The 230,686-nt window shown below is 50.0% G+C and carries 216 protein-coding genes, 3 tRNA genes, 2 other RNA genes, 1 pseudogene, 3 riboswitches and 1 other annotated feature (2 of these 226 running past the window's edge); of the genes and pseudogenes, 37 read left to right on the top strand and 185 right to left on the bottom strand.

The window, feature by feature from the left end; all coding sequences use genetic code 11:
- From H9Q79_RS03620 to H9Q79_RS03580, 9 genes are all read right to left on the bottom strand, one after another.
- A protein-coding gene (locus H9Q79_RS03620) for a leucine-rich repeat protein (protein WP_118642539.1) crosses the window boundary here: on the bottom strand, positions 1–3,833 show its 5' portion. Its footprint begins 2,263 nt before the window's first position; only the first 3,833 of its 6,096 coding nucleotides appear in the window; it begins with the start codon at positions 3,831–3,833; its stop codon lies off the left edge, out of view.
- Positions 3,834–3,855: 22 nt separating this feature from the next.
- Positions 3,856–5,958, bottom strand: a complete 2,103-nt coding sequence (locus H9Q79_RS03615; RefSeq protein WP_249329211.1) for a hypothetical protein — start codon at positions 5,956–5,958, stop codon at positions 3,856–3,858.
- A gap of 17 nt (positions 5,959–5,975) precedes the next feature.
- A complete protein-coding gene (locus H9Q79_RS03610) occupies positions 5,976–6,332 on the bottom strand; it encodes a hypothetical protein (RefSeq protein WP_249329210.1) in 357 nt (118 codons plus the stop codon).
- A 233-nt stretch (positions 6,333–6,565) separates the two neighbouring features.
- Complete coding sequence (locus H9Q79_RS03605; RefSeq protein WP_118645863.1) at positions 6,566–8,017, bottom strand: LuxR family transcriptional regulator; 1,452 nt, start codon at positions 8,015–8,017, stop codon at positions 6,566–6,568.
- A 14-nt stretch (positions 8,018–8,031) separates the two neighbouring features.
- On the bottom strand, positions 8,032–8,241 hold the full coding sequence (locus H9Q79_RS03600; RefSeq protein WP_118645865.1) for a helix-turn-helix domain-containing protein: 210 nt from the start codon (positions 8,239–8,241) through the stop codon (positions 8,032–8,034).
- Positions 8,242–8,610: 369 nt separating this feature from the next.
- Positions 8,611–8,844 carry a hypothetical protein gene (locus tag H9Q79_RS03595; protein ID WP_118645867.1) on the bottom strand — a complete coding sequence of 78 codons (234 nt, stop codon included), beginning with the start codon at positions 8,842–8,844 and terminating at the stop codon, positions 8,611–8,613.
- Positions 8,845–8,964: 120 nt separating this feature from the next.
- Complete coding sequence (locus tag H9Q79_RS03590; RefSeq protein WP_118645869.1) at positions 8,965–9,864, bottom strand: HipA domain-containing protein; 900 nt, start codon at positions 9,862–9,864, stop codon at positions 8,965–8,967.
- 14 nt (positions 9,865–9,878) lie between these two features.
- On the bottom strand, positions 9,879–10,283 hold the full coding sequence (locus H9Q79_RS03585) for a helix-turn-helix transcriptional regulator (protein WP_118645871.1): 405 nt from the start codon (positions 10,281–10,283) through the stop codon (positions 9,879–9,881).
- Positions 10,284–10,367: 84 nt separating this feature from the next.
- Positions 10,368–10,595 carry a conjugal transfer protein TrbL family protein gene (locus tag H9Q79_RS03580; protein ID WP_330596986.1) on the bottom strand — a complete coding sequence of 76 codons (228 nt, stop codon included), beginning with the start codon at positions 10,593–10,595 and terminating at the stop codon, positions 10,368–10,370.
- Positions 10,596–10,609: 14 nt separating this feature from the next.
- Here H9Q79_RS03580 and H9Q79_RS18620 point away from each other — a divergent pair, with 14 nt between their 5' ends.
- The gene (locus H9Q79_RS18620; RefSeq protein WP_118645875.1) at positions 10,610–10,957 is read left to right on the top strand and encodes a DUF3846 domain-containing protein; all 348 of its coding nucleotides are present in this window, start codon (positions 10,610–10,612) and stop codon (positions 10,955–10,957) included.
- Here the strand turns inward: H9Q79_RS18620 and H9Q79_RS03570 are convergent.
- Both H9Q79_RS03570 and H9Q79_RS03565 read right to left on the bottom strand, forming a co-directional pair.
- A complete protein-coding gene (locus H9Q79_RS03570; RefSeq protein ID WP_118645877.1) occupies positions 10,926–11,165 on the bottom strand; it encodes a DUF4314 domain-containing protein in 240 nt (79 codons plus the stop codon). The genes H9Q79_RS18620 and H9Q79_RS03570 overlap by 32 nt on opposite strands.
- A 61-nt stretch (positions 11,166–11,226) precedes the next feature.
- Positions 11,227–11,541: a hypothetical protein gene (locus H9Q79_RS03565; protein ID WP_118645879.1), complete on the bottom strand. Its 315-nt coding sequence runs from the start codon at positions 11,539–11,541 to the stop codon at positions 11,227–11,229.
- A 326-nt stretch (positions 11,542–11,867) separates the two neighbouring features.
- Between H9Q79_RS03565 and H9Q79_RS03560 the strand changes: the two genes are divergently transcribed.
- Complete coding sequence (locus H9Q79_RS03560; RefSeq protein WP_118645881.1) at positions 11,868–12,707, top strand: PHP domain-containing protein; 840 nt, start codon at positions 11,868–11,870, stop codon at positions 12,705–12,707.
- Positions 12,708–12,843: 136 nt separating this feature from the next.
- Here the strand turns inward: H9Q79_RS03560 and H9Q79_RS03555 are convergent, their stop codons facing one another.
- The 13 genes from H9Q79_RS03555 to H9Q79_RS03495 all read right to left on the bottom strand — a co-directional run bounded on the left by H9Q79_RS03555 (position 12,844) and on the right by H9Q79_RS03495 (position 28,494).
- Entirely contained in the window at positions 12,844–15,024 is a 2,181-nt protein-coding gene (locus H9Q79_RS03555; RefSeq protein ID WP_249329208.1) for an RNA degradosome polyphosphate kinase, read from the bottom strand.
- An 11-nt stretch (positions 15,025–15,035) separates the two neighbouring features.
- Complete coding sequence (locus H9Q79_RS03550; RefSeq protein ID WP_249329207.1) at positions 15,036–16,577, bottom strand: Ppx/GppA phosphatase family protein; 1,542 nt, start codon at positions 16,575–16,577, stop codon at positions 15,036–15,038.
- A gap of 34 nt (positions 16,578–16,611) precedes the next feature.
- Entirely contained in the window at positions 16,612–17,742 is a 1,131-nt protein-coding gene (gene pheA, locus H9Q79_RS03545) for a prephenate dehydratase (RefSeq protein WP_118645885.1), read from the bottom strand.
- Positions 17,739–19,031: a bifunctional folylpolyglutamate synthase/dihydrofolate synthase gene (locus tag H9Q79_RS03540; RefSeq protein WP_118645887.1), complete on the bottom strand. Its 1,293-nt coding sequence runs from the start codon at positions 19,029–19,031 to the stop codon at positions 17,739–17,741. Before H9Q79_RS03540 ends, pheA begins: the two co-directional genes overlap by 4 nt.
- A 149-nt stretch (positions 19,032–19,180) precedes the next feature.
- Positions 19,181–20,488 carry an ATP-binding protein gene (locus H9Q79_RS03535; RefSeq protein WP_249329206.1) on the bottom strand — a complete coding sequence of 436 codons (1,308 nt, stop codon included), beginning with the start codon at positions 20,486–20,488 and terminating at the stop codon, positions 19,181–19,183.
- 11 nt (positions 20,489–20,499) lie between these two features.
- Positions 20,500–20,934 (bottom strand): aspartate carbamoyltransferase regulatory subunit, encoded by a 435-nt coding sequence (locus H9Q79_RS03530; protein ID WP_118645889.1) that lies wholly within the window; start codon positions 20,932–20,934, stop codon positions 20,500–20,502.
- Positions 20,928–21,848, bottom strand: coding sequence for an aspartate carbamoyltransferase (gene pyrB / locus H9Q79_RS03525; protein WP_249329205.1), 921 nt, complete (start codon positions 21,846–21,848; stop codon positions 20,928–20,930). Before pyrB ends, H9Q79_RS03530 begins: the two co-directional genes overlap by 7 nt.
- Before the next feature lie 226 nt (positions 21,849–22,074).
- Positions 22,075–23,823: a molecular chaperone DnaK gene (gene dnaK, locus H9Q79_RS03520; RefSeq protein ID WP_118645893.1), complete on the bottom strand. Its 1,749-nt coding sequence runs from the start codon at positions 23,821–23,823 to the stop codon at positions 22,075–22,077.
- Between the two features lie 110 nt (positions 23,824–23,933).
- Positions 23,934–25,019: an S-methyl-5-thioribose-1-phosphate isomerase gene (mtnA, locus tag H9Q79_RS03515; RefSeq protein WP_249329204.1), complete on the bottom strand. Its 1,086-nt coding sequence runs from the start codon at positions 25,017–25,019 to the stop codon at positions 23,934–23,936.
- 48 nt (positions 25,020–25,067) lie between these two features.
- Positions 25,068–26,294 (bottom strand): S-methyl-5-thioribose kinase, encoded by a 1,227-nt coding sequence (gene mtnK, locus H9Q79_RS03510; protein ID WP_249329203.1) that lies wholly within the window; start codon positions 26,292–26,294, stop codon positions 25,068–25,070.
- 23 nt (positions 26,295–26,317) lie between these two features.
- On the bottom strand, positions 26,318–26,932 hold the full coding sequence (locus tag H9Q79_RS03505; protein WP_249329202.1) for an HdeD family acid-resistance protein: 615 nt from the start codon (positions 26,930–26,932) through the stop codon (positions 26,318–26,320).
- A gap of 24 nt (positions 26,933–26,956) precedes the next feature.
- Complete coding sequence (gene rhaD, locus H9Q79_RS03500; protein WP_118645897.1) at positions 26,957–27,787, bottom strand: rhamnulose-1-phosphate aldolase; 831 nt, start codon at positions 27,785–27,787, stop codon at positions 26,957–26,959.
- Positions 27,788–27,819: 32 nt separating this feature from the next.
- Positions 27,820–28,494 carry a GTP pyrophosphokinase gene (locus H9Q79_RS03495; RefSeq protein ID WP_249329201.1) on the bottom strand — a complete coding sequence of 225 codons (675 nt, stop codon included), beginning with the start codon at positions 28,492–28,494 and terminating at the stop codon, positions 27,820–27,822.
- A 149-nt stretch (positions 28,495–28,643) separates the two neighbouring features.
- Between H9Q79_RS03495 and H9Q79_RS03490 the strand changes: the two genes are divergently transcribed.
- The 6 genes from H9Q79_RS03490 to H9Q79_RS03465 all read left to right on the top strand — a co-directional run bounded on the left by H9Q79_RS03490 (position 28,644) and on the right by H9Q79_RS03465 (position 33,913).
- Complete coding sequence (locus H9Q79_RS03490) at positions 28,644–29,045, top strand: RrF2 family transcriptional regulator (RefSeq protein ID WP_118645899.1); 402 nt, start codon at positions 28,644–28,646, stop codon at positions 29,043–29,045.
- Positions 29,046–29,128: 83 nt separating this feature from the next.
- Positions 29,129–31,015, top strand: a complete 1,887-nt coding sequence (cooS, locus tag H9Q79_RS03485) for an anaerobic carbon-monoxide dehydrogenase catalytic subunit (RefSeq protein ID WP_249329200.1) — start codon at positions 29,129–29,131, stop codon at positions 31,013–31,015.
- Positions 31,016–31,027: 12 nt separating this feature from the next.
- A complete protein-coding gene (locus H9Q79_RS03480) occupies positions 31,028–31,480 on the top strand; it encodes a 4Fe-4S dicluster domain-containing protein (RefSeq protein ID WP_118645901.1) in 453 nt (150 codons plus the stop codon).
- Positions 31,477–32,697, top strand: a complete 1,221-nt coding sequence (locus tag H9Q79_RS03475) for an NAD(P)/FAD-dependent oxidoreductase (protein ID WP_118645903.1) — start codon at positions 31,477–31,479, stop codon at positions 32,695–32,697. Before H9Q79_RS03480 ends, H9Q79_RS03475 begins: the two co-directional genes overlap by 4 nt.
- A gap of 73 nt (positions 32,698–32,770) precedes the next feature.
- Complete coding sequence (locus H9Q79_RS03470) at positions 32,771–33,091, top strand: DUF6951 family protein (RefSeq protein WP_118645905.1); 321 nt, start codon at positions 32,771–32,773, stop codon at positions 33,089–33,091.
- Positions 33,092–33,094: 3 nt separating this feature from the next.
- Positions 33,095–33,913: an AraC family transcriptional regulator gene (locus H9Q79_RS03465; protein WP_118645907.1), complete on the top strand. Its 819-nt coding sequence runs from the start codon at positions 33,095–33,097 to the stop codon at positions 33,911–33,913.
- On the opposite strand, the gene H9Q79_RS03460 is transcribed toward H9Q79_RS03465, so the two are convergent.
- The 27 genes from H9Q79_RS03460 to H9Q79_RS03330 form a co-directional block, all read right to left on the bottom strand.
- Positions 33,886–34,461, bottom strand: a complete 576-nt coding sequence (locus H9Q79_RS03460) for a Maf family protein (RefSeq protein WP_249329199.1) — start codon at positions 34,459–34,461, stop codon at positions 33,886–33,888. The two genes, H9Q79_RS03465 and H9Q79_RS03460, sit on opposite strands and share 28 nt — an antisense overlap.
- 17 nt (positions 34,462–34,478) lie before the next feature.
- Positions 34,479–34,827: RNase P RNA component class A (gene rnpB, locus H9Q79_RS03455), an RNA gene on the bottom strand.
- A 46-nt stretch (positions 34,828–34,873) separates the two neighbouring features.
- Complete coding sequence (locus tag H9Q79_RS03450; protein WP_118645909.1) at positions 34,874–36,541, bottom strand: nucleoside kinase; 1,668 nt, start codon at positions 36,539–36,541, stop codon at positions 34,874–34,876.
- A 34-nt stretch (positions 36,542–36,575) separates the two neighbouring features.
- Complete coding sequence (locus H9Q79_RS03445; RefSeq protein WP_249329198.1) at positions 36,576–37,367, bottom strand: Nif3-like dinuclear metal center hexameric protein; 792 nt, start codon at positions 37,365–37,367, stop codon at positions 36,576–36,578.
- On the bottom strand, positions 37,348–38,046 hold the full coding sequence (locus tag H9Q79_RS03440) for a tRNA (adenine(22)-N(1))-methyltransferase (RefSeq protein ID WP_249329197.1): 699 nt from the start codon (positions 38,044–38,046) through the stop codon (positions 37,348–37,350). Before H9Q79_RS03440 ends, H9Q79_RS03445 begins: the two co-directional genes overlap by 20 nt.
- A 1-nt stretch (position 38,047) precedes the next feature.
- Positions 38,048–39,178 (bottom strand): RNA polymerase sigma factor RpoD, encoded by a 1,131-nt coding sequence (gene rpoD / locus H9Q79_RS03435; protein ID WP_118645911.1) that lies wholly within the window; start codon positions 39,176–39,178, stop codon positions 38,048–38,050.
- Positions 39,179–39,239: 61 nt separating this feature from the next.
- On the bottom strand, positions 39,240–41,021 hold the full coding sequence (gene dnaG / locus H9Q79_RS03430; RefSeq protein WP_118645913.1) for a DNA primase: 1,782 nt from the start codon (positions 41,019–41,021) through the stop codon (positions 39,240–39,242).
- A gap of 42 nt (positions 41,022–41,063) precedes the next feature.
- Positions 41,064–42,071, bottom strand: coding sequence for a deoxyguanosinetriphosphate triphosphohydrolase (locus H9Q79_RS03425; protein ID WP_118645915.1), 1,008 nt, complete (start codon positions 42,069–42,071; stop codon positions 41,064–41,066).
- Positions 42,072–42,289: 218 nt separating this feature from the next.
- Entirely contained in the window at positions 42,290–43,021 is a 732-nt protein-coding gene (locus H9Q79_RS03420; RefSeq protein WP_249329196.1) for a nucleoside recognition domain-containing protein, read from the bottom strand.
- 48 nt (positions 43,022–43,069) lie between these two features.
- Positions 43,070–44,698: a recombinase family protein gene (locus H9Q79_RS03415; RefSeq protein WP_249329195.1), complete on the bottom strand. Its 1,629-nt coding sequence runs from the start codon at positions 44,696–44,698 to the stop codon at positions 43,070–43,072.
- A 142-nt stretch (positions 44,699–44,840) separates the two neighbouring features.
- Positions 44,841–45,800, bottom strand: a complete 960-nt coding sequence (locus tag H9Q79_RS03410; protein ID WP_118645919.1) for an aminopeptidase — start codon at positions 45,798–45,800, stop codon at positions 44,841–44,843.
- Positions 45,801–45,861: 61 nt separating this feature from the next.
- The gene (locus tag H9Q79_RS03405) at positions 45,862–46,542 is read right to left on the bottom strand and encodes a GntR family transcriptional regulator (RefSeq protein WP_249329194.1); all 681 of its coding nucleotides are present in this window, start codon (positions 46,540–46,542) and stop codon (positions 45,862–45,864) included.
- A gap of 90 nt (positions 46,543–46,632) precedes the next feature.
- Entirely contained in the window at positions 46,633–47,652 is a 1,020-nt protein-coding gene (locus H9Q79_RS03400) for a branched-chain amino acid ABC transporter permease (RefSeq protein WP_118645923.1), read from the bottom strand.
- Positions 47,653–47,664: 12 nt separating this feature from the next.
- Positions 47,665–48,537: a branched-chain amino acid ABC transporter permease gene (locus H9Q79_RS03395; protein WP_118645925.1), complete on the bottom strand. Its 873-nt coding sequence runs from the start codon at positions 48,535–48,537 to the stop codon at positions 47,665–47,667.
- A 20-nt stretch (positions 48,538–48,557) separates the two neighbouring features.
- Positions 48,558–49,421, bottom strand: coding sequence for a carbon-nitrogen hydrolase family protein (locus H9Q79_RS03390; RefSeq protein WP_118645927.1), 864 nt, complete (start codon positions 49,419–49,421; stop codon positions 48,558–48,560).
- 81 nt (positions 49,422–49,502) lie between these two features.
- Positions 49,503–50,648 carry an ABC transporter substrate-binding protein gene (locus tag H9Q79_RS03385; protein WP_249329193.1) on the bottom strand — a complete coding sequence of 382 codons (1,146 nt, stop codon included), beginning with the start codon at positions 50,646–50,648 and terminating at the stop codon, positions 49,503–49,505.
- Positions 50,649–50,714: 66 nt separating this feature from the next.
- On the bottom strand, positions 50,715–51,422 hold the full coding sequence (locus tag H9Q79_RS03380) for an ABC transporter ATP-binding protein (RefSeq protein ID WP_118645931.1): 708 nt from the start codon (positions 51,420–51,422) through the stop codon (positions 50,715–50,717).
- A gap of 1 nt (position 51,423) precedes the next feature.
- Positions 51,424–52,185 (bottom strand): ABC transporter ATP-binding protein, encoded by a 762-nt coding sequence (locus H9Q79_RS03375; protein WP_118645933.1) that lies wholly within the window; start codon positions 52,183–52,185, stop codon positions 51,424–51,426.
- Between the two features lie 441 nt (positions 52,186–52,626).
- The gene (locus H9Q79_RS03370; protein WP_118645935.1) at positions 52,627–53,742 is read right to left on the bottom strand and encodes a M20/M25/M40 family metallo-hydrolase; all 1,116 of its coding nucleotides are present in this window, start codon (positions 53,740–53,742) and stop codon (positions 52,627–52,629) included.
- A gap of 25 nt (positions 53,743–53,767) precedes the next feature.
- Positions 53,768–54,952, bottom strand: a complete 1,185-nt coding sequence (locus tag H9Q79_RS03365; protein WP_249329192.1) for a pyridoxal phosphate-dependent aminotransferase — start codon at positions 54,950–54,952, stop codon at positions 53,768–53,770.
- Positions 54,946–55,686, bottom strand: a complete 741-nt coding sequence (gene cuyB, locus H9Q79_RS03360; protein WP_118645937.1) for a cysteate racemase — start codon at positions 55,684–55,686, stop codon at positions 54,946–54,948. The genes H9Q79_RS03365 and cuyB overlap by 7 nt, the downstream gene beginning before the upstream one ends.
- A gap of 24 nt (positions 55,687–55,710) precedes the next feature.
- On the bottom strand, positions 55,711–55,908 hold the full coding sequence (locus H9Q79_RS03355; RefSeq protein ID WP_118645999.1) for a 4Fe-4S binding protein: 198 nt from the start codon (positions 55,906–55,908) through the stop codon (positions 55,711–55,713).
- A gap of 23 nt (positions 55,909–55,931) precedes the next feature.
- The gene (gene sucD, locus H9Q79_RS03350) at positions 55,932–56,801 is read right to left on the bottom strand and encodes a succinate--CoA ligase subunit alpha (RefSeq protein WP_249329191.1); all 870 of its coding nucleotides are present in this window, start codon (positions 56,799–56,801) and stop codon (positions 55,932–55,934) included.
- Positions 56,789–57,928, bottom strand: a complete 1,140-nt coding sequence (locus tag H9Q79_RS03345; RefSeq protein WP_249329190.1) for an ATP-grasp domain-containing protein — start codon at positions 57,926–57,928, stop codon at positions 56,789–56,791. The genes sucD and H9Q79_RS03345 overlap by 13 nt, the downstream gene beginning before the upstream one ends.
- Before the next feature lie 9 nt (positions 57,929–57,937).
- Positions 57,938–58,495 (bottom strand): 2-oxoacid:acceptor oxidoreductase family protein, encoded by a 558-nt coding sequence (locus tag H9Q79_RS03340; protein WP_118645945.1) that lies wholly within the window; start codon positions 58,493–58,495, stop codon positions 57,938–57,940.
- A 12-nt stretch (positions 58,496–58,507) separates the two neighbouring features.
- On the bottom strand, positions 58,508–59,317 hold the full coding sequence (locus H9Q79_RS03335) for a thiamine pyrophosphate-dependent enzyme (RefSeq protein WP_118645947.1): 810 nt from the start codon (positions 59,315–59,317) through the stop codon (positions 58,508–58,510).
- A 1-nt stretch (position 59,318) separates the two neighbouring features.
- Positions 59,319–60,473, bottom strand: coding sequence for a transketolase C-terminal domain-containing protein (locus H9Q79_RS03330; protein WP_249329189.1), 1,155 nt, complete (start codon positions 60,471–60,473; stop codon positions 59,319–59,321).
- A 211-nt stretch (positions 60,474–60,684) separates the two neighbouring features.
- Between H9Q79_RS03330 and H9Q79_RS03325 the strand changes: the two genes are divergently transcribed.
- Complete coding sequence (locus H9Q79_RS03325; protein WP_118645949.1) at positions 60,685–60,873, top strand: hypothetical protein; 189 nt, start codon at positions 60,685–60,687, stop codon at positions 60,871–60,873.
- Here the strand turns inward: H9Q79_RS03325 and feoB are convergent.
- Both feoB and H9Q79_RS03315 read right to left on the bottom strand, forming a co-directional pair.
- On the bottom strand, positions 60,859–62,325 hold the full coding sequence (gene feoB / locus H9Q79_RS18470) for a ferrous iron transporter B (RefSeq protein ID WP_334298967.1): 1,467 nt from the start codon (positions 62,323–62,325) through the stop codon (positions 60,859–60,861). The genes H9Q79_RS03325 and feoB overlap by 15 nt on opposite strands.
- Before the next feature lie 9 nt (positions 62,326–62,334).
- Positions 62,335–62,556 carry a FeoA family protein gene (locus tag H9Q79_RS03315; RefSeq protein ID WP_118646001.1) on the bottom strand — a complete coding sequence of 74 codons (222 nt, stop codon included), beginning with the start codon at positions 62,554–62,556 and terminating at the stop codon, positions 62,335–62,337.
- A 186-nt stretch (positions 62,557–62,742) separates the two neighbouring features.
- On the opposite strand from H9Q79_RS03315, the gene H9Q79_RS03310 reads away from it, so the two are divergent.
- The 3 genes from H9Q79_RS03310 to H9Q79_RS03300 all read left to right on the top strand — a co-directional run bounded on the left by H9Q79_RS03310 (position 62,743) and on the right by H9Q79_RS03300 (position 64,279).
- Positions 62,743–63,333 (top strand): hypothetical protein, encoded by a 591-nt coding sequence (locus H9Q79_RS03310; protein ID WP_118645951.1) that lies wholly within the window; start codon positions 62,743–62,745, stop codon positions 63,331–63,333.
- 57 nt (positions 63,334–63,390) lie between these two features.
- Complete coding sequence (locus H9Q79_RS03305; RefSeq protein ID WP_118645953.1) at positions 63,391–63,540, top strand: AE-binding protein; 150 nt, start codon at positions 63,391–63,393, stop codon at positions 63,538–63,540.
- Positions 63,541–63,616: 76 nt separating this feature from the next.
- Positions 63,617–64,279, top strand: a complete 663-nt coding sequence (locus H9Q79_RS03300) for a DUF3298 and DUF4163 domain-containing protein (RefSeq protein ID WP_118645955.1) — start codon at positions 63,617–63,619, stop codon at positions 64,277–64,279.
- Here the strand turns inward: H9Q79_RS03300 and H9Q79_RS03295 are convergent.
- The 5 genes from H9Q79_RS03295 to H9Q79_RS03275 form a co-directional block, all read right to left on the bottom strand.
- Positions 64,261–65,346 (bottom strand): HAAS signaling domain-containing protein, encoded by a 1,086-nt coding sequence (locus H9Q79_RS03295; RefSeq protein ID WP_118645957.1) that lies wholly within the window; start codon positions 65,344–65,346, stop codon positions 64,261–64,263. The two genes, H9Q79_RS03300 and H9Q79_RS03295, sit on opposite strands and share 19 nt — an antisense overlap.
- Entirely contained in the window at positions 65,343–65,687 is a 345-nt protein-coding gene (locus H9Q79_RS03290; RefSeq protein WP_249329188.1) for a PadR family transcriptional regulator, read from the bottom strand. The genes H9Q79_RS03295 and H9Q79_RS03290 overlap by 4 nt, the downstream gene beginning before the upstream one ends.
- A 123-nt stretch (positions 65,688–65,810) precedes the next feature.
- Positions 65,811–66,695 (bottom strand): helix-turn-helix domain-containing protein, encoded by an 885-nt coding sequence (locus H9Q79_RS03285; RefSeq protein WP_118645961.1) that lies wholly within the window; start codon positions 66,693–66,695, stop codon positions 65,811–65,813.
- 143 nt (positions 66,696–66,838) lie between these two features.
- Positions 66,839–67,909, bottom strand: coding sequence for a GGDEF domain-containing protein (locus H9Q79_RS03280; protein WP_249329187.1), 1,071 nt, complete (start codon positions 67,907–67,909; stop codon positions 66,839–66,841).
- A 3-nt stretch (positions 67,910–67,912) separates the two neighbouring features.
- Positions 67,913–68,224, bottom strand: coding sequence for a hypothetical protein (locus H9Q79_RS03275; protein ID WP_249329186.1), 312 nt, complete (start codon positions 68,222–68,224; stop codon positions 67,913–67,915).
- 345 nt (positions 68,225–68,569) lie between these two features.
- On the opposite strand from H9Q79_RS03275, the gene H9Q79_RS03270 reads away from it, so the two are divergent.
- From H9Q79_RS03270 to H9Q79_RS03255, 4 genes are read left to right on the top strand one after another with little or no spacing between them, the layout of a single operon-like run.
- Positions 68,570–69,352, top strand: a complete 783-nt coding sequence (locus H9Q79_RS03270; RefSeq protein WP_118645965.1) for an ABC transporter ATP-binding protein — start codon at positions 68,570–68,572, stop codon at positions 69,350–69,352.
- Positions 69,342–71,363, top strand: coding sequence for an ABC transporter permease (locus H9Q79_RS03265; RefSeq protein WP_118645967.1), 2,022 nt, complete (start codon positions 69,342–69,344; stop codon positions 71,361–71,363). The genes H9Q79_RS03270 and H9Q79_RS03265 overlap by 11 nt, the downstream gene beginning before the upstream one ends.
- A gap of 6 nt (positions 71,364–71,369) precedes the next feature.
- Positions 71,370–72,044, top strand: a complete 675-nt coding sequence (locus tag H9Q79_RS03260; protein WP_118645969.1) for a response regulator transcription factor — start codon at positions 71,370–71,372, stop codon at positions 72,042–72,044.
- Positions 72,041–73,081: a sensor histidine kinase gene (locus tag H9Q79_RS03255; RefSeq protein ID WP_118645971.1), complete on the top strand. Its 1,041-nt coding sequence runs from the start codon at positions 72,041–72,043 to the stop codon at positions 73,079–73,081. The genes H9Q79_RS03260 and H9Q79_RS03255 overlap by 4 nt, the downstream gene beginning before the upstream one ends.
- Positions 73,082–73,104: 23 nt before the next feature.
- Here H9Q79_RS03255 and H9Q79_RS03250 read toward each other — a convergent pair whose 3' ends face one another.
- The 28 genes from H9Q79_RS03250 to H9Q79_RS03115 all read right to left on the bottom strand — a co-directional run bounded on the left by H9Q79_RS03250 (position 73,105) and on the right by H9Q79_RS03115 (position 108,852).
- Positions 73,105–74,358 (bottom strand): HD-GYP domain-containing protein, encoded by a 1,254-nt coding sequence (locus H9Q79_RS03250; RefSeq protein ID WP_118645973.1) that lies wholly within the window; start codon positions 74,356–74,358, stop codon positions 73,105–73,107.
- A gap of 112 nt (positions 74,359–74,470) precedes the next feature.
- On the bottom strand, positions 74,471–75,496 hold the full coding sequence (queA, locus tag H9Q79_RS03245; protein WP_118645975.1) for a tRNA preQ1(34) S-adenosylmethionine ribosyltransferase-isomerase QueA: 1,026 nt from the start codon (positions 75,494–75,496) through the stop codon (positions 74,471–74,473).
- A complete protein-coding gene (locus H9Q79_RS03240) occupies positions 75,483–76,151 on the bottom strand; it encodes a histidine phosphatase family protein (protein WP_118645977.1) in 669 nt (222 codons plus the stop codon). The genes queA and H9Q79_RS03240 overlap by 14 nt, the downstream gene beginning before the upstream one ends.
- A 157-nt stretch (positions 76,152–76,308) precedes the next feature.
- Entirely contained in the window at positions 76,309–78,726 is a 2,418-nt protein-coding gene (gene pheT, locus H9Q79_RS03235) for a phenylalanine--tRNA ligase subunit beta (RefSeq protein ID WP_249329185.1), read from the bottom strand.
- A 114-nt stretch (positions 78,727–78,840) separates the two neighbouring features.
- Positions 78,841–79,860: a phenylalanine--tRNA ligase subunit alpha gene (locus H9Q79_RS03230; protein WP_249329687.1), complete on the bottom strand. Its 1,020-nt coding sequence runs from the start codon at positions 79,858–79,860 to the stop codon at positions 78,841–78,843.
- Between the two features lie 237 nt (positions 79,861–80,097).
- Positions 80,098–80,389: a binding site (T-box leader), on the bottom strand.
- Between the two features lie 15 nt (positions 80,390–80,404).
- Positions 80,405–81,271 carry a YihY/virulence factor BrkB family protein gene (locus H9Q79_RS03225; protein WP_118645981.1) on the bottom strand — a complete coding sequence of 289 codons (867 nt, stop codon included), beginning with the start codon at positions 81,269–81,271 and terminating at the stop codon, positions 80,405–80,407.
- Positions 81,272–81,281: 10 nt separating this feature from the next.
- Entirely contained in the window at positions 81,282–82,709 is a 1,428-nt protein-coding gene (locus tag H9Q79_RS03220) for a SpoIID/LytB domain-containing protein (protein ID WP_249329184.1), read from the bottom strand.
- A gap of 205 nt (positions 82,710–82,914) precedes the next feature.
- A non-coding RNA gene (gene ssrS / locus H9Q79_RS03215) (6S RNA) lies at positions 82,915–83,095 on the bottom strand.
- 76 nt (positions 83,096–83,171) lie between these two features.
- Entirely contained in the window at positions 83,172–83,477 is a 306-nt protein-coding gene (locus H9Q79_RS03210) for a zinc ribbon domain-containing protein (RefSeq protein ID WP_118645985.1), read from the bottom strand.
- The gene (locus tag H9Q79_RS03205; protein WP_249329183.1) at positions 83,474–84,973 is read right to left on the bottom strand and encodes a hypothetical protein; all 1,500 of its coding nucleotides are present in this window, start codon (positions 84,971–84,973) and stop codon (positions 83,474–83,476) included. Before H9Q79_RS03205 ends, H9Q79_RS03210 begins: the two co-directional genes overlap by 4 nt.
- 26 nt (positions 84,974–84,999) lie before the next feature.
- Positions 85,000–88,998, bottom strand: a complete 3,999-nt coding sequence (locus H9Q79_RS03200; RefSeq protein WP_249329182.1) for a vWA domain-containing protein — start codon at positions 88,996–88,998, stop codon at positions 85,000–85,002.
- A gap of 114 nt (positions 88,999–89,112) precedes the next feature.
- Complete coding sequence (locus H9Q79_RS03195) at positions 89,113–90,099, bottom strand: zinc-ribbon domain-containing protein (protein WP_249329181.1); 987 nt, start codon at positions 90,097–90,099, stop codon at positions 89,113–89,115.
- 274 nt (positions 90,100–90,373) lie between these two features.
- A complete protein-coding gene (spoIVA, locus tag H9Q79_RS03190) occupies positions 90,374–91,843 on the bottom strand; it encodes a stage IV sporulation protein A (protein ID WP_249329180.1) in 1,470 nt (489 codons plus the stop codon).
- A 135-nt stretch (positions 91,844–91,978) separates the two neighbouring features.
- The gene (locus H9Q79_RS03185) at positions 91,979–92,833 is read right to left on the bottom strand and encodes a bifunctional 5,10-methylenetetrahydrofolate dehydrogenase/5,10-methenyltetrahydrofolate cyclohydrolase (RefSeq protein WP_249329179.1); all 855 of its coding nucleotides are present in this window, start codon (positions 92,831–92,833) and stop codon (positions 91,979–91,981) included.
- 10 nt (positions 92,834–92,843) lie between these two features.
- Positions 92,844–93,473, bottom strand: a complete 630-nt coding sequence (locus H9Q79_RS03180; RefSeq protein WP_249329178.1) for a cyclodeaminase/cyclohydrolase family protein — start codon at positions 93,471–93,473, stop codon at positions 92,844–92,846.
- Positions 93,474–93,541: 68 nt separating this feature from the next.
- Entirely contained in the window at positions 93,542–95,230 is a 1,689-nt protein-coding gene (locus tag H9Q79_RS03175; protein WP_249329177.1) for a formate--tetrahydrofolate ligase, read from the bottom strand.
- A 120-nt stretch (positions 95,231–95,350) separates the two neighbouring features.
- Entirely contained in the window at positions 95,351–95,998 is a 648-nt protein-coding gene (locus H9Q79_RS03170) for a DUF3786 domain-containing protein (protein ID WP_249329176.1), read from the bottom strand.
- Between the two features lie 19 nt (positions 95,999–96,017).
- Positions 96,018–97,946, bottom strand: coding sequence for a corrinoid activation/regeneration protein AcsV (gene acsV / locus H9Q79_RS03165; RefSeq protein WP_249329175.1), 1,929 nt, complete (start codon positions 97,944–97,946; stop codon positions 96,018–96,020).
- A gap of 212 nt (positions 97,947–98,158) precedes the next feature.
- Positions 98,159–98,944, bottom strand: a complete 786-nt coding sequence (acsE, locus tag H9Q79_RS03160) for a carbon monoxide dehydrogenase/acetyl-CoA synthase methytransferase subunit (RefSeq protein ID WP_118647879.1) — start codon at positions 98,942–98,944, stop codon at positions 98,159–98,161.
- A gap of 23 nt (positions 98,945–98,967) precedes the next feature.
- Complete coding sequence (gene acsC / locus H9Q79_RS03155) at positions 98,968–100,326, bottom strand: acetyl-CoA decarbonylase/synthase complex subunit gamma (protein ID WP_249329174.1); 1,359 nt, start codon at positions 100,324–100,326, stop codon at positions 98,968–98,970.
- 24 nt (positions 100,327–100,350) lie between these two features.
- A complete protein-coding gene (gene acsD / locus H9Q79_RS03150; protein WP_118647881.1) occupies positions 100,351–101,292 on the bottom strand; it encodes an acetyl-CoA decarbonylase/synthase complex subunit delta in 942 nt (313 codons plus the stop codon).
- Positions 101,293–101,462: 170 nt separating this feature from the next.
- Entirely contained in the window at positions 101,463–103,586 is a 2,124-nt protein-coding gene (gene acsB, locus H9Q79_RS03145; RefSeq protein WP_118647883.1) for an acetyl-CoA decarbonylase/synthase complex subunit alpha/beta, read from the bottom strand.
- A 15-nt stretch (positions 103,587–103,601) separates the two neighbouring features.
- The gene (locus H9Q79_RS03140; protein ID WP_118647885.1) at positions 103,602–104,372 is read right to left on the bottom strand and encodes an ATP-binding protein; all 771 of its coding nucleotides are present in this window, start codon (positions 104,370–104,372) and stop codon (positions 103,602–103,604) included.
- 62 nt (positions 104,373–104,434) lie between these two features.
- Entirely contained in the window at positions 104,435–106,327 is a 1,893-nt protein-coding gene (cooS, locus tag H9Q79_RS03135; protein WP_118647887.1) for an anaerobic carbon-monoxide dehydrogenase catalytic subunit, read from the bottom strand.
- 165 nt (positions 106,328–106,492) lie between these two features.
- Entirely contained in the window at positions 106,493–107,266 is a 774-nt protein-coding gene (locus H9Q79_RS03130; protein WP_249329173.1) for an ATP-binding protein, read from the bottom strand.
- 54 nt (positions 107,267–107,320) lie between these two features.
- Complete coding sequence (locus H9Q79_RS03125; protein WP_330596907.1) at positions 107,321–108,226, bottom strand: methylenetetrahydrofolate reductase; 906 nt, start codon at positions 108,224–108,226, stop codon at positions 107,321–107,323.
- Positions 108,227–108,303: 77 nt separating this feature from the next.
- Positions 108,304–108,486, bottom strand: a complete 183-nt coding sequence (locus H9Q79_RS03120; protein WP_118647889.1) for a CooT family nickel-binding protein — start codon at positions 108,484–108,486, stop codon at positions 108,304–108,306.
- Between the two features lie 3 nt (positions 108,487–108,489).
- Positions 108,490–108,852: a DUF8180 domain-containing protein gene (locus tag H9Q79_RS03115; protein ID WP_118647891.1), complete on the bottom strand. Its 363-nt coding sequence runs from the start codon at positions 108,850–108,852 to the stop codon at positions 108,490–108,492.
- A gap of 356 nt (positions 108,853–109,208) precedes the next feature.
- Between H9Q79_RS03115 and H9Q79_RS03110 the strand changes: the two genes are divergently transcribed.
- A complete protein-coding gene (locus tag H9Q79_RS03110) occupies positions 109,209–110,048 on the top strand; it encodes an aldo/keto reductase (protein WP_249329172.1) in 840 nt (279 codons plus the stop codon).
- A 167-nt stretch (positions 110,049–110,215) separates the two neighbouring features.
- Here the strand turns inward: H9Q79_RS03110 and H9Q79_RS03105 are convergent, their stop codons facing one another.
- Genes H9Q79_RS03105 through H9Q79_RS03090 form a run of 4 tightly spaced genes read right to left on the bottom strand, consistent with a single transcriptional unit; the run spans position 110,216 to position 114,561 of the window.
- Positions 110,216–111,217, bottom strand: a complete 1,002-nt coding sequence (locus H9Q79_RS03105; protein ID WP_249329171.1) for an NAD(P)H-dependent glycerol-3-phosphate dehydrogenase — start codon at positions 111,215–111,217, stop codon at positions 110,216–110,218.
- Positions 111,218–111,229: 12 nt separating this feature from the next.
- Positions 111,230–111,886 carry a glycerol-3-phosphate 1-O-acyltransferase PlsY gene (gene plsY / locus H9Q79_RS03100; RefSeq protein ID WP_249329170.1) on the bottom strand — a complete coding sequence of 219 codons (657 nt, stop codon included), beginning with the start codon at positions 111,884–111,886 and terminating at the stop codon, positions 111,230–111,232.
- A 1-nt stretch (position 111,887) separates the two neighbouring features.
- Complete coding sequence (gene der, locus H9Q79_RS03095; protein ID WP_249329169.1) at positions 111,888–113,216, bottom strand: ribosome biogenesis GTPase Der; 1,329 nt, start codon at positions 113,214–113,216, stop codon at positions 111,888–111,890.
- Positions 113,155–114,561, bottom strand: coding sequence for a DUF512 domain-containing protein (locus tag H9Q79_RS03090; RefSeq protein ID WP_249329168.1), 1,407 nt, complete (start codon positions 114,559–114,561; stop codon positions 113,155–113,157). The genes der and H9Q79_RS03090 overlap by 62 nt, the downstream gene beginning before the upstream one ends.
- A gap of 135 nt (positions 114,562–114,696) precedes the next feature.
- On the opposite strand from H9Q79_RS03090, the gene H9Q79_RS03085 reads away from it, so the two are divergent.
- A complete protein-coding gene (locus tag H9Q79_RS03085) occupies positions 114,697–115,863 on the top strand; it encodes a ribose-phosphate pyrophosphokinase (RefSeq protein WP_118647899.1) in 1,167 nt (388 codons plus the stop codon).
- 78 nt (positions 115,864–115,941) lie between these two features.
- Here the strand turns inward: H9Q79_RS03085 and pgeF are convergent, their stop codons facing one another.
- The 20 genes and pseudogenes from pgeF to H9Q79_RS02985 all read right to left on the bottom strand — a co-directional run bounded on the left by pgeF (position 115,942) and on the right by H9Q79_RS02985 (position 134,269).
- The gene (gene pgeF / locus H9Q79_RS03080; RefSeq protein WP_118647901.1) at positions 115,942–116,787 is read right to left on the bottom strand and encodes a peptidoglycan editing factor PgeF; all 846 of its coding nucleotides are present in this window, start codon (positions 116,785–116,787) and stop codon (positions 115,942–115,944) included.
- Positions 116,788–116,815: 28 nt separating this feature from the next.
- Positions 116,816–117,169, bottom strand: coding sequence for a YraN family protein (locus H9Q79_RS03075; RefSeq protein ID WP_118647903.1), 354 nt, complete (start codon positions 117,167–117,169; stop codon positions 116,816–116,818).
- 55 nt (positions 117,170–117,224) lie between these two features.
- Positions 117,225–117,986 (bottom strand): ribonuclease HII, encoded by a 762-nt coding sequence (locus tag H9Q79_RS03070; RefSeq protein WP_118647905.1) that lies wholly within the window; start codon positions 117,984–117,986, stop codon positions 117,225–117,227.
- A 21-nt stretch (positions 117,987–118,007) separates the two neighbouring features.
- Positions 118,008–118,859, bottom strand: coding sequence for a ribosome biogenesis GTPase YlqF (gene ylqF, locus H9Q79_RS03065; protein WP_249329167.1), 852 nt, complete (start codon positions 118,857–118,859; stop codon positions 118,008–118,010).
- 12 nt (positions 118,860–118,871) lie between these two features.
- Positions 118,872–119,447 (bottom strand): signal peptidase I, encoded by a 576-nt coding sequence (gene lepB / locus H9Q79_RS03060; protein ID WP_118647907.1) that lies wholly within the window; start codon positions 119,445–119,447, stop codon positions 118,872–118,874.
- Positions 119,448–119,525: 78 nt separating this feature from the next.
- Complete coding sequence (rplS, locus tag H9Q79_RS03055; RefSeq protein WP_118647909.1) at positions 119,526–119,873, bottom strand: 50S ribosomal protein L19; 348 nt, start codon at positions 119,871–119,873, stop codon at positions 119,526–119,528.
- 514 nt (positions 119,874–120,387) lie between these two features.
- A pseudogene (trmD, locus tag H9Q79_RS18465) lies at positions 120,388–121,068 on the bottom strand (tRNA (guanosine(37)-N1)-methyltransferase TrmD); the annotation flags it as partial.
- A 35-nt stretch (positions 121,069–121,103) separates the two neighbouring features.
- On the bottom strand, positions 121,104–121,715 hold the full coding sequence (locus tag H9Q79_RS03045; protein WP_118647913.1) for a DUF4190 domain-containing protein: 612 nt from the start codon (positions 121,713–121,715) through the stop codon (positions 121,104–121,106).
- Complete coding sequence (gene rimM / locus H9Q79_RS03040; RefSeq protein WP_118647923.1) at positions 121,702–122,241, bottom strand: ribosome maturation factor RimM; 540 nt, start codon at positions 122,239–122,241, stop codon at positions 121,702–121,704. The genes H9Q79_RS03045 and rimM overlap by 14 nt, the downstream gene beginning before the upstream one ends.
- Positions 122,242–122,384: 143 nt before the next feature.
- Positions 122,385–122,615, bottom strand: a complete 231-nt coding sequence (locus H9Q79_RS03035; protein ID WP_118647915.1) for a KH domain-containing protein — start codon at positions 122,613–122,615, stop codon at positions 122,385–122,387.
- Positions 122,616–122,638: 23 nt separating this feature from the next.
- Complete coding sequence (gene rpsP / locus H9Q79_RS03030; RefSeq protein WP_118647917.1) at positions 122,639–122,884, bottom strand: 30S ribosomal protein S16; 246 nt, start codon at positions 122,882–122,884, stop codon at positions 122,639–122,641.
- 51 nt (positions 122,885–122,935) lie between these two features.
- Positions 122,936–124,282 carry a signal recognition particle protein gene (gene ffh / locus H9Q79_RS03025; RefSeq protein WP_118647919.1) on the bottom strand — a complete coding sequence of 449 codons (1,347 nt, stop codon included), beginning with the start codon at positions 124,280–124,282 and terminating at the stop codon, positions 122,936–122,938.
- A gap of 3 nt (positions 124,283–124,285) precedes the next feature.
- Positions 124,286–124,630, bottom strand: a complete 345-nt coding sequence (gene ylxM / locus H9Q79_RS03020; protein WP_118647924.1) for a YlxM family DNA-binding protein — start codon at positions 124,628–124,630, stop codon at positions 124,286–124,288.
- Between the two features lie 373 nt (positions 124,631–125,003).
- Entirely contained in the window at positions 125,004–126,365 is a 1,362-nt protein-coding gene (locus H9Q79_RS03015; protein ID WP_249329165.1) for a citrate/2-methylcitrate synthase, read from the bottom strand.
- A 499-nt stretch (positions 126,366–126,864) separates the two neighbouring features.
- Positions 126,865–127,905, bottom strand: coding sequence for an NAD(P)-dependent alcohol dehydrogenase (locus H9Q79_RS03010; protein ID WP_249329164.1), 1,041 nt, complete (start codon positions 127,903–127,905; stop codon positions 126,865–126,867).
- A gap of 2 nt (positions 127,906–127,907) precedes the next feature.
- The gene (locus H9Q79_RS03005; RefSeq protein ID WP_118648259.1) at positions 127,908–128,891 is read right to left on the bottom strand and encodes an ABC transporter permease; all 984 of its coding nucleotides are present in this window, start codon (positions 128,889–128,891) and stop codon (positions 127,908–127,910) included.
- The gene (locus H9Q79_RS03000; RefSeq protein ID WP_118648257.1) at positions 128,888–130,375 is read right to left on the bottom strand and encodes a sugar ABC transporter ATP-binding protein; all 1,488 of its coding nucleotides are present in this window, start codon (positions 130,373–130,375) and stop codon (positions 128,888–128,890) included. The genes H9Q79_RS03005 and H9Q79_RS03000 overlap by 4 nt, the downstream gene beginning before the upstream one ends.
- Positions 130,376–130,412: 37 nt before the next feature.
- A complete protein-coding gene (locus tag H9Q79_RS02995; RefSeq protein WP_118648255.1) occupies positions 130,413–131,486 on the bottom strand; it encodes a sugar ABC transporter substrate-binding protein in 1,074 nt (357 codons plus the stop codon).
- Positions 131,487–131,555: 69 nt separating this feature from the next.
- Complete coding sequence (locus H9Q79_RS02990; RefSeq protein ID WP_118648253.1) at positions 131,556–132,689, bottom strand: uroporphyrinogen decarboxylase family protein; 1,134 nt, start codon at positions 132,687–132,689, stop codon at positions 131,556–131,558.
- Positions 132,690–132,706: 17 nt separating this feature from the next.
- Positions 132,707–134,269: an FGGY-family carbohydrate kinase gene (locus H9Q79_RS02985; RefSeq protein WP_249329163.1), complete on the bottom strand. Its 1,563-nt coding sequence runs from the start codon at positions 134,267–134,269 to the stop codon at positions 132,707–132,709.
- Between the two features lie 360 nt (positions 134,270–134,629).
- Here H9Q79_RS02985 and H9Q79_RS02980 point away from each other — a divergent pair, with 360 nt between their 5' ends.
- Entirely contained in the window at positions 134,630–135,469 is an 840-nt protein-coding gene (locus H9Q79_RS02980; RefSeq protein WP_118648249.1) for a DeoR/GlpR family DNA-binding transcription regulator, read from the top strand.
- Positions 135,470–135,596: 127 nt separating this feature from the next.
- Here H9Q79_RS02980 and H9Q79_RS02975 read toward each other — a convergent pair whose 3' ends face one another.
- Positions 135,597–137,786 (bottom strand): DNA topoisomerase III, encoded by a 2,190-nt coding sequence (locus tag H9Q79_RS02975; RefSeq protein WP_118648247.1) that lies wholly within the window; start codon positions 137,784–137,786, stop codon positions 135,597–135,599.
- A gap of 427 nt (positions 137,787–138,213) precedes the next feature.
- On the opposite strand from H9Q79_RS02975, the gene H9Q79_RS02970 reads away from it, so the two are divergent.
- On the top strand, positions 138,214–139,098 hold the full coding sequence (locus H9Q79_RS02970; RefSeq protein ID WP_118648245.1) for an Rpn family recombination-promoting nuclease/putative transposase: 885 nt from the start codon (positions 138,214–138,216) through the stop codon (positions 139,096–139,098).
- A 1,005-nt stretch (positions 139,099–140,103) separates the two neighbouring features.
- On the opposite strand, the gene H9Q79_RS02965 is transcribed toward H9Q79_RS02970, so the two are convergent.
- Positions 140,104–140,176: transfer RNA gene (locus tag H9Q79_RS02965), tRNA-Thr, on the bottom strand.
- A gap of 89 nt (positions 140,177–140,265) precedes the next feature.
- Here H9Q79_RS02965 and H9Q79_RS02960 point away from each other — a divergent pair.
- A complete protein-coding gene (locus H9Q79_RS02960; RefSeq protein WP_249329161.1) occupies positions 140,266–141,546 on the top strand; it encodes a glutamate-cysteine ligase family protein in 1,281 nt (426 codons plus the stop codon).
- Positions 141,497–142,825, top strand: a complete 1,329-nt coding sequence (locus tag H9Q79_RS02955; protein ID WP_249329160.1) for an ATP-grasp domain-containing protein — start codon at positions 141,497–141,499, stop codon at positions 142,823–142,825. The genes H9Q79_RS02960 and H9Q79_RS02955 overlap by 50 nt, the downstream gene beginning before the upstream one ends.
- On the opposite strand, the gene H9Q79_RS02950 is transcribed toward H9Q79_RS02955, so the two are convergent.
- The 12 genes from H9Q79_RS02950 to H9Q79_RS02895 form a co-directional block, all read right to left on the bottom strand.
- Positions 142,822–143,769, bottom strand: coding sequence for a hypothetical protein (locus H9Q79_RS02950; protein ID WP_249329159.1), 948 nt, complete (start codon positions 143,767–143,769; stop codon positions 142,822–142,824). The genes H9Q79_RS02955 and H9Q79_RS02950 overlap by 4 nt on opposite strands.
- 1 nt (position 143,770) lies before the next feature.
- Positions 143,771–144,355 (bottom strand): zinc-ribbon domain-containing protein, encoded by a 585-nt coding sequence (locus tag H9Q79_RS02945; protein WP_118642165.1) that lies wholly within the window; start codon positions 144,353–144,355, stop codon positions 143,771–143,773.
- A gap of 91 nt (positions 144,356–144,446) precedes the next feature.
- Positions 144,447–146,687, bottom strand: a complete 2,241-nt coding sequence (locus H9Q79_RS02940) for a DNA gyrase/topoisomerase IV subunit A (protein ID WP_249329158.1) — start codon at positions 146,685–146,687, stop codon at positions 144,447–144,449.
- Between the two features lie 19 nt (positions 146,688–146,706).
- A complete protein-coding gene (locus tag H9Q79_RS02935; RefSeq protein WP_249329157.1) occupies positions 146,707–148,632 on the bottom strand; it encodes a DNA gyrase/topoisomerase IV subunit B in 1,926 nt (641 codons plus the stop codon).
- A 129-nt stretch (positions 148,633–148,761) separates the two neighbouring features.
- The gene (locus H9Q79_RS02930; protein WP_118642167.1) at positions 148,762–149,142 is read right to left on the bottom strand and encodes a sigma factor-like helix-turn-helix DNA-binding protein; all 381 of its coding nucleotides are present in this window, start codon (positions 149,140–149,142) and stop codon (positions 148,762–148,764) included.
- Positions 149,143–149,326: 184 nt separating this feature from the next.
- On the bottom strand, positions 149,327–149,971 hold the full coding sequence (locus H9Q79_RS02925) for an HAD family hydrolase (RefSeq protein ID WP_249329156.1): 645 nt from the start codon (positions 149,969–149,971) through the stop codon (positions 149,327–149,329).
- Positions 149,964–150,755: a tRNA pseudouridine(38-40) synthase TruA gene (gene truA, locus H9Q79_RS02920; protein ID WP_118642169.1), complete on the bottom strand. Its 792-nt coding sequence runs from the start codon at positions 150,753–150,755 to the stop codon at positions 149,964–149,966. The genes H9Q79_RS02925 and truA overlap by 8 nt, the downstream gene beginning before the upstream one ends.
- Positions 150,756–150,767: 12 nt before the next feature.
- Positions 150,768–150,947, bottom strand: coding sequence for a DUF6472 family protein (locus H9Q79_RS02915; RefSeq protein ID WP_147371397.1), 180 nt, complete (start codon positions 150,945–150,947; stop codon positions 150,768–150,770).
- A complete protein-coding gene (locus tag H9Q79_RS02910; RefSeq protein ID WP_118642171.1) occupies positions 150,928–151,494 on the bottom strand; it encodes a cysteine hydrolase family protein in 567 nt (188 codons plus the stop codon). Before H9Q79_RS02910 ends, H9Q79_RS02915 begins: the two co-directional genes overlap by 20 nt.
- 21 nt (positions 151,495–151,515) lie before the next feature.
- A complete protein-coding gene (locus H9Q79_RS02905; RefSeq protein WP_118642173.1) occupies positions 151,516–152,610 on the bottom strand; it encodes a radical SAM/SPASM domain-containing protein in 1,095 nt (364 codons plus the stop codon).
- Positions 152,594–153,883 (bottom strand): DNA polymerase Y family protein, encoded by a 1,290-nt coding sequence (locus tag H9Q79_RS02900; RefSeq protein WP_249329155.1) that lies wholly within the window; start codon positions 153,881–153,883, stop codon positions 152,594–152,596. The genes H9Q79_RS02905 and H9Q79_RS02900 overlap by 17 nt, the downstream gene beginning before the upstream one ends.
- A 52-nt stretch (positions 153,884–153,935) precedes the next feature.
- The gene (locus H9Q79_RS02895) at positions 153,936–154,898 is read right to left on the bottom strand and encodes a sodium:calcium antiporter (protein WP_118642175.1); all 963 of its coding nucleotides are present in this window, start codon (positions 154,896–154,898) and stop codon (positions 153,936–153,938) included.
- A gap of 109 nt (positions 154,899–155,007) precedes the next feature.
- On the opposite strand from H9Q79_RS02895, the gene H9Q79_RS02890 reads away from it, so the two are divergent.
- Positions 155,008–155,631 carry a manganese efflux pump gene (locus H9Q79_RS02890; RefSeq protein ID WP_118642177.1) on the top strand — a complete coding sequence of 208 codons (624 nt, stop codon included), beginning with the start codon at positions 155,008–155,010 and terminating at the stop codon, positions 155,629–155,631.
- A gap of 72 nt (positions 155,632–155,703) precedes the next feature.
- On the opposite strand, the gene H9Q79_RS02885 is transcribed toward H9Q79_RS02890, so the two are convergent.
- The 5 genes from H9Q79_RS02885 to H9Q79_RS02865 all read right to left on the bottom strand — a co-directional run bounded on the left by H9Q79_RS02885 (position 155,704) and on the right by H9Q79_RS02865 (position 158,199).
- A tRNA-Glu gene (locus H9Q79_RS02885) sits at positions 155,704–155,775 on the bottom strand.
- A gap of 77 nt (positions 155,776–155,852) precedes the next feature.
- Positions 155,853–156,461 (bottom strand): sugar O-acetyltransferase, encoded by a 609-nt coding sequence (locus H9Q79_RS02880; protein ID WP_249329154.1) that lies wholly within the window; start codon positions 156,459–156,461, stop codon positions 155,853–155,855.
- A gap of 127 nt (positions 156,462–156,588) precedes the next feature.
- Complete coding sequence (locus H9Q79_RS02875) at positions 156,589–157,086, bottom strand: hypothetical protein (protein WP_118642181.1); 498 nt, start codon at positions 157,084–157,086, stop codon at positions 156,589–156,591.
- Positions 157,087–157,093: 7 nt separating this feature from the next.
- Entirely contained in the window at positions 157,094–157,633 is a 540-nt protein-coding gene (locus tag H9Q79_RS02870; RefSeq protein ID WP_118642183.1) for a hypothetical protein, read from the bottom strand.
- Positions 157,634–157,701: 68 nt separating this feature from the next.
- Positions 157,702–158,199, bottom strand: coding sequence for a hypothetical protein (locus H9Q79_RS02865; RefSeq protein WP_118642185.1), 498 nt, complete (start codon positions 158,197–158,199; stop codon positions 157,702–157,704).
- Positions 158,200–158,412: 213 nt separating this feature from the next.
- Between H9Q79_RS02865 and H9Q79_RS02860 the strand changes: the two genes are divergently transcribed.
- Positions 158,413–159,564, top strand: a complete 1,152-nt coding sequence (locus tag H9Q79_RS02860; protein ID WP_118642187.1) for a DUF4317 domain-containing protein — start codon at positions 158,413–158,415, stop codon at positions 159,562–159,564.
- On the opposite strand, the gene thiD is transcribed toward H9Q79_RS02860, so the two are convergent.
- From thiD to thiC, 3 genes are read right to left on the bottom strand one after another with little or no spacing between them, the layout of a single operon-like run.
- Complete coding sequence (gene thiD, locus H9Q79_RS02855) at positions 159,547–160,341, bottom strand: bifunctional hydroxymethylpyrimidine kinase/phosphomethylpyrimidine kinase (RefSeq protein ID WP_118642189.1); 795 nt, start codon at positions 160,339–160,341, stop codon at positions 159,547–159,549. The two genes, H9Q79_RS02860 and thiD, sit on opposite strands and share 18 nt — an antisense overlap.
- Positions 160,338–161,000, bottom strand: coding sequence for a thiamine phosphate synthase (gene thiE / locus H9Q79_RS02850; protein WP_249329153.1), 663 nt, complete (start codon positions 160,998–161,000; stop codon positions 160,338–160,340). Before thiE ends, thiD begins: the two co-directional genes overlap by 4 nt.
- Complete coding sequence (gene thiC / locus H9Q79_RS02845; RefSeq protein WP_118642191.1) at positions 160,997–162,304, bottom strand: phosphomethylpyrimidine synthase ThiC; 1,308 nt, start codon at positions 162,302–162,304, stop codon at positions 160,997–160,999. Before thiC ends, thiE begins: the two co-directional genes overlap by 4 nt.
- A 197-nt stretch (positions 162,305–162,501) precedes the next feature.
- Positions 162,502–162,608, bottom strand: a riboswitch (TPP riboswitch).
- 457 nt (positions 162,609–163,065) lie between these two features.
- Between thiC and H9Q79_RS02840 the strand changes: the two genes are divergently transcribed.
- Positions 163,066–164,253 carry an MFS transporter gene (locus H9Q79_RS02840; protein WP_249329152.1) on the top strand — a complete coding sequence of 396 codons (1,188 nt, stop codon included), beginning with the start codon at positions 163,066–163,068 and terminating at the stop codon, positions 164,251–164,253.
- Between the two features lie 54 nt (positions 164,254–164,307).
- Here H9Q79_RS02840 and H9Q79_RS02835 read toward each other — a convergent pair whose 3' ends face one another.
- From H9Q79_RS02835 to H9Q79_RS02810, 6 genes are all read right to left on the bottom strand, one after another.
- The gene (locus H9Q79_RS02835) at positions 164,308–165,177 is read right to left on the bottom strand and encodes a DUF2238 domain-containing protein (protein WP_118642193.1); all 870 of its coding nucleotides are present in this window, start codon (positions 165,175–165,177) and stop codon (positions 164,308–164,310) included.
- Positions 165,178–165,280: 103 nt separating this feature from the next.
- The gene (locus tag H9Q79_RS02830; RefSeq protein ID WP_118642195.1) at positions 165,281–165,829 is read right to left on the bottom strand and encodes a DUF2284 domain-containing protein; all 549 of its coding nucleotides are present in this window, start codon (positions 165,827–165,829) and stop codon (positions 165,281–165,283) included.
- Positions 165,830–166,002: 173 nt separating this feature from the next.
- Positions 166,003–166,776, bottom strand: a complete 774-nt coding sequence (locus tag H9Q79_RS02825) for an arginase family protein (RefSeq protein ID WP_249329151.1) — start codon at positions 166,774–166,776, stop codon at positions 166,003–166,005.
- Between the two features lie 17 nt (positions 166,777–166,793).
- The gene (locus H9Q79_RS02820) at positions 166,794–167,612 is read right to left on the bottom strand and encodes an HAD family hydrolase (protein WP_118642199.1); all 819 of its coding nucleotides are present in this window, start codon (positions 167,610–167,612) and stop codon (positions 166,794–166,796) included.
- The gene (locus H9Q79_RS02815) at positions 167,602–169,017 is read right to left on the bottom strand and encodes an MATE family efflux transporter (RefSeq protein ID WP_249329150.1); all 1,416 of its coding nucleotides are present in this window, start codon (positions 169,015–169,017) and stop codon (positions 167,602–167,604) included. Before H9Q79_RS02815 ends, H9Q79_RS02820 begins: the two co-directional genes overlap by 11 nt.
- Positions 169,010–169,333 (bottom strand): cysteine-rich small domain-containing protein, encoded by a 324-nt coding sequence (locus H9Q79_RS02810; RefSeq protein WP_118642201.1) that lies wholly within the window; start codon positions 169,331–169,333, stop codon positions 169,010–169,012. Before H9Q79_RS02810 ends, H9Q79_RS02815 begins: the two co-directional genes overlap by 8 nt.
- 262 nt (positions 169,334–169,595) lie before the next feature.
- Here H9Q79_RS02810 and H9Q79_RS02805 point away from each other — a divergent pair, with 262 nt between their 5' ends.
- On the top strand, positions 169,596–169,991 hold the full coding sequence (locus H9Q79_RS02805) for a pyridoxamine 5'-phosphate oxidase family protein (protein ID WP_118642203.1): 396 nt from the start codon (positions 169,596–169,598) through the stop codon (positions 169,989–169,991).
- A gap of 882 nt (positions 169,992–170,873) precedes the next feature.
- Here H9Q79_RS02805 and H9Q79_RS02800 read toward each other — a convergent pair.
- The 8 genes from H9Q79_RS02800 to H9Q79_RS02765 all read right to left on the bottom strand — a co-directional run bounded on the left by H9Q79_RS02800 (position 170,874) and on the right by H9Q79_RS02765 (position 180,603).
- Positions 170,874–172,193: an IS4 family transposase gene (locus tag H9Q79_RS02800; RefSeq protein WP_249329149.1), complete on the bottom strand. Its 1,320-nt coding sequence runs from the start codon at positions 172,191–172,193 to the stop codon at positions 170,874–170,876.
- Between the two features lie 253 nt (positions 172,194–172,446).
- Positions 172,447–172,983: a CarD family transcriptional regulator gene (locus H9Q79_RS02795; protein WP_249329148.1), complete on the bottom strand. Its 537-nt coding sequence runs from the start codon at positions 172,981–172,983 to the stop codon at positions 172,447–172,449.
- 200 nt (positions 172,984–173,183) lie between these two features.
- On the bottom strand, positions 173,184–174,563 hold the full coding sequence (locus H9Q79_RS02790; protein WP_118642207.1) for an MATE family efflux transporter: 1,380 nt from the start codon (positions 174,561–174,563) through the stop codon (positions 173,184–173,186).
- Positions 174,564–174,587: 24 nt separating this feature from the next.
- Positions 174,588–175,505 (bottom strand): SufB/SufD family protein, encoded by a 918-nt coding sequence (locus H9Q79_RS02785; RefSeq protein ID WP_118642209.1) that lies wholly within the window; start codon positions 175,503–175,505, stop codon positions 174,588–174,590.
- Positions 175,502–176,236: an ABC transporter ATP-binding protein gene (locus H9Q79_RS02780; protein WP_118642500.1), complete on the bottom strand. Its 735-nt coding sequence runs from the start codon at positions 176,234–176,236 to the stop codon at positions 175,502–175,504. The genes H9Q79_RS02785 and H9Q79_RS02780 overlap by 4 nt, the downstream gene beginning before the upstream one ends.
- 52 nt (positions 176,237–176,288) lie before the next feature.
- Positions 176,289–178,094: a BlaR1 family beta-lactam sensor/signal transducer gene (locus H9Q79_RS02775; RefSeq protein WP_249329147.1), complete on the bottom strand. Its 1,806-nt coding sequence runs from the start codon at positions 178,092–178,094 to the stop codon at positions 176,289–176,291.
- Positions 178,091–178,480 carry a BlaI/MecI/CopY family transcriptional regulator gene (locus H9Q79_RS02770; RefSeq protein WP_118642213.1) on the bottom strand — a complete coding sequence of 130 codons (390 nt, stop codon included), beginning with the start codon at positions 178,478–178,480 and terminating at the stop codon, positions 178,091–178,093. The genes H9Q79_RS02775 and H9Q79_RS02770 overlap by 4 nt, the downstream gene beginning before the upstream one ends.
- A 41-nt stretch (positions 178,481–178,521) precedes the next feature.
- Positions 178,522–180,603 carry a penicillin-binding transpeptidase domain-containing protein gene (locus H9Q79_RS02765; RefSeq protein ID WP_118642215.1) on the bottom strand — a complete coding sequence of 694 codons (2,082 nt, stop codon included), beginning with the start codon at positions 180,601–180,603 and terminating at the stop codon, positions 178,522–178,524.
- A gap of 129 nt (positions 180,604–180,732) precedes the next feature.
- Here H9Q79_RS02765 and H9Q79_RS02760 point away from each other — a divergent pair.
- A tRNA-Ala gene (locus H9Q79_RS02760) sits at positions 180,733–180,805 on the top strand.
- A 420-nt stretch (positions 180,806–181,225) separates the two neighbouring features.
- Here the strand turns inward: H9Q79_RS02760 and H9Q79_RS02755 are convergent.
- Positions 181,226–181,945 carry a class I SAM-dependent methyltransferase gene (locus H9Q79_RS02755; protein WP_249329146.1) on the bottom strand — a complete coding sequence of 240 codons (720 nt, stop codon included), beginning with the start codon at positions 181,943–181,945 and terminating at the stop codon, positions 181,226–181,228.
- Between the two features lie 161 nt (positions 181,946–182,106).
- Here H9Q79_RS02755 and H9Q79_RS02750 point away from each other — a divergent pair, with 161 nt between their 5' ends.
- On the top strand, positions 182,107–184,398 hold the full coding sequence (locus tag H9Q79_RS02750) for a bifunctional diguanylate cyclase/phosphodiesterase (protein ID WP_118642219.1): 2,292 nt from the start codon (positions 182,107–182,109) through the stop codon (positions 184,396–184,398).
- Here the strand turns inward: H9Q79_RS02750 and H9Q79_RS02745 are convergent.
- From H9Q79_RS02745 to H9Q79_RS02705, 9 genes are all read right to left on the bottom strand, one after another.
- Entirely contained in the window at positions 184,368–184,877 is a 510-nt protein-coding gene (locus H9Q79_RS02745; RefSeq protein WP_118642221.1) for a flavodoxin domain-containing protein, read from the bottom strand. The two genes, H9Q79_RS02750 and H9Q79_RS02745, sit on opposite strands and share 31 nt — an antisense overlap.
- Complete coding sequence (locus H9Q79_RS02740; protein ID WP_118642223.1) at positions 184,868–185,353, bottom strand: MarR family winged helix-turn-helix transcriptional regulator; 486 nt, start codon at positions 185,351–185,353, stop codon at positions 184,868–184,870. Before H9Q79_RS02740 ends, H9Q79_RS02745 begins: the two co-directional genes overlap by 10 nt.
- A gap of 171 nt (positions 185,354–185,524) precedes the next feature.
- Complete coding sequence (locus H9Q79_RS02735; protein ID WP_249329145.1) at positions 185,525–186,259, bottom strand: class I SAM-dependent methyltransferase; 735 nt, start codon at positions 186,257–186,259, stop codon at positions 185,525–185,527.
- 16 nt (positions 186,260–186,275) lie between these two features.
- Entirely contained in the window at positions 186,276–187,031 is a 756-nt protein-coding gene (locus tag H9Q79_RS02730; protein ID WP_249329144.1) for a class I SAM-dependent methyltransferase, read from the bottom strand.
- A gap of 85 nt (positions 187,032–187,116) precedes the next feature.
- On the bottom strand, positions 187,117–188,085 hold the full coding sequence (locus H9Q79_RS02725) for a biotin--[acetyl-CoA-carboxylase] ligase (protein ID WP_249329143.1): 969 nt from the start codon (positions 188,083–188,085) through the stop codon (positions 187,117–187,119).
- Positions 188,086–188,098: 13 nt separating this feature from the next.
- Positions 188,099–188,977 carry a damage-control phosphatase ARMT1 family protein gene (locus H9Q79_RS02720; protein ID WP_118642227.1) on the bottom strand — a complete coding sequence of 293 codons (879 nt, stop codon included), beginning with the start codon at positions 188,975–188,977 and terminating at the stop codon, positions 188,099–188,101.
- An 88-nt stretch (positions 188,978–189,065) separates the two neighbouring features.
- Positions 189,066–190,682 carry a L,D-transpeptidase family protein gene (locus H9Q79_RS02715; RefSeq protein WP_118642229.1) on the bottom strand — a complete coding sequence of 539 codons (1,617 nt, stop codon included), beginning with the start codon at positions 190,680–190,682 and terminating at the stop codon, positions 189,066–189,068.
- 107 nt (positions 190,683–190,789) lie between these two features.
- Positions 190,790–191,896, bottom strand: a complete 1,107-nt coding sequence (locus H9Q79_RS02710; RefSeq protein ID WP_118642504.1) for a phosphotransferase enzyme family protein — start codon at positions 191,894–191,896, stop codon at positions 190,790–190,792.
- Positions 191,897–192,125: 229 nt separating this feature from the next.
- On the bottom strand, positions 192,126–193,388 hold the full coding sequence (locus tag H9Q79_RS02705) for a Glu/Leu/Phe/Val family dehydrogenase (RefSeq protein ID WP_249329142.1): 1,263 nt from the start codon (positions 193,386–193,388) through the stop codon (positions 192,126–192,128).
- Between the two features lie 172 nt (positions 193,389–193,560).
- On the opposite strand from H9Q79_RS02705, the gene H9Q79_RS02700 reads away from it, so the two are divergent.
- On the top strand, positions 193,561–194,514 hold the full coding sequence (locus tag H9Q79_RS02700) for a LysR family transcriptional regulator (protein ID WP_118642233.1): 954 nt from the start codon (positions 193,561–193,563) through the stop codon (positions 194,512–194,514).
- A gap of 3 nt (positions 194,515–194,517) precedes the next feature.
- Here the strand turns inward: H9Q79_RS02700 and H9Q79_RS02695 are convergent, their stop codons facing one another.
- From H9Q79_RS02695 to H9Q79_RS02670, 6 genes are all read right to left on the bottom strand, one after another.
- A complete protein-coding gene (locus H9Q79_RS02695; protein WP_118642234.1) occupies positions 194,518–194,883 on the bottom strand; it encodes a hypothetical protein in 366 nt (121 codons plus the stop codon).
- Positions 194,884–194,970: 87 nt separating this feature from the next.
- Complete coding sequence (locus H9Q79_RS02690) at positions 194,971–195,291, bottom strand: helix-turn-helix domain-containing protein (RefSeq protein WP_118642236.1); 321 nt, start codon at positions 195,289–195,291, stop codon at positions 194,971–194,973.
- A gap of 185 nt (positions 195,292–195,476) precedes the next feature.
- Positions 195,477–196,649 (bottom strand): cation:proton antiporter, encoded by a 1,173-nt coding sequence (locus H9Q79_RS02685; protein WP_249329141.1) that lies wholly within the window; start codon positions 196,647–196,649, stop codon positions 195,477–195,479.
- Between the two features lie 183 nt (positions 196,650–196,832).
- The gene (locus H9Q79_RS02680) at positions 196,833–197,345 is read right to left on the bottom strand and encodes an ECF transporter S component (RefSeq protein WP_118642238.1); all 513 of its coding nucleotides are present in this window, start codon (positions 197,343–197,345) and stop codon (positions 196,833–196,835) included.
- Positions 197,342–198,109: an amidohydrolase family protein gene (locus H9Q79_RS02675; protein WP_249329140.1), complete on the bottom strand. Its 768-nt coding sequence runs from the start codon at positions 198,107–198,109 to the stop codon at positions 197,342–197,344. Before H9Q79_RS02675 ends, H9Q79_RS02680 begins: the two co-directional genes overlap by 4 nt.
- Positions 198,110–198,387: 278 nt before the next feature.
- A complete protein-coding gene (locus tag H9Q79_RS02670) occupies positions 198,388–199,593 on the bottom strand; it encodes an FprA family A-type flavoprotein (protein ID WP_118642240.1) in 1,206 nt (401 codons plus the stop codon).
- A 222-nt stretch (positions 199,594–199,815) separates the two neighbouring features.
- Between H9Q79_RS02670 and H9Q79_RS02665 the strand changes: the two genes are divergently transcribed.
- Positions 199,816–201,522, top strand: a complete 1,707-nt coding sequence (locus H9Q79_RS02665; RefSeq protein WP_118642242.1) for an ABC-ATPase domain-containing protein — start codon at positions 199,816–199,818, stop codon at positions 201,520–201,522.
- 306 nt (positions 201,523–201,828) lie between these two features.
- Here the strand turns inward: H9Q79_RS02665 and H9Q79_RS02660 are convergent, their stop codons facing one another.
- The 10 genes from H9Q79_RS02660 to H9Q79_RS02615 form a co-directional block, all read right to left on the bottom strand.
- Positions 201,829–202,017, bottom strand: coding sequence for a hypothetical protein (locus H9Q79_RS02660; protein WP_118642244.1), 189 nt, complete (start codon positions 202,015–202,017; stop codon positions 201,829–201,831).
- A gap of 116 nt (positions 202,018–202,133) precedes the next feature.
- Entirely contained in the window at positions 202,134–202,955 is an 822-nt protein-coding gene (gene folK / locus H9Q79_RS02655; protein WP_249329139.1) for a 2-amino-4-hydroxy-6-hydroxymethyldihydropteridine diphosphokinase, read from the bottom strand.
- Between the two features lie 3 nt (positions 202,956–202,958).
- On the bottom strand, positions 202,959–203,765 hold the full coding sequence (gene folP, locus H9Q79_RS02650; protein ID WP_118642246.1) for a dihydropteroate synthase: 807 nt from the start codon (positions 203,763–203,765) through the stop codon (positions 202,959–202,961).
- A gap of 19 nt (positions 203,766–203,784) precedes the next feature.
- Positions 203,785–204,291, bottom strand: a complete 507-nt coding sequence (locus H9Q79_RS02645; protein WP_249329138.1) for an HD domain-containing protein — start codon at positions 204,289–204,291, stop codon at positions 203,785–203,787.
- Positions 204,288–204,845 (bottom strand): GTP cyclohydrolase I FolE, encoded by a 558-nt coding sequence (folE, locus tag H9Q79_RS02640; RefSeq protein WP_118642248.1) that lies wholly within the window; start codon positions 204,843–204,845, stop codon positions 204,288–204,290. The genes H9Q79_RS02645 and folE overlap by 4 nt, the downstream gene beginning before the upstream one ends.
- Positions 204,846–204,965: 120 nt before the next feature.
- Positions 204,966–205,061, bottom strand: a riboswitch (THF riboswitch).
- A gap of 312 nt (positions 205,062–205,373) precedes the next feature.
- Positions 205,374–206,297: a magnesium transporter CorA family protein gene (locus H9Q79_RS02635; RefSeq protein WP_249329137.1), complete on the bottom strand. Its 924-nt coding sequence runs from the start codon at positions 206,295–206,297 to the stop codon at positions 205,374–205,376.
- Between the two features lie 24 nt (positions 206,298–206,321).
- Positions 206,322–209,075: a translation factor GTPase family protein gene (locus tag H9Q79_RS02630; RefSeq protein ID WP_118642254.1), complete on the bottom strand. Its 2,754-nt coding sequence runs from the start codon at positions 209,073–209,075 to the stop codon at positions 206,322–206,324.
- 83 nt (positions 209,076–209,158) lie between these two features.
- Positions 209,159–209,848 (bottom strand): radical SAM protein, encoded by a 690-nt coding sequence (locus H9Q79_RS02625; RefSeq protein WP_118642256.1) that lies wholly within the window; start codon positions 209,846–209,848, stop codon positions 209,159–209,161.
- Positions 209,835–210,410 carry an ECF transporter S component gene (locus H9Q79_RS02620; protein ID WP_118642258.1) on the bottom strand — a complete coding sequence of 192 codons (576 nt, stop codon included), beginning with the start codon at positions 210,408–210,410 and terminating at the stop codon, positions 209,835–209,837. The genes H9Q79_RS02625 and H9Q79_RS02620 overlap by 14 nt, the downstream gene beginning before the upstream one ends.
- Complete coding sequence (locus H9Q79_RS02615; protein WP_118642260.1) at positions 210,410–211,399, bottom strand: nucleoside hydrolase; 990 nt, start codon at positions 211,397–211,399, stop codon at positions 210,410–210,412. Before H9Q79_RS02615 ends, H9Q79_RS02620 begins: the two co-directional genes overlap by 1 nt.
- Before the next feature lie 149 nt (positions 211,400–211,548).
- Positions 211,549–211,593, bottom strand: a riboswitch (PreQ1 riboswitch).
- 344 nt (positions 211,594–211,937) lie between these two features.
- Here H9Q79_RS02615 and H9Q79_RS02610 point away from each other — a divergent pair.
- The gene (locus H9Q79_RS02610) at positions 211,938–212,729 is read left to right on the top strand and encodes an arylamine N-acetyltransferase family protein (protein WP_249329136.1); all 792 of its coding nucleotides are present in this window, start codon (positions 211,938–211,940) and stop codon (positions 212,727–212,729) included.
- A gap of 32 nt (positions 212,730–212,761) precedes the next feature.
- On the opposite strand, the gene H9Q79_RS02605 is transcribed toward H9Q79_RS02610, so the two are convergent.
- Positions 212,762–213,532, bottom strand: a complete 771-nt coding sequence (locus tag H9Q79_RS02605; RefSeq protein ID WP_118642508.1) for a GNAT family N-acetyltransferase — start codon at positions 213,530–213,532, stop codon at positions 212,762–212,764.
- A gap of 265 nt (positions 213,533–213,797) precedes the next feature.
- Between H9Q79_RS02605 and H9Q79_RS02600 the strand changes: the two genes are divergently transcribed.
- Positions 213,798–214,625: an arylamine N-acetyltransferase family protein gene (locus H9Q79_RS02600; RefSeq protein ID WP_118642266.1), complete on the top strand. Its 828-nt coding sequence runs from the start codon at positions 213,798–213,800 to the stop codon at positions 214,623–214,625.
- 100 nt (positions 214,626–214,725) lie between these two features.
- Here H9Q79_RS02600 and H9Q79_RS02595 read toward each other — a convergent pair whose 3' ends face one another.
- Complete coding sequence (locus H9Q79_RS02595) at positions 214,726–215,469, bottom strand: SDR family NAD(P)-dependent oxidoreductase (RefSeq protein ID WP_118642510.1); 744 nt, start codon at positions 215,467–215,469, stop codon at positions 214,726–214,728.
- 256 nt (positions 215,470–215,725) lie between these two features.
- Between H9Q79_RS02595 and H9Q79_RS02590 the strand changes: the two genes are divergently transcribed.
- Positions 215,726–215,998: a GNAT family N-acetyltransferase gene (locus tag H9Q79_RS02590; protein ID WP_118642268.1), complete on the top strand. Its 273-nt coding sequence runs from the start codon at positions 215,726–215,728 to the stop codon at positions 215,996–215,998.
- A gap of 106 nt (positions 215,999–216,104) precedes the next feature.
- Here the strand turns inward: H9Q79_RS02590 and H9Q79_RS02585 are convergent, their stop codons facing one another.
- The gene (locus tag H9Q79_RS02585; protein ID WP_330596985.1) at positions 216,105–216,554 is read right to left on the bottom strand and encodes a GNAT family N-acetyltransferase; all 450 of its coding nucleotides are present in this window, start codon (positions 216,552–216,554) and stop codon (positions 216,105–216,107) included.
- 216 nt (positions 216,555–216,770) lie between these two features.
- Here H9Q79_RS02585 and H9Q79_RS02580 point away from each other — a divergent pair, with 216 nt between their 5' ends.
- Both H9Q79_RS02580 and H9Q79_RS02575 read left to right on the top strand, forming a co-directional pair.
- Positions 216,771–216,911 (top strand): hypothetical protein, encoded by a 141-nt coding sequence (locus H9Q79_RS02580; protein WP_249329133.1) that lies wholly within the window; start codon positions 216,771–216,773, stop codon positions 216,909–216,911.
- 115 nt (positions 216,912–217,026) lie between these two features.
- A complete protein-coding gene (locus H9Q79_RS02575) occupies positions 217,027–218,697 on the top strand; it encodes a S8 family peptidase (RefSeq protein ID WP_118642272.1) in 1,671 nt (556 codons plus the stop codon).
- 354 nt (positions 218,698–219,051) lie between these two features.
- Here the strand turns inward: H9Q79_RS02575 and H9Q79_RS02570 are convergent, their stop codons facing one another.
- From H9Q79_RS02570 to H9Q79_RS02525, 10 genes are all read right to left on the bottom strand, one after another.
- Complete coding sequence (locus tag H9Q79_RS02570) at positions 219,052–220,071, bottom strand: GGGtGRT protein (RefSeq protein ID WP_249329132.1); 1,020 nt, start codon at positions 220,069–220,071, stop codon at positions 219,052–219,054.
- Between the two features lie 18 nt (positions 220,072–220,089).
- The gene (locus H9Q79_RS02565; RefSeq protein WP_118642274.1) at positions 220,090–220,782 is read right to left on the bottom strand and encodes an iron-sulfur cluster assembly scaffold protein; all 693 of its coding nucleotides are present in this window, start codon (positions 220,780–220,782) and stop codon (positions 220,090–220,092) included.
- A 44-nt stretch (positions 220,783–220,826) separates the two neighbouring features.
- Positions 220,827–221,513 (bottom strand): acyltransferase, encoded by a 687-nt coding sequence (locus H9Q79_RS02560; RefSeq protein WP_118642276.1) that lies wholly within the window; start codon positions 221,511–221,513, stop codon positions 220,827–220,829.
- A 47-nt stretch (positions 221,514–221,560) separates the two neighbouring features.
- Positions 221,561–223,579, bottom strand: a complete 2,019-nt coding sequence (locus H9Q79_RS02555) for a DNA topoisomerase (protein WP_249329131.1) — start codon at positions 223,577–223,579, stop codon at positions 221,561–221,563.
- A gap of 122 nt (positions 223,580–223,701) precedes the next feature.
- Entirely contained in the window at positions 223,702–224,025 is a 324-nt protein-coding gene (locus H9Q79_RS02550; protein ID WP_330596899.1) for a type 1 glutamine amidotransferase family protein, read from the bottom strand.
- A gap of 166 nt (positions 224,026–224,191) precedes the next feature.
- Positions 224,192–224,950 carry a formate/nitrite transporter family protein gene (locus H9Q79_RS02545; protein WP_249329130.1) on the bottom strand — a complete coding sequence of 253 codons (759 nt, stop codon included), beginning with the start codon at positions 224,948–224,950 and terminating at the stop codon, positions 224,192–224,194.
- Between the two features lie 126 nt (positions 224,951–225,076).
- On the bottom strand, positions 225,077–226,162 hold the full coding sequence (asd, locus tag H9Q79_RS02540) for an aspartate-semialdehyde dehydrogenase (RefSeq protein WP_118642278.1): 1,086 nt from the start codon (positions 226,160–226,162) through the stop codon (positions 225,077–225,079).
- A gap of 181 nt (positions 226,163–226,343) precedes the next feature.
- Complete coding sequence (gene argH, locus H9Q79_RS02535; protein ID WP_118642280.1) at positions 226,344–227,729, bottom strand: argininosuccinate lyase; 1,386 nt, start codon at positions 227,727–227,729, stop codon at positions 226,344–226,346.
- Position 227,730: 1 nt separating this feature from the next.
- The gene (locus tag H9Q79_RS02530; RefSeq protein ID WP_118642282.1) at positions 227,731–228,393 is read right to left on the bottom strand and encodes an epoxyqueuosine reductase QueH; all 663 of its coding nucleotides are present in this window, start codon (positions 228,391–228,393) and stop codon (positions 227,731–227,733) included.
- Position 228,394: 1 nt separating this feature from the next.
- On the bottom strand, positions 228,395–229,474 hold the full coding sequence (locus tag H9Q79_RS02525) for a lysylphosphatidylglycerol synthase transmembrane domain-containing protein (RefSeq protein ID WP_118642512.1): 1,080 nt from the start codon (positions 229,472–229,474) through the stop codon (positions 228,395–228,397).
- Positions 229,475–229,738: 264 nt separating this feature from the next.
- Here H9Q79_RS02525 and H9Q79_RS02520 point away from each other — a divergent pair, with 264 nt between their 5' ends.
- Both H9Q79_RS02520 and H9Q79_RS02515 read left to right on the top strand, forming a co-directional pair.
- Positions 229,739–230,533 (top strand): ABC transporter ATP-binding protein, encoded by a 795-nt coding sequence (locus tag H9Q79_RS02520; RefSeq protein WP_118642284.1) that lies wholly within the window; start codon positions 229,739–229,741, stop codon positions 230,531–230,533.
- On the top strand, positions 230,499–230,686 hold the start of the coding sequence (locus tag H9Q79_RS02515) for an ABC transporter permease (protein WP_118642286.1). It continues 601 nt past the right edge of the window; the window shows 188 of its 789 coding nt (coding positions 1–188); its start codon is at positions 230,499–230,501; its stop codon lies off the right edge, out of view. The genes H9Q79_RS02520 and H9Q79_RS02515 overlap by 35 nt, the downstream gene beginning before the upstream one ends.

Genomic DNA, 230,686 nt, shown 5'->3' with positions numbered 1-230,686 from the left:
ATAAGCGCATTTGCCACCGCCCGAAGCGCCACAGGCTTGAATTCCTCCTGCACTTCTGCCGATTCTTCCGCATAATCCTTAAATGCGATAAATGTCCCGTCTGCGTTTTCGCACACCTCAAAACCATCCGCCCGGAGTTCCTCTGCTGTGCGTGTATTCTCCTTCATCGTAATGCCCATATCCGCATAGACTTCCTCCCATGAGCTGTATTCCGTGATGTTCTTTTTCAATCCCATCATCTCGGAGAAACTTTCCATCGCTTCATCAATTGCTTTCTCCGCATTGTAGAACGCCGCCTGAACCTCCGGCGTTTGTTTTGCGAACCACTCCGGCATGGTTTCCGACGCACGGTACTTTGCACCAAAAATATATTCGGACACATCGAAATTCGGGTCCTCCGTATAGGTAAGATTGTTCGTTTTCGCATATTCTTCCATATACCGATTCTTTGTTTCCGCAATAGTCTCTGCTAATTTCTCACTCTTTTTATTTCTCTCATTCGTAATCTCCGCCGCCTTTTTCTGGCTCTTTTCGGCTGTTTCTGCGTCATAAGTGAATGCCTCTCCCTGATCTACCCAGTCGATGGAAAACTCTTCCGGGAGCTGCGCCTCTGTAACAACTCCGCTTTCGTCAGATGGAAGCATAATCTCTCCCGCAAAGTTAAACCGATAGCCTGCGCCTTCTGTCAGTTCTTCTGTTTTGAAGAGCTGCATTGATATCGTATGTACCGTTCCGTCCAGCGTCTTCATATAAGTGATTACATTCTCCGGCGCTGATCCGCCTACAAATGCAGCGCATACGGTCCATGCATTGTCTGCTTCCTCATTAAATAAATACCAATAAAATGTCGGAGGATAAAAGGACTGTGACGCTGAATACAGGTATTCTCCATTATAAGGGCTACCCAGACGGTTTGTCTGATAAAAATTCCATGATTCTAACACCGCAACTGTTTTGGCATAGGTAACATTTGCAGAAACCCGTTCGTTACCGATGATTGCCGTCAGTTCAAATGTCTGTGCCGGAAGAGCATCGTCCGGAAGATTATAGGTAAATGTCACATTTCCAAGACCATTGGTTTTTCCTTTTCCCACCGGTTCCCCGTCCAGCAGTAGCGTGACATCACTGTTTGGCGCTGCACAGACAGTCACTTTATTCCCCGTCAGACTGTTCAAGTCTCCCGCCGCCGGGCGAATCTCATAATCATAGACAGTAAACGAGGTGCTTCCGATTGGTGCCGTCGTCTTTCCCACCGTTGCACCTGCAGAAAGACTGTATGTCCCTGCCTTGCTGCAGGAAAACCCCAAATAGAACACGCCCGTCTGCTTTGTTTTATTTATCGTAACCGTATTGTCAGAAGCCGTATAATCATCTTTTCCCAACTGTTCTGTCTCTGAACAGACATATTTCAGCGTCATATTCTCAGGAAGCAGAATCGATACCGTTCCCTTCTTACCCTCTGCAAAACCATAATAAACTCTTACCGCAAAAGTCTGTCCTCTAATCACATAACTCGTCTCGGAAACAACCGAGCATTTCTCTTTATTTAGGATACCGGACACGTCTGTTTTCAGCAGGGGAACCGTAATTTCCACCGGATTCGTCTCTCCATCGGAAACCTCCGCAGTTACCTTCGCATAATCGATTCCTTCTGTCAGCCCCATACTCTCCAGAACATCCAAGGATGCTACCACCGAGAAGTTATCGTTGGCGTTATATGCGACCACGGTATAAGTTCCGGCCTTCAGTCCGTTTGTCAGATAAAAGCCATCCTTTGCGATTTTGCTCTTGCCGACCAGCTTCCCTGCCTTATCAAACACAAGAATGTGATTGTCTCCGGCGAATTTACCGCTTGCGGTAAGTTCCAGTTTACCCCATGCGGTCAGCGGAAGTTCAAACACTCCTGTTTCGCGGTCTGCGGTTACGCTTCCGCCTGTAAATCCAAGGGCGTCTGCATCTACGGTCAATGTCAGATTTTCTTCGATAACAGTATCCTCCAGCACCACACTTGGATATTGCAGGATATAATCCGTTCCTTCTTTCAGTTCCCGTTCTCCTGCCTTCAGGCTGATTTCCAGATTACGGAAACTATTTACCGCCGCCTCGCCAAAGTCCACCCCCATCACACGATTCATCGGTAATTTGTCTCCGTCTGAAAATGCAATTTCTCCCAAATCCCAGTCTCCGTCAAGCGACGCCCGGATAAAATGCTTGCTGTAATATCCGTCTTTAGAAACTTCCGCCGTCACTTTTGATCCGGCATCTGCTTTTACAGAAAACTGATTATCCGTAAGCGTCACTGTCTTTTCTTGATTATCCTGATACAGTACTATCTTCGCGCCGGAAGGAATCGTTCCGGACACGGTAAATGTCTGTTCCGTCCCGTCCAGAGCTACGAAGGTATATCTTTTCTGGGCTCCATCCATGACGTCCTTCTGCGTCTCGTAAAACTGTTTCAGCATGGACGGATTCCCTTCTGAATCCGTCTCATATGCCCGGATTGTCGCTATACCGGCAAAGGGGTCTTCATAATCCACATCTCCGATAGTTACCCTGTCATAACTCGTCATTTCCGAATCATATGGCGTTAGTTTAAAATCCTGATTCGCAAACTCTACAATAATTCCTGTGTAGGTAAAGTCTTCCTCGCCTTCCGCCGGGTCATACTGCTTCGTACAGTCTGCAAAAGCGCCGCCGTAAATTTTCGTTACCGTGGCAGGCACGACTACCTTCTGCTCTGCCAGTCCGCAGCATCCCTTGAACGCATGCGGACCAATCGTTTCCACACCCGGCAGAATGGTAAGTGACGCCATATATATACATCCGTAAAAGGCACTGTCTCCTATAGTTTTAATATTCGATGGAATCGTCACATTCTGGAAAAAACACCCGTCAAACGCATAATATCCTAATTCCGTAACGCTATCTACCGACAATGCCTTTTCCAGTTCCGCGTCAGAAAGCGCCTGACAATTATCAAACCCTGTCAGAATCGTAAAATTTTCATTTTGCGGCCAGTCGATACTGGTCAGAGATTTACAGAAGGAAAACGCACCCATCCCGATCTCTGAAAGCGTATCCGGCAGGTTCAGCGATGTAATCCCCGTATATTCAAATGCTTGTACTCCGATACTCTCCACACTGCCCAGATTCAGAGACGTCAGATCTTCACAACTCCCAAATGCACCGTTTTCAATGCTCTTCACGCAGTCGGGAATGGTCAGTTCGGTAATTCCCGTGCCCGCAAATGCGCTAAGTCCTCCGATGGAAGTTAGTTCCGTACAGTTAGAAAAATCCACGGACGTAAGGAACTCATCCTGAAAAAACGCATATGACTCTATCGAAGCCAGCTTCTCCGGGAATGTAACTGACTGAACTGACGTCCCAGCAAACGCCCACTCTCCAATCGTAAGAGACTGCGTACACTTAGAAAAATCTATGTTCGTTAATCCGGGAACATCATGAAAAGCATACCCGCCAATACTGGTAAGGTTCGCTGGAAATATCACAGACGTTAGCGTCTCATTGTGTCCTCCCGAATTTCCAAATGCGCTTACTTCAATTCTTGTAACCGGCTTTCCGTCAATTTCATCTGGAAAAACGATTTCCGATACGGTATCATCACCTCCGGTAATCACAATCTCCTCGCCGTCTATCCGGTAATTCACATTTCCGCCGGTAGCAGCAAAAGTACCTTCTTCTATTGCCTTACCCGCAAGGTCAGTTCCCGCCGCCAGCGCACTTATCGGCAACAGACTAAGCGTCATGCACAAAGCTAAAACCAAAGCCGTAATTCTATACTTTTCCCTCGTAAGCCTTTTTAACCTTTTCACAGTGAGTCCTCTCCTTCCGCTGTCATCGCTTATTCAGCTTTCTGCGCCTGCTGTAAACGGTAACGCCTATCACACCGCCACAGGAAATGAACAATACGGCAAACCAAAGGGCAAGATTGCTGTTGTCGCCTGTCTTAGGACTGGTGACATCTGTATTTCCATCCGGTTTTGTCGGATTGGTCGGTTTTGTTGTTCCCGAAACCGGAATCTCTTTGCCCTTTACAGTATAACCGCATACTTTGCACACTTTGTCGCCGGTGTAGCCTTTTTCCGTTGCAGTTGCGTCCTTAGCGTTCTTTGTTTCCATATCGTGAGCTGCTTTGTCTGCGATGCTGCCGCAGGAGCATTCGTGCCAATGGTTGTCTGAGTCTGATTTCCAATCTGCTCCATAGCTGTGCGTGTGAGAAGAATCAAATGGCGTCATGGTCAAATCAGTTTCAAGCCACATGGTTTGCATATTGTCGTCATCGCCTACCCGCTTATAATTCACATATTGACCGTTGATTTTCAGCCTGGCATCGGGTGAGAAATTGCCGTAATATGCAGTCACATACACCCCGTAATGATAGGTCTTTCCAGCTTCAAAAGTAGTAATTTTGTTTTTATAAATTTCGCTTCCCCACTCCGGCTCAGTAGAAACCAGACCGGTATCGCTGTCCAGGCTCCACCACTCACACCGAAATGCGTAGTCTTTATTATCGGGTACATTGCCAGTAAATACAGGCTTATCACCATCTTTAAAAGTTATGGTTGCATTATTGATTTCTATAACTTCAATTTCCTTTGGCTCAACCGGCTTGGTCGGTGTAATTGTTGCAATACCAGTAACATGCACAGATTGTCCGTCCGGATTCACACTAATATTTTGCTGCTCAACCGTCCAACCATTTACAGTTACTGTCAGTCCCGAATCTGTTGCTGCGAAAGTCCGTCCGTTTTTCACTTTCAGCAGAATTGAATAGCGATAGGATTTCCCTTCCTCAAACGAAGTAAACCTGCCCCCGAAGTGTTCAGGATAATAGTCTTCATTCGAGTACCAAAAAGCATACTGCTCGGTTTCTGCCCAACTTTCATAAGCAATCTCATAGTTTGCACCGATATCTTTAGTCATAGCAGTAGCCTTTGGTGTATCTCCCTCATTATAAGAAAGCGTAGCGCCAATCACTTCAACATCTTTTATTACGGTATCGTCTGCCCCGTCGCTTACTATGACAGGCAGCAAAAATTCCCACGCAGTAAAGGTTTTCCCATTATCAGACACGCTTGTATTTGCCGTTTGTGCGGTATATGTTATTCCCTCACAAATAAAAGTCACATTATCAGAAAATACATATCCCTCTTTCGCCTTTAACGCAATGCTATACCAGTATTCTCCACCGGCAATCGGGTTACGGGAAGTATCTGTGCTTTTAATAACGTCTGTTATCGGGGTACTTTCACCATAAGTGGACTTCTCCCACGCTTCTTCCACGATTTCCACTTTTCCGCTGCAAGCAGAATTGTTGGGATTTACTTCCGCTGTAAACGCAACGGGCTGTGAAGAATCAAGTTTTTTCCAAACATTACCGATGTCAACTGTGGTAATAACCTCGTCGGTGCTGGCGGCAGGAAGATCGATTGAGTAAGGACTGTAAATACGCAGTTCCGTACTCATCTCTTTTATTTCAAGATTCGTGTCGGAACCCGCCTTACCCCACTCATAATCGCCTACGGAAACAATTGTATCGTCGCTGATAAAGTAGCCGCTATTTGTTTTAAGTACAATATTATAGGAATAATGGTGTCCTGCTTCAAACTGTGTAATCTGCTTGTCTGCTGCAAGAGACGCCATTTTACTCGAATCAGAATACCAATACCGTCCTGTACCTGTCCAGACACTGCCTTCTGTTTTTTGTTCTATTTCCCTCCAATACTCATAGGCAACAGAACATTCTCCCTCTGTCACCGACGCTGCCGCCTGCGGTGCATCGCCAGCTTTATAGTCCGGTGCGGTGTAGGTGACACTAATTTTGTCAATGTAATTGACTCCTGCCGCAAACGCAGTTATCGGCACAATGGTCAGCGCCATGCAGAGTACGAGCAGGATACTCAGCAGCTTCCTGCTGTGTCTTTTTTGATTCTTCATAATGATTTCTCCATTTTCTAAGCCTTGCAAACAGACTCATGTAATTTTGATCTTCTCAGCAAAGCATTCGCCAGCACTGTCTCATTTTCCAGATATTGTGATATCCGGTCGGCAACAGCAGTAACGGCTCGCTGTATTCCATCTGCGGACAAGTATTTGTGTGGACGCACCATTGAGACAAGCAACTGTGTTCCATTTGCCTGTTCGCTTACAGAAATAGAAAAGATGCTTTTGTTTCCATATACCGGTATCTCGGAAACGATTGTTGACGAATCTGTTTTCTCATATCGGACTCTGTCCTGTTCCAGTACCTCGTATATGGAAACGATGACATACTGCCGGACATATGGAAGTATCCTTTGCGTAGTATTCACGATTTAGCCTCCTTCCCCGGTACGCTTCACTTGTTTCGCATAAATACCGACTCTATTATGGGCAAAAGAGGAAGAAAAGTATATAAGGGAACTCCGCCAATCTGTCAACATGGGGTGGCGGAGTTCCGCCATTCTTCAAAATCAAGGCAAAAAGGTGATTTTTATCAAAAAAGGCATAAAAAATCCGCCCTCTGTTTCCAGAAGGCGGCTCGATGAATGCCGACGTCAAAAGATCATTTGTTGTAAAGGTTGAGCAATCCCACACGGGATTTTACGCCGGTCTTTTCGTAAATGGCGGAAATATGGCGTTCCAAAGTCCGTCTGGAAACATACAATTTTTCCGCAATCATCTGAATGCTATCCTCCGTATTGACCAGACAGTTAAACACTTCGCTCTCTCTTTCCGTGAACGAAAACACTTCCGAGAATTTCCGCAGCCTTTCTTTCTCATCAACCACATCGGCGGCATTTGTAATGAGCTGCTCCATAAAAGTTTTCTTTTGAAAGGTGTATATGACCGCCACGACGCTGACTGTCACAAACAAAATCAGCACAAGAATAATAACTGCAAGATTACTGTCAGAAGATAAAAGGGTTAAAACAAAGTTAGCGATCACAGCGGCAGCGATATTATTTACCGCCCGTCCCATACCTGCCCAAAGTTCCGGGATTCTCATATGGCGGGATATTTCCATAAAACCGGAAGTAAAGAACACGGCAAAAAATCCCGCTGACAGATAGAATACAATCAGCCCCGCCATAAATGGTCCGGCAAATTTCAGTATAGCGATGCAGATGGTGGACAGCACCATTATGCAGTACATCACTATCCCCATATATTTTCGGTTTTTTATATCAAAGATAAAGCCTGCCGCCAGACCGCTTAAAGCAAGCGGGATTCTCGGCCATTGCCCGATGTCCGTTGCTCCGCCGGCGTGGACAAGCGTTACCGCATTGTCAAGGGTACTGAACATACAAGTCATAAGCGCCACAAGCAGGATCATAAGAATACCAACGATATCGCCTTTTTTTATTTTCCCTGTATCTTCTTTGACTTTTTCTTCTGTCGAACCTTGTGTATTCTGTTCGTCCTGTCGGCAGTAAGCCGAATCATTTTTCATCAGCAGCCAGATAAGCAGCAGCGAAAACACGGATAAAATGACCGTTTCTGCAATTTCTGACCGAACAAGATTATTGTTTACAAATTGGAGCAGGATTCCCAGCGCATACGAAATACCCACAGTCCTCGCCAAATATCTGTCCGTTTTCATCATACGCATGGAAACATAAAACACGCCGCTGCCGAGTAAGCCGAGAAGCAGGAATAATACAAGTCCGGTTGTGAAAATCGCAGTATAAGCCGTACCCACCCCAATAAAAGCTATGCCCAAGACAGATAGCAAACCGATAAAAAGAAAACATATCGTTTTCAAACGTTCCTTGCAAAAGCGGTTAAACAACGGATACAAAAGAAACCCCGCCGCACTTACGCCCAACGCATAATTCTGCGCCAGCACAGTCTTATCTTCTGATACGATACGGGAAAGCACATCCACATATAAATACTCCGCACCTAAAAACAGAAAGGTAAACAGCCCCATAAGGACAACAGCATTTATGTAAGGAATTTTATCCTTCGTTTTGAAATTCACGCCTTGCGTAATTTTTGTTAAAATCGTGTCCACTTCAAAAATCTCCTTTACTTGCTGTCATCATTGAACTCCATGATGTCGTTGGGAGTACAGTCCAATGCACTGCAGATTCTGCCCACAATATCCACGGTTATATTTTCTCCCTTGTTCATCTTAGAGACAACATAGTTACTGATCCCTGCCGCTTTTTCAAGGTCTTTTTTCTTCATATCCTTATCAATGAGCAGCTTCCATAACTTTTTATAACTTACGCTCATATCGCTTTCCCTCCTTTCTGAAATCATTCATGTAATTGCAGCGGCAACTGGCAGAAGAAAACAGCCACTGCATTTGAATCTGGTATAGTGTACTATATTTTTTCGAGAAATACAAGAGTTTATAAAGCGATAGCTTTATTTTTCAAGAAATTTTTGTTGACTCTGCTTTGAATATTCTCTCTTTTCTGCTGTAATCACTTTTCAAGTGGGAAGTTCACTGCACCCGGCATGATGAAAGGTACCACCTGTCACCAAAAGACCGCAGTTGCCCCTTGGTGTAGGTGGCATTTTTAACCCCTTATTTTCCCTGAAGCATATAAAGCAGGCTGGTCTTGCGGCAGTTCCGCGCCATCGGCGGTCGTCGGCTTCTCACCGCACTTTCGGCTTATTGTCATCGGCGTCTATTTCACACTCGATACGCAGCGTATCCGCAAAGGGATTATATTTGCCGTACATATTGATCCAAGAGCCGTCATCACCATTCGTGTGCGTTCCGAATTTTTTGTCCACATCAAACCATGTTTCGATATATATAGTGATTTCCTGCCCAATGTCGCAGTCCACCTCCATCTCACGGTCGATGGCAAGGTCGGATTGTTCCAATTCATTGTTTTCTTTTATGGTAATTCACTCCCTTGCATAACAAAAGGACGCCGGTTCTTTCAGCGTCCTCTTTACTCTGATATTCTGTTGTTACATTCCCATTATAGGATCGGTTTGATCCTATTCAAGACTTACCGCCAAGTCAAGTGCCGGCGCAAGAATCAGATCGTACCTCGCCCTGATATAGTACTTGTAAAACTTTCTTTGCAGTTCGGACAGATACGGCGCTTCATCAATAAACGCGCCGATTTTATCCATATCAATCCGGGGGACAATCCGCTTTACCGCCTCAATGCAGCCCTCGTATTCCGCGCTCATTAAGAAATCACGGTAATTGATTTTCCTGTCGTTCTGCTTAATGGCGGAGGTCGGATACTGATAGATTCTGGAATGCAGCGCGTCCACGTTGATCAGCACCTCGTTCATGATCCTTTCGTCAGCCTGCGGCAGCAGACAGCTTCCGCAGTCATAGATGGGAGCAAGGCTTGTTTCGCCCGTACCTTCATCGAACAGGAAGCCCCAGTTTCCATTGTGGCGGTCAAAGTTGCCAAGCAGCGCGTCTGCAGTGAACACATCCCAAAAGTGTTTTTCCAGAGCCTCCGGCGATACATATTGCTGCTTTTCGATGGTATCGAGAATATCTTCAAGCTCCGTTCCCGTACCGTTTGAATCCGATTCCAGAATCGTATTTTTGATGGAGCAGAAATCGAAGAATCTCTTTCCGTCTGCCGTGAAATCCTTACAGGCACAGACGATTTTCTCTTTGCCTCCGACCTTAAAAGTTCCAAGCAGGGTTTCATGCGCCTTTACGCCGATCAGATTGAAAATGCTGCTGGCGATATGCTCGCTGAAACAGCTATTCGTATAGGAAAGCTCCGTGGGCTTATTTTTGCCGGAGGGCGGGAACTTCAGCATATACAGCGTCCCGTCATACTCCACGGCGATCTTCTTTCCGTTCGCCCCATTGTATGCTTTGCCGAGTACCACCCGGCACTCTGTAAAATCGATTGCGCCAGCCATTTTTCATCACTTCCTTAAAGATATTTTGCTCTCAGATAGTCGGCATGTTCCTTTGTGATTGCGCCGTCATTGATTTCTGCAATGTTGATGCTGCCGTACAGTTCTCCCCACAGGCAGTCGAGCAGCGGCGATTTGTTTTGAAGCCCTTCCTTATAAGCGTCCAGATCGTGCTGCAAATAAGCGGGCAGACCGTATTCATAGGATCGTTCCTTCTGCGCCTGCCGGATTCCTTCGGCAGTCAACAGTTCCATTGACACCCCGAGCGCCTTTGCCAGCTTATACACCGTTTCAGCGGAGCATTTTTCCAGCTTTGTTTTTCCGCTGCATATATCGTTGAGCGTAGCATGAGGGATTCCCGCGTCTACGGCTAATCTGTATTTGGTCATATTTCGCTTTTTCATCAGGCTCTCAATCATCATTCCGGTCACATCCTCTCTGTTAATATTATATCGGCATACCGAAATAATGTCAAGGGTTGCGTAAAAGTTAACCAAAAACCGTATTTACTTCGCCGCCCTTGCCACGGAGCGCGTCAGATTGGCCGCCGTTATGGTAGCGTGTACCACGCTCATCATATTGACTCGTACACTCGAATCAAGCCCGAACTGCTGGGCAATCCTCGGCACTTCGTTCGCGGCAAGCATGATGCCAAGCCCCAAGAGCATATTGCCGGGGAAGGTTAAGAGTCCGAGGAACAACAGGGCTGTCTGCATGAAAGCGGTTAAGCATATAGCCGCCGTATGAATTGGAAATCCCCAATACGCTGGAAGGCCAACAGCGTGCAGTTGACGGCTTAATTCAGTATATCAGGAATGAGGACGATACGGTTATTGTCATCAATGAGGAATCCAAAATCAATGGCATAGAGGACAACCGACGGATTGACGGTGATGTCCTTGTCGGCCCCGTCTTTATTGCCGGGGATACCGGAGAAAGCATCTGTTCTCTTACCGATGAGCAGATACAGAAATATGTTGAGAAGTTTGCAGAACCCGAAGAAATACCGCCTGACCTCGGCATGAAGGTCAGCGTTGATTTTTACTGTGATTCCTTTTTTTTCTTCATTCGGCAATTTCCTCACCTCGTTTCATAAAATTTTGAATTGCTTGTACCACAAGTTCTTCCTCTGTCAGACGGCAGAAGGAGTCCTCGCCGGGGACAAGGGAGAGTGATTGGCCGTTATCCCAAGAAATCCCGATCTGCCCGATAGCGTCCACATATTTCACCGTACCTCTTGTGCCGGGCGGATACATTTCCTTATACTGTTTTGCCTGCCGGCGCAGGCGTTCCCATTCATTCATACGCTACATCTCCATTTCATTTATGATTTCTTTCTCTGCTTCATCGATTTCCGCTGTGCCGTCAATTTCCATCTGCATAGGAATCAATACCTTCAAGGCTGTGCCCGTATTCCATAAAGACATAACCGCCGTCTGCGAGAAACTCACCGGAATGCTCCTGATGGATGTCTTCACCATACTGTTCATGATCGAAGTCTCCCGTCTTTCTGATTTTGAATTTTCTGATAGGTGTATCAATTACTTTGAGAAGCACATCGTCAACAGCGTCTGTGTATCTGCCATCCCCAAGCAGCTTGTTCCGCAACTCATTCAGACTGTTGATGATAATCCTCCATTCATTTTCGTCAAGTGCTATGTAGTATTTTCGATATCGCATATCTCTGACCTCCCTCGCCTACATTGTAGCAAGGAAACTTCCGCTTGACGAATGTGCGAATATGTTTTGGCATAAAGAAAGCCAGCGCAAAAAGCATTTCTGCCTTCTATGCTGGCTTTTGCCTTCGCTAACACCCGTAAGGTTGTATTTCGTTGATGATTTCAGATTACTTCCCTATGTGGCGTTAGCATTGTCATACTCCCGTTTTTTATGCTATAATACCTTGCGTCAGGCAGACACTCAGCGGCGCGGTCCGTCCTGCCGGGGCATCTTCATTACAGGGTACCCTGTGGGTTTTATTATTTACACAGAAAAGAGGTTTTATTATGCAAGGATATATTGACCTGCACGTGCATTCCAACTGTTCTGACGGGACCTTCGCCCCTGAAGAACTGGTGGCCCACGCGCTGAAAAAGCAGCTGCGGGCGTTCGCCCTGACTGACCACGATTCGATCGAGGGCATCAGCCGTGCGGAGGCCGCGGCCGAAGGGACTTCACTCACTGTTATCCCAGGCATTGAACTATCCACGGAATACCAAGGCAAGGACATTCACATCCTCGGTCTGGGGATCGACCCGGAAAATAAGGCGTTTCTGGACTATCTCCGCCGTTTCCAGGAAGCCCGGGACCTCCGCAATGAGAAGATGATCCGCCGTCTGCAGGAATACGGCGTGGATATCACCCCCGAAAAAATGCTGGAACAATTCCCCGACTGCATCTGGACACGCTCCCATTTCGCCCTCTATCTCCAGACCCACGGCTATGTCAAAGAAATGTGGGACGCCTTCCCTAAATACATCGGCAATAACGCTCCCTGCTACGTCCCCAGAGAGGGGATCACCCCCCGGCAGGCAGTGCAGCTCGTGCTGGAGGGCAAAGGGCACCCCGTCCTGGCCCACCCGATCCTCTACCGCCTGAATCCCTCCCGTCTGGAAGCGCTGGTCGCTGACCTCACCTCTGCCGGACTCCAGGGAATTGAAGCCATCTATTCCCAGAACCGCTACACCGATGAATCTGCCATGAAACAATTAGCCAAACGCCACGGCCTGGCTGTCACGGGAGGGTCAGATTTCCACGGAGCCAATAAAAAAGACATCGATTTGGGCAGCGGCAAAGGAAACCTGAAAATTCCATATGAACTGTGGGAGAATTTGGCAAGCAGATAAGCGTTACATCTGCCTGCCGATGGATCACAGTAAAACACCGCCGCTCTGCAATGGCCAGAGTCCGTCATTTCAGACCAGATCCTGAAGGGCATTGAATGCCCGGCTTCCATTACAGAGCGGCGGAATTTTATTGGTTTTAACCTTCTATTGGCTCCGCCGGTACGAACACTCTTTTATCCTGTTCATCTTTCTGAATTTTGGCCCGTTCAGTGGCTTCTTCGCAGAAATATTCCTGCGCGTTTACCAGCGTTTTTCCACGTTTGTCTATCTTCTCATAAATGCCGTCGGGCCGGAGGATATGCGCTTTCACATTGTCTTCCAGTTGAATGTCCAATATGTGCATGACCTCCTGCTTCAGCCGGGGATCTTCCACGGGGAATACAATTTCTACCCGTTTATCCAGATTTCTCGGCATCCAGTCCGCACTTCCCATATAGACTTCTTCATTCCCGTTGCTGTAGAAGTAGAAGATCCTTGCGTGCTCCAGGAAGTTACCGACGATGGAACGGACGGTGATATTTTCGCTGATTCCCGGAATTCCTGTCTTCAGACAGCAGATCCCGCGGATGATCAGGTCTATTTTTACCCCGGCGGCGGCGGCGCTGTACAGGGACGCTATGATTTCCCGGTCACAGAGGGAGTTCATCTTCGCTATGATGCGGGCTTTCTGGCCCTTCCGCGCATGCTCCTCCTCCATTCGGATCATGTGAAGGAAACGGTCACGCATCCAGATAGGCGCGATCACCAGTTTATTCCAGGAATCTGGCTCAGAATAACCGGACAGCATGTTAAAGACGGCGGTGGCGTCTTCCCCGATTTTGGCATCACAGGTGAGAAGGCCGCAGTCTGTGTACAGCTTTGCGGTGGAATCATTATAGTTTCCGGTTCCCAGATGGACGTACCGGCGGATTCCGGACTCCTCCCGGCGCACTACCAGGGTGATTTTACTATGGGTTTTCAGGCCCAACAATCCGTATATTACATGGCAGCCTGCTTTCTCCAGCATCTTCGCCCAGACGATATTGTTCTCTTCGTCAAAACGCGCTTTCAGCTCTACCAGCACAGATACCTGTTTTCCATTCTCGGCTGCCTGAGCCAGGGCGGCGATGATCGGCGAATTGCCGCTGACCCGGTATAACGTCTGCTTGATCGCCAGCACCTCCGGATCCCTCGACGCCTGGCGGACAAATTCTACGACCGGATCGAAGCTCATATAGGGATGATGCAGCAGGATATCTCCTCTGCGTATATTAGTGAAGATATCATCTTCATTCTGCAACGCGGGCACAGCTGCAGGGGTATAACGGGGAACCTTGTATTCCTCATAGCCCTCCAGCCCGTACAGCTTCATCAGAAATGTCAGATCCAGCGGCCCCGGTATATGGAACAGATCTTCCTCTTTGATGTCGAATTCGCTCTTCAAAATCTTCAGCAGTCGTTTATCTATTTTATCCTCCACTTCCAGCCGGATGACCTCTCCCCACTGGCGCTTCTTCAGCTGCTTCTGGATCTCTACCAGCAAATCTGCCGCTTCATCTTCATCAATCGTGAGGTCTGCGTTTCTCATGATCCGGTAAGGATGGGCGCAGATCACATCGTAGCTCAGAAACAGCTTTCCGATGTTCCTCTCTATGATTTCCTCCAGCAATATGACAGAATGGCTCCCATCCTCCTTCATCGGAAGCTGCACAAAACGCGGCAGCACAGAAGGTACCTGCACCGTGGCAAAATCCAGCTCTCCCTTCTCTTTTTTCCCGCCCTTTTCCTGCTTTTCTTCCTCTTTTTTCTCCTTTTCCTTCTTGGAGATCAGCGCCCCGATATTCAGAGTCTTATTCCTGACCAGCGGAAATGGGCGCGAAGAATCCATCGCCATGGGCGTCAGAACCGGATAGACATTTTCCTCAAAATATTCGTCCACATACGCTGCCTCTTCCTTCGTCAGATCCTCATGGGAATTGACGATGTGAAACTGAATGCGCTGCAGGGCCGGTATCAGGGATCTGTTATAGGTCCGGTACTGGGAATGGATCAGCTCATGGGTGCGGGCTGAAATCTCCTTCAACTGCTCCCTGGGCGTCAGTCCGGCGATATCCGGCTTATTATACTGTGTGTGTACCATGTCTTTCAGAGAAGCCACACGGATCATATAGAACTCATCCAGATTCGAGGCAGTTATACTCAGGAATTTTAACCGTTCAAACAGCGGTATATTCTTATCTCTGGCCTCGCTCAGCACCCGCTCGTTGAAGCTGATCCAGGAAAGTTCCCTGTTTCTGTAATATTCAGGTTTTAAATAGGGTGTATAATCCTTTTCCATTGCGGCACCTCCTACATTTGTCTTTTTACTTTAAGGACGGGCTGGATGCTGAATACTTCGTTGAAAAATTCTTCCTTGTCTGCAATCAGTCCCTGCTCCAACGTATAGTCCTGATTCACTACCAGGTTCAGAATCAGCTTCTGATCCTTCAGAACGGCCTTAACAGACTGTATCTTCTGCAGATGGCTCCTGTCCAGGGCATTCGTATAGCGGATGATTGCCGTCAGCTCGGCTACAATCAGATACTGCCGCTCATTGAGGCTGCTCTCCTGTACCAGCACGTCGTATTGGGGAAGGCGCGTGGTATTGTAGCGGGCGATCAGGGCCACCATCTCCCTTTCCGCATGGGAAAGGCCGATGATCTCATTGCTCATGATGATATTATAGGAGCTGTCTGCCACATAATTCAGGCTGATATATTTCCCCACGTCGTGAAGCATGACCGCGATCCGCAGTAATAGCCTCTCGCGTGGCCCGCAGCCGTGTACCTTTTTCAGGGCGTCAAAGATCTCCGCTGATGTCATATCCATGTTCTGGATGTGCGGACGGTTTACCGCATATCTTTTTCCGATATTACGGGCGGCCATAATGATATCATTTTCAAAATTATGAGCCACCTTCAGAAGCTTTTTTCCTTCTGCGTATTCATAAGCAAGACCACGTCCCAGGTGAGTGCCAGGCGTCCAGATCAGGGACGCGTCCATCTCCTCCACCAGACGGTGGTAAATGATGGCCGACGGCCGCAGCAGCGATGCATATTCAATCGGGACATCCAGCTTAACCGCCAGTTCTGTGGCCGACTGGCCGACCACCTTCTGATACCACTGCTGGAACTCCTGCCTGCTCAGTGTCCGGCTGGCCTTATCCTCTGTGTTCCTGAACACTATTTCAGTGAAAAAATCACCGTTCAACACGATATTTTCTATTCTGCGGTCTTTCAGATACATCTTCTTAAAACTGTACAGCTCGTTCTGAATCAGCTCCTCAACCAGACGCTCATAATGGGTGGTCTCGCTGATCACCGGCTGAAGCTTCTCGCGGATTCTCAGATTGCCCATCCGTATGTTCTGGGTCGTCACCAGGGCGTCCTTATCGAACAGTGAAATCTGTGTACTTCCCCCGTCCACATCCACAATCGCCGTTCCTTTTTCGATCATTTTGTTAAAGCGGCTTTCGATGGATGCGATGGCCTTATAGCTTAAAAACCTCTGCTCAGAATTGCTGAGGATCTCCACATTCAGGCCCGTCATCTGGCGGATCTTTCCAAGGATAAACAGGTTGTTTTCTGCTTCCCGCAGAGCGCTGGTAGCGATGGCGCGGTGGGCGTCCACCTGATAGCCTTCCATAATCCGCACAAAATCCTGAAGGATTTTGCACAGCTCCTCTACCATCTCCGGGCCGATCTTCCCGTGGGCATAGGTATCTTTACCTAGTTCCAGCCTGTGGCGGATTGTATCGATACTGTGAATCCCGGTTTTTTTTGATATTTCAAAAATTTCCAGCGTAACATCATACGATCCGATGTCAATCGCAGCAAATGTGGCAACCTGCATATTATGATTCCTCCTTTTCACCGCCGGATTCCGGCTAATAATTACCCAGCAGCCGCAGGGAACTGGCCTCCGAGGCAATCCCTCTCAGCGCATTCTTCACGGCCGGGCTGCTCAGATTCCCTTCAAAATCAATGAAAAACCTGTATTCCCAGTTCTGCTCCGGAATCGGCCTGGACTCGATTTTAGTCATATTCAGGTCATTGTAAATAAAATGAGCCAGAATATTATACAGAGAACCGCTTTCATGAGGCAGTTCAATGCAGATACTGATCTTCCCGGCGTTTCTGTCAAAGCATTTCTGATTGGATATGATGATGAAGCGGGTGGAATTTGATTCCCCCGACAAGCAGCCTTCCGCCAGAATATTCAGTCCAAAATGCTCTGCCGCATACCTGCTGGCGATGGCAGCTTGGGTCCTGTCCCCCTCCTTCGCCACCTTCTCTGCCGCCATGGCTGTATTCAGCACTTCCTCCTGCTTCCAGCCCGGATGCTGCTCTAAATAGTTTCTGCACTGGGCCAGGCCCTGGGGATGGGAATAAACTGTCCGGATATCTTCAAGCGATGCACCCGGAACCGCCATCAGGGTATGCTCAATCTTCAGGATCTGCTCCCCTACAATGTAATTGGGATACCGGATCATCAGATCATAGATATCTGACACGCTGCCCGCCGTTGAATTCTCAATCGGCAGGACCCCGTAATCCACTTTCTGTTCTGCCACCTGCTGCATGGCTTCCTTCCATGTCTCCACATGGGAGCTTTCGATGGTGTCGTCAAAGAAGGTCTTCATCGCAGCGAAGCTGTACGCGCCCTCCACTCCCTGGAATACTACCTTTGAATGGGAGAACTGCAGCGCGTCTGTCTGCCTGTAGTCGACTTGCTCATCCGCTCCATGCTCTGTCAGAAGCTGGTATTGCCGCTTCCGGCTGATAGACATCATCTGCTGAAAGACCTCCTGAATTCCTTTGGCGTTGAATTCATTGGAAGATTCACCTCTCAGCTTCTTTAGCTTGGAAATCTCTCTTTCCTTGTCAAATACGGGTTTTCCCGTCTCAATTTTATATTTTGCAACCTCTTCGGTCAGCTCCATCCGTTTTTCAAACAACCGGACGATCCCTTTATCCGTTTCGTCAATCTCGTCACGGATCTTATTCAGATCTATCATGTTCTTTTCTCCCTGTATGTGTTCACAATCCTGGTCAGCCCGCCGATAAATGACAGTGAGCCAAACGCCAGTATGACATCTTCCTGTTCTGCCGCCTCATAAGCCTTCCGCACCGCGTCCTCCAGCCCCTCACAGGCCTGCACGTTGGGATTGACTCCCGCAATTGCTTCCGCGAGCCTGTCCGCAGGCAGCGCCCGCCCGATGCCCGGAGTGGCAATCGTGAATATCCGGTCAGCCAGAGGCGCCATAATCCGGATGATCTCCGGATAATCCTTATCTGCAAATATTCCGGTGATATAGATTAAACGGCGGCCCTTAAAATAGGTCTCTACCGATGTTCTCAGCTTTCGGGCCGCATCGGGATTATGGGCTCCGTCCACAAAAAAATACGGGGCCGTTCCGATACAGGTGAATCTGCCGTTCCAGACAGCCTGCTTCATTCCTTCCCGGATCTGCCGGTCTGTAAGCTTCAGACCCTTTTGCCGCAGAACCTTCAGCGCCTCATAGGCAGTCACCGCATTTTCCACCTGACAGCTGCCCGGCAGTGAAATCTCCAGCTCAAAGTTCCGGTACAGAAATTTCTGTCCGTTCAGGCTGTCCTGCTTCATCACGACAGCAGATGGATCTGCCACAGTCAGGGTTACCTGCTTGCCGTCACATTCCTTTTGCAGGATCTTCAACACCTCTGGTGCCTGCCTGCCGGTCACCGCATGAGTGCCTTCTTTAATAATGCCTGCCTTGGCCGAAGCTATTTCTTCCAGGCTCCCGCCCAGATAACCCATATGATCCAGGCTGATGGACGCAAAAACCGCCAGCTCCGGAGTCGGGATCACATTCGTCGCATCGTCCCGGCCCCCCATGCCGCATTCCAGCACCACCCAGTCACAGTTCATCTGCTTGAAATATAGAAAACTTAAAACTGTCTCGAGCTCAAAGACGGACGGACGGCTGACGCCCCTGGCCTCCAGCCGTTTCACAGCCCCTGCTATTTCTCCAGCCAAAAAGCTGTAATCTTCCCTTGTAATCTTCGCTCCGTCAACCTGAAACCGTTCCCTGTAAGAATACAGGGTCGGAGATATATAACGACCCACCCGGTAGCCCGCGTGGGTGAGTACAGTGGACATATAGGAAAGTATACTTCCTTTTCCATTGGTTCCAGCGATATGAATATATTTTAAGGACCGTTCCGGATGTCCCAATTCTTCCAGAAGGGCCGCGATTCTCGAAAGCCCCAGCACAATACCGCCTGATTTTTCCTCTATAAATTCTCTTGCTGCTCTGTAATCCATGATACCTGCTGCTCCCTGCACCGTAAAGTAAAATTCACTGCTTTACTGAAATTTTACTATAGGATTTTACAATTATCAAGTAAAGTTATGGTAAAATAACGGAAAGCTGTTAACAGTTCAGCTTTCCGCTACTCGGTTTGATACAGCTTCTATTCTGACATCCCCTGCAGATAGGTAATAAACTGCTGGGCAGTTCTCCCGGAAATTCCTCCGTGACTCAGCTCCCACTTGTTGGCTTCTGCCTTCAGCTCCTTCTCCGGCATGGTAATTCCTGCCTTTTTGGCCAGCTCAGTGACTATATGGAAGTATTCCTGCTGGTTCGGTTTGGAATAATTGATGGTCACGCCAAAACGGTTCACCAGGGAAAGCTTCTCTTCAATGGTATCTGAACGGTGGATCCCCGCGTCATTCTCCACATCATCTCTGTCCTTCCAGGTTTCCTTAATCAGGTGCCGGCGGTTGGAGGTGGCGTAGATCAGTACATTTTCAGGCTTTGTCTCGACGCCGCCTTCGATGACCGCCTTCAGGAATTTATATTCTATTTCAAATTCTTCAAAGGACAGGTCATCCATATAGATGATAAATTTATAGTTTCTGTTCTTGATCTGCGCGATCACGCCGGACAGATCCTTGAACTGATGCTTATAGATCTCGATCATCCGCAGGCCCTGGGGATAAAATTCATTGACAATCGCTTTAATGCTGGTGGATTTTCCCGTACCGGAATCTCCGAACAGCAGGCAGTTATTCGCTTTCCGCCCTTCCACAAAGGCCTTCGTATTGTCTACCAGCTTTTTCTTCTGGATTTCATACCCCACCAGATCATCCAGCATAACCTTATCCATGTTGTTGATAGCGTGGAAGACAATCTCTCCGCCCGCAGAAGAGCCGATCCGGAACGCTTTGTTCAGGCCGAACATCCCCACACCAAAATCTCTGTAAAACCCTGTCACTTCAGCGAAGAATTCATTTTCATCTGCCGCCTGCTCCAGCTTTGCGCTGAGTGCCTGTACTTTTTCACTGACACTTTTATTGTACATCAGCTCCGGTTTCCCGATGGATCTGTAATTGGACAGACGTGAGAAACAGTCAATTCCCAATTCCTGCTCCAGCCAGGTAAAGTCATACCGGAACAGTGCCTGGAACGCTTTAAAATCGTTTTTCGCGAAAAAGTTGACGCTCCCCTCCCTGGCTCCGACCTTTTCACAGGTCAGGCTGAAGGGGTTTTCATCATTCATCAGAAGGAAGGTCAGGTAATTATGCCACAGGTTCCGGTCAAAGCCATAATCTGTAGCCACTTCCAGTATCCTCTTGACCTGCTGGAACACTCTTGTGACCAGCTCATCCCTGGTTTGGGTCCGTTCCCTTGCATTTTTACAGATATCTCCCAACTGCATCAGGATGCAGCCGGAAGGCATATCCCCGTAAATCAGTAATTTAGATATAATGTGATCCATGATACATCCCCTTATTTCTTAGTGCCGTGATATTTTTCCTCACAATAACGGCAGCGGTAAATTTCACGTTCCGGATCTGTCAGCACGAAAATCTGATCCAGTTCCTGCTCAATGGAGGTAATGCAGCGGGGATTTTTGCAGCGGATCACATTCACCACCTGCTTCGGCAGCTTCAGCGGCTTCTTTTCCACGATTTTCCCGTCTGAAATGATATTAACAGTAATATTGTGGTCAATAAATCCAAGAATATCCAGATTCATCATATCCACCGGGCATTCAACCTTGATAATGTCTTTTTTGCCCATCTTATTACTTCTGGCATTCTTAATAATCGCCACACAGCAATCCAGCTTGTCCAGCTTTAAATCCCTGTATATGGTCATCGCCTTGCCTGCTTTAATGTGATCCAGAACAAATCCCTCTTCAATCGCACCTACATTTAACATACCTTCACCTCCAGAAGAGTCAGAATTAATGCCATCCTGATATATACGCCATACTGTACCTGCCTGAAATAAGCCGCTCTGGGATCGCTGTCCACTTCCACAGATATCTCATTCACTCTCGGAAGCGGATGCAGCACATGCATATCCGGCCGCGCAAGCTCCATCTTAGCCTTATCCAGGATATAGAAATCCTTCATCCGCACATAATCGTCCTCATTGAAGAACCGTTCCTTCTGGACACGGGTCATATACAAAATATCCAGTTCCGGAAGCGCCTCCTCCAGGCGGATGACCTCTTCATATTCCACATGGTTTGCATCCAGCACATCCTCCCTTATGTAGGAAGGCAGCCGAAGCTCCTCCGGAGAGATCAGCACAAATTTCACCTTCGTATACCGGACCAGCGCGCTGATCAGCGAATGAACCGTGCGCCCAAACTTCAGATCTCCGCACAGTCCGATCGTGAGATGATCCAAACGCCCTTTTAAAGAACGGATTGTGAGCAAATCAGTTAATGTCTGAGTGGGATGTTGATGACCGCCGTCGCCGGCATTAATCACTGGAATAGAAGAAACAGAAGAAGCTACGAGAGGCGCGCCCTCTTTGGGATGTCTCATGGCACAGATATCAGCAAAGCAACTGATTACCCGGATTGTATCGGAAACACTTTCGCCTTTAGCCGCTGAACTGGAATCAGCAGATGCAAAACCAATTACGGAACCGCCAAGATTCAGCATCGCCGTTTCAAAGCTCAAACGGGTTCTGGTGCTTGGCTCATAAAATAAAGTAGCAATCTTTTTGCCGTCACAGGCATGTGCATATTTATCCGGATGCTTTTCAATGTCCCCGGCCAGATCCATCATACGATCCAGCTCCTCCACTGAAAAATCCAGAGGGCTCATGATATGCCGCATAGAATACCTCCTTGATGTGCTAAATTTTCTGTGTTCCATCATATAACAAAACCAGATAAAATGCAAGAAGGTTTGATTCCAAATTGAGCGTTCGGACACTCTGGGGAGGAGCCGCCGTACCGTCTGAAGCAGCCAGAAAAACAGCGGAAGCCGGGGCGTCATTCCTCTGGGCCGGACAGACGCCCCGGCTCCCGCTGTTTTTCGTCCGGGTATCCACCTCCCAGAATCACTCCTCCGGCATCATTGTCTTTATTTTTGCCGTCTCTGCCTGAATGGACGCCAGCTCTTCTTCTGACATCTTTTCGGGTTTTTTCGCTCTTGTCAGCTTCTGGATCAGGGAGATCTGATTTTTCAGGTCTTTTTTCGTCTCTTTGGAAAGTGTCTTTTTATTGTTATTCAGATACTGCTCTGCCGCCATCATCTGGATCTGTGCTTCGTTCAGCGCGTCCAGCTTTTCTTTTCTGGAGGTGTCCTCGCCGGCGTAGGCTTCCGCGTCGTGGATCGCCTTTTCGATCTCGTCTTCAGACAGTTTGGAGCTGGCTGTGATGGTGATGTTTTTCTGTTTTCCGGTTCCCAGGTCTTTGGCGGATACGTTTACAATTCCATTGGCGTCAATGTCAAAGGTCACCTCAATCTGAGGCACTCCTGCCGGGGCGCGTTTGATTCCGTTCAGGCGGAAATTGCCCAGAAGTGTATTATCCTTTGCGAACTGGCGCTCTCCCTGCAATACCTTGATCTCCACGGAGGTCTGATAATTGGCAGCTGTGGAAAACACCTGGCTGTGACGGGTCGGGATGGTCGTATTCCGATCAATGATCTTAGTAGCCACTCCGCCCACCGTCTCGATGGAAAGTGACAGCGGGGTTACGTCCATGAGGATAATCTCGGCCGCGTTGCCGGTGGTGATTTCGCCGCCCAGCTTGCCGCCCTGGATGGCCGCCCCCAGCGCCACACACTCATCCGGGTTCAGGTTCTTGGACGCCTCTTTACCGGTGAGCTGGCGTACTTTTTCCTGCACCGCAGGAATCCGGGTTGAGCCGCCGACCAGCAGCACCATTCCCAGCTCTGATACGCTGACGCCGCCGTCTGCCAGCACCTTTCGGACAGGAGTCTCCGTGCGAGCCACCAGATCTGACGTCAGCTCATCGAATTTACTCCTGGTCAGCTCCATCTCCATGTGAACCGGCTGGCCCTTGACCGTAGCCACGAAAGGCAGGTTGATCGAAGTGACGCTCTGGGAAGACAGGGCTTTCTTGGCCTCCTCCGCCGCCTCCCGTATCCGCTGCATGGCAACCACGTCCTTGGACAGGTTGATTTTCTCCGTCCTCTTATATTCCTCTACCAGATAATTGGCAATTCTCTCATCAAAATCATCTCCGCCCAGGTGGTTATCACCGGCTGTCGCCAGAACTTCGATTAAATTATCACCGATCTCGATCAGGGAAACGTCAAAGGTGCCGCCGCCCAGGTCATATACCATGATCTTCTGTGGCTGTCCGTGATCCAGACCATAGGCCAGCGCCGCCGATGTGGGCTCATTGATGATGCGGAGGACATTTAATCCGGCAATCCGCCCGGCGTCCTTCGTAGCCTGACGCTGCGCGTCGTTAAAATATGCCGGAACCGTGATGACCGCCTCGCTGACGCTCTCTCCCAGATAGCCTTCCGCATCTTTTTTCAGCTTGGTCAGGATCATGGCTGACAACTCCTGGGGGGAATAATTCTTGCCGTCTATCTTAACCCTGTAGTTGGTACCCATCTGTCGTTTTATGGATGAAATCGTCCGGTTTACGTTGGTAGCGGCCTGGCGCCTTGCAACATCGCCCACCAGCCGGTCGCCGTCCTTCGTAAAAGCCACCACCGACGGAGTTGTCCTCATCCCTTCCGCATTGGCGATGACTGTAGGTTCACCTCCTTCCATAACCGCCACACAGCTGTTGGTGGTGCCCAGATCGATGCCTATTACTTTGCTCATTGTCTTCTTCCTCCGAAAATTCTGCAATCTACTTAGTCTCAACTATACCGCACAAAAAATGGCCGGTCAATGCGGCCGGCCGTTTTTTTATGATTTCTTTCGAAAATTTCTTATTCTTTCATTTTTTTTCGAAATATTTCTTCAAATGCCTCTTTATAGGGAGCCTTCGCCACACCGTATTCCGTCACGATTCCGGTTATCAGGTCATTATCTGTCACATCAAAGGCCGGATTAAAAACCTTAACTCCCTCAGGCGCCATCCGCCGCTCGTACCACATCTCCGTCACTTCATAGTCTTTCCTCTGTTCGATATGAATATCCCCGCCCGTGGCTGTTTCCATATCAATTGTGGAGGTGGGGGCGCAAACGTAAAATGGAATGTGGTACCTTTTTGCCGCCAGAGCCACCAGGGACGTTCCGATTTTGTTGGCAGTATCCCCGTTGGCCGCCACACGGTCGCATCCCACGAAGACCGCGTTAATCCATCCGTTCCTCATGGCCGCCGCCGACATGTTATCGCAGAGCAGCGTCACATCCAGCCCGGATTCCTGAAGCTCATAAGCCGTCAGCCTGGCTCCCTGAAGCAACGGCCTCGTCTCATCCGCATAGATCCGGAAACCGTAGCCTCTCTCCTGTCCCAGATACATAGGGGCGGTAGCCGTCCCATATTTCACGGCGGCCAGCTTTCCGGCATTGCAGTGGGTCAGAAGGCCGTCTCCCGGCTTAACCAGGGTCAGCCCATTTTCACCGATCGCCCGGCAGACCCGGATATCTTCTTCCCGGATATTCAGTGCCTCCTGATGCAGGGCTTCCACAATCTCCGGAACGCTCCGTTCCCTGTTGGCCAGCACCACCTGCTCTTGACGCTTCAGTGCCCAGGAAAGATTGACTGCCGTCGGACGTGAGGAATCCAGGTAGTCCTTCGCCTCCTGGAACTGCCGGTAAAATTCTTCAAAATGATCTGCCTGTATCTCTCTGGCGGCCAGATAAATTCCGATCGCGGCCGAAACGCCGATGGCCGGTGCCCCCCGGACCTGCAGAAGATAAATGGCATTCCAGATCTCCTTCTGCGTGGTGAGATACAGGATTTCCGTCCGGTACGGGAGCTGCGTCTGGTCGATAATAGCCAGAGCATGGCGTTCCTCGTCCAGGGCCACGGTATCGTAGTCCATAATTGTTTTCATTTTTTCACTCATGATGAAATACCTCTTCCTGAATGTACAGTATCGCTATTCTTTTTCTGATCAGCTGTGTTTTTCCACCGCACGCTGGATAGCCGCCACGTAATCCGCCCCACAGATGAAACTTTCACGGTTCATAATGCAGTCTTTTGCAAAAGTGACCACAATTCGCTCAGCCCGCGCACGTTTGCTCTCATCGGAAATCGAAGTGATATCCTTCACATTCGCCATCCCGTCAATCCGCCGGATACCCTCTGTACCAGCCGCTCCCGCCGTATCTGCCAGAATCCCTGACAGGTACCAGGCCTTAAAGCCTGGAGTCCTGGCCATCAGCTCTGTCGAATATTCATCATAGACACTGTCATATTTCTGAACGAACAGGTCAACTGTATCGGCAATGGCATCAAGGCACCAGGTACAGAATTCTTCACGTTTTTCCGGTTCTTCGATCTCCGCATCCCCGTTGCACCATGCGAACAGCAGGTTGGCGATCACATTCCCGATATCATAACCCATCGGCCCGTAAAAAGCGAATTCCGGGTCAAAGATATACGTATGCTCCTGATTGATGAACACAGAACCTGTGTGCAGGTCGCCATGGATCAGGGCCTGGGCATGATTCATGAACTCAAATTTCAGTTTGGCGGCCTCCAGGCGCAACGATTCATCCTCATACAGCTCCTTCTGGATGAAGGCTTTGTTTGGTGGAAATACATGATTCCTGTCAAAGCAGTCCGTATATGGCTCCATGAAAACCAAATCCTCAGTAATCCCGCACAGATCCGGATTGATAAATTCCTTCACCAACTCTTTCTTTTCCTTATGGTTCATGACCAGATCAGAGGTGCGCAGCAGGCAGTTTGCCAAAAATGTTGTCACATGGTCCGCAAATTCCGGATATGTCTCATGATTCAGCAGCCCTGTCCTCATCATGGTGTGGCCGACCATGTCTTCCATAATCATCGCGCACATGATTTCATCATATAAATAGATCTCCGGAACCAGTCCCGGCGCGAATTCATTCTGTATTTTCAGAATCTTGGCCTCAATCCGGCCTCTGTCTGTGGAGACGCCCAGATCCGGCTCAATTCTGGTTTTGAGCCCTGCCTGCTTCACGATGATGGACTTTCCCGTATCCTGGTCCACCACACGAAATACATAGTTGATATTCCCGTCGCCGATTTCCGTGCCCGCAAGCCTGTGGCCCTCCGGAAAATAATTCAATTTCGCCTGTACATAAGCCGGCGCATCCTCCGGCTTCATCAGAAAATAAGACTGATACTCAGACATCGTCATTTCCTCCCGTATATACATTATTCATCTATTTCTTCGGCTTTTCCCTCTATCACCTTTTTGTCAGGAAAGCCTTCCTGCTCCCAGCGTTTACCGACCTGAAGAACACGGAACGCGATAAACAGCTCCGCTAATCCGTCGAAGATCAGAAAAATACCTGTCAGCACTGTCATAATGGCCGGAACCGCGATCGGCGACATCAGGATCAGTATGCCCATGAGAAATGTCACCGCGGCGCAGATCAGGCTGATCCACCATCTCTCGTCATTCATCCTCTTCAGGTTCAGCATCTCACGAAAATCATAGATCGCGTGAAGGAACAGGATGATCGCAAACAGAATGCCGACAAAGCCCACCACCGCTCCGGGCCGTATGACAATAAACACTCCTACGGCCAGCATCACGGCGCCCAGCACACACATTGCCACATCCCAGGTGCTGCCCGTCTCCCAGCCCTTCCGGGACAGGAACATCACAATCAGCACAATGCCGGAAATGAACAGGATACAGCCCACAATCCGGCAGACCGTCAGCACGGCGCCCGTGGGATTCGTAATCAGTAAAATCCCGAGTATGATCAAGAGTATGGAAGTCAGTGCGGTCATCAATTTTGTCCGCTGTAAAAATTCTTTCATCTTATATTCTTACCTCCCGGCAATTTATTGTTTTTCATACAGAAACTTCTCCGGCAGCCGGATGCGGAACCCCTCTGCCAGTTCCCTGAAATTATCCGGCGTGATGGTCTGCAGCTTCGCAGGGCTCATAGACAGCACCTTAATCAGTATCTCCGCTGATTTTTCCACCGTGTGCATCAGCCCGAAGGTCAGATCGAAGTCTTCTCCGGAACAGAACATTCCGTGGTGGGCCCAAATCGCCACGTTGTACTGCTCCATCAGCTTGCTGGTCGCCACGGCAATTTCCCGTCCTCCCGGAACCATCCAGCCCACAACGCCGACGCCCTCCGGGAAAACGACCGGGCATTCCGTAGCCATTTCCCACAGCTCCCTGGTGAAAACCTCATCCTTCAGAGGGAGCACGAAGGTGAGCGCGATTGTATTCGTTGTATGGGCATGATAGATCACCCGGTGTCTGCCTCCCGATACCCGTTTCTTAACCTCATGGTTCATCAGATGGGTGGGAAGCTCACTGGTCGGCCCTCCGCCTTCCACCAGCCCCCAGCGAATCCTGTAGTTCTCCCCCTTACCGTCCAGCTCGATGATCGCTACACAGACTTCCGGATCTACAATGATATTCCGAAAATACTTTCCCGTCCCCGTGACCATGAAAAATTCCCCGGCAAGCCCGGGCACGCTGGTCCCGATGGGAACCCATTCCCCTGCTGCGTTCAGCCTCGGCCGGATCGCTTCTACCTCTGATTCCTTCAGACGGTAGGACAGATTGCCTCCGTTCCGTTCATGCCAACCCTGCTGATAGCCGTCGTCCGCCATTTTGATAAATCCCCGTACAAACTTCATGTCCAAAATCTTCATAGATACCTCCCTGCTCTCATTTTTACCTCTGTTCAGTCAGCGTATTCTATCTTACCTCTCAGTTCCTGCATCCTGTAGTCCAGGGATGTGATCTTATCCGCACAATCCCTCAGCTCCCTGCTGATCTCCTCAGCGTTCTCCAGATGCTTCTTATACCTCAGCTGGTGCTCCAGGCTGGCCCAGAAATCCATGGCGATCGTCCGGAACTGTATCTCTACCTTGCGCGGCTTCTTCCCCTCCGACAGGAAGATGGGGACCTCAACGATCAGGTGAAGGCTCCTGTATCCACTTTCCTTGGGCTTCTTAATATAATCCTTAATCTCCAGCATCCTGATATCATCCTGATGAAGCAGCAGATCCGCCACCGTATAAATATCCTCCGGAAAGCTGCAGATCACCCGCACCCCCGCAATATCAGCCAGGTATTCTTCAACATTAAATATATTCACCTCCAGCTCCTTCCGGTGCAGCTTCTCCAGAATGCTCACAGGCTGCTTCAGCCTGGTCTTTATCGTCTGAATCGGATTCCGGTTATGGGTCAGGGCAAATTCACTGTTCAGCACATTCAGCTTCGTCTCAATCTCCATCAGCGCACACCGGAACTCCATCATCAGGCTGATAAAAGGCTGGGCAATCTCCTGAAACTCTTCTATTTCCTCTATCTTCAGCGCATCAATCTGTGTTTTAATATTCTTATCCTCTTCCAAAACTATTCCTGCTTTCTGACATTTCTGTACTAATTTTACAACTATGTACTATTATAACTGATTATTAAAAATTTGTATAGCCTAACCCACATTAATACTTGACCTTTTTGGTATAATATGTTAAAGTTTAATCAATCAGGAGGTTGACCATGCTTTTTACCAGAGAATGTGACTACGCAGTCCGGATGATCCGCGCATTGTCTTCCGGTGAGGTTTCCAGTATCAGCAGTATTGTGCGCCAGGAACAGCTGCCCAATGCCATCGCTTATAAAGTTGCCCGGAAGCTGGAGCAGGCGGGGCTTATCAAAGGCTACCGCGGCACCACAGGCGGTTATGCCCTGCTCTGTGATCTGGACCAGACGACGCTGTACGATGTATATACAGCGATTGACCCCAACTCCCTGCTGACTGACTGCATGCAGCACGGATATGACTGCCCTCTTAATACCCGGAAGCAGCCCTGCCTCGTGCATGGAGAGCTTTGCCGGATTCAGTCCAGTCTGGACCAGGAACTCAGAAAGAAGAGTCTTGCTGAAATTCTCCGGAAATAATTCAGACTTCGCCGGTTCCCGATTTTTTTATGCAGTTAATCTGCACTATTTTAGTAAAGTATTTTAAAGGAGGATGTATGCTCATGAATCACCAATGTTATGGATGTAATACCTGTAAGAGTGCCGACAAACCCCTGGAGGAATTTATCAGATCTCTTCCCATGGAAACCTCTCACCACCGGGTGGACACGCAGAAAACAAAATGTGGTTTCGGCCTCCAGGGCGTCTGCTGCCGTCTCTGCGCCAATGGTCCCTGCCGGATCACGCCCAAATCTCCCCGGGGAATCTGCGGCGCCGACGCGGACACGATCGTAACCAGGAATTTTCTGCGTTCTGTTGCCTCTGGCAGCGGCTGCTATATCCACATCGTAGAAAACACCGCCCGGAATCTGAGAGACACTGCCCGGGCCAGAGGTGAATTAAAGGGAATAGCCTCCCTGAATAAACTCGCTGATCTATTCGGGATCACTGATCCAGATCCCTATAAAAAGGCGGAGATTGTGGCCGACGCGGTGCTGGCTGATCTCTATAAGCCGGAATATGAGCGGGCAGAGCTGGTTGAAAAAATCGCCTATGCTCCCCGGACAGACTGCTGGAAAGAGCTGGGCATCATGCCGGGAGGCGCTAAATCAGAAGTATTCAAAGGCGTAGTGAAATGTTCCACCAATCTGAATTCTGATCCCGTGGACATGCTCACAGACTGCCTGAAGCTGGGAATTTCCACCGGCATCTACGGGCTGACCCTCACCAACCTGCTGAACGACGTGCTTCTGGGACAGCCGGAGCTTCGGATGGCCCCCGTCGGTCTGCGCGTCATTGACCCGGATTACATCAACATCATGATTACCGGCCATCAGCACACGATCTTCGTGGACCTACAGGATAAGCTCATCTCTCCGGAGGCTGTAAAAAAAGCACAGGCTGCGGGAGCCAAGGGCTTTAAGCTGGTTGGCTGTACCTGCGTGGGCCAGGATCTCCAGCTGAGAGGCTCTCACTATACAGAAATCTTTGACGGTCATGCTGGCAATAACTATACCAGTGAAGCAATTCTCGCAACCGGAGCCATCGACGCCGTCCTCTCTGAATTTAACTGTACGCTTCCCGGCATCGAGCCGATCTGTGAAGAGCTGAAAATCAAGCAGATCTGCCTGGACGATGTGGCGAAAAAAGCCAATGCCGAGCTATTGTCCTTCGATTTCCAGAACCGTGAACAGCTCAGTGAATTGATCATTGATAAAATTATCAGCTCCTACCAGGAACGCCGTGGTTCCGTACCGCTGAACCTGCTGGAGAATCATGGAAACGACCATACGCTGACAGGCGTGAGTGAGGGTTCCCTGAAAGCCTTCCTGGGAGGAAGCTGGAAGCCTCTCATCGATCTGATCGTTTCCGGGGACATCAAGGGAATTGCCGGAGTTGTGGGCTGTTCCAACCTGACGGCGGGCGGCCATGATGTGCTCACAGTAGAGCTGACAAAGGAATTAATTTCCAGGGATATTATCGTCCTCACAGCCGGATGCTCCTCAGGAGGCATTGAGAATTGCGGACTGATGACCCCTGAAGCGGCTAAATTCGCCGGCCCGAAGCTCCGTGCGGTTTGCGAGAAGCTGGGAATCCCTCCGGTACTCAATTTTGGTCCCTGCCTGGCTATCGGGCGCCTGGAAATTGTGGCTACGGAAATAGCCGCAGAACTGGGTGTAGATCTTCCTCAACTGCCTCTGGTACTCTCCGCAGCTCAATGGCTGGAAGAACAGGCTCTGGCTGACGGCTGCTTCGGCCTCGCACTGGGACTGCCGCTCCATCTGGGACTGCCGCCTTTTGTGACCGGAAGCCCGCTCACTGTCAAGGTTCTGACAGAGGACATGAAATCTCTGACCGGAGGACAGGTGATCATCAACCCGGATGCCAGGGAATCCGCCGATATTCTGGAGCAGATCATCCTGGACCGCCGCAGCGGATTAAACATCTAGGAGGTGATGCTGATGAAACGTATTTTCATTGATGCTTCCAAATGTGACGGCTGTCTGAGCTGCACCTTAGCCTGTATGGAGGCCCACCGGGCGGATGCCGGAACTATCTATGACCTGAACCTCCTGGATATCCGCAATGAATCCCGCAGCCACATTGTGCGGGATTCCTCCGGGAACTACAAACCAATCTTCTGCCGTCACTGTGACCAGCCGGAATGCGTGATGTCCTGCATGAGCGGTGCTCTCCGGAAGGACCCCTCCACCGGCCATGTGCTCTACGACGAAGCTCGCTGCGGCTCCTGCTTTATGTGCGTCATGAACTGTCCCTACGGTGTGTTGAAGGCGGACAGCGCCACCCGGACAAAGGTAATCAAATGCGATTTCTGCCAGGACCTCCCGGACGGACCCAGTTGCGTCGCCGCCTGCCCCAAACAGGCAATTTACATAGAGGAGGTGAACCTATGAAACATGTGATCATCGGCGCAGGAGCCGCTGGTATCCAGGCCGCCAAAACCATCCGTTCTCTGGAGCCTGATTCCAGCATTGTGATGCTTTCTACTGACCGGCAGGTACATTCCCGCTGCATGCTCCACCGCTATCTCTCCCACGAGCGGGAGGAAGAAGAGCTTTCTTTTATTCCGGAGCATTTCTTTGAAGACCTGAATATATACTGGGCAGGCGGCAGTACGGTATCTGCCATCGGCACAGACGAATATACCGTGACGCTGGAAGATGGCACCTGTTTTCTGTATGACCGCCTCCTGATCGCTACCGGCGCAGACAGCTTAATCCCTCCTGTAGGGCAGCTTCGGAATGCCAGCAATGTTTTCGGCCTCCGCCATCTGAGCGATGCCCAGGCAATCCGCCGTCAGGCAGACCAGGCGGAAAATATTCTGGTCATAGGTTCTGGTCTGGTGGGAATGGACGCCGCCTACGCTTTTCTCAGGCAGCGGAAAAATGTCACCGTCGTCGAGATGGCTGACCGCATCCTCCCTCTGCAGCTGGACAAAACTGCCGGAAACGCTTACCGCCGGCTTTTTGAAGCCGCCGGATGCCGTTTTCTGTTAGGCCGGAAGGCTGTCGACACAATTTCTAACGGCAGCGGCGGAATAAGCGCCGTGCTGCTGGACGACGGAACCCTCATTGAATGCGGCCTGGCCGTAGTCGCCGCCGGCGTCCGTCCCTCTCTTTCGTGTATCAAGGGCAGTAAAATAAAGGCAGACCGTTTTATAGAGACAGACCCCTTCCTGCAGACCAGCTGTCCCGGCGTCTATGCAGCCGGGGACGTCACCGGACTGTCCGGCATATGGCCCAACGCCATGAAACAAGGAGAAACAGCCGCCTACAACATGTGCGGCATTCCCGTTCAATACATCGACCGCTATGCCATGAAAAACACAATTAATTTTTATGGACTGACGACCCTTTCCCTGGGCCGCGGAACCGCTTCCGAAGGCGACACCGTAACTCTGCGCCAGGATTCCTCAGGATATAAAAAGGCGATCCTCCGGAACGGACGGCTGGACAGCCTGCTGCTTCAGGGCTCCATCGATTACAGCGGCGTCTACCAGTACCTGATTAAAAACGAGATAGATCTTTCCTCCCTTAAGACAGATATCTTCGATATCTCCTTCGCAGATTTCTACGGCACCGACAGCTCCGGGCAATATCAATATTCTTAATTGCTGTTTACTTCCGCTGCCGAAAAGCTTATAATGTCTGTAAGTCATTGATTGACAAGGAGGTGGAATTCAGATGACGAAAGTAATGATTAATCCCGGAATATGTGGGTTTGTGACTAGCGTTACCGCTGAGTCCGAAGATCAGATGGAGGTTCACGTTCATGTGAAGTCCGGCTGCAAGAGCGTTCACCAGATGTTTGAAGATCTGGGAGATACCTACGATGCTTATGAGGTATGCCTGCGCAAGCCGGGTGAGGGGCCGTTTTATGATTATGCTAAGGAACATTTCCCGGTACATGTGGCCTGCCCGGTGTTATCTGGCATCATTAAATGCATGGAAGCTGAATGCCGGCTGGCGTTGAAAAAAGACGTGACAATCGAATTCAAGGACTGACTGATGAAAAAAGAACTGCTGATGACATCCGTCCAGGCTGTTTTCTGCGCCAAAGAGCAATGGGCTCCGCGCCAGGTCTATGGCCCCGGAGCCCGTCCTCATTTCCTGCTCTACACAGTGCTGGACGGAAAAGGAATCCTTCAATATAAAAATAATATCTATCAGCTGCAGGCAGGGGATACCTTCTACTTCTCCCCCGGCGACATGATCTATCTGGAGGCAGATGAGTACACGCCCTGGCAGATCGCCTGGACAGCCTTTACCGGTGACGAGGCCGGAAATCACCTGGCCGCCTCCTGTTTTGCCGGCACGCCCGTGCGGGCCGTACCTGAAGATCCGGAGCGGCTTTTTTCCTATGCCCAGCACCTGGTAGATGTGTTTGAAAAAGAATGCTCAAACCTCGCAGAGATCAACGGCTCTCTGACCCAGCTTTTAAGTTTGCTGCTGCCCCGGCCGAAGGCGCGGAGCGCAGCTGCCCGTGAATGCTATCTGGCGCGCGCGAAGGAATATATTGAGAATAATTACTGCTATGATATCAAAATCCAGGATATCGCCCATCAGATCGGCATTGACCGTTCTTACATATACCGGCTCTTTATCGATCTGGAGCACATGGCGCCCAAGGACTTTCTGATGGCCTGCCGTTTGAAGCATGCCTGCGAAATGCTGGCGGAGGGCTGCTCTGTGGTGGAAACAGCCTATTCCTGTGGTTTCGTCGATCCCGAATCCTTCCAATACCACTTCCGGAACACATATCACAGTTCGCCGGAGGAATACCTCTGGGAGCGGGAGCGTCATGAGGGCCAGCCTCTCAGGCGCTGATAGACGGCCGCCACCGGAAGGCCGACGACATTATTATAATCACCTTCAATTTTCTCCACAAACTTTGCAAAAACACCCTGTATTCCATAGGCGCCCGCTTTGTCAAGAGGTTCTCCCGAACGGGCATATTCTGCGATTTCCTCATCCGTCATAGGACATACGGTAACAGAGGTACACGAAGAAAATGTCTCTGCCCGCACTATCCGGCCGGCCTTCACTTCCGCCAGTGTGACACCTGTATACACCTGATGGGTCCTGCCCTGAAGTCTCTGCAGCATCTCCTCTGCCCGTTTTAGCGTTCCCGGCTTGCCCAGGATTCTGCCTTCCGCGGCCACCACAGTATCGGCTCCCAGGACCATACAATCCTCTGCCATCCGGCCGGCCACATCCAGGCATTTCTGCCGGGACAGTTCTTCAACTACCTCCGCAGGCAGGGTTTTAGTTATCTTTTCTTCTACCTCACTGGGAACCACATCTGCAAAAATGCCCACCTGAGTGAGCAATTCTTTTCTCCTCGGCGAAGCCGAGGCCAGTATCAACTGTTTCATCTGTATTTTCCTTTCTCAGAACAAGCAGGGCGATAAGCCGGGTTATGTCATGTGTAATCATCTATCCAGGACTGCCGTTGCCGACAGCCTCAAGCGACCCACCTAAAAGCGTGACGGGCAGCCACATAGCTTTTTGTTCGGTCTTGCTTCGGATGGGGTTTACATGTGCCCGCCCTGTTACCAGTGCGGCGGTAGTCTCTTACACTGCCTTTCCACCCTTACCTGCTCCGCAGGCGGTTTATCTCTGTTGCACTGTCCCTGGAGTCGCCTCCGCCGGACGTTATCCGGCATCCTGCCCTGTGAAGCCCGGACTTTCCTCACCTGGCCCCTTTCGGTCCTGCCAGCCGCGATTACATGCCCTACTTGTTCTGATCTGGTCTTTTACTAAGATATCACAATTCCCTTCCCTCTGTCAAACATCGAAGCAGCTTCCGCCCACAAATTCACGCAAAATCGAATTCTTAGGTATATCTTCCGAAGGCATTCCCACAAAATAATCCAGGAATTTCAACAGACGCTTCGCTTCCATAAATTCCGGAGCTTCTTCCGGAATCTGGAACAGAAGCGGCTCCGCATAGAGCTTGAGCACTGCCAGCTCATAGATCAGTGCAGAATTAAACATCACGTCCGCCTGCTCCTGGTAGGGGAATATATTCCTCTCCTCCCCTCTCCGGACAGACCCCCACATGGCGATCGTATCCTGGGCTGCTGTGTTCCGCGTCCTGTGGTCCCGGACGATCCTGCGGATCAGCCGCCCGTCTGTGGTGGGAATCCTGTTGTGTTCGTCGATATTCAGCTGGGTCAGCGCACTGATGTATACCCGGAACTTTTTGTCAGAGGGGATCATATAACTCAGCTTTTCATTCAACCCGTGTATGCCCTCCAGCACCAGAATATCGTCAGGGCCAAGCTGCAGATAATCACCCTTGTATTCCCTTTCCCCTGTAACGAAATTAAACCGGGGCATTTCCACACGTCTGCCCTTCAGCAGCTCCGCCATATCGTGATTCAGAAGGGCGATATCCAGCGCCTCCAGGCACTCGAAATCATAATTCCCATTCTCATCCCTGGGCGAATCCACCCGGTTGACATAGTAATTATCCAGGCTGATCGGATGGGGCTGCAGGCCGTGGGCCGTCAGCTGGATGGACAGCCTGCGGGAAAATGTCGTTTTGCCTGATGAAGAGGGGCCTGCGATCATGACAAATTTCACCTCCGGCCGCCCTGCCACCATTTCGGCGATTTTCGCAATCCGGCTTTCCTGCAGGGCCTCGGCTACCAGCATGGTGTGCCCGATCTGTCCTTTGCTGATGCACTCGTTCAAGTCGCCGACCGTATCGATTCCAAGCCGTTCTCCCCATTTCTCAGATTCCTGCTGAACCTTGAATATCTTTGGAGAAGGAAGGAACGGTTCTACCTCTGCAGGATCACTCCTTCCCGGCAGCATCATCACAAAGCCTTCATCGTACAGACAGAGGTCAAAGTATTTCAGATACCCTGTGTGCCAGACCATGAAGCCATAAAAATAATCCTCGAAATCCTCCAGGCTGTATACATTCACCCTGGATACCCTCCGGTAGCGGAACAGCTTTTCTTTGTCCCTCATCCCGTATTCGGCAAACCGTTCCCTGGCTTCCTGGGTGCTGACACTGCGCTTCATGATGGGAATTTCCTGCTCCACCATCTCCTTCATGTACGCCTTCACCTTTCGAAGAAATTCCTCATCCAGCGTCACATTGCCCTTCAGCGTATAATAAAAGCCGTTCCCCACAGAATAATGAAGCACGACCTTTTCTATCTTCCCATGACCGGCCACATGATAGACCGCCTTTAATAACAGAAGCGTCATGCTTCTCTTATATGTCTTGTGGCCGATGCTGCTCCCCGCCGTGACAAACTGCAGCTCGCAGTCCTCCTTCAGCGTCTTGTGCAGTTCCCGGAGCCTGCCATTCGCCATGACAAGCAGAGCAGGCAGGCCGTCCGGAGACTGGAAATCCTTCACAATCTCCCCGTACGGCGTACCGGCCGGATATAAGCCGGACTGGCCGTCCACAATTACCTGATAAAAACCTTCTGCCATCTTCTATACTCCTTTTCAAACCTTCCGTGGCAACTTATATAACAGTATACGGCATCCTGACTGATGCCCCCTTCACCTGGCATTCGGGAAACATACGGCTCAATCTATCCGTCATATAGCTAATGAAACAATACTCCGTCCCGTAATGCCCGGCATCCAGAATATGCAGCCCCTCAGACAGCGCGTCTATCGCCGTATGGTAATCAATATCGCCCGTAACCAAAGCCTCCGCCCCGGCATCCAGCGCTTCCTGTACCACGCTCTTTCCCGCGCCGCCGCAGACTGCCACCCTCGCTATCGGAAGCTCAGAGGCTCCATAACACCTCACATCCGGAACACCCATGCACGTCTTTACGTGTTCCGCCAGGGCTGTCAGCGCCATTGGCTCTGCCAGTTCACCGATCCTGCCGATTCCCTCCGGTCGTTCCTCATTATCACCTGTTTTCATCAAAACACGAGCATTTACAAGACCCAGCTGCCGTTCGTTAAGCTCCGCCATTCCGCGCACATCAAAATTCGTGTGCATCGCGTAATACGACATCCGGTGCTCAATCAGCTTCAGTATTCTCCGCCCGATAAAGGTGTCTTCATTCACCTGCCGGATACTCCCGAAAATCAGCGGATGATGGGTGACCATCAGATCTGCGCCCCAGGAGCAGGCATCCTCCAGCGTCTCGTCTGTCACATCCAGAGCCACAAAGATCCTGCGGACTTCCCCGGAACGCCTGCCCACCAGCAGCCCCGGATTATCCCATTCCTCCGCACAGGAGGGAGGATATTCTACTTCCAGCCTCTTCAATATCTCTTCACATATCATAATATACATATGCAGCACGAATATGCTGTATTTCCTCCTGTATTTCTCTCAGCCTCTCTTCAGCACGCGGGCTTCCTGCCCTCTGAAGGCTTTCCTCCAGCCGCAGGCTGACTTCCTCCTCCCGGTGCAGATAAGCCAGCAGCACCGGATGGCGGTTCTCCAGAAGCCTAGGGCCGAACCTGAGCTGTTCCGCCGACAGCTCCTCTGACGTTCCCACCGGAACAGCCCTCATGACCGGATAAAATTTCCCATCTTCTAAAACCATATCTTCCGCTTCTATCTGGAAACCGGCTTCCATCAGATATTTCCTGAGTGCCGCCGTCTCCGACTGCGGCTCCAGGACCAGTTCCCGAAGGCTCTGCACAGTCCCCGGACTTTCACTCAGGATACGGACCATCAGCTTTCCGCCCATTCCGGCCAGAATGGCAGAATCCACTTCACCCGGCGCCAGCTTCTCCATGCCATCCGACAGGCGGGTCTGTATGTATTGCCCCAGCCCGTGCTGTGCAATGTTCGCCTTAGCCCGTTCCAGCGGGCCCGGGCGGATATCCATGGCCACAGCCCCGGCGATCCTCCCCGTCTCGAACAGCCAGATCGGAAGATAGCCATGGTCGCAGCCCACATCAGCCAGCCTGCCCCCAGGCGTAACCATGGAAGCGACGCATTCCATCCTCTTTGAAAGTACCATATTAATCCAGATAATCCTTCAGCTTGCGGCTGCGGCTGGGATGGCGCAGCTTCCGCAGAGCTTTGGCCTCGATCTGGCGGATACGCTCTCTAGTTACATTAAATTCCTTGCCGACCTCTTCCAGAGTCCTCGCCCGGCCGTCATCCAGGCCAAAACGCAGGCGCAGCACCTTCTGCTCACGCTCTGTCAGGGTACTCAATACCTCCTCCAGCTGTTCCTTCAGCATGGTAAAAGCGGCGGCGTCAGCAGGCACCGGCACATTGTCGTCCTGTATGAAATCGCCCAGATGGCTGTCTTCCTCTTCTCCGATCGGAGTCTCCAGCGATACAGGCTCCTGGGATATCTTCAGGATCTCACGCACCCGCTCTACAGACATGTTCATCTCTTCCGCTATCTCTTCCGGGGTAGGTTCCCTCCCCAGCTCCTGAAGCAGCTGTCTGGACACGCGGATCAGCTTGTTAATCGTCTCAACCATATGGACAGGGATACGGATCGTCCGCGCCTGATCAGCAATTGCTCTCGTGATCGCCTGGCGAATCCACCAGGTCGCGTAAGTGGAAAACTTATATCCCTTCCGGTAATCAAATTTTTCCACAGCCTTGATCAGGCCCAGATTCCCCTCCTGAATCAGATCCAGGAAGAGCATGCCGCGGCCCACATAACGTTTTGCAATGGATACGACCAGACGCAGATTGGCCTCTGCCAGGCGCTTTTTGGCACTCTCGTCCCCTTCTTCCATCCGCTGGGCCAGGTCAATCTCTTCCTCAGCAGACAAAAGCGGCACTTTACCGATCTCCTTTAAATACATCCGTACCGGATCTTCAATGCTGATGCCTTCCGGGACAGAAATATCGAGGTTTTCCATGTCAACCTCTTCTTCCTCATCCAGATTGATTTCATCATCGCTGATCAGAAGGAGGTCATCCACATCCGAATCATTTTCAGAGATACGGAGAACATCGATCCCATGAGCCTCCAGATACTCCAGGACCTTATCCATCTGCTCATCGGAAATAGGCATGTCCTGGAAATAGTCTGTGACTTCACGGTATTCCAGCATGTTCTTTTTCTTCTTGCCCATATCCATCAGGCCCTTCAGTTTCTCCATAAATTTCTCTTTATCCATTTCCATAGATTGTCCATCCTTTCCTGTCTATGTGTATTTTATCCTAACGTATGTAAAAATAATCCAATTACAGCGAAATCTCCTCAGGAAGCCCTGATTCCCGGAGTTTTTCCAGCTTTTTCTTTTCCTCCATCAGGTGCTGAAGCCCTGTCAGGTCCGTGGGCTCCAGCCGGGACAGGCGGTAAGTGATGCTGCTGTCCTTCATATTGCAGAGCACATCTTTCAGCGCCTTCTTCCTCTCTTCCTCTGTCTCCAGGGAGATCTGCGTGTGGAACAGGGCGGCGACTGCCGTCTGTTGCTCACTGTCTTCAAAATGGTTGATGATCCTCGCAGGGTTTACCTCTCCCGCCCGGAACTGTTCTTCCACCATTTCCGCGACCTCCCGGTACAGGGGCGTCGTAAAATCTTCTGGCTTCAGGTGGTTTTCCAGCCCCTTCAGGATCTCCGGATAGCTGGTCATCCAGGTCAGCATCAGTTTCTGCGCTTTATCAATGCCGCTCTCCTTTTCCTGCCTCTGCTTCGCGAAGATTTTAGGCTTCGGCTGCTCTGCCAGCCCTACTCCTTTCAGCGCCAGCTTATTCACCAGCTTTTCCAGCATATCTGCCTGAATGTGATACAGCCTGGCTACTGCCTCCAGGTAGCTGTTCCGTTCTATCTCATCCTCAAACTTCAGCAGCTTTCCCGCCACCTCATGGAAGAAATCAGTCCTGCCCTGGGGATCCGTGAGGTCATAATTCCCCTGCAGAATCCGCACCTCGAACAGAAAGCTATTCTCCGCCCGTTCCAGCCGCTCTTCAAAGGCCTCCATCCCTTCCTTCTGAATGAATTCATCGGGGTCTTTGTGGGGTCTCAGATTGACCACCTTCGTAGCCAGGCCCACAGACCTCAGCATGGGAATGGCTCTCAGAGCAGCTCTGACTCCGGCTTCATCGCTGTCATAGATGATCAGAACCTCGTCTGTATACCGCTTCAGCAGCCCCGCCTGCTGGGAGGTCAGCGCCGTGCCCAGAGATGCCACCGCGTTGGTAAATCCCGCCTGGTGCATGGATATCACATCCATATACCCTTCACAGATGATCAGATTCCTCCTGCGGGAGGTCCTGGCAGCATTAAGCCCGTAGAGGTTCCGGCTTTTATCGAAGATCTTCGTCTCCGGAGAATTCAGGTATTTCGGCTTGGCATCCCCCATGACCCTTCCTCCGAAGCCGATCACCCGGTTATTCACATCCATGATCGGATAAATCACCCGGTTCCAGAACTTATCATACATACCGTGCCGTTCATCCACATTGAACAGCCCGGAATCCTTCAGCAGCTCATCGGAATAACCCTTTTTCTTCAGGAACTGATAGAGGTCATTATTATATTTATCGGAATAGCCCAGGCCGAACATCCGGATGGTTTCATCGCTTAATCCCCGCCTCTTCAGATAAGCCATGGCATCAGCGCCCCCCGGCGTGCGAAGCTTGCAGTAAAAATATTTTGCCGCCTGCTTGTTAATCTCCAGCAAAAGCGCCCGCCGGTCGGCCAGCTCTTTCGCCTCCTTTGAATATTCAATCTCCGGCAGCTTGACCCCGGCCCGGCCGGCCAGGACCTTCACCGCCTCCTGAAAGGAATAATTCTCATACTCCATCAAAAACGTATAGACATTGCCTCCCGCCCCGCAGCCAAAGCAATAATACATCTGTTTGCCCGGACTGACGGAAAAAGAGGGCGATTTTTCATTGTGGAAAGGACAGAGGCCGAAATAAGAACTGCCCTTCCGCTGCAGCTTGACATAGCCTGAGATCACGTCCACGATATCGTTCCGCGTCCGCACTTCTTCGATAATGTCATCTGAATACCGCATGATGCCCCTCCTGTCGATCGATTGGAACTATATATCCCAATATCAATAAACTGCCCATGCCTTTGGAACATAGATCTCTTTAAATTTATGTATAGAATACTGATCTGTCATTCCGGAAATGTAATCACAGACTACCCGTTCCTTCCTCTCGCCCCGTTCGATCAGCTCCAGATACTCCCTGGATAATTTCTCCGGGTTGGTGCTGTAATATTCGTACAGCTCGGTCAGCATCCTCTTTGCTTTGATTTCCTCGTGCTTTGCCACGTCATTTTTATATACATTGTCGAACATCAGCTGCCGCAGTGTGACCATGGCCTCTCTGACATCCTCAGACTGGGAGATCTCATCCTTGTCCCAGCTATTCTGCACGATATCATGGATCAGCGTATTCAGCCGCTCCCTGCAGGTTCCGCCCAGAACGACGCGGATCGTGATCGGAATGTCATCCTCACTGATGATCCCGGCCCTCTGTGCGTCATCCATATCGTGATGAATATAGGAAATTTTGTCACAAAGCCTCACAACCTGTCCTTCCAGCGTGTTCGGATGGCCCGCCGTGCGGTGATTGAGAATCCCGTCCTTGACCTCCCAGGTCAGGTTCAGGCCCCGCCCGTCCCGTTCCAGAAGCTCCACGACCCGGATGCTCTGCCTGTAATGCGCAAAACCCTCCGGACAGACAGCATTCAGCGCCGCCTCACCAGCATGTCCAAAGGGGGTATGCCCCAGATCATGCCCCAGAGCGATAGCCTCCACAAGGTCCTCATTCAGATTCAGCGCCTTGGCAATAGTCCTGGCCGTCTGGGAAACTTCCAGCGTATGGGTCAGCCTCGTCCTGTAATGATCTCCCTGAGGCGACAAAAACACCTGTGTCTTATCCTTCAGCCTTCGAAAAGCTTTAGAATGAAGAATCCGGTCCCGGTCTCTCTGATAGACTGTCCGGATATCACATTCCGGCTCGTATACCACGCGCCCTTTGGAATTCCTGCTATGAGCTGCGTATGGACTTAATTCCTGAAACTCTTTTTCTTCAAAACTCTCCCGAATGTTCATAAGTGACCTCCATACTGACAAACTCTCCTATTTAACATATACGCCGCTTTTCCCCAGTTTCCTTTTATTAAATGAGATTTTTGACAAGTTTTACTTGTTACCAGGATGTACCAATTAGGGAAATATGCCATACGCCAGCTACCAGCCTTTTGGAGTCACACGCAGCGGCGTTCCCGCCGCCCTTTACCATCTGACTGATGGCAAAGGGCTGGAAGCCTTTAAAACAAACAGGAAGACAGCAGCCTCACCGCAGCTGTAAATCCCATGCAGATACCGATCCCTGCTGCGGCCGGAAGGAGCATGGCCGCTGCCGTCCATTTCCAGCTGCCTGTTTCTTTTCGTATGGTCAGGAAGGTGGTAGAGCAGGGCCAGTGCATGAGTGAGAACAGCAGGACGCTGACGGCTGTGATCCAGGTCCAGCCGTGACTGACAAACAGCTGCTTCATTTCAGACAGGGTTGCCAGCTCCAGAAGGCTTCCCTGGGCGGTATATGCCATTATAATGATCGGCACCACAATTTCATTTGCAGGAAAGCCCAGGATGAACGCCATTAATATGATGCCGTCCATGCCCATGAGATGGGCAAAAGGATCCAGGAACGAAGCACAGTGATTTAAAAGCGTCACCCCGCCCACCCGGCAGTTTGCCATCACCCAGATCAGGAGTCCAGCCGGAGCTGCAACAGCCGCTGCCCTGCCCAGGACGAACAGAGTCCGGTCCAGCAGGGAACGAAGCAGGATTTTGCCCACCTGGGGCCTCCGGTAGGGAGGCAGCTCCAGCGTGAAGGACGATGGCATTCCTTTCAGAACCGTATGGGACAATAGCTTAGTTGCCAGAAAGGTCATGAAGATACCGAGCAGGATTACGGCAGTAAGCAGTAGCGCGGGAACCACCGAGCCAAGGGCTCCGCCTGCCATACCGCCGAAAAACATAGTCAATATTGCAATCAATGCCGGAAATGCACAACCATTCTAAGCGCAACTTTCTGGAGAGGGCTTTTACCTCATGTAAATATGCAGCCGCTCGCCATCCCATAGTACCTTCTCAGCCATCAGACGCAGCAGCTGCCGTTTGTCACGGACAGACAGGACAGCTATCTGATCCTTCAGCGCATAATGCCCACCTGACAGGATGCCGGACGCCTCCTCCCGGTCATCCGGCAGACGGACGGCCTCCTGCCGTTGTCTCTCCTGAAGGAGCCGTGAGAGCTTTTGGTCAAGTTCTCCAATCCGCCCATTTACCTGCCGTATAAATGCAGAACAGAGCTGCCCTTCCGCCAAGCTGTTCATGAGCTGATTCATCTCTGCCCTGCATCTGTCAATCTGAGCTGCTATGCTGCCAGGCCGGTTTCCCTGAGGCTGCCTCTGTAACTGTTTTTGCAGCCTGTCTTTCAACCTTTCCAGCATCCTGCACAGCCCTCCGTCTTCTGACGCATATTCCCTCAGAAACCGGCATACTGCGTCATCTGCCTGCCGACCGCTGATGTTCTGGCAGCTGCAGGCCTTCCTGCCGCCCTGTATTTTGCTGCCGCAGATGTAGTCATACACTCTGCGGTTTGCTTCTCTGCCTGTACGGCGCTTTGCAAACATACGGCTGCCGCATTGGCTGCACCGTATCATACCTGAAAGCAGAGAATAATCATTTTTCACCGGGGCCGGACCGCCCTCTGCCGGCATATTTTCCTTTAAAGCATTCTGAACAGCAGCCCATTTTCTCCCCGGTATACGTCCTCTGTGCTTTCCTATGGCGATAATCCACTGGCTCACCGGCTGGCGGGGCGCATGCTTCTTTTTATAATCCCTCTTATTATAGGAAAGAAGCCCATATTTGCCCGTGCATTCCCCAGCCTCAAATGATACGTCGGAATGACAGGCTGTAAAGTAATCAAACGCATCCTGATCAGCCGCGCAGTAGACAGGATTCTGAAGGATTTGTTTGATTCCCTCCAAAGAATAGCTTTTCCCCTTCCTGGATCTGATGCCCTGGCCTGCCAGATATTTGCTGACCCCGGAAATGCTGTGCAATTCCAGGTATTTCTCAAAAATCAGATCTACAATACGGAGCTCCTCCGGCTGCTCTCTCAGCTGCCAGGAGGTCTTCATCCGGCCGTCGATAACGACTTCCTGCATTTTTTCAGAGGTATATCCTAATGGGGTGGTTCCTCCCAGCCACCTTCCGGTCCTGGCCAACATCAGCATATTATCCCGCACACGCTCTGCAATGGTCTCCCGCTCCAGCTGTGCAAAGACAGAAGCAATGTACATCATTGCTTTTCCCATGGGTTTCGACGTGTCGAATTCTTCTTTGATACAGACAAATGAAATATTCCGGTCATTCAGCTCTTCAATCAGCGCTGAAAAATCACTGACATTCCGGCTGATCCGGTCCAGCCGGTAACAGACCAAATAATCCGGCTTCTGCCGTTTCATGTCCCGCAGCATCTGCTGAAACTGCGGCCTGTCAGTATTCTTTGCGGAAAAGCCCTCATCCTCATAGACGGTTATGTCCTGTTCGCTCTGATCTGAAAATTTATTCTGTATGTACTGCTTACACATCTCAAGCTGGTTTTCAATGCTTTCACCCTTACCCGTATAGACGGATTTACGGCCGTAGATAAAAAAATGCATCCTTTCACCGCCCCATGCCGCCCCTGTGAGGCGGCCATTGTTTTCTCAGATCTATTATATGACCGTTCAGCCCCCGTCACGACGCAAAAAGGCCCCTCCGGCCTTCAGTTTAGCTTCTGAAGACCGGCAGGGCCCTTCTGTATTACTGAAGTTTCCCATCCTTCATCACACAGGTTCCATCTACAATGCAGGTGGGGCTTTTCATAATCAGGTCTATATGTACCGGCGTATCACAGGTTCCGCCATAAGACAGGTTGTTGCCAATGCCTATGTGCATGGTTCCAAGAACACCTTCATCCTCCAGCATCCGTCCGCTGAGCTTTCCGGCCGGATTCAGTCCAAATCCCACCTCCGCGGCCAGATACACCCTCTCGTCCCGGAAGCCTGCAAGCGTTTCACGAAGCAGACCTGCTTCCGCACCTCCCTCTATTGAGGTGATATATCCTTTCTCCACCTTTAAGGTGATCGGGTGCTCCAGGACTCCCAGGCCCGGCAGGGGAATGCTTCCGTCGATTACCAGAATGCCCTCCGCCGAATCGTCCGCAGGCCCCACGGCGCATTCTGCATCCGGGGGTGAAGAAGCCTCGCCCTTCTCTCTGGAAACTCCATAGCCGGTATCCGCATGGCGTCCCACAATAGACGTATGAAAATCTGTCCCCGCCGGGGTCATGATCGAAAGCTCTTTTCCCGTGATCCTGGTCTTCAGACTATCCACGATCCTGCGAACTTCCTCCCAGTCTGTAAACAGGCACCCTTCCTCCAGCATCTCCATGGAATAATCCGCCATATTGACGAACCTGGAGCCGCTCTCGCAAGCTTCAATCCTGGCAGTGCTGTTATATAATGAAAATGTTGTGGCTGAAAACATCACATCTGATTCCTTCATCGCTGCCGCAACGGCGTCCGTCGGGGCCTCGCCGTGAGTCGAACGGTCAGGCATACACACCAGGGTGGCATCGGTAAAAGCAGCCGCACATTCGTACATAGCTTCTCCGATAGCCTTGCTTGTATGATCAGTAATGACCAGGACCCGCTCTCCCTTTTTTACCGCTCCACAGGTATGCAGCAGAATCTCACAGCCTTTTCTCGCTTTTTCGCTCATCTTTACCTCCAAATATCTCGCAATATCTATGTTACTGTTCACTCAGCCAGTAACCAATCTATCACTGATTATAATTCACATAATTTGCTCCGATGAGGCGTTCGGCGCTGTTCTTCACATGCTTTTTCACAGCTTCATAGACTTCATCCTCATCCTGCTTCTCCAATGCATAAATGATCTCCAGATGTTCCCTGGTAGCATCCTCTATGATCGCAGCCTGCGTATCCTCATTGTCATACTCGGCCGCCCAGCGCAGCCGCAGAGAATGGGCTTTCATATTCTGCAACGTACTTTTTAAGAACCGGTTCTCCAGATAATCCACCAGCATTTCGTGAACCTCCAGATCGGAGTTCACATACTGCGCCATATCTTCGGGATGCTCCAACACTATGAAAAGCTTATTCTTTGCCTCTGCAATCTTTTCCGGGGGTATACTTTTCACTGACTCTTTTGCCGCGTAGGGTTCGAGAAGCGCGCGCATCTCCCATATATACTTGATATCCTCCTTCATTACCTCTGCCACGATCGCACCTTTTCTCGGAACGATCATGGTAAATCCATCCCGTTCCAGCATGTTCAGCGCTTCACGGATCGGCGCACGGCTGATATTCATTTCGGTTGACAGATCTTCTTCCCGCAGACGCGTTCCCGGCTTTAGCTCGCCATTAATAATTCTCTCCTTCAAATTATCGTAAACTAACTGTTTTAAAGACGGGCTCGAGCTAAAATCCATTGATGTCATATTACTACCCCCATTTACACACAATATAGGCGGAACCGCTGCATGGAATCCATGCAGCGTCTCTGTTCTCATTTTAGCATATTGTTTTGCTTACTTCAATGCCTTTGCCTTTTTCTTTTTTCTTCTCAGAGCCTTATCAGACAATATCCCCCATTGGGCTGACAGCATCGCCTTTATCTCTCTGGGCTTTTTGCCAAAGAGAGAAATGACGCCGTCCGGAAGGAATGCAAGTGTCAGTATTACGATTACACCATAGAGAATCATTCGCAGCTGATCGGTAGACCGCAGAAGCTCCGGAAGGAACGTCAGGATCACTGCGCCGACAATTCCACCTTCCAGGCTTCCAAGCCCTCCTACGATAGCCATGGACACCAGGATCAGTGACGGCTGCCAGCGGAACTGCTCGGGGCTGAGGTAGCCGATAAACGGTCCATATAAAACGCCGGCCAGTCCTGCAACTGCTGTCGCAATAACAAAAGCGATCATCTTATACTTCCTGGTATTGATACCGATCGACTGAGCCGCCTCCTCCGATTCCCGGATGGAAATGAAGAATCTTCCGAACTTCACCTTCACGATTCGTTTTAAAGCGAAATACACGATACATACGAAGGCCAGGCACAAGAAGAAATATGGCTGCAGATGTACAAAATTAACGGGGCCGACTGAAGGAGCCTTGATGCCTGTAATTCCAAAGGGGCCATTGGTCAGCCACTCCATATTCAGCAGCAAAACGTATATAATCTCTCCGAAGGTCTGTGTCACCAGCGCCAGATAAGAACCGCCCTTCAGCTTCAGCGTCGGAATAGATAAAATCCAGCCGAACACGCCGGCGATTACCATGGCCACAGGTATTGTGACCCAGAAAGAAATGCCGCACTTCGTCATGAGAATCGCAGATGTATAAGCGCCGATTCCCAAGAATGCCGACTGACCCAGATGGAGCTGCTTCGCATAACCGGAGATAATGACAATACCCATAACTGCAATGGCGTTAATCAGTGCATTAATTCCCACAAACACGAAATAGCTGTTAAAAGACAGGTAGATCATAATGGCCAGCACTACAACCAAAGCAATTAATTTTTTATGTTTTTTGATTCCGTTCATGTCATTCCCCCCTTAATGTTTTGTCTTTACGCGGCGGAAAATACCATAAGGGAAAAACGCCAATATGACAATACCCGCAACATATACAATCAGGTCCTTGTAAGCAGAAGAAATGTAGGTAGAAGCCAGTGATTCCGTCACTCCCACCAGCACGCCTCCCGCCACCGCACCGACAAAGTTGCCCAGTCCGCCAACTACCGCGGCGATAAAGGTTTTCAGGGCCAGGGAAGAGCCCAGCTCAATCGTCACTGAATACAGCGGGGATACCAGCATACCTGCAATACCTCCCAGCGCTGCGGTGATCGCGAAGGTCGCAGCCCTCGTGTTCAGCACCTTAATACCCATCAGGCTGGCTGTAGCCGGATCCTCAGACGCCAGGCGAAGCGACAGGCCGAATTTGGTCTTTGAGAAAAAGAGCTGCAAGATGACCAGGAACAGCACTGCAATCACAAAAATACATACATTATTAAAAGGAATGGACACGCCCGCAATCGACAGCTTTATATTCGGGAATACATTTGTCAAAGCTCTCGGCTGAGGCCCGAAGATCAGCTGGCAGATATTGCTGACCACCGTTGACAGCGATATGGATACCAGCATGAATGTCAGCGCCGAAGCCTTTCTGAACCGTTTGAAGATCAGTTTCTCCAACACAAACCCGTAGAACAGCATAAATACGATAACAATGGGCATTGCCGCCAAGAATGGAATATTACAGCTGAACACAACGGTATAAATGACGAAAGCGCCTATGGTAATCGTGTTGGAATGTGAGAAGTTCAAATATCCCAGAGCTTTATATACCATTGTAAATCCAAGGGCCGCCAAGCCATAAATCATGCCGATGGTGATTCCATTCACAATCTGTAAACTTAATAGTCCCATTTTCTCACCTCTTTCATGTTTTACAGCGGCTTTACGAGCTCGCCGTATAAATCAGGCCGTCTGTCGCGGAACACCGGCATCTGCGCCCTTTCCGTCAATAGCATGGACCGCTCCAGTGTGGCGTACAGGATCGTCTCCTCTTCTTCCGCTGTTGCGATCAGCTCGCCCAGAGGATCTGCAATCGCACTGTGCCCGAAAAATTCCATGCCGCTGTTTTCGCCTATGCGATTACAGGAAACTGCATAAAAACGGTTTTCAAACGCCCTCGTAGAGGTCAGCCTGTGAAGGATTCCCGGTTGATTTGAAAATCTCGGCATATTCCAGAGCATTACCAGAATCTCAGCCCCTTTCAGCGCGTACGTCCTGGTCAGCTCGGCAAACTGGTTATCATAACAGATTCCGATGCCGATTGTGCCGATTTCCGTATGAAACACATCCGTAGTGTTGGCAGGGATAAAATAATGCTTCTCATAGCCGGGAATATGTACCTTCCTGTGAACTCCCGCCACTTCTCCCTTTGGATCGATCAGCACTGCTGAATTATACAGAGTGGCCGGAATCTGCGGATGTGCTTCTGTCATTCCTGAAATGATATAGACATCGTACTTTCTGGCAATTTCTCCAAGCGCTTCCGTGAACTCGCCGGGAATCTTGTCAGCCCCCATCACATAATCGTGACCAAAGGCCTTATTCCTCTCCCGTATGTATCCAATGCTGCAAAGCTCCGGAAACACGACCAGATCTGCATTTTGCTCTTCCTTTGACCTCTTAACGGCGTTTTCTATATAATTCAAATTAGCTGCCATATCAAACAGAGTGATATCCATCTGGACCGCTGCTACAACTACTTTTTCTTTCATCGGCTTTTTATCCTCCATCTTCATTTACTGCCTCCCCGGGCCGCCATCTCTATAGCTGCTCCGGCGGATGCCCGCCGGAGCCGAAACTGCTGATTCCTGAACCGTTCAGTTGGTAGATGCAGAATCCAGGTATTCCCAGGTATTTCCCTCTACTGCCTGCACGATCATAACATCGCCGATGTACTCGCCGGTCTCAGGATCAATAGAGATATTCCCCTGCATTCCGTCGTAGTCCTTCGTATTCCTGATCGCTTCCTGAACCTTGGCTGCATCTGTAGTACCGGCAGCCTTTATCGCGTTCAGAAGAATCATTGTGGCGTCGTACGCACGCGCTGAGTTCTGGGAAGGAGCCTCTCCGAATTTCTCTTCATAACGTTTTACAAAATCCTGTACCTTTGGATCCGTGCTCGTTGAAGTAAACGGTACAGAATTAATGCAACCCACATAGGAACCGTCTGACAGAGAGAAGGTATCTTCATGGATGGTACCGGTCCCGCTGTAGAACTGGACATCCCAGTCTAAAGCTCTCGCCTGCTTCATGATCAGCGCGCCGGGGGTATACTGGCACCAGATAAACAGACAGTCGATGTTTTCACTCTTCAACTTGCTCAGCTGGGTCGTCATATCCTTATCCTCATTGGCAAAGGATTCGGAGGCTACTTCCAGACCTTTGGCTTCTGCGGCCGCTGTCAGAGATTTCAGGCCGCCCTGGCCGAAATCATCATTGGAATAAATAACGCCGATTTTCTTAGGTGTTCCCGTCGTCGTAATGTAATTGATCAGAGCGGAGCACTGCAGACCGTCCCCAGGGAAGGACCGGGAAATCCACTTGCATCCGGAGGTCAGAACTGTTTCTGCTGAAGAGCCAGGCGTGATCATCGGAATCTCATATTTATTGATTACTTCTAAGTCAGCCAGCGTACAGGCACTGTTATGGGCGCCGATAATAGCTACGACCTTATCCTGGTTAATCAGCTTTGTAACCGCTGACGCGGACTGAGAAGCGGATGAAGCGTCATCCTCTGAGAAAAGCTCCACTTTCTTACCGTCAATTCCACCTGCTGCGTTAAAATCTTCCACCGCAAGCTGTTTGCCTTCCAGTTCGTCTGTTCCGCCATTGGAGCTGTCACCGGTCAGCGGGCCTACGGCACCGATCCGGATTGTCCCGCTGTCACTGCCGCCACATCCGGCCAAAGACATTCCCATCGCAAGTGCTAAAACCAAACAACCTATCTTCCTCATTTTCGTCATACCAGTTCCTCCTCTACTGATTGATTATTCTATATACCCTCTCTTAGGGTTTATAGTGCATGGTTACTAGGCTCCCAGATATTTCTTCTGGACCTCGTCGCTGGCCAGAAGTTCTTCGCCCGTTCCTTCCATCGTCAGATGTCCTACTTCCAGCACATACGCATAATCTGCAATGCTGAGAGCCATTTCCGAATTCTGCTCCACGATGATGGACGGAAGTTCTGTCTCTTCATAAATTTTAACGACTGTATCGAATACGAAATCGATCAGATTCGGCGCCAGACCCATAGACGGTTCATCCAGCAACAGCAGCCGCGGATTTGACATCAGCGCCCGGCCAATAGCCAGCATCTGCTGCTCGCCTCCTGACAGCGTGCCGGCAAGCTGTTTACGCCTCTCTGAGAGCCTGGGGAAAAATTCATAGACCATCTCCACATTTTTCTGGATCTCCCCCTTATCCTTCAGGGTATAGGCTCCTGCCAGCAGGTTCTCATAGACGGAAACACTCTTGAATATCTTCCGCCCTTCCGGACAGACTGAGATACCCGTCTTGATAATCTCATGGGGCTGCAGATCAGTGATCTCCTTCCCCTCAAACACCACCTTGCCTGATGAAGCCGGAACCAGGCCGGACAGCACATTGATCAGAGATGATTTCCCGGCTCCGTTCGCCCCGATAATCGCGTAAATGCCTTTCTTCTCGATGTTAATCGTCACATCGTTCAGTGCCTGGATGACTCCGTAATGACAGCTTAAATGTTCAATGCTTAACATATTATTTCCCCCTTTTTTTGCCAAGATAGATGCTGATAACGTCTTCATTATTCTGGATCTCTGAAGGTGTGCCTTCTGCAATTACCTTACCGTAATTCAGCACTGTCAGCGTATCGCAAAGGGACATTACAAATTTCATATGGTGTTCAATTAAAAGGATGGTCTTTCCATTCTCCCGGAGCTTATGTACCAGATTAGCCGCTTCGTCGCTCTCCTGTTCATTCATGCCTGCCACAGGTTCATCCAGCAGCAGCAGCTTCGGATCTGTCGCAAGCGCCCGTGCGATCTCCAGAAGCCTTTGCTGGCCGTAGGGAAGGTTCGTAGCCTTAATCTCTTCTTTCCCGGCAAGCCCCACAAAATCCAGCAGCTCTCTTGCCCTGTCGTAGCATTGTTTTTCCTGATCCTTCAGTGCCTTTGTCTTAAATACCGCAGACGCGAGATTAGCAGTCTGATGGGTGCTGGCCGCAGTCACCACGTTTTCCAGCGCCGTCATCTCAGAGAACAGATTAATATTCTGGAAGGTCCGGCATAGTCCCGCTTTTGCCACTGCATTAGGCGTCTTTCCAGAAATCACCTGGCCGTCCATCTCTACCGTTCCCTTCGTAGGTGAATAGAATCCGGTGATGACATTGATCATCGTTGTCTTACCGGAACCGTTGGGACCGATCAGGCCTCTGATTTCTCCATCCTTTACTGTCATACTGACCTCGTTCAGTGCCACCAGGCCACCAAAGTGCATGGATACATTGTTCACAGCTAACATTCCGTTACCTCCCTGCTTATTGTATATAATCTATTGTCTACAAAAGACACTTTATAAAAAAGAGTTATAAAACTCTATCTTTTATAGCTCTTCCATTTAAAGTCATTCGTTGCAGCCCAGGCCTTTGTAAAATATATTAAAGATAACGCCAATATTTGTCAATACATTTCAAAAAAAATATAAAATAATCTAACAATCTTATGTCACACCCCTGGACTTAAAGCGGGCAAGCCCTTTTTTATACCTCGATCGTACAAAGAATCCGGCTTGCCGGACTCTCGCGCCGGAACGCGGTCGCCTCAGCGGCCATATTTCCTTAGCGCGGAGTGTGCAGCCCTTTCCTATGAAATAAAACCAAAAAGGCGCTGTTCTCCCATAGAAAACAGCGCCTTCGCCAAAATCTGCTATTGAGTGCAATTATAATGTCTTTTTTTTAGCCTGTCAACTGTTTTTTTCACTATATGCCATAATTAACCGCTCTGCCAGCTCACCTGCACGGATCAGCTCAGATACAGTTACCCGCTCATCAAGAGAATGGGCGTTGGCATTTCCCATCCCAAGGCTGATGCAGGGAATTCCATGAGCGGAGTAAATATTGCCGTCACATCCTTCCATAGTCAGGGACAGCCGGGGTTCGATTCCCATCTCCCGAAGCTGGGCACAGGCTATCTTAACCACATCATCATTTTCGTTATAGCAACAATTGCCATGCTGAATCTCATATCGGAACTTCAGCTCTGCCCCGGTTCCTTCAATGTGCGCTTCACAGTAGTCCTCAAAATACGCCAGGTAGTCCATCAGCTTCTGTTTGCTGACGCTCCTCGCCTCACAGCGGATCTGGACATAATTGCACACTGTCCCCGGCTCCTTCGGTCCGCCGTGGAACACTCCCAGATTTGAGGTGGATTCTTCATCCAGCCTGCCCTCCCGGATGCCTGCCAGCATATTGCAGGCTGCTTTGATCGCATTGACGCCCTTCTCCGGGCTGCCGCCATGGGCCCGCACTCCCAGGACCTCGATGTCTATCATCGCCTTGTAAGGCCGTTTGACATCAATCTGTCCGATAGGCCCTGTGCTGTCGAATACATAACTCATGTCTGATTTCAAAAGTGACGGATCCAAAAGCCGCGCGCCTAATATCCCGTCCTCTTCACAGATGGAAAGCACGATTTCCAGTTCCGAATGTTTTTTCCCGCTGGCCTTTACCCTGCGCAGCCCATCCAGAATCACAGCCAGGCCCGATACGTTATCAGCGCCCAGTATAGTGGTACCGTCAGAAACAATCTCTCCCTCTTCAGTGATGGAAGGCTTGATATGATACCCGTTGCTGACTCTGTCCATATGAGCGGACAGCATCAGGCAGCCTGGCAGCTCTCCGGGCAGCCTGGCAATCAAATTGCCTGTATTGCCCCCTGCCCGCTCCCCGGCGTCATCCTCAAACACCGAACAGCCCAGCTCTTCCAGTTTCTTCGTCAAATAATCTGCTACGGCCCTCTCATCCCTGGAAGCACCGCCTAACTTTACCATCTCTAAGAATTCTTCGATTATTTTTTCCATACAGACCCCTTTCTCCTATGGGTTCTTACACCAGTTCTCCCAGAGCCTTCTCCATCCTGTCCAATCCTTCCCTGATTTTATCCAGGGAATTTGTATATGCGATCCTCACGCACTTCGGAGCGTTAAAAGCCCCTCCCGGTACGATAGCCACATGAGCTTTTTCCAGTATATAGCTGCAGAATCCGAAGGAATCCTCCAGCTTCTTGCCGTCAAAGGATTTGTCAAAATAATAGCTGATATCGGGCAGCAGATAAAATGCGCCGTCCACGTTGGCACAGCTGATCCCTTTCATGGCCGAGAGCCGTTCATACGTATAATCCTTCCGTTTCGCGTATTCTCCCACCATCTCCCTGACTGTATCATCATTATGTTCCAGTGCCTCCAGCGCCGCCCACTGTACAAAGGTGCAGCTGTTGGACGTGGTATGCCCCTGGATTGCGCTGATTCCCGCCGCTACCGCAGCAGGCGCCGCCGTATATCCGCATCTCCAGCCAGTCATGGCAAAAGCTTTGGACATGCCGTTGATAATAATGCTGTGCTCATAGGCCGCATCTGAAAATGAAGCTACACATTCATGGACCCTGCCGTTATAGATCAGCTTTTCATAGACTTCATCGGAAATGATATAAAAGTCATTCCGAACTGCGAGCTCTGCCAGAGCTTCCAGGCTCTCCCGGCTGTAAACAGCCCCCGTCGGGTTGTTGGGCGTATTGATCAAAACCGCCGCGGTCCTGGGCGTGACAGCCTTTTCTATCGCAGCCAGATCCAGCTGGAAATTCTCATCCGTATCCACACATACGGGCACTCCGCCCACCAGCTTGACAATTTCTACATAGCTCACCCATCCAGGCATGGGAATAATCACCTCGTCACCTGGATTCACAACAGCCATCACCGCATTATTCAGCGCCTGTTTCGCTCCCGTTGACACACAGATCTGTTCCGGCGCATATTCCACATGATTGTCCTTCTTCAGCTTCCTGCAAATAGCGCGGCGAAGCTCAGCAATTCCCGGAACATTAATGTATCTGGTCTTTCCCTCATCCAGGGCCTTTTTACAGGCATTCCGGATGTTTTCCGGAGTGTCAAAATCCGGTTCTCCGGCGTTCAGGCCGATCACATCCACGCCCGCCGCTTTCATATCGGCTACAACTCCCTCCAGCTCACATGTAGCAGACGGAGTGATATTCTGCACGATTTTGCTTAACATGACAATCCTCCTTTATCCGTTTCTTTAATAACCGCCTGGTTTCTGATCTTCGCCCCCACAAACCGCACAGCTGCCTCAGCCAGCACAAGGGTGGGATCAATGTTCGGCCTGTCAATGTGGAACAGCTCAAAAGCCACCGGAAGCTCCGTACACCCGAGCACCAGCACCTCCGCCCCTTTTGCAAACAGGTCATCCATCGTATAGTAAAAGCCGTTCAGATCAATGGACAGATTTCCAGCCTTCACACCCTTGTAGATAACATCCATAACAGCCCGCTGGTTTTCTCCGGAAGGTACACACATTTCTACCCCTGCAGCATCAAACGCCGTCTTATAGACTCCTGACCTGCAAGTGCCGTCAGTCGCCAGAAGCCCCGCTTTTTTAATTCCCCTACACTTCAACTCCCTGGCCGTTTCCCTGATCATGTGGAGGAAAGGGATATCCACATAGGGCGTAATGCGGTCATAGAAAAAATGAGCTGTGTTACAGGGCATGATGAGTACGTCGGAGCCCATTCCCTGGAGGCGCACGGCGCTTTTCACAATTTCCGGAACAGGATCTTTGCCTCCGTTCAGGATAGCTTCCGTCCTGTCCGCAATCTCCGTATTATTGTCGATGCAGACACGGACATGCTCCTGATCGCACCCCGCATCGGTTGTGTCTATAATTTTCCTGAACAGGTCACAGGTTGCCAGCGGCCCCATGCCCCCTATGATACCAATGGTTTTTTTCATACTACCGCTTCCTTATCTTTTCAGTCATTCCACGTGAATAACGAAATCAGGGCAGGATGTCTCACACTGGCCGCAGCTTATGCAGTCTTCTTCTCTGACTGCTTCCACATAGTTATATCCTTTCTTATTCACATGATGAGTGATCTCAAACACGTTCTTCGGACAGATATTCATGCAGATTTTACAGCTTTTGCAAAGCTCCTTATCAATATATACCGCCATGGTAAATTCCTCACTTTCCATTTTCACACAATCAAAGACCGGATGGTCTCAACCATTTCAACAGGATTCTTCACCACATGAACGCCTGCATCCTGAAGCGCCGCGATCTTTGTCTTGGCGGTTCCCACATTGCCGCTCACAATAGCGCCCGCATGGCCCAGACTCTTGCCCTGAGGCGCATTCCTGCCCACAATCAGGGAAACCACCGGCTTCTTCACATGCTCTTTGATATAGGCTGCCGCCTCTTCCTCTGAACCGCCTCCGATCTCACCCAGCAGCACGATGACATCGGTGTCCGGATCTTCTTCATAAAGGGCTACGGCGTCTCTCTGGGTAAATCCCCAGATCGGGCCGCCGCCGATGGCAACCACGCCGGACTGGCCGATTCCAGCGTCTGTCAGCGTCTTTCCGATCTCATAGGACAGTGCTCCGCTCTTGGAGACTACGCCCACACGGCCCTTTGTGAAAAAACGGATCGGATGAGCGCCCACTTTGCACACGCCTGGAATGATCACACCTGCACAGCCCGGTCCCACCAGGACCGTATCATGTGCTTTTGCATAGGCAATGATCTCCACCACATCATGGAGAGCAATCTCCTCTGTGGTCAGCACCAGCACCTTAATGCCTGCATCAATCGCCTCAAAACAGGCGTCCTTCGCTCCTGCCGGCGGCACAAAACAGATCACTGTATCAAACTCATGTTCCGCCTTCGCCTCGGATATGTAATCATAGACAGGTACACCATAGACCTCCTGCCCGCTCTTTCCCGGCGTGACCCCAGCCACAATGTTGGTGCCCGCCTCCAGCATTACCTTGGTCTGCAGAGAACCGGATTTGCCCGTAATCGCCTGTACAAGAACCTTGGAATCCTTATTAATCAGGATTGACATTTCTCTGCACCTCCTTCAACCTGTTCTACAAACTCTTTTACCGTGTCCGTCAGGATGCTATAGGTAGGCATACCCGCTTTTTTCATAGTTTCAAGCCCCACTTCTTCCATTGTGCCGCACATCCTGGTGAATATGGGGATTTTCACATCGTGCTCTTCTACGTATCTGGTGATGCCGCAGGCCATATTGTCCATGCGGTTAAATCCGCCGATCAGCACAATAATCACGCCTTTCACCTCCGGATGCCCGGTCAGTGTCAGATCCATGGCCCGGTACATGACCTCTGCTGAGGTCATCCCGCCCAGTTCACAGAAGCTGGCCACATGGCCGCCCGCATCATTCAACAAGTCCAGAGTCAGCATGCCGGTTCCGGCCCCGTCTGAAATCAGGCCGAGATCGCCGTCCAGCGGTACATAGGTGATAGTAGTGGCTTCCTTCTCAGGCGCTTTATACGCATGAAGATTCTGGCGTCCTGATTCCAGCTCTTCCATTTTTGCCCGCATATGGCGGGCGTTGCCGTCGATGACAAATTTAGAATCCATGGCCACCAGCTTTCCGTCCACCAGCCCCAGGGGATTGATTTCCACCAGAAGGGCGCCCGCCTGGAAAAATGCATGCTGTACCTTCTGTACCATGGAACACAGATCCTTCTCGTCTTCTACCCGAAGCCTTTTTGCCAGATACTTCAACTGATATCCCTTCAGGCCCGTAAAGGGATCGATTTCCATCCGGATAATTTCCTCCGGATTCTCACGGGATACCGCCTCAATGTCCATGCCTCCCATCCGGCTGGCGATCAAAGTCGGCTTCGCCACTCCCTGCAGGGTGATGGACAGATACAGCTCTTTTTCTGCCTTCATCATTTGTTCGGCCAGAAGGCCGTGTACCTTGTGCCCCTTAATCTCCATGTTCAAAATATCATGGGAATATTTCCTGTAGTCCGCCTCGTCCCGGCAGACCTTGACTCCGCCTGCTTTCCCCCGGCCCCCTGTCATCACCTGGGCTTTCAGCACGAACGGATAAGCCATGGGCGCAGGCTCATTTTCACAGGTAATCAGATGACTCTCCGGTACGGGAATCCCATAGTCCCGCATCAGCTGTTTCCCTTCATATTCAAATAAGTTCATGGCTTCTCCTTACTTATAGTACAGATTGTGCTCTTTCGCATAGGCAGCGCCCATCTCAACAGCCTTGAAGTTCAGTTCTACAAATCTGGGATTTACATTATCTTTGATCACGTCCAACAGGTCCTGCTGCTCTGTGAGCCCAAGAGCCTCTCCCAGGAAACCGAGCATCACCATGTTGGCCGCCATACGGTTGCCCAGGTCTACGGCGATCTGCGTAGCCGGCACTTCCAGCGTATGGGCGACCGGGTGTGTGAGGTTAGTCACCAGATCCGGATCAATTACCAGCACCCCGTCCTCTTCCAGGGTGGGGATATATTTCTCATAGGCCGTCTGGAACATGGCAACCAGAAGATTCTTCTTCTCTGCCACCGGAGAATTGATGGCCTTTTTATCGATAATCAACTCCGCCTGGCACTGGCCGCCGCGGGCCTCGGAACCATAGGACTGAGTCTGTACTGCATATAAATTCCCCTTTGTAACGGCCGCGGTTCCCAAAATGACCGCCGACAGAATAATTCCCTGCCCGCCAAAGCCGCACAAAGTAATTCTCTGAGGATATGTAACCATTATCTCGCCTCCTTATATCAAATCGTTAGTGCCCTCATAGATGGGCTTGTCAACACGAATGTACTCTCCGCAGCGAAGCTTTCCTTCCAGCTCTTCGGGAGCCATCTTCTTTGCCTGCGCGTCGGTATAGGTGTTCTCTTTGATCCATTTGATCACCGCATTCGGATCACCGGTCTTTAATGCATACCGCCCGAAATGAGTGGGACACTGTGACACGATCTCAATCAGCGAGAAGCCCTTATGAGTCAGAGCGCGCTCCAGGGCCTTCTTACACTGGGCCGGCTGTGCGGTAGTCCAGCGTTCCACATGGGTTCCGCCTGCCGCCTGAGTCAAAGCACATACGTCAAACCTGGGTTCCGCGCTTCCGTAAGGAGTCGTCATGGTCTTGGCGTTCTCCGGGGTGGTCGGCGCCACCTGGCCGCCGGTCATGGCAAAGTTCATGTTATTGACCATCACTACGGTCACATCCAGATTTCTTCTCGCCGCATGGATTAAGTGGTTGCCGCCGATCGAAGCGATATCGCCGTCGCCCGCGAATATAACCACCGGCACATCTGGCTTCATCATCTTCACACCGGTTGCCCAGGCCAGGGTTCTGCCGTGGACGCCATGGAACATGTCTGTTTTAATATATACGGGAATTCTGGCCGTACAGCCCACGCCGGCAACGTGAACCATTTTCCGGGGGTCCATGTCCAGCTCTTCCAGAGCCTGCATATAATAATTAAGTACCTGCCCGCAGCCACAGCCGGAGCAGAAAAAGTGCGGAAGCTTTTCTGGCCTTAAATATTTTCTTCTGGGATTGACTTTCAGCTCGCTCATTTTACTTAACCCCCTTTTTGATCTCATTTAAAATCTCATAACCGGTATGTACCAGACCCAAATTCTTGGTCACAGGGATTACCTCACACCGCCCCGCGGCAACTCTTGCAATTTCATTCACATACTTGCCCATGTTCATTTCAACTGCAAAAATCTTGGAAACATTCTTCGACACTTCTGCGATGGCTTTCTCCGGAACCGGCCATACGTTGCAGAGCTTTAATACTCCTACCTTAATACCGCATTCTCTGGCTTTCTCAGCCGCTTCTATGGAAGGACGGACTTCACTGCCATATGCTACAATCGCGTATTCAGCATCATCCATCATGAAGGTCTCGGTTCGGCAGATCTTATCAGCGTTCTCACGTACCTTGCCGCAGATCCTCTTATACAGACGTTCAAACACTTCCGGGTCCCAGTCGATGCTTCCTTTCTCATCATGGGGATTCAGGGAATAAATCGTATGATAGCCCTCGCCCAGAGGCGCGAAATTAGGACAGCCAAACTCAGGAGCAGCAAAGGGCAGATATTCCTCCGGCGGCAGCGAGGTATAATTCCTATTATAAAGGTCAATCTGGGAAGCTTCAGGAATATCCAGCCGTTCACGCATCAGGGCAATCGTCGTCTCTGACATGACAATAACAGGATTCCTGTATTCTTCTGCCAGGTTAAACGCCCAGATCATATAATCGTAAAGCTCCTGTACCGACGAAGGACATACGACAATCGCTTCATAATCGCCGCTGGCCCCATACCTCATCTGGTAGACGTCCGCCTGGCTGGCATAGTTCTCGCCGCGGCATCTCTGCACATCCGCCACAACCAGCGGCGCTTCGATCGTGTACGCGTAGCCCAGCCCCTCCTGCATATAATTATAGCCGGCGCTGGCGGTAGCTGTCATAACCTTGCCTCCTGCCAGGGATGCGGCTGTACACGCAAAAATAGAAAACAGCTCGTCTTCCCCCTGCACGAACTTGCCTCCCACCTCCGGCAGCCTCTGAGACATTCTCTCCGAAATCTCATTGGCAGGCGTAATGGGATAGCCACCGAAGAAATTACAGCCGGCGCTGATGGCGCCTTCCACCAGTGCGTAATTCCCCAGCATAAAATGCACTCCGGTCTGCACACGGTCTTTTGATGCTTTTACAATTGGCATATTGATTCTCCTTTCTTGCTAATAGGAACAGATAGTATGTACTCCTAAAATAGCTTCCCTTTTCTGTCTATTATATATTGTCGACAATATATCGTCAAGCATTCCTTTCAGATTTTTACAAATTAATATCCCTAATCATTTACATCGTTATAGGACAACTTAAGATGCCTATACAATATATCGGAACACCCTTAATTGAAAGGAAAGAATTTTGAAGAAAAACCAAGTCAAGGACGTAATCATCTATCCATCCGCCTCACCTGACACCTGTTCCCTCGCCAATAAAATCAGTGAATTTCATTATGATCTCATAGAGCGGAAACTGGAACACTCCTCTCTTCCTACAGAACAGAAAATAGAAATCATCATCAATATACTAAATGCTTTAAAAAACGAATAAATTCCTGAATTCTTTCTGTTCGTATGGTTGCGGAAAACGGCCGTTGCAGGGCACGAAGCTGTTAGTCAGGATTGCCAACAGCCGTTCCCTCGGCGAATCGATGATCCGGCAGCCGATCACCCCGGCAGCGTTACATCCGAATCCCATGCACATGCTCAGAGACTGTTTGCCGCAGGCTCCGCATTTATGAAAGGGTTTATCCAGATTATAGGCAACTCTCGGAAGGTAACCCACGTCTTCCAGGAGGGTAAACAATGGAAAAAATATTGCCATGGGAGGCAGCATGACAGACACCACCCAGGCCAATACCCGGTAAACTCCCAGCACCAGCGCTCCGTGAAGCCAGGCGGGAGCATGCAGATATTCGAATAACAGGGTCAGTTTTTCCTGTATCCAGAACAGGCCTTCCGACAGCAGCCGGGAGGGATAGTTTGCTCCGGTAATCGTAAGCCAGAATATCACGGCCAGCAGCCCCAGCATCACCGGATAGCCCACCCATTTTCCCGTCAGCAGACGGTCTATTTTCCGGTCTGTTTCGTGATATTCATCTTTTTCACAGCAGACCACTTCCCGGCAGATTTCCTCCGCCTGTCTGACCAGGGCGGATACGATGCAGTCTTCCCGCTCTCCCTGGCCCATTCCGTTGTCAAGCAGAAGTGCGTCTGCCTTTTTCATGGCTTTAGCCACCGCCTCATCTTTTTCAAGCTGGATCCCAAGGCTCTGATCCATTTCACCGATTAGCTTTTTATCACCTCCCAGAAGCCTGAGGCTGGCCCAACGGCTGTTGATGTTCCCGCCGGCTGCTGCCCGTACCTCCGGTTCCAGAAGAGAAATTGCAGCCTCCAACGGCTGAGAATAAAGAATCCTGCAGCCTTCATCCGGCCCTTCTTTTTCTGAAAGCTGATCCAGCACATCGAGGATCTTCCGCACGCTGCGTTTGTCTCTCCCTGTCGTGCCTATGACCGGGACGCCCAGCTTTTCTGACAGCAGTTTCAGATTAATATGAATCTGCTTCCTTTCCGCCTCATCCATCAGATTGACGCAGACAGCCGCATGTCCGGTAATTTCCAGGATCTGCAGCACCAGATTCAGGTTCCGTTCCAGACAGGTGGCATCACAGACAACCAGGACTGCGTCCGGTCCGCCGAAGCAGATAAAATTCCGGGCCACTTCTTCTTCTGCCGAATGCGCCATCAGAGAATAAGTCCCCGGAATATCCACTAAGATATAAGTATTTTTATCTGACGTACAATACCCCTGCGCGTTGGCAACAGTCTTTCCCGGCCAGTTGCCGGTGTGCTGCTTCATCCCTGTCAGCCCGTTAAAGACAGTGCTTTTCCCCACGTTGGGATTACCTGCTACAGCTATAATACGGTCGGAAGGGCTGTGCCTGTGGATTTCAAGCCCAGAATCCACTGCATGCCTCCCTACAGAATGACTGGTCAGCCCCATAGTTTCCTCCTAACAGATAAAAATTGAGGCGCTGTCTTCCTCGCGGATAGCGATGACAGCGCCCCGGATCAGATATGCTGAAGGATCTCCCCCAGGACTGCGTCCCAGGCATTCTACAGCAGTACCTTTAATCAGTCCGATATCCTGAAGCCGCCGGCGCATTCCGCCTTCCATATGCAATTCTGCGACGACCGCTTTTTCTCCCGGCTTTAAATCTTTTAACGATCTCATAGATTCTGCTCCCCTGCTGTATCCTTCCTGTTTTATCATATGCGGATAGCTTCAGTTTGGTGAGGGGAAGCTGCTATTTTCAGATCAGAAGCTTTCACGCATTATGTCTGATACTTTATTCACAGAAACAATCTCCGCTCCTTCTACATATATTAAAATTGAATATTTTATTTAGTGAGGACAGACATGAAGAATGATCCCCGCGGAACTGTTTTTCAACAGGGAAATATTATGCGCATAGACAGCGCCCTGGTCGAAGACGTTTCTGCTCCCAATATGCCCAATGGATTCCTGCTGATTTCTTATGCCGTAACCGGCCCGAACAATACTGTATCCATCCAGAACCTGAGGTTAAATGTCCACAGAAATACGATCATCCTGAATTCCTTTGGACAGAATATGTGCCTTTGCAGCATCCGCAAAGGCATGTGGGTGAGCGCCGTGTTTTCTTCCCGGATGACCAGAAGTATCCCACCCCAATCGAACGCATTTCTGATTATCGTCAGAAGAGAACCCCAGGCTTCCTTTGATATAACCATCGACCGGATAGCTTCCATAAATGTCCGCAACCAGGTTCTTCACACGGGAAATCCCGGTAATATAAACAGCCAGATAAGATTTATAATAACAGATGATACCACGATTACCGGCCGCAATGGCCGCCCGGTGGATCTCCGCGCGCTCCGGCCCGGCCAGATGGTCCGAATCACCCATTCCATCGTGCAGACCACCAGCGTTCCGCCGCAGACGGTTGCTTTCCACATACAGCTATTATAGTATGCGCATAATTTTCCTGCACCCGGGACAGAATATTTCCGAAAGGCAGGTGTGATTATGTCAGATAAAAATAATACTCAGGAATTGCCATACGGCGACGGCAACACTCCGGAGATCGATCTTCCAAAGGAATCCTGGATCACGGAGCCATTGCCGGAATCTACCAGGCCTCGCAAAGACGGGCCCGGAGGAGAAGGGGAATCATAATGATTCCTCTTTTTTTCTGGCATTAACTGCCCTTTTGGTCTATATATTTGTTATAACTACTGCTTATGGAGCCAAGATGCAGAAAGTAACTCTCCATACCCTTGAAGACACTATGGTTTACAGGGATATTCCTGTGTTCACCTACAAAATTAAATATCCCTCGTTTACTACAAGCTGCAGTCCTGTTTCGGCCGGAATCATAAATGACTACTATTCACAGCTTGCACAGAACGCCGAAACTTACTGCCGCACTGTTCTTTTTACTCAGGCGGCGGAAAGCGCTAAATATATGCAGCCTGGCAGCGCTTTCAACAGCTATACATTCGACATGGATTATCAAATCACCTATAACGAGGGATGTCTCGTCAGCCTTTTCATGGACGCCTATACATATATGGGCGGAGCTCACGGTGAAACGAAACGCACCTCAGATACCTGGAATTTTAAATCCGGCACCCGAATGCGCCTGGCAGATTTCTATCCTTTTACTCCTGCCACGCTCTATCGTCTCCAGCAATCCATCGTCAGGCAAATTGAAGAAAGAATATACTCGTCTCCCGGTTCCTACTTTGAAAATTATAAGTCCCTGCTGCTTCAGACCTTCCATGTGGATAATTTTTATTTAAAGCCGGACAGCTGCGTCATCTATTTTCAGCAATATGATATCGCCCCGTATTCTACCGGAATCCCGGAATTTAATATTCCTATAGAGATTTCTGATCAATGGTCTTCTCCATAACGGAGTGTTTTATAAATAGTCGTAACGATCTCAGCAAGAGTTGCCACACATATGACGGCCAAAATAATGTCTGACACCAACGCCCCGTTCCAGTACCTCAGTAAGTCCGCTGCCCCTTCCATCTGTTCGCCGAGACGAACGCCCACTTCTCCCCAGAAAGCAGGATTCCAGAACGGAAATACTTTCAGCAGCAAGACAGCCAGCAGGATCTGAAGCCCTCCGCAGATGATATTGCTGAACATGACCAGCCGGCAATAGCATCCCACTACGAGCCGCAGGATCTCATCCGCCAGCCCAATCAGCAGGCTGGCTACAATCAGCGGAAGTATGATCCCCCACTGCTGCAGATTGAACACAGGTACCGTGACAACCGATCCGTCTTCGCTGAAAACCGCGGAGAAAAACTGCGGGGCAAAGATCAGCAGCACGCAGAAGATTACGATAAATACGATGCTCACGATGCTGTCACTTCTTTTAATAATGGCCTTTTTATGAGGTACCGGCGTCAGGGCTTCAGGAGTCCATCGTCCTTTTCCGCCGGAGTCCTCTCCGCCCAGATCATTCACAGACCACTCTTTCTCTTTCCTGATGTCCAGCTTCACCTTCTGGCGTTCCATCACCGCGAATACCAGCGTGACTCCGCCGAAGGCTCCGACACAGGATACAATACAGTTACCGATCGTATTCGCCAGTATGTGTATGGCAACAGGAACGGCAGCTCCCGCATAGCTGGCCTCATATCCGGCCAGCCCGTCTCTGATCCCTTCGATGACGGATACGGCCACTATTGGAATAAGTGTGCAGAGCAGGACAATTTTCAAAAACCACAGATAGGTATCATAATATTCCGGCCCGATTAGATGATGTGTATCATCCTGATACTTCTTCGCAAATTCGGCGGGATTCCCCAGCTTTTCCAGCGCCTCTTCCATGGAACCAGCCACATCAGCCATGTCACTGATCAGCTCCTGCAGCTCCAGGCTGACTTCCCGGCGCTGTTCTCTGGGCAGGCGCCGTACCACCTGATAGATATATCTCTCCATCAACTCCCGATCCATAGACGTCATCTCTCTTCCTCCTTCAACAGCTCACTCATTCCGGCAACCATCAGTTCCCACTGGCATCTCAGCCGCTCATATATCTGCGTGCCGTATTCTGTCCTCTGATAATATTTCCTGGGCTTCGTGCCGCCCGTCTCCCACTTGCTTACCAACAGCCCCTGGCCCTCCAGCCTTCGGAGGAGCGGATAAAGGGTATTCGGATCTATGGTCACACCCCTATCTTCCAGGCTCTGAACCAGCGCGTACCCGTAACGGGGCTCCTTCATCTGGCTCAGGACACTCAATACCTGGGTCCCTCTGCGCAATTCCATCAGCAAAACGCTCATCAGGTCTTTTTCCTCACCCAACGCTTCATCACCTCCTGAATTCATTATACTGTGTATCACACACTATTGTCAAGATTCTAATATTATAAGAAAAGCATCCACACCGGAAAATCCCAACTGGTGCAGATGCTATTTATTCACTGCTTATTTCTGTATCGGCCTGACTGCCCGTAGTTCAATATACCCCCGGCTGCCAAGAGGTTCCAGTTGTATGCGCGGGTTCTCGTCATCCCATTCGTAGCCGGCAAGAGAAGGATCATAGCGTCCAGCAGCTTCTTGGACAGCCGTTATCGCTTCGCAGTAATCTTCTTCCTGAAAAGGCTCTCCCTGAAACATCAGGTATTCCGCTGCCGGAAGACTGATGACATCAAACCCCTCCGGGACCGGGCCGTCATATCCTGCCTCTGCCTCCACTCCCTGAACATACGTAGAAGTGCCCGGCTTTTTATACCTCGCCGGCAGCCACAGGCAGACCGGCTCTCCACAGAGGGAATCCATGCTGGACAACAAACCCCATACATCACAACCCACTTCTTCACAGTAAGGGAAATAGTCTTCCGCGCTGATCCCCCGTTTCACAATTACCTTACGTTCCGGCTTCCGTATCACCTGAACAAATACATTTCTCACATCCATCATTTCGAATGACTCCTTTCTCAATTCTCTGAATTTAACTCCATAGGGGATGAAAAGCGTGACCGGGACAGGAGCTCTCACGTATTCTCCAGGATTACAGCCGAATTCCCTCTGGAATGCCCTCTGGTACCCGTCCACGCTTCCAAAGCCCAGCCGCAGAGCCACATCCAGAACGCGGTGTTCCCCCTTTTTCAGCAGCATGGCGGATCTGGATAACCTGAGACGACGAATATACTCAGACGGTGTAAAGCCAGTATATTGCCGGAAGAGCCGGTAGGAATGCCAGGGCGAAAAGAGAGACGCCCTGGCAAGGTCAGCCATCGTAACCCTTTCCTCCAGATGTCCTTCAATATAATCCTGCATCCTCTGAACTGCCATAATCTGTTCTGTCATCTCTTCACCTCCGGGATAATTGTATAAGAAACCCGGGAATAATTCTCGACTTTCTTTGCTGACCTGTACATAGCATTATTTATAAAAGAACAGGATGGACTGCGGCCTGCGAAGTCCATCCTGATCAGATATTTCTCTATTTATCAAATAGCCGAGTCCCTTACGTCCATCATCTTCTCATCAAAAAAGCAACAGCCGTCTCTGCCATGCTCTTTTACAAAATACAGGGCTTTATCGGCCTTTTTATAAAGCTCCTCATTATACCCATTATTCGAAAAAGCGACGCCCACGCTGAGCGACATCGGAGGCAGTCCGTCTGAAGGGTGTCTCAGGAACTCATTCATCTGTTCAACCTTCTTTTGAATAACATCCTTCTGATCTTCACAGATATCTGCCATGAGCACGACAAATTCATCGCCGCCTATCCTGGCAGATGTATCCGACGCCCGGAAGCTTGTAGTCAGAAGACGGGCCACCTTCTTTAACGCTGTGTCCCCTGTGTCATGCCCATAGCAGTCATTAATCTCCTTGAACCGGTCAATATCAATCAGTAAAAGTGCAGACGGCAGTTGTTCTTGCAGGCGGGCAAACTGGATAAAAGCACCCCGGTTCATTACTCCTGTGAGCGTATCATATTCTGCTTTCTTTTTCAGCATCGCCTGATTAGCTGCATTTAGCTCATAAATATTATTATACGTCAAAGCCAGATATTTAAACTCATAAGAACCGACGGTTTCAAACATCAGATTATCCTTAACACATTTTATATATATTTTCAATGGTCTGACCACCAGCATTGTGATAATCCCGAAGGTTATAATATTCATCACGAACAGTATGCTGATCCAGATTCTCTGCAGCGCCAGGGTCTGTTCCAGAGCTTCTGCGCTCTCCACATGATTGGTTTCTGTTGTCGCAATGATGCTGTCAAGAAACTGGGTGATATGGTTCTCAATCAGACTCTTAGCTTCCTGGTATCCCTCGTCAAATACCAGCTCCTGTGCTTTTCGTATTTTATCTTCCCGGCCTGACGTAATATCTTCCTCAGTCAGCTGTATACTCTGCATTTCTGCCGGAAGCAGGTCTGTTTCATAGCCCTGTGCCTCTGAGATCAGCCGCATGGAATAGATCTCCCTTTCCATCAGCCGGTTAGAACTGTCATGGGCTTCTAAAAGAGCTTCATATGCGCCGTCCTCCAACTGATATTCGGCCATCTGCTACAATGCCTTATCCCTGCTCCGCGTGACATTAGCCTCTTTAAAATACGCTTCCATGTACTCCGGCTTCATCGTGACTGCGTACAGCCGCACCTGCTCCGTCAATTCGTCAGAACCATCGTGAACCAGCGCAGCATTCTTTTCACAGGCAATATATTTCTGGGTAGCTGCAGTCATAACCCTGTATTTAATAGATATCTGCGCAGTTTCATAGATTAAAAACCCATATAAAATGCAGGCAATCACAATCATCCAGTAATTAAAGTTACGGATCTTAATCCCCTGTAAAGTCTTTTTATCTTTTTTATTCATCGCTATTCCTTCTTCAAATATCCAGGGGAGCCTGAAAATGATAACTCCTCCCTAATTAATATAGCCTGTGAAACGGTAATTTGCAACACACGTTTATGACATTTATCAAAAAACCACCAGCCGTTGTGTTCATCCGCCCGCCATGCTATACTTCAACGTATACCCTGAAAATCCTATGGCTGAGGCAGTTACCTTACAAAAATTGTAAGTGGCCTCCGGCCGGTCCGGCTGCTATAATTTATGGAACAGCGTAAGCTGTTCCGCCGCCCGACAGGGCCTGTATTGCGGGGTGCCCTGTGGATATACTTTGAAGTATCAACAAAAGCAGCAGACAGGAGGATGATTATGAATCTCAATAACCGCATTTTACAGGTTGATGGCCTGACAAAAACTTACGGTAAAGATACCACGAAGACAGAGGCCCTGCGAGGCATCAGCTTCGATGTGCTGGAAGGTGAATTCCTCGGCATTATGGGCGCCAGCGGCTCTGGCAAAACGACGCTGCTTAACTGCATCGCCACCATGACCAGGCCCACCTCCGGAAAGGTATACCTGCGGGGCAAAGACCTATCGGCCTTTACCAACGCTCAGCTGGCGGAGTACCGCGGACGTGATATCGGCTATCTGTTCCAGGAATTTGAACTGCTGGACAACCTGACTGCCAGAGAAAATATCGTTCTGCCGCTGTCTCTTCACGGCATAACCGGCAGAGGAGCCGAAGACCGCATCCGCCAAATTTCTGCCGTCCTGGACATCTCAGAGGTTTTGGATAAATTTCCCTCCCAGATGTCCGGAGGTCAGAAACAGCGTGTGGCGGCGGCAAGGGCTTTGATATCAGATCCTGACATCGTTCTGGCAGACGAACCGACCGGTGCCCTGGACAGCAGGAATTCCCGGCTGCTGATGGATAAGCTTTCCGCCATTAACCAGGAACACAAAAAAACAATCATGATGGTCACACACGACGCCAACGCTGCCAGCTACTGCTCCCGGATTTTCTTCATCCAGGACGGCCGCCTTTTTCATGAACTGCGGCGGAAAACAGACTCTGAGACACAGACAGATTTTTACGGCCGGATCGTAACCGTGATGGCGCAGCTGGGAGGAGGGAGTGCAAATGTTCTTTAAACAGGTCTGGAGAAATGCTGCAAAAAACCGCAGGGGCAATGGTTTATTTTTTGGCTCCCTGGTAATCGCCATCATAGCTTTTTATACACTCCTGTCTCTGGATAAGCAGGATGTCATGCGTTTTTTGAGCAAAATGGAAAGCGATGCTGTTCAGAAGCTGATGGCTCTAGTGCCCGTGGTCTACGTCCTCTCACTGTTTTTCGTGCTGTTTCTGGTTTATTTTGCCTGTAAATACCAGATGGACAGCCGCCGCAGAGAATTCGGCATGTATCTCATGCTCGGTATGAGGCACAGCCGGCTGTTCGCCATGCTGTTCTGTGAGACACTCTGGAGCAGCCTGGTCTCCCTGCTGATCGGCCTGCCGGCTGCCCTGTTCCTGACAGAGGGGATCAGTCTTACCACAGCGAAACTGGTAGGGCTTGGCATCATCGGGCACCGTTTTACCTTTTCCATACCGGCAGTCTTCTGGACTATCTGCGGCTTTGTTGCGGTACAGCTGATGTCCATGCTGTTTTTATGCATTAGGATCAGTAATCTGGAGCCCGCACAATTCCTTCAGCCAGATTCTGCTGAGAAGCAGGAGTCAACGCCGGTCCGGAAAGGCGCCTCTTATTTTGCTCTGGGAACTGCCCTGCTGGCCGCTGCCTACGCTCTCGGTGCCTTCTCACCCGTCAGCTTTACTCTGACCTTTCCGCTCCTGCTCCTGGCCGGAGGCGCCGGAACTTTCCTGTTCTACCGCGGACTCGGAGGGTTTCTGGGTAAGAGGATCCGCCGCAAAAGCAAAACATCTGCAGGTCTCACAACCTTCACCGGACGTCAGATCCAGGAAAACGTGCTATACCAGTATAAGACACTCACTGTCTCTTCCCTTCTGCTGCTCATGGCACTCTCCTGTATTTCCTATGGTATCGGGATGGTCGCCGGAAGCGGCACGGCCTCTGTGAGAACCACTGATTTTTCTATCATGGGCGACGAATCCGCTGTCACCGCGGCTCTCCAGGATCCTGAAACCGGCGCCATGATTGCCGCCGCTTATCCCGTATATCTCTCTTACACTGATGCACCACGGGATCTGAGCGGTCTGGCAGACGCGATAGCCATGCTGCCGCCCACAGACCAAAGGGATAACATCCTGGAAAACATCTCCGGAAGCTGTGAATACATCCTTTCGCTGGCCAGCTACAACCAGATGCTGGCAGCTATGGGCCGTGAACCTGTCACTTTGGAAGATCACGAGCTGGCGCTATACACCTCCATGTCGCGGGGAGGTGCTTTCAACAGCACTCTGGACGCCGCTTTAAAAAACCAGGCTTCCATCACAGTCGCCGGAGAAAACTACCGCCTGTTTCCTGAGCTTTTCTATGACAACATCGTTGCCGACCGGGCGATCACCCTGTACACAGCTCTGATCGTCCCCGACGGGCTGTTCGCACGGATCGCCGTATCGCCGGAGCCTTTCTGCTGGAATGTCCATCTGTCTCAAAGCCTTACAGAAGAACTGGGGCTCATGCAGGCGATCGAGAAAATGGACGCCAGGCTGTCTGCAACCGGCCTGGAATATGAAAGCTACCTGTCCGGCATAGGCCGGAACCTGTTCTACACAGTTGCCGCAAGCTACCTGACCATATACCTTGGCGTCCTGTTCCTGCTCATCTCCAACACCGTTATAGGACTGAAATATCTGATCCAACAGCGCGAGAACAAGCACCGGTATGTGACACTGCTGATGCTGGGGGCAGACAGAGACTCCCTTTACCGCTCCTCCAGAAAACAGATACAGGCCTTCTTTTCACTGGTCCTGGGAGTCGCGGTCATGAGCAGCATCTTTGCCATACTCTCCCTGTTCAAGAGCTTTACCAGACTGCAGGAAGGCACTTCCTTCACCTTTGTTCTGGCATTGTCTGCAATCGCACTCGCCCTGTTTGTGCTGACGGAGGCCATCTACCTGGCAATTGTACAGCGGGCGGCTTACCATGAAATCAAAACGCTGAAAGTAACCGATCGGGGGTGATACTGTTTGATAAAAATCCTTGTTGTTGAAGACGACGTTTACCTGCGGGAAGAACTCGTAACCGCATTCACCAGGAAGGGATACCACGCTATGGGTATCTCTTCCTTCGCTGCCCCGGAGCAGGAGATACTGACCCAATCACCCAGCCTCGTCGTGCTGGATCTCAATCTGCCTGGAAAATCCGGCTTTGAACTGTGCAAATGGCTGAAAGCAAGGGCTTCCTTTCCGATTCTTATTCTGACAGCCAGAGACACCCTGGAAGATGAACTGGCTGCAATCGGCCTCGGTGCCGACGATTACTTGACGAAGCCCTGTCATCCGGACCGCCTGGCCGCCCGCGCTAAACGGCTGCTGCAGACCTATGGGAAATTTAAGAATATCATCCAGGCCGGAGGTCTTTCCCTGGACACAGATACCTATAAACTGCTCTATAAAGAAAGATACATCCTGCTTCCTGACACTGAGGGGAAGATTCTCCGCCTTTTGATGGAAAAACACCCCTCTCTCACTTCCCGCTCTGAACTTCTCACCTATGTCTGGGGCACAGAGGAGTACACCGATGAGAACATCCTGCAGGTGAACATGACCCGCCTGAGGAAAAACCTTGGGGTAATCGGGCTCGGTGAAATCGTGAAGACTGTATGGGGACAGGGCTATTGTTTGGAGGTAACCGGCCTATGAAATATTTTCTAAAAAGATCCGGCCACTGGATAGTTCTTCTGGCCGCCACGGATCTGACGTTCATTTTTCTTACATGGCTTCTGCGCCCAAACGCCCTGAGAGGCGTGGGGATGTTCATCCTGCTGTTCACGGCGATCATCGTCTGTACCGGATGTTTTCTGGAACACAGAAGACAACTCCAATACCTGAAGACTCTGGAAGCCTTCTGTGACCACCCGGACGAACCCGCCATGCGGCAGCTCTCTTCCGTACTGGGAACCTTCTGGCAGCCATCTGTCCACAGCCTGTACCGTCAGCTCAGAGAACAGTCCGGCCTGCTCGAAGAAGCCCGTGAACAGCTGAAGAGCTACCAGGAGTATATCGAATCATGGGTTCACGAGATTAAAACGCCCCTTTCCCTCGCCACACTGGTTCTGGATAATTACAGAGATGAAATGAGTCCTCATGTCTACAGCAGAATGACCTATGTCCGGCATCTGATCAGCGGGCACGTGGATCACATCCTCTATTACGCCCGGCTGCAGGACAGCCACGCCGACTACAAATTTGAACGGGTTCTTCTGGACAGCTGCGTGCGGGATACGGCCTCTGATTTCCTCTCATGCGCAGAAGAACGGCATGTAACGCTCCTGCAGGAGCTAGAGCCTCTGACAGCCGTGACAGATCAGAAAATCCTTGTTTTTATCCTCTCGCAGCTTCTCAGCAACGGGATAAAATACGCCGCCCCGGAGAACGGGCGGGTTGCAGTCAGGCTGTGGAAGGAAAGCAGTCCCGGCTTAAGGGTCCACCTTGCCGTCCGTGACAACGGGCCGGGAGTCCCGCCCGAAGATGCTCCGTTTCTCTTTGACAAAGGATTTACAGGCAGCCACCCGGAACGCCAGAAAGCTACAGGAATGGGTTTATATTTTGTAAAAAAATATGCGAAGGCGCTTTCCATTGAAACCGGCCTGGAGACAGACCTTCCGCCTGGCTACGGATTTGGGATTGAACTGATCTTTCCGGACGTACAAGAGCCGCCTGCCCCGGTGTTTTTATGACAGCCCCCATTGCCTCTGCCCTTCTACAGATATTTCCCTAACAAACGCTGGTAATCCTTGTGCAGACCATAATAAGTATCTAATACAGGCCTGCAGTTTTCTTCCACTGTTTCCAGAACCTCTTCAAAATTTTCCTTCAGAACCTTGACCACCTGACAGTCCAGTTTCCCTTCCCGGGCCTGCTCTTCAATGATTGATAATGTCCTTTCCCGTGAAAATGCTCCCTTGTAGCTGCGCGTACCCAACAGGGCGCTGACAATATCGGAAACCGCCACGATCCTCTCCTCCGTCGTCAGCTCATCTCCCGGAAGCCTTCTGGGATACCCGCTTCCATCCAGTTTCTCGTGGTGCCTGAGGGCAATTCTTGTTATATCCTCCTCAATCGTGCCGCCCAGGATCTCTTCCGTCAGTTTAACATGTGTCTGCATGATCGTCATTGCCTGAGGGCTTAATTTGCCCGGATATTCCAATATTTCCACCGGAATCCCGATCTTGCCCAGGTCATGCAGCAAAGCCCCGTACCAGATTTTGCGCACCTGGCTCTCCGGCAGCCCCATGCACCTGGCTACCGAAACGCTGATGCTGGTGGTGGTGATTGTATGTGTCACGGTATGCTGGCTTCTGAAATCAATGGCATAAATCATCATTTTCAGATAATCCTCGCACTCTTGTTCTGTGAGCTGTATTTCCGGAAGTATCCTGCGAAAATCCTTCTTTTCCTTCAGAGAGCTTAAGAGTGAAAATCTCTGTTCTGCCTCATAAAACAGATCCAGGATGTGCCCGTCAAATTTTAAATCTCTCACCTGCTCCAGATAACGCAGCAGAGTTTCAATATCAGAGCTGCTCTGCAGATACATATCAATCCTGTCTGCTAGGCTGATCATCTGGGCCGTCTCGCTTATGTTCTTTTCCAGCGTGTCCGGCAGCCCGGACACCGGGACATGATGGAACATGACCGCCTTCGCCCATTCTTTCAGAGGAGAAAGCTCGTGGAGAAACAGATATCCATAGATGGAATGTTCCCACACGTCCTCTGATTCAAACTGTGTCATCCTGTTAATCTCTTCCGTCTTATAAGCGCCGATATCGTGAAGCATGGAGAGAATACAGATGTCCTGGACTTCCCTTGGAGTATATTTATCCTGCACTGTGAGCATTCCGAATACGAGGGACGCGACTCTCTTGCCATGATCCACCAGACGTGGATCCACATAATTTAAAGTCCGCTCAATCAGGCCACTGATGTTATTGCTGTTGACAACTGCTCTTACTTTCATGTTTATCCTCCGGCAGGCATATATGATGATTTACAAAAATCCCCGGCAGTCAAGCTTCCTTAACTGCCGGGGGCTCAATTATTTGCTCTCTCGTATCACCTATCATTTTATTTTATAGTATGAGCATTGCATCTCCAAAGCTAAAGAACCTATATTTCTCTTTCACCGCCTCTTCATACGCCCTCAGAACATGCTCTTTCCCCGCAAACGCTGAAACCAGCATAATCAGCGTGGATTCCGGCAGATGAAAATTCGTAATCAGCCCGTCTATCATCCGGAACTGATACCCCGGATAGATGAAGATTTCTGTCCACCCGCTTCCGGCTTTCAGAATACTGTCCTCTCCTGTAGCTGATTCCAGCGTCCTGCAGCTTGTCGTCCCAACTGCGATCACCCGGCCTCCCGAAGCTTTCGTATCGTTAATCATCCTGGCCTGATCCTCTTCCACCACATAAAATTCCGAATGCATATGATGCTCCGAGACATCCTCCACTTTCACCGGGCGGAAGGTGCCCAGCCCTACATGGAGTGTCACGTGCGCTATCTTCACACCCAACCGTTCTACTTCCTTCAGCAGCTCCTCTGTAAAATGAAGCCCGGCCGTAGGCGCGGCAGCAGAGCCCTCATTTTTCGCGTACACGGTCTGATAACGGTTTTTATCCTTCAGTTTATGGGTGATATACGGAGGAAGCGGCATTTCGCCCAGCTGATCCAGAATTTCTTCAAAAATCCCTTCATACCGGAACTGTATGAGACGGTTGCCGTCATCTACCACATCCAGAACCTCGCCCCTCAGAATGCCATCCCCAAAGACAATCTCCGCGCCCGGCCTGCATTTTTTACCAGGCTTCACCAGAGTCTCCCAGATATCATTTTCCCGGCGCTTCAGAAGCAGAATCTCAACCAGGGCGTCCGTACCGGACTTCCGTCCGTAAAGCCGCGCCGGTATCACCTTCGTGTCATTAACCACAAGACAGTCTCCGGGCAGCAGTTCCTGAAGGATATCCCTGAAATGCCCGTGCCGGATATCCCCTGTCTCCCTGTTGAGACACAGCAGTCTGGAGGAGCTCCTGTCCTCCAGCGGATCCTGTGCGATCAATTCCTCCGGCAGCTCATAATAAAAATCACTTGTCTTCATTTTTCTCCTCTTTAGCGGCATAATAATCCACACAGTCAGAAGCATCATAATAAATCTTATCTGATTCCAGCAGCACAGCCTTGCCATCCTTCACATCCACGATGCTAACGGCACAGTTCATCGGCACGCCGCCGTGCCAGTAATCCTCTTTATCCTCATAAACATTGCGCAAAAAGGCACGTGATGCGCATCCATGAGTGGAAATCAGGATCGTCTTATCCTGATATTCCGGATTGCCTGACAGCTCCTGATAAAAATCCGCTGTTCTCGCACAGACATCGGCGATAGATTCCCCTCCGGGCGCCGGCACGTAATTGAAAGGGGTCTTATGGAAAGTTTCTAAAAAATTAGTGCCGGGAATCTCTGAACGGCCCGAAGCACAGCAAAGGCCCTCCCACTCCCCGAAGCTTATTTCCATGATGCGGGGTTCTTCAATCACCGGAACATTTCTCCCTGCCAAAATGATCCGCGCCGTATGGGCGGCCCTTGTCAGAGGGCTTGTAAAACAAAGGTCAAACGGTATATCCTTCATGGCCCGGGCCGTCACTTCGGCCAGCCTAACGCCATTCTCATTCAGGTCTGCCCCCGCATGTCCCTGAAGCCTTCTCGCAACATTCCAGGATGTTTCTCCATGTCTGATTACATATAAGCGCATATTATCCTCCATTTATAATACCTTTGGAACAGCGCGGGCTGTTCTCCACCCCACCAGGGCCTGCTTTACGGCGCGCCCTGCGGGTACACTATGGGGAACAGCACAAGCTGCTCCCCACCTGGCAATTACACCCGCAGTACCTCAAAAACCACCATATTTACTGGCGCAGCTCGATTCCCAGCTCCGCCAGCCCGTTCAGAATCTTCTTCATGGCTGCCGAAACCTCCTGCTCCTCCAGCGTCTTTTCCTTGGAACGGAATACTGCCGAATAAGCCATGGATTTGTAACCCTTCTGAATCTGATCGCCCTCGTATATATCAAAGAGCTGGAGGCTCTCCAGAATCTTTCCGCCTCTCTGCAAAATGATGTGTTCGATCTGGGCTGCCTGAATATCCTTCGGTACCACCATGGAAAGGTCTCTGGTCACTGCGGGGAAACGTGCGATTCCCTCATATTTCCTGTCAAAAGTCGCGAATTTCAGAATCTCCGGCAGGTCAATGACCGCCACATAGGCCCTTCCGCCTATGCCGTAAGCCGCTGCCACCTCCGGATGAACTTCCCCCAGGAATCCTACCGTCACATCCTCATACTGTACCAGCGCCTGACGTCCCGGATGAAGAAACGGCTGTCCGGCATTGCTGTCATACTCTGGCCTTCTGTGCATTCCCACCTGATCAAAGAATTCTTCTACCACGCCTTTCATATCATAGAAATCACCCTTCCCATACATTCCGAGGGTAAATTTCATGCGCTCCTCAGGCAGTTCACTCAGCGGAAGCTGCTTCGGCAGATAAACATTTCCCAGCTCGTAGAGCCTGACGTCTTTATTCCTGCGGTTATAATTGGTGGCCAGGGAGGTCAGCATGCCGTTCAGGGACGTAGTCCGCATGACAGAAAAATCTTCTCCCAGCGGATTCATGATCGTCACGGTCTTCCGAAGCGGATCGTCAGCAGGTATGCGCAGCTTATCAAATACTTTCGGACTCTCAAAGGAATAGCACATACCCTGGGAAAATCCGCAGTATTCCGCCACATCCCTGGCTTTCGCTTCCACTCTTAACTCAAAGGGGAGTTTACCTGCCGTAGCTTCACCGCTGGGCAGCGTAGTCGGTATATTGTCATAGCCGTAGAAACGGGCTACTTCCTCAGCCACATCTGCCGTCCGGTGGATGTCCTGGCGGAAGGTCGGCGCTACGATCTCATTCGTTTCCTCATCATACGTCAGCTCCACAGAGCTTAAATAATCCAGCATCTGCCCGCTGGAAAGCTCGGTTCCCAACAATCCGTTGATTCTGTCCGGCTCAAAAATGACTCTGGAAGGCTCCCTCTTTACCGGATAATAGTCTACAATTCCGCCTACCACTTCTCCCGCGCCCAGTTCTTCCATCAGCTGGCATGCCCTGTCGATGGCAGCCTCTGCATTGTTGGGATCCAGCCCCTTTTCAAATTTCCCCGACGCGTCGGTACGGAGCCCGATTCTCTTGGAAGAAAGACGGATATTCGTCCCGTCAAAACAGGCCGCTTCAAAGAGGACAGTCCGGACCTGATCGGTAATCATGGAATTCTCGCCTCCCATGATGCCGGCAATGCCGACCGCTTTTTCCCCGTCACAGATCATCAGCACGTTTTCGTCCATCTGGCGTTCCTGCCCGTCTAACGTCACGAATTTCTCACCTGCTTTTGCCCTGCGGACAACGATCTCACGGCCGGAAATGGTATCCAGGTCATAGGCATGCATGGGTTGTCCGTATTCTTCCATCACATAATTTGTGATATCCACCAGATTGTTAATCGGCCGGATACCATTGGCCGCCAAACACCGCTGCATCCATTTGGGAGACGGCCCGATTTTCACATTTTTAACAACCCTGGCGCAGTATCTGGGGCAGAGTTTCCCGTCTTCCACTGTCACACGGATGTAGTCAGAGGCCTTTTCCCCATTTCCTGTCTTCGCCACAACCGGAGGCCTGAATTCCTTACCAAAGGTGGCTGCTGCCTCTCTGGCAATTCCTATCACGCTGTAGCAGTCCACCCGGTTTGATGTGATCTCATACTCGAAAATAACGTCATCCAACCCCAGGGCATGGACCGCATTGCTTCCCACCCGGGCATCCTCAGGAAAAATATAGATCCCCGACTCCGGGGCTTCGGGATAAAATTCCCTGGATGATCCAAGCTCTTCAATGGAGCACATCATGCCGTTGGATTCGATCCCTCTCAGCTTGCCTGCTTTTATTTTGATTCCGCCGGGCGTCGTACTGCCGTCATGACCTCCGGCCACTTTGCCGCCGTCCAGCACCACCGGGACCTTATCTCCCTCTTTCACATTGGGCGCTCCTGTGACGATCTGTATTGTCTCCGCGCCCACATTCACCTGGCACACAATCAGCTTGTCAGCGTCAGGATGGCGCTCAATTTTCTCAATCTGACCGATGACAATTCTGTCCAGATTCTCGTCCAGCTTTTCAAAGCCCTCCACCTTCGTGCCTGAAAGCGTCATCGCATCTGTATACTCCTGCGCCGTAACATCCAGATCCGGCACATACTTCTTGATCCATGATAATGATGTGTTCATATTTCCATTCTCCTATCCGATTGTTTCAATCTGATCTCCGCCCCTCGCTTATGTCAGCCTGGGTACGGCGATTATCCCGCCGCCCGCAGAGGCCGAAAAGCTATAATCCCGGGGTTAAAACTGCTTCAGGAACCGATAATCATTCTCATAAAGCAGACGCATATCATCTATCTCATATTTCAACAGGGCAATCCTCTCAAGCCCCACCCCAAAGGCAAAGCCCGTATACTTTTCCGGATCAATGCCGCACATTTCAAACACATGAGGATGAACCATCCCGCACCCCAGAATCTCAATCCAGCCGGAACCTTTACAGAAACGGCAGCCCTTTCCGCCGCATTTAAAACAGCTCACATCCATCTCAGCGCTGGGCTCTGTGAAAGGAAAATGATGGGGGCGGAATTTTGTCTTAGTCTCCGGCCCAAACAGTTCCCTGGCAAATTGTGCCAGAGTTCCCTTCAAATCCGCAAACGTAATATGCTTGTCCACCACGAGACCTTCCACCTGGTGAAAGGAAGGTGAATGAGTGGCATCTACCTCATCGGAACGAAATACCCTCCCCGGCGACAGCATGCGGATCGGCAGCCTGCCCTGCTCCATCACACGGGCCTGGCAGGGAGAGGTCTGTGTCCTGAGAACGATATCCTTCGTTATATAAAACGTATCCTGCTCATCCTTTGCCGGATGGTTAGCGGGAATATTCAGCTTTTCAAAATTATAGAGATCATATTCAACCTCGGGTCCCTGAACCACCTCATAACCCATGCCGATAAAGATTCGCTCAACTTCCTCAAGCGCAATGGTATTGGGATGGCGGTGCCCTACTGCAGCTTTTTTAGCCGGAAGTGTCACATCAATCACTTCTCTGGCCAGCTTCTGTTCCATGTGGACCCGCTCCAGCTTTTCCTTAACCTCTTCCAGCGTCTTTTCAATGGAACTTCTGGCATCATTGACCATCTGGCCGACCTTCGGCCGTTCCTCCGGCGCCACATCCTTCATCCCCTTCAGCACGGCAGTCAGCTGCCCCTTTTTGCCAAGCACATCAACCCTGACCTCATTCAGAGCGTCCAGAGAATTCGCTGTGTTCATGCTGGCCATCGCCTTTTTTACAATGGCTTCCAGCTTCTCTTTCATACTGTTCTCACTCATTTTCTTTCTCCTTTACAGATGATCCTCTTTGATAGCACAGGGAAACCCGCACCCGCCCTGAGAGCTTTTATTACACAGGAAGGCTGGAAAAAGCTATTCTGCGCAACAAGAAAGAATCCCGCAAGCGAGATTCTCCGCCTGCGGTGAGTTGCATTTGCAACACTCTTCCTCTCCGCCGCAGTGCGATCCGCACTTTCCTATGATATAAAAAGAGTTTCGCCCAAAAGGGACGAAACTCATAATTTCCGCGGTACCACCCTGATTTCCGGGCACACTGTCCGGACTCTCAATCTATGCTGTAACGTGCATATACGTCTTTTCCTACTTATCATACCCTGCCTGCGGTGCTGTCTGCACTCATGTCCTCTCAAGCGCACGTCCCTACGGATATATGTTCAAAAAAGAAGCTCCGGTGCGAATCTCAGGCAAAATCTGAACTTAAGAGAATTTTCAGCCGGTGATCCTCTCTCTCTGAAAGAAAATAAAGCCCTACAGACACCTTCCGCGCCTTTCAATATTCTCATTTATTCTAGCTGGATTTTTCGTCTGTGTCAAGATCATTTTTCATTCTTTCCTCATAATAATCATTAATTTCCGCGCCCAGCAGAATAATGTACATGCAAAAATAAATCCACAACATCAGTAAAATGATCGTAGTCATGTTCCCGTACATCCGCGTGACCCCCGGAAAGTATTCCAGATAAATGGAAAAACCTACGGAAAGTATCTCCCATGCTACCGTGGCAATCAGCGCTCCGGGCAGCTGGCCTCCAAGAGTAGACTTCCTGTTCGGGACAAACCGGTACATCAGAAGGAAAGCGATCACCAGGGCGATCATCGAGATCACCGTCCGCAGGCTGACCAGCACGGCCGTAAATCCAGCGGCGGCGGGAAAAAATTCAATGATACCCTTCTGGATGCTCTTCCCGAACACCAGCAGCACCAGCGTCACAATAAAAGCGATGATGAAAATCAGCGTATATCCCATGGAACGGAACCGGTTGACAAAATAATTCCTCGTTTCCCGCACATGATATATCGTATTCAGGCCATAAGTGAGGGAATTCACAGCCTTTCCCGCCGACCACAGAGCCAGGACCGCGGAGACCGGCAAGATCATTGCAGATCTCTGGTAGATATCAGAGATAATCGAGCTCACCACCCCATGAAAATCATTGGGAATGACCGCCAGAACCGCATGGCTGACCTCCGCCTCAGTCAGGCTCGTATACTGGATGATATTCAGGAGAAGCATCATAAACGGAATAAAGGAAAGCAGCAGGAAAAAAGCCCCCTGCGCCGCATACGCACCCACATGATCCTGTGTAATGCGCTCTGCAAACTCCTTTACCACCCGGATGAATTTTTTCGTTTTATTCTCTTCTAAAGGCTCCATCGTTTTTCCCCTATGCCTGAGCTGTTTCCAGTTGAATGTTCTCGTAAAAGTATTTTAATATATCCTGCCATCCATAGCCCTGCTCCGCCAGATGCGCGGCACCGTTCTGGCTCATGCCCACACCATGCCCGTAACCGCCTCCCAAAAATGAGAACCCGGTCAGGCTGCTCCCATTATAGACGGCGCTGCAGATAAAATAAGCGCTGGGCAGAAGATACATATCTTCTGTCACGGAACCATCATTTTTCGTAACCGCAATTCCCTTTACAGAAAGCAGTTCCCGAATCGCGTATTCATTATCCAGAGTCGTACTGCCCTGGCTCCCTGTTACCTGAAGACTGGAAACCGCTCCCCCGCTGCTTCGTTTCAACACCTGGAAACTCTGGATGGTGCCGATCTGATATTTTTCTATCCTCTGATTCAACGCCTCTGCAGGAAGCGTCACACTCCATCTGTACCATCCGTCAGAAGACTCCAGATCAGACTCATCCTTCTGCTGGATAAATGAAGCAAATACCTCTTCCGTCTGAACATCCTCCCGGTCATCGCTTCCCAGATATACGCTCTTCAGATACTCTTCGGAGCTTCCTCCGCTCCACACCTCATTGGTGCTGGTATAACCGCAGGAGGTAGAGAAGAAATAAGCTGTAATCGGTTCTCCGCCGCAGGTCATGATCTGGCCTGCCGTGTCATCCACCGCCTGGTCTGTGGCCTCCTGTCTGGCAATATTATTATATACCTGAAATGACACGCTGTCATCCACATGAGCATGATAATCCTCCAGAGAAGCATCCTGGATCTGGCGGCAGGCATACGTCCTGGCGCAGACCGCCTGGGCTTTCAGGGCTTCCGCCGCATAGGAAGCCGGCATTTCACTGGGCACCACGTATTTCAGATAACTTTCCAAGTTCACTTCGTTCACGAGGTAGATTCCCTGATCTGTTAGATAGATTTCCAGGCTGCCCTCATACACCGGCGGCCCCTGTGCCTTCTGCAGAGAAGAAACAGTGATTCCGGCCGAAGGATCCTCAGGAGTCAGGACAATTTTCCCATCCATAAAACGGCCGTCCCCATTTGTAATTGTCTCACTGGTTCCTGCCGGAATTGTCAGATCTGAACCTTCCAAATGAATGGCGCTGCTGCTGCTGACTGTCACGCTTTCCTGATAATAGCCGCTTTTTGAATTATCTGTCAGTAATATACGGATGAGCGGCGCCTGATAGTTTTCCGCGGCACCGGCTGCCTCCGGCGTGCCAGTGTTCTCCGGAACATCTGATACCTCCGGGGTATTCACTGCCTCCGCGGAAGGTTCCGGCTCTGTCTGTCCTGCCGATGCCGCTCCCGAAGATGCGTCCATCTGACGGTACATCTGCTGTTCCAGTTCCAGCCGCTCCTCCATCGCCGTGGCATCTTCTTTCCGCTCTGCAGTTGGCTCCATATGCTTCGCCGCCCTCAAAAATATCAGGAAAAAGAAACAGCAGATACAGATACAAAGTAATAATTTGTTTTCTTTTCGAATATCCATACCCTAGTATATGGAAAATCATAATAAAACATGCAGCTAACACACATTCTGAACAAGCCACTTTCCTATGATATAAAAAAGGCTGCTGCCAACAGGCAACAACCTCTTTTTTCTCTTTAGTAACCCCGGCATGCCGTTCCTGTCGTTTGACTCCTAGCGAGGCTAGGTGGGTAACCGCAGACGCCGCTTCTGCCTTCCCCTGCGCAATGAGGGCCTGACATCCACACGCCAATATAGGAATCCCTGTTTAAAGAAAATGTAGGTTCAAATTGACAGGGGATCGGACACTCCAGGAAATTACTATTTGATTTACATAAATTATACTCTAGTCTATGACATATTTCAAGAAAAATTCGTAAAAACCACTGGAAGGTTTTAGCGCTTCTGAAAGGAATAGCCGCATTTTTTACAGAATTTATCTTTTTCACCATGGACAGACCCGCAGTTCGGACAAGTCATAGGCTTGTGCTTATGCTTTTTTTCAATAAAAACGGCCAGGGCATTTAATATAACAAGAACCAGGAATACGACTACAGACCACCGGTAGCTTACCGCCACTCTGTGCCCTGCTGCAGAATTCATGGTCAGCAGACGGTATCCGCTGACACTCACATTGGCATAGATCATGTAAATACCGGATACTATGGTCAGAAGTGCCAGGATAAGCCTGAATTTTTTCATCGTCTGGACCTCCTTTTCCCTCTCACCAAAACCGTCGTTTCTATGATGATCAGAACGACTGCTGCCGCGCCCAGAATGATCCATTTCAGAAATTTCATGGACCAGAAGGGCCGTTTTACGGCCGCGGTATAACGTGTCTCATTGCCCGCGATGTCCTTTGCTACTACCTGTATCTCATTTTTTCCGTAGGAAAGAGGCTGCTTATAGCTGAAATAGCTTCCTGTCAGTTCTACCTCCTGACCGTTGCAAGTGAGTGCAGCGCCCGCCTCCGTATAGCCTTCCACATAAATATAAGAATCATCGGTAGTAACTCCGCTCAGATTCCGTTTCATCGACAGCTGAGGGGCGGTACTATCCAGATATAACTCCTTTAAAAAAGCCGCGGTATTACCCTTTTCATCGGTCACAAGAAAGACGACCGTATTATCGCCCTCTTCCAGTTCTATAGAATATTTCCCCTGTTCAACGCTGTCCTGCAGCATCACTTCCCCGTTTAAGGTCGCGGATACTGTACAGCTTCCGCTGAATACCACGTCCGCATAGACCGCCGCCTGATTGGTAGCGCTCTCCTCCGGAAACGTGACAGACGCATCTACCGCCTGTTCAGCAGACACTTCATACAGGTCAAATCTCCCCAGCCGCTCGTAATCATAGGACGCCGCTGCTGCCAGCACCTTTGAACTGCCTTCCGGCATGGCGGCCAGGCAGGTCGTATCTTCCGTAATTTCGCTGGCCAAAAGTTCTCCGGTATCCGGATCAAACAGCATCACCCGGTAAGTGCCGGCTTCCCCCTCCCAGCTCATGTATACATCGCCGTCCAGCAGCCCTGCCGTCACCGAGGAAAGCTTTTCCGGCCTTCCCTCGTTATCAAAGAAAAAGGGGGTATCGGCGTATCCGTAATTAAAGGCTCCGCTGTCAGCCGTAACGGAAACATAAAAATAATAATATCCGCTGTCCAGGTCCGGCATTGCAAAGTCCATCGCCCCAACCGGTCCCTGTCCCACTCCGCTCACTTCCGTGCCGTCGTAACCTGCCTTTGACCTGTTCGCGTAAATCCTGACGGACACATCCTCCGGGCAGTCCGAGATGGTCCAAGCAGCATGGTAATTCCCATTGCCATTTTCAGTCACAGTAAACGAATCCACTTTCATACTCTGGGGGAGCGACCCCACTGTGACCTCCGCGTCCCCCAGGCTGTCACCGGTCACCTGGACCGTCCATTCTCCGGCCTCGGCATCGCCGATATAAATATATACCGCTCCCTGCATTACCGTAGCCCGGTCCGGCGTCTCGCCGGTCCCGTATATCTCTCCCGAAGGAGAGATGATTTTCACAGATGCCTTTGCGTCCGATTCCTCCCATTTTACCTGAAAAATACAGTCACTCCTGGCTTCATCCAGATCTACCTCTATCGCCTGCGCCGCTCCGGCCACATCCAGCCGGAACACCAGCAGGCACAGCAGAACCGCCGCGAAAATCCCAGTCACTTTTTTCATCTGCTCAACCTCCAGTTACGGTATGTTTACGTGTAGTGCAGCTTCTGTATCAGAAGCAATTCTCCGTTGTCCTCGTACCAGAACCGGTGCTCATCTCCGTTCTGTGTGAGCGCAACTGAGAATTTTGAGCCGTCATACTTGACCAGCACCGTGACCTTGATGTCACCCTTCAGGTGCGCGTTCAGCATGTTGCAATCCACATGGCCGTCCACGCCAAAATCCACCGTCAGCTCCTTCAGAGAAGTGGCCAGTCCCAGGTCAATTCCGCCTCCCAGCTGGCATCCCAGCATTTCCAGTTCCAACTGTGCCCTGGCCTTCGCATACAGCCCCTCTGTGCCGATTCCCAGTGACGCATTGGCAATCTCATGCTCCAGAAGCGACAGCGCCGCCGTTATATCAAATTTCTTCTGAGTGAAATTCAGAGAAATATCCCCGTCCAGTGTGCCCAGCTCTCCCCATTTTGTCATATCCTCCGGCACATTCAGATGAAGGGACTTAAACAGATTCACATCTGCTCCCACGCTCCCCACAAGCTGGAAATCAGGCTTATTATCCTTCAGCGCATCCAGGTCCCGACCGTTAAATACAACCTCCTTAGCCTTATCCGATATCCAGTCAGAATCCAGTAACAGGCTGCTGACCCCATCAACCTTCAGGGACATCTCATCCACATACAGGGCATTATAAATCCCGATTCCGGGATACAGGTTGATACCCACTTCCATCTCATCAAACATCCAGTACCAGGAGGAAATATGAGCCTCCATTCCGGAAACGCCTGACCCGCCAAATCCCGGGATCATTGTCGAAAAGTCAATGGCTCCTCCCAGATACCAGTATTCCTGACTGTCATCCAGTGTATTAAACTTCAGCTTCAGCTCATTCAGCGCAAAACAGCCAAACTGGAGAGAGTCGTTCATATCCAGGGTAACTTCGCCGCCAAATTCTATATTATCCTGCTTCAGCGCCAGATCCAGGCTCGCAGAGGTATCCGAAATCCGGAACCGGAATGCTTCATCTCTGGACTTGGGCTTCTCCTCCTCTTTCTTCTTGGCCGCATACGCAGCGTCCTTCGCTTCTTTGATCACTTCCCGGTTTTTCTTCCCGGTCAACCCGTCTTTCACATCTTCATAGATCTTCTTAGGATTCAGCTCATCGATATGGACCTTTATTCCATCTGTCTCAAGGGAAAATTCACCCACCGTAACATTCGTCATACCCGGGATCGTCAGCTCCCAGGACTGATCCATGCTGGTGTCCATACCTTCTATATCAAACTCAAATTCTCCCTGGATCACCTCGTAATTCTTCCCGCCCATGACCAGGTTTGCAAATGATTGATTCTTACCTTCTCCGCCGTCGGCCTGGGCATAACTGATATAGAGTGTCCCGTTCCCGGACACCTGGCCGCTATTGCCCAGATACGCCGTCTGGTTCGCTTCCAGCTTCATATCCTGCGGAAGCTCTGCAGCCCTGATTTCCAGGCTGGAATCATAATGAAGGAAATCATTAATGAGCACATTCCCTGAAGCCACAAACTGGTTGTCGGAAATCTGTCCGATTGAATCTGCCTTTATGATCGTTCCGCCGATCCGGACGCCGGTTGTTACCCCGGCCCGGAATACATAAAACGCTTTATTGCGCACGCCGATCCGTCCATCCGGATACTGGGCCCTGACGCTGTAGCTTCCGGCCGACATGCTGCCCTTCAGAGTCCCCGTCAGCGTGCTGTCATCGGTCACCTGTACGTTCTGGAGCTCCAGCATACCAATGCTGATGTGCATTCCTTCCACAAAATTCTTGCCTTTAACCGTCACCTGAGATCCATTTTCCACATCCTCAACTGACAATCCGCCCGGAGTCACAGAGGTAACCAGCGTATCACTCTCCGTCACCGGCTTAATTCTGGTGCCGTTGATCTCTACTTCACTGCCTGCTCCGTCCGCTATGGTATATTCCCTCTCTCCCGCCACCTGATAGGCCGGAACAGACGCCATGAGATAGCGGGCTTCCTCTTCCGAATTATCAGTGACCGTATAAGTCAGCACATAATTATTAATAATATACTTTTGCAGAGTGACATAGATATCCTCCAGCTCTGTAGTATTATCCGCCAGGATATATTTTCCTCCGGTGCGCTGCGCGATATCCTTCAGATATTCCTCATTGACATCCCCAAGCCCGACCGTATAGACAGAAATGTCCTCACTGTCAGCGCGGCTGATCACTTCGTCCATGGCTTCCTGGCCACTATTATCCTGACCGTCTGTCATCAGGATCACCGCTTTTGTCCCGGCCTTTCCTCCTTCCAGGGAGTTCAGCCCTTCTGAAATACCCTGGGAGATATTGGTATCTCCTCCTGCCGAAAGCTGGCTGATACCAAAATTCAGCTTTTCCTGGCTGTCTGTCTTCTCAACCACCGTGCCCGCCTCAGAATTATATGAGACAATTGAGAGCTTCTGAACATCCGTGTCCATATTCTCCACACAGGCCTCGGCGGCCAGCTTGGCGTCCTCCAGAGGCGTCCCCTCCATGCTCCCGCTGGTGTCCATCACGATGGCGATATCTACGCCTGTCTTGCTGCCGTCAGCACTTACCTTAAAATCCTTAATCTGATACTGAGTGTCAATCACCTCGAAATCATCCGCATAGAACTCACTGGCCATTCCCCAGCGTCCTTCTTTTTTGCCGTTGATATTCAAATAGGCAGTGATTTCCGGATAATTGGAAGTATCTATCTTACTGATGAATATGCCGAGCTTGTCATATTTTAATGTTGATGCCACGTAGTTCGCCATCTTCTCATTCACTGTGCCATCCGAGACAGGGACCACATCCTGGCTCTGGGCCCCGACCAAATTTCTGACTGAGCTTTTCAAATGCGGGCTTGCTTCATCAGAGTCTGTCTGGTTGTAGGCGTCAATCACATCCATGAGAGGCTGTTTTACCGGCGAACTGTCAGACAGCAGAGCTGCGCCGTCCATAGACGAATACACCAGCTCCTGAGCCTTCTCCCGCTCATCAGCCAACAGATACAGCTTGGCCAGCTGAAGGTCGTACAATCCGGTGTCATCAAATATCAGCGGCCTTTTCGCCTCCAGGAAATTAATCGCCCTACGTATGTCCACATTGGCAGCTTCCTGATAGAGCTCTTCCGCTTCGTTCAGAAGCTTTTCCTTTTTCTCTTCCCCGTCATCATATTTTTCTGCTTTCTCTTCCAGCTTCCGGGCCTTATCTATGAGCGTCTGCTTTTCCGGGTCAGAGGAATCCTCCCGGGGAGCGGCATAAGCCTCCTGTGCGATTACATCCGTATAAATCACATAATTTTCCGCGCTGTGTCCCTTGTCAAGAAGCGTCCGGGCCAGCTCCTTTGCTTCTTCATAATCACTGGTCTGCACGTAATAGCTCATGGCCAGCTTGAGAATCTCCGTACTCTCTCTGTATTTATCCACGAGCCCTTCAACCTCTGAAGGGTTTACAGCGTCCAGCTGCCCCGAACGGATCTGCCTGTCCAGTTCGTAATATTCCTCCAGCTTTTTTGTCTCATTGAGTTTTTCAGCCTCATAGCATGTCTCAATCAGAGATGCGACCGGACTGCTCTTTCCCTGCCCCTCCGGTCCTCTTCCCAGAGCCGTCAGCTCAGCGACGGAACTGTCCTGATGCAGGTAAGCGGCCGCCATCTGCTGAAGCTCTTCTACCGCAGAGCGCTGGTCTTCATTCCTGATTTTCCCGTCCAGCATCTGGCGGGTCTCAAAATAGAGGGTCGGATAATCACCCTCCACCGCCGCCCCCAGTATATCGATGATTTTTTTCTGATGCTCATTCAGATCTGTATCATTCTCGACAGCCCTTCGGGCGTTGTCTGAATCCCCGTCCATCAGATAACGGTAAGCGAGATACAAGCCGGGGCGTTCGCCGCTATTGGCCTTAATCAGCCTGCCCACATTAAAAATCAAGGTTCCGGCCAGACCCACGCCTAAAAGGCATAAAAATATCCAATCAAGCAAATTCCGCTTAATCTTCATATTCCTATGCCCCAGGATATCAAAAAGTATCACTACTGCAAATAGTATTGTTGCTAGAACTGGAAAGAATTGATCCATTTATGTCCCCTCATTATCTGGTAATTTACGGCCGGATCAGCCAACTTTTGTACCGCACTCCGCACAAAACAGAGCATCACTTTCCAGTTTGGTCCCACAGTTCGGACAGAACTTCACATCCTCCGCCGGCTGTCCACTGCCCGGCTGCTCTGATCCCTGAAATTCCGGAACCTCTTCTACTGCCGGCTGCTCTGCTTGTACCTCTTCCGTCACTCCATACGCTGGCTGATTGTAATTATAATTCTCCTGCGGCGCCGCTTCTTCCGCCAGCAGGCTGGCTCCGCAGTTATTGCAGAATGCAGCATCAAAAGCCAGCTGAGTGCCGCACTTCGGACAGATACGGCCAGCCGCCTCATCAGCAGGCTGTTCTTCTCCTGCCTGGAAGGCGGACTGCTCAAAAGCTCCCGGCTGCGAAGCAGGCTGTTCACTGTTCTCCGGCTGCTGTATTGGCTGCCCGTACAATTCCGACTGCTGCGCAGGCTGCTCATAGACTGGCTGCTCATATGCCGGCTGCCCGTATTGCTGAGGCTGTGAGGCCGGCTGTTCATACACCGGCTGCTGTACCGGAGCAGTTACCTTCGCCCCGCATGTGGTACAGAACATCGCGTCCGCCTCCAGCGGCGCTCCGCAATTGGCACAAACCGGTCCGTTCGCCGGCGCCTGCGCACCCGCAGACGGCGGCATGCTGTAACCGCAGTTCCCGCAGAACATCACATTGCTGGCCACATCTGCCCCGCAGTTCGGACATTGACGGACACCCTTGATGATCTTGATCTGCTCCTGGCACTGTACGATCGTCTGGTTTAACATCGTGATCCTATCAAAAATGCCCTGGTATTCAGCCGGAGCATTATTTTTATTTCTTTCATAATAATTCTGTCCCAGCTGAGAATAGCAGTTGGCCAGTTCTTTTTTACACTCATCGATCTTAGCATTTAATGAAACAGTTTCAGAAAATGTCTGCGTACCTCTCTTCACGCCATTGCCAAAACCGACAATTTTCTTCCCTAGATTTTCAAACATAGTATTTATACCTCCTGCCCGTAATTACTTATTATATTACTACCATTTCCACACCCTGACAATATGCAAATATGAAAAAAACTGTGAACACATCCGGGAAGCGGCAACAGACGCAAGGTATTCATACAAACTGATCTATTATGATATGCCGGCTGCAGAAAGCCTGGAAGGGCGGATGGGGCGGGGGGTCTCCAGGCTTTCGTCCGGGTATCCATAAAACAGCCTCCATCGCCGCCAAACCAGAATAGCACAAATGTTCACGGAGGACAGACGGTCAGATAATAATGCAAACCATGCCACCCCTGCTGTCGTTAACAATTTTCTGCATGGATTCCTGAAGTTTTACCTGGCTGTCTTCTGTGATCTGTGCGATTTTTGTTCGGATTCCGTCTTCTACCAGCTGCTCCACCGATTTTCCAAAAATATTGGTTTTCCAGACGCCTTCATCCTGTCTGGCACTTTCCCGAATATAGGCAATCAGGTCTTCCGCCTGCTTTTCACTTCCCACTATGGGCGCTATTTCAGTCTCAATGTTAGCCTTAATCATGTGAATGGAAGGACTGGTTGACTTGATTTTAACCCCAAATTTATTGCCCTGGCGGATTACGACCGGTTCATCCAGAGTGATCTCATCCTTTTCTGGAATTACCACTCCATAGCCGCAGCCTCTGACGGACTCCATGGCATTCTGCACTTTCGCATACTCATCTTTCATGGAAGAGAGTTCCTTCAGCGCATGCATCAGGTCATATTCTCCCTGAATCGGAACCCCGGTCATTTCGCTGACCATATGATAATAATATTTTTCTTTCATTTCAACCTGTATGCGGACTTCCCCGCTGGCCAGATCGACCTGCATGACTGTGGTTAACTTCACATACTCGCTTTCCAGCCGGATGGCGTCTCTGCGGATGTCCCGGATATATTTCAATCCTGCCGTCAGTTCACGCACCTTCGTGAGCAGATCGCTCTTCAGAGGATCGCTCTGAGGTAATAGCTCCACCCATTTTGGTATGTAAAATTCGATCTGGCGGATCGGAAATTCATAGAGCATGCATTCCAGGATTTTAACGATATCATCTGCCCGAAGCTGGTCACAGTTAACAGCCAGAGCAGAAGCCCCGTATTTCTCGGACAGCTCCTTCGTCAGCTTCTGGGTTTCATCCTTATAGGGTTTCTGAGAATTGACTAGAATCAGGAAGGGCTTTCCCTGTTTTTTCAATTCAGCAACCGTTTTGGCCTCAGCATCCAGAAAATTATTTCTGGGAATTTCTCCAAAAGAGCCGTCTGTCGTCACAACAAGCCCCAGTGTTGAATGCTCTGAGATCACCTTTCTGGTGCCTATCTCCGCCGCCTGATGAAAGGGGATCGCTTCCTCAAACCAAGGGGTTTTTACCATGCGTTCTTTTTCATTTTCCATATTTCCCGTTGCGTCCGGCACCAGAAAACCAACACAGTCAATCAACCGCAGATGAATCGGGATGTCCTCTCCCAGACTGAGCTTCACAGCTTCCTTCGGTATAAATTTAGGTTCCACCGTTGTAATCAGCGTGCCGGAACCACTCAAGGGAAGCTGGTCCCTGACCTCTGCTTTCGCATTGTCCTCCATAGCAGGAAGTGCCAGCACCTCCAGAAAGCGGCGGATAAAGGTGGACTTTCCTGTCCGGACCGGTCCCACTACTCCAATCAGGAACTGGCCCTTCGTCCTGGCCTGTATATCCTTGTAAACAGCAAATGCATCCATAATCTGTCCCTGTCCTTTCCAATATACTGTTATACTATATGTGAAAACCTCCCTTCATATGTGTACAAACGCAAAAACAGGTGTCTGAAAACAGTAAATCTGCTCCAGACACCTGTGTGCTTTATTCCTTCTGACTCAAATTGAATATTTCCGCATTGCCGCTTCTACCACATGGCCCACCAGAACAGATGTGGTCACGCTGCCCACGCCGCCAGGCACAGGTGTGATCGCCTTTACCACTGGCTCCACTTTATCATATGCGACATCACCACAGAGCTTTCCCTCTTCGTTGACATTAATTCCCACATCAATGACCGTCTGGCCCGAAGAGACATACCTGTCATCCACAACGCCAGCCCTGCCGGCGGCTACGATTACGATATCTGCTTCCTTCACCACCGAAGGCATATCCACGGTCCTCGTATGGCAAACCGTTACCGTGGCATTTTTTTTCAGGAGCATCATGGCCGCGGGCTTGCCCACCACCAGGCTTCTTCCGACTACAACTGCCTTCTTGCCTGTGCAGTCAATGCCATAGTGATCCAGTATCTCCATGCACGCCTGTGGTGTGCATGGCGGAAATCCCTGCTTGGTCCCGGCGAACACGCCCACCATGGAGCCGTCGGTAATGCCATCCACGTCCTTCTCCGGAGCCAGGGCCTGAATCACGGCCGCCTCGTCCAGATGTTTCGGCAGGGGACGGAAAATCAGCACCCCATGGATCTTATCATCCTGATTGACCTGGTGGATCACCTCCACCAGCTTTTCCTGGGTGACATCTGCCGGAAGCAGATACTTCTCGCAGGCAACTCCCAGAGTCTCGCAGCGCTTGGTGGCTCCCCTCTCATAGGAGAGGTCGTCTTCCCTCTCTCCAACGCGCACAATTCCCAGTGTCGGGCTGATGCCCTTCGCTTTCAAAGCCGCCACATTTTCTTTGATTTTTTCATTCAGGGCGGCTGTTACTTCTTTTCCCAGTAATCGTCTTGCCATTTTCCGTCTCCTATCTGAGCTTCGCCAGGACGCTGTCAAATATCTCATCTGCCATAGGCCCGTATTTTGCCAGCATTCCGTCACACTCTTTGTTCAGTTCCTCCGCGTATTCACGGTTCTTCATGGATTTTGTATTGATATACACGTTCAGGCTGGCGCCTTTTAAGGCCCCCTTACAGCATGCAGCCGCCACTCCCGCATCGCTCACCGCAAGTACGGAACCTTTTTCCGCAAACACGCCGATCAAGTCGATGACTTCACAGCATCGTCTCATGATATCCATGGGAACGCTGCAGGCGTCCCTCAGGCATCCTTCCATCACCCGCGCCTTTTCTGCCCTTTCTTCTTCGGTTTCCTTCGGCAGCCCGTACGCTCTGGACAGAGGCTCAAAAACTTCTGCATCCTTCTCAATCAACTCCAGCAGCGCGTTCTGCAGCTCTGTGGCCTTTTCCATAAGCCCGGAAATCTCTGCCTCCACCGCTGCATACTTTTTCTTTCCTACAGTCAGACTTCCTACCATATTGCAGAGAGCCGTACCGATCGCCCCTACCAGGGCTGACGCGCCGCCGCCGCCGGGAACCGGTGCTTTAGATGCCAGCACCTCGACAAATTCCGTGCATTTCAAAGTCGAATATCCCATAATCACTTTCTCTCCTTTTCTGAGAGGACGGCTCCTGCGTCCTCAGTTCTCCAGGTATTTCCGTCTTATCAGAACAGGCCTGAAATCTTACCGTTCTCATCCACGTCGATCCGCTCGGCAGCCGGCCTCTTGGGCAGCCCCGGCATGGTCATGATATCTCCTGTCAGCGCTACAATGAACCCTGCTCCCGCTGATATCTTCAGGTTTCGCACCGTCACCTCGAAGTCTGTGGGCGCTCCCAGCTTCTTCTCGTCGTCTGTCAGGCTGTACTGGGTTTTGGCCACACAGATCGGGCAGCTGCCGTAGCCCAGGGCTTCCAGCTGGGCCGCCTGCTTCTTCGCGTTGGCTGTCAGCACCGCGCACTTCCCTCCGTATACCTTCTGTACAATCTGGTTCAGCTTGTCTTCGATGCTCCCCTCCAGTCCATAGGAGAAGCTGAAGCCGGAATTGTCCTCGTCACACAGGCGCACGACTTCTTCCGCCAGCTTCACGCCGCCTTCGCTTCCCTTGGCCCATACCTCCGACAGCGCTACGTTCACGCCCAGCTCCCGGCACTTGCTCTCCACCAGGTCCAGCTCTGCCTTCGTATCCGTCGGAAATGCATTGACCGCCACCACGCAGGGCAGATGGTACACGTTCCGGATGTTGCTCACGTGCTTCAGCAGGTTCGGGAGGCCCTTCTCCAGCGCTTCCAGGTTCTCATTGTTCAGGTCTGCCTTTGCCACGCCTCCGTTGTATTTCAGCGCGCGGACAGTTGCCACGATCACCACCGCATTGGGCTTCAGGCCCGCCATCCGGCACTTGATGTCCAGGAACTTCTCCGCGCCCAGATCCGCGCCGAAGCCGGCCTCTGTGATGCAGTAATCCCCCAGCTTCATCGCCATCCTGGTCGCCGTGACAGAATTGCAGCCGTGGGCGATGTTGGCGAAGGGGCCGCCGTGCACCACTGCCGGAACATGCTCCAGGGTCTGCACCAGGTTCGGCTTCAGGGCGTCCTTCAGAAGGGCGCACATCGCTCCTTCCGCATGCAGGTCGCCTGCCGTAACCGGCTGCTGCTCGGAGGGCTTGCCGTAGGTGTAACCGATCACCAGACGCGCCAGCCTCGCCTTCAGGTCCGTGATGTCGTTGGCCAGGCAGAGTACCGCCATGATCTCAGACGCAACGGTGATATCATAGCCGTCTTCCCTGGGAGTCCCGTTGGTGCGGCCGCCCAGCCCGTCAATCACATTCCGGAGCTGGCGGTCGTTCATGTCCACACATCTTCTCCAGGTGATCTTCCGGGGATCGATGTTCAGCTCGTTGCCCTGGAAGATATGGTTGTCGATCATGGCCGCCAGCAGGTTGTTGGCAGCGCCGATGGCGTGGAAATCACCGGTAAAATGCAGGTTGATGTCCTCCATGGGGACTACCTGGGCATAGCCGCCGCCGGCAGCGCCGCCCTTTACGCCAAAGACGGGTCCGAGGGAGGGCTCTCTGAGAGCCACCACCACATGTTTCCCGATCCGCTGAAGGGCGTCTGCCAGGCCGACCGTTGTAGTGGTCTTGCCCTCGCCTGCGGGCGTGGGGTTGATGGCGGTGACGAGAACCAGCTTGCCGTCCGGAGCGTCTGATTCTTTTAATAAGTTGTAATCAATTTTTGCTTTGTACCTTCCGTACTGTTCCAGGTATTTCTCATCGATACCTGCCTTTTCCGCGATCTTGACGATCGGCTCCATCGTACACTCCTGTGCAATTTCGATGTCTGATTTGTAACCCATATACTGCCTCCTTCTACTAGAAAAAATTTATCAAATACCAGATGGCTACTCTAATTCCATCCGGGTATTTACACATTAAGCAAGCATTTTCTAACCTATACACAATTAAGAACTATACGCTCATTTACTCATGGCCTTCAGTACGCCGATTGACACATCACCGACCACCGCCATATCCTCCCCCTGAACAAACGCCAGAGGAAAATTATCCGAGAACAGGATCTGAGCAGAGGGCGGAAATTCTTCATCCCCTTCCCATAAAAGGAATCTCAGATACAGATCATTCAGAAATTCAAACTCATATCCCGCGTCTCCATTGGAAATGGGTGCCGCACCGATATTATCCATAATCTCTTTAAACTTTTCCAGTTTATTCCCGAATCCAAAGGCAAGCCGGAAAATACACCTGCCCTGAAACTGCTTAAAATAAACCTCGCCCCAGGGAATCTCCCGATAAGTCAGAAATTTCCCCGTCGCAGGGGCGGCCGCCCCCTCTGTCAAATAACGCAGAACCAGAATTCTGGCGTTCGCCGCGTCCTCCAATGGGTAATATCCAATATCCTCCCGGTCCAGATGACGGGCCTCATATTCCGGCCACGACACCTGATAGGTGACTCCCATAAGCCTGATTGTGAACAGCCGCTTTTCTGCATCATAAGGGATATTTGCCCGGCTGGCCATGTCTTCCGGCTTCATTGACTGATAAATCTTTATATAATGCTCATAGGGAAGCCGTTCTTTACTGTCTTTTTCATAAGGAAAATCCATTTTACTGTACTCCTATTCTCTATCGCAGCACTACCGACGGGAAAATATCACTGTCCGTATGGGGCAGGAAGCAGGATGCCACGAATTCATCCATGTAAGTAGGCACGGTTGAAAGCTCCAGATATGTCATGTTCTGAGCTACCTCGTATGTCTTCCGCTCTGCCTGGGTGGACAGGATCATCGTATAGGCGCCCGTCAGAGAGGAGTTCCCGATATAATGGAATTTTTCTATTGGAATATCCGGGAACATGCCGATATTTACCGCATTCCGCATATTTATGCCACTTCCGATGCCCCCGGCCACATAAACGTCATCAATCATATCCACTGTGAAATCCAGGGAATTCAGCATCGTCCGTATTGCCGAGAAAATAGCTCCCTTAGCGCGGATAAAGTTATCGATATCCACCTCAGTGATCTCAATATCCTTCACACTGTCCGCATCTTTTTCATAGACCAGGACATAACTGCCCATCCCATATTTATCATGTTTAATCCGCTCGCCCTCACGGACGAACTTGCCCTTGGCATTGATGATCCCGTTAATGAACAATTCACTGATCACATCAATGATTCCGGATCCACACATACCGATTGGCTTTGTGCCTTCATTGCCGATAACGGATAAATGAGGCTCCATGGTATCCTTATCTATGGTACATGCTTCGATGGCTCCATCCGTTGCCCGCATGCCGCAGCTTATATCTCCGCCTTCAAAAGCCGGACCTGCTGAACAGGCGCAGCTCATAAGAAAATCCGAATTGCCAAACACCAGCTCTCCATTCGTCCCTAAATCAATGAACAGGGACATGGTGGGCTGATTCCAAATCATGCTGATAAATGCTCCTGCCGTAATATCCCCGCCCACATAGCTTCCAATATTAGGGGCCACGATAATGTGGGCATCCGGATGGATATCAATTCCGATATCTGAAGCAAACAGTGCATTTGTTTTATAAAACGTCGGGATATACGGTTCTTTCCGGATCGGATCTGCATCCACTCCCATCAAAAGATGGTTCATCGTCGTATTCGCCGCCACCGCCATCCTGAAAATACGTTCCCTGTTAAAATGGCTCTTCTGGCACATCTGCGCAATCAGCGGATTAATTGTCTCATCGATCACCGCTTTCTGCAGACGCCTTCCGCCTCCCGGCTTCTGCGATTCGATGATGCGATTGATGACATCCGCCCCATAACGGATCTGTCCGTTACCGGAAGAAGCCTTCGCTAAAATCTCTCCCGTTGTCATATCCAGAAGGATTGCAGATACAGTGGTTGTCCCGATATCTACCGCCAGTCCCCCGATCACGACTTCTTCCTCATGAGACATCACATCATAGACGAATACATCCTGTGAGGTCTTCCTCACCACACACTTTATATGAAATTGATTGTCACGCAAAACCCTCGCCAGTTTCCGGATCACCGAATAGGGTACGCGTACCCTGCCAACCCCTGTCAGCTTTTCCATAGCACGGCTGAAACGCTCATTATCCGGCATCGTATCGTCCAGCGTAGGCTCGTTCATTTCCAATTCGATAACAGACATGCTGTTCTTCAACACAATTCCAGCATCCTCTACCTGCTGCTTTGCCTTTTCAAAAATCTTAATTTCGTCTCCGGAGCTTAAATCTGCAACTTTCATCCTGCTCCGATACGCTGAAGCGATATCTGGCACTTCCACAGTCACTTCACCCGCAACGGTGCTGCAGCAGGCCAGGCGCCATCCCAGCGCGTACTCCTCTTCTGTAATATGACGTGTCTTCTTGGAATCCAACTCTCCGCTTATGAGTTTGACCCGGCATTTTCCACAGGATGCATTGCCTGAACACGGAGCATCAATGGCTACATTGCTCTTTCGGGCCACCTCCAGCAAATTCTCTCCTGCCTGCGCAAATGCTTCTACTGCATCGCTGTTCTCAAACTGAAATGTCACTCTGTACATCGTTTCAAACCTCTCTTTTACTTAATCGGCTGGTTCCATTTTCCAATTGTTACATATATAACAATATTATATTAGCATAACTACTGGTAATTTTCAATGATAATCCAGAACAACCTGCACAAATAATTGGATAAAATTATATACAAAAAGCCTGCCCAACACCATTTGATATTGGACAGGCTTTCACTATGTAACAGAACGAATTGCGCTAATTACAGTTCCAGATAAGAATCCGCATACAGCGTGTTACTCTTGAATACGTCACATGTCTTAATGGTCTCCATCAGCCTTAAATCATTGGGGTTAACAATGGCTGAAGTAAGTCCCTGCATCATACACATGGCGACAAGAGCTGAATCCATGATCGGACGAAGTGTCTTGGGAGCTCCGTTAGAGTTATTGGACAGACCGCCGGTAGAATTTAATCCCATGTCGGAAATCATCTTAATAAACTCAAGAACCTGCATCTGCTTGTCCTGCATGCCCTTAACTACTACAAACAGCGGATCAAACCAGATATCCTGATCCTCCATGCCATGCTCCAAGCCTCTCTCAAGCAGAGTGGTCAGATAAGCCATACGCTCGTCATTATCCTTTGCAATACCTTCGCCATTGCAAAGTGCGATAACAATAGCATCATTTGCCGCAGCCAGGTCTACATATTCAATACGTCCGGAAGCGTCTGCCGAGTTAACGATAGGTTTGCCCTTCGCTCTGTTGTAAACAGCGATACCAGCTTCAATCGCCTTCTTGTTGGCAGTGTCCAGAGCCAGCGGAACGTTGTCAAACTCTCCCTGCAGCAGTTCAACTGCCCATTTCATAATCTCCTCGCCGTTGTTCTCGGCCGGTCCAATATTAACATCCAGATAGGTAGCGCCCGCTTCCAGCTGCTGCCTTGCTCTGGTCAGAATCGGTTCCGGATCTTTTTCAGTAAAAGCGCGGTTAATGGAGGGTGCAGTTACAGAAATTCTTTCACCAATTACTACAAATTTAGCCATTTTTAATCTCCTTTAATTTAAATTTATAACTGGCCGTTAGCCTGCATATCTTTCAGGAATTTTACAAGCTGTACCGCTTCCAGCGGAGCTACGATTACTTCCCAGCCCGGAAGCTTCGCCTCAATATCGCCTTTGAGAACAGCCACCTTACCAGGTATGATCAGCTTTCTGGATTTGATCTTGTCTTCTACCTGCTCTGCGATGAATTTCGCTACAGAAGTAGAGGACAGTTTGCCGGCAGCCCATGCGGTCAGGACAGAAAGTCCGCCTGCGTCGGAGATCAGCAGGTTACAGGGAACACCGGAACGTTCCAGCTCGCCGGACACCAGGAAGTATGTCAGCGCGAAGTCTACCGTAGTCAGGCAGATAGAGTTCTCATCTGCTCCGTTCAGCGGATAGATGCCAGGCGCAACCTTCATCGGCTTCTGCGGGTCGGTAAACAGGTTCTGTCTCAGTCCATACAGCGGCAGAGCCATCGCATAATCCATCTCGCTTACCACAACAATTGAACCATATTTCATTGTGAAGGCAGCTGCAAGAGCTTCTTCCATAGCCTTGTCACCATCAGCCAGAGGCACCAGGTTAACAATTGACGGATATCCAAAGGTTCTGTCTCCGTCTTTGATCGCAGCACGGCGCACGGCTACTGCCGCTTCAAAGGTATCCTTCACGGTTCCCATGGTCACATCCAGAACCAGGTTCTTGTTGCCCAGTTTCTCCAAAGCCGCTACAGTATCGTACAGCTCGTCCAGGCTGGCGCCGGAAACACCCAGCACAACACCCGCCTCTGCAGCGATCTTACTCATCTCTTCATAGTTGGAAGCATCCGCTCCGTTCAGGACCGGTTTTCCGTCTTTGCATACTTCCAGAGCTGCTTTTGCAGTTTCCGGGCATTTACATCCCAGGACCAGAGTTCTTCCGGTTGCAGCTGCTTTCTTAACGATTTCCACATATTTGGAAGCATCGGTGTCTTTTGCGAAGTTCACATATACAAGCTCTGTAAACATACGCTCTCCGATACGCTCATAATCTACGGCTGAAACAGCAGCCAGCTTCGCGTCAACTGTTGCATCATCCATGCAGCTGCATACCGCTGCTGCATATCTGGTCTTGCTGACAAAAGTTTTTTCATGTCTGTACAGGACGGTCTCTCCGCCAAGGCTGTACTCATTGTCGCCGGTTCCGATCTTGATCGTCTTCATCGGCGGTGCAGTGGCCTCAGACAGCTGAGCCAGAGCGTCCTCGGACATATACGGGCAGGCGGAAATATCTACCGCGCCCTGGGCAACTTTCATAGAAAATGCCATACATGTAGGGCTTCCGCATTCCTTACAGTTTTTCTTAGGTGTCATTTTAAAAATCTGAATACCTGTTAATGCCATCGTTTTTATCCTCCTGTTCTCACATTACATTAATTCTTTAATCATTTTAGAAATTGTTGCAACGGACTGAGGATGTTTCAAAATAACGGCATCAGATCCGGATACCAGATCTGCTGCTGCGGTCTGAACTTCCATGGAGACACCTCTTTCTTCAACGGGTCCCCATCCCGGAGCATCCTCTTCTGAAGCAGTAGACTCTTTAACAGCCCATGTTTCAGATGCAACAGGAGTAATGATCGGCATCTGCAGCATCTTGTCATCCTGAGACAAAGCTGCCGCTCTCACACGGTCCATGGTAGAGATTACATAATCGTAACCATAACCAACAGTCGCAGTACCTACGTTCATCACAACGCTGTCAGCAGACACGCCCAGCTGAGTCATAACTACGTTCAGCTGTTTCGCAAGGTTAATATCAACGGCAGACTCTGCACCAACCTTCTGGTTGTACGCAAGACCTGCTGCTGCACCGATCGCCTTGTAATTTTCTTCTTTTGCAGACATTAACAGAACATTCTTTCCCTGAAGCGCCTCTGCTACCTTCGGAAGCAGCTCTCCATCTTTTTCTACATTCTTGCAGCCTTCAACTACAAGCGGGGCATCAACTGCATCTGCTACTTCTTTCGCAACAGCTACTAATTCTTCAACTGATTTGTTAGCCCCGTTCGGATCTCCGCCTTCCAAACGCAGTACGACAAAATCGGCACCTGGCATTTCAGCCGCCTTCTTAGCGATCTCTGCCATGGTGGTTGCACCTGCATAATAAGCCTTTACTCCTTCCGGCTCATGCTCCAAACCCATATCGGAAATTTCCACGCCGACCTTGGGTGCATTGCCAACGGTACCGTCAAAGGAATAGAACGGAAATACATTAGCCCCTCCGATTTTGACTGCCTTGTCACCGCATCCGATTTCAACTTCTTTGATGGACGCGTTAAACTTCTGTGGTTTACGATTAAACGGCATTGTAATAAGCCTCCTTACTGTATATTCTATCAAAACTAATGTAAAGCATTTCAGCAATATTGTCAAGAAATTCTCAATTAAATCAGCATGCAAAACCAAGACTGCCTTCCGGCACCGAAGTGCCGGAAACAGTCTTGATCTTTCTGATTGTTTCAATCAACTTCTGACAATTACATCATCGGGTCCATACCCAGTGCCGGGTGGCCCTTCTCTGTCAGGAATGCCACCAGCTCTTCCGGATCTGTTGCGATGGTTTCATCACCGATCATATCCACGAAATCATCGATTCCGTACAGCTCTTTCGCTGTCTTGTTCAGGTTATCTCTCACCTGCTCTTTCAGATCCTTCGGCATCCATACAATACGGCCCACGCCGCCTTCCGCCTTCATGAACTTCTTGGAAGCGATGAAATGCTTGCCGTGTCCCATGAATCCAGGAGTCTGCACACCGCCGCCTGTCATGGAAGCCAGCTCAGGGAAGGTCATTCCCAGAGGAGTCTGTCCTGCGTACTCACGGTTAGCAATACATACGCCATTGGAGAACGGTTCGATACCGCAGATACACTCGAAGCATCCGCAGGAGGTCATCGGCTTCTCCATGATGGAGTACAGGGATACGTCTTCCAGAGCACCCTGGGACAGCTTCTTAACGATCTCATTGACATCCTCGTACTCGCCGATTCTTTCGTCGATCACGCGCTCTTTGGTCACAACCTGGCACGGTCCGTTGGGCTGCAGCTCGTGGGTAGCCTTTGCATCAAACCATGAAACAGCTCCGCACAGTCCCAGACGCTCCGGCGTAACCACGCATACGTGGCTCGGAGAGAATGCCTGGCACATGATACAGCTATAATATACCGGAACAGCTTCGTCTGTCATGGAAGCCAGACGCTCGTCACGTTTGTCAAAGATCGGGATTGCGATCTCATGACGTACCTTGGTGCAGTCTTCCGGATTGGTGTAAATCTTAACCTGACATCTGTCAACAACTGCTTCAAACTCATTCTTAATCTGTGCGTACAGTACTTCTCCGATATGTTTTGCACGGAAGCCTGCATCATATGCATCTTTGCTCACACGAATACGGATCATATCACGCTGTCCGGTATGCATCACGCCTTCGATGCAGTTCAGATAGCTGTGGAACTTACGCTCGAATACCGGCTCAAAGTCAGCCTGCATGCTCTTGCCCGCTACCTCTACCACGTAAGCAATGCTGTGCTTGCTTCCCACTTCAAATTCATCCAGGTCAGGACCGATCAGCTCGATCTTGTGATCTTCCACTTCAGACATTTCTTTCATCGTAACCAGCTCGACGCAGTCCACACGGGAACCATCAAACTCTACCTGCATATCGCCCTTACGGATGATCTCACCTTCAAAAGCAGACGCAAAAGCAACCGGGATGTCAATGTTGGTGATCTTAATCTTGATATCGCGGGCCTCCAGAGAGGTTGCGTTAAATTTGGATACATCTTTCTGAACAATCAGGCTCTTCGGTACGCGGAAAGTCTCTTCGTTGGTGATAACCGGGAATCCCAGAGCGATAGCACCTGCTCCGCAAGCTACGATTACCGGATCCAGAGGAGCGAACGCATTTACAAATGCGGGAACACGCTCGAAGGTGTACTTCATCAGTCCAGCCGCGTCGCCCGGCTGAATATTGCCGAAGATCAGAGCTGCTCTGACTGCAACAGATACTACGTGGATAACACTGGTCACGTCTTTTCCAAGCGGGATCACACGTACGTTTGCTCCGGTCTTGTAGCCCAGCTCTTCGCACTGGTCAATGATTCCGCCAACCAGCGTTACCAGAATACCCTGTGCCTGATAGCTCTTAACCAGATCTACGCCTTCCTGTGCGGTGGGCGCTGCTCCGAGGATAACAGCTACGCCCGGGATGTCGCCGGTTACCAGCGGAACACCCAGCTCACGGATTACAGCGTCACCCAGATGCCCATAGCAGGGAGCCTCATAAGGTTCTGCACCATCAACATATTTCAGTGCCTCAATAAATTCTGCACAGAGTGCGGTTGCCACGCCGGACATGAACGCGTCATTCAGGCGTTTCTCTCTCGTCATCAGTGTCTTTACAACGCCCAGAGCCTCTTTGAGTTCCCCCAGGGTTGCGACCTTAGTACCTGTCACGCCATAGTAGCAGGGCAGGCTGTACGCGGTGTTCGGGAAGGAAACTGCCTTGTCAGCGCCGTGTTTTGCGATGGCGTCGTTGATGGCTCCCTCGGTCAGACCGTATACGGTATCATTTCCACTAAATACTACGTCAAATAATGTCACTTCTTATACCTCCAATCAGATATCTGAATTCTCGATTTTTTCTTTAATCTTCTTGATTTCGTTCACTGCAGTTTCGCTGAAATCATAGGGTGATTTTCCCTGGCGGTCCGCGTCAATTACTTCTGTATTATAATGAATGAATCCTAGTAAATCTTCCGCCGGGATGCGGGTACGGATAAATTCTTCATCCTCCTCATTCCTGACCTTGTTGGCGACAACCCGGACTTGCTTAACGCCCAGGCCTGCAGCCAGCCGTTTCACATTCTTATAGGTCTGAATGCTTCTGGCTCCCGGTTCGATGACAACTACAAATTGGTCCATTCCCTCTGTAGTTCCCCGACCCAGGTGCTCCAGCCCGGCCTCCATATCCAGAATCACAACGTCATCGCTTCGCATAACCAGATGGTTGATAATCCTTTTCAGCATCACATGCTCCGGGCAGACACAGCCGCTTCCCGCTGTATCCACTGTCCCCAGAACCAGGAGCTTCACTCCGTTACAGACTCTGGAATAAGCATCCGGAATGTCATCCACCTTGGGATTGATTTTATAAAACTGGTTATCAGCACTGGCGCCCGTTCGTTCTTCCACAAGCTTGCGCATCTTCGTAATCGGTACGATTTCTTCCAGCTCTTCTTCTGAAAAACCCAGAGCCAGTCCCAGATTCGCATCCGGATCCACGTCCGCCGCCAGCACATGCTTGCCCTCTTCCGCATACAGCCTCGCAAGGGTTGCGGCGAAAGTGGTTTTGCCCACTCCGCCTTTTCCAGTAATCGCAATTTTCATAGTAAATTCACCCTCTAATTATTTCTTCATACAGATGTCCGCGACCTGCCATGCTGCCCGCATCAGATTCCAATAGCTTCTCTCTTCTCTTCAATTCTGGCAATCATGGCATCGCCCAGCTTATCGATATCCTTTTCTACGGTATAGGCCGCTTCTACCCAGTCTCTGATTCCGCTTGTCAGCAGCTCAGCAACCTTATCGGAACCGGATACATACGGATCTACTCCGAGGAAGGTATCAAGGCCGGTAGCCACTACGTAGTTACCGATGGATACTGCTTTCTCAGACATCCATTCAGGAGCACAGCCCACTACCGGAAGCTGGGAAATGTTCAGTCCGGAATCCTTAGCCAGTGTTGCTGCCAGCACCAGCATACGGCTGATATCAACGCAGGAACCCATGTGCAGTACAGGCGGGATGTCTGCCAGCTCGCAGACTCTCTTCAGGCCTGCGCCGCAGAGATCTTTCGCCCTCTTATCCATGAGACCGGCCTTTGCCGCTGCCTGAGCAGAACACCCGGACGCAATGATGATTACATCATTAGCGATCAGCTTCTTCATCAGCTCGATATGAGCGGTGTCCGGCCTGATCTTCGGATTGTTGCATCCTACCATAGCTACTGCGCCGCGGATGACGCCGGATGTAATACACTCGATCAGCGGTTTCGTGGTACCGGTTTCGTCAACCTGAGAGTTGGTAACTCCATCCAGGACCTTGACAATTGCTTCTACAGAATAACCAACGGTGGCTTTCTGCTTTATATCCGGGATATGTACGAGCTCCGGTTTTCTATTTTCAAAGTTATCAATTGCCATCTTAACGATTGCTTTCGCGTTCTCACCTGCAGTTTCAGCGTTAAAACGAATAAATTCAGAATCTGGCATCTGTGCGATCGGAGAAGTCGTGACAAACTTTGTATGGAAGCATTTGCTCAGGGGGCCAAGTGCCGGGAAAATACACTGCACGTCTACGACAATCGCCTCACAGGCACCTGTCAGCACAACGTTTTCCTGCTGCAGGAAGTTACCTGCCATCGGAATACCGCGGCGCATTGCCACTTCGTTGGATGTACAGCAGACGCCGGATACAGTGATTCCTTTTGCTCCCTTGCTCTTGGCATATGCGATCATTTCCGGATCATCCGCATATTCGCAGATCATCTCAGAAAGTGACGGATCGTGCCCATGAACAACGATGTTTACATTATCTTTTTCCATAACGCCCAGGTTGGCTTCCGTGTCTATCGGTTTCGGAGTTCCGAACAGGACATCGGAGAATTCCGTACCAGCCATGGAACCGCCCCATCCATCAGAAAGTCCGGAACGAAGGGACTGTCTGATCAGCGCTTCCGGCAGGGAAGAACATCCCATATGGGTCATGTGCAGAGAACAGGACACCTCACGGTCGATCGCGCGGGGAGCGATCTCTTCTCTCTCCCAGATTTCCTGAGTGTGCTCAGGGGCTCTCTTTAAAAATCTCTGGGTTCCGAATACCTTGCCGTATTCCTCCAGTCCCAGTACAGCCATCTCATGAGCCAGATCGTAGATGTCTTTCCCTTCTGTCTCAACGCCCCATTCTTTAGCAATACGGATCAGTTTGTCAGGATCTTTTACCTTGTAGTTTCCATCCGGGCTTGTGCAGTACAGAGTATGGCAGATTTCACGGCCATGATCTGAATGTGTTGCTGAACCGCCGGCGGTAAACTTCAGATAATTTCTTGCTACGATGCCGTGTGCATCGCATCCACAGATTCCTCTCGGTGCTTTTGGGGTAATCCGGCACGGTCCCATCGAACAGATCCGGCAGCAGATACCCTGCTCGCCGAACTTACAGTGCGGGGTCTGATTCTTAACCCTGAACTGCCATGCATCCGCTCCTACCTTGGCGCCTGTCTCCAGCAGTCGTTCGGTAGCCGCTTCCATCTCTTCGACTGTCGTCAGTTTGAATTCACTCATCAATATTCCTCCTTAAAATTTAATTACCTCTTTTCCTCCGCAGGTATCCTCCCCCACGGGTTAAAATGTTTTTATTTTTACCCCTCCCGGAGGAGGGGATAAAAAACATCAAAAGCACCCATCTCTACTCTAAGTTTCTCTATACATTTTTGTTACAATCAATTTTCAGTTCAAGCCTAACTTTTCTACAATTCCCTTCAGCGCTGCTCTCACCGGCGAATCCGCCGGCAGCTGCACTGTCGGCTTCCCGTCGCAGTCATACTGATAGACCATATCATCATGCGGGACAACTCCCACAAGATTCAGGCCCTCTTTTTCAATCTCTTCCATGGTACCTTCATTTAACTTCCCACCCGGCGCACGGTTTATAATCAAACCCACATTTTTCGGATGCATCTCGCACTCCTTGATCAGTTCCGCAATCCGGCCGGCCGCCTGAACGCCTCTTCTGGAGCAGTCACTCACCAGTATGGCTGTATCCATACCCGGCAGGATTCCCCTGCTGATATGTTCCATCCCGGCTTCATTGTCCACCACAATGTACGGGTAACTGTTCTGAAGTTTCTGAAGTTCCGCCTGCAGAAGCCCGTTAACAAAGCAGTAACAGCCTTTGCCCTGAGTTCTTCCCATAACCAGCAGATCAAACTGATCCTCTTCTACTAATGCATTGCCAAACTTAAACTCAGCATAATCCGCCTTGCTCATTCCCGGAGGAATCGGATTATTAGCTGACATCTCCGCATGGGCGATTTCCTCACGGACATCACCCAGTGTGCTTTCGACCTCTACGCCAAGCACCTCGTTTAAATTTGAATTCGCATCCGCATCTACTGCAAGTATCGGACCCTTACCACTCTCACACAAATATTGAATCAAAAGTCCGGTTAAGGTAGTCTTTCCTACGCCGCCCTTGCCAGCGACAGCTATTACGTGCGCCATCGGCAACACCTCCTAACAAATTCTTGTAAGCGTCCTGCCGTTGCAAGACGCTGATTAAACAACCGTACGGATTCCTGCCCTGTTCAGTATCTCCGTAACATCTTCCCATTTATTCAGCGCATACAGATGTATGCCTTCAACGCCCAGGGACATGTATTCGTGAAGCTGATCCACAGTGTATTCAATCCCTTCTTCACGGAACGCCGCTTTTACCTCCGGAAGGTCATTTCCGTCCGGATCTTTGTCAAACCAGTGATGAGAGATCACTTCGGCAAGCTCTCTCGGAATTGCACAGCCGTTCCTGGAAAGGCACATATTAATCACTGCGTCTTTTCCTACAACCGGCATCACGCCCACGTCTACCGGCATGGTAATACCGGCCATACGGATTGCATCCAGCCAGTATTTGAACTGCTCCATATCGAACGTCAGCTGTGTCATGATGTAATCGGCACCCTCATCCTGCTTCAAATGTGCAATATCAGCTTCCAGGCTGCGGCATTCGATATGTCCCTCCGGAGAACCTGCAACGGCGATTTCAAACTTATCGCCAAATTCTTTCCTGACATAGGCAACCAGATCTGTGGCATAAGCAAAATCCCCGTTGGTGCCTGTCCAGCCATAGGGAAGGTCACCCCTCAGTGCAAGCATATGGTCAATCCCATTGTCCAGATAATTCTGGAGCTGCTCTTTCACCGTCTCCCTGGTATGTCCGATGCAGGTAAAATGTGTGACTGGAACGGTCTCGTTCTCCGCATTCAGGATCAGCTTGCAGACATCCATATTCTTGCCCACGTTACTTCCGCCTGCTCCATATGTACAGGAAATATAATCCGGATTAAACTTATACAGATGATCCAGAGTATCTGGAAGCTTCGCCATTCCCTTGTCTGTCTTTGGTGGGAAGACTTCAAAGGAGAGTGCCGTCCTTTCGTACATGATTTCTGTTAATCTCTTCACTGCGATTACCTCCGTTTTCTTATAGACTTTTGAAATCAATATTTATCCTACGGCAGGCACTGCCGATAGAATCACATTTATTCACAAACCAGCTTTACAATGCTGTTTGCCAGGTCCACCATCAGGATCTTTCCCTGAACCCTGGTTTCTTCTCCCATAATATCACGGATGATAACGCTGTCTCCGTCAACATCGATACGGGATACGTTCCTGCAGATTACAGTGTTATCGCTTTCTTTATAAACAGTTGCCAGGCACATCCTTTACGCCTCCTTCAAATGCTCTTTCACCAGTGTCAACGCCAGACTCAGCCGCATGTTCCCCTTCTGGAAATCGGACACGCCGTCTTTGATCTGCTTCGCCGCATCGGACATTCCCATCTTCTCCAGGTTATCAGCCATCTGATCCAGCTCGGCGGCATGCTGCTCGTTGTGCTGCTGCATGTAAGTCAGCAGGGCAACGGTCTCATTTTTGCATTTTTCTTCTGTATTGCAGGACCCTCCGCACTCGGAGGCGTGGGCGCAGCCGCCGTCATGGCTGTGCTCATGCGCATGTTCGTGGCAATGCTCATGATCATGGCCGCCATGCGGGATCGGATTACCATTTTCATCTTTTAATAAATGCATATTTTCACTCCTTTTCCAGGACTAAAAGTCCTTTTGAGATAAAATGACATACTTTTGTCAATCATAGTTATTATAAACCATTTGCCTAATGAAATCAATAGAGGCCAATCAAGTTCTGTGCACTATTCATGTATTTTTTTGGATACCAAACCAATAATTTAGGATTTTGCCAAATAAAAAATTAGCTTCTGTCATCCTGCCATTTATTTGTTAAGCCGTTAACAAAATCCCTGTCATATGGGTGTTTCTTTCATCCTCCTGTATTAAATTCTTAACAAATTTAACCCTAATTTGTTTAAAATTATATGATAAACTAAAATCTAAATGCAACCAATATTATTCAGGAGGTTTATCAAATGTCAGAAATACCTTCCATTACCTTGAACAACGGATATGAGTTGCCCCAGATCGGGCTTGGCGTATATAAAACATCCGGCGACACACAGATGAAACAGGCAGTAACAGCTGCTATCGCCGCCGGTTACCGTCTTTTTGACACGGCATCCGCATATAAGAACGAAGAATACATGGGCAGCGCGCTCTCTTCCTGCGGAATCCCGCGGAATGAGCTGTTCATCACCACAAAGGTCTGGAATAACGCCCAGCGGCTCGGAGACGTAGCCCGCGCCTTTGAGCGGAGCCTGGACCGCTTGAAGCTGGATTATGTGGATCTGTATCTGATCCACTGGCCCGTACCGGGCTGTTATCCCTCAACCTGGAAGGAACTGGAACGCATCCACGAATCCGGAAGGGCCCGTTCCATAGGTGTGAGCAATTTTGAAATCCCTCACCTGGAACAGCTCTTCCAGATTTCCGGAGTAATTCCCGCTGTCAACCAGATCGAATGTCATCCCCTCTGGAACAGGGAACCGCTGATCCAATACTGCCGTTCCCGCGGCATTGCAGTCCAGGCTTATGCCCCTCTGGCGAGGGGGGCTTACGCTGACCGCGAGATGCTGGCTGTCATCGGCGCCAAATACGGAAAGACCCCGACACAGATCGGACTCCGCTGGCTGGTACAGCAGGGACTTTCTATTATTCCAAAATCTGTTCATCCGGAACGGATTCAAAGCAATATTGATATACTGGATTTTGAACTGACCGATACCGAGATGAAGACGATCGCCACAATGGACGAACAGTTAAGAACAGCCGGCATACCAGAGGATCTGGCCGGCATAGACTGGAGCAAGTAAGCCTTATGTTTAGAAGAAAGACTGGCGGCGCCAGTCTTTCTTTATTGAATTCCTATATCTACCGTCTGATATCATCGGGGTCCCCCCTCTTGCGAGAGCCATTGTACCGTCTGGAACAGCCAGAAAAGCAGCGGGTATCCACAATCATCTCGCCTTAAAACCTTAATTTACCAGGCTCCCAGCTCGTCTTTTTTCATTCTCTGCATGAGTTCGTTCACTGCTACATCCGCAGGTTTCTCCTCAAACAGCACCTGATTTACTACTTTGATGATTGGCATTTCAATCTGGTATTTCTCAGACAGCTTCAGCCCGGCCCTGGCGGAATATACGCCTTCTACCACCATATGGACTTCTTCCATAGCCGCGGTCATCGAATACCCCTTCCCCATCAGATAACCTGCTTTACGGTTCCGGCTGTGGACGCTGGCACAGGTGACCACCAGGTCTCCGATTCCGGACAGGCCGAAGAAGGTGTTCGGGTGGGCGCCCATGGCGGTTCCCAACCGGGAAATTTCTGCTATGCCCCGAGTGATCAGAGCGGCTTTTGTATTGTCTCCATAGCCCAGCCCATCGGCGATACCGGCTGCCAGGGCTATGACGTTTTTCAACGCCGCCCCTATTTCTATTCCCAGCATGTCAGGGCTCGTATAGACGCGGAATACAGGATTCATGAACAGGCTCTGGATCAGCTCCGCCGTCTCTCTTCTGTGGGCGCCCGCCACGATTGTCGTCGGCAGTCCCTTCCCAACCTCTTCTGCGTGGCTGGGGCCGGACAGTACGGCAACCTCTGCCTGCGGTATTTCTTCTTCTATAATATCCGTCATCGTCATCAGGGTGGCTTCTTCTATTCCCTTTGCCACATCGACGATAATCTGGCCCGGTCTTACATGGGCTTTCATATTTCTGGAGGTGCTGCGCACGGCCGGTGACGGCACGGCGAGAACCAGAAGTTCTTTGTCACGGATGCTTTCTTCCAGATCGCAGGTAAAAACCACATCATCCGCCAGAACTACTCCCGGCAGCTTATCTACATTCTGATGATGCTGCCGGAACATCTCTGTTTCCTCGGTCAGGTACGACCAGAGAGTAATTTTATGCCCGTTATTGTGCAGCAGCCAGGCCAGGGCCGTCCCCCAGCTTCCTGAACCTATTACACCGATATTCGCCATCGCGTCATCCTCCTACAGATCTGATTTTTGCTTTTTGCTCAAGTATGTTTTTCTCTCTTCCCCGCGGATCAGGCGCACGATATTGCCCCTGTGTTTGAAGAAAGTCATCACCGTCAGCAGTACGATGATGAAATACATTTCATTCAATGCCGGCTGTTCCATATGGTACAGGCCCATCTGGCCGGATACCAGGACGCCGATCAGAAATTCCGCCGACAGCGCCAGCGAGCCCAGAGATACGTAATGAGTCGTCAGAAACAGGCCGAAAAAGCAGATCAGCCCGATCACGATCAGATGCCAGTCCAGGAATGCGATAATCATGCCTGCCGTAGCGGCTATTCCCTTTCCTCCCTTGAACTTCAGATAGAAGGGATAATTATGCCCCAGGATCACCCCGGCGGATGTGTAGATCCCCAGCAGTTTCGTGATCTCCGGATGTGAATTCCGGAAAATCAGCCAGGTCACCAGTACGGCCAGCAGACATTTCAGAGCATCACAGGCAAATGTGATAAGCCCTGCCTTCAGCCCCAGCGTGCGGAGCGCGTTGGTCGTACCCGCGTTGCCGCTGCCCTTAGTCCGTATATCTATTCCGTTGGCTTTTCCATATAAGTATGCAGTCTGAAACATACCAAATACATATCCTATTAACAGGCAGATTACTCGTTCCATGTCATTGTTCCTTCTCTCTTCTCTCTCTCACAATGAATTTTAATGCGGTACCCCGGAACCCAAAGGACTCCCGGATACGGTTTTCCAAATAGCGCAGATACGAAAAATGCATCAGCTTTTTATCGTTCACGAATACTACAAAGGTCGGAGGCTTCACAGCCACCTCTGTCATATAGTAAATCTTAAGACGTTTCCCTTTGTCTGACGGGGGCTGCTGCAGCGCGACCGCCTCTGTCAGGATCTCATTCAAGACTCCGGTGGCAACCCGCAGAGTCTGATTTTCCAGCACCATGTCTATAGTGTCAAACAGCTTAGGCAGCCTCTGTCCGGTCACCGCAGATACGAACAATATTTCCGCATAGGGCATAAAGGAAAGGATACTTCGCACTTTTCCGGAAAATTCGTTGACCGTTTTGTCATTCTTCTCGATGGCATCCCATTTATTGATGGCCACGATGATTCCCTTGCCCCGGTCATGGGCAATCCCCGCAATCTTTGCGTCCTGCTCTGTAATCCCCTCGACAGCGTCGATGACCACGATCACCACATCCGCCCTCTCGACGGCGGTCACCGTCCGTATGATGCTGTACCGCTCCAGCTCTTCCCGGACTTTGCTCTTCCGCCGCAGGCCGGCTGTATCAATAAACACATAGTCTTTCCCATTCCACCGGACCGTCGTATCAATGGCGTCTCTCGTGGTTCCTGCCACATCTGATACGATCACCCGGTTCTGCCCCAGCAGTTTATTAATAATAGAAGACTTACCCACATTTGGCTTTCCGACGATGGCCACCTTCGGGATTTCGTCGCCTTCTTCTGCCGAGCGGCTGTCTTCAAAATGAGCGGCCACCTGATCCAGCAGATCTCCGAGACCCTGCTTGCCCTCCGCTGAAATCGGGACCGGTTCGCCGATACCCAGATTGTAGAATTCATAGACATCCATCATCTGGCGTTCAAAATGGTCCACCTTATTCACCGCAAGAACTACCGGCTTGCTGCTCCGTCTCAGCATATCCGCCACCTTGGCGTCAGAATCAACCAGCCCCTGGCGCACATCTGTCAAAAAGATGATCACATCCGCGGTATCCATGGCGATCAGCGCCTGTTCTCTCATCTGGCTCAGAATCACATCGCTGCTCTCAGGCTCAATCCCGCCCGTATCAATGATCGTAAAACTGTGATTCAGCCAGGTCACGTCCGCATAAATCCTGTCTCTGGTAACGCCCGGCGTATCTTTAACTATTGAAATATTTTCTCCTGCCAGCGCGTTAAATAGCGTGGATTTCCCCACATTCGGCCGGCCGACAATTGCTACAATCGGTTTGCTCATACATCTGTCTCCTTCTATGCGTCATCACCGCGTTTTCTTCCAATACGGCTTCACAAAAATCCCATCCCCCGGTATCCACGACCTGGATCTGTATGCCCAGCTCCCGCTCCAGCTCCTCAACTTTTACATCATCCAGAAATACATTTTCTCCGTCTCTCAGCATATTGCAGGGCAGCAGCAATCGTTCGCCCAGCTCACGCCCCTTCAGCTGCCTCATCAGATCCTGCCCGGTGATCAGGCCGGATACCGTGATCTGTTCTCCAAAAAAATCATTCCGTATTTCATAAACACGCGCTGTCAGACGCGGATATCTCTTTTGAAGCTCTTCTGTCAGCCTGCGGATGTGAGGGCCCGCAAGCCTGCCAGTCGCTATGGTGACGCTGCGCTCTTTCTCGTCCCCGGCACGCTTTTCCAGTTCCGCCCTTACCTCCTCTTCCAAAAGCCTCAGCATACCCACTCCGTTCTCCAGCTGCAGATAACCATCATACCGTTCTTCTTCCGGCAGGGGCTGTTCCGCCAGCAGATACCACTCATCAGAGGCATGCACAAAATGGATCCCGTGTTCTTCCCACATTTTCTCCTGCCACCGGTGGATCACCGCCAGAACCTCTTCCGCGGCCTGCCGGTCAAATGGCTCCAGAGGATGCAGCCCGTCACGGAATCTCGTCAGTCCTACCGGCACCACTGAAACACTCTTAAGCTCCGGATAATATCCCGCCAGATCCTGCAGGCTTCTCTCCAGCTCTCTGCCGTCATTGATTCCCCGGCAGAGCACGATCTGGCCGTTCATCTCAATTCCGGCGTCGCAAAGCCGCCGGACCTTGCGGGAAAAGTCACCTGCAAAGCGGTTATTCAGCATTCTGCACCGCAGTTCCGGATTTGTAGTCTGAAAAGAGATATTTATTGGGGAAAGATGGTACCGGATCACCCGGTCGATGTCGTGATCGCTCATATTCGTCAGCGTCACATAATTTCCCTGAAGAAAAGATAATCTGGAATCGTCATCTTTAAAATAGAGGGTCTCCCGCATGCCAGGCGGCATCTGATCAATAAAGCAAAAGATGCAGTGATTCCGGCAGGAACGGTATTCATCCATCAGACTGTTCTCAAATACCACACCCAGGTCTTCTTCCTCATCCTTCTCGATCTCCAGAAGCCACTCTTCACCGGATACTTTTTTCAGCAGCACTTCAATGTAATCATCCTGTATCAGATACTGATAATCAAAAATATCTTCGATCGTTTCTCCGTTGACCTGGACGATCTCATCCCCCGGTTCCATCTGCATTTCCTCAGCAATGCTGTCCGGCAGAACCTCCCGGATGATATGCTTGTTCTCTCTCATACTGCCCTCCGTTTCATCCATACTATCATATCAACTTGACTATCAAAAAGCAAGCATTGACAGGCGATTTTATCCATGATATAACTAAAAACAGTAATACATTTGTACAATAATAGAAGAAACAGGGAGGCCCCCATGGCAAATTTGGACTATCTGGTGCACTCAATTCCCGTCGCACCTTTGAAAATCTGTGCTCTTTCAGGGTGCGAGACCCTCGCGCACACAATCGACCGGTTCCTGGTCGAATTCCGCAGGGATCTGATCGCAGACAGCCCTGAAAAGCAAGGTCTGTTTGGCTATTCTGCCGATACCTTTTTGTTAGACTGTGAATGTCCCCGCTTCGGAACCGGAGAATCCAAGGGAAAACTGATGGAGTCAGTCCGCGGCATGGATTTGTTCATCCTCGTGGACGTCTGCAATTACAGCATCACCTATAAGGTCAACGGGCATGTAAACCACATGTCTCCGGATGACCATTTTCAGAATTTAAAAAGAATCATCGCTGCAACTACCGGCAAGGCTCACCGTGTAAACGTAATCATGCCTTTCCTGTACGAAAGCCGCCAGCATAAACGCACCTCCAGAGAATCTCTGGACTGTGCCATGGCACTTCAGGAGCTGAATAACATGGGGGTTTCCAACATTCTGACGTTTGACGCCCATGATCCCAGAGTTATGAATGCGATCCCACTCCATGGATTTGATAATTTTTTTCCGACTTACCAATTCCTGAAAGCACTTTTAAAATGTGTGCCGGATCTGCGAATGGATAATGACCACCTGATGATCATCAGCCCCGACGAAGGCGCAATGTCAAGAGCCGTTTATTTCTCCAATATCCTGGGCGTTGACATGGGAATGTTCTATAAACGCCGCGATTATTCCGTTATGGTTAACGGGAAAAATCCGATCGTCGCCCATGAATTCCTCGGCGATTCCGTAGCCGGGAAGAATGTCGTCATTATCGATGATATGATCTCTTCCGGCGAAAGCATGCTGGATGTCGCCAAGCAGGTAAAAGAACGCGGCGCAAAGGATGTATTTGTATGCACCACCTTCGGACTCTTCACAGACGGCCTCGGCAAATTTGATGAATATTATCAAAAGGGCTATATAGCAAAGGTCATCACGACCGACCTGACCTACCGGACACCTGAGCTCATCGCAAGGCCCTGGTACGAACCGGCGGAAATGGGCAAATATCTGGCAAGCATTATCGACACTCTGAATCACGACGTATCTGTCGACAAAGTCCGGGACACCACCGAAAAGATCAATAAGCTGCTGGCCAAACACCGGTAAAGGCATACAGGCACATGAATCCGTATAGGATCATGTGCCTGTTGTATTTCTATTTGTCTCTCTGCTTCCGCCATCATATCATTTCAGCATTAAAAAGGCTCCCAGATTCCCCCTCTTTCCTTTACTGGCCCTGTGCGAAAACAATAACCCCGGATTACAGCAGGTACAGATTCCCGGCATGCCTATATTTTCATCTTTCACCCCTGCCTCCAGCAAAACCCTTCGGTTTGCCTCCCAGAGGTTTAACTGATATTTGCCATTTTCCTTCCGGTAAAATAAGGTTCTGTGAGAATCCGCCGCAAATTCCGCCGCAAATTCCCCGATCACATCCTCACTGACCTCGTAACAATCCTGGCATATAGACGGGCCGACCGCCGTCACCAGATCCTCCGGCTTCGTCCCAAACTCTTTCTGCATCCGCTCAACCGTAACCCGGCCCATCCTGTGAACTGTCCCTCTCCATCCGGAATGGGAGAGAGCAATTGCACGGCGCACCGGATCAACAAAAAATAACGGCACACAGTCCGCATAAAACGTAGCCAGCGTCACTCCCCTCTCCCCAGTCAGCAGCCCGTCAACATCGGTAAAATCCCGAGGCCTCGTAATACCACTTCCGCAGTCTTCCCTTCCCACCACACGGAGGTTCGTAGTATGGGTCTGGTCTGAGGTCACGATACTATCCAGAGGGAATCCGACAGCTCCGCTGATCCGCCGGTAATTCTCCATCACCGCCTCCGGGTTATCCCCCCTGCTGAAGCCTAAGTTCATAGACTCCAAAAAGCCCTTGCTGCATCCACCCAGCCGTGTTGAAAAAGCCTGCAGCACAATTCCCGTCTGTTCCAGCCTGGGAAAGCTGAGCCAGGTTACGCCATCCTTTTCTTTTATATCTAATTTCTCCATGTCTTTTTTCCATATAATATTCAAGCTGCAGCCTCCTGAAAAACCAGATTTTTTATTCTGCGTAAGAAAAGGCATTTTCGTAATGCCGGATCTCGCCGTTCTCTATGGCGATCACATCAAAACGACAGGGAGTCTCTTCCCCGATCCTGTATTTCACCCGGAAATAGTCTGCTGTTTTGGAAATTTTTCTCTGCTTCTGAAGTGAAACCGCTTCTTCCGGCTTTCCGCTGCTGCTGTTTTTCCGGTATTTTACTTCTACAAAAACCAGACAGGCACCCTGTCTGGCAATCAAATCGATCTCTCCATAGGAGCTGCGGAAATTCCTGCTGAGGATCTCATAACCAATGTCCTCCAGCCATTCCGCAGCTCTGCTTTCATACTCTGTTCCAATTTTTCTCGTGTTCATCTGACCTCTCTGGCCGGCAGTCCTCTATCAGCCCAAGCCCGGCCGGCGCCCCGCATCAGGGGATAAAATGTGTGATAAAGGTTTTGCGGTGAATCGGGCTGGGGCCGTATTTTTTCAACGCTTCTATATGTACCGAAGCCCCATACCCTTTATTGGATGCGAAACCGTATTCCGGCATGATTTTATCGTACTCCACCATCAGCCGGTCCCTGGTTACTTTAGCCACAATGCTGGCCGCCGCAATGGACTGGCTTTTGGCATCGCCCTTTATAATCGGTATCTGTGGAATGTCCACCCCGGGAATCCGCACAGCATCATTCAAAAGGAGCTCCGGCCGCACAGACAACTTGGTGATTGCCTGCCTCATGGCCTCATAGGTCGCCTGAAGAATGTTTATCTCGTCAATACGCGCAGGTGAAACGTAGCCGACTCCGACGGCAATTGCCCTTTCCATGATAATAGTATACAGCTCCTCCCGCTTTTTCCCGCTGAGCTTCTTAGAATCATTGATATAGAGAATCCGGCAGTCTTTGGGCAGGATTACGGCTCCGGCCACCACCGGTCCGGCCAGGGGGCCCCGGCCAACCTCATCAATCCCGCAGATACTGCCGTATTGCATGTACCTCTTTTCATATTCACAGAGTTTCTCCACTCTGTCCCGTTCCCGCTGAAGCTCCTCCGTTATTTTACGATAGCGGCCGATGAGATTCCGGACGCCTTTCCGCTCATCTTCTGCATACAATTCCAGCAGCCGCCCCCGTTCAGTCTCCGGAGCCTGCTCCAGCTCTGCCTTAATCTCTGAAAGTGCTTTCTTCATCTCATTCCGTTTCCTTATCTGTCACTGTGCCTCCGGAGCCTGCTCCAGGGTAATCCGCCCCAGCTTGCCGGACCGGAAATCATCCATCAGGATGCCCGCCGCTTTTTCATAAGACAGCTCGCTGCCCCTCACCAGGCATTTCCGGCTCTCCGCTATCTGTCTGAGGATCTCCAGCGGTGCGCCTTCTTCCTTCAGCGCATACCGCCCTTCCAGGATGCCGGGATAAGCTTCCATCAGAAATGCGATCAGCTTCAGGGATAGTTCTTCCGTATTCAATATTTCATCCCTCACGGAACCGATCATCGCCAGCCGCTCTCCCACTTCCGGATCATCGAATTTCGGCCACAGGATTCCCGGCGTGTCCAGAAGCTCCAGTCCCTTGCCCAGGCGAATCCACTGTTTTCCCTTCGTAACCCCCGGCCGGTTGCCGGTTTTCGCGCAGGCACGGCCTGCGTAAGAATTGATGAAGGTGGATTTCCCCACATTAGGAATCCCTGCCACCATGGCGCGGATCGGGCGGTTCTTAATTCCCCTTCTGGCGTCCCGTTCCAGCTTTTCCTTGCAGGCCTCCGCCACCAGGGGCTGGATCGAACGCAGGGTCGTCTTATTTCTGGAATCTGCCAGAAGCGCATAAAAGCCCTGCTTTTTGAAATATTCCAGCCACATCTGATTCTGACGCTCATCAGCCATATCCGATTTGTTCAGCAGTATCAGCCGGGATTTCTGTTTTCCCAGCTGGTCAATATCAGGGTTTCTGCTGGATCTGGGAACTCTGGCATCTACCAGCTCTATGATTAGGTCGATCAGCTTCATGTCTTCCTGCATCTGGCGTTTCGCCTTCGTCATATGTCCAGGATACCACTGTATATCCATAATTCACCTCATTTACTTTTTTAACAGTCCGAATTTATCAAAGGGGGACGTCACCATCCACAGCTTACCCACGATATTCTTCTTCTCTACGTTCCCAACATCCACGTGACGGCTGTCTTCGCTGCTGTTTCTGTTATCACCCAGAACAAAATACTCCGAGCTGCTGAGCGTCACCGGCTCTTCCGCAAGGCCAGGGTTCGTAATGGGCGGAAAATCCTTCTTTTCCATATAGGTCTCTCCGTCAATCAGGATCTGACCGTCTCTTATCTGTATGGTTTCTCCCGGAAGCCCCACCACACGTTTGATGTGCAGGCTTGTCTTCTCGTCCTCACCGGTACGGAAGACGATGATATCTCCCCGTTTGGGAGAACCAAGCTTATATGCCGCCGTATCAATCAGCACTGTCTCCCCGGCCGACAGCGTCGGCTCCATGGAGCCCTCCTGGACTACGATATTCTGGCAAAAATAGTAAGAGAACGCAAATGCTAGCGCCACAGCTACGGCAATCTCCAATATCCAGAAGAAGACCGCCCTCACACGGGACTGCCAGAAATAATCTCTTACATATCTTGCAGTAAACCTCTTCATATTTTCCTCCAACAGCACAGGTTCCTATTTTAAAACAGGGACTCTATACCGTTACGTATAAGTCCCTGTGCTTTCCATTTATTTTACTAACTCTTTTACCTTAGCTGCTTTTCCAACACGATCTCTCAGATAATTCAGTTTTGCACGTCTTACTTTACCATGTCTCACTACTTCAACCTTCTCTACGTTGGGAGAATGAAGCGGCCAGGTCTTCTCAACACCGATTCCGCTGGAGTTCTTGCGCACCGTGAAGGTGGCGCGGCTGCTTCCGCCCTGCTTCTTCAGGACAACGCCTTCAAACACCTGAATTCTCTCGCGGTTACCCTCTTTGATCTTGCCGTATACTTTTACGGTATCGCCGACACGGAATTCCGGCGCTTCTGCTTTTAACTGTTCTTCTTCAATTTTCCTGATAATTTCGTTCATTTCTATCTCTCCTTAAGTCTGCTATTTGGATGTTCATACCACCGATAAACGTGACAGCGGACCATCATTTTCCATTACAACAGTTGATATTATACTACATGTCAATTTGGATTGCAAGGATTTTTTTGCGTATTTCCAGGGCAATTCTCTCTATTTTCTCCTCCGGCACATCTGCAGGGACTTCAAAAACAGCCAGCTCCGAAAAGCCTTTTCTCTCCAGCTGCAGCCTTTCTTCCTCATCTGCCCGGCGTTCCTCCCCGCCGACGGTCAACAGGACAAACAACGTATCTTTTCCTGCCAGCCTCTGATACAGTCCATCCCCGGGCGGCTGTTCAGGCGGCTGTCCCGGGACCACGAAGATTACCAGGTCCTGTTGGCCAAACAGGCCTCCCTGACTCCTGAGCTTCCTGCGGTTGAAATTCAACACTTTTCCATACCTCGAAAGCTTTTCTGTCAGCAGCTCTGCCACACCGCCTGTCCTCTCATCTCCATGCCAGATGCAGGATACCCGGTAACTCCTCCGAAACAGGTCGGGCCTCCGGCTTTTGGTCCGCTCCAGAGACTTCTGATGGCGCCATTCTTCTATCTTTTTGTGGTCTCCGGACAATAGCACCGGCGGGACCTGTCTGTCATGCCAGATCTCAGGCCGCGTATAATGAGGATATTCCAAAAGATTGTCCTGAAGTGACTCAAACTGAGAAGACTCTTCATTGCTCAGGACGCCGGGTACAAACCTGGATATGGCATCAATCATCACCATCGCTCCCAGTTCTCCTCCTGTGAGTACATAATCGCCGATGGAAACGTAATCCGTCACCACCTCTTCCAGCACCCTTTCATCGATCCCTTCATAATGGCCACAGAGAAGGACGAGAGCCTCTTCTCTGGCAAATTCCTCTACCATAGTCTGATTCAGCACCCTTCCCTGGGGCGTCAGATATACGACCCGCATGGTACGGCCGGCCTTCTCTTCCACAGCGCGCACCGCCCGGTACACAGGCTCTGCCTCCATGACCATTCCGGCGCCGCCGCCATAGGGGTAATCATCCACCCGCATATGCTTGTTGGCCGAAAAATCCCGGATATTCACTGCCTCAACCGTTATAAAACCGTTTTTAGCCGCCCGCCCCAGGATGCTGGCGCCGGCGGCCTGCTGAATCATTTCAGGAAATAAAGTTAATACATAATAATTCATCAATTATAAAACCTGCTGTGTTATCATCGGATTCATCAGTAGAACAGATCGCTGAAATAAGAGCCATAGGTTCCGATTGCCTGCGCGGCAAAAACTGCTGCAATGCCCCAGATGACCAGGAATACAATCCCCAGAACCAGCCCTGCGATGGCCAGCCCCCTGCCGGTGACTCCCGGTTCCTTTGTTTTGGAGATTCCAGAGATTCCTAACAGAACAGCCAGTATGCTTGGCATAAAAAACGCAATGGCGATAATCCACATAAAGCCCATCCCTGGAAATGACGCAGCCGCACTGAAGGCCGCTCCCAGATAGCCCAAAAAAATGCCCACGAGCCCCAGTACCAGTGACGCGACCGCCATGCCGCAGGTCTTGCCCCCTTGTTTGTACGGCTGCTGATTGTACAGCTGTTGGTTATATGCCTGCTGATTGTAAGATGGCTGGCTGTACTGCTGCTGATAGCCGCCGTAATTCTGATTATAAGAGGAACTCTGATATCCCTGATCTGCCGGCTGCTGTCCGCCGTATCCGTATCCCGTATCCTGCTGTTGATAGTTGTAGGGGGTCTCTTCTTCAGCCGGTTTTCCGCAGTATCTGCAAAATTTAGCCTGCTCCTCCAGCTGTGAGCCGCAATGCTTACATGTCTTCATCTTCACTACCTCCTTCGTAATCTATCAGGCCCGGAAGCAAACGCACCGTCATTTTCCCAGCCTCCACCTCAACTTTTATAATACACTGTCTGATTGCAGGAATCAAGACTTCTCCATAATTCTTTGTATCCACAGAGTAGACGTCGTTCGCCCCTGTCTCGATCACATCCTTCAGAACTCCCAGCTTCTTTCCGTCCTCCAGACAGACCTCCATCCCTATGAGGTCTGCGATGTAATATTCATTTTCCTTCAGGGGAACCGCATGCTCCCGCGATACATACAGCTCGCACCCTTTATATTTTTCCACGTCATTGATGGAATCAATGCCTTTAAATTTCAGGATGGCAAACTGCTTGAAGAATTTAACACCCTGTACCTCCAGATCTAACCGTTCTGTCTTCGTCTGAAGATATACACGCCTGATAGTTCGGAAACGCTCAGGTTCATCCGTTGTCGGGTATACCTTGACCTCGCCCTTAATCCCATGGGTTGAAGTTATGACACCCACCTTCAAAAACTGCTCCATACATGTTCTCCTCCCGAAATCTAGTGTCAGCCATATGCAGGATAAATCCCCTTTCCCGTGAAAAAAATACGGCCGAAGAGTTTCATAATCAGAAACCTTCCGGCCGCACGCAACCAGGCGCTGCCTCACATGACAGCCCTGTTTCACTGCAGAATTTCAACCACAACTTTCTTGTCGCTCCTGGAAGAGGCGGCCTTAACCACAGAACGGATCGCTTTCGCAATACGTCCCTGTCTTCCGATCACCTTTCCCATATCAGAGGGCGCAACCTTCAATTCAATCAGCAGATCATTGCCGCTTTCCGTCTGGGTAACGACTACCTCATCAGGATTTTCGACCAGAGATTTTGCAATTACTTCTACCAATTCTTTCATTACAAGATACCTCCGCCCGTGAATTATTTTTCAATACCTGCCAGCTTGAAGATCTTGCCAACAACTTCTGTAGGCTGGGCACCATTTGCAAGCCATTTCTTAGCTGCCTCTTCATTCACGCTGTATACGCTCGGATCCTGGTTCGGATCATAGGTGCCGATTTCCTCGATAAATCTGCCGTCTCTCGGAGAATTAGCATCTGCTACAACGATTCTATAAAAAGGTGCCTTTTTCTGTCCCATTCTTCTTAAACGAATCTTTACTGCCATCTTCTTTCACCTCCCTGTGGAATTTTTATCTATTTGAGAACAAATTTCCGGCTAAAACGGGAATTTGAAACCTCCTAGTTTGCCTTTCTTGCCTTTCATCATTCCGGGCATCTGCTTCATCATCTTGCGCGTCTGCTCAAACTGCTTCACAAAGCGGTTCACCTCAGCGACCGTCACACCCGCGCCTTTTGCGATCCTGTTCTTTCTCGAAGGGTTCAGTAGATCGGGATTGGACCGTTCCGCCGGCGTCATGGAATAGATCATAGCCTCTTTTCTGGCCAGATCCTTCTCATCCACCATGCCTTCCAGATCCTTCATCTTGCCGCCCAGACCCGGCATCATGCCCAGAACACTGGAAATTCCGCCCATCTTCTTCATCTGATTCATGCTTTCCAGATAGTCATCGAAGCCAAACTGGGCTTTCCGCATTTTCTGTTCCATCTCTTTGGCCTTGGATTCATCCAGATTGGCCTGGGCCTTCTCTATGAGACTCATCACATCTCCCATGCCCAGTATTCTGGAAGCCATACGATCCGGATAAAACTGCTCCAGATCCGAAAGCTTCTCGCCCATGCCCACATAGAAAATGGGTTTGCCGCAGATGGCTTTTATGGAAAGTGCAGCTCCGCCTCTGGTATCACCGTCCAGCTTAGTCAGAACAACACCGTCAATCCCGACCTTTTCATTAAAGGTCTCCGCCACGTTGACCGCGTCCTGACCGGTCATGGCATCCACCACCAGAAGAGACTGATCCACATGCACCGCCTCCCGGATAGCAATCAGCTCCTGCATCATGTCTTCATCGATGTGAAGACGGCCCGCAGTATCCACGATTACCACATTCATTCCCTGGCCCCTGGCGTGTTCCACAGCCGCTTTGGCGATATCCACAGGCTTCTTCTTATCGCCCATGGCAAATACCTCTATGCCCTGCTTCTCACCATTCACCTGCAGCTGCGTGATCGCAGCCGGACGGTAAACATCACAGGCCACCAGAAGAGGCTTCCTGCCCTTGGCTTTCAGCTTCCCGGCAATCTTGGCCGCCGTAGTGGTCTTACCTGCACCCTGCAGGCCCACCATCATGACAACTGTGATCTCATTCCCCTGCTTCAGGGTGATCTCCGTCGTCTCTGAGCCCATCAGCTTGACCAGCTCGTCATTAACAATCTTAATAACCATCTGTCCGGGATTCAGGCCATTCATGACATCCTGTCCAACTGCCTGTTCCTGCACAGAGTTAATAAACTGCTTTACAACCTTAAAACTCACGTCCGCTTCCAGCAGCGCCATCTTGACTTCCTTCAGCGCGCTCTTCACGTCGGACTCCGTCAGCCGCCCCTTGCTCCTGAGCTTCTTAAATACATTCTGCAGTTTCTCTGTTAAGCTTTCAAATGCCATGAATTATAATTCCTCCAGAATATCCGAAGAGATTTCTTGAATCTGCTTCATGCGCTGTCCCAGGCTGCCCTCATCCTTCTCAGAAGTCAGCGCCTGGATCTGTCTCACATTCTCTCTGATATGCAGAAATTTCTCCACCAGATGCAGTTTGGATTCATAGTCCTCCAGTATCCTGCCGCACCGCTTGATCATGTCATGAACACCCTGCCGGCTGATACCGGCATCCTTCGCGACTTCACTGGCGGAAAAATCATTGAATACCACTTCCTCATAAACACGCCGCTGGTGCTCCGTCAGCAGCTCTCCGTAAAAATCATACAGAAGAGACTGCACTACAAACCTTTCCATCTGCATCACCTTTGTCATCATACTATAGCGCATTCAACTTGTCAAGTAAAAATTCTTGACATATATACACCTCACAAACCATACCCAGTCAAATTTCGGGTTTGCTTACAAATAGGTCGGTGAGGGGAAGTGTTTTGGATCCCCGGACGAAAGGGTGGGGGGAGGCGGGGCGGAAAAGGGACGGCGCCAGTATTTTTTTGCCGAATTTCAAATTCTACCGCCTGAGACCCTCGGGGTTCCCCCTCTGGCGAGAGCCACTGTAACGTCTGGAACAGCCAGAAAAGCAGCGGGAGACCGGCAGGCCGCAGCCCCTGGAGGTCTCCCACTGCTTTTCGTCCGGGTACCCACACACCGCTCACCACAAACCCAAAATTTATCTCTCTTCCAGCTCGGCATATTTTTTGTGATGTCCCACGTATTTATAAGCCGGACGTATGATTTTGCTGGAATTTACCAGTTCTTCTATCCGATGGGCTGACCAGCCGGATATACGCGCGATGGCGAACAGCGGCGTATACAGTTCCTTTGGCAGGCCCAGCATGGTATAGACGAATCCACTGAAGAAGTCTACGTTTGCACATACCGGTTTCAGAAGCCGGCGTTTTCTGGCAATGCATTCTCCGGCGATTCTCTCTACCGTCGTATACAAGGTATACTCCTTTTCCAGATTTTTTTCTTCCGACAGTTTCTGAGCGTACTCCTTCAATATTACCGCTCTGGGATCAGATTCTGTATAGACTGCGTGGCCCATGCCATAGATCAGGCCGGCATGGTCAAAGGCCTGCTTGTCCAGGATCAGGTTCAGATAATTCCGAAGCTTTTCCTCGTCTTCCCAGTCAGTCACGTGCAGTTTGATGTCTTCAAACATTTCCTGCACTTTCAGATTCGCGCCGCCGTGTTTCGGGCCCTTCAGGGAGCCGAGGGACGCTGCCACGGCTGAATATGTATCGGTTCCGGAGGAGGAAACTACATGAGTCGTGAATGTGGAGTTGTTACCGCCGCCATGTTCTGCATGAAGTACCAGTGCCACATCCAGCACCTTCGCTTCCAGCTCGGTGTACTTGCCGTCAGGATGAAGCATCTGAAGCAGATTTTCTGCCAGTGACAGCTCCGGTTTCGGATTCCTGATGACCAGATTGTGGCCCTGGAAGCAATGGCGGTATGTGTGGTAGCTGTATACGGCTAACAGAGGCATCTTTGCAACCATACTCAGAGATTGCCTCAATATGTTCTGAATGCTGGTATCCTCCGGGTTCTTGTCATAAGAATAGAGGGTCAGCACGCATTTCTGCATAGAATTCATCATATTAGTGCTGGGCGCCTTCATGATGACATCCCTCGTGAACGCTTCCGGCAGCTCACGGAAGCTGCCCAGTATCTCCACGAAATCGTCCAGCTGGTGCTTTTGCGGCAGCTCCCCAAACAGAAGCAGATAGGTTATTTCCTCAAACCCAAACCTGCGGTTTCTGAATCCCCGCACCAGTTCGGATACATCGTATCCCTGATAGTAAAGCTTTCCGTTCGCCGGAATCTTCTCTCCCTGTTCCGTCACTTCAAAACCGATTACATCCGAAATCTCCGTAAGCCCGGTCAGCACTCCTTTCCCAGCGGAATCTCTGAGCCCTCTCTTGACATCGTACTCTGTATAAAGCTTCATATCGATCTTGCCGGATGTACGGCTGAACTCCACCAGTTCATTTAACTTTTCTTCCATATTATCTCGATCTACAGTCATACCAGCATTCCTTTCTTTCAGCGGCGAACTCTGTGATGTGTCTTCCTGGTGATCCCGCGGCTCATTCTCCCGCACGCACATGACCCAGAACAGCGCCGCACATTATATCGTATACCCGCCGGACACTTTCTAATGCATGCCCTTACGGCAATGTATACCCGCAGGGCACACCGCAACACATGCCCTGCCGGGCGGGGAACAGCTTATGCTGTTCATAAGGTATACTCCAGAGTATCCCATAACACATGCCCCTGGCGGGGCGGAAGAACAGCCTATGCTGTTCCATAAGGTGTACTCCAGAGTATCCCATAACACATGCCCCTGGCGGGGCGGAAGAACAGCCTATGCTGTTCCATAAGGTATAAAAGAAAGAGATAATTCGTATATTCCAAATTCTTTCCTGAATTATCTCTTTCTCAATATTACTTTTTTTTATTTTTTTTGTCAACCAGAATTCTCCGGTCAAATGCAGATTTACCACATAAAATCAGGTATTTATTTAAAAAAGCTTTATGATTGCTTTTACCACGCTCTCCGCGTCCCCCACCGCAGTATCAAATGCCTCCTTCGCATCTTCCAATGTAAATTCATGAGTGACTACCGGCAGGACATCAATTTTTCCTCCCGCCACTGCTGAAATTGCCACTGGATACAGGTTTCTGTACCGGAAAACTGTTTTAATTGTCAGCTCTTTCCCTATCGCGGCTCCTATGTTATATGGCAGTACAGACCTGGCAGACAGGCCCACCAGCACGACTGTCCCGCCGCTTTTAGCCAGCGGCGCAGTCTGAAGGACTGTTTTTTCAGAACCCGCAGTTTCTATGACGATGTCTGCGCCTGTTCCTCCCAGCAATCTTGCGATCCTGTCCTCTGTGTCCTCTTTGGCCGCACAGACTACGTTTGTAGCGCCCATTTTCAACGCATACTCCAAACGTTTTTCAAACAGATCCACAACAATTATTTCCGATGCACCCATTGATTTGGCAGCGGCCGCAGTCATCAGCCCGATGCAGCCGCTGCCCAGTATTACTACCGTACTTCCCAGCGTAACGCCGCCCTGCCTGCAGGCATGAAGGCCTACACACAGAGGCTCGATCAGCGCTCCCTCTTTTGTGGATACATGCTCCGGAAGCCTGAAACACATATTTGCCGGATACACAATGTAATTCTGCAGGGCCCCCTGCACAGGAGGCGTCGCAAAGAAACGGATATCCTTACACAGATTATACTTTCCCCGCTTGCAGTTATCACATTCCCCGCAGCTTAATCCCGGCTCCAGAGCCACGCGGTCTCCCACGTTCAGATGGCGCACAGCACTTCCTGTCTCCGTCACGATTCCGGCAACTTCATGTCCGAGGATAAAATCACCCTCCACTGCATAGCTGCCGATTCTTCCGTCTTTATAATAGTGCACATCCGATCCGCAGATGCCGCAGTATTCAATTCTGACCTGAACCTCTTCAGTCCCGGGAACCGGTATGGGAACCTCCTTCAGATAAAGTGTCTCAGGTTCTCTCATATATGCCGCCAGATTCTTCATCTTTAGTATCCTTTCTCTTTCAGTCTCTCTCTGACCATGGTATTCAGAAATACCGCGAAGACAATCAATGCCCCGCGCACCACATACTGCCAGTAATCATTGACTCCCAGCAATGTCATGGAATTCATCAGCACGCCCGTGAACACACAGCCTACCAGAGTTCCCCGGATCGTTCCGGCCCCGCCGGCCAGGGAAGCTCCGCCTATTATCACAGAAGCGATCGTATCCATTTCATAGCTGGTTCCCACATTGGGTGATCCGCTGTTCAGCTGGGCGGATACCATGACTCCTGCCAGGCCTGCCGCAGCGGAGGTGAGCATGAATACCATACTTTTAATGCGGTTAACATTCAGCCCGCTCAAGGCCGCCGCCTCCGGGTTCGACCCTACAGCGTAGATCGAACGTCCAAAGGGCGTCTGCTTCAGAATGTACCAGGTGATAACCAGAAATCCAATGAATATAATAGCCGGGAACGGAATCGGCCCCACATACCCGCTTCCAAGAAATTTAAACCAGTCCGGATAGCCCTGGATCGGAAACCCATTCGCAATCAAAAGCGCCGCTCCCCGAAGCAGCTGCATTCCAGCCATTGTGACGATGAAGGACGGAACCCGCAGCCTGGTGATCACCAAAGCCATCAATACTCCCACGCATCCGGAGAGCGCTACCGCAGCGATAATACCGATGACAATTGCCGGAATTTCACCCATCCCTGCTCCCAGCAGCATTTTATTCACATATGCAGTGATCACGCCCGCAAAAGCCACTGTCGAACCGACGGAAAGATCAATCTCTCCTGAAATAATTACCATCGTCATAAAGCAGGCAATAATACCTTTAAATGATATATTTCTCAGGATATTAAACAAATTCCCAACCGTCAGAAAATTATTAGCTGTCAGGCTAAAAAGGATAATCATCACCAGAAGAATGATCTCTAACAGCCAGTCTGTAATTTTAAATTTTCGCGTCTTTGCTGTGTTCATTCTGCTCCCCCCATACTTAAAGAATAAATGGATGTAACATTTAATTCAGATACCGTCTTTTCATCCACCAGAAATCCATTTCTCATAATTAATATTCTGTCGCATACCTCCAACAGCTCTTCCAGTTCACTGGACACCATGATAATGCTTACTCCTTCCGATGCCGCTTTCCACATAACCTGAAAAATCTGTTGTTTTGCATTTACATCAACTCCGCGTGAGGGTTCATCCATAAGCAAAATGTTCGGTTTCGTATTCAGCCAGTTTCCGACAACCACTTTCTGCTGATTACCACCGCTCAGCAAACTGACCGGCAAATGATAATCCGCCACCTTGATCTCTAAATCCTGGATCTGCCTTTCAATAAACTGTTTTTCGAGTTCTGAACTCACCTTATTACCGGGACTGATTTCCTGAAGATTAGCCAGCACCAGATTATCCCCGATGCTCAGTTGCTGGCAAAGCCCTTCTTCTTTCCTGTTTTCAGATGTAAATCCACACTTCATTCTTCTCATCATGCTGGGATTCCATTTGTGCATTCTCTTTCCGTAGAGAATCAGCTCTCCCTTGTCTATCTGATCTAACCCGTAGATCGCCCTTAAAAGCTCTGTCCGTCCTGCGCCCAGCATTCCGGCGATCCCGAGGATTTCTCCTTTTTTCAGCTTCAGGCTGATATCATGCAGTTTGAAGTTAGTAATTCCATTTGCCTCTAGTACGATTTCATCCTGGACCCATGATCTTTCTTTCGCGTTATGTACGACATTTCCAAACATCATCTGTATCAGGCCGGCCGAATCCAGATTTTCCACTTTTTCTGTGCCGACCAGGTGACCGTCCCTGAGAACAGTTACCTGATCGGCGATTTTAAATACTTCCTGAAGCCGGTGAGAAATAAAAAGTATGATAATATCCTTCTTCTTCAGATCCTCAATTACCCGAAACAGATTTTCACATTCTTTATCCGACAATGCAGAAGTAGGTTCATCCAGAATGAGTACCTGCGGATTGGCAAGCATGGCCTTGGCAATTTCCACAAGCTGCTGCTGTCCCACAGTCAGATCACGCACATAGGCTTTAATATCCAAGTCTATCCGGAGATATTCCAGGATTTCTCTGGCCTTTTGATTTACCTTAGCCCAGTCAATTCTGCCCTTTCTTTTCAAGGGTAATTTCCCGATCATCAGATTTTCTGCCACCGTCAAATCTCTGATAACGCTCAACTCCTGATAAACTGTTACAATTCTTTCCTTTATGGCCGACTCTGCTGATGACAGGTTCAATTTTTTGCCATCCAGAAAAATTTCACCTTCCGTAGCCCGGTATACCCCTGAAAATATTTTCATTAACGTACTTTTACCTGAACCATTTTTCCCCAGAACTGCATGCACTTTTCCCTCATCAAATGAAACTGAAACATCCTGAAGCGCCACTGTTCCCGGAAATACTTTCTTAACACCTTTTGCTTCCAAAATGTGTTTAGACATAAGTATCCTCCTCCTGCCTCTGCCAGATCCCACTGCCTTATTTTGCGTGTTCATTCCAGTCTGCCAGCCATTGGTCCACCTTATCCAGATCTGACCGGGTCAGCAGAATACAATCCGCATGGAAATCCTTCTCTTCCGGCTCAACTCCGTTTACTACGTAATCATAAGTCGTTTTTACCGCATAGGTTCCCAGCGTATAGGGGTCCTGCGCCGTCGTGCCCTGTAAAATGTTCGCGTCAGATTTCATCATATCCACCAGCTGTTCACTGCAGTCAACACCGAAAACTACGGTATTATTGGGATTGCCGGCAGCTTCAATGGCATTTACACATCCGACCACTCCATTTTCGGAGGCGCAGAAGAATACGTCAATATCACTGTTTTTAGTCAGGATATCCGTCGTCACATTATAAGCCTTATCAGCGACCTCGCCCTCCTGGCGCGCTACGATATTTATATCATAATCGCTGAGCTGATCCAGGAATCCGGTAATGCGCGCGTCTGACCCTGTCATATCCTGGCCGTCATAGGTGACAAGAGCCACATTAATTGTCTCATCCTTGGAAAAATGTTCTTCAAAATATTCTTTTGCATAGATACCCGTTGATTCTCCGAGATCGTAGCAGTCATTCACTCCCGAAGCGAAGACCGCATCCGAATTCAGGGTAATGGCACAGGCAAATACTGCCGCCCCTTTCTCAGCCGCCGTTTCTGCGATTGCCGCTGAAGAGTCCGGATTCACGCATTCGATGATGATCCCTTTGGCTCCTGCCTCCAGCATATTGTTAATCTGGGATGTTTCTGTCTCAGACGAGTGCTGGGAGTTAGACGTAAGTATCTCGATTCCCAGCTCTGCCGCCGCATCCTTATATCCGTTAATCATAACCTGGGTAAACTGATCCTCCTGCAGGCCGGTTGCCCCGAGAATGACCTTCACATCCTCTGCTGAACTCGCGGACGCTTCTGAGCTGCTTTTCTCCGCGCTTTTTGAGGTACTGCTCTCAGCCTGTGACGATTTTCCCGAAGAGCTTGTCTCTGAATTGCCGCCGCATGCCGTCAGTGAAACGGCACATGCCCCCACCATGAGTAGCGCTAAAATCCTTCTTTTCATACCTTTATTCTCCTTTTCATATTGTATTTAAAACATGCGCGATGCATATTTTTAACAGATATCCGTTTGCTATCGGATCGGATAGTTCCCATATTTATGTGCATATTCATACATCAGAAAGAAATTCTCAACAGGCACATCACACTGGACATGGTTTGTGGGCGAGAGGATATAGCCGCCTCCAGGCGCAAAGCCTTCAATCCTCTTTTTCACTTCTTCCTCCAGCTGTTCCGGCGTCCCCGGCAGGGCATACTGGATGTCGATGCCGCCGTGGAAACAGACCTGATCCCCGAATTCACGCTTCAGAGCGGCCGAATCCATGTCCCTGGCAAAGGGCTGCAGGGGATTGATAATATCCACGCCACAATCCAGCAGGTCCGGAATCAGCTTATGGAGAGAGCCACAGGAATGAAACCAGATTTTAATGTTGGGATGCTGTTTTTTGATTGCGCGGAACATTTCTGTATGACCCTTTTTAAAGAACCGGCGGAACAGCTCCGGAGATATAAACAGGCCATTCTGAGTGGCAAAGTCTTCTGTAAATTCAATCCACTCACAGTAATCTCCCACGTCCTTCAGATAATTCAAATGGATTTCCGTCACCACCTCTGTCAGCTTATCCACCAGCGCATCCACATACTCCTCGTCCTCGTACATGGCCATCATAAAATTTTCTGTCCCGCAGAGGTATTGGCAGTTTTCAAATACTACGCCGGAGACCGCAGAAGTCGCAGTAATCGCGTAATCCGTGTGATCGTTCCAGTCTTTCGCTATCGCTCCAAGCCCCCGTGTCCTCCCCGGATCGGAAGGGTCCGGCCATTTATGTTTTCTCAGCGTGTCTATTTCCATATCCGCCAGAGGATTCAGCGTAATCGCGTTAAAACCCTGAAACAGTTTTCTGCCGATCCCCCACTCATCAATAAGGTTGCCGTCCGCATCCTCATACTTCTGAAAATTCTCTGGCTGGCGGATGTTGATATGGCGGAAATCGCTGCCTATACGGTCTGACAGACGGTAATCCACGTACTGTGTCGTCGTGCCTGGCCGCAGAAGATCGCTTTCTCTCACTTCCCAGCCCAGCTGCTCTGCAATCTTTTGATACTGCTCTGTATGTATCCTGGACGCGGAACCCCACAAGTCTACCGGAACTCTGTCCGGTTCCTGATGATTCAGCGCCATTCTCACTCTCTCTCTCGGTGTCATCCTTTAAGCCTCCTTATTTAATAGCGGGATTGAAACTCTGATATTTTTTCAAAAACCCTCCCCTGCTCCAGGCTTTCGTATGCCCTGCAGTAGATCCCATACATCTCATCATACAGATCAGCGGTTTCCGGTTTCGGCTCATAATGTTCTTTGACTTTAATCATATTCCTTACGCCCTCCCGGATATCTGAAAAGATTCCGACGGCCGCTCCGCCCATCAAAGCCGCTCCTATGACAGCCGCGTCCTCCACCGCTAAGGTGTCGCAGGGAAGCCTGTACATATCCGCCTGCATCTGGTTCCAGATCTTGCTGTTCGTGGCACCCCCGATTATCCTGACTGACTTGATCGGAATCTGATTTTCCTTCATGTTCGTCAGAATATCCTTTTGCTCCATCGTGATGCCTTCCATACAGGCTCTGGCCACGCAGGCCCGGTCATGGGCGAACGTCAGTCCCAGCAAAGTCCCTCTCGCTTCCGGGTTCCAGCGCGGAGAAGCGGCAGATCCGAAATAGGGGAGCATAATCAGGCCTTTGGCTCCAGGCGGAACCTGTTTGATTTTCTCATTTAACAGCTCATAGATGTCTGTGTTTTTCCGTTCTGCTTCCACCCTCTCGGCATAGCCCAGCTCATCACGATACCAGCGAAACACAGACGCAGCGCCAATCTGATATCCTTCAAACTGATAATAACCCGTGATCGCATGGCAGGTAACACACGCCGAAGCCTTCGGATCTCTGTACGGATAATCCATACAGGCGATGGCCATACCCCCGGTCCCAAGAGACACCGAAATCATACCCTGTTCCGTGATCCCGGCCCCGATACTGGCACTGTTCTGATCTCCGGCCCCTACACAGATCGGCGTCCCTTCGGCGAGCCCGGTCAGGGCTGCCGCCTCCCTGCTCACTTTGCCCACCATGGTTCCACAGGGTGTCGGCAGGGGCAGCAGCCTGCGGTCAATGCCTGCTATGTCCAGCAGCTCATCCTTCCACTGATGCCCGGCGGAATCAAAACATCCATAGAGGCAGGCGTCCGGATAATCGATATAAAAATCGTCTGCTCCCAGCCTGCGCAGGAAATAATCCTGTACCTGAACGATCCGCCGCACCTTTTTCCATGTATCTGGTTCGTTCTTCTGCATCCACAGTATTTTAGTAATTATCCAGGTTGTGTTCAAAGGAAGACCGGTCATTTCGTAAAAACCGTCCTTGCCAGTCTTTCTTTCGATTTCCTTCAGCTCATTTCCAGTCCGGTTATCCTGCCAGGAAATTGTTTTTAACACCCTTTCTTCCTGATCTAAAAATATAGATGTGGTTCTCTGGGTGGAGAGGGCAACCGCTGCCACCTGCCCCGGGCGGATGCCTGAACGTTCCAGCGCTTCCCTGCAGCTTGAGAATGCTTCAGCCAGTACCATGTCTATATCCTGTTCAACCCATCCGGGTTTTGGATAACTGCAGCTATATTCCCGGTAAGCTTTCCCCTGCAAAGTACCATCCAGCGCAAATATCATGGTTTTAGTCCCGGTTGTCCCTACGTCAATGCCGCAAAGAAACAAAGGCGCTGTGCCTGTTGTATTCATAATATAAGAATCTCCTTTCCCGTATCCGCTGTACTGCCTGACCGACATTCTCGTTTATGATTCATTTTCTCACTTATCTGAAAAACAAACGATGTACTGCCGCTGCAGATCATCGGTACATCCCTGTTACGCTTCCAATATTATCATGTTATCAATCATTCTGCAATTATATTTTAGTTTTTCTCTCATTTTCACAATTTAATTTTCTCATATTTGTGCATTTTTCTCTTTTCCCAACGATATTTTGTCATTTCTTTTAATTATTTTATCATATTATCAATTTTCTGATAGTTTTACCATTGACATTTTCTGGTTTATATGAAATAATCAATAAGGATTACAGGAAAAGAGGTGAAGACTATGAAAGAGCTTTCTAAACAAAAGCAAAGACAGAACTTCTTATTAGACATTATTAAGAGAGAACAAATGATCAGTACCACCGAATTGGCTAAGCTGGCGAATTGCTCCTATCCCACCCTCTGCCGGGATCTCCAGACGCTGGAAAACGAAAAGCAGATTACTCATTTTCACGGCGGGGTACAATTTACCGGCAGCAATATCAATCAGCTGACACCTCACACCCTGGCCTGCTCGGACTACTACCTGTACGATACCAGAACCCAGCTGAACCGGACTGAAAAGCAGGCAATCGGACAGACAGCCGCTGCACTGGTGCAGCCAAACGATATCATATTCATCTCCCACGGAACCACCACTTCTGAATTCGCAAAAGCGCTTGATCCCAATATGGTTCTGACAGTCATAACCGACGGCCTGGATATCATCAATATATTTCAGGACCATCCCAATGTGAGACTATACACCACCGGAGGGACGATGAACTACAATTCCATGCAGATTGAGCATAACCCTTACATCTCCTGCGATATTTCAAATATCAATCTGACGAAGATATTTATCGGCATCGGCGGCTTTTCTTTTTCAAGAGGCGTTACTTTTTACGATTTCAACAGTTTTGAATTTCTGCGGCAGATTATACCGAATAACAGGGAGCTGATTGTTCTCGCAGATTCTACCAAATTTGAGTCCATCGCGCTTGCGAATTTCATCACGATTGATCAGATCTCCATGCTGGTCACAGACTGGACCATAGACCCGCTCTATGTAAAACAGATGGAAGATATGCATCTGCCTTATTTAATCGCCCCAAGGCCGGCGCCTTACGGGAATAGCCAGTGATCTGCCAAAAGGAGCGTACAAACGGCCTCACCTGAGGAGCTGTCCGGAATACCCACTGCAATGCTTCATACATAAAGCGAAAGAAGGGAGAATAAAATCAGTCTCCCTCCTTTCTCAGCGCTCTCTGTCATTTGAGCTTAATGCCTTTTAACGCATCTGCAAATGCCTGATTCAGCGGCTGTTCTGCTTCTTTCTTTTGCTGTGCCAGATATCTGGCCACTTCCTTTTTATTTACTCCTCCGCCTTCTTTTTTTCTGCGCTCCTCAAATTTCGCCAGTTTTTCTTTATGTCCACAGGAACAGATGAACACGGCGTCTTCTCCTTTTCCCACCATCTCCATCCGCTTGTGGCAGACCGGGCACCGTGCATTCGTGGTTCTGGACACAGTTTCCCGGTATCCGCATTCCCTGTCCTGGCATACCAGCAGCCTGGCGTTCTTCCCATTGACTGCCAACAGCCGTTTCCCGCAGTTGGGGCATTTTTTATTTGTCAGGTTATCATGGCGAAATACCCCTTCCTCTGTCCTGATCTCATCAATCAGTTCTCTGGCATAGCTGCGGATATTTTTCATGAAATCGCTTCGTTTCAGACTTCCCTTCGCCATATCAGAAAGCTGCAGCTCCCATTTGGCTGTCAGTTCCGGCTTCTTCAGGTCTTCCGGCACCAGCCCCAGAAGCTGCCTGGCTTTGGAAGTGATATATATGTCATTTCCCTTCTTCTCCAGCAAAAAGCTCCGGAACAGCTTCTCTATGATATCCGCCCGCGTGGCTACCGTTCCCAGCCCTCCGGTTTCCCCCAGAGTCCTGGCCAGCTGTTCATCCCTTTTTTCCAGATAACGGACTGGGTTTTCCATGGCCGACAGAAGCGTCGCCTCGTTAAACCTGGCAGGCGGCTTTGTCTTGCCCTCCGTCACCGTACTTTTCAGGACCTTCAGCCGCTGCCCCTGCTTTACATCCGGAAGCACCTGGTTTTTTACGGCGTCCGCCTCGGCCTGTTCTACTTCCTCCGGCTCACTGCCGTAGACCTCTTTCCATCCCTCTGAAACAGTAATTCTGCCTCTGGCTGTAAAGCTTTCCTGCGCGCAGATTCCTGTCAGACTGGTTTCCTCATATACATAAGGCGGATATAGAACCGCCAGGAATCTTCGCACCACCAGGTCATAGATTTTCCTCTCGTCAGACGTCATATTGGCAAGCTGCACAAATTGTTCCGTGGGGATGATGGCGTGGTGATCTGACACCTTGCTGTCATTGACAAAAGCCAGTTTTCCCTTCAAGTCTGCCTTTTTCGCCTTCCCCGCCAGCGTCTTATACGGCCCGATGCTGATAGCCTCCAGCCTTTCCCGAATGGTCGGCACAATATCCGCCGTCAGATACCGTGAATCCGTTCTGGGATATGTCAACACTTTATGGTTTTCATACAGCCGCTGCATCAGATTCAGCGTTTCCTTTGCTGAAAAGCCAAATTTCCTGTTCGCGTCTCTTTGCAGCTCCGTCAGATCATAAAGCTGGGGAGCCGGAGTGTTCTTCCTCTTCTTTTCCACCTCTGCCAGCTGCAGGCATCCGGAAACCGCCTTCTGCACGGCCTCTGCCCTTTCTCTGTTCCCCGTCCGGGTGCTTCCCGACTTCTGGTTCTTCCAAGTGAAGCTGATTCCCTCCGCCAGCACCGTCACCCCATAAAAGGGCTGCGGCACGAATGAACGGATCTCCTCTTCCCTTTTAGCTATCATGGCCAGAGTGGGCGTCTGGACACGCCCGCAGGACAGCTGCGCGTTATATTTGCAGGTCAGAGCCCTCGTGGCGTTAATGCCCACCAGCCAGTCCGCCTCCGCTCTGGAAACAGCCGCCTCGTAAAGATGTTCATATTCCCGGGCATCCTTCAGATGCGCAAACCCTTCCCGGATCGCTTTATCCGTCACGGAAGAAATCCACAGCCGGCGGCAGGGCTTATTACATCCGGCCTTCTGAAGAATCCATCTGGCTACCAGTTCCCCTTCTCTTCCGGCATCCGTCGCTATGACAATGTCCCTTATATCCTTCCTGCCCGTCAGCTCCCTTACCAGATGAAACTGCTTTCCGGTCTGTGGAATGACTTTCGTCTCCAGCCTCTCTGGCATAATCGGCAGAACCTCCAGCTTCCATTCCTTATATTTCTTATCATAATCCTCCGGGTCCTGAAGCGTCACCAGATGCCCCATGGCCCACGTGACTACATAATCCTTTCCTTCCATGGCCCCGCCGCCCTTCTGTGAACATCCCAGCACTCTCCCGATATCCCGCCCTACAGAGGGCTTTTCCGCAATGACTAAAGTTTTCATAATACCTCCAACCTGAGCTGCATATGCCGCTCTCGTAAACTGTCATCAAACACATCATATTCTAACAGCTTTTCAAACCTTTTACAACTTATACTCAGGAGAACCGGTCTTGTGGCGAGGCAGGGGTGGATACCCGGACGAAAACAGCGGGGGACCTACAGCTGTAGACTTTGGAGCAAACGAAGAAATACTGGCGCCAATAGATTACAATCAGCCAGTGGTTGCCGTCTGAAACTATACCGATGACACTTTAGGTGGGACTGGGCGTAGCGTTTCAGAGCACCTGAAAAGCTGGGTATCCAAACACTCCGCTCCTAACCGATCAATTGGAAACAATACCGAAATTTTAATAATATACTTGCCATAAAACGCAATTGCATGATATAATTCATTTGAATAGTTTTCCTCTGTCTGAACGGAGGAGTATATGAGCTGTAGGAAGAAGTTAAAAGAACTCACTATAAAAGACAATTTTATGTTTGGGGCTGTTATGTCCATGGAAGATAACTGCCGTCAGTTTTTGGAACTGGTGATGAAGCTCAGGATCGGGGAAATCTGTATAAGTTCAGAAAAAAGCATTTTGTTCCATCCAGAATACAGAGGGGTCCGTCTTGACGTCTATGCTGTTGATGACAGGAATTCACATTATAACGTTGAAATGCAGGTGATACGCAGGGCTGAGCTTAGTAAACGCGCCCGTTATTACCACAGCCAGATGGATATGGAGCTGCTCCGGCCGGGGAATGATTATGCGGAGCTTCCTGATACTTATGTGATTTTTATCTGTGATTTTGATCCTTTTGATCAGGGGCTTTATTGCTACACCTTTGAGAATATTTGCTTGGAAAATGGGATACTGAAGCTGAATGAAGGCTGCCGCAGCATTTTTCTCAGCACTTGTGGAAGAGTCCGGCAGGGTGTTTCCGAAGGTCTGGTTCAATTTCTCAGGTTTGTCAAGGCAGATCTGAGGGAAAGTCAGGAAGAGTTTGAGAACGATTTTGTTAAGCAGCTTCAGGCATCTGTAAAGAAAGTAAAATCCAGCAGAGAGATGGAGGAACGTTTTATGGTTTTAGAAGAAATGTTAAAGGATGAACGCGCAGAGGGAATTAATCAGGGAATTACTCAGGGAATTGCCCGGGGGACTGCTGAATCATTGCTGGGACTTCTGGAAGCTAAGGGTACGGTGCCGGAAGAATTAAAAAACAAAGTGCTGTCTGAACCAGACCTGGATTGCCTGAGAACTTGGCACAGGATTGCGATCCATGCCAGCTCTGTTCAGCAATTTATGGCAGAAATCCAGGCAGTTAAGTAAGATACAGTAATCACACATTTTCGCTGTCGCGGACCTCACCGGTCATGATAGCTGATTGCCTCTCAATTTGTGCTTCTGCAATCACAACAGCAATACCACGGCCGGAATATTGGGGGCACGCGGGGAGCATATCACGAAGCGTGCTCCCCAGTGCCGTCTCATCACGTTTGTGGAAGCAGGTCTCATCACCTGATGTCCACGTCTTTCAACCTTATCTAACTATCAATGCCAGCTCTGGCAATTTCAATCATCTAAAGAACAGAGGAATTCTATTCACTAATCCCATCTATGAATACCTGGCCATACCGGCTCACACTTCCAATGTCCTTGGCTCCCGCATGCAAGCCCGTTTCGCCTCACTGCTGACGTCCAAAGTTTTCACAGTAAACAGGTGTGTTTACTGACGCAGGCATCGCCAGTTTTGAAAAACAACTGCAAAGAACCAGATAAAGGCTACGCACATGTGGCAATTTCTGCCTTGATTATATTTCAGAATCTGATATACTTTATTCCTGAGGATTTTTTCATGGTACAGGTCGGGCAGCACCATCTAATGAACTATTTGTGGAGGCACTTTCCTTTTCCTGTATTGTACAAAGAGTCCGGCAAGCCGGATTCGAGTGCCGGAGCGCGGTCACCCCAGCAGCCATATTTCCTTAGCGCGGAGTGCGCATCCCCCGGAGGGTTTTATATCATAGGACGTACTTTCCTATGATACAAGAAAGAATCTCGCAAGCGAGATTCTCCGCCTGCGGCGGGTTGCATTTGCAACACTCTTCCTCTCCGCCGAAGTGCGATCCCCCGGAGGGTTTTTATATCATAGGACGCACTTTCCTATGATACAAGAAAGAATCTCGCAAGCGAGATTCTCCGCCTGCGGCGGGTTGCATTTGCAACACTCTTCCTCTCCGCCGAAGTGCGATCCCCCGGAGGGTTTTTATATCATAGGACGCACTTTCCTATGATATAAAAAAGCCTGCAGCCAATGGCTGCAGACTCTGAATCAGCCGGAAATCAGACTCGAACTGACGACCCCTTCATTACGAGTGAAGTGCTCTACCAACTGAGCTATTCCGGCACTGTGCGTTTGCACAACGTTTATTATACATGATTTTCAGAAAATTTCAACACCTAAATTTATAATTCATTAAAAAACAGGAGATTTTTATGAGCGACATCGAAAGAAGAAACCTGGATATACTCGAACAGCATTTTCGGGATGGTTGCAAACTCAACTGTATCCAGAAGCTTGGCGTAGAGATCGAGCATTTTATCGTCCATGAGGACACTGGCGCCAGCGTGACGTATTATGAAGAATGCGGTGTGGAATACCTGCTTCACGAAATTGAATCTTACTACCCACGCCATTACTACGAGGGAGAACATCTGCTGGGACTATATAACAACGACTGTTCGATCAGCCTGGAACCGGCCGGGCAGCTGGAGATCAGCATTGTCCCCAAAGAGAGCATACGGGTGATTCAGAAGATTTATCAGACTTTTCTCAGGCAGCTGCTGCCAGTTCTCCAGCGCTGCGGATATCGTCTGGTTACTTTGGGATATCAGCCGGTCAGCCGCGCAGACGACCTTCCGCTGATCCCTAAAAAACGGTACGATTACATGGATCAGTATTTCCAGTCCTCCGGCACCAGAGGGCGCAATATGATGCGCGGCACAGCAGCTACCCAGGTCTCTATTGACTACTGTTGTGAAAAAGATTTTCAGCGCAAATATAAGAGCGCCTATCTGCTGATGCCTGCTTTAAAGCTTCTGACCGACAACACTCCGGTATTTGAGGGCGCGCCCTATCAGGGCTGCCTGGCCAGAACCTACATCTGGAATAATGTGGACAGCGTCCGCTGCGGCATGATCCCAGGCACTTTCCGGCCTGATTTCGGCTTCCGGTCCTATGCGGAATACCTCTGGAATCTTCCGCTGATATTCCTCCCAACGCCGGAGGGTTCTGTCTACACGGGCAGCCGTCCTGTGAAAGATATCTGGAAAGACCATCTGATCACACCAGAGGACGTGGAGCATATCCTCTCCATGACCTTTCTGGACGTGCGCGTGAAGCACTATGTGGAAATCCGCGGCGCAGACAGCATGCCTTTTGAATATGTCATGGCCTATCTCGCCCTGATTAAGGGACTCTTCTTTAAACCTGAGGTTCTGGAAGAGCTTTTGGCACAATATCCTGTCACAGAACAGAATATACTGGATGCAGAGAACCACCTGATGAAAAAAGGCTATGACAGCGAAATATACGGCCAGCCGGCTTCCGTATTCCTATGGAAGCTGCTGGATCTGGCCGAAGACCATCTGGAAGACGGAGAGGCGCTCTGCCTTCTGCCCTTCCGCAAAAACATTCAGAAGCGTATGACGCTGGCAAAGGAGTATTATGGAATCTATCCGCAGACAATACCAACAAATCATAGAAGAAAATTTTGAAGAAAATTACCAGGCTGCTTTGAAGACTAAGGACTATCTGGAACATTCCTCTGTGGCCTACCATGGACGCTGCGTACGGACATTGCAGATCCCCAAGGTTTTCACACCTGAGGTTGCTGAAAAATACGGGGAAATTGTCACCGTCACTTATGGGATATTTGAAAAGGTGATCCGGGAATATCTTGAGAATCCGGAGTATCGTAAGCTTTTCCCTTTTTCCAGAGAACTGGAAGATCTGATCCTGGTTCCCCGGGGATACGACAGCTTGCTTCCCATTGCCAGGTTTGATATTTTCTATAACGAAGAAGACGATTCTTTTAAATTCTGTGAGATCAATACAGACGGGACCAGCGCCATGAACGAAGACTACGTTCTGAATCAGGCTCTGGAGCTGAACCCGGCGCATCAGGAGATGAAACGGCGGTATGCATTTTCATCCTATGAGCTATATGATTCATGGGTTCAGACCTTCCTGAACATCTACGGTACTTACAAAGGCAGGGTGGATCATCCCCATGTGGCGATCGTGGATTTTCTTGAAAACGCATCCATTACCGAATTTGAAGAATTCCAACGCCGCTTTGAGAAAGCGGGCGTTTCCTGCGAGATCTGTGAAATTACAGAAATGACTTACCAGAACCACGTGCTTTATTCCCCTTCCGGCCATCCTGTAGACGCCGTCTACCGGCGGGCGGTCACGACAGACGTATGTGCCGCTTCTGCCCGCATTCAGCCCTTTCTGGAGGCCGTACGGGAACAGGCAGTATGCCTGATCGGAGCTTTCTGCACACAGATCATCCATAATAAATGGCTGTTCAAGCTTATCCGCGAAGAGCCCACACTCTCGCTGTTAGACCCGCTGGAGCGTGATTTTGTCAGAAAACATATCCCCTACACGAACCTGCTGGATGAACGATACTGCTCTAAAGAAGAGATTTTGGCGGAAAAGGACCGATGGCTGATAAAACCCCTGGATTCTTACGCATCCAGGGGTGTCTACGCCGGCTGTGACGACACTCCCGAACAATGGCGGAAGCATGTGGAGGCCAGCTTTAATCATGGCTATATCTACCAGGAATACTGTCCTCCCTACCGGACGAAAAATATTTGTTTTGTAGAAGATCCAAGGTGTTTTAAAGAATACACCAATATGTCGGGCCTTTTCGTCTATGACGGTAAATTCTCCGGCATTTACTCCCGGCTTTCCGACGGAGGAATCATCTCCAGCCAGTACAACGAGAAGGCCGTCGCCTCTCTGCTGCTGGAAAAAACTCTTTAGAATTTCTTAGTCTTATAGGCTCCTGTGCTGGCGCGGAACATCCCGTAGATGGTTCCCGCGCTGGCCACCGCCGTAAGGATATATCCTATGATCAGATCTTTATAATAGACAGCACTGATCTCACTGTCCTTCAGGAATTCAGGTATCGCCCTGTAAGCGTCACCGAAACCGATGTCGAATTCCGTCTTATAAGCGCCGTATATTTCCAGCGCAAATGCCACATTGTTAGCGAAATAGATCATAACGGCGACCATAGCCAGGCAGACAATAATTCCGATCACATTCAGATTGCCGGCAAACTTCTCATATCCCTTCAGCGCCAGAACTGCCATCACCAGTCCCGCCAGTCCTGCTATGTATCCCAGATGATAAATCAGTACCCATAGAGCCGCTCCAATCAGCGCTCCTAAAAACGCTCCTACAATTCCAGCCACAGGATTGCCTTTAACCGCCTTTTTTGCCTGACGGTTCAGCTCCAGTGACTGATTCACCCTGCTGAAGCAGTCCGGACAGAGAAAATCCATCTCTCCATTGACGCTGCAGAGATTCAGCGCCGCATCCTGCCTGCCGCAGCTTCCGCAGCCGGAGATAAATCCGTTTTCAGCCAGATAATGGACCGCCGTATCCAGGTACGTCATCAGTTTCGCAACAGTCTTATCCGCAGAGTTCTTTCCCTGTATTCTCGCTGACAGATGAGCGCCGGTACAGCTGTATCCCCGGTCTGCCAGCTTCTGTGCGGCCATTTGCCCCAGAAATGCCTGTGCCGGAAGGCCCGGCGGCACCGTCGGAACAGCGTCAATCACCACTGTATAGATACCGGTCGTCCCGTCCCAGGTCATATTCACAAAATAATCCCCGTAACGCCCGCTCAAGACTCCTTCCGGATACTCCTGCAGGCCTGTATAATTCATAATTCCCTGCTGTACTTTAGCTTTCCATTTCATATCAGGCCTTCTTGTTCAGATATGCTCCGACCACAATCAGAATAGGGCAGATGAATCCTAAAATCACAGCTCCGGCAGTAACCGGATTAATGAATCCTGCGAAAATCGCAGCAGCCCAGATCCAGTCGATCACGCGCATCACGACAACCGCGATGCCCAGCTTAAACACCAAATCCGCTTTATCTTTCCGGCCGCACCACACCAGCGCACAGATACCTGTGATCAGCATGACAATCGAGAATATTATCTCAAACACAATCGCTCCCGCAAACCCGGTGCCGGCAAAATAGCCTAAGTATCCCAGAGACTGCAAATCAGAAACGAGTGTTATAATACCGCCGATCAGTACAAGAATACCGGCGACTATCAGCATCACCTTACCAGCGTTTCCATTCACCCTGTTGTTCGGGGGATTATACCCGCTTCCAGGCTGATAGCCATACTGCTGATTCTGACCGCCGTATTGCTGAGTATTCTGGGGCGGAACGGGAGTTCCCTGATTCGACGGCTGACTAACCTTTCCTCCGCATTTCGGACAGAATACAGCATTGTCTGCTATCTCTGCTCCACAGTTTTTGCAAAACATAACTATTCCCTCCTGTTTCTTTTTTCTTGTTCTACATTATTATGAATGAATAATTGTAATATTGCAAGCAATAGATGTGTAAAATTAAAATTTATACTCTGACCCTGGTACCTTTCCCGTCTCGTTTCCCCAGCTTCAGCTTGTTCAGGACCAGCTCTCTGTCTTTGTAATGGATCGTGAAATCAATCCTGCTGGCCAGCAAGTACGCGGCTTCCACCTGATCGTCCTCGCCGAGGCGGATTCCCCGGACGCCGATGGCTGCCTTCTTTTTCTCAGGGATCTCTTCCAGAAGGAATTTAAGGAAATACCCTCCCGCACTCTGCAGCACGAGATAATCATTCATCTCTGCGATCCCCACCAGCATCAGCAAATCTTCTTCTCCGGACAGCTTGGTAGCAGCCACCGTCCGCTTCGTCACGTCGAATTCACTGCCGTCCACCACCTTTACCATGCCCGCTTTTGTGGCAAATACCAGCTTTTTATCTCTGATTCCGGTCAGACAGTCTACATAGATGGCCTGTTCCTTTTCACTGGAATAATTGCAGATGTTGTCGACAGGCGTCCCCTTATCCCTGAACTTTCCGAATGGGACATCCAGGACCTTTACCGTATGCATTTTGCCCTGGTCTGTGAACACACAGATTTTATCTGTATTCATACAGCGGATCACATATTTATTCTCCGCATCTGCCGACTCCCTGTTCCGCTCATAGACAGAAGGATCAATTGTCCTGGCGTATCCGAAACGGTCCATCAGGAACACCACCTCTGTCTCCTCTATGGGCGCTTCCTCCAGCACGACTGCCTCCGCATTCATGATGACCGTCTTCCGCTGCTTTCCATAGTCCTTTTTGATCTGCTCCAGGTCGTCCATGATCACCCTGGACATGGAGTCATAATTATTTAAAATATCTTCGTACCTGGCGATTTTCTTCAGCGTCTCCCCGTGTTCCTTCATCAGGGCTTCAATTTCCAGACCAATCAGTTTATATAAGCGCATTTCCAGGATGGCTGTGGCCTGTCTCTGGGTAAAACACAGTTCTTTGGCAGCCTTTTCACTGGATTTATGTTTAAAGCGTATGCCCTCGGTGATTCCCATCGTCAGGCAGTCTTTTACCTGCTTCTGATTCTTGCTGCCTCTCAGGATCTCAATGATCAGGTCAATGACGTCGCAGGCCTTCATCAGTCCTTCCTGGACCTCTTTCTTTTCCAGCTCCTTTGACAGAAGGTTCTGGTATTTACGGGTTGCCAGATCAAACTGAAAATCCACGTGGTATTCGATGACCTTCTTCAGCCCCAGCGTTTCCGGCCTGCCGTCTGCAACTGCCAGCATATTCACGCCAAAGGTATCCTCCAGCCTGGTCTTCTTGTACAGCAGGTTCTGAAGCTTTTCTGCGTCGGCGCCTCTGCGCAGTTCCAGCACAATCCGGATTCCTTCTTTTGACGACTGGTTGGAAATATCGATGATTTCCGGCGCTTTGCGGCTCTCCACCAGATCGGCCACGTCATTAAGGAACTTTCCGATGTTTGCTCCGATCATGGTGTACGGGATCTCCGTGATGACCAGATACTGCCTTCCGCTCTTCCCCTTCTCAACCTCCACCTTGCCCCGCAGGCGGATTTTTCCGCATCCGCTCTCATAGATGGCCGGAAGGTCATCCTGATTCACGACAATGCCTCCGGTTGGGAAATCCGGTCCCTTGATATACGCCATCAATTCCTCTGTTGTGATGTCCTCATTCTGCATATAGGCTTTGACTGCGTCCACAACCTCCCCCAGATTATGAGGCGGTATGCTGGTGGCCATTCCCACGGCGATGCCGTCCGCGCCGTTCACAAGCAAGTTCGGCACTCTGACCGGTAGCACCTCCGGTTCCTTCTCTGTCTCATCAAAATTGGGCAGAAAGTCCACAACTCCCTTATCCATATCCTTCAGGTAAACGTCCTGCGTAATTTTCTGCAGGCGCGCCTCCGTATAACGCATAGCCGCGGCTCCGTCACCCTCAATAGACCCGAAATTACCGTGACCGTCTACCAGCGGCTGGCCCTTCTTGAATTCCTGCGCCATGACCACCAGGGCGTCATAGATCGAGCTGTCGCCGTGGGGGTGATATTTGCCCATGGTATCTCCCACGATACGGGCACATTTCCTGTAAGGCCGGTCATAATAGGTGCCCAATTCCAGCATGTCATACAGGGTTCTCCGTTGAACCGGCTTCAGCCCGTCCCGCACATCCGGCAAGGCTCTGGCTATGATAACGCTCATGGCATAATCAATGTATGATTTCTGCATCAGCTCCGAATATTCTGTTCTGATAATCTGTTCTTCCATCTCACCGCTCCTTCATCTGTCAGACGTCCAGTTCCGCATCTGTAGCATGGTCATAGATAAAAGCCTTCCTGGGCGGCACTTCAGTCCCCATGAGAATCTCCGTCACCTCAGAAGCCATGCGGGCGTCCTCGATCTCCACCCTTTTCAGCCGCCTGGTTCTGGGGTCCAGCGTCGTCTCCCAGAGCTGGTTCGCATCCATCTCGCCCAGGCCTTTATACCGCTGCAGGGTGAACTTCTGGCCGCTGTGCTTCTTCCGGTATTTCTCCAGAGCCTTATCATCATAGAGATACTCTTCCTCACCTCTTGCCGGTATGGCCTTATACAGCGGCGGCATGGCGATATAGACATGCCCTTCATAGATTAGCTCCGGCAGAAAACGGTAAAAAAGAGTCAGCAGCAGTGTGGAAATATGAGCGCCGTCCACGTCGGCATCAGCCATCACAATGATTTTGTCATATCTCAGTTTGCTGATATCAAAATCATTTCCGTATCCCTCGGAAAATCCACAGCCGAAAGCGTTAATCATGGATTTGATCTCCGCGTTTGCCAGCACCTTATCAATGCTGGCCTTTTCCACATTCAGAATTTTACCCCGGATGGGCAGGATCGCCTGGAAGCTCCTGTCCCTGGCCGTCTTTGCGGAGCCTCCCGCAGAATCCCCCTCTACGATAAAGATTTCACAGACAGAAGGGTCCCGTCTCTCACAGTTGGCCAGTTTCCCATTGGCATCGAAAGAATATTTCTGCCTTGTCAGCATGTTCGTTTTGGCCTTTTCCTCTGTTTTCCGGATCTTCGCAGACCGCTCCGCACAGGAAAGCACCTGCTTCAGCGTCTCCAGATTCCGGTCAAAATAACGTACCACTTCCTCGGCGGTCACCTTGCCGGTAACTCTCGCGGCATCCGGATTGTCCAGCTTCGTCTTCGTCTGTCCTTCAAACCTCGGGTCCGGATGTTTGATTGAGACCACCGCCGTCATTCCATTGCGGATGTCCGCTCCGGTAAAATTCGCATCCTTTTCCTTCAGCACGCCAATCTCCCTGGCATAGCTGTTCATGACCGTCGTAAACTGGGTTTTGAACCCGGTCAGATGGGCACCGCCCTCTGCATTATAGATATTATTGCAGAAACCCAGAACATTTTCCTGAAATTCATTGATATACTGAAAAGCGATCTCCACTGTGATCCCTTCGGATTCTCCCTTGAAGTAGACCGGTTCATGAATCGCCTCTTTTTTCTTATTCAGATCCTTCACAAAGCCGATAATCCCGTCCGGCTCATGAAATGTCTCCCGCTCATTTTTTCCTTCTCGCCTGTCTTCATATTCAATCGTCAGCTCCGGGTTCAGATAGGCCGTCTCATGGAGCCTGCTCTTCAGCTCCGTCGATGCAAACCGGGTTTTCTCAAAGATCTCCGGGTCCGGCAGGAAATTCACACGGGTGCCGGTCTCCCGGGTCTTACCGATCTTCGGAAGCAGACCGTCCTCCAGGGCGATCACCGGAACCCCTCTCTCATAGCGGTCATGATGGACAAAACCTTCCCTGCTCACCTGTATATCCAGATAGGTGGAAAGAGCATTGACTACAGAAGAACCCACACCATGAAGCCCGCCGCTTGTCTTATATACCGTATTGTCGAACTTGCCGCCGGCATGCAGTGTCGTGAATACCAGCCGCTCCGCCGGTACTCCCTTTTCATGCATTCCCACCGGAATTCCTCTTCCGTTATCCGTAACAGTACAGGAACCGTCATCCTCCAGGACAACCCGGATCTGTGTGCAGCAGCCTGCCAGATGCTCGTCAACCGCATTGTCCACGATCTCATAGATCAGATGGTTCAGCCCTTTCCTGCTGGTGCTGCCAATATACATACCCGGACGCATTCTGACCGCTTCCAGCCCTTCCAGAACGGATATACTGCTGGCATCATATGTGTTCTTGCTCGCCATACTTTCCAACCTCTTCTACTATATTTTGTATCTGTGTTCCCGGCCAGCAGCACATCTGGTTGACCGGAAAACGGCGTAAATCCGTGAATATTATAACAAAAGCTTTCCGGAAATGCAATCATAATGGAATCAGCCATTTTCCCCGGTCAGTCTGTCGAAATATCCGGCCAGGCGTTCCGCCTCCCGGTATCTGGGATCCTCCTTCACCCGCGTGAGCTCCGCCAGGGTATGCCGGACTCCGGCCGTACAGAGTCGCGTGTATTCCTGCAGGATCTCTTCCAGCATGATTAATTCTCCTCTTGTCAGAGAGAGCGGGATCTCCTCTTTATTTGCCTCTTTCTGCTGCTCCAGGCGATAGGCCTCCCGGCGTTTTCTGTCCGCATCACGGAAGATCTGAGAGGCGCGGCCGCTGCTGATTCCGTATTTCTCTCCAATTGCCCGGAAAGACAGCTTTTCTTCCTCATGCAGCTTTAAAATCTCTTTTTCTCTTACCGTCATATCAAATTGCATGTCCTTTTCTCCTTTTATCGTTCGGTTTAATAAATTAAATTGCACAAAACAGATACACTTACTTTGAAGTATACCATAAGTACACTTTAATACAAAAGAGGCATAAACGAAAGAAAAAAAGCGCCAAATCCCGCGCTTTTTTTACAATTTTCTACAATTTTCCTTTTTCAGCCCCTTATCCGGATCATATCAGCTCTTCAAATGAATGAATATAGACATCCGATTCCTGCTTCATCTCCTCATAACTTCCCTTATACTGGCGCTCATAAACGCCGACGGCCAGGAAGCCGCCTGCCTTCGCACCCCGTATGCCTTCTATGATGTCTTCATATACCGCACATTTCTCCGGTGCCAGCCCCAGGTCGCCGGCAGCCTTTTCATAGATATCCGGAAACCCTTTTCCCCTGCTCACATCTTTTACTGTCACAACTGTATCCAGCATGGGGAGCAGCCCTGTGCGTTCCAGGGCAGGCATCACCAGATAACGTTCGGAGGAAGTGGCGATCGCCAGCCTGCGTCCGGTCTGATGCAGCTTCTCCACATAATCATAGGCATAGGGCTTCAGCGGAAGCAGTTCACTGTACGCCTCATAAGCCATATCAAGCCACTCCTGAATCAGCCCGCCAGGCGTTTCATCCAGTGCAAATCGTTCAATCGTATACACAGCGGCGTCAAAGGAACCCATGGGTGTAATCACTCTCTGATAATCCTCAGGCACTTCAAACCCTCTTTTCGCCAGAAAGTCCACATCAATCTGATGCCAAATCCCCATAGAATCCAGCAAAGTACCATCCAGGTCAAAAATCGCCCCTTCACATTTGTTAATCATCTTCCTTCTCCTCGTATTCACAATCTGTCCCACACCCTCTGCTGTCATAGCTCACATAATCCAGAAACAGCCCCTGAGCAGGCGCCGTAAAGCCTGCCTGTTCTCTGTCCCGGCTTTCCAGCAGCGCCTCCATATCCTCCGGCCGCCGCTTTCCCATGCCCACCTCCAGAAGTGTGCCCATGAGAATCCTCACCATATGATAAAGAAATCCATCGCCTGTAAATGTAACGGAAGCCATCCCATCTTTTTTATGCACCTGAATGCCTATCCGCCTGACCGTCCTCACAGTAGATTTCTTCATGTGCTTATTGGCACAGAAGGCGCGAAAATCATGGGTTCCCTCCAAAAACTTCGCTGCTTTCTCCATTTTTTCAAAATCCAGAACCTCTTCCACACGGTATACCAGCTTCCGTTCAAACACCGGCTTCGCCTCTCCGAAAGCAATCTGGTAATGATACACCTTCCAACAGGCGTTCAGCCTGGCATGAAATCTGGGCGGCACCCTCTCAATCCCGGTCACGGCAACATCCTCCGGCAGATACCGGTTCAGATATTTCTTCAGTTCTCCGTCTGTCAGTTCCGTATCCAGATGAAAATTCGCCACCTGGCCAAAGGCATGGACTCCCGCGTCCGTACGGCCCGCCCCGTTTACTTCTATTGTCTCTCCGGCCAGCCGCGACAACACCTGCTCCAGTTTTCCCTGAATCGTTTGTTCTGTATGCTTCTGCCTCTGCCAGCCGTCATAACGGGTTCCCTCATATTGAAGAATGATCTTATAATTCATCCGTTTCTATCCTCATATCTGTTTTCTAACCACCGCGTATTCATCTCCATTCCTGTAATAAGGGCAATCATAATAAGTATCCTGGAGAAACCTGACCATTTCGTCCTCATCCAGATCCATCTCACAGATATAACACTCATAATCCTCATCCCAGGCATAGAAGGCGCAGTTCTCACAGCTTGTTCCCATCATCCTCAGCCTCCGTCTGATCTCTGACCACCCGTATCTGGCAGGCTTCCATTGCCTTCAGCGCCCGCTCATGGCTCTCCTCCGTCACCCCCGCACAGCAGCCGGCAATCACTGTGATCCTGCACTCCGGAAAAAATGCCTTCAGAAGAATCGCATTGGAGATCACACAGATATCCGTGCACAGGCCGACCAGCACAATCTCTTCCGGAGCCGCACCACTATCCTGCAGGTACTCTGCCATATCCTGGCTTCCGAAAGAAGGCTTATCGAAAATGACGGCATCCTCCGCGTACTCCCGAAGCTCCGGGCAGATCTGCCACCCTTCACTCCCTTCCAGGCAGTGAAGGACCGGAAGGTTTCTCCCTTCCTGCGTATCCTCGTATCCCACATGATGCGTATCCCGCGTGAAATATATTTCTCCCCGCCTCTCCGCACGCCAGCGCCCCAGGAATTCCTGCACGCGCGGCACAGCCTTCAGAGATTCCGGCGTACCCAGCGGCCCTGTGATAAAATCATTCTGCATATCTACTACGATTAGAATTTTTTCCATCTTGTCCTCTCCCGTTTTCCTTCACTGACCGCCGGCGAGTGCTTCTACCTGTTCTTTTTTCTCAAACAGGACGCATCCTCCCGCATGATCCTCCATCAGAACCCCCTGCTCCCGCAGCCCTGTGAACAGCCTGGACTGCAGCGCTTCCCGGATGGAGGACTCCTTTACACTGATATCCGAATACGGGGAAAACGGACAAGGCTCCGCACCTCCGAACGCATTGATGTGGAAGAAGCCTCTTCCAGCCGCCAGGCAGCCTCCGGAGCTTTTCTCATCTCCCGGAAAGGAAATGAACAGCATATCTCCGTATATCTCCCGAAGCTCCAGAAGCTTCTGATTCATATATTCCCTTTCCTCTTCTTCCGGCGCCATGCCTCTGGCTTTTGAATTTACAGGCACAAACTCTATGTAAAATATGGCTTTACATCCATGGTGGCAGAGATTGTCAAGAAACTCCCGGCCTGTCACTTCCCTGAGATTCTCCTTCGTCACTGTAACGGAAGCGCCGAACAGTATCCCGTCTTTATGTAACAGCTCCATGGTATTCTGCAGCTGGCGGTACATTCCCCGGCCTCTCCTGTCATCCGTGTTGTCCTCGCCGCCCTCGATGCTAAGCACCGGAAGCAGATTCCTGCTTCTGTTAAAAAGCTTCAGATAATCCATGTCAAACATCGTCCCGTTGGTAAAAACGGGGAACAGGATCTCCTGGAATTTCGCCGCCGACGTCAGGATATCCCGGCGGAGCATCGGTTCACCTCCTGCCAGAAGAATAAAGCCAATGCCCAGGCCCGCCGCCTCAGCGAAGACCTTTTCCCAGTCATCGTCACTCATCTGACCCTCTGCCTCTGTATCCAGGCAGGCATGGTTCGCTCTCGCGTAGCAGCCCGCACAGTGAAGGTTGCACGCCGTCGTGACGCTGGCAATCAGAAAGGGCGGTATATGCTCTCCCCGCTCCTCCGCACTGCGGCGCAGTGCGGCTGCCTTCCTGCTGGCCACCAAATAGCGGGCCACAAACAGGCTTTCCCTGTGATTCTTCAGCGAAATTTTCATTGCGCCTTTTACGATGTTCTCAACACCTGCTGTTAAATAGCGTTCCAGGTCAAATGGTTCCTTCATTGTGTCTCTCCTTTATCCGCCGGCTTTCCGGCCCCGCTTTTTTTATTTTATGTTCCATCTTTGCTCTGGCCATCCCGCGGGTACGCCCGTTATCCTCCAGCAGGCTCGCCCGGATCACAGCGTCCTCTCCAAAACGCAGCTTCAGGCTGTCCATCGCCCGGTCCAGCTTTTTCTGTTTTTCCGTCTGAGGGTCCTGAAACAGGGACATCTGCTCGTATTCCTCTCTGGCAGCTTTTCCTCCGGATACTCCGATCAGACGAACCGGCGTACCGTTCCACATTTCTCTCATAAGTCCGCAGGCGGCCTCATAAATCTCGGCCGTCACATCTGTGGCATGTCCCAGAGATCTCTGATGGGAGCGCTTTTTAAAATCATAATCTGTCACCTGCACGGTAACCGTACTCACTTTCATGGAATCCAGACGCAGCCGCATGGCGACCGTCTCGCACAGGGGCATCAGCATCCGGCAGGCCGTTTCGCAGCTGCCGATATCCTGAGAAGTCGTGATGCTGTTGCCGTAGCTTTTCTCCTTAGTCTCCCGCTGAACGATGGGAACAGACTCAATCCCGTTGGCATATTCCCAGATGACGCCTCCCTGGAGTCCCATATCCTTAACCAGCCGTTTCCGGTCCATTGCCGCCAGTTCGCCGATCGTTCTGACCCCGTACTTCAGCAGCTTTTTCTCTGAGCTCCCGCCCACTGAGAACAGGTCCCTCACCGGAAGCGGCCACATTTTCTCCCGGATCTCCCCGGCGAACAGAGTATGCACCTTGTCCGGCTTCTCAAAGTCCGAGGCCATCTTTGCCAGCAGATAGTTGGAAGAAACGCCGATATTAACAGTAAACCCTAACTCATCCCTGATCTGATCCTTCAGGCGGCAGGCAGCCTCCACAGGCCTGCCCATCAATCCCTCCATACCGGTCATATCCAGAAACGCTTCATCAATGGAATACTTGTAGATATCCGGCGAATACTGGCTCAGGATCGCCATCATGGCACGGCTCTTTTCCACATACCAGGGGAAATCCGGCTTGATGATCTTCACGTCCGGGCATTTTCTCCGGGCCTCGAACAGGGACTCACCCGTGCGGATTCCATACTTCTTCGCCGGAAGGCTCTTCGCCAACACGACCCCATGGCGCTTGGATTCGTCTCCGCCCACCACACAGGGAATCTGCCGGTAATCTTCTCCGCCGCCTCCGGCCAGGGATTTGATCGCCGACCAGCTTAAATATGCACTGTTAACATCCACATGAAATATAACCTGATTCATGCTCTCCACCTCTGGTGACAGTATAACACAAAGAAATGATTTTGATAACCCTCTACATCTGTCCCCTTACCATCAGCGCCAGATAAAGCAGGTAACCGCCCAGCAGCAGCGCCCCCTGTACCCGTCCTGCCTTTTTCCTGACAGCAGAGGGTAAACATAAAAGTGCAAGAAACAGGAAAATAAAGGGAAGCTCCAGCACCATGATACTGGCCGGATATCCTGCCGGGCAGATCATCGCTGAAATACCTCCCACCAGCAGAAAATTCAGAATATCAGCCCCGATGATGTTCCCCAGCGACAGGGAGGAATGATTCTTTTTCAAAGCCACCAGTGAGGTAACCAGCTCCGGAAGAGAGGTTCCCAGCGCTACAAATGTCAGCGATATGATCACCTCCGGCACTCCGAGGGAACGAGCCAGCTCCGGACCGTATCTGACCAGGAAGCTTGCCCCCAGATAGATCGCACCTGCCTCCAGTATCATACGAACGACATCAGTGACACCAAAGCGCTGCTGATCCGCAGCCTGTATCTGCCCGCAATCCCCATTTTCCTCCTGACCGTTTTTCGCCGTCCGGATAAAGAAATAGACACAAACCGCCAGAAGCAAAGCTCCCGATATACGTGTCAAACCTCCCGCCAGCGCCCCGCTCAGGGCATAGACCAGAAATCCCGTTCCCAGGAAAAAGCTTCCGGATACCACATTTTTGACGGAACGCCCGTCCAGTATAATAGGTCTCAAAACCAACAACAGTCCGGCAATCAGCCCTGTATTACACAGTATAGAACCCAGCGCGTTGCCCAATGCCATGTCCGGCAGCCCGTTTACAGAGGCCATGGTAGAAAAGAGGACCTCCGGAAGCGTCGTCCCCAGACTCACAATCGTAGCCCCGATCAACACCTCCGGCAGATGAAATCGCTTCGCCAGAGCCACCGCACTGTCCACGAACAGGCTGCTCCCCCAGATCAGCAGCACCAGGCCCAATCCAAACATGAGCAGATTATATCCAACCGTCATCCGCAACCTCGTCTTTCTTCAGAACATTCTCTACAATATATGAACACCCGCTGTAAAATATGGCAAAATCAAAATCAGAGAATACTATAAGAAAAAAAGGCAAAAAGCCGTGTTCCTTAATATATTCCTTCTTGTTTTTGCCTTATGCCTGGACACATTCGTTGCCAGCGCCGCGTACGGCACCAATCAGGTGCATCTCTCCGCAGGACAGATCGCCGTGATTAACGGAATATGCAGCCTCTGTTTAGGCGTCTCGCTGATGTTCGGCACTCTGCTGGACAGCTGGATACCTGAGAGCTTCACCCGGGGGATCTGTTTCATCAGCCTCATGCTTCTGGGCTTCCTGAAGCTGGCAGATTCCAGCATTAAACGCTACCTACGCCGCCACAGGCAGCTGAATAAAAATATTCGTTTTTCATTTTCACAGCTGCGTTTCATTATCAATATCTACAGCGATCCCCTGGAAGCTGACGCTGATGAGAGCCATGATCTGACCTGGAAAGAGGTGATTTTCTTTTCCCTCGCCATGTCCATCGACAGCCTTGCCGCCGGGACAATGGCCGCATTCATGAAAATATCCGTTCCGATCACCGTGATTACCGCTTTTGTGATGGGCGTTTTGTTCACCTGCATGGGCCTGCTGCTGGGCCGGAAGATCAGCGCACATTGCCCCAGAGATCTTTCCTGGATCGGTGGGTTCCTCTTTATCGTTCTCGCTATATTGAAATTCTGACCAATCCGGATAACAAAAAAAGCAATACAAGGCTAAAATAACGATAGCTTTGTATTGCTGTTTTTTGCTGAGCAGTTGATAGGGGAATCGAACCCCTGTTTCCGCCGTGAGAGGGCGGCGTCTTAACCGCTTGACCAATCAACCGTGCTTGATTATAATACCTCATTTTTACAAAAAATGCAAGCACTTTTTTAATTTTTTTCTCCTAATTTAGGATATTGTTAATAATCATCCACGTCAAATTCGCGGTCTCTGTAATAATACTTCCGATCTTCCTCCGTGATTTCCCGGATCACACGGCATGGATTCCCGGCATCTAACACACGGTCAGGGATATCCTTTGTCACCACGCTTCCCGCCCCGATTACCACGTCATTGCCGATATGCACGCCGGGCACAACCACCACATTGCCTCCCAGCCAGACATTATTACCTATCGTGACTGATATCCCGTATTCATATCCGGAGTTACGCGATTCCGGATGAATGGGATGACCTGCCGTATAGATAGACACATTGGGAGCGAACATCGTATGATCGCCGATGATTACCTTACCCACGTCCAAAATTGTCAGATTATAATTAGAATAAAAATTTTCACCAACTTCTATATTAAACCCATAATCACAGCGGAAGGGTGGTTCCACATGCACCTGTTTTCCTGTCTTCCCCAGTATTGACCGGATCAGGCGGTCCATCTTCTCTGTCTCATCCGGGCGGCACAGGTTATAATCATAGATTTTCTGCAGCACGGCCAGATGCTTTTCCGGCAGCCCGTCCTCTGTAATTTTATAGGGTAGTCCCTTTAGCATTCTCTCTTCCTGATTCATTTTACTTTTCCTCCATTCAGTTTTAACCGAATTTCAATGTATTTATTATATAATAAAATTTGATTTTGACAAGTCCTACTTTTTCAGCAAAGCCCATCCTTCAAATAAAACAGGGAAAATATTGGTTTTACCAATACTTCCCCTGTTTTTTTCTCCAGAGAATAGCCGTAGCGGCGGCACACACGGCCGCCAATAATCCATAGCATGCGTACCGGTTGTAATCTCCCGTTTCAACCTCCTCATTTTGTCCTGATGAAACGGCAAATATAACAGCGATTGTCCCGCTCTCCTGAACGTTCTTTAACGTCCAACTCTGTTTTTCTATCTGGTTTTTTATCTCTTTTCCCTGGTAAAGGACACTCGTCAGCCGGCTTCCTTCTGCCGGGTGGAATCTGAAAACCACATCCTGTCCCTTTTCAACGAATACTGTGCCTTCCTGACGGATAACCTCCGTATTCTCACCATTCTCTGCCGTGATACTCCCGTTTCCCCGGATTTCAACAGAAACTTCTGCTTTTTCCGGAATTTCCAGCGTGATCTCCGTGGAATTTTCCGCCGCACGGGCCGGCACAGCGCCCAGAGCCGCACACAGCAGGAACAGGAGGGCTGCGGTCCATTCCCGCATACCCCTCTTACGCATCTTCCAGGGATATGCTGTAGTTGATGACGCCACTGTAGCTGCCCGGCTGAATATTTTCATAGTCTACAGCTTTAATTCTTCTGTTCTGTGTTCCCCAGTTGCTTCCCGTCCAGCTGGCAACCTCGTCTCCTATGCTGTATCTTCCGCCGGCCATCGCGTCCGTTTCGTAGATTTCATAAGATGCTTCTTGCAGCTTACTGCTGTCCCAGACTGCAAACTTATTCAAAGTTCCCGGATAACCAGCGCTGACAATTTTCACAGATACCTTTTTCCCGGACGGAATAAATTCGTCATGGTTCTCCAGGTTCATAGAGAAGCTCAGGTTCTTAGCATCCTTGCCGATCTCCACCTGCGCCGGCACGTCAACCGTATAGGTAGGCACCACTTCAGCCGTTTTTTCGAGCGTTACCTGCTGCTGTACGCTGGCGTCCGGAGTTTCCTCACTCACCACCGCCGCCAAAGCAGAAAGGGGGCTTATAGCGCTAACCAGGCCCGCTGCCGTCACCATTGCCAACACTTTAGATTTCTTCATTTTTTTCCTCCTTGATCATTATACCTCTGCCTCTATAATAAATAACCATTGGTTAAAGACAGGCTTTTTCACTCCACATGGAGCCCTGTTCGAACCGTTCCCCCGTTCATGGCGCTCCTGTCATTCAGCGAGCCCGTCGCGATCTGAATCAGCAGCTGATAATCCCCTGATCCCAGCGCCTCGTCAAGCCCGATTCCCCTGATTGCACTCCCAGGTTCCACCCAACCGCTATTCAGCAGCTCCTGCCCGGTCTCTTCAATCGTTACCCGAAATTGAAAATAGCATGGATTTCCTTCCGGGTTTGTCAAGACAATCGGAATTTCCATTTCCTCACTCCTCACAGAGATTTCCGGATAGCCCGGAAAACGGATAGAAACCTGTTCATTCTCCACTGCGTCAGCATTCCCGGAAAAACTCACCGCATTTTTATCCAGCTGTACCCCTGAATTTCCGCTTTCGGCGTTATTTGTAACCGCCATATGTATAATTCCTGCCCCCAGCAAAATTCCTGCCAGGAGCACCAGTATTCCCACAAACAACCGTTCACTTTTCCTTTTCGCTGCCATATCAATCACCTCTGTAGACTATTTAAGCATTTTAAAATGTGATTTTCTATCTTACCCAGGCTAAATCTTCGTAAAATCGCAAAGCGAACGCTACAGCACATCCGACAATCCGAACGTGAAACGGATATTTTATTTTTTCGCCAATTCTGCTATAATACCCACAGGGCGTCTCAGACACCTGGAAGAGGATTACGACTCTGGAGGATATAATGAATGAATAAAAAAGAAATTTTGGAAATCAGGAAACTATTTGTAAAAGACAACTGCCGTATCAACCGGATCTGCGGCTGCTACGTGGATGGTCACAAAGAAAAAAAGCTCGAGATGAGAGAAGCCTTCCTCTCCCTTCCCGATGAAGAAATGTTTAAATATATTGATATCTTTAAAAAAACCCTGTCCGGCACCATCGGCAGGAACCTTCTGAATCTGGAATTTCCCCTGGAAGAGGAAATGCCCGGTGGGCATCAGCAGGCTCTTCTGGCACTGAGGGACAGTGAACTCAAGGATGACGTCATGCTGGACGCTTTCTATGACAAGGTTATCACCACTTATCTGTATCCGGAAAACTACCTGATCCTGCTGATTCACGGCAGCTATGATATTCCCTCCCGTTCAAAGGATAACCAGGAGATGTTCGACGCTTCCGATTATGTATATCAATTCCTGCTCTGCAGTATCTGTCCCGTAAATCTGTCCAAACCAGGACTTTGCTACGACGCGGATTCTAACACAATCGTCGACAAGATCCAGGACTGGATGGTCCAGATGCCCGATCTGGGCTTTCTGTTCCCGGCTTTTAACGACAGGAATACGGATCTACACAGCGCACTATACTATTCGAAAAACGCAGAATACCTTCACCCGGAAATTACGGAAGAGCTGCTGGGATGCGCTATGCCCCTTCCGGCCAAAGATCAGAAACTGACCTTCAATACAGTGGTCGAGGAAACCTTCGGAGAACAATGCGGCTTCGAAATAGCCCGCACCCTTCACGAGAATCTGAACACCCTCCTCAATGAGAAAAAAGAAGATCCGGAACCGCTGTCGCTGGACAAGGCCGATGTAAAACGGCTGCTGGCAGATTGCGGTGCCGGACCGGAACAGCTCACCCACTTTGAAGAGGAATTCGATTCCCAGGCCGGTGAGCAGGCCAGCCTGATCGCGTCCAATCTGGCCAGCACCCGGAAGTTCGAAGTCAGGACACCGGATATCACGGTTAATGTGAGCCCGGAGCGGACAGATCTGGTAGAAACCCGGATCATCGACGGGCGGGAATATCTTGTGATTCCTCTGACTGACGAAGTCGAAGTCAACGGCATACGTATCCGCTCCGCCCAGGCCAGAGAGTCAGATGATCTGCTCTGACCGCCACATGTGGTCCAGCGGCCCGCTGCCTCTGCCCAGATCCAGCCCCGCGGCGATGGCGCACTGTACATATTCTTTTGCCATCGCCACACTTTCCGGAAGGGAACGCCCTTCTGCCAGGCCGCAGGCAACCGCTGATGAAAGGGTGCAGCCGGTGCCATGAGTATTGGGGTTCTCAATCCGCTCCCCCGGATACCAGCGTCTCTCTTCTCCCGGCCGCACCAGCAGGTCATCTGCCGAATCTGACAGATGGCCGCCCTTCAGCAAAACGCCTCCGCCTGACAGCCCGGATATTTTCTCTGCCGCCAGGATCATGGTCTCCCGTCCGGTGATCTGCAGGCCACTCAGCACTTCTCCTTCCGCAAGATTCGGCGTGATCAGATCCGCCAGAGGAAACAATTCTTTTATCAGGCACTCACAGGCCTCCTGATCCATCAGTCGGTTTCCGCTTGTGGACACCATTACCGGGTCCAGCACCACCCATTTCGGGTGGTATGCCTTCAGGCGCCCGGCTACGGCACGAATCATTTCACTGTCTGACAGCATCCCTATCTTTACGGCGTCAGGAAAAATATCCTGAAATACTGCGTCCATCTGTTTTTCCACGAATTCCGGCGGAATCACATGGATTCCTGAAACTCTTATAGTATTCTGGGCGGTCACAGCCGTTATAACACTCATCCCATAGAGGCCGTGGGCCGCAATCGTTTTCAGATCTGCCTGTATTCCCGCTCCGCCGCAGGAATCTGAGCCTGCGATTGTCAAAACTGTCTTCATAGCCCTGTCACCTGCCCCGCCAATACATTCAGCCTTCTGGCCGCGGCCGCTATGTCCTCCGCCGCAAAAATAGCCGATACCACCGCTGCTCCGGAAATCCCTGTTCCTCTCAGCTCCAGAAGATTGCTGCTGTTGATTCCGCCGATGGCCACCACCGGAATGCTGACTGACCGGCAGATCTCCTTCAGGATCCCTTTTGGCAAAGTTATGGCGTCGGATTTCGTGGAAGTTCCGAAGACTGCTCCTGCCCCCAGGTAGTCCGCGCCATCCTTTTCAGCCTGCACCGCCTGTCCGACTGTCCTGGCCGACAGGCCGATGATTTTATCCTCTCCCAGGATCCGGCGCGCTTCCTGAATTCCCATGTCCGCCTGACCCAGATGAACTCCATCGGCTCCTGATCTCAGGGCGACCTTCACATTGTCATCGATGACAAAGGGCACATGGTACCTGCTGCATAACTCTCTTATTTTCAACGCTTCTTCTAAAAATTCCTCTTCCTGCAGCTGCTTTTCCCTGAGCTGCAGGAAGGTAACCCCGCCCTGAAGGGCTTTCTCCACCTGCTGCACGAGGGTCTCGCCCCGCAGCCAGCTTCTGTCAGTCACACCATACAGCCGCAGAGATGCCCGAAGATTTTCTCTGATTTCATTCCCGCTCATCATAAAATGTCTATGTACTCCCCGGACAGTGCTTTATTCATGCTGCGGACCGCACAGAACTTTCCGCACATGGAGCAGGTATCCTCATGTTCCGGGCTTCTGTCATCACGGATAGCTTTCGCCGTCTCAGGATCAATGGCACATTCCCACTGGCCTTCCCAGTCCAGCCTCTGCCGGGCGTCCGCCATCCGGTCATCAATATCCCTCGCATGAGGTATATGCTTGGCGATATCGGCCGCATGGGCCGCAATTTTGCTGGCAATGATACCCTGTTTTACATCCTCCACATTTGGCAGCGCCAGATGCTCCGCCGGAGTTACATAACACAGGAAAGCGGCCCCTGCCGCGGCAGCCATAGCTCCGCCAATCGCTGAGGTGATGTGGTCATAGCCGGGCGCGATATCTGTCACCAGCGGCCCCAGCACATAGAAGGGCGCTCCCATGCAGATACTCTGCTGTATCTTCATGTTCGCATCGATCTGGTCGAGAGCCATGTGGCCCGGTCCCTCCACCATGACCTGGACATCCTTTTCCCATGCCCTTTTCGTCAGCTCGCCCAAGCGTACCAGTTCTTCTATCTGGCAGACATCCCCTGCATCCGCCAGACATCCAGGACGGCAGGCATCCCCCAGGGAAATCGTCACATCATATTCCCGGCAGATCTCCAGGATTTCATCATAGTATTCATAAAACGGATTTTCCCCGCCTGTCATACACATCCATGCAAATACCAGGGAGCCTCCTCTGGACACTATATTCATCTTTCTCTTATGCTTACGGATCTGTTCGATGGTTTTCCGTGTGATCCCGCAGTGAAGCGTGACAAAATCTACGCCGTCCTCCGCGTGAAGACGAATCACATCTATAAAATCCTTCGCCGAAAGCGTCGCCAGATCTCTCTGATAATGGATTACAGAATCATAGACCGGAACAGTCCCGATCATGGCCGGGCATTCTGCCGTGAGCTTTCTGCGGAACGCCGTTGTATCGCCATGAGAGGATAGATCCATGATCGCTTCCGCACCCATACCCACCGCTGCCATCACTTTCTTCATCTCCACATCATAATCCTTGCAGTCACGGGAAACTCCCAGATTGACGTTGATCTTTGTCCTCAGCATAGAGCCCACACCGTTAGGGTCCAGGCAGACATGCCTTTTGTTAGCGCAGATCGCGACCTTTCCCTCCGCCACCAGCGAGCGGATTTCCTCCGGCGGCCTGTGCTCTTTCCTGGCGACAGTCTCCATCTGTGGTGTGATAATTCCCTGCCTGGCGGCATCCATCTGTGTCGTATAATGCTCATTCATAATTGTATCCTTTCTGCCTGTACGGCGGCCGCAATTTCTTCCTGACGCTGCGCCGGTTCACCTCTCCGCCGAAGTGCTGCAGCTTTTCTTTGCCTGTCATGTGCATCCTGTTAAAGACTTTTTACTTTATAAGAAGTTCTATTTTCTGTAAAATAAAAAGCCGTCCTCATTCTGAATAATTCAAAATGAAAACGGCTGTTGTTCCTTCTGCACATTCCCTACGTTGGCATTATCCAAATCAGGTATAAGGGTCGAAGTTGATTACTTCCTCTCAGCCTGCACACAAGCTCCCCGCGGTCTTTAATTTGAGTTCATTGTAACATACCTTTACAAATCCGGCAAGATTTTCATACAATATTTCCTATTTTTCTTCACCTGCTTCCCCATACCGTCTTCTGCCATGTGTATCATTTCCGGCTCCAGCATAACTGCGGACAGCAGTGCGCCCTTGCCCGCCTTTCCGATGGACGGGAGGAAGGTTGTCCCCGCTTCCAAACAGTGAGATATATAACCAGCGCGGAGGTCTCCCGCTGCTTTTCGTCCGCGTATCCACCCCCCACCTCGACAAAAACCATACTCCAGAGTATACCGCAACTCATGCCCCTGACGGGACGTGGAAACAGCCTACGCTGTTACACAATGCATAATTAGACTGTGAATGCTTACAATGTCTTTTTCATACAAAATAAAATGCAGACAACCTGCCATCTTTTATGGTATAATCGCAAAGACATATTTTCCCAGCCTTAAAGGAGATATTTATGAACAACGGATATAAAAAAACAATCATCGCCTGCTTTACCGGCTATATCGTGCAGGCTATCGTGAATAATTTCGCTCCGCTGCTGTTTCTTACCTTCCACAGCAGCTATGGAATCCCTCTGTCTAAAATAACTATGCTCATTACCATCAATTTTGGCATCCAGCTGGCCGTCGACCTCCTGTCTGCCGGATTGCTTGACAGGATCGGATACCGTGCCTCCATCGTTTTTTCCCATATCTGTTCGGCAGCGGGGCTCATCGCTCTCACCATACTGCCCGATTTATGTCCTGACGCATTTGCCGGGCTTCTGGCAGCGACTGTCATCTATGCTGTTGGCGGAGGCCTGTCTGAAGTTCTGGTAAGTCCGATCATGGAATCCTGTCCCACGGATAATAAAGAGAAGGCCATGAGCCTGCTGCACTCTTTTTATTGCTGGGGCTTGGTGGGAGTTGTTCTGGTCTCTACTGTATTTTTTCAGATATTTGGAATATCCCGCTGGAAAGTGCTCGCGCTGCTGTGGGCCATCCTTCCGGTCGTTAATGCTTTCGTATTCGCCCGGGCGCCGATCGGCACACTGATTGACGAGGGTGAACAGGGCCTGACCATAAAACAGCTGTTCTCTAAGAAAATTTTCTGGGTTCTGATGCTGATGATGCTATGTGCAGGTGCGAGTGAACAAGCCGTCAGCCAATGGGCATCCACTTTTGCCGAAAGCGGGCTCGGAATGAGTAAAACCCTGGGAGATCTGGCCGGTCCCATGGCCTTTGCCGTACTCATGGGCCTTTCAAGAGTTTATTATGGCAAACGCGGGGACAGGATAAATCTCGACCGTTTCATGTCATTTAGCGCAATTTTATGTATCGTCTCCTATCTGTGCATATCCCTGGTGCCAATGCCGGCCCTGGCGCTGGCGGGCTGCGCACTGTGCGGCCTGTCGGTGGGCATTTTGTGGCCGGGTACTTTCAGCAAAGCGGCGGCTTCGATCAGGGGCGGCGGTACCGCCATGTTCGCTCTGCTGGCCCTGGCCGGCGACGCCGGATGTTCCGGCGGACCCACACTGGCCGGCATGGTATCGGGAATGGCCGGCGACAACCTCAGGCTTGGGATTCTGGCGGCCATCATCTTTCCGTTTCTTCTGCTGGCCGGACTTCTGATCTGCAGAAATCTGAAGGCAAAGAGCCGCTGAATCCACTGTTACCAATTAGAAAAGCAGCAGGCTATACACTCTGCTGCTTTTCTATTAAACTCCGGAATATCCATCCGGAGGCTCCTGGGCCTTACCGTCGTTTTCCGGAACATTTTCCTCATCCTTCCAGGTGGGCACCAGATTCTCCACGAGCCGGTTTTTCTTCCCCTTATGCTTCAGGGAAAAATATCCGATCACTGAAAACGTAAACGCGCCGACGAAATTCACCAGCAGATCGTTCATCGTATCGATCAGCCCGATATCCAGATATCCACCCAACCCCAGCTCTTGTCCGTTGACCACCACGCTAGTGATCCCGCGTATCGCCTCAGGCCGGTTCGCACCTGTGGGATTCAGCATTACAGAGCTGATCGCATGCACTACTGTATCTTTCTGCATATCCAGCCCAAAATTCATATCCATAAAATACTCGAAAAATTCCCATACGACACCGATCGTCATGGAGAAACAAAACGCCACCACTGCCAGGAAGACCGGAGATAGCTGAAAGGTGAACCTCTGACTCTTATTCAGCAGATTCACCAGCGAAAAGCCGATGGCTGCCGCCAGGAACCCGTTCAGTGTGTGCAGAATTGTATCCCATTGGGGAAAAATCAGATAATATTTATTAATCTCTCCCAAGATTTCTGCTGCAAAAATGAACATATATATAATTGCTTCCAGGACATCCGGAATATCTATGGACAGCCGCAGCTCCACAACCGAAGGTATGCAAAACAGCAGTAAAGTCAAAAGGCATAGAAACACATTCTCATAGTTCTTATTCAGAAACTGGGCTACCATCACCAGGATAACCAGTCCTCTGAGCACCATATACAGGATAAAAAGCTTCTTATTCTTCTTGATATTCTCCCGCAGCTCTTTTTTCCGGAGCGGCCTCGGCTTCTTCTTGTCGTTCTCCATATACTTCCCTCACTTGTCCTTTCTCATGCGCCAATCTTTCTGAAATACAACTGCAAGCAGCATTTCCTGTCCCAGCCAGTCTAAACACCAGAGATCATGCTGCTCAGGATTCTTTAATCAGAAACAACGCTGTATATGTAACTGTATTTGGTCCATAGTAATACTTCAGATCGTTATCCTGGCAGACCTGGCTGACCAGTAGTCCATAGCCCTCCATAGCCGAAAGCGCTTTATCCGGAAAACGGCAGGGTTTCTCCGGATAAGTGCATTCCTTGCAGAGGTCACAGCCCGCGCTGCAGAGAGGCAGAACGTCTGCATAAATCTCTCTCAGCTCCTTTAAAAATGCAATGCTGTTCTCCTTCTGCCGCTCCTGGCCCTCCATCATTCCCTCATAATCCATGCTGTCTTCCAGCTCTGCCGTGGTCTGAACCAGAATTCCCCAGTCGTACTTTTTCATCCGTTCCGCACATTCTTCAATGGTTCCGCAGCCCGGAGGACATGTCCATGTACGGTCATAGGCGTGGCATTTATCCACCGCGCACATATCACGCACCTCAATCATTGGTTTCAACGTCTCAATCCTGGCCAGACCTGCATGGGAAAATCCCAGTTTGATCGCATCCTGGACCAAATTCTCCTTTTCAAATGCCATAATGATTCATCCTTTCTCATTGCTATTCTATTCCTTCACGCCTGCATGCAGACGGTACTTCCTGATCCTATTTTACCACTGTATCAGTCTCTGCACCAGTGCACATATACTGTTACACAAAGTATACCCACAGGGCACCCCGTAACACATGCCCTGACGGGCGGGGGAACAGCTCATGCTGTTACACAAAAAATTATTTTATCCAGACAGTCTGCCAGTATTTGGTTTACTTTGTCATTCTTCCTGCAGGTCTCTGCCAGCTCAGGAAAAGAGCCGTTTTCTGCGGATTCCCCGCAGATATCTGCCCCAATCACCGGCACGGTGCTTCCAATATGTCTTAACCATCTGATAAGAGTCTCCAGTGTCATATTCCCTTGATCCCAGTTCGTCGGCGCATCTTCCTCTCTCAGTACATCTTTATCAATGGACAAATAAACCGGACGCCTGTTTTCCGGAGGCAAAAGCCGCTCCATCCCCTGTCCAAGGACCGCTTCCTGTTCACCGATAATTTTCACCCGGTCACGATACGCTTCCGGTATCTTCTGATATACCTCCTCCGGCGGGCCGATCAGCCACACATCCTGTAAATATTTCTGCTCCTCCAGAACCTCCAGCAGCCAGCCGCCGCAGGACGTCAGGGGAAGCAGCCCCGGCGGCTGCAGGTCGCTGTGCCTGTCAAACACAGCCAGGTCAAAGGGGCTCCGGATTTTTTCCAGCCAAAACTTTGTCACATAATGGTAATTGCCTGAGTCAAGGAAATGTATCCCTCCTCCCGTATAATCAGACAGCACTCGGCGTATTTCTGATGCCGCCTCTTCTGTACAATAACCGTCCGTCCCTTCCAGAGCAGTAAATGAAATCCAGCAGTCTTTCCGGCTGCACATCCAGGGTTCTCTTTCATAGATGCCGGAAAAATTCAGAACTGTCAAACTCCCCTTACCCTTCATATAATTTCCGCCTTCCATCAGATCAGCCCCAGCCGTTCAAACGCTTGATACAGCCCATCTTCATCTACGCAGCCTGTCACCAGATCGGCAGCGGCTTTCAGGGAATCCGCCGCATTTCCCATAGCTACTCCCGTCGCAGCATATTGAAGCATTTCCAGATCATTTGGACCGTCCCCGATAGCCAGCGTATCCTCCCGGCTGATACCGGAATACTCCAGATACCGTCTCATCCCTTCCGCCTTGTTAATGCCCGCACAGGTAACTTCCCCATCCGACTGGTTCGTCAGTTCGAAGCTGGACGCTGTCACGCAAAAATAAGGGCCCAGAGCTTTTTTTACCTGCTCCACTGTCTCTTCAGACTGATAATAGACCAGCTTTTCCACATCCGTCCGCATACCGGGATTCATATCTTCACAGACTTTGCCGAACATTCTGTCCCTTTCGGCCTCCGCCATAACATCTCCGGCAAATATCCTGTTCCGCTCATCAATCACCCACCTGGATGTATAGATGGCCTGCACCGCCTGCAGGTAATAGGGCGTTCTCTTTGTCTCAAAATACTCTACAGCCTGTGTCAGACGGCCAGGTTCGAGAAAATGGTGAAAAACCACCTGTTCTCCTGCCCTCACATAGGCCCCCGCCCCTGAGATCAGGCCTGCAAACGTACCCTTCAGCATCCATGGGAATATCTGGGAATTCGTCCTTCCCGTACATGGTACCAGCAGGTGTCCGTTCTTTCTTGCCCGTTCGAGCGCGATCTCCGCCGATCTGGGGAATTCCCCCTTAAAATTGGTCATCGTCCCGTCAATATCTAAAAATATTACTTTATTCCTCATATGACTCCTTTTGTGCCAGTTCTCTGCTGCCGTTCATTAATTTTTTCAGACTTCTGAAAAATAGCGTGGCCGTGGTGCTCACCGCAATCAGATCAGCCACAGGCTCCGCCAGAAATACCGCAAACACCTGGTTGCTGATGATCTGCGGCAGGATAAAGATAAGAGGAATGAGCAGAATGACTTTCCGCAGCAGCGCTAAGAACAATGAAACTTTCGCATTTCCCAGCGCTATGAAGGTCTGCTGGCAGGCAATCTGAATGCCATAGATACAGCTGGCTGCCATGTATACCCGCATGGCCCATATTCCCATCGATATATACTCCGCATTCTGCGTGAACATATGCATGAACATCTGTGGAACGATCATCGCCAGCCCCCACAAGACTGTTGAATAAATCACACAGGCCCGTAGCAGGCAATAAAATGCCTTCTTCACCCGCTCCATATTCCCTGCCCCGAAATTGTAGCTGACAATTGGCTGCGCCCCCTGGGTGAGCCCCTGAAGCGGCAGCATGGCAAACTGCATGACGCTGGACAGCACTGTCATCACCCCGACAGCCATGTCACCTCCATATTTATACAGAGATACATTAAAGCTGACAATCAGGGCACTTTCCGTAAACTGCATGATAAAGGGCGAAGCCCCCAGCGCCACGCAGGGCCACAGGACCTTACCGGACAGCTTCAGATATTTCTTCCTGATCCGGAGAAAGCTTTTTCTGGAACACAGGAAATACAGCACCCAGGCAGAGGATACCCCCTGCGAAATCACAGTCGCGACCGCCGCTCCCTGAACCCCCATCTGAAAACCGAACATCAGGATCGGGTCCAGCAGTATATTGCATCCCGCACCTATCATGACGCTGAGCATCCCTGTTTTTGCATAGCCCTGGGCATTGATGAACGCATTCAGCCCAAGCGCCAGCTGAACAAAGATCGTCCCCATGGAATAAATCTGCATATAACTCCATGCGTAACCGATCGTATTCTCACTGGCCCCGAACATCATCAGAACCTGGTAGCCGAATACCTGGAATACAACCGTCAGAACCAGGGCAATGCAGACCAGCGCCGTTGTACAATTCCCCAGGATATTCTCTGCCGCCTCTTTTTTCTGCTTTCCCATCATAATTGATGCTCTGGATGCTCCACCCATGCTGAACAATGCGGCAAAAGCCGATATGACCATAATTACAGAGAGCGTAACGCCGACTCCCGTCAGCGCGGCCGCCCCCACTTCCGGCAAGTGACCGATATACATCCTGTCCACGAGGTTATATAAAAGGTTAATGATCTGCGCCGTTATGGAAGGCACCGCCAGCTTCAGCAGCAGCTTCCCCACGCTTCCCTGTCCCAGATTTACCTCATTACTCATTTTAGGATTACCCACCCGCTGTTTACTCATCGGACGCTTCCCTGCTCTTCCTGGGTTTGACAGGAACCGCTATTTTCCTGACCTCATCACTGAATTCCCTTTTTTCATTTTCTTTCTTAATCCAATCCAAAATTATATCATAGCTCTCCGGCCTGTGCGGATAATTGCACCCCGAACAGTCTTTGATAATTTTCTCTTCTGTTTTCAAAAACCTGGGATTCCCCGGACATTTCTCCCTGAGATAAAACGGGCAATAACAAAAAAGACAGTTAAAATCCTCGATACCTTCATGACAGGGATAATACTCACAGTCCCGGTTCGCAAAAAACCGGCAACAATTTTCCATCTGGCAACACCTCCTGTGCATCATAATCAGACAGCGCCCCATGCGCTGCCATACTATTAAGAATAATACAGCGCGAGTCAAATGTCAAAACATAAACGTTATCAAACAGTGTATGCTGTATAATGATTCACTCTGCAACCAGAATCCTGGTTCCACGATGAATGGAAATCATACTCCTCAGCATAATTTATGTGTCTTCCCAATTCCTGGGAATGGGAGTATACTATTAGTATATTGAAATAGAAGAAAGGAGCACTGATTTATGGAAGAAGTTTTAAAATTTCTGAAAGACAATCCCACTTATTACCTGGCCACAATGGATGGCTCCCAACCCAGAGTGCGGCCCTTTGGTACAATCGCTCTGTTCGAGGGTAGGCTTTATTTTCAGACCGGGCACGTAAAGAATGTTTATGAACAGTTGATTGCCAATCCACAGATTGAAATCTGCGCCTCCTCCCATCAGGGCGGCTGGCTCCGTATTACGGCGACTGCCGTCCGGGACGACAGGAGAGAAGCGCGCGCTGCCGTGCTGGCAGACTATCCTTCTCTGCAGGACATGTACGCTCCTGACGACGGGAACTGTGAAGTTTTCTATCTGAAGGACGCCACTGCTGTCTTTTCATCTTTTACCGCCGAACCCAGAACAATTACATTTTGACCCCCGTGTGTCGGGTGCGCAGGATAAATCATTGGGAATTCCCCCCCCCAAAAAAAACTGCATACATAATTAGCGCCGGAGAAATTCTCCGGCGCTAACCTTTTCAACCGTCTTCAACGCTCTTTGCTGCCGTACAGAGTTAGCCGGCAGACATCTGTACTTCTTTTAATTCATATACTGCGTCCGCAGATACTTTTTCTATTTCCATTGAGAGCAGTATCCCTATTTCGCGTTTTCTGATTTTTATCCACATGTTCAAAATGAGGTACAGAATAATCAATACTCCAAGTATAGAAGTGATAATTAAAAATGAAGATAACCCACTCATGCCTCAGATTGATAGCGGGTTTCCATACTACTGAAATACTGCTTAAGCTCCTCATCATTTCCGCGTTCGATCAAGATTCTTCACTACATGGATGTGTGTTGAAATATCATGACGCAGTTCACGCAGGGATTTAATAGAATTTTCAAGCTCTCTATAATCTTTGTTAAGTTATTTTAATTGTACTATTATTAAATTGGCAAACCGAACTTATCTATGTACGCTGCCTCACCATTTATGTACGCATTCCGTAAAATGCCAACTGAACGGCAGCCACGGGCAAGGGTATCTGCGCTCGCCGCGGCCTGTTTTGTGTCCTTTTACCACGATATATTTTAATAGGCCGATGTGATCCATTTACAAAAAGTCTCATAATTAATTATACTAAAAAACAGCTGAAGTCTCACGACCAATGTCATTAAGCTAAGACATTGCAAAGAGAGAGCGAATAAAAATGAGATCATTTCTAGAAAAAAGAAATGGTCTCTTTTTATGTTTTGACACGACAAAAAGACAGACTCTTTGCCTGTCAAAAAATCATATTCAATTATTGTATTTTATGCTACTCTATAATAGAAACTGGTTGTTTTTCTTGGCGATAGATTGCGTGGCACACTTCTGCCAGGTCGGATGGGCAGAATTAACCTCGCAATCAAAGTTTCAACAGTAGGTGGAGACATATTTCCGCGGAAATATTGCCGACAGATATGAGTAGCAGTAGAAAAATTGGCCTGGTAAGCATATTTTCTACTTTTATTTTCTAAAATCACGTGTGAGATAATCATTTCTGTAAAATTGTACATAATCATTCGAGCAAAAATTTCCTGATAAATGTACTCCACCTTTTTTGCATGAAAATGTAATAGTCCGATCGTGTATTTGAGTTTTCGGAAAGAAGTCTCTATTCCCCAACGCCTTGAATACAGTTTTTTTAATTCTGCAGGCGGGAACTCTTCCATGTCTAAATTCGTAAGGACTGTTTCTATGGTGTTATCAGTTAGTTTGAATCTGACAATTCTAAAAGGTAAAAAATATGGCTTAACAGGAATGGATTTTTTGTTTTTAACTGGCAAATAATCAAAATCTTTGGTAAGCCTTTTGTAACAGTTCTTATCTTTTAATAATTCTTTCATTTCATTGGTTTGCTTTCTAGTAAGATGCATATGAAAGCACAAATCGAATTCCTCTGTATTCGGTAAATCTAATCCACTTGTTATGCCTCCGGTTCCATCTTTTACTCTAAATAGAAATTTCCACCCTTTTTCTTGGATATGAGCGAGACAATTATAAGATTCATATCCCCGATCAGCAAGTACAATAGCGGATAAGATGTTAGTCCGATCAACCATTCGATTCAATGCTCTTTGCTCATTGGACACTTGTTGACCTTCCACAAAAGCATCTACATATGTATGAGAAAGCAAATCATACATAGCATTTAAATGAAGCTGATTATAGGATTTTTTACGCTCTGCATTAGGAAAGTAAGAATTCTTATCTTCTGGATTAATTGGTATTTGAAGTACAGATCCATCTATAGCCAAAAGTCGAAATCCTTTATAGGTTGAGCAAGGATTACAACGAGAATTGAATTCATGAAATAAAAATTCCAAAGTTTCTGAAAGTAATTTATTTCTAGGCTGAACAAATGCAGAAGCTGAGGGAATATCTTGTGCACATTGAAAATAGTCTAATAATTCATTTGGGATGCTTTTACTAGCAAGAGAAAGAATAATAGAAAGTGTTTTCTTAAATCCTAATTTCGATTTTCTTGAAAAATCGCTTTGTGGATTATTAGAAAATAGCCAAGAACATTCGTCCATTTCATCAAGAATGTCCCTGAAGGTTGTTTGAAAAAACGTTAAAGGTTGTGCCATGATGTGCCTCCTTGTAATACGAAATATGGTTCTTAATTACAAGGGCTTGCTTTCGCTCTTTTTAGCGAAAGCAAGCCGCACAATTCACACTGTTTGTCAACTGAATTTTAAAATATTACAAAAAAACACAGAGTACAGTTTTAACTCATACTCTGTGTTTTTTTCTGCTATGCCTCTAATGTCTTAGCTTAATGACATTGGTCTCACGACCTCAGCTGTTTTTCTTTTAGAGGAGTTTTTTCAGTCTTTTTAATCATTCACCAGCATGGCGCAGATACCTCTGCTCCTCTGCCTTCTGAAAACAGCCGATGATTTTCTGTTCCATCTCCCTCCTCTCCAGCCCGAAGGAGAGAGACAGCTCACCGTACAGCCGTTCTTCCGCCTCTCTCAGATATCTCTCATCCACCGCGGTAAATTTCCGGCCCTGGGCCATCCTCTGTCTCCGTTTGAAATAAAGAGTCTTCATCATGCCGATCCACTGCCGGCAGTCACATGCTTTCATGACCTCTTTATACTTTTCTTCCCGGAGCTTCTCATTGGGGATCCAGATCTGTTCAATATCAGGAATCTCCTCCAGCAAGGCTTCCGCCTCCTTGCGGGTCAGGATCTTCCGGATATATACTTTATTGTTGTCCACAGGAGAGTAGATCTTGCTCTCCCTTGTACCCAGCGGCTGAAGCACATAATACAAGCGGTTCCTGTCGCTTCCGGGGATGTCCAGATGGGACACATCCTCTATGAAACAGGCACCGTTGTTCCCGTGAATGACATATTCGCCCTTTTGAAACATTTTCCACACTCCTTTGTCTGAATTCCACTATCGCCAATTAAAGATTCCTGCGCTGACAGCGGCTCTGTACACATGTACTTTCACCATGCCGCCCTGACATAATTTTACCAAATTATCAGGCTTCCCGTAAGCGGTTTTTCTGATTCAGAACAAAGTTTGTTAACTTTATGCAATCAATCTCCCACTCATATTGTGCATTTTTACACTGATGTTTCCTTCCTGAAGCCCGGAATCCTCCTTCTCACACAGAGATAACAGACCACATGGGCCGCGAAGGTGAGAATCCAGGAGATCGGATAAGACAGATATATGACGGTTATCGTATGGTACCCATCCATCTTAAATATAGTGGCCAGCCACAAGATACGGAATCCACAAGCGCCGATCAGCGATACCGCCATCGGCAGGATAGAATATCCGATCCCGCGCAGCACGCCTACCATGACGTCCATCATCCCGCACAGGGCATAAGTCCCCGCGATGACCCGGAGCCGTCTCATTCCCGCCTCAATGACCATACTGCTGGATGAATAGATGGACAGCAGCTGATTCCCGAAAAGTACGCAGAGATTTCCCATCACAACGCCCACCACAATTACACACAACTGCCCTGACAGCAGGATTTTGTTAATTCTCTTGAAATTTCCGGCGCCCATGTTTTGGCTCGTAAATGATATTTCCGCCTGATAAAGGGCATTCATGGCAAAGTACACGAAGCTTTCAATATTTCCAGCCGCCGCATTGCCTGCAATGACCGTCGCCCCGAACCCGTTGATGGAGGACTGGATCAACACATTAGACAGTGCAAAAATAACGCCCTGCAGCCCTGCAGGCAGGCCTACCTTCACGATCTGTACCAGCTTATCCCGGTCAATGGCCAGCTCACGCAGCACCAGCCGTATCCCGGTCTGCTCCTTCATGAGGCACCGGAGAATCAAAAGCGCAGAAATACACTGGGAAATCACCGTAGCCAGCGCAACCCCCGCCACGTCCATCTTCAGGACAATTACGAAGAACAGATTCAACACTACATTGACAATTCCCGCTCCCAGCAGATAATACAGCGGCCGTTTCGTATCCCCGACCGCCCGCAGAACGGCGCTGCCGAAATTGTAAATCATAGTAGCCGGCATTCCTACAAAATAAATCCTCAGATACAGTGATGCCAGTCCCAGCACCTCCGGCGGCGACTGCATCAGCTCCAAAAGCTGTCTGGCAAAAGCCAGGCCCGCAGCCATCAGGATGATTCCGCTGTATATACTCAGCAGCATGGCGGTATGTACGGCCCTGTGCAGCTCTTTCTCCTGTTTCGCCCCGTAGAAGCGGGCCACAAGCACATTGGCGCCTACGGAAAGGCCGATGAATAGATTAGTCAGCAGGCTGATCAGCGAAGCATTGGAGCCGACCGCAGCCAGTGAATTATCTCCCGCAAACTTTCCAACCACCACAATGTCGGCCGCATTGAACAGCAGCTGCAGTATACTGGAACACATCAATGGAACCGCAAATAACAACATCTTCCGGAGGATGGGACCATTGCACATATCAATCTCATATCTCCGGCTCCGCTTTTCATTCATAATTCTGTTTATCCCCCTGGGATTTTATTTTAAAAATCCCTCGACTATCTTCTGTTCTGCTTCTTCTTCCGTCAGGCCCAGCGTCCGCAGCTTGATGATCTGTTCTCCGGCAATCTTGCCGATTGCCGCTTCATGGATCAGAGAGGCGTCAATATCTCCGGCATACAGCTCCGGAGCCGCATTCACCTTTCCGTTCCCGATCAGAATTGCGTCGCATTCCGAGTGACCGGTACAACGGCAGTTCCCCTGGATCCTGGAATGATACTCCTGACAGGAATCACCCTTTGCCACTGAACGGGAAATCAGATCCACCCCGGAATCCTCCCCGTCCATGGACACTTCAAAATCTGTCGCCGCCCGTTCACAGCCATCTGTCAATATCCTCTCATGAATGATCAGCCTTGCGCCCGCTCCCAGGACTGCCCTCGTGGTTCTTCTGGTATCATCCACCCCGCCGATCTGTATGGTATCCATCTCCATTACAGCTTCCTCTGCAAGATTCGCGTCCGTCACCGGATTGATTTTCTTAAGCCCGGTTCCCGTCCCCGTTCCTATGTGCTTCTCTTTATAAAGGACATGGGAGCCTTTGCCCAGGAAAAACCGGTGGATGCCGTTGTGTTTGGCCTCTCCCTCATTATCCGTATGGACACCGCAGCCCGCCACAATGGTGACGTCCGCTCCCTCACCCACATAAAAATCATTGTATACCAGATCGTCCACATTACCTTTCGTCACACAGGCTGGTATATATACAGTCTCCCCACGTGTATCCGGGCTGATGTGGATGACCAGTCCTGGTCCGTCCTCTTTAGACTCGATCCTGATATTTTCCGATGACCGGCGTCCCGCGCACTGGCCGTCTTCCCGGATATTATAAGCTCCCTTAAAGTTTCCCTTCCAGTCAGAAACTGTCTTCAGCAAAGCTTCTGTGATTCTGTTCATTTCGCACAGCTCCTTTCCTGTTTCTGGGGACAACGGCTGGCCTTCTCTTCTGCCAGCAGCCTCGGGAGAATGATCTCCCTGTCGCCCGCCGTGCGGACTTTCCCGCCGGCAATGACCACGATACGGTCTGCAATCTCCAGAATCCGCTCCTGATGTGAGATCACCAGCAGCGCCTCTCCCTTCTGCTGCTTCAGCCGCTGGAACACTTCAATCAGATTCGTAAAGCTCCACAGGTCAATACCTGCCTCCGGTTCGTCAAATACCCGAATCCTGGCGTTTTTCCGTGCCAGCACTGTGGCAATCTCTATCCGCTTGCCCTCGCCTCCTGACAGGCTGGCATCCACAACCCGGTCCACGTATTCTTCCGCACACAGTCCTACTTCCCCCAGATACCGGCAGATCCTCTCCATGCCCAGCTTCTCTTCCGCAGCGATTTCCAACAGGTCCCGGACGGTCAGCCCCTTAAAACGGACCGGCTGCTGAAACGCGTAGCTGATCCCATGCCTGGCCCGTTCTGTCATGTCCCAGGAGGTGATATCTTCCCCGTCCAGGCACAGCCTGCCCTCCGTGGGCATAGCAAGCCCGGCTATGATCTTGGCCAGAGAGGTCTTTCCCCCTCCGTTCGGCCCTGTTACCACTGTCATCTTCCCGTCCGGGACTTCCAGGGTAATATTTTTAAGGATTTCGTCTCCCTCAGGAAGCTGCCATCCAATCTTATCAAGTACCAACATATGTGTTCCCTTCTTTCTTCTTCCTGTATCAACCTCATTATAATCACACCCCTCAGACATCGTCAAGGGAAACCGCAAATCCTTCTTCCTGTAAGATTCTTTCTGCTATTTCGGCGGCCTGGCCGCCGGTACAGCCGTCTCTGCCCTGGATGTAAGAGACGAATACAATCTGCTCCCCTCCGGATTCCAGCATACCCGCAAACCAGCCCCTGATATCTTTTCCGTCCACCCTTCCTGTCCCTGTCTTTCCATAAAGAGCCAGCTCCCCATTTTTCTGGAGGCAGAGAGCATTTTTCAAAGTCCGGACGTGTTCCGGCTGAATCTCTGCTTCTCGGCTGAACACCTTTCCCAACAGAGCCGCCTGCTCCAGCGGGGATATTTTCAGTGAGGATTCCAGCCAGCTGCTCTGGACGCCGCCGGATAGGTCCTGGTTTCCATATCCCAGCTCCTGCAAGAACTCTTCCAGCCGTACCATTCCGGCCTGGCCGTCCAGCCGCTGAAAGTACCAGTTTACTGAATCCGCCATGGCACTGTTCAAGTCCTGATCCCTCTCCCAGCGGGCAAACGGCTGCTCTGTCCCGTCCCATCTCCGGAGAGAATTCTCTCCGGAGATGTGGCCTTCCTCCAGAGCCAGGAGCGCGCTGTATATCTTATAGGTAGAATCTGGCGAAACCCGCGTCCTGCCCAAGACCTGGTTGTACACCTGGCATTGTCCACTCTGCGGATGATAGAGCACGAATGAGCCTTCCTGTCCTTCAAAAGCGTCTTCCCACTGTTTTTCCTCCTGGATCACCCCGCTGATTTCCCCTGGAACCTCCGGCCCGGCCGCCGCTGTTTCCCCGTCCGCCAACCAGGGCAGCGCTGCTGCCAGGCATGCTGTCAGGAACAGGAGCATCAGGCAGCCTTTTCTCTTATCTGCCCTGGATTTTCTTCGATATCCGGCAATCTGCAGCGTTCTTTCCCGTATCTGCTTAGCCGGCCCGCCCCAGTCCGCCGCAGCCTGCAGAATATTCCCGTTAAATCTCTCTGCCAGCTTCAGCAGCGTATAGCCGTATTCCAGCCCCGCTTCCTCCGGAAGCTGCTTTAAGACCCTGGCGTCACACGCTGTCTCCATATCCCGGCGGAACTGCTTCAACCCCCATTTCACCAATGGCTGATACCAGTACAGTACCCGGAAAATACCCATGCAAAAAAGGGTCAGCAGATCTCTGTGCGCGCAGTGCTCCAGCTCATGGAGCAGCACATACTTAAGATCCTCCTGACCAATTTTCCTCTCCAGGCCTTCCGGTAAAACCACCTTCGGCCTGAGAAGGCCTGCTGTGAACGGAGATTTGACCTGGCTGCTGCTCACAAGAAGAACTCTTCTTTCTGCGCCCGTCTGCCTCCTGCAGCAGCTGAACATTTCCCGCATCTTCCCGTCTCTGACCTCTCTGGCAGAAGCCAGAATCTTATGTAACCTGAGTTGCTCCCTGCACACCAGAGCCAAAGACACAGCCAGCCCCGCAATCCACAGCGCGAAAACTACCCTGTCCCAGTCCGGCAGTCCCCCGCTCCGGACAGAAACTGCATAATCATCAGATAACCCCCCCCCCGCTGCTTCCACACCTCCGATGCTCGTTGCCCCACCCGGTCCTCCGGCCTGTCCCCCCAGGAATTCCTGCCAGGGATACCATCCGGACAGCCTCTGAACAGGAAGAAAAGGAAACAGCAGCGCCGCCAGATACAGATACCAGAGACGGCAGCGCTCCTCTGCCATATTCCTCCTGCAGAATAAATAGCGCACCAGCAGCAGAAGTCCCAGAAACGCTGCCAGAATCACATGATTTTCAATCCATTGCCATACGATCCCCGGATTCATCGATCAGCCTCCTGTCCCTTTCTGCGGTCCAAGATCGCACGCAGTTCTTCCAGCTCCTCCCCAGACACATCTTCCTCTTCCAGATAGCTGGCGAACAGCGGCATAATGCTCCCTCCAAAATACTGTTCCAGAAAGCTTTTACTTTTCTGGCCCAGATATTCTTCTTCTGAAATCAACGGAAAATACTCAAACATCCTGCCCCGCTTCCGGTAATCCAAGACACCTTTTTTTACAAGCCTCTTTAACAGCGTATGGACGGTGTTGGGCTGCCAGTCTGTCACCGGAAGAATCCGTTCTACTATCTCATTCGTACCGGCCGGCGACTGCCGCCAGACCGCCTTCATCACTTCATATTCCGCCTCTGAAATCTGCGGCAGCTTCTTCATTGTTCCCCTCCTCTGTACACAGCCCGGCAATCTCCGGAGCTTTATTTCGTCCATGCAGCCAGCAATTCCTTTTCCTGGCCGATTAAGTAGTTACTTCCGCCCCGGTCCTTCACATCCTCTGCCATGCTGACCAGCAGAAGGCCATTCTCCCGTGCCGGGTCCGCAGTAAATACTGCAAGCCATCCCAGCTCCGTACCCCCGGTATCTTCTTTGCTGTCCTTAATCTCAGCCGTGCCTGTCTTAGCCGCCAAAACGACTCCTTCCACACGGGCGCCATGCCCCGTCCCATTCTCTGACTCAATCACCTGGATCAGACTGCTGCGGACCGTCTCTGCCGCTTCTGCGGTAAACGCGTCCCTGATCCAATATTCTGGCGCGCCCGTCTCCGGATATTCCAGCACCGGACGTATCATGCTGCCTCCGTTCACAAAAGCCGAATACACTGCCGCCATATGGATGGGATTCACCAGCACTTCCCCCTGACCGTAACCTGTGTCCGCCAGCAGTATGTCATCTGACAGACTTCCCCCCTCATTCACATATTGAGAGGGAGTTGTTCCAAACACAAAGGGTACCTCCTCCTGAAATCCAATCCTGTCAAACTGTTCTGCCAGAACATCCCCTCCGATCTGCAGAGCTGCTTTGGCAAAATAGATATTGTCCGAATATATCAGCGCATTTTTCAGATTGGACGGCTCAGGATATTCATGCATGGTGGTGACCATATAGCTGCCCCAGCTGTCATCCTTCTGCCAGCTGGTCCCGCTCTTGCCCAGATCCGCATCCGGGTCCAGCTTGCCCGTGGACAGCCCGATGGCCGCGATCACCGGTTTAAAAGAAGAACCGGGTGCAAAGGACGCCTTAAAACGGTTATACATCGGCTGATCCGGATTATCATTCAGGGCGTTCCACTGGTTTTCCGACATCCCCAGGACAAAAGAGCTGCTGTCATAGGAGGGAGTGCTGACCAGGGCGAGCACCTCGCCAGTCTTCGGGTTCATGGCCACATGACAGCTCTTATCCTGGGCGAAAGCATCATACAGGTCATTCTGCAGCTGGTAATCAATCGTTACCGTGATGTCTTCTCCGTCCTGCTTCTCCCGGTATGCGAGGTTTTCCTTTTCCTCCCCGTTCTGGTCCTCTATATAGATCCGGCAGCCATCAGTACCGTGAAGCCGGTCTTCATACAGCTTTTCAAGCCCTGCCTTCCCAATCCGGCTCTGGCTGGTATAACCCTTATCCGGATTTGCCTCCAGGTCCTCAGCTGTGACCGCCTGCACATAGCCCACCAGCAACCCCGCTTTTTCTCCCAATGGATATACTCTGTCTTCAGTATCTGTAATCATAACTCCCGGTATGGCCAGTAATTCCTGCTCCAACTGGCTCCCGGGCGCGCCTGCCTCCCCCAACAGGGCATTTTCCACGCCGCTTTTCTTAATCTTTCTCACCGGGACAAATGTATCCTCCTTCACCCAGGATTGCTGCAGTGCCTCCTGAATCCCTTCTTCTGTGGTATCCAGCAGCCCTGCCAGCCTTCGGATATCCTCCGATGGTTCCTCAGACATTTTACCGGGAATCAGTCCCACCGAAGAAACAGTCCCCTGCCCAGCTAGCACCAGCCCGTTTCTGTCATAAATTGTCCCTCTCTGAGCCTTTAATTCCTCAACCCTCACCCTGTCTGTGGACAAAAGATCCGGAAAAATCAGGCTGTCATCCCACTGCAAGTAATAACCGTCTTTTTCCTTCGTAAAGCGGGCATGATTATTAAATGTAACTGTGCCGGCTTCCGTCTCCATGGAAACGGAATAAGCCACTTCATTCTCTTCTGATTCCGCACCGGATATGGTGACCTGAAGTCCGGTTGTCCCGATGCCCTCATAAATATTCTGGTTCCTAGAGATGAAATCTTCCCGGCTGATGATCCTCCGGCTCGTATCATCCAAATACTGATACATCCTGTCATAGTCCTTTTCCAATATACAGCTCATATATCCTTCCAGAACCTCGTCCGCTGAAGGAAAGCTCCGGAATACACCACGCAGCATCAGCGCGGCTGCAACCACCACAACCCCGACAGCCAAAAAGATGGTGAATACTCCTATTTTTCTTTTTTTATGTTTCATTATCCGCCTCCTAAATATTACACTTGTAATATTTAGAAACATTTTATTCTAATTTTTGTACAAAGTCAAGTAAAAAAGGTATTCACAAAATCAAATCTTTATGTTATAATGAGCGCTAGTGAGACTCATGGGGCATTAGCGCAGCTGGGAGCGCGCCACAATGGCATTGTGGAGGCCACGGGTTCGAATCCCGTATGCTCCATTATATGATACCGCCTGAAACAGGCGGTTTTTTAACGTTTTAGAGACATGATATCCCATTCGTCCAGTTTAATCTCTTCTCCCGTATATGCCTTTAATGATTCAAGCATATCAACTATAAAAACAAACCGATTGCCAGGTACATTATCAATTTGCTGTATCATCCACTATTTTATTTGACGCTTACGACATATCTATTTTTGTATTGATGATGCAAAAAATATTGGAAAATTTCATATACATTATATATTTGTCAATTGAGTATGTCTACAAAAGCCCAATAGCAAATCATTACTTTGCACATTTTTTAATATATTGAATAAATGTATCCAAAATCAACAATTAACAGTTTAAAATGGGCATCTATATTTTTATATTTATCCAACAATCAGAAAGTTTAAATCCTGCACAAACCCCTGTTTTATACCTCACTGCCTCTAGGATTTCCAGGAATATATTTTTCAAAATCTGCAAACAAAAACAGCGGAAGCTTTGATATATTAGCGTTCCTGTCATATGCACCTGGCTCGCTCATATGAGTGAGATGAAAACCCTTTTCTGAAGCGAGATTGAAATAAACAGAAACAGGCCGGTGAAAATGGGTCGTCTTTCCGCAAAATTCATGTTCTATCTGATAAATGTCCGTATAATCTCTGATGATTTTGGCACTCTTTATATTGTTTTGATTACTGATCCAATCACCTGGATAAACTGCAGGATGTATGATCCCCAGATAAAGGATTCCGTTCTCTTTAAGAATTCTGGAAAACTCTTGTAATACGGTACGGATATCAGGAATATCCATGAGCACCTGGTTGCAGAACACCAGATCAAACTGTCCGTCGCTATAAGGCAGCTTTTTCTGGAGATCCGTCAGATGAAAGGAGCATTCCGGATATTTCTTTTCCGCAATTTTTAACATTGCAGCCGAACCGTCACATCCGACCGCGTCAGCCCCTATCTCCCTGAAATACTCTGTAAAAACACCGTATCCGCATCCGGCATCCAGCACTGTCTTACCTTCTAAACCGGTGAACCTCTTTCTCACCTCCGCTTTGCTCAGTTCAGCATTCACAGACGACTCCTGTTCTGCCGCATACCGCTCCGCTGCATGATTCCACTGTGCCAGAATTTCATTCATAGCTGCCCTCCTCAAATTTATTGTTTTGTCTTAATAGATACTTTGGAGTCTACCCAAAGGGCATACACCGCGGATAAACTGGAGTATATTTTTACAATTGCAACTTAACATCTTATATGATACGATAACTAAATCAACATACAAAAAGAGTGTATACAAATATGGATGAAAAAACAATTCAAAAACGCCTGAAGAAAACCATTATTTTTGTCGCAGGCATTATTATCATGCTATTGATGATCAGCGGCCTGCTGATCACTTTTTTAAAAAATACTATGACGGATGCTGCCAATACCCAGATGCATTACGAAACTGTCGAGTATAAAAACAGGCTTTTTAAGCAAATAGACGCCGACTTCCAGAATCTGAACACATTGTCCAGCTTCATTGAATCCAGTCATCTGACGACGGCCCACGCTCTGGCCCCGATGCTTCAGAAGGCCAATACATATAATGCCTTTATAACCATGGGTTACTTTGAAAAAAACGGAACCGGGGCTATGGCGATTCTGGATGAAGCCGTGCGCACGGGAGTCGATGTCAGCACCCTCGATGAAGAGGTCATCGAGGTAATAGAAAAAGCCTGGAACGGGGAAAGAAGTGTGTCCAAACTTTTCGAGAGCCAGGCCATATCAGAGAGAGTCTTCGTGTACGGCGTACCCATTTGCAAGGGTGATACAATTGTCGGCGCCCTTGTTGCCAGCGACCATATTGATATTTTTACTGATATCATAAGCGGTAACGGCGTCTTGGGAGGAGACGGCTATATCCATATGCTGGGATCAGAGGGGAAGATTCTGATCCGCGCTCAGCAGGATGTTATAGAAGAACAGATGGACACTATTTTTGACGGTCCTTATTTCAATCCCAACGAGGTGGAAAATGTTAAAAATTCTCTGGATCAGCAGGAGACTATTTTCTCCTCCTTTCAGTACCAGGGCGTCACTTACCAGTTCCTGCTGGAGCCAGTCGGGCTCAACGGCTGGTACCTGCTCTGCGTGAGCACCACTCAGGAGAGCAGCCGTGCGGTATACCGGGTCATCCGGGTAATGGGAATGACCTTTGCTGGAATCCTGGGGCTGATTCTGTTCCTGCTGTTTTATGGTTACCACATGATTCAGAAAAGCAACAGAGACCTGATCTATCTCGCCTATCACGATCAGCTCACCGGAGCAGACAATCTGCCCCGTTTCAGGCAGAACCTGGCAAACGCACTGGAACAGGGCCATTCCTGCAGTGTCGCCGCCCTCAATGTACACCAGTTTAAATTCATTAATGAAATATTCGGGTCTGAACAGGCAGACAGGCTTCTGTGCTATATTAACCAGATCTTGAAGTCCCGCCTTTTACCAGGAGAATATTGCTGCCGGGATACGGCGGACCTCTTTTATCTATATCTGAACGAGACGAAGCAGGAAACCATTTTCACGCGGCTGAGGGAGGTCATAGAAGAAATCACACGGCTGTCCGGAGGCGGCCATGGCAATTACCGGGTTCTGCTGTACTGTGGAGTCGCGGTCTTTTCCGGTCATTCACAGGAAAACTATGATGCCAACAGCCTCATAACACATGCCCTGTTCGCTCTTGCAAGCGCAAGAGGGTCTTACAGCAACAATATACGCTTTTATGACTCCCAGCTGCACAGACAGGAAACACAGGAAAACTATATTGTCAGCCATATGCACCAGGCTCTGCAGTCCGGTGAATTCAGACTCTATCTGCAGCCAAAGATCGACCTGTCCACCGACACTCTGGGCGGCGCAGAAGCGCTCGTCCGCTGGATCACGGAAGAAGGCACTATGCTCTTTCCCGATCAGTTCATACCTCTTTTTGAGGGCAATGGCTTTTGCGCCCGGCTGGATCTCTACATGGTGGAACGCGCCTGCTGTCAGATCCGGGAATGGATCGATCTGGGCATAAAACCGGTCGGAATATCCGTCAACCAGTCAAAGCTGCTGTTTTTTGAGCGCAGCTATATTCCCAGCCTACGCGCATTAATCGCAAAATATGACATTCCGGCCAATCTCATCACTCTTGAGATCCTGGAAGGGCTGGCCCTTAAAAATATTGAAGAGCTGAACGCTCAGATCAAGGTCCTGCAGGAAATAGGATTCTGTGTGTCCATGGATGATTTCGGCAGCGGTTATTCTTCACTGAACACACTGGCTAGGCTTCACATTGATGAATTGAAGCTGGACAGGGGGTTTTTACTGGAAAGCTCATCCGGGAAAAGCGACCGTTCCCGGATTATCATGGAACAGATCGTCCAGCTCTCCAAACGATTGGGCATCTCTACGGTCATCGAGGGCATTGAAACCTCTGAACACGACCGGCTCAGCAAATCCCTTGGCTGCGATTTCGGGCAGGGGTATTACTACAGCAGGCCTGTCAGCGCTGCAGAATTCAACCTGAAGTATATGGGTTATGATGCTGCCGATCCGGACACAGACTGAACCAGCGTCCGGATCTTCGCCCGGTCTGCATGGTCAAAGGAGCTTGCCAGCAATCGCACCATTTCAGCTTCTCTTTCAGTCTTATTTTCTTTTTTTGCCAGAGACTTCCGGACAATCCGGAGCAGCATTTTTTGTATAAAACCCAGCCTTTTATACCGGAGACCGCCTTCCAGATAATAGAACGGAAGATCTCCGGTTTGATTGGCCGACTGTATTTCCTCTCCTGTCTTCTCATCTTCCGGAGACGCCCCCACTGCAAACACCACCAGCCGTTTTGGGTTCATTTTCTTCATCCTGCCCAGTCCCATGATCATATTCCCCATAACCCAGCCGCCGTAAATGATCAGATCATATTCACCGGCCATCCGCGCAGACACTTCTTTTACCGGCTTTACAGGGCAATTCAAATCTTCTCCTATCCATTCTGCATACTGCCTGGTAAAACCTGTCCCGCTTTCATATACGACCATCACCCGCATGATGCTTCCTCCTTTAAATTCTCATCCATCCGGAGAATTGTCCGGATGGTAATTTCCACTTCCCCGGGGTCAACGTTCTGATAAATTTTCTTAATGAAAGCATCGCTGGGCCTCTCATATTTTTCATCAAATTCCCGCATCTTCTCCGTGCAGACCACCCTCTGCTTTCTCTTGTCCTCTGGATCCGCAGTCATTTCCACGAATCCGGCTTTTTCCAGCTTCAGCAGCATCTGCTTCACATTTTGATGGGAACTGCCTGCTGCCTCCGACAGTTCCTTTAATGTAGGCGGTTCTTCAAACAAATTAATGCAGATCATCAGAAAACACTGTTTCCAGCTGATTTCTTCAAAAAATGTATCTCCTCTCGTCTGAAGCCGGTTTACGAATTCGCTCAGCAAACCGATCAGAAAATAAAGCGAATCCATTCCCTTGAAATCCATCCGATTATCTTTTATTTTCTTTTTCCGGTCCTCCATAACACTTCCTCCTGTTATCCCCACAGTGCAAAATGATTCACCCGCCAGGGCTTGTATGGCGGAACGCCTTGGCGGATATGGCTTAAATCTCCCGACGCAAAAATAAGTAATACATTACCTATATATGTAATGTATTACTTATTCACCCGTTTGTCAATCATATTTTTAACATTACTTCACAGCCTTTATCGAAAAAAGCGGCGTAGGATTATAGAATTCATCCACTCTGCGGTAGATTCTCTCACTGACGCTCAAATCCAGCTCCATCCTCTGGAAACCGGCCTCTTCCAGCTTCTCCACATCCCAGGCCGGCCGCACGCGGCGGCTGACTTCCAGCTGATCCTTAATCCGGTTGCATTCTCTGCGCAGGCTGTCCGCTATTGTCTTGTGTGCGTGATTGTCCGGAAGCTCTTCGTCGCCCTTCGCAAAATCTTCTCTGCCATAGTTTCCGTCAAAATTTAGCAGCAATCCACCCTTCTTCAACACTCGATACCACTCTCTGTAGGCCCGTCCGGGATCTGGTAAAGTCCAGGTCAGATTCCTGGATAATACCACATCAAAGCTCTCATCCGCATAGAGCAGGTTTTCCGCATCCATCACCCGGAATTCCGCACCGCTCCCGGTCTTCCTTCCGATCTCTTCCGCTTCCTCTATCATAGAAGGCGTGAGATCAACGCCTGTCACCCGATGACCCTTCTGTTCCAAAAGGAATGCAAAAAACCCACTGCCTGTACCGATATCCAGTATCCGCAGGCCAGGGATATCCGGCAGATGACGGTCTATCTCTTCCTCCCATAACCGCGCCATGGGACTGTTCAGTTCCTTCACTCGCAGCCTGGCAAAATCATGGCTCCGTTTCGTCCAATAACTTCTGATCTGTCGTTTCGTATCCTGCTGCAGCAACACGATGTCTGACCTCCCGTTACCGTATTCCCTTGATCCGGAACATCGGCGTAGATCCGTAATTTATTTTCTCCACCTCTGACCAGACATGTTCCCATACGTCCATGCTGACCGCCACCTCTGAAAATCCCAGCTCGTTCAGCACATACTGATCCCACTGAGGACGCATCGCCCGGCTCAGAGGCACACGGCGGGCAATCTCTTCCATCGCGTCGATATCGGTGCAGGTATAATGGTCTTCCAGCGATGCTGCGCTCACCTTTTGGCGGTCTTCTTCATAGGCCCGCCGCTTTTCCTCATCAAATAGGTGATGATACCAGTTGGCGTCATAATTCAGCAACACCCCGCCCGGCTTCAACACTCGTTTCCATTCCCTGTATGCCTGGATTGGATTTTCCAGGTTCCATGTGAGATTTCTCGTAACAATCACATCGAAAGATTCATCCAGGAATCCCAGGCTCTGCGCATCCATCCTGTAGAACTGGATGTTCCCGGCAAGAGCTCCCGCATTCTTTCTGGCCTCCTCCAGCATGGCTTCCGTATAGTCAACGGCTGTCACATGATATCCCTTTTCTGCCAGAAGGATAGAGAAGAAACCCGGTCCGGTACCAATATCCAGAATCTCCAGCTCTTCTTTTCTCCCTGAAGGGATCTGAGCCTCCAGTTCCCGAATCCAATGGTATCTGTTTTCTCCCGCAAGCTCCTCCTGATTTACCTGCGAATAGCCTTCTGCCCTGTTCGTCCAGTATTTTTCAATATCTCTTAACAGCTCCATAAAAACTCTCCCTGATAAAAAATCAACATCCAACAGTAACAGGATATCATTTCATCAGGTACGCCACAAGCTCCCCCCAGGGATATTATTCTTCAAAAAAGCAGGTTTCAGACTCCTCCTCTAACGTGATGCTTCCTCCCCTTAACGTCTCTTTTCTTCCGTCTGCGCGCCGTATGATCAAGCCTCCCAGTTCATCCAGGCCTTCCGCGTATACGGCCTCCCCCTCATACACCACGTTTTTTCCCAGAACTAAAGATCGTTCCCGGTATTCATCCATATATAAGTCATGTTCCAACAGATCCATCCTGAAAAACTGACCGGCGATTTCTGCCGCCAGACGGTTCCTGCTTCCGGCTTTCATCCCCAGAGAGATTGCCCTCTTCCGGATATCCGGCGGAAAATCCTTTGTCGTCACATTCAGCCCGATGCCAACCACTGCTTCCTCAATTCTACCGGATTCCAGGTCGGTCACAGCTTCACTCAGTATCCCGCCGGCCTTTTTCCCTTCCAGAAATAAATCGTTCACCCATTTAAACTGGAGGCGCAGTCCGCATAAGCTTTCCACAGCTCTTGCCACCGCCACCGCGGCTGCAATTGTTATGAAAGAAGGAGGTTCCGGCAGCGGTCCGCCGGCGGTCAGCATCGTAAGATAAAGGCCAGTTCCGGACGGGGAGTAAAAACGGTTATCCCCCCTGCCCCGTCCCGCTGACTGGCACTCGCTGACCACCAGTGCTCTTCCGCGGAATCCGGAGGCCAGCATCCTCTTAGCTTCATTGTTCGTCGAATCCAGTTCCCGGAACGCATACACAGCCGGTTCCCCTATCCCCGGCTCCAGATGAGCCAGAATGCCCTCCCGCGACAGCCTGTCACTATCCGTAGCCAATATGTATCCTCTGTTTTGAGCTGACAATATCTCATAGCCTTCTTCCTTAAGGGCATTCACCGCCTTCCAGACAGCATTTCTGGACACGTGATACCTTTCCGCCAGAGCCTGCCCGGATATGGGACAACTTCTGTTCATTTCCAGTTCCCGCAAAATCCTGTTCTTTAACATACTATCATCCTATCTATAACGCTTTTACACCCCGTTCCCGCACAAACATCCCGGAATGGTCCGGCCGGCTGAACATCTTCCTGAACCAGTTACATTTGATCAGAAACAGATAATAAATGTTCATCCCGCAGCCACTCAGCGTCTCATAATTTCCCTGCCCTTTGGCCAGTATCACATCGGCACCCCTCAGAACCGCCTCCGCCTCAGAAGAAATGCTGTTCAGGTCTGTTCCTGCCACAGGCGAGCCGTTTGGTACCACACGGACAATCCTGTCCAGCCCCGTCTGAACTGCATCTTCAAAGGTCACATCATTACTGACCGGGAACCCTCTCACCAATGCAGTGAGTGAAATTTCCGGAAACCTTCTTTTCAGCTGTTTCAGCACCAGTTTATCCAGAACAATCTCCCCACAGTTATCCAGAAGGAATACAAAGCTTTCCGCCTCTGACAGCTCAGCCAAAAAGCTCTTGTAAACATCCTCATCCACCGGTTCCAGCGCCTCCCTATCCAGCATGGTCAGAAGCTTTTCCTGCTCTACCGTATGCTGCGAACCGAAGTCTATATAATTGCCGGCCCGTGAATAGGAAAGGGCCATAGCCAGACTGTCCGGAGCGGCCTCTATTTTTCTCTCAATTTCAGGTTCCAGCCTGAGCATCAAATCGTTATATTCTCTTTTAATCTGTGAAAACTCCGGCAGGGGACCACACATATCCTCAAAGACCTCTTCAATCCTTTTCACCATCACCGGAGCGGTACTGTCATCGTCACAGGAGGCCAGTATTTCCATAACCTTCTTCAGATAAACACGCTTCAGCTCCTCGTCTTCCAGCTTATCAAGCCTTTTTGCCTGCACATCCACAATACATTTCATGCAGCTCGCACTCATTCTCATATCGCCACACACCCTCTTTTCTCTTCATCTGTTTTCAGGCGCTTCATACAGGCGCCGGGGCACACAGATGTGTCCCCCGGCGCCCTTGTTAGCCGATAAATCCATATGGCTGCGAATAATAACAGATAATTGGTATATCCGTGTTCATAATCTCATAGATCTGCTGGGCTATACGATAAGGCAGATTAATACAGCCATGAGAACCGGAATTGATATATCTCGTGCCACCAAAATAGGGATTCCATTCTGCATCATGCATTCCGATTCCACCGTTAAAGGGCATCCAGAACTCAACCGGGGTCTCATACTCGTAGGTTCCGTCCGCTTTCTTCTCTCCCCTGAGAACCTTGTCCCTCTGCTTGTAGTACATTCGGAATATGCCAGCCGGGGTATATCTCTTCTTAGTCATCTTACCTGAAACAATATCTGACTCCACTGTCAGCTTTCCGTCCAGGTACAGCCACAGATGCTGCCTGCTCAAATCTATCTCGACGTAGGTATACCCAAAGCCATTATTTTCAGTTGTAACTTCACGACTCTTGTACACAGGCTCTCTGGTGGTAACTGTCCTGTTAGCAAGCTCTTCGGTCAGCTGCCGAATCTCACTGCTTTGATCGATCTTCCAGCCGTAGACTCCGCCTCCTACCGTAATCTCTCCCAGGCCCGTTGACTGGAACTGCCTGTCTGTTCCCACTGTATCCACTGCCGCTGCCATATCTGCAACGTATTGGGCAATGTGCTGATTCCAGGTATCTTCATCCTTCACATAATTTCCGGCCTCATCTCTCATCAGCCAGTCCTTCATGATGTTGCCGTCCAATGTCTGGCTGCCCGTCGGAAGTTCATAGGTGATACTGGCTGAAACCAGCTCATTTAGCTGGGCTGCCTGTTGGTTGAGGCCGGCATCCTCCTGCCTGAGGGCCGGCGCCGCATAGGCATTACCTATCTCTTCCGCATTCAGCTCTCTCTGGCTCGACCCGACTGCTTGCTTCACCGCCTCCAGTACCAGGTCTTTATCCAGGGTATTGCCATAAGTTTCCGCAACCACCTGAAATCGGCCGTCCAGATAATCCACATAGGCATCCGTCGGGGGAGTCATATTCCCCTCCTGCAGCTCCGGCAGGCTGTATAGCTGCTGCTGCAGCTTTTCTTCATCATACCTCGTCTGTACCGTGGCCTGCTCATTGCTCTTAATAAAGTAACCTTTGATCCATTTCCAGGATTTCTGCCCGTCCTTAATCGCCTGGACACTGCCGTCAGATACATATTCGTATCCGATTGCCTCTCCTTCCAGAGTTTCCCTGGCGTCACCCCGGAATGTCAGTTCAATCGAATAATCCTCAACCTTCTCGGCCAGTATGTCTTCAACCTGCTCCACTGTCAGGCCGCTGCAGTCAATCTGATTAATCACCGTCCCTTCAAAAAATCGGCCGCTGTAATAATTCGCATACCCCACATAGACGCCGATGCCGACAGCGACTGCCGTCAGGATGATGACCAGGAGCACTATCTTAAAAATCTTATGCTTCTTCCCCGGCGGCTCCGCAATTTCAGCTTCCTGCCCCGGACCGTTCTTTTCCGGCTTTTCTTCCTCTTCGGCTGCCGCCTGGGTTTCTGCTTTCTGTGCCTCGATACCGGATTCTGATTCCATCAATGCTTTCTCTGACTGTTCCTCCAGCCCCTCCTCGAACCGTTTGTCATTCATATTCTATACGCTCCTCTTTATCTCCAGCCGCTTTTCAACTGAGGGTATTATAACAAAAGCTTTTCTGCCTCGTATATCTTCACTATAGAATGACCGATTCTGAAGTTCTACATACATCCCTTTACGATCTGGTTCATAATTCCCATTTTTTCTTCCATGTCCCTGACCAGCTTAAACTGGTTCCTGGCTCTGTCCAGATTGTGACTGGGATAATCAATTTTAAAATAAACATCTCCTTCCAGATAATCTGCCAGAAAACGCATTCCGCACTCGTAAGTCATCATCCAGGCTCCCATGGGAAGCATCTCCGTCTCCTTCGCTGTCAGCCGTCCGGCGCAGCCCTCCAAAAAGCCTCTGGTATACAGGCGGAACAGTTCCATATCGCAGGTAACTTTCGACAGATCCGTCTCATCCTCGAGTGCCGTGCTGGCCCCAAACCGGATCGAATCGCCATAATCATAGGCAGCGAGACCTGGCATGACCGTATCCAGGTCAATGACACAGATCGCCTTTCTGGTATCGTCATCTATCATGATATTATTCAGCTTTGTATCATTATGGGTCACGCGCACCGGCAGTTCCCCGCTTTCACGCATCCGGCAGAGGACTCCCGCCTGTTCCTCCCGCTCTTCCACAAAACGGATTTCTCCTGCAGCTGCAGCCCTGCGGCCGCAGGCGTCTTGTTCCACAGCGTGTTTGAAATCCCTGAACCTTTTCACGGTATTATGAAAATCCGGAATTGCTTCATGGAGTGTCCCAGCCGGATAATCTGACAACATCTGCTGAAATCTGCCGAAAGCCAGACCACACTGATAGAAATCATCCGGTTTTTCTACCATGTTGTAGCTGGTCGCCCGTTCTATAAAAAGATACGCGCGCCAGCAGCTGCCGTCTTCATCCTGATAATAGGCAGCTCCGTCCTTCGTCTTCACGATGTTCAGCGTCTCTCTGGCAGGGTCGCCGCCGTCAGCCTGGATCTTCTTTTTCATCCATTCTGTAATTCCCGAAATATTCTCCATCAACTCGTCCGCTTTAAATATATTTGTATTAATTCTCTGAATGATATACCTTTCAACCGCATGATCCTCTTTTTGACAGGTAACCCGGTAAGTATCGTTGATATGGCCGCTGCCATATGGTACGATCTCTGTCAGCCTGCCTGAGAACGGAAATTCCCTGCTAATCATCTTCGCGATTTCATCTACTTTTTTCATTTGCATCTGCTTTTCACACCTTCCATATTTTTTATATAAAGCGGGCATGCCCATCGCCACCGCCTGTAAACAGCCTGTTCCCTCTATGCGCCAATGTACATCTGCCTGTGATTGTACAGCAATTTTCTACGACATAAAGGCCCAGATGACGTTTACCCTTTATCAGGATTTCACGTCACCTGGGTCTATCATAGCACTGATCCCTCACAGATGTAAATATGGAATTTATTTACGGCCAGATACCTCTGGCTTTCTTCGCATCAACAACACGTTTTACAGCGATCAGATAAGCGCCCATGCGGAGTGTAGTCTGTTTCTCCTGGGTAATATCCCATACAGAGGCAAACGCGCGGTCCATGATATCTTTCAGCTTACTGTTGACTTCTGCTTCTGTCCAGCTGACAGACTGAATGTTCTGTACCCATTCAAAATAGGATACAACCACGCCGCCGGCGTTGGCCAGAATGTCAGGCACTACCTGGATTCCCCTCTTCTTCAAAATCTCATCTGCTTCAGAGGAGGTCGGGCCGTTGGCTGCCTCTACGATCAGCTTCGCCTGGATCTTATCGGCATTACTGCCATTGATCTGATTCTCCAGAGCAGCAGGAACCAGGACTGTCGTCTTGAGTGTCAGCAGCTCATCGTTGCTGATGCGGGTAGCTCCTTTCAGTTCCAGACCGGACAGCAGGTTGCCCCTCTTAGCTGTAATATAGGCTTCAATCGCCGGGATATCCAGACCGTTCGGGTCATAAAGCCCGCCGGAAACATCGCTGACTGCGATTACCTTCATTCCCTCTTCGTGGAGAAGCTTCGCGGTTACGCTTCCTACATTTCCCATACCCTGTACAACCACATCCGTGCCTTCTACAGGGAGGTTCATCTTCTTCAATATATTCTTAACCGTGAACATAACGCCACGGCCTGTAGCTTCATTTCTTCCCAGAGCGCCGCCCAGATCAATCGGCTTGCCGGTAACAACACCCGGTACGGTATGGCCCTTCAGCATACTGTAAGTATCCATCATCCAGCCCATTACTGTAGCGTTGGTTCCTACATCGGGTGCCGGGATATCTACTTCTGGTCCGATCAGAGGAGCGATTGCAGCTGTAAATCTTCTGGTCATCGCGCGCAGCTCTCTGTCCGACAGCTTGGTGGGATCACATACAATACCGCCCTTGCCGCCGCCATAGGGAATATTAACCACCGCACATTTGAAAGTCATCCATGCGGCCAGAGCCTTTACTTCATCTATATTAACGTTCTGGTGGTAACGGATACCTCCCTTAGCCGGCCCTCTGGAAGTCGAATGCTGTACTCTGTACCCTTCAAACACACGTGTAGTCCCGTCATCCATCTCAACCGGTACCGCAACCTTTAATTCTCTCTCCGGATATTTTATAGCTTCACAATCTCTCTGAGGATATCCCAGGATCTCAGAAGCCTGTTCAACGACTTTCAATACATTATCATACGGATTATATTTTTCAGACATTTTGCCTTCCCCTTTCCTATGTAGACCCATAATCGTTAATTTCAGTTTCTGAGCGCTCTTTCAACTTGATTTTATTATAGCGGACATTTATAATTGAATCAAATACAAAAAATCATATATACGTTATAGATTAAAAGTTATATAGAAAGTAAACTTATACAGGGGGAATTATATGTTTGAAGGAATGCAATATGTATTTGCGGTGTACCAGGAGCAGAGCTTTTCAAAGGCGGCGCAGAAATTATACATTTCTCAACCCTCATTAAGCGCCACCATAAAAAAGATTGAAAAAAAGGTGGGAGCTCCTCTCTTTGAACGGAACACCACCCCTATTCAGCTCACGCGCTGCGGCGAAGAATATATTAAGTGTGCTAAAGAAATCATGGATATCGAGAACGGCTTCACTAATTTCGTCAGCAATATTGACCAGCTGAAGGCCGGAATGCTGTCAGTAGGCGGCAGCAATCTCTTCACCTCTTACGTTTTACTTCCGATCATAGCCAAATTCAAAGAAACCTATCCCGCCGTTGATATCCGGCTCGTAGAAGCCAATACCTCTCTGCTGGAAAATCACCTGCAGAGCGGATACCTGGATCTGATCATTGAGACCTATCCCTTTAATCCTCAGCTCTTCGCAAGAGATGAATATTGTGCCGAATCCCTTCTGCTCGCCGTGCCCAAAAGGTTTGAAATCAACGACCGGTACACAGAATATCAGCTGACCGCCGAGGATATCCGCCAGGACCGCCATATTTTGCCGGAGACTCCCTGCGTGCCTCTGGTACAGTTCAAAAATGAACCCTTTCTCTTCCTGAGGCACGGTAATGACACACGCATCCGCGCAGAAAAGATCTGCAAAAAACACGGCTTCAGTCCGAAAATTGTCCTGTACCTGGACCAGCAGATCACCTGCTATCATGTCTCCTGCTATGGAATGGGTATCAGCTTCATCAGTGATACGCTCATCAAGCACGTAAAAGATGATGCCAACATCATCTATTACCGGGTTGACGGACCGAATGAGGTCTGCCGTTCCATTTACTTTTATTATAAGCAGGGCAAGTATATCACACGCGCCATGGAAGAATTCATCCGGATAGCCAGAGAGGACAGGAAAGCAAAATAACTTCTATTCTTCCTGGTCAGCTTTGATATCTTTGATTTTTTTCATGATTTCAGTCCACATTTTTTCCTTTTCCTGATCGGAGAGTCCATCTTTCCGGCTCTCCTCTTCCAGGATCTCTATCTTTTGGTTGAATTCACCCAGAAACCTGCGGTGCTTCTCTGTGAACTCAGAGTATAACTCATCACATCCCAGCTGTATCATTTCACGGATACAGATTTCGAACCCTTCCTGGGTCATTGGACACTTTCCCGTAAAATATTTTAAAGCTTCGCTGCTTCCTTTTGACAGAAATTTGTCAATTTCCGGCATTGTCTTTTCATCACTCTCCCTTCTACTATACGCTCTTGTTTTCTCTCTTTTTCCATCCATTGTCCAGTAGCCTCCCCGATCCGGGATTCCTGTCACAGACATAAAAATAGCCCAAAAGTTGTAACAATGCTTTTGAGCTAAATGAATTCATGTTCTGGATGCAAGACCTTTTAGATAAGCGACAGCTATTTCCCGTTCGTGAATTGACAAATGCCTGTAGATATCCAATACCTCTCTCTGGTCATCCGTCAGATCCAAATATTCACCTTCCGCGAAAAACTGCGCCATGGTAATACCAAACCCATCGCAGATTTTCATTAATGATATAAATGAAGGCACTGTCACCTTGTGAAGAATGTTATGGACGGTTGAATTGGGTATACCACATTCCTTCGCGAGCCTGTATTCTGTCCAGCCCTTATCTTCACATATCCGTTTGATTTTCTCGTTCACATAGCTCTCGTCCATGGATATTATCCTCGTTTATCTTCAGATATATCCATTCTAACGAGTTTTCAGCATTTTATACAGTTTGTAAATGTTGAAACAGTTCATCCCATATTATGACATACAACTCTTTTGTATATCATCATTTAATACTATATTATTTCATTTTGTGGTAATAGTAAAGACAAACCTTCATTTTTTCTGCTCTACTTAATGTCCTTCGCGTAAAGCAATTTCAAGATGATTGGCGTCAGTATGCTTGATACCACAATCAGCAATATAACCGCGCTGAAAAACTCCCCGGTCAGAAATCCGGCGCCCAGTCCCTTCTGGGCTACAATCAGTGCTACCTCCCCTCTTGTCATCATTCCCACACCAATTTTCAATGAATCTCTGCTGTTGAACTTGCAGGCTTTTGCCATCAGGCCGCAGCCGATGACCTTTGCAACCATACCGGCCAACACAAAACACAGTGAAAACAGCAGAAGCTGTCCTGTCATGCCGCTGATATTTGTCTTCAGTCCAATGCTGGCAAAAAAGATCGGGCCGAATATCATGTAAGAACTAATATCCATCTTTTCTTCTATGTAACCGGAATCATTGATAGAGCACAGCATCACGCCTGCCACATAGGCACCTGTGATATCTGCAATCCCAAAAAACTTCTCTGCCACATAGGCCATGATAAAGCAGAGCGCCAGGCCGAGGATGGGTATCCTCCGTGTATGGGGAAAACAGTCGTCCAGTTTTTTAAATACTTTATAACAGATAAAACCGACAACAATAGCACAGACGAAGAACAACAGAGTTGAAATGCCGACCTTCAGGGGGTTTGAGGCAGGATCCTTGAACCCAATCACTACAGTCAGCACAATAATCCCGATCACATCATCGATGATTGCGGCATTCAGAATAGTTGTCCCGACTTCCGTCTTCAGCTTGCCTAATTCCTTCAGAGCCTGTACCGTTATGCTCACAGATGTGGCTGTCAGTATTACGCCGATAAAAACTGCCCGGTAAAAACCATCTGATCCCCAGGGAGAGGCGCCATAGAATCCCATATACACGAGGGCTCCTGCTATCAGCGGAACAAAAACCCCTGCGCACGCGATCATGAGAGCCTTCACCCCCGTTCTAAGCAAATCCTTCAGATTTGTGCCCAGTCCTGCCGAAAACATCAAAAGGATTACCCCGATCTCAGCCATCTGATTGAGGAAATCCGATTGCTGCACCAGCCCGAGAAGACTTGGCCCTATCAGAATCCCGGCGATGATTTCTCCCACCACCTGAGGAGCCTTGCACATTCGGGCTAAAATCCCGAACAGCTTAGCCACGACAATGATAATTGCCAAATCTCTCAGTATCGCATACGTTTCCACTTAATTTACCCCCTTTTATATAATTTCAGTTATAGTCTAGCAGATTACACCAATAAATTCCATAGAAATCCCGTCAAAAATAAAAAAACAGCAGGGCTCTGGTAATTTTTTCCACCCAAAAATACCGGCTCAAAATGCGAGCCGGTATTTCCGCATGTTACCAATCATTTATACTTCCTGTGCTCAGCCTCTGCACAAGGTTCTGAGCTTGCCGAGAATAGAACTCTTTTCAAACATCAGATACAGAACACTTCCAAATACTATGCCACACACGGTCTGCCCGGCAAGAAGCGGGATTTCCGCAACGGCTCCATACTGTCCGTACAGAGGGATCTTTACCAGCGTATAGAGAACAATCTGAACCAGCCCGCCCGTTACCGCGCCGGCCAGCCATCCAAAACGCACTTCCCGCATCAGCTTATACATAAACAACCCCATCAGTAATGCCCAGATACCTTTGATGGCCGCTGTCGGCAAGACCCAGATCATATACCCTCCCAGAAGATCTGCAAGGCCTGCTCCAATCGCAGCGGCCAGCATTCCCCTTGTCATGCCAAGGACACATACTCCCAGGATGATCATACAGTCTCCCAGATGTGCATATCCGCCAAAGGGCGACGGTATTTTAAAGAAATAAGTCCCTGCAAACACCAGTGCTGCCATCAACGCCGTCGCTGTTACCGTTCTTGTCTTCATTTCTGTCCTCCCTCTCCGCCAAGCCCCATCAGGCGGGCCGCGTTATGATAAAATACATTTTCCAGTTCACTGTCACCCAGGCCGCAGGACAGCACCCGCTGAATCTCCACAGTCGGATGGTGAAACGGCGAATCAATTCCGAACATCACCCGGCCGCTCCCAACCGTCTCATAGGCATTTTTGATCTGACAGCCCATGGGCATTCCCGAGCATTCCAGATACAGATTGTCATATTTCCTGGCCATTTTAATCGTGCCGTCTATGTACACGCCATGGCCATGGCCCATATGAAGCATGACCATCGGCACATCCGGATGGCGTTCCGCCAGCAGCCCGATCTGCCATGGCAGAGAATAGGGCGGATGGCCACAATGGATAAACATAGGCTTTCCATACTTCCTGCAGATTTCCGCCACTGGATCCACACATTCGTCATCAGCCGTATAGGCATCGAATAACGGCTGCAGCTTGGCTCCCACAAAACCCTCATCCCTGATATAATGCTCCAGCATATCGTAAGCCGTCTGGCCCTCAGCCGGATTCACCCAGACTACCGGAAGGATTTTGTCCGGATGCTGGCGGTATGCTTCTGCCGTCTCTTCATTCAGATGGCAACCCGCCGCGCAGAGAATTGTCTTCTCAATCTGATAGGTATCCATTTGCTCCGCCAGCCGGTCCACATCAAAATCAATGTTAAAAGGATTGCCAAACTTCCCTATGTGGGTGTGCGCATCAATTTTCTTGAATTTACTGAACTCATTCATTACTCTCACTCCTTTTCGCTTTACTGCTGAGTATACACGAGATATGGCACGACTAAAATATGCAGTTTTGAATTATTTAACCAGTCCAGTTTTATTACACAAAAAAGACTGCCGCAAGCGAGATTCTCCGCCTGCGGCGGGTTGCATTTGCAACACTCTTCCTCTCCGCCGCAGTGCGATCTTTTTTATCATAAGACACTCTTTCCTATGATATAATAAAACAAGGCACGGAATCTAATGTTCCCATGCCCTGAATGTTCATTTGGATTTCTGTTATATCAATTTTTAACTGATTCTGCGATTGCCTGGGCCAGAGCTTCCACTTCAGCCATCTGCTCTTCCTTTAGGCTGGACTTGATGGAGACACTCTGCTCCAGAATCTCTACATTCTTCATTCCTGCAAGAATATCTTTCATCTGTTTTCCTGCCTGGGCAGACCAGCTTCCATTGTCCATGACCGCAACTGTGCGGTTCTGGAGGTTATGGGCCTTCAGCTCCAGCAGCAGATGTTCCATATTGCTGAAAATCCCGCCATTATATGTAACAGACGCAAATACCAGATGGCTTCTGCGGAATGCCTCCGACAGGATATAAGACGGATGAGTTGAAGAAACATCGTAGACAGCGATGTCTCTGACCCCCAGATCAGCCAGACGTGACGCCAGTACGTTAGCCATATTCTCCGTATGCCCGTATATGGAACCGTATGCGATCAGCACCGACGGCTTCTCCGGGGTATAGGAACTCCATTTCAGGTACTTATCCACAAACCAGCCGATATTCTCCCGCCAAACCGGACCGTGAAGCGGACAGATCATGCTGATCTCCAGGCCGGAAGCCTTTTTCAGCAGCGCCTGAGCCTGAGTGCCGTATTTCCCCACAATATTCGTATAATATCTTCTGGCGTCATCCAGCCAGTCATGTTCAAAGTCCACTTCATCGGCAAAAAGATTGCCGTTCATGGCGCCAAACGTTCCGAAAGCATCGGCTGAGAAAAGAATCTTGTCCGTCAGATCATAAGTGACCATAACCTCCGGCCAGTGAACCATAGGCGCATTCACAAAGGTTAACGTATGCTTCCCTGCTGAAAAAGTATCCCCTTCCTTGACCAGGACAGCTATCGCATCAATATCAAAAGAAAAGAACTGCCTGATCATTGCCGCTGTCTTAGCATTGCAGATAACTTTTACATCCGGATATCTCCTGACAATCTCTTCAATCATGGAACAGTGATCCGGCTCCATGTGATTGACAACCATATAGTCAAGAGACCTGCCGCCAAGCACATACTCCACATTCTCAAAAAACTGGCCGCTGACCGATTGATCTACGGTATCCAGCAAAACTGTTTTCTCATCCATCATCATATAAGCATTATAGGAAACGCCCCTTGGAATCGGGTATACATTTTCAAAAAGCGCCAGCCTGCGGTCTGTCCCGCCAACCCAGTACAAATCATCATTAATTTTCTTCACACAATGCATGTCTGTTCTCTTCCTTTCTCTGCTATAGTTTGTAGTTTCTAATCAGGAAAATTATAACATTGAACCATCCTGCCAACAAGTATTAAATTACAAACATTTATGCTTTGCTGTAAACACTGTCTGTATCCTGGGCACTCAACCCGCAGCTTCTGTTCCCATGGACTTTTTTTCCGCAGTATGGTAAGCTGTTGTTTGAAAATTGATCGTAAGAGGTGATAAATCATGAAATCTGCACAGGAGCTGAGAGCTCTTCTCCAATCCATTGACCACAAAAGCTACCCTGCTTACAAATCTACCCAGGGCTGCTACCGTTTCCCGGATTACCTGCTGTCCATCGACCATGTCCAGGGCGATCCCTTCGCGTCGCCCTCCCGCGTCAGCATCCACATCGACGGGAAAACTGCCGGATTCCCGGCTGAGCTTTTTAACAGCCGTCCAAAACAGACGGCGCTGCAGGACCATCTGACCCGCCTGTTCTATACAGAGATTGAAAAATACAATTTTAAAGCGAAGGGCAGCGGGAAGAGCGGCCTGCTCTCAGTCAGCCGCTGCGGACAGGAGATTCTGGAGCGTTCCGCCTGCTCACTGAATCCCGCCGACGGCTCCCTGGTGCTCCGCATGCAGATTGGTTTCCCGGCAGGCGGACGCACGATTCATGCCGGAGAGCTGATCCGCATACTGTATGATTTTCTCCCCGGCTGCGTGACCTCCAGCCTGATGTACCGGAACCTGGACAAGCGGAAATGTCAGGCTGTACGGGCTCTGTGCGAGGACCAGGAATATATCCGGGCACAGCTGAAGGAACAGGGACTTATCGCCTTTATCGCCAACGGCGCTGTTCTTCCCCGCCTATCCGGCGTTTCGGAGCGGCCTATGAGACAGGCCGTACCCTTCCAGTCCCCTCCATCCATGGAATTCACCATGGAGCTTCCAAATCACGGACCGCTGAAGGGCATGGGCATCAGGAAGGGGATTACTCTGGTCGTAGGCGGAGGTTTTCACGGGAAATCCACCCTGCTGAAGGCCCTGGAACGTGGAGTCTATAACCATATTTCCGGAGACGGTAGGGAATATGTGATCACCGATGCTTCTGCGGTAAAGCTGAGGGCAGAGGATTCCCGCTCTATCAGCAATGTTGACATCTCCCTGTTTATCAATCATCTGCCCGGCGGCCGGAATACCCGCGGTTTTTCCACGGAAGATGCCAGCGGCAGCACCTCCCAGGCCGCCAATGTGATAGAGGGTCTGGAATCAGGCACCTCACTGTTTCTGATCGATGAGGATACCTCTGCCACGAACTTTATGATCCGGGACGAGTTGATGCAGAGCGTGGTTGCCGACAGAGAGGAGCCAATCACCCCCTTTATCAGCCGCGTGCGTTCCCTCTATGATGAGGCGGGAATATCCTCAGTGATCGTGGCCGGAAGCTCCGGTTCTTATTTCCACACCGCAGATGTCATCATCCAGATGAAGGAGTATCTGCCATTTGACATCACAGCTAAGGCCAGAGAAAAGGCTGCCTCTTTCGGCGGCGCCGTCAGGGCTGCCGAAGCTTTCCGGATACCCGCTTTCAACAGGCGGCCGAAACCAACCTCTTCTCTCCAGAATTTTGACCGGCTTAAAATGAAGGTTCTGGGTAAAGAAGCTATACAGATTAACCGTTCCACCACGGATCTGCGCTATCTGGAACAGTTGGTGGATTCAGAGCAGCTGGCTGCCCTTTCCTATCTGCTGGTATACGCCTCAAAACACTTGATGGACGGACGGCGCACGCTGACAGATATTGTCCTGGAGCTGGAACGGAGGATGGACAGCCAGGGCCTGGCTTCCCTGTCCGATTCCTCCTATCTGGCATCCGATCTCTGCCGGCCCCGGCGCCAGGAAATCTTCGCCTGCTTTGACCGGTGCAGAGAGCTTCAATTCAACTGAATGATCCATGATCTGAGGGCCGTGCAGGTTACTGTTCAGGAAGTGATCTGTAATCCGGGCAGTTCTTCCTGCCGGCCATTCCGATGAGGCTGCACCAGTTCAGCCACTGCAGCAGTTTGTTTCCTGTTATACAGGCAGAAAATCCACAGACAATTACTGCAGAGAAATAGTTGCCAGAGCCTGCCACTCCCGAAGAATTCCGGCTCTCACCATATGGACTGTTCTCTGCACTTCCCTCAGCTTCCGGTTATTGGATGCAAAAACAGCCGGACTTTTGATCCGGCTGCTTCAATTCAACATTACTGATTATTTTTTATTCTTTTCTACTGGCCTCTGGATATATGGGTAAATATCCTCGTAAGCATCCAGCTCTTCTTCATTTTCCGGAAGGGATGGGATTAACCCTGTACAGTCCCATGCAGAACATGCATAGAAGCTCTCATCATCCTTTTGCGCATTTTCCAGATTTTTTTCAGTTGTTTCCTGCTTTTTCATCCGCGGTTTCCTCCTTTTTCAAAGGAAGTATCTCCGCTTCACAGCGCTTCTATTCTCTGGCCCGGCCCCTTTTTTCAAAACAAATTCTTTCAACGGAAGCCATCCGGATCTGTCCGTTATTGGATTCCCTTGATCTCCTCCAGCAGCTGTGCCACTGTTTTCAAAAGCAGCGGATGTCGTTTCCATGGCGCCAGCTGGTTCATGGGACGAAGTACAAAATCACGCTTATGCATCTCTATATGCGGGATGGTAAGCTCCTCGCTGTCCATGATCAGATCATCGTAAAAAACAATATCCAGATCCAGGGTTCTGGGACCCCAGTGGACCTTTCGCTCCCTGTTGGCAGCCAGCTCAATCGCATGGAGACGTTCCAAAAGCTCCTCAGGTGTCAGAAGTGTATCCAGCTCCAGGCAGCCGTTCAGAAAATCATCCTGCTCCAGATATCCGTAAGGCGCGGTCGAAATAAAATCAGAAACTTTCATCACACGACAGCCCTCTGTCTTCTCTAAAAGCTCCACTCCCTGTTGCAGGTAAGAAAGCTTGTCTCCCATATTTGAGCCTAACGCTATATAAGCCTTATGCCATCCCCGCTCAATCTCTACAGAGACAGTCTTTAACGGGAGGTGTACCGGGGCCCAGGGCTTCTGGATCTCCAGCCACACCCGGTTCAGGTTCGGTACCTTCGTCAGCAGTTCAACTGCCAGACGCTCAACCACACTTTCCAGCAGCTTAAAGGTATGCCCTTCCACGAAATCACGGATCATCTGGCTGACCTCGCCATAGTGAATGGACGCTGACAGATCATCGGTCATGCCCGCTTTCCTCGTATCTGTATATAAAACCGCCGACAGGACAAACTTCTGTCCCAGGGCATTTTCCTCCGGAAATACTCCGTGGTTCGCAAACACTTCCAGTTCCTGAATTCGAATTCTATCCATCTTTTACCGCTCCATAATCGCTTTTGTCATCTGTACCGCCCGCTTGTTTTCTTTCACATCGTGTACGCGGATAAATGCACAGCCCTGCTGCACTCCCAAAACCGTTGTCACCAGCGTTCCCTCCAGCCTCTGGTCTGCGGGCAGATCCAATGTCCGTCCGATCACTGATTTTCTGGATGTTCCCAGAAGCACCGGAAATCCCATGGCACGCACTTCTTCCAGATGGGCGATCGCCTGAAGGTTCATCTCATAGGTCTTGCCGAATCCCACGCCCGGGTCCAGGATAATCCTGTCATCCGGTATGCCTGCGCTCCGTGCCAGCTCTACACACTCCTGGAGATCTGAGATCAGCTCCTTCCGGAAATCCTGATAATTTGCCTCCTTCCGGTTATGCATCAGGCAGCAGGCCGCTCCTGTACGCGCTGCCACGGATGCCATATCCGGATCAGCCTTCAGTCCCCAAATATCATTAATCAGGCTCGCTCCGGCTGCTACCGCCGCTTCTGCGACACTGCTCTTATAGGTGTCCACAGAAACCGGAACGTCAAACCGGCCGGTCAGGGCTTCTATGACCGGCGCCACTCTCTCGGTCTCCTCCTGATCGGGGATCACCGTATAACCCGGCCTTGTGGACTCCCCGCCCACATCAATCAGATCCGCGCCCTCCTTTATCATCTCTTCTGCATGAAAAAGCGCGGCATCCATCCGGTTATACCGCCCGCCGTCCGAAAAAGAATCCGGCGTAACATTGAGTATTCCCATCACATAAGTCTGATGCTCCGTATCGAATTCTCTGCTGCCGATCCTCATGATAAACCACCTCCTGATGCTAATAAACGATTTTCCTATTCTTCTTATCCTCCGGCCAGTCACAATCTGCAGCCGCCGGGCAGGCCAGGCAAATTCTGGATAGTTTGTCCGCCTTATACAGATACCCCCGAAGGCTTTTCTCTTCCCGGATACCGGATTCTCTGTGGCTCCTGATAGCACACAGTATCTCTTCCGCCTCCCCGGAGGAAAATCCGCACTGGGGTAACAGTTCCGCCGCCAGCTCCGCACTGGCTTCATGGTGAGGAATTCCCTGCAGATACTGAAGGTGGCGCCCGATGTCATGCAGCAGTGCCGCCGCATAGACACACTCCTTATCCAGCCCACTGCCATCCTCCAGATTATAGATCCAGGCGAGGCGCGCCACATCCAGGAAGTGTTCCGCAGAATGGCCGCAAAACGGCCGTTCCTGTTCCAGCTCCTGAATCTTCCGGTATGCTTCCTGATACAGGCTGTGATTCCAGATCAGGTTTACCCGTTCCATGCCTGACTCTGATCCCGGATTCATCCTTTCACCATCTGAAGAAACGTCTGCTGAAGCTGATAGTCCTCGGCAAACGCCCCCCTCACCATCATAGTCACCGTCTTCGTACCAGGCTTTTGCACACCTCGCATGGTCATGCACAGATGTTCTGCTTCGATCATCACCATTACGCCCTTGGGATTCAGATATTTCTCCATGGCGTCGGCAATCTGCGCCGTCATATTCTCCTGGATCTGAGCGCGCCTGGCGTAAACTTCCACAGTCCGGGCCAGCTTGCTCAAGCCGGCAACCCTCCCATTGGGGATGTACGCCACATGGGCTTTGCCATAGAAAGGGAGCAGATGATGTTCACAGGTAGAATAAAAGGTGATATCCTTCTCAATCACCATATTATTGTTCACGGATTCGAACTGCTTCTGAAGATGTTCCCCCGGATCCAGATCCAGTCCGCCATAGATCTGATGGCACATGCGGGCAACTCTGGCCGGCGTATCAAGCAGGCCTTCCCGGTTCACGTCCTCGCCGATCCCTTCCAGGAACAGCCGGACGCCCTCTTCGATCTTTTTATCATCCATCATCTTTCATTCCTCCAACGTAAATATAAAAATCCGCTGCATTGCCATAGGGAATCCCTCTTCCTGAAAGCAAAAAAACACCTTGTATCCCTTAACAATACAAGATGTTTCGCATCTACTTATTGCAACGGGTGCAGATTCCATATCGTAAGACGAGCTTTTCGTTTCACGGCAACTCCCCATCCGGTGAACACTTGACGCATGGAATCCTATTTTGCATTTGTTCATTTTTCTACATTATACCACAGCCTGCAGAAACTACAACTACTTTTTTCAACTGGATGTATTAAATCAGATACATTGTGAAACAGCGTAAGCTGTTTCCCCGTCCCGCCAGGGACATGCATTACGGGATACTCTGGAGTATACATTGTGAAACAGCGTAGGCTGTTTCCCCGTCCCGCCAGGGACATGCATTACGGGATGCTCTGGAGTATACATTGTGAAACAGCGTAGGCTGTTTCCCCGTCCCGCCAGGGACATGCATTACGGGATGCTCTGGAGTATACATTGTGTAGCAGCGTGAGCGGTTCACAGCCATTTCTTCTTACGGAAAATCAGGATTTCCGCTATGACGAGAACTACCGCAAGAATGATCACTACGCCATACCCGTACTCCCAGTCCAATTCCGGCATTTTGGAAAAATTCATTCCATACCATCCGGTGATCAGCGTGAGAGGCATGAAAACTGTCGTCACGATTGTGAGAAACTGCATGATACTGTTCTGCCGCTGATTGATCGTAGACTGATACTGGTCCCGAATCTGCAGCGCGTACTCCCAGAGCATCTGGGCGTCTGAATACAGGCGGCCGGCTCTACCGGAGAAAAAAGTGAACATGCGTTTCTCTTCCCCGCCCAACACGCCATTGGGACAGTTGGCCAGCTCCTCTGCCATCTCCTCCAGCTGTTTGTAATAGCGGTTCAGCGCCATCATCTCACGCCTGATCTTCATCACAGCCGCATCAAAATCTTCCGGCACCGCGTCCGGTTTCCCGGTTACCTCCGCCTCCCGGTCGCTCATCATATCCTCGTACTCATCCAGGAACAGTGAGTCATCCTCAATAAACAATTCCAGGACTTCCTGGAGAATCAGCCCCGGCAGGTTTTTACCCAGAAGCTGGACCTCCTCCAACCGTTCAAAAATCTTCCCAACCTCTCCGGAATCGTCCAGAAAGATCAGCCTGCTGCCGTCCAGGTAATAACCGATGGTAAGCTTCTTCCCTATCAAATCTTCTTTTCTGGGGACCAGGAGAGTTCCTATAATGCTGTCCTTTAACATTTCCGCCTTGCAATACCGGACATTTTCCATTCCCCTGAGCAGCATCCGCTTCCCCTGAAGCCCCGAAGGCAGTGTTTCAAATTCCTGCCGGGTAACGACTTCCACATAAGGCTTTCCCTCCGTTTCTTCCTCACGGCTTACGGGTATCAGCCCTTCTTCTATTCTATACCGCATGATTCCTCCCTAACTGTCCGGAAACTAAAGTTCTTTTTTCCCGAGCCTGACCGCCTCCATGGTCTTCGCCACTTCTTCCGGCGCCCCATCCAGCAGATAATTTTTTTCACCATTCTTTCTGTCCAGATATTCGCTGCGCACTTCCTGCTCCGCATTCCGTATCTCATCCAGAAGGCCTGCCGCTGACATGCGCACCGCTCCTGCCCCCAGGATAATCACCTGTTCCAGGGCATCAGAGGTTGCTACGGTCACCTGATACCTGCGTCCTATCTCATGGACTGTTTTCTCAATGTACTGGTCGGCCGTCTCTGCCTCCTTCGTATAGACCACATAAATGTTATGGTATTTCATCACCTCGCCCTGTCCGCCGGACACCTTGTAAGCATCAAAAACCAGGATCAGCGTACAGGGCCGGTATCCCTGATAATTAGAGAGGATATCCATCAGCCGGTCTCTTGCTGAATCTATGTTCACCTCCGCCAGAAGCTTCAATTCCTCCCAGGCAAAAATAATATTATAACCATCCACCAGCAGATATTCCTTCTCCGGCTTTTTCCCCGCCGCAGACGTCCGGACTCTTCCATCCATTCCGCTCCCGCCGGATGTGCCGGCACGTTTTCCGGCTCCCGGCCGTTTCCATCCAGGTTTTTTCTCATCTTCCTTCCCTGACGTTCTGAAGGTTCGCTCAAATATTTCCTGAAGTTCCTTTTCCTGGGCAGCAAACCGGTGATTATCTTCTTTCCAGGAGGACTTTCCCGCCTTCCGGACTCCTGTACCGCCTGCAGCATCTCCGCCCTGCTCTTCCTCAGGCACAGGTTTCTCAGCCTCCGCCTCCCAACCGCTGTCTATATGCATGTGTTCCCGCACCTGGTTCCACGGCACCACAACCCCTGCCCCATGGGAACAGAACACAGAGCCTGACGGCTGATCCAGATCCTGGTCCGGACGGTACTGCCGTTGCTCAATCACCTCTTCCGGATTGTGGCAGGGCTCGTAGCCTTTCAGGCTGCAGAACATTCTTCCCTGGCCTCTCGTATACGCGGTGACCTCTTCCTGGTAGTTGCCCAGAGACGCCGCCGGAACGCTGCCTTTTACCAGAGCCCTGGTCCCGTCCGATTCCGGAGGCTCCGTAGTTCCTCCCATACGCTGCAGATCCGAAAGTGCCCTGCCCAGATTTTCCGCCGGCAGTTCCAGTCGTAATTCATACACAGGCTCCAGCAGGACATTTTCTGCCATCATCAGCCCCTGGCGCACGGCCCGGTAAGTTGCCTGCCGGAAATCTCCGCCCTCTGTGTGCTTCTGGTGCGCCCGTCCGGTCAGAAGTGTAATCTTCATATCCGTAATCTCCGAACCCGTCAGCACGCCTCTGTGATGCCGTTCCTCCAGATGGGTCAGGACCAGCCGCTGCCAGTTCTTATCCAGCACATCTTCTCTGCAGCTGCTGTCAAACTGCAGGCCGCTTCCAGGCTCTCCCGGCTCCAGCAGAAGATGCACCTCCGCATAATGGCGCAGAGGCTCAAAATGCCCGACCCCTTCCACCGGTTTTCTGATCGTCTCCTTGTATACGATGGTTCCCTCTCCAAAACCGACGGAAATCCCATATCGTTCCTTCATCAGCTGTTTCAGGATATCCATCTGCACCTGTCCCATAACCTGGACAAAGATTTCCCCCGTCTTCTCTTCACAGGACACATGCAGCATTGGCTCTTCTTCCTCTAAAAGCCTCAGGTTTTTCAGCGCGCTGTTCTGGTCGGCATCCTCCGGCAGAATCAGACGGTAAGTCAGCACCGGCTCCAGCAGCTCCTGCTCTCCGTTCGTCTCGGCGCCCAGCCCCTCCCCGACCCTGGTATGTGATAGGCCCGTGACCGCACAGACCATTCCCGCCTCCGCACTCTGCACCAGACGAAAACCAGACCCGGAATAGACGCGGAGCTGGTCTGCCTTTTCCTCCCATGTCTCCTCTCCGTCACGTCCTGATAATAGAGCCTTGACTTTCAGGCTCCCGCCGGTGATCTTCATCCAGGTCAGGCGGTTTCCCTGTCCGTCTCTGGATATCTTAAACACCCGGGCGCCAAATTCTCCGGGACAGGGCAGGCACTGCATATATTCCCGCAGACCGTCCAGGAACTGATCCACGCCCTGCATTTTCAGCGCTGATCCGAAATAACAGGGAAATACTTTCCGTTCCCGGATCAGCTTCCGGATATCCGAAGCCCTTACGGGCTCGCCGTCCAGATATCTCTCCAACAGCCCCTCTTCGCACACTGCCAGGTCTTCCTGCTGCTGCTCCCCTCTCAGGTCTGCCCCAAAATCCATACACCGCCCGTCCAGCTCCTGCCGAAGCTGCTGCAGTACCGCTTCCCGGTCCGTACCAGGCTGATCCATTTTATTGATGAACAGAAAAACAGGAATCCCATATCGCTTTAACAGCTTCCACAGGATCCGCACCTGACCCTGTACACCGTCAGCGGCGCTGATAACCAGCACCGCATAATCCAGCACCTGAAGCGTCCGCTCCATCTCCGGTGAAAAATCCACATGGCCAGGCGTGTCCAGCAGGGTGATCCCACAATCGCCCAGGGAGAATTCGGCCTGTTTAGAAAAAATCGTGATCCCCCGGGCTTTTTCCAACTCATATGTATCCAGAAAGGCGTCCTGATGGTCCACCCTGCCCATTTTCCGGATGCTGCCGGTCAGATATAGCAGCCCTTCCGACAATGTTGTTTTCCCTGCGTCCACGTGGGCCAGGATGCCTATCACGAGATGCCTGTTTTCCATGAAAATTCCTCCTTTATTCTCTGGCAATTATTGTACCAGAAAAACAGCAAACTTACAAACCCCCAACTTCCGGCCGTTTACCTTTAGTCGCCCACTCCGAAATCTGTATTTTCATAGAGCACCTCTATGGAAGGGTCCTCTCTCAGCCATGCATACTCCCTAACAAACCATTTCACCAGCTCCGGATCCTGCCTGATTTTTGTAGTGTTATTGGTAAATACGCTGACCGTCCCCAGTCGAAAATGCTTTTTCACCATACGAATATCATAGTCTATCATTTCTTTGGTCTGCCCTTTGATTCCCACCATGATACACGGCGAATCAAAATAGCGCGCCACCTCCTCCGGCCGTTTAAAACCGGCATGTTTATTCAGGACCCTTTCCCGGAATTCATGATTGAAGGTCTCAACCCCAATCTTATAAGTGACCGGAATTCCCATATACGCCCGCATTTCTTCCAGCCTTTTCCGATAGAGCCAGTGGCTTTCAAAAAATAATCGGCGGATCCCCCTCTCTCTGGCGATCCGGCGGATTTCCTCTCTGGTACCTTCCGGCAGCTCAAAGCAGCTGCCGGAATTAATCACCTCCAGCACTCCTTTCTCTCCTGTCACTCTGGACAGTATTCTGGAATTCAGGGCCAGCATTTCATCCTCATCCCGGGAATTGTCATCTGTATAATCACAGAAAGCACATTTCCCCCAGATACAGGGAAATCCCTTTAATAAGACAATTTCCCGGGGATTTTTTTCTCTGATTACATTATAGCGTTCCATGAACATCCCCTCCTCTCAGCATCCTCTTCATCTGCACCGTCAGGCAGGACATCAGCGCCATCACGAGGCCGCAGGAAATCAGCCGGTCCGCATAATCTGTCAGGATCTGCACGGCAAACGCACTGGCCATCAAGCTGAAGCCTAAATGGCGGAACAACTGGACCAGCAGGGATGAACCGGAAGAAGTCACTCCGCCAAACAGAAACGCGGAGATCGAAGCGCTGACAGCCGTGCCCGGCACGGTCAGTACTGCAGTCCCCAGCACCATCTTAAACCCTCTGAAAAATGATTTTCTGAACAGTACCCCTGCCATGAGACCCGTAATTGCCCCCACAGGCATAAAATACAGAGCATAGACATCCGAGGTAAATCCACAGAGAAGCGCGCTCCCCAGCCCGGCGGCCCCTCCGTACAGGGGCCCCAGCAGTCCGCCCGCCAAAATTGTCCCGACGCTGTCCAGATAAACAGGCAGCTTCAGCCACAGAGCGATCGTCCCTCCGATCATATTCAACGCGATACACAGTGCAGTCACCGAAAGCTTTAAAACCTTTGTACGTCTCATCAGAATCCTCCCTGTTCCACCAGGATCTGCCGAAGCGTCCTGTTGATCTCCGCTTCTGTCCCGCCGCAGAGTCTGCTGAGGAACATTGTCATAAATCCCAGGCTGTCCACTTCGGTCAATACCCGGCTGTTAGGCTCCCTGTGCCAGAAATCCATGCCGTCCACCACCGACTGTCCGGCTGAGATCCCCTGTGTCTCTATCTCTGTATAGGCTTCAAAGCTCCTGCAAAGCTCCGGATTTATAAAATAAGCGACTGCCAGGGGATCGTTAATCACACACCCTATGACACGCTCATATTTCCAGTGAAAGTCAAAGTAAAACCGTGTCAGCTTCTCCACAAAATGGCCCATATCAGGATTCAGTATTTTCATGTATTCCAGTACATTGGGCGTCAGAACGATTTTCCGGGTCACATCCAGCCCTACCATATGGACCGCCGCTCCCAGGTTCCGGTATACATATTCCGCAGCCTCCGGATCGCACCAGTAATTGTATTCAGCCACCGGAGAACAGTTTCCATGGCTTTTATAGCTTCCTCCCATCGAGATCAGCGTATCCAGACGCCGAAACGCCTCTCTGTCCTTCTTCAGCGCCAGGGCCACATTCGTCATCGGACCAATGGCCAGAACAGACACCCGTTCTTCCATCCTCAGGGATTCCAGGATAAAATCCACCGCTCCAGGACGCGCTTCCGCCTCCGTCACATCCTCTATCCACGATTCTCCCATACCATCCGCCCCATGTGTATCCTGAGCGCTCACGTATTCCCTCGCCAGAGGCTTCTCCGCTCCCTGATAAACCGGAATATCCAGGCGCCCCATCCGCCTGAGCACCTTCAGGGCATTCGCCGCTCCCAGCTCCGCCGGCACATTCCCGCATACCGTTGTGATGCCCAGCACCCGCAGCTCAGGCGAAGCCAGCGCCAACATCAGCGCCAGACTGTCATCAATCCCCGGATCGCAGTCTATAATCACATTTCTTCTCTCCATCTCTGAATTCTCCTTCCTGTCATCCTGATGACCCTGGCCCTTTCATGCAGAAAAGCTATCCCTGCGCAGTCCAATTAACACTAAAAAAACCGCATCCTCTTTGCTAAGGACACGGCAAACAGCGCCTGTCAGGCGCACTACTCCACTGCATTTCCTTAGTTTTTTATACTGGGAAGTTTTCGAACCAGTCCAGGACAAGCCTGATTTATCAATGCAGCAAAAGTATAGCAGAGACGACTATATTTTGCAACCTTCTTTTCAACAATAAATAGAAGATGTAACCAAGAGAAAACATCAGCATACCGATGACACTTTCGGGAAACCTGGGTAAAGCGTTTTAGATCACCAGAAAGGCTGGGGAAGGCGGGGCGGAACAGGAGCCGCGCCTCCCGCCAGCCTTTCGTCCGGGTATCCCCCCCTCACCGACCATTTGGAAGCATAACCATTAACTTCTGTCAGCTCTCTTTTGGTGGTTGCAAACGTTCGTAACTTTAACTATACTAGAGGGAAGAATACTAATAAGAACGAGGATTTTATCATGTACGAAAATTTGTATGCTCCTATCCCCGATGTGGATGCTTACCTTGACAGGCTGCAGCTGGGTTCTTCTGTCAGGACTGACTTGGACTTTCTGGATTCGCTTGTTTACTTTCACCAGTGCAGTATCCCTTTCGAGAATCTGGACTCCTATGTTTTCCATCTTCCCGTCTCCCTGGAAATACAAGATATTTTCAAAAAAATCATCATAAACAGGAGAGGCGGCTACTGTTTTGAGCTTAACGCTCTGTTCAACCAGCTGCTGCGGGATCTGGGCTTCCACGCCTATGCCTGCATGTGCAGGATCATAGAAGAAGGCTACGTCGTTCCTCTGGTTTCACACCGGGCGGTGCTGGTGGAGCTGGGGCAGAAGCTGTATTTCTGCGATGTGGGGTTTGGCGGTCCCACTCCTCCCGGAGCGGTTCCGGTTGAGGACGGAGCCTCCCGTTCTTTCGGTAGGGAAACTTATTTCATCGACCGGACAGACAGCTACTGGTGGACTTTGAGCCGCACCAGATCATCCGGCGCTCATGAAAAAATCATGCAGTTTTACACCATGCCCCAGGAGAATGTAGATTATCTGGCTCTGAATGAATTTTATTCCAACAGTCCGGAATCTGATTTCACTCAGATGCTCTACCTGAACATTCGCACTCCCTCCGGCTGCAACAGCATTGTAGGAGATGTGTTCACCAGAATCAGCGACGGACATGCCGCCCAGAGAAACATACAGTCTGAAGATGATTTTTATCAGATTTTAAAAGACGATTTCAAGCTCCCTATTTCCCTCTGACTGAGGTTAAAGCGGCGGCATAAGAGTAATTCTCAGGCTCTCAGGATATAGGCGGAGTACTCCCGGTCGTAATGATATCCCAGTTTCTCCGCCAGGGCTGCCGAACTGCGGTTATGAGCATCCCAGCAGGGATAGATATTTTTCTCCAGACATTCCAGGATTAGTTTGGCAGAACAAGCATAGGCAAGACCCTGTCTCCGGTATTTTCTTTTCGTATCCACTTCTACCTCTATACCATCCTGGAAAGTCGCATAGGAGGAAGCTCCGGCAGCCAGCTCTCTGCCAGCCATCACTGCTACTCCTGTTCCCAGGCGGCTATAGCTCTCATAATCCGGATATTGAGAAACCAGATCCCTGCTCCATTCCTCCCGCTGGCACAGGGAATAGATTTCTTTATCGATTATTTGAAGGGTAAATCCTTCCGGCAGGCTGGCTGCAGCATTTCTGAGCTTCTCCAGGTCGAACACATCCGGTTCTTTCTTAATCGCATGCCTGGTAATCTGCTCTGCCCCGTTTCCACATACCTCCTCTATCAGGCGTCCCCACCCCTCATTCTGCGGCACAGCTATGAGAAACTTCTGCCCCCATTTCCTGTATATATCTTCTACCAGTTCCCTGTCCGGCTCTCCGGCCAGAAAACAGAAATCCCCAAGATGAGCGGCGGCAGACTCCGGATTTTCTCCTTCCTCCACACAGATCTCTCCCATAATTCCCTGCAGGCAGGACCAGATTATGCCCTCCTGCCAGCCTTCAAAAAGGATTGCTGCCTCTTTCAATCCGGATTTATTCTCTACTTTATTCATCGCTTTCCTCTCTATCTGCCCCTTCGGGCGGCTTTCGTACCAGTGAATTTTCAGAATGTCTTGCTGTTCAAAGCCAGTTATATAATTAAAATCTGCAGACCGGACATTGGCCGCCGGCACGCGCATGCTCCTTATTATAATTCGGCCCCCCTTAAAAAGCAATCCTTAACGCTGACACTAAACGGAATCCATATTGTAAATTTTCTAATTCTTATTTATAATAGAATCACCATTGATTTAACAGGCTCTAAGGAGATTTTTACTAATGTACGAACGACTGTATCACTCAATCCCCGATGTTCCCGCCTATCTGGAACGGCTTCAGGTTCCCGCCCCGGTGAAATTGGATAAAAGCTATCTGGACACCCTCATTTATGCGCATCAGTGCAGGATTCCTTTTGAAAATTTGGATGTCTGCGCGTATCACCGACCTATTTCCCTGGGTATCCCTGATATCTTTGACAAGGTAATAGTGAGCAGGCGTGGCGGCTACTGTTTTGAGCTCAACGCCCTTTTCACGCAGCTCTTAAAAGATCTGGGTTATCATGCGACCGCCTGTATGTGCCGAATCCTGAGAAACAAGGCCTTCACGCCGCCTATACTTCACCGGGGAATTATCGTCGAATCTGAAGGGCGGCAGTATTTCTGCGACGTAGGCTACGGCGGTCCGGCCGCGCCCGGAAGTGTTCTCATTGAGGATCACGCCACCACCTGCTTCGGCTCCGGACAATATCACGTATCGAGAACAGACGATTACTGGTGGACGCTCAGCCGTACAACATCTTCAGGACTGCTGGAACTTGTGATGCAGTTCTACACGATGCCCCAGGAAAATGTCGATTTTGTTGCGATGAATGATTATTGCTCCCAGAACCCCAATTCAATATTTACCCAAAAATTATTCCTCAATGTGCGGACCGGGGATGGGGCAGCACACATATTGGGAACAGTTTTTACGCTGGAAAAGGGAGCTGATACCCTGACCCGGAACATCACAGACTGCAGCGAATTTCTGGATATCGCCCATACATACTTTGATCTGCACTGCCTGGACGGCTTTAACCTGCCGCCAGAGGACGCAAGGGTACGTTAATCTGTTAAGCCCTTCATATACAGAAGCTGGCCGAATGAAATGCCGGCATATGGAGACAAAACCTTCTCCTTACGCCGGCATTTTCCTGTAGCTTTGTTATTTAACACATGGCTGCCCCATCCACCGAGATGACTGCTCCAGTCACGTAACTGGCCAGCTCACTTGCCAAAAACAGGACTGTATTTGCCACCTCTTCAGGCTCTCCTACTCTTCCATATGGGATTGTCGCCGCAAGGCGCTGTACCATATCCTCCGGCAGCGCCGCCACCATATCAGTCCGGGTCACTCCCGGAGCCACCGCATTCACCCGGATCTGATCCCGTCCCAGTTCTCTGGCCAGTGATTTTGTCAACCCGTTTACCGCATATTTGGACGCCGGATAACCGCAGCCTGCAGGCTGTCCATAGAGACTTACCATGGAACTGATATTGATCATAGAACCTCCGCCCTGCCCTTTCATAATCGGTGCCACGGCCTTTGAACAGTTAAAAACCCCATTAACATTCAAATCCATTATTTTTTTAAACGCCTCGGGATCGTATTCATAGATAGATTCCCTCGCTGAAATACCGGCGTTGTTAACCAGAATATCAATGCGCCCGTACTGATTCTTGACCTGACCCATTGCTTTTTCGACGGATGAATAGTCCGTCAGATCCGGAGCAAGGCCGGTGACTGTCCAGTCCGGATGTTCTTCCTTCAGTTCGGAAAGTGCCTGATCCACAGTTTCCTGCCTGGAACCAAACAGAACAACCTTTGCGCCGTTCTTCAAAAATGTTTCTACGACCGCACGGCCGATTCCTCTTGTACCTCCTGTTACCACCGCAGTCTTATCCTGCAGCATACCCATTACATTCATAAACTCTGTCCTTCTTTCTTCTGTTTGTAGGATTTCATATTTCCGAATCATCTATGATTCTACTCTATACCCGGTCATTATATCATACCCGGAAGACCTCCCGCAATACATCCCAAGGCAAATAAAGAGAAAAGCCACGATGTTGTCCTCACCGGCAGATTCCCCATTTACTAAAATCCGATTGCTTATGAGAACACGCAATGATATAATTTATTATTATACAATGAAAGGAGGCCTCGAAATGGATTTCACATATGAGCCAAACAGAATTTCACTGATCAGTGACAATAACAATCTTCTTGCAGAAGTAACATTCCCTGATGTGGACGAAAATATTGTAAATATCAATCACACCTATGTAGATGATTCTCTCAGAGGACAGGGCATTGCCGGCAGGCTCATGGAGGCCGCTGCCGGTCTGCTGCAGAAGCAGAATAAAAAAGTAGTTTTAACGTGCCCCTATGCGATCCAATGGTTCAGCAGGCATCATGAATACAGCGATCTGGTAAAATAGCATCGTTCTCCGGACCATTGCTTTTTCAGGCATTTTGGACTATAATTAGAACAATCCGCCAGTTCCGGAAGGAGTGCGGTTCCGCCCGTATCGGAGGTGTCCGGTCTCACACTGAAAGATCCCGAGAACACGCTCCGGCTGGAGGATATTTATTGTACAATTCCATTTCCAGGCACTTCCATGTCTCCCCCAGGCAACGATATATTTCTGCATTTTTTGTTTCAGCCTGTATAGATCCGCAGGCCCGGCAGCAATTCTTTGCCGCCTCGTTATTTTCAAATATTCCCAACGATACTTTTCTGACGCGCAGGAATTCAAAGGCGTACCCGACAGCCATAGAAAACATCTCTCTGCCATATCCCTTTCCTCTCAAACGGTCATCTATGATAATAAACCCCAGCCTGACCATTTCCCGGCTGCTGTCAGTACAGCGCATCGTCAGGTGTCCGATAATCACTGAAACATCAAAGGCTGTCATTCCCCATATATCTTCATTGTCTTTATCTCTGTCGTAATATGTATTCAAATCCTCCGGCGTGACCGGATATTTTTCCAGCCGGCCCGCACACCATTGCCGGAAAGGATATTCTCCTCTGACAGAAATCAGCCTTACCGTAACTAAATCTGTACCTGTATCAAGTTACCGGGGTGTATTCTGTGATGTGCTCTGGAGTATGATTAATAGGAAAATGTTAATAAAAACCCGCCTGATTTTTAATTAATTTATATTAGACTATAGATGAACACAATCATTCATAAGAAAGGAGTCCCCATGATTAGACTGCTTTTTACAATTTTACTTCTGCCGCTTCTGCTGATCTTTTTCCTATTTAGAGCAATCTTCAAGCTCCTGGGCGGTTTCTTGAAGCTGATCGGAGCGGTTGCACTGTTCCACTGGATCTTCAAGAAATAAACCTTAAACAAACTGCTCCGGAACATGCTTTTACCTGGCTGTTATTTCAGATTGTCATACTGCTTTATCGCCTATCATATAGTATTAATATTATAACATGACCAGGTGGAACAATATGAACAAAATTCTGGATGAAAATTATTATGATCTCATCATCAACAATAGATTTTTACCAGATACAAACAATGCTGCAATTACAGAATTAAACGAAAAACACAGCATTTTCCATGTAAATGTCCAGAATCAGACCCTTTGTGATCTCGGCACACACCCCTATTACAGTTTTCCTACCCTGTACACACTGTCATCGGAGCCGTCTCTGGGCAGTTCAAATATCTCCCCGGTACAGAATAATCCGCAGCTGGCATACTTCGGGCTGGGTGTAATCATTGGAATCGTTGATACCGGAATTGATTATTCACATCCTGCCTTCCGCTTTCCTGACGGCACTTCCCGCATTATCAGCATTTGGGATCAGACAATTCAGGACGGAAGTCCTCCCGGCGGTTTTACCTTCGGTACTGAATATACTCAGGAAAAACTAAATCTGGCGCTGGGCTCAGGTGATCCATATTCTATTGTCCCCAGCACTGATACCAACGGACATGGCACGGGAATCGCAAGTATCGCCGCCGGAAGCGCCGACATAAAGCATTCTTTTTCAGGAGTTGTACCAGAAGCCCAGCTCGCAGTCGTTAAGCTAAAAGAGGCTAAACAGAACCTGAAAACGATCTTCTGTATTCCGGACAGCGCTCTCTGCTATCAGGAAACGGATCTCATTCTGGGTATCCGCTATCTGACCAGCCTTGCTGATAGATTTGGCCGCCCCCTCGTCATCTGTATCGCGCTCAGCTCCAGTCTGTCCGGACATGAATCGCTGGGCGCGACCAGCAGCTATATTAATTCCCTGTGCCAGCTGCCGCAAATTAACATATCAGTCGCCGCCGGCAATGAAGGTAATAACCACAGGCACCACTATAGCATGAAAACGGAGATGCCTTTCAGTGACGAATTTGAATTGAGAATTTCCGGTGCAGACCCGTTTTTTTCTTTAGAAATATGGCCCGACCTGCAGGCACGCCTGGCTCTTGAGATCACAGCGCCCAACGGAGAAACTTCCCCGATCATTTATCCCTCATTTGGCATGTGCCTTCCGCACCGTTTTATTCTTAATCCTACAGTTGCATGGATCAACAACATACTTCTGGAACAGGAGAACGGAACACAGCTGATCTTAATCCGTTTCACTGATGCCGTTGAGGGACTTTGGCGTATCAGAGTCCTGAATATCGATACTAACCCATTTTCTTATCATTCCTGGCTGCCAAACGGCAGCCTGATTTCCAACGGTACTTTTTTTCTGGAATCTTCTCCGGATACTACGATCACCGCGCCCGGCAACGCTGATTATGCCCTGACGGCCAGCGCTTATAATCATACAAATGGAAGTATCTTGATCAGCTCCAGCCGGGGCTACACGCGGTTCGGACATGTGAAACCCACAGTCGCCGTACCCGGCTACAAACTCCCCTGCGCTGATCTGCACAGCTCCTACGCGTCCCTGACCGGAACCGGAGCAGCAGCCGCCCACGCGGCCGGAGCAGTTGCCATTGTCTTTGAATGGGCCGTCACCCGCGGAAATTATACGTTGATTACCGGAAACGATGTCAACACGCTGATTATGCGGGGAGCCTCACGAACCAGCGGAGAGCTGTATCCCAATCCTGTCTGGGGATATGGAAAGCTGGATTTGTACAATCTGTTTCAATTGCTTACATTTGTCTGAAAAGTACTGCGATCCAAAATCCCCGATATCATTTAGCTTATCATTTAATGAATAATCTTCTTGCATATTCGATGTAATTCAGGTATAATATATATGTGTTTATTTTAAAATATGTTTGGATTAAAAAGCTTTTGAGTTACTGTTTTATTGGTATTCATTGGTCAAAAAGGGGAACCAGGCCTATAGGGTCTGCTTCCCTTTTTTGGTGCTGGATCAGCGGCCATGTATTTTGTGCCCGGAGGGCCTTTTTCCGCACGGTGCCCCCGAAGATCCGTCGTACTCTTCATACAAAGACTGCACCGGTCCTTTATGACCGGCGCAGTTGTTAAATTACTTCTGTACTCTTCTTTATATTTAGAATTTTCCTGCTTTAGCGCTCTCCTCAACAGCTACTGCCACAGCCACGGTCATGCCGACCATCGGATTGTTGCCTGCGCCGATCAGTCCCATCATCTCTACATGGGCCGGAACGGAGGATGAGCCTGCGAACTGGGCGTCGCTGTGCATACGTCCCATGGTATCTGTCATGCCATAGGAAGCCGGGCCTGCCGCCATATTGTCCGGGTGCAGGGTACGGCCGGTGCCGCCGCCGGATGCAACAGAGAAATATTTTTTTCCTGCCTGAATCCTCTCTTTTTTATAGGTTCCTGCCACCGGATGCTGAAAACGGGTCGGGTTGGTGGAATTGCCAGTGATGGATACATCCACATTTTCCTTCCACATGATGGCTACGCCTTCCTGCACGTCATTGGCTCCGTAGCAGTTAACCTTCGCACGGGGGCTGGATGCATCCTTGGAATAGCACTTGCGGTATACTTCCTTCAGTTCTCCGGTGTAATAATCATAATCCGTCTCCACATATGTAAATCCGTTGATACGGGAAATGATCTGCGCGGCGTCCTTGCCCAGACCGTTCAGGATCACGCGGAGCGGCTTCTGGCGTACCTTGTTCGCCTTCTCAGCAATGCCGATGGCGCCTTCTGCCGCGGCAAATGACTCATGTCCGGCCAGGAATGCGAAGCACTCTGTATCCTCTTCCAGAAGCATCTTGCCCAGGTTGCCGTGTCCCAGACCCACCTTACGCTGGTCTGCCACTGATCCGGGGATGCAGAAGGCCTGCAGTCCCTCACCGATTGCGGCGGCGGCTTCAGAAGCTTTCCTGCAGCCTTTCTTAATCGCAATGGCAGCTCCAACCGTGTATGCCCATTTTGCGTTTTCAAAACAGATCGGCTGGATTTTCTCTACCATTGAGTATACGTCCAGGCCTGCGGCCTTGGTCACTTCTGCTGCGCCTTCGATAGAGTCGATTCCGTACTCAGCGAGCTTTGCCAGAACCTGTTTTTCTCTTCTTTCGTATGATTCAAATAAAGCCATCTTTTTCGTCCTCCTCTATTACTCTTTTCTCGGGTCAATGATTTTAGCAGCGTCAGCAACACGTCCATACTGTCCCTGTGCCTTCTCAAACGCGGTGTTCGCGTCATCTCCGCCTTTGATGAAGTCCATCATCTTACCAAAGTTCACAAATTTATAGCCGATGATCTCATCTTCTTCATCCAGAGCTACTCCGGTCACATAACCGTCGGTCATCTCCAGATAACGAGGTCCTTTTTTCAGTGTTCCGTACATGGTACCCACCTGAGAACGGAGGCCCTTTCCAAGGTCTTCCAGACCTGCTCCTACCGGCAGCCCTTCCTCAGAGAACGCGCTCTGAGAACGTCCGTAAACGATCTGAAGAAACAGCTCTCTCATGGCAGTATTGATCGCATCGCATACCAGGTCGGTGTTCAGCGCTTCCATGACAGTCAGTCCCGGAAGAATCTCGGAAGCCATCGCTGCGGAATGAGTCATTCCAGAGCATCCGATGGTCTCAACCAGAGCTTCCTGGATGATTCCGTCTTTAACATTTAAGGTCAGTTTACAGGTACCCTGCTGGGGAGCGCACCAGCCGATGCCGTGTGTCAGACCGGAAATATCTTTAACTTCTTTTGCCTTAACCCATTTCGCCTGTTCCGGAATTGGAGCTGCACCATGATGTACGCCCTGATGTACCGGACACATCATCTCTACCTCTTTTGAATAAATCATTGTTTAACTCCTTTCAAATTGAACTTGTACTCTTTGCTATTTTCTCATAAACTTTCTGTTTCGTAAAGTGTTTTTTCGACGATTTCACCGGCATTTTTGAAGATGTGATTGGGCGCAATGACTCCGCGGACGCTGGAAAGCGGATAGATATTCGTATGGGGGCCGATCACGCTGCCAGGATTCAGAACGCTGCCGCAGCCCACCTCCACATAGTCGCCCAGCATGGCTCCGAACTTTTTCAGGCCGGTGGGAAGCTCTTCGCCCTGTCCTTTCACGATTACAAGCCTCTTGTCGGATTTCACGTTGGAAGTGATAGACCCAGCGCCCATGTGAGCTCTATAACCCAGGATGGAATCCCCCACGTAATTATAATGGGGCACCTGTACTTTATTAAACAGGATGACATTTTTCAGCTCTGTAGAATTGCCCACGACTGCTCCTTCACCGACAATGGCATTCCCTCTGATAAACGCACTCTGGCGGATCTCCGCTCCTTTCCCGATGATACAGGGGCCGGTGATTGAGGCTGTGGGAGCAATTTTCGCATCCCGTGCGATCCAGATCTGTCCCTCCGGATGATCGTATTCCTCAGACGGAAGTGACGCCCCCAGCTTCAGAATAAACTCTTTAATCAGCGGCAAAAGCTCCCAGGGATATGTCTTGCCCTCGAAAAGCTCACGTGCAATGGTCTCCTTCAAATCGTACAGTTCTCCTATGGTCACATATTTCATGTTGTCTCCTTTCTGTGCAGTCCCTCCCTGCAGTGATATCTGATCATTTACGGCTTCTCTTTCTTTTTCCCGCTCTTATAGTATACGGCGGCCGCATCAAAACAGCCTTTCAGCGCCGTCTGGTTCTTCAGCTGCCTGACATTCAGCGTATGACGGGAAACAAAATGCTCCAGCTTGCCCATATATTCTTTCGGGGTGATGCTGCCTTCCGCCACGTATGTCAACCCCTTTTCCCAGCTGGCCGTCAGCTCCGGGTTCAGCAGCGGACGGATGGAGGCATATACCACGTCATAGACCATCTCACCCATCTGGGTCGGTGTGATCACCTGAGTCTTATTGTTCAGCGACAGGTATTTGATGTGGCAGAGCTTTTTCAATATTTCAGCACGGGTGGCTGATGTGCCGATCCCGCTCCCCTTGATCTGTGAGCGCAGCTCCTCATCCTCTATGAGCTGCCCTGCGTTTTCCATGGCCAGGATCATAGAACCGGAAGTATACCGTTTGGGAGGCGAAGTCTCCCCCTCCTTGATCTCATAGCCTTCCACAGCCAGCACGCTGCCCTTTTTCAGCCGGGACAGGGCAGCAAGGAATTCCTGATCACAGGAAACCTCTTCTTCTCTCCCTGAGGTATCTTCCTTTTTTTTCGCCGTGGGATTTCCCGCCACCTTGAGATAGCCTTCCTCCGACAAGACACGGAAGCTGGAAAAAAAGCGCTCTGCCCCCATTCTGGTGACCAGGCTGATCTTCTGATAGATTGCGGGGGGATAGAAGATGCTCAAAAACCTTCTCACGACCGCATCATATACCTTTCCGGATAGCTCCGACATCCTCGCCAGTCCGGATATCCCCTGTCCGGTAGGGATGATCGCGTAGTGGTCCGTAATCTGCTTATCGTTGGTGTACCGGCTCTTCCCGATCCCCTGATAACTGCCCTTCTCCAGCACCTCTCCGGCAAATGCCGCCGCAGGAGAGTACTGCCGCAGGCCGCTTATGTTCTTGCGGATTTCCTTTGCCACTGCCGAAGACAGCACACGGGCATCTGTCCTGGGATAAGTTACCAGCTTCTTCTCATAAAGCTCCTGAACGATGGAAAGCGTCTGGTCGGGGCTGATCTTAAACATCCGGGAACAGTCGTTCTGAAGCTCGGCCAGGTTATAGAGCAGCGGCGGGTTTTTCGTCTCTTTCTTCTTCTCCAGCTTTTCCACCACCGATTCCTGGGATTCTGTCTGGGCAAGCTTCTGAACCAGTGCTTCCGCGTTCTTTTTCTCTTTAAATCCGTTCTCCTTGTACAAAAGCGGTGACTGATAATAGGCGCTGCCTTCCACCGCCCTCCATTCCCCGTCGAATTTATGTTCCTGGAATTGCTGATGAGCCAGCACCCGGTAGAAAGGTGTTTTCACAAAATTCCGTATCTCCCGTTCCCGCCTGACCACCATGCCAAGGACACAGGTCATCACCCGCCCCACTGAGATTGCCTGATACTTCCCTCCCAGATAATTGGTAACAGAATAGCTGTATTTCAGGGAGAGCGCCCGGGAAAAATTGATCCCCATCAGATAATCCTCTTTGGCCCGGAGATAGGCAGAATCCGCCAGATGGTCATATTCTCCCAGATCCTTCGCCTCTCTTATCCCCCTGAGGATCTCCTCTTCCGTCTGCGAATCGATCCAGACCCTTTTCTGGGCTTTGCCCTTCACGCCGGCCATCATCGCCACCAGACGGTAAATATATTCTCCCTCGCGCCCGGAGTCCGTGCAGACATAGATTGTCCCCACATCCTCCCGGTGCAGAAGCCCTCTCACTATATCATATTGCTTTTTTACAGAGGGAATCACTTCGTATTTAAAAGTTTCCGGCAAAAAAGGAAGCGTCTCGAACGCCCATTTTTTAAATTTTTCATCGTATTTTTCCGGATAGCTCATGGTTACCAGATGGCCCACGCACCAGGTGACGACAGATTTTTCCGATTCCAGATAGCCGTCATGGCGGGCCATCTGTTCCTTCAGCGCCTTTGCGAACTCCTGGGCGACGCTGGGCTTCTCCGCTATGTATAAAGATTTTGGCATAGATTCACTCATTTCTGTCTCTGATATTTCTGTCTCTCACTTGTGAAATTCATTCACTAACGCTTATTATATCCCATCAGGCGGCGACTTTCAATTAAAATTGGCCGCGCGTCCGCCATGCTTTAACCATTCCAATCCATTGCTTCCTGAGGCATTGCCGCTTTATAACAGCCAAGCTTATGAAAATTGTACCACTCCGTAATTTTATCCTCAGGCGCAGCCTCTAAGGCCAGCAAGACCTCTCTGGCAAATTCTAAGGCAGCCGTGCCGTTTGCCGTAATAATATTTTTATCACAGACAGCCTGCTGTTTCAAGTATTGTCCTTCCCCTGTATAGGCTTCACCTGCCCATTGCCGCAGGTCTTTCAGGTCATTACTCGTATGCTTCCCATGATTTAACGCGCCTATTGTTCCCAGAAACGCAGAAGCGCCGCCATACGGTATCATTCCTGGCGTACTCTCTGAAGCCACATTTCTTTAGAACTTTCTGTGAAGAAATACCGTCGGCCCCATTCCATATTCTTTTATCGGAAAAACCGCAAAAAATGAATGCCTGCCCGGTGATAAGCACGGAACAGACATCCATTTCTTTCTTGGAGTTATCGCTATGTACTTACTTGTCTGCGCTCATTTTCCTCAGCGGCAAAGCCAGCAACAACGCGCCGCCGACTATATTGCCCAGGGTTACAATCAGCATAGAAAACATAATTGCAGAAATGGATACTCCCGGTACCACAAATCCTGCCACGGTGAAAATCGCCATGTTCGCTACCACATGCTCGAACCCGGAGATCACAAAGCCTGATATACAGATAACGATCATCAGGAATTTCGCGGCTTCTTCCTTACATTTGGTTCCGCAGGCTACTGCCAGACAAACGAAGAAATTACAGAGCACCGCCCGGAAAAACATCTCGCCCGGTGCAATTCCCAGCTTGCCGTCAATAAAACCGGCAAAATAATCCTGCGTGCCTGAAGCCCCGGCCAGCACCCAGATCCCGGAAAACAGGAAACATCCGACAAAATTGCCGATGTAACTGACTACCCAGACCTTAACGACTTCACTCCACTTCACCGCTTTATCATAAGCCCCAAAAGCCATGATAAAATTATTGCCGGTGAAAAGCTCACTTCCGATAAACACGATCAGAAGAACCGCAATGGAGAAGCCCAGCGCTCCCAGGAATTTCCCCCAGGCCACCATGCCGTCCTGTTTAAACAGGTTCCCAACAACGTTACAGTAAATCATTGCAACTGCGATAAAAAATCCTGCCATAACCGACCGGATAAAATATTTACCCGGATGTTCTTTTAACAGTTTGGACTTCGCAATTGCGGCGTTTGAAAATTTCTGCACATCATCAAATGGCATAACATTTCCCCCTTTACTACTCTACTCTATATAGTGTTTTCCGCTCACTACCTTTTAATAATAGCACAGGGTTGTTAAAAATTCAACAATTTTCCGGGAAGGTTCTGTCTCTTCATGGCCGGATGTTTATTTTGCCTCTATATACTTCTTCGCAACGAGCGTCTCCGCGCAGAGAACTGCTCCTCCTGCCGCCCCTCTCACTGTATTATGGGACAGGCCGATGAACTTCCAGTCATAGATGGAGTCTTCACGAAGACGCCCTACAGAAATTCCCATTCCGTTCTCATAATTCACATCCATCTGTACCTGAGGACGGTTATCCTCTTCCATGTACTGAATGAACTGCTTCGGTGCGCTTGGAAGCTCCAGTTCCTGGGGCAGGCCCCTGAAGCTTACCATCTTCTCAATCAACTGCTCTTTCGTGGGATTCTTCCTGAATTTCACGAACACGGCTGCCGTATGGCCGTTCAAAACAGGGACACGGATGCACTGGCAGGTGATCTTTGGCTCCTCTGCCTTCACGATCACTCCGTCTCTGATCTCTCCCCAGAGGCGTAACGGCTCCTGTTCGCTCTTCTCTTCCTCGCCGCCGATATAGGGAATGATGTTCTCCACCATCTCCGGCCAGTCCTTAAAAGTCTTTCCCGCTCCGGATATGGCCTGATAGGTCGTCGCCACCACCTCGTAAGGCTCAAATTCCTTCCAGGCGGTCAGCACCGGCGCATAGCTCTGAATGGAGCAGTTCGGCTTGACGGCGATAAATCCTCTGCTGGTTCCCAGACGCTTTTTCTGATACTGAATCACGTCGAAATGCTCCGGATTGATCTCCGGAACTACCATCGGTACGTCCGGTGTCCATCTGTGAGCGCTGTTGTTGGAAACGACCGGAGTCTCCGTCTTCGCATATTCTTCCTCAATCTGGCGGATCTCCTGTTTGGACATATCTACTGCTGAGAAAACGAAATCAACAGTAGAAGCTACCTTCTCCACTTCATTCACATTCATGACAACCAGCTTCTTCACGCCGTCCGGCATGGGAGTGTCCATTTTCCAGCGGCCTCCCACTGCTTCTTCATATGTCTTACCCGCGCTCCTGGGGCTGGCAGCGACTGTCACTACCTGAAACCAGGGATGATTCTCCAACAGAGAAATAAATCTCTGGCCCACCATTCCTGTGGCGCCTAAAATTCCAACTCTCAGCTTTTTTTCCATTTTTTTCTCCTCATTTCGGGAAAATAATTCCCTTTTTTATTCTGTGTATTTCTACGGCGCACATTTGTACGTCGATTGAATAATATACTATACCAAACCACCAAAAAATGCAACTGTTTTTTTACGAAATCAAAAAATACCAGATCCGGGCCATACACAGCCTTCTGTAAGCGCTGGCTGCTTAGCCGCGTCCGCCCTGCAGATACTCTCTGTTGGCTGCAATCACTTGCTCCATGGCCTCTGCGCCCGGCGCCCCTGCGGTCATCCTTTTTTCCACACAGGTTTTCATGCTGATCGCGTCATAGATATCTTCCCCAAAGACAGGGCTATAGGAACGGAACTCCTCCAGCGGCAGGTCGTCCAGTGAACAGTTTTTATCGATACAGGCCAGTACAAGCCTGCCCACGATGCCGTGGGCATCCCGGAAAGGCACGCCTTTTCCTACCAGATAGTCTGCAGCATCCGTCGCATTGGTAAACCCGTTTTTAGCCGAAGCCTCCATCACATCCTTCCGGAACTTCATGGTATCTATCATTCCTGTGAACAGAGCCAGACAGCCCTTCACTGTATCTAGAGCGTCAAAGGTCAGCTCCTTGTCTTCCTGCATATCCTTATTATAAGCCAGCGGCAGACCTTTCATCGTAGTCAGGACGGACATCAGCGCTCCATATACGCGGCCCGTCTTACCCCGAACCAGCTCGGCGATATCCGGATTCTTCTTCTGCGGCATGATAGAGCTTCCGGTGCTGTAAGCGTCGTCTATTTCCACAAAACGGTACTCATTGGTATTCCAGGTGATAATCTCTTCGCTGAAACGGCTCAGATGCATCATGACCGTAGACATGGCCGATAAAAGCTCTATCACATAATCCCGGTCCGACACGGAGTCCATGCTGTTGGCCGTGGGGCCGTAAAAACCCAGAAGCTCTGCCGTATACTCCCGGTCCAGAGGATAAGTAGTCCCTGCCAGCGCTCCGCTCCCCAGCGGACAGTAATTCATTCTTTCAAATATGTCATGCAGGCGTCCCCGGTCCCTCCTGAACATTTCAAAGTAAGCGCCCATGTGATGAGCCAGCGTGACCGGCTGCGCTTTCTGGAGATGGGTAAAACCGGGCATATAGGTGTGCAGGTTTTCTTCCATGATTCTCTCGATCACTTCCAGCAGTTCTTTTACCAGGCCGTCCAGCTCCGTAATCTCATCCCGGATAAAAAGCTTCATATCCAGCGCCACCTGATCGTTTCTGCTCCGCCCGGTATGGAGCTTTTTACCGGCGTCTCCGATCCTGTCGATCAGATTGGCCTCCACAAAGCTGTGAATATCTTCATATTCACTGGTAATCCGCAGCTTTCCGGCCTCCACGTCCGAAAGGATGCCTTCCAGGCCCCCGATGATCTGGTCTCTCTCCTGTTCCGTTAAGATTTCCTGCTTCGCCAGCATCTTCACGTGGGCGATGCTTCCCCGTATGTCCTGGCGGTAAAATTTCTGATCAAAACCAATGGAAGCATTAAAATTGTATACCAATTGATCCGTTTCCTTTGTAAATCTTCCTCCCCAAAGCTGTGCCATATCAATTCCTCTCTTTCTCTTTTCTCTGCTTTTGCTCTTCACGCCTCCGGGCTTCCGTCTGTGAATAGACACAGCCGCAATAGTTCTGGCGGTACAGCCCGTATTCCTGCGACAACTCGATAGAGCGTTTATAGCCATCTTTTTTCTTAAAATCTGATACCAGATAGTCCACCTGGAATTCGCGGGCCAGCGCAAGGCCGGTTTCATTCAGCTTGTCTGCGTTTTTCAGCGGGCTGATGGAAAGGGTCGTCGTAAAATAGTCCATTCCCAGCCTCTGTGCAGTCTTTGCTGCTTCCCGCAGTCTCAGTTCGTAACAGCGGAAACAGCGTTCTCCGCCTTCGGGCACATCCTCCAGGCCTTTTGCCATCTCATAAAACCGTTCCGCATCATATACACCTTCCTCAAAGGATACCGGATATCCCCGGCACATCTCCCGGATCAGGCGTTTCTGTTCCTCCACACGCTTCCGGTACTCTTCCTCTGGCGCAATATTCGGATTATAATAAAAAACCGTAATCCGGAAACGGCAGGACAGATACTCCAGCACATAGCTGCTGCATGGAGCGCAGCAGCTGTGCAGCAGCAGCGACGGTACCTGCCGCCGCTCCTCCAGCCTTTCCAGAATACGATCTAATTCTTTCTGATAATTTCGTTTTGCCTGCATCTCACTGCTCCGTTCTGATCTCCTTAGCATGTTTGGCAGCCTTGGCCGGATTCCCGGCTTTCTTCTCCCTGCCCAGCACAAAGTGGGCGACAATCGCCATCACAGCACAGAGAAACAACTGCACATAATATGTGATCCCGCGGCTCAGCGCCATGCCCGGCAGAACCATGGCCGAACCAAATACGGGCGCAAATATGCTGAGAAACATCGCTTCACTGATCCCCATTCCCCCTGGAATCGGCAGCATATCCACAGAAATAGAGATCGCCGCCTGCAGAAGTCCGATCGTCCACATGGAAGTCCCTGACAGCCCAAAAGCGCGGTATACAAAATATGTAGCATAGAACAGGATAAACCTTTGAATAACTGTGATCAGAAATACCAGCGCCATCATAGGCTTATGGCTCTTAAAAAAGGCTGCTGTCTCCTTGTACCGGTCCATGGAAGCCGCCAGCTTCTCCATACGGCCTTCCTTATGCTTCATGAGATGCTTCTTCTCCAGCCAGCCCAACCCCTTCATCATCGCTTTTTTTGCGAGATTCGGGTGAAAGATGAACAACGCCAGCAGGAAGCAAAAGCCCATCGTCAGGAAAAGCCCCACGCCGAACACCGGAAGAACGCCTCCCAGATATCCACTGATGATCCTGTGTCCAAACAGCAGGAAAAACAGCCCGACCATCACCAGAACCACTTTATACATAAAGGTCACGATCAGCATCACAATCGACGCCACCGGAATCGGAACCTTTTCTTTCTTCATATAATAAATCTGCATCGGGGGACCGCCGCTTGCAAAAGGCGTAATGCTGCAGAAAAAGTATCCGGTAAAGGAATACAGCATACACTTCCCCATGTTCTGGTTCCTGTGGAGCGAATGCATCATAATCCAGATTACGGCCGCCTGACCGCAGATGAACAGCAACACACAGCACACTGCCAGCATGAGATAATGCCAGTCCGCTTCACCCATGGCAGCGATCAGTTCCCCGATATCCTGCCCCCGAAGCACTCCATATAACGTCAGGACAAATACAACCAGTAAAAATACTAAATTAAATATTGTCTTTTTCTTACTCTTCAATCTTCTCTCCATCCTCGCATGGCCGTACCTAAGCGCCGGCACCCTTTCATTTCTGCACTGACGCTGTTCCTTCACTATACTACCACAAATGCCGCTTTTGCTCAAATAAATTTTATTATATTTTAACATAACCTCCTTAAATTCCCCTGATTACCCAAAAATTTATCACATACCGGAGGACGTGATGCCAGTTGCCCGGAACTTATCACAGGCTTTTATTTTCCTCATATTATAGATTATACTTGACTGGAGGTTCTGTCTGTTATGGATCAACTGTTAGAATTAAACCATATCTCCCTTGCCTATCATACACCGGAAGGCGAAACGCCGGTTTTATCTGATATCAGCTTTTCAATTGAAAAAGGGGAATTTGTAGCGATCGTCGGCCCCAGCGGCTGCGGAAAAAGTACCATTCTGAATCTGATCTCCGGACTTCTCCGCCCGGAGCACGGAACGATTACCATTGAAGGAAAGCCCCTGGAGGAATCCAGCATTAACATCGGTTACATGCTGCAAAAGGATCATCTCTTCGAATGGCGCACGATTTACAGCAACGTGCTTCTGGGCCTGGAGATACAGCACAATATAACGGATGAGACTAAAGCCCATGTGGATGAACTGATGAGCTCTTACGGACTTGCCCAATTTAAAAAGGCCCGTCCCTCCCAGCTGTCAGGGGGTATGCGGCAGCGGGCGGCACTGATCCGCACGCTGGCCCTGGAGCCGGCTCTTTTGCTGCTGGATGAACCCTTTTCCGCCCTGGATTACCAGACCCGGTTAAATGTAGCCGATGATATAGGACAAATCATAAAGAAAGAGGGGAAAACCGCTCTTCTGGTAACACATGACATTTCAGAAGCCATCAGTATGGCTGACCGCGTCATCATCCTTTCCAAACGCCCGGCCAGACTCACATCTGTGATCCCGGTCGAGCTGGACATTGAAAACCGGACACCCATGAGCTCCCGCAACGCGCCGAACTTCAAACATTATTTCAATCTCATCTGGAAGGAGCTGAACAGCCATGAAGGAAACAACAGCACAATCTCTCTATCTTAAGAAACTGAAAAGCCGGAAGCGCCAGATCACAGCTCTCCGCCTGATCCTGTTTCTGGGCTTTCTCGCATTGTGGGAAGCCGCTGCGGACTTTGGCTGGATTGACTCATTTATTTTCAGCAGCCCGTCAGGCATCGCAAAAACCTTTTATACCAT

It is taken from the genome of Wansuia hejianensis, assembly GCF_014337215.1.
In the GTDB taxonomy this organism is placed as follows: Bacteria; Bacillota; Clostridia; order Lachnospirales; family Lachnospiraceae; genus Scatomonas; species Scatomonas hejianensis.
The sequence above is the reverse complement of the archived record's forward strand: the minus strand, read 5'-3'. Positions and strand labels throughout refer to the sequence as shown.

Coding starts and splice junctions, on each gene's coding strand:
- H9Q79_RS03615 (WP_249329211.1), bottom strand. CDS start 5,958: ATGAAGAATCAAAAAAGACACAGCAGGAAGCTGCTGAGTATCCTGCTC.
- H9Q79_RS03600 (WP_118645865.1), bottom strand. CDS start 8,241: ATGAGCGTAAGTTATAAAAAGTTATGGAAGCTGCTCATTGATAAGGAT.
- H9Q79_RS03590 (WP_118645869.1), bottom strand. CDS start 9,864: ATGGCTGGCGCAATCGATTTTACAGAGTGCCGGGTGGTACTCGGCAAA.
- H9Q79_RS03585 (WP_118645871.1), bottom strand. CDS start 10,283: ATGATGATTGAGAGCCTGATGAAAAAGCGAAATATGACCAAATACAGA.
- H9Q79_RS03570 (WP_118645877.1), bottom strand. CDS start 11,165: ATGAATGAATGGGAACGCCTGCGCCGGCAGGCAAAACAGTATAAGGAA.
- H9Q79_RS03565 (WP_118645879.1), bottom strand. CDS start 11,541: ATGCGATATCGAAAATACTACATAGCACTTGACGAAAATGAATGGAGG.
- H9Q79_RS03560 (WP_118645881.1), top strand. CDS start 11,868: ATGCAAGGATATATTGACCTGCACGTGCATTCCAACTGTTCTGACGGG.
- H9Q79_RS03555 (WP_249329208.1), bottom strand. CDS start 15,024: ATGGAAAAGGATTATACACCCTATTTAAAACCTGAATATTACAGAAAC.
- H9Q79_RS03550 (WP_249329207.1), bottom strand. CDS start 16,577: ATGCAGGTTGCCACATTTGCTGCGATTGACATCGGATCGTATGATGTT.
- pheA (WP_118645885.1), bottom strand. CDS start 17,742: ATGATAGATCTGAATAAGATCCGTGACGAGATTGACGAAACGGATAAA.
- H9Q79_RS03540 (WP_118645887.1), bottom strand. CDS start 19,031: ATGGATTACAGAGCAGCAAGAGAATTTATAGAGGAAAAATCAGGCGGT.
- H9Q79_RS03535 (WP_249329206.1), bottom strand. CDS start 20,488: ATGGATCACATTATATCTAAATTACTGATTTACGGGGATATGCCTTCC.
- H9Q79_RS03530 (WP_118645889.1), bottom strand. CDS start 20,934: ATGTTAAATGTAGGTGCGATTGAAGAGGGATTTGTTCTGGATCACATT.
- pyrB (WP_249329205.1), bottom strand. CDS start 21,848: ATGCGGCATATCATGAGCCCTCTGGATTTTTCAGTGGAGGAGCTGGAT.
- dnaK (WP_118645893.1), bottom strand. CDS start 23,823: ATGAGCAAAGTAATAGGCATCGATCTGGGCACCACCAACAGCTGTGTG.
- mtnA (WP_249329204.1), bottom strand. CDS start 25,019: ATGAGTGAAAAAATGAAAACAATTATGGACTACGATACCGTGGCCCTG.
- mtnK (WP_249329203.1), bottom strand. CDS start 26,294: ATGTCTGAGTATCAGTCTTATTTTCTGATGAAGCCGGAGGATGCGCCG.
- H9Q79_RS03505 (WP_249329202.1), bottom strand. CDS start 26,932: ATGAAAGAATTTTTACAGCGGACAAAATTGATGACCGCACTGACTTCC.
- rhaD (WP_118645897.1), bottom strand. CDS start 27,787: ATGAAGATTTTGGACATGAAGTTTGTACGGGGATTTATCAAAATGGCG.
- H9Q79_RS03490 (WP_118645899.1), top strand. CDS start 28,644: ATGCTTTTTACCAGAGAATGTGACTACGCAGTCCGGATGATCCGCGCA.
- cooS (WP_249329200.1), top strand. CDS start 29,129: ATGAATCACCAATGTTATGGATGTAATACCTGTAAGAGTGCCGACAAA.
- H9Q79_RS03480 (WP_118645901.1), top strand. CDS start 31,028: ATGAAACGTATTTTCATTGATGCTTCCAAATGTGACGGCTGTCTGAGC.
- H9Q79_RS03475 (WP_118645903.1), top strand. CDS start 31,477: ATGAAACATGTGATCATCGGCGCAGGAGCCGCTGGTATCCAGGCCGCC.
- H9Q79_RS03470 (WP_118645905.1), top strand. CDS start 32,771: ATGACGAAAGTAATGATTAATCCCGGAATATGTGGGTTTGTGACTAGC.
- H9Q79_RS03465 (WP_118645907.1), top strand. CDS start 33,095: ATGAAAAAAGAACTGCTGATGACATCCGTCCAGGCTGTTTTCTGCGCC.
- H9Q79_RS03460 (WP_249329199.1), bottom strand. CDS start 34,461: ATGAAACAGTTGATACTGGCCTCGGCTTCGCCGAGGAGAAAAGAATTG.
- H9Q79_RS03450 (WP_118645909.1), bottom strand. CDS start 36,541: ATGGCAGAAGGTTTTTATCAGGTAATTGTGGACGGCCAGTCCGGCTTA.
- H9Q79_RS03445 (WP_249329198.1), bottom strand. CDS start 37,367: ATGTATATTATGATATGTGAAGAGATATTGAAGAGGCTGGAAGTAGAA.
- H9Q79_RS03440 (WP_249329197.1), bottom strand. CDS start 38,046: ATGGTACTTTCAAAGAGGATGGAATGCGTCGCTTCCATGGTTACGCCT.
- rpoD (WP_118645911.1), bottom strand. CDS start 39,178: ATGGAAATGGATAAAGAGAAATTTATGGAGAAACTGAAGGGCCTGATG.
- dnaG (WP_118645913.1), bottom strand. CDS start 41,021: ATGCGGTATTCAGATGACATTATCGAAGAAGTGCGGACGCGGAACGAT.
- H9Q79_RS03425 (WP_118645915.1), bottom strand. CDS start 42,071: ATGAACATTCGGGAGAGTTTTGAAGAAAAAGAGTTTCAGGAATTAAGT.
- H9Q79_RS03415 (WP_249329195.1), bottom strand. CDS start 44,698: ATGCATTTTTTTATCTACGGCCGTAAATCCGTCTATACGGGTAAGGGT.
- H9Q79_RS03410 (WP_118645919.1), bottom strand. CDS start 45,800: ATGAGCGAAAAAGCGAGAAAAGGCTGTGAGATTCTGCTGCATACCTGT.
- H9Q79_RS03405 (WP_249329194.1), bottom strand. CDS start 46,542: ATGACATCAATGGATTTTAGCTCGAGCCCGTCTTTAAAACAGTTAGTT.
- H9Q79_RS03400 (WP_118645923.1), bottom strand. CDS start 47,652: ATGAACGGAATCAAAAAACATAAAAAATTAATTGCTTTGGTTGTAGTG.
- H9Q79_RS03395 (WP_118645925.1), bottom strand. CDS start 48,537: ATGGGACTATTAAGTTTACAGATTGTGAATGGAATCACCATCGGCATG.
- H9Q79_RS03390 (WP_118645927.1), bottom strand. CDS start 49,421: ATGAAGATGGAGGATAAAAAGCCGATGAAAGAAAAAGTAGTTGTAGCA.
- H9Q79_RS03385 (WP_249329193.1), bottom strand. CDS start 50,648: ATGACGAAAATGAGGAAGATAGGTTGTTTGGTTTTAGCACTTGCGATG.
- H9Q79_RS03380 (WP_118645931.1), bottom strand. CDS start 51,422: ATGTTAAGCATTGAACATTTAAGCTGTCATTACGGAGTCATCCAGGCA.
- H9Q79_RS03375 (WP_118645933.1), bottom strand. CDS start 52,185: ATGTTAGCTGTGAACAATGTATCCATGCACTTTGGTGGCCTGGTGGCA.
- H9Q79_RS03370 (WP_118645935.1), bottom strand. CDS start 53,742: ATGGAAAAAATAATCGAAGAATTCTTAGAGATGGTAAAGTTAGGCGGT.
- H9Q79_RS03365 (WP_249329192.1), bottom strand. CDS start 54,952: ATGTTAAGCAAAATCGTGCAGAATATCACTCCGTCTGCTACATGTGAG.
- cuyB (WP_118645937.1), bottom strand. CDS start 55,686: ATGAAAAAAACCATTGGTATCATAGGGGGCATGGGGCCGCTGGCAACC.
- H9Q79_RS03355 (WP_118645999.1), bottom strand. CDS start 55,908: ATGGCGGTATATATTGATAAGGAGCTTTGCAAAAGCTGTAAAATCTGC.
- sucD (WP_249329191.1), bottom strand. CDS start 56,801: ATGTCAATCCTGATTAATAAGGATTCCAAGGTTCTTGTACAGGCGATT.
- H9Q79_RS03345 (WP_249329190.1), bottom strand. CDS start 57,928: ATGAACTTATTTGAATATGAAGGGAAACAGCTGATGCGGGACTATGGG.
- H9Q79_RS03340 (WP_118645945.1), bottom strand. CDS start 58,495: ATGGTTACATATCCTCAGAGAATTACTTTGTGCGGCTTTGGCGGGCAG.
- H9Q79_RS03335 (WP_118645947.1), bottom strand. CDS start 59,317: ATGAGCGAGCTGAAAGTCAATCCCAGAAGAAAATATTTAAGGCCAGAA.
- H9Q79_RS03330 (WP_249329189.1), bottom strand. CDS start 60,473: ATGCCAATTGTAAAAGCATCAAAAGACCGTGTGCAGACCGGAGTGCAT.
- feoB (WP_334298967.1), bottom strand. CDS start 62,325: ATGGGGCTGACCAGTCATTCTGTAGGGAGGCATGCAGTGGATTCTGGG.
- H9Q79_RS03315 (WP_118646001.1), bottom strand. CDS start 62,556: ATGAGATCGTTAAAAGATTTAAAGCCGGGAGAAAAAGCGGTCGTCGCA.
- H9Q79_RS03310 (WP_118645951.1), top strand. CDS start 62,743: ATGAAGAATGATCCCCGCGGAACTGTTTTTCAACAGGGAAATATTATG.
- H9Q79_RS03305 (WP_118645953.1), top strand. CDS start 63,391: ATGTCAGATAAAAATAATACTCAGGAATTGCCATACGGCGACGGCAAC.
- H9Q79_RS03300 (WP_118645955.1), top strand. CDS start 63,617: ATGCAGAAAGTAACTCTCCATACCCTTGAAGACACTATGGTTTACAGG.
- H9Q79_RS03295 (WP_118645957.1), bottom strand. CDS start 65,346: ATGACGTCTATGGATCGGGAGTTGATGGAGAGATATATCTATCAGGTG.
- H9Q79_RS03285 (WP_118645961.1), bottom strand. CDS start 66,695: ATGACAGAACAGATTATGGCAGTTCAGAGGATGCAGGATTATATTGAA.
- H9Q79_RS03280 (WP_249329187.1), bottom strand. CDS start 67,909: ATGGCCGAATATCAGTTGGAGGACGGCGCATATGAAGCTCTTTTAGAA.
- H9Q79_RS03275 (WP_249329186.1), bottom strand. CDS start 68,224: ATGAATAAAAAAGATAAAAAGACTTTACAGGGGATTAAGATCCGTAAC.
- H9Q79_RS03270 (WP_118645965.1), top strand. CDS start 68,570: ATGAATCTCAATAACCGCATTTTACAGGTTGATGGCCTGACAAAAACT.
- H9Q79_RS03265 (WP_118645967.1), top strand. CDS start 69,342: ATGTTCTTTAAACAGGTCTGGAGAAATGCTGCAAAAAACCGCAGGGGC.
- H9Q79_RS03255 (WP_118645971.1), top strand. CDS start 72,041: ATGAAATATTTTCTAAAAAGATCCGGCCACTGGATAGTTCTTCTGGCC.
- H9Q79_RS03250 (WP_118645973.1), bottom strand. CDS start 74,358: ATGAAAGTAAGAGCAGTTGTCAACAGCAATAACATCAGTGGCCTGATT.
- queA (WP_118645975.1), bottom strand. CDS start 75,496: ATGAAGACAAGTGATTTTTATTATGAGCTGCCGGAGGAATTGATCGCA.
- H9Q79_RS03240 (WP_118645977.1), bottom strand. CDS start 76,151: ATGCGCTTATATGTAATCAGACATGGAGAAACATCCTGGAATGTTGCG.
- pheT (WP_249329185.1), bottom strand. CDS start 78,726: ATGAACACATCATTATCATGGATCAAGAAGTATGTGCCGGATCTGGAT.
- H9Q79_RS03230 (WP_249329687.1), bottom strand. CDS start 79,860: ATGAAAGAGAAGCTGGAAGCCATTGTAAAAAAGGCGATGGCCAGCATG.
- H9Q79_RS03225 (WP_118645981.1), bottom strand. CDS start 81,271: ATGGAGCCTTTAGAAGAGAATAAAACGAAAAAATTCATCCGGGTGGTA.
- H9Q79_RS03220 (WP_249329184.1), bottom strand. CDS start 82,709: ATGGAGCCAACTGCAGAGCGGAAAGAAGATGCCACGGCGATGGAGGAG.
- H9Q79_RS03210 (WP_118645985.1), bottom strand. CDS start 83,477: ATGAAAAAATTCAGGCTTATCCTGGCACTTCTGACCATAGTATCCGGT.
- H9Q79_RS03205 (WP_249329183.1), bottom strand. CDS start 84,973: ATGAAAAAAGTGACTGGGATTTTCGCGGCGGTTCTGCTGTGCCTGCTG.
- H9Q79_RS03200 (WP_249329182.1), bottom strand. CDS start 88,998: ATGAAGATTAAGCGGAATTTGCTTGATTGGATATTTTTATGCCTTTTA.
- H9Q79_RS03195 (WP_249329181.1), bottom strand. CDS start 90,099: ATGTTTGAAAATCTAGGGAAGAAAATTGTCGGTTTTGGCAATGGCGTG.
- spoIVA (WP_249329180.1), bottom strand. CDS start 91,843: ATGGATGCATTTGCTGTTTACAAGGATATACAGGCCAGGACGAAGGGC.
- H9Q79_RS03185 (WP_249329179.1), bottom strand. CDS start 92,833: ATGGCAAGACGATTACTGGGAAAAGAAGTAACAGCCGCCCTGAATGAA.
- H9Q79_RS03180 (WP_249329178.1), bottom strand. CDS start 93,473: ATGGGATATTCGACTTTGAAATGCACGGAATTTGTCGAGGTGCTGGCA.
- H9Q79_RS03175 (WP_249329177.1), bottom strand. CDS start 95,230: ATGGGTTACAAATCAGACATCGAAATTGCACAGGAGTGTACGATGGAG.
- H9Q79_RS03170 (WP_249329176.1), bottom strand. CDS start 95,998: ATGGATTTTCCTTATGAAAAAGACAGTAAAGAACGGCTTCCCTATGAG.
- acsV (WP_249329175.1), bottom strand. CDS start 97,946: ATGTACAGAGTGACATTTCAGTTTGAGAACAGCGATGCAGTAGAAGCA.
- acsE (WP_118647879.1), bottom strand. CDS start 98,944: ATGGCTAAATTTGTAGTAATTGGTGAAAGAATTTCTGTAACTGCACCC.
- acsC (WP_249329174.1), bottom strand. CDS start 100,326: ATGGCATTAACAGGTATTCAGATTTTTAAAATGACACCTAAGAAAAAC.
- acsD (WP_118647881.1), bottom strand. CDS start 101,292: ATGCCGTTTAATCGTAAACCACAGAAGTTTAACGCGTCCATCAAAGAA.
- H9Q79_RS03140 (WP_118647885.1), bottom strand. CDS start 104,372: ATGAAAATTGCGATTACTGGAAAAGGCGGAGTGGGCAAAACCACTTTC.
- cooS (WP_118647887.1), bottom strand. CDS start 106,327: ATGAGTGAATTCAAACTGACGACAGTCGAAGAGATGGAAGCGGCTACC.
- H9Q79_RS03130 (WP_249329173.1), bottom strand. CDS start 107,266: ATGGCGCACGTAATAGCTGTCGCTGGCAAGGGCGGCGTAGGAAAGACT.
- H9Q79_RS03120 (WP_118647889.1), bottom strand. CDS start 108,486: ATGTGCCTGGCAACTGTTTATAAAGAAAGCGATAACACTGTAATCTGC.
- H9Q79_RS03115 (WP_118647891.1), bottom strand. CDS start 108,852: ATGCATTTATTAAAAGATGAAAATGGTAATCCGATCCCGCATGGCGGC.
- H9Q79_RS03110 (WP_249329172.1), top strand. CDS start 109,209: ATGTCAGAAATACCTTCCATTACCTTGAACAACGGATATGAGTTGCCC.
- H9Q79_RS03105 (WP_249329171.1), bottom strand. CDS start 111,217: ATGGCGAATATCGGTGTAATAGGTTCAGGAAGCTGGGGGACGGCCCTG.
- plsY (WP_249329170.1), bottom strand. CDS start 111,886: ATGGAACGAGTAATCTGCCTGTTAATAGGATATGTATTTGGTATGTTT.
- der (WP_249329169.1), bottom strand. CDS start 113,216: ATGAGCAAACCGATTGTAGCAATTGTCGGCCGGCCGAATGTGGGGAAA.
- H9Q79_RS03090 (WP_249329168.1), bottom strand. CDS start 114,561: ATGAGAGAGAACAAGCATATCATCCGGGAGGTTCTGCCGGACAGCATT.
- H9Q79_RS03085 (WP_118647899.1), top strand. CDS start 114,697: ATGGCAAATTTGGACTATCTGGTGCACTCAATTCCCGTCGCACCTTTG.
- H9Q79_RS03075 (WP_118647903.1), bottom strand. CDS start 117,169: ATGAACACGAGAAAAATTGGAACAGAGTATGAAAGCAGAGCTGCGGAA.
- H9Q79_RS03070 (WP_118647905.1), bottom strand. CDS start 117,986: ATGAAGAAAGCACTTTCAGAGATTAAGGCAGAGCTGGAGCAGGCTCCG.
- ylqF (WP_249329167.1), bottom strand. CDS start 118,859: ATGGATATACAGTGGTATCCTGGACATATGACGAAGGCGAAACGCCAG.
- lepB (WP_118647907.1), bottom strand. CDS start 119,447: ATGAAGAGGTTTACTGCAAGATATGTAAGAGATTATTTCTGGCAGTCC.
- rplS (WP_118647909.1), bottom strand. CDS start 119,873: ATGAACGAAATTATCAGGAAAATTGAAGAAGAACAGTTAAAAGCAGAA.
- H9Q79_RS03045 (WP_118647913.1), bottom strand. CDS start 121,715: ATGAAGACATGTAAGCATTGCGGCTCACAGCTGGAGGAGCAGGCTAAA.
- rimM (WP_118647923.1), bottom strand. CDS start 122,241: ATGGAGCAGTTTTTGAAGGTGGGTGTCATAACTTCAACCCATGGGATT.
- H9Q79_RS03035 (WP_118647915.1), bottom strand. CDS start 122,615: ATGAAAGAATTGGTAGAAGTAATTGCAAAATCTCTGGTCGAAAATCCT.
- rpsP (WP_118647917.1), bottom strand. CDS start 122,884: ATGGCAGTAAAGATTCGTTTAAGAAGAATGGGACAGAAAAAGGCACCT.
- ffh (WP_118647919.1), bottom strand. CDS start 124,282: ATGGCATTTGAAAGCTTAACAGAGAAACTGCAGAATGTATTTAAGAAG.
- ylxM (WP_118647924.1), bottom strand. CDS start 124,630: ATGGAAAGGTTTGTAGTGCAGTCTCTTCTGTATGATTTTTACGGAGAG.
- H9Q79_RS03015 (WP_249329165.1), bottom strand. CDS start 126,365: ATGACTGTAGATCGAGATAATATGGAAGAAAAGTTAAATGAACTGGTG.
- H9Q79_RS03010 (WP_249329164.1), bottom strand. CDS start 127,905: ATGAAGAATCTGGCGGCATATATGAGAGAACCTGAGACACTTTATCTG.
- H9Q79_RS03005 (WP_118648259.1), bottom strand. CDS start 128,891: ATGAACACAGCAAAGACGCGAAAATTTAAAATTACAGACTGGCTGTTA.
- H9Q79_RS03000 (WP_118648257.1), bottom strand. CDS start 130,375: ATGTCTAAACACATTTTGGAAGCAAAAGGTGTTAAGAAAGTATTTCCG.
- H9Q79_RS02995 (WP_118648255.1), bottom strand. CDS start 131,486: ATGAAAAGAAGGATTTTAGCGCTACTCATGGTGGGGGCATGTGCCGTT.
- H9Q79_RS02990 (WP_118648253.1), bottom strand. CDS start 132,689: ATGACACCGAGAGAGAGAGTGAGAATGGCGCTGAATCATCAGGAACCG.
- H9Q79_RS02985 (WP_249329163.1), bottom strand. CDS start 134,269: ATGAATACAACAGGCACAGCGCCTTTGTTTCTTTGCGGCATTGACGTA.
- H9Q79_RS02980 (WP_118648249.1), top strand. CDS start 134,630: ATGAAAGAGCTTTCTAAACAAAAGCAAAGACAGAACTTCTTATTAGAC.
- H9Q79_RS02975 (WP_118648247.1), bottom strand. CDS start 137,786: ATGAAAACTTTAGTCATTGCGGAAAAGCCCTCTGTAGGGCGGGATATC.
- H9Q79_RS02970 (WP_118648245.1), top strand. CDS start 138,214: ATGAGCTGTAGGAAGAAGTTAAAAGAACTCACTATAAAAGACAATTTT.
- H9Q79_RS02960 (WP_249329161.1), top strand. CDS start 140,266: ATGAGCGACATCGAAAGAAGAAACCTGGATATACTCGAACAGCATTTT.
- H9Q79_RS02955 (WP_249329160.1), top strand. CDS start 141,497: ATGGAATCTATCCGCAGACAATACCAACAAATCATAGAAGAAAATTTT.
- H9Q79_RS02950 (WP_249329159.1), bottom strand. CDS start 143,769: ATGAAATGGAAAGCTAAAGTACAGCAGGGAATTATGAATTATACAGGC.
- H9Q79_RS02945 (WP_118642165.1), bottom strand. CDS start 144,355: ATGTTTTGCAAAAACTGTGGAGCAGAGATAGCAGACAATGCTGTATTC.
- H9Q79_RS02940 (WP_249329158.1), bottom strand. CDS start 146,687: ATGGAAGAACAGATTATCAGAACAGAATATTCGGAGCTGATGCAGAAA.
- H9Q79_RS02935 (WP_249329157.1), bottom strand. CDS start 148,632: ATGGCGAGCAAGAACACATATGATGCCAGCAGTATATCCGTTCTGGAA.
- H9Q79_RS02930 (WP_118642167.1), bottom strand. CDS start 149,142: ATGCAATTTGATATGACGGTAAGAGAAAAAGAGATTTTAAAGCTGCAT.
- H9Q79_RS02925 (WP_249329156.1), bottom strand. CDS start 149,971: ATGATTAACAAATGTGAAGGGGCGATTTTTGACCTGGATGGTACTTTG.
- truA (WP_118642169.1), bottom strand. CDS start 150,755: ATGAATTATAAGATCATTCTTCAATATGAGGGAACCCGTTATGACGGC.
- H9Q79_RS02915 (WP_147371397.1), bottom strand. CDS start 150,947: ATGATGGGAACAAGCTGTGAGAACTGCGCCTTCTATGCCTGGGATGAG.
- H9Q79_RS02910 (WP_118642171.1), bottom strand. CDS start 151,494: ATGGAAAAAATTCTAATCGTAGTAGATATGCAGAATGATTTTATCACA.
- H9Q79_RS02905 (WP_118642173.1), bottom strand. CDS start 152,610: ATGAAGGAACCATTTGACCTGGAACGCTATTTAACAGCAGGTGTTGAG.
- H9Q79_RS02900 (WP_249329155.1), bottom strand. CDS start 153,883: ATGAATCAGGTTATATTTCATGTGGATGTTAACAGTGCATATTTAAGC.
- H9Q79_RS02895 (WP_118642175.1), bottom strand. CDS start 154,898: ATGACGGTTGGATATAATCTGCTCATGTTTGGATTGGGCCTGGTGCTG.
- H9Q79_RS02880 (WP_249329154.1), bottom strand. CDS start 156,461: ATGAATCAGGAAGAGAGAATGCTAAAGGGACTACCCTATAAAATTACA.
- H9Q79_RS02875 (WP_118642181.1), bottom strand. CDS start 157,086: ATGCGGGAATGGACCGCAGCCCTCCTGTTCCTGCTGTGTGCGGCTCTG.
- H9Q79_RS02870 (WP_118642183.1), bottom strand. CDS start 157,633: ATGAAGAAATCTAAAGTGTTGGCAATGGTGACGGCAGCGGGCCTGGTT.
- H9Q79_RS02865 (WP_118642185.1), bottom strand. CDS start 158,199: ATGGCAGCGAAAAGGAAAAGTGAACGGTTGTTTGTGGGAATACTGGTG.
- H9Q79_RS02860 (WP_118642187.1), top strand. CDS start 158,413: ATGAATAAAAAAGAAATTTTGGAAATCAGGAAACTATTTGTAAAAGAC.
- thiD (WP_118642189.1), bottom strand. CDS start 160,341: ATGAAGACAGTTTTGACAATCGCAGGCTCAGATTCCTGCGGCGGAGCG.
- thiE (WP_249329153.1), bottom strand. CDS start 161,000: ATGATGAGCGGGAATGAAATCAGAGAAAATCTTCGGGCATCTCTGCGG.
- thiC (WP_118642191.1), bottom strand. CDS start 162,304: ATGAATGAGCATTATACGACACAGATGGATGCCGCCAGGCAGGGAATT.
- H9Q79_RS02840 (WP_249329152.1), top strand. CDS start 163,066: ATGAACAACGGATATAAAAAAACAATCATCGCCTGCTTTACCGGCTAT.
- H9Q79_RS02835 (WP_118642193.1), bottom strand. CDS start 165,177: ATGGAGAACGACAAGAAGAAGCCGAGGCCGCTCCGGAAAAAAGAGCTG.
- H9Q79_RS02830 (WP_118642195.1), bottom strand. CDS start 165,829: ATGGCATTTGAAAAGGAGAATTTGGTCCAGGATGCGATCAAACTGGGA.
- H9Q79_RS02825 (WP_249329151.1), bottom strand. CDS start 166,776: ATGAAGGGTAAGGGGAGTTTGACAGTTCTGAATTTTTCCGGCATCTAT.
- H9Q79_RS02820 (WP_118642199.1), bottom strand. CDS start 167,612: ATGAGGAATAAAGTAATATTTTTAGATATTGACGGGACGATGACCAAT.
- H9Q79_RS02815 (WP_249329150.1), bottom strand. CDS start 169,017: ATGAGTAAACAGCGGGTGGGTAATCCTAAAATGAGTAATGAGGTAAAT.
- H9Q79_RS02810 (WP_118642201.1), bottom strand. CDS start 169,333: ATGGAAAATTGTTGCCGGTTTTTTGCGAACCGGGACTGTGAGTATTAT.
- H9Q79_RS02805 (WP_118642203.1), top strand. CDS start 169,596: ATGGAAGAAGTTTTAAAATTTCTGAAAGACAATCCCACTTATTACCTG.
- H9Q79_RS02800 (WP_249329149.1), bottom strand. CDS start 172,193: ATGGCACAACCTTTAACGTTTTTTCAAACAACCTTCAGGGACATTCTT.
- H9Q79_RS02795 (WP_249329148.1), bottom strand. CDS start 172,983: ATGTTTCAAAAGGGCGAATATGTCATTCACGGGAACAACGGTGCCTGT.
- H9Q79_RS02790 (WP_118642207.1), bottom strand. CDS start 174,563: ATGAATGAAAAGCGGAGCCGGAGATATGAGATTGATATGTGCAATGGT.
- H9Q79_RS02785 (WP_118642209.1), bottom strand. CDS start 175,505: ATGAACAGAATCACAGAAGCTTTGCTGAAGACAGTTTCTGACTGGAAG.
- H9Q79_RS02780 (WP_118642500.1), bottom strand. CDS start 176,236: ATGTTGGTACTTGATAAGATTGGATGGCAGCTTCCTGAGGGAGACGAA.
- H9Q79_RS02775 (WP_249329147.1), bottom strand. CDS start 178,094: ATGAATCCGGGGATCGTATGGCAATGGATTGAAAATCATGTGATTCTG.
- H9Q79_RS02770 (WP_118642213.1), bottom strand. CDS start 178,480: ATGAAGAAGCTGCCGCAGATTTCAGAGGCGGAATATGAAGTGATGAAG.
- H9Q79_RS02765 (WP_118642215.1), bottom strand. CDS start 180,603: ATGAAACATAAAAAAAGAAAAATAGGAGTATTCACCATCTTTTTGGCT.
- H9Q79_RS02755 (WP_249329146.1), bottom strand. CDS start 181,945: ATGAATGAAATTCTGGCACAGTGGAATCATGCAGCGGAGCGGTATGCG.
- H9Q79_RS02750 (WP_118642219.1), top strand. CDS start 182,107: ATGGATGAAAAAACAATTCAAAAACGCCTGAAGAAAACCATTATTTTT.
- H9Q79_RS02745 (WP_118642221.1), bottom strand. CDS start 184,877: ATGCGGGTGATGGTCGTATATGAAAGCGGGACAGGTTTTACCAGGCAG.
- H9Q79_RS02740 (WP_118642223.1), bottom strand. CDS start 185,353: ATGGAGGACCGGAAAAAGAAAATAAAAGATAATCGGATGGATTTCAAG.
- H9Q79_RS02730 (WP_249329144.1), bottom strand. CDS start 187,031: ATGGAGCTGTTAAGAGATATTGAAAAATACTGGACGAACAGGGCAGAA.
- H9Q79_RS02725 (WP_249329143.1), bottom strand. CDS start 188,085: ATGTTAAAGAACAGGATTTTGCGGGAACTGGAAATGAACAGAAGTTGT.
- H9Q79_RS02720 (WP_118642227.1), bottom strand. CDS start 188,977: ATGAGAATGAGTGCGAGCTGCATGAAATGTATTGTGGATGTGCAGGCA.
- H9Q79_RS02715 (WP_118642229.1), bottom strand. CDS start 190,682: ATGAATGACAAACGGTTCGAGGAGGGGCTGGAGGAACAGTCAGAGAAA.
- H9Q79_RS02710 (WP_118642504.1), bottom strand. CDS start 191,896: ATGAAAAAAGTAGATGAAATCGCGAAGATGATTAGCAGGGAATTTCCG.
- H9Q79_RS02705 (WP_249329142.1), bottom strand. CDS start 193,388: ATGTCTGAAAAATATAATCCGTATGATAATGTATTGAAAGTCGTTGAA.
- H9Q79_RS02700 (WP_118642233.1), top strand. CDS start 193,561: ATGTTTGAAGGAATGCAATATGTATTTGCGGTGTACCAGGAGCAGAGC.
- H9Q79_RS02695 (WP_118642234.1), bottom strand. CDS start 194,883: ATGGATGGAAAAAGAGAGAAAACAAGAGCGTATAGTAGAAGGGAGAGT.
- H9Q79_RS02690 (WP_118642236.1), bottom strand. CDS start 195,291: ATGGACGAGAGCTATGTGAACGAGAAAATCAAACGGATATGTGAAGAT.
- H9Q79_RS02680 (WP_118642238.1), bottom strand. CDS start 197,345: ATGAAGACAAGAACGGTAACAGCGACGGCGTTGATGGCAGCACTGGTG.
- H9Q79_RS02675 (WP_249329140.1), bottom strand. CDS start 198,109: ATGAATGAGTTCAGTAAATTCAAGAAAATTGATGCGCACACCCACATA.
- H9Q79_RS02670 (WP_118642240.1), bottom strand. CDS start 199,593: ATGCATTGTGTGAAGAAAATTAATGATGATTTGTACTGGGTTGGCGGG.
- H9Q79_RS02665 (WP_118642242.1), top strand. CDS start 199,816: ATGAAATCTGCACAGGAGCTGAGAGCTCTTCTCCAATCCATTGACCAC.
- H9Q79_RS02660 (WP_118642244.1), bottom strand. CDS start 202,017: ATGAAAAAGCAGGAAACAACTGAAAAAAATCTGGAAAATGCGCAAAAG.
- folK (WP_249329139.1), bottom strand. CDS start 202,955: ATGGATAGAATTCGAATTCAGGAACTGGAAGTGTTTGCGAACCACGGA.
- folP (WP_118642246.1), bottom strand. CDS start 203,765: ATGAGGATCGGCAGCAGAGAATTCGATACGGAGCATCAGACTTATGTG.
- H9Q79_RS02645 (WP_249329138.1), bottom strand. CDS start 204,291: ATGAATCCGGGATCAGAGTCAGGCATGGAACGGGTAAACCTGATCTGG.
- folE (WP_118642248.1), bottom strand. CDS start 204,845: ATGATGGATGATAAAAAGATCGAAGAGGGCGTCCGGCTGTTCCTGGAA.
- H9Q79_RS02635 (WP_249329137.1), bottom strand. CDS start 206,297: ATGCGGTATAGAATAGAAGAAGGGCTGATACCCGTAAGCCGTGAGGAA.
- H9Q79_RS02630 (WP_118642254.1), bottom strand. CDS start 209,075: ATGGAAAACAGGCATCTCGTGATAGGCATCCTGGCCCACGTGGACGCA.
- H9Q79_RS02625 (WP_118642256.1), bottom strand. CDS start 209,848: ATGGAACGCTATAATGTAATCAGAGAAAAAAATCCCCGGGAAATTGTC.
- H9Q79_RS02620 (WP_118642258.1), bottom strand. CDS start 210,410: ATGAGACGTACAAAGGTTTTAAAGCTTTCGGTGACTGCACTGTGTATC.
- H9Q79_RS02615 (WP_118642260.1), bottom strand. CDS start 211,399: ATGGAGAGAAGAAATGTGATTATAGACTGCGATCCGGGGATTGATGAC.
- H9Q79_RS02610 (WP_249329136.1), top strand. CDS start 211,938: ATGTACGAAAATTTGTATGCTCCTATCCCCGATGTGGATGCTTACCTT.
- H9Q79_RS02605 (WP_118642508.1), bottom strand. CDS start 213,532: ATGAATAAAGTAGAGAATAAATCCGGATTGAAAGAGGCAGCAATCCTT.
- H9Q79_RS02600 (WP_118642266.1), top strand. CDS start 213,798: ATGTACGAACGACTGTATCACTCAATCCCCGATGTTCCCGCCTATCTG.
- H9Q79_RS02595 (WP_118642510.1), bottom strand. CDS start 215,469: ATGCTGCAGGATAAGACTGCGGTGGTAACAGGAGGTACAAGAGGAATC.
- H9Q79_RS02590 (WP_118642268.1), top strand. CDS start 215,726: ATGGATTTCACATATGAGCCAAACAGAATTTCACTGATCAGTGACAAT.
- H9Q79_RS02580 (WP_249329133.1), top strand. CDS start 216,771: ATGATTAGACTGCTTTTTACAATTTTACTTCTGCCGCTTCTGCTGATC.
- H9Q79_RS02575 (WP_118642272.1), top strand. CDS start 217,027: ATGAACAAAATTCTGGATGAAAATTATTATGATCTCATCATCAACAAT.
- H9Q79_RS02570 (WP_249329132.1), bottom strand. CDS start 220,071: ATGGCTTTATTTGAATCATACGAAAGAAGAGAAAAACAGGTTCTGGCA.
- H9Q79_RS02565 (WP_118642274.1), bottom strand. CDS start 220,782: ATGATTTATTCAAAAGAGGTAGAGATGATGTGTCCGGTACATCAGGGC.
- H9Q79_RS02560 (WP_118642276.1), bottom strand. CDS start 221,513: ATGAAATATGTGACCATAGGAGAACTGTACGATTTGAAGGAGACCATT.
- H9Q79_RS02555 (WP_249329131.1), bottom strand. CDS start 223,579: ATGCCAAAATCTTTATACATAGCGGAGAAGCCCAGCGTCGCCCAGGAG.
- H9Q79_RS02550 (WP_330596899.1), bottom strand. CDS start 224,025: ATGATACCGTATGGCGGCGCTTCTGCGTTTCTGGGAACAATAGGCGCG.
- H9Q79_RS02545 (WP_249329130.1), bottom strand. CDS start 224,950: ATGCCATTTGATGATGTGCAGAAATTTTCAAACGCCGCAATTGCGAAG.
- asd (WP_118642278.1), bottom strand. CDS start 226,162: ATGGAAAAAAAGCTGAGAGTTGGAATTTTAGGCGCCACAGGAATGGTG.
- argH (WP_118642280.1), bottom strand. CDS start 227,729: ATGGCACAGCTTTGGGGAGGAAGATTTACAAAGGAAACGGATCAATTG.
- H9Q79_RS02530 (WP_118642282.1), bottom strand. CDS start 228,393: ATGCAGGCAAAACGAAATTATCAGAAAGAATTAGATCGTATTCTGGAA.
- H9Q79_RS02520 (WP_118642284.1), top strand. CDS start 229,739: ATGGATCAACTGTTAGAATTAAACCATATCTCCCTTGCCTATCATACA.